Origin of the sequence: Sorangium aterium (assembly GCF_028368935.1) — a bacterium.
GTDB lineage: Bacteria > Myxococcota_A > Polyangia > Polyangiales > Polyangiaceae > Sorangium > Sorangium atrum.
This window is the reverse complement of the sequence record NZ_JAQNDK010000004.1, coordinates 1496299-1726984: the sequence shown is the minus strand read 5'-3', so window position 1 is coordinate 1726984 and position 230686 is coordinate 1496299. Positions and strand designations below refer to the sequence as shown.

Genomic DNA, 230686 nt, shown 5'->3' with positions numbered 1-230686 from the left:
TACCGGCAGGTCGAGGGCGACTTCGGCGTCCACCCGGTCGCCGGCGGTCCGCTCGGCTATGCGCTCCTCTGGATGTACACCATGCTGGCCGCCGGCTTCGCGGCCACCGTGAGCGCCCTCCTCCGGCGCGAGCCCGCGGGGGGCGGGCCGAAGGCCGAGCCCTCCCCCGGCGCGCGCCCCCGCGCCGCCCCGAGCGAGCCGGCGCCTGAGGTCGTTCCGCCCCGGCCCGCCTCGGCACGCCCTCAGCGGCGGCTCGGCGTCGGTAGCGGAGGGCGCTCCAACCGGCCGGGCTGAGACGCCCCCCCGCGCGCGGGGATCTCGCGCGCGGGGGGGAGCGCGCCGCGAGGCGACCGCGTCACCGCGTTGACGGAGCCAGCCCGCTCCACCACCCTGTCGCCCCATGTCCGAACGAGCCCGCGTGGAGCAGCAGGTCGAGGAACTCATGGAGCTCGCCGAGCAGGTCGTGACGCGCGCCAGGAAGGGCGGCGCCGACGTCGCGGAGGCGATCGCCCGCTCCGGCTCCGAGCTCACCACCAAGGTGCGCCTCGGCGAGCCCGAGCTCGTCGAGGAGGCCGTCCACAAGGGCCTCGGCATGAGGATCATCAAGAAGCAGCGCGTCGCGCTGACCTCGACGTCCGACCTCACGCCCCGCGGCATCGATCGCTTCGTGGCGGACGCGCTGGAGCTCGCCGACATCTCCCAGGAGGACGCGTTCGCCGGCCCCGCCGATCCGGAGCTCATCGCCAAGGGGCCCTTCCCCGCGCTCGATCTCTACGATCCCTCCGGCGGGGAGGTCACGGCCGCGCAGGCGATCGACATCGCGCGCCGAGGCGAGCAAGCGGCGCGCGACGCCGACCCGCGGATCACGAACAGCGAGGGCGCGACGTTCTCGCGGAGCGCGGGCGCCTTCGCCCTCGTCCTGTCCGGCGGGTTCCGCGGCGGCTTCGCCGGCTCGTACGCGCAGCTCGTTGTCTCCCCGGTCGCCGACGACAGCGGCGACAAGAAGCGCCGCGGCTTCTACTTCACCGGCCGGCGCCACCTCGCCGACCTGGACGCCCCGGACGCCGTGGGCCGCGAGGCGGCGCGCCGGACGCTGCGCAAGCTCGGCGCCCGCAAGGTGCCGACCTGCGAGGCGCCCGTCGTCTTCGACCCGGACGTCGCCCGGTCGATGCTCGGGTTGCTCGGCTCCTGCATCATGGGCAGCTCGATCTGGCGCAAGTCGAGCTACCTCGTCGGCCGCGAGGAGACGCGCATCGCCAGCGATCTCATCACGATCGTCGACGATCCGCTGATCCCGCGCGCGCCCGGCTCGCGCCCGTTCGACGGCGAGGGCCTCCTCGCCCGGCGCAACGTCGTGGTCGAGCAAGGCGTCCTGAAGACTTACCTCTGCGACAGCTACAGCGGCCGGAAGCTCAAGCGCCCGCCGACCGCCAGCGCCTCGCGCGGCGCTGGCGGCGGCGTCGGGCCGTCCACGTCGAACTTCCTCCTCCAGCCCACCTCCACGCCAGCGGCGGAGATCGTGCGTTCCACGCCGCGCGGGCTGTACGTCACCGAGATGATGGGCTTCGGCTTCAACGCCGTGACCGGCGACTTCTCCCGGGGTGCGTCCGGCTTCTGGATCGAGAACGGAGAGCTCGCTTACCCCGTGAGCGAGGTGACCATCTCGCTGAACCTCGACGAGCTCTTGCAGCGGATCGACGCCGTCGGGGACGACCTCGATCTCCGGACGTCGACGTGCTCGCCGACGTTCCGGGTCTCCTCCATGACCATCGCTGGAAGCTGAAGCGCTCCGTCCGAGGAGCCATGCTCCTCGAGCGCGTCTTCCTCCAGGAGGCGCCGACGCGGACCCTGCAGCGGGGTTGCGAGCGACCCATCAACCGGCCCCGGGTTGTGCTGCGGGAGGGGGTTCTGACCTCAGCGGCTCGCTCTGCACTGCTGCGGCTGTGCTGCGGCTCCTGGCGGAGCCTGCTCGGGCGCGACCGGCCGTCCTAGCCCAGCCTCTTCTGCCGGGCGTAGGACGGCCGGGGGCCCTGGCTCAGCGTGAAGACCCGCCTGCGGCGAGGCTCCGCGGCGGCTCTTCCGACGCCGGACCGCTCGCCGCCTGGAGCGGCGTCGCCGTCTGCGCGGCCGCTTCGGGCATGAGGAGGCCCTTCAGCTGCTGCGCGTCGCTTCGGCCGATCCGGCCGACGAACGACGGCAGGCTGATCGGCTCATCCGACAAAGCGACGAACGTCCCCTGCGAGTTCGCTCGATGGAGCGCCTCGAAGAGGGAGGGGACGTCCACGTCGCTGGACACCGCCCGCACGTCGACGATGTACACGTCCGCGGGGTCCGCCCCCGCGAAGATCAGCGCGTCATACGGGTGGCTCGCGTGCCGGATGGGCACGCCTTCCCCGAGGGCTCGCGCCACGTGGGCCATCGTATCCTTGGTGCCGATGGCCATCATCGACTTGGAGGTCGCCTTGGCGAGCTCCCGGGGCACCGAATAGCCCCACGCACGGAGGAACTCGGCCACGTCCGCGGCCTTGAAGCGCAAGTGTCTCCCCGGCGTACGGAAATGGGCAATCCTCCCTCGATCTACCCAGTTATGGATTGTCTTCAAGTCGACCTCGCACAAGGCTGCGAGGTCCGATGCCGTCAACAGCTTTTCACGAACACCAGCCATCGCCGAACTCCACGCGAAAGGCACCTGCCGCACAGCTCGCGTTCACAGCGCGGCAGCGTCTCCTCAGGTGGCGGCCCCCCCACCCGTCTGTCTACTCGATTGAAACCTAGCTCTCATAGACGGGTCCGTCACCCGCTTTGCTCGAATTTTCTCGGCCCCATGGCGAGTTCGCCCCGCGCGGAGGCAAACTCCCCATCCTTCAGGGGATCTCCTGGTTCATTATGTTCACGCGACCGGGCGTCGGCCAGCTGGTCGCGAAGGAGCCAGCCGAGCCGTCTGGAGCGTGCGGAGCGACGCGGGCCAGGCTCATCCCCGGCTTTGGCGTGGGCGCGGCGGGCGACCTGGACAAGACAGCACCTCCTTGATCCTTCAATTTGAGCGGTTCTCCCGAGTTCGACAGCCCATGGTTGCCAAGTTTTGGCACGCGGAGAAGAAGCGTCTCGGGAGCAGACGGAGGGTCGAGCTCATCATCAGAAACGTAGTCCTCGTTGACGACCAGAGCGTACGCGCCGGGCATGAGGGAAATAGGGGGCAATTCAGTCTCACCACCCACATCGGCGAGTACAACCCCTGTGAGCTCAGCAGGGACGTCACCGTCATTGTAGAGCTCGACCCACTCCTGTCCTGGCTCCGGCCCGACGGGGTTTGCCAGCACCTCGTTGATGATCACATGGGGCATGGGGGCGAGCGTCATGGCCGAGAACGTCCGGCGCTCCACGACCCCGGCGTTGTCGACGGTCGCAATGGCGAGCTCCACGGGGCTCAAGGGCGGCAGTGGAGCGAGGACGAACGGCTCGCCCGGCGGCACCGCGAGGACTTCGTCGAGCCCCGCGCCCGCGATCGCCCAGAGCAGCGGCGCATCCGCCGAACGAACGAGGATCCGATCGTCGGCGATCTGGGCACAGCCCGGCCCGAGCGCGAGCTCGTCCGGCGCGCACGCCGCCGCGATGGCTGGAAGCGGATCCGATTCCAGCATAAACGGACGCGGATCGAGGCTCACCGCCGCCGGCTCGCCCGGGAGCGCGACCGGAGGCCCCACGAGGCGCAAGCCGTCGGTGTCGGGCGGCGCCGTGGCGGTTGGCTCCCCTTCGAAGCGCAGGCAGCGCGCGCCGATGTCGTCGACGGCGCCGCGGCGCAGCTCGCCCGCCGGTCCGCCAGGCGCGAGCGTCGCCGCGGCGACCACCTCCGGGAGGGGCGCGTCGCCGCACCACACCCCCAGGCCAAGGGTCGCGCCGGCGTCGGGCGGCGGCCAGAGCCGTGAGAGCACGGGCGGCGAGCCCTCGGTGGCGATCTGGATGTGGTGCGAGAACACAGGGCTGCCGCTCGCGATGGCGTAGGTCTCCCCGGGCGCGAGCGGGGCGAGCGGCGCCACGGTCAGCGAGAGGTCGCCAGGGGGCGTCCCGTTCAGCCAGGCGATCGAGGGGACGACGCGCTCCGACAGCGCCGTCGACAGCTCGCCTCGCTCAATCTGCCGGAGATGCGCCGCGCTGAGCTTGCCGCGGACGACCAGCGCACGGGCGGGATCGACGCTCTCGAGCGCGACGCCCGGGAGGAGCACGCGCACCCGCAGCACCGGAGGCGCGGCGTCCAGCGGCGCGGGGGGCTCGATCTGGAGCTCGGGGCCGGCGTTTGTGGGGCCAGCGACGTTGGCGTCCTCTTCGTCACCGCCCTCATCGAGTTGCGGGGGGACGACGAGCTCCGGCGCGCAGGACAGGGGTGAGGCCACGAGCGGCGCGAGCGCAAGCGGCAGTGCGCGTAACGCGCGGGTCCACGAGGGGTGAATCGGGCAACGATGGGTCATGACGCGGAGTTCGGCGGGAGCTCGCGGCCGGTTGCTCGACGTCGCTTTCTTTTTTCGAGGCCGCTACCCTCGCCCCGCATGGCCCCCGAGGACATCAAGAAGCTCCGGCAGGAGCTCGGCTGCACGGCCCGCGAGCTTGCCGGAGCGCTGGGCATCGAGCAGGAGACCGTGCTCGCGTGGGAGCACGGAGATCTCTTTCCCACGAAGCGCTTCGTGGGAATGATGGAGGATCTGCGACGGAAAGGTCCGGAGGCGATCCCCCGCAAGAAGAGGAAACAGGTCGCCGCCTCGCCGCTCCAGATGCTCGCCGATCCCGAGCTCTGGCGGCTCTTCCGCAAGCTCCTCGCCCACCCCGAGCTGAGGAGCGCCGCAACGAAGCTGGCCGAGGCCTATCCCGATCCGACGGATGCTCCACCGCCGTGAGCGACGGGGCGACGCGCTGGACGCTCAGACGAGGATGAACGTTCAGTCATCGTCCTCGTCATCTTCGTCGTCCTCGTCTTCATCATCTTCGTCGTCCTCGTCTTCGTCCTCGTCGTCCTCCTCGTCATCATCGTCTTCGTCTTCGTCGTCGTCGTCCTCCTCCTCGTCCTCGTCGCCCTCCTCCTCGTCTTCGTCGTCTTCGTCGCCCTCCTCCTCGTCTTCGTCGCCCTCCTCGTCTTCGTCGTCGTCTTCGTCGTCTTCATCCTCGTCGCGCTGTTCATCCGCGACATCGTTGGCGTGCTGGAAAGCGTCCTTCTCAGCAGCCTCACCAAGCGCTGCGTCCGCTCCCACGACAGAGATCTCTTCAGGCATTTCGTCTTCCCTTGCTTCCATCGCGACCTCTCCCTCCCGCGGCGCAGCAGACGACGCGCCGACGTCTTCCGATAGGTTTTCCCCCGCACTGGCGGCGACGCTCGTCCGGATCGATCCCTCCGCGCCGGCGAAGCTCTCCTGTCCGGACGTCACCACCCCCGTCTCGGGCGGCTCTTCGCCGAGCTCGCGCTCATAGGCGCGGCGCGACTCATCGGTCAGCTCGGTGAACTCGCGCAGGGTGGGCAGCTCGCCGAGCGCCTTCAGGCCGAAGAACTCGAGGAACTGCGCCGTCGTGCCGTACAGCATAGGGCGCCCAGGCTCGTCCTTCTTGCCCAGGATCCTCACGAGATCACGCTCCAGGAGCGACTTGAGCGCCGCGCCGGAGTCCACGCCGCGGATCTCGTCGATCTCGGGCCGCGTGATCGGTTGCCGGTACGCGACGATCGCGAGCGTCTCGGTCTGGGCGCGAGACATCTTGACCGGCTTCTGCTCTGTCACCTCGCGAACGAAGGGCGCAAATGCGGCGCTCGTGCGAAAGACATACCCTCCGGCGACCTCGTCCAGGCGAAACCCTCGCCCGTCGTACTCCGCGACGAGCTCGGCCAGCAACTCTCGCACGACGCGGTGCTCTGCATTCGCCGAGCGCGCGAGCTCCCGGGCCGGCACCGGTCGCTCCGCCACGAAGATGAGCGCTTCCAGCACTCCCTTCAGGTGCTTGCGCGCGACGGCAGAGAGCCCGGGCGCCGTGGTCGCGCTCCGGACAGGAACGTCGGCGCGGCGCGCCGGATGACCGAGCTGGTCCCATGCGCCAGCGCGGAAGCGAGCGACCGGATCTTGCCGCGTCCCTCTCGATACGCGCGGCTCCTTCTTCCCGCCCCTCGGCCGCTTCGTTCCGCCGAGCCACGCGTGCGCCGCTGCCCTCAGCCGCGCCGGCGTGGCCTGCGCGCTCGCCCTCGCCGGCGTGCCCTGCCCTGCCGTCTTCGGCGCGCGTGGCTCCTTCTTCCCGCCCCTCGGCCGCTTCGTTCCGCCGAGCCACGCGTGCGCCGCCGCCCTCAGCCGCGCCGGCGTGGCCTGCGCGCTCGCCTTCGCCGGCGTGCCCTGCCCTGCCGTCTTCGGCGCGCGTGGCTCCTTCTTCCCGCCCCCCCTCGGCCGCTTCGTTCCGCCGAGCCACGCGTGCGCCGCTGCCCTCAACCGCGCCGGCGTGGCCTGCGCGCTCGCCTTCGCCGGCGTGCCCTGCCCTGTCGTCTTCGGCGCACGCGGCTCCTTCTTCCCGCCCCTCGGCCGCTTCGTTTCGCCGAGCCATGCGTGCGCCGCCGCCCTCAGCCGCGCCGATGCGCCCTGTCCTGTCGTCGTCTTTGCTATGCGCCGCCGCTTCGCCGCGGCATCAGCCACCGTCACGGCCACTCCCCGCGTCTACCTCATCCACCTCTGCCGGCGGCGCTGCGAAGTCCTCTGCGGCCGAGTGCGCATTCGGGTCCACGACCGCATCGCGCTCCGCCTCTCCCGGAGCCGGGTCGGCATCACCTTCCACCGCTTCCATCGCAGGCTCGCCCGCTGCGGCGTCGTCCGCACGACTCGTCTCCTCCGCGGCCCCGGGGAGGTCCGTCGCCGATGCTTCGCCGCTCGATTCCTCAGCTGGCTCGGCCAGCTCCTCAGCTGGCTCGGCCAGCTCCTCAGCTGGCTCGGCCAGCTCCGACCACGCCGGTTCGCCGCTCGTTGGCTCAACGGCCTCCGCCAGCTCCGCGTCCCCCGCCTCGACGTTCCGCTCTTCCACGGGCTCAGCCAGCTCCGACCATGACGGTTCGCTGCTCGACTCCTCTGCAGCCTCCGCGGGCTCCAGCCCTGCTGCCTCGGCGCTGACGTCCTCCAGCGGCTCCACAGGCTCGGCCAGCTCCGACCATGACGGTTCGCTGCTCGACTCCTCCGCTGCCTCCGCGGGCTCCGGTTCTTCCGCCTCGGCGCTGACGTCCTCCAGCGGCTCCACAAGCTCCACAGGCTCGGCCGGCTCGGGCCACGCCGGTTCGCTGCTCGACTCCTCCGCTGCCTCCGCGGGCTCCGGTTCTTCCGCCTCGGCGCTGACGTCCTCCACCTGCTCCACGGGCTCGACCGGCTCCAGGCTCTCCGGTGCGACGCTCGACGCCCCCGCGGGCTCCGCTCCCGACGGCGCTCCGCTCGTCGGCTCGACCGGCTCGACGAGCTCCGGCCCGGCCGGCTCGCTTCGCCCCACCTCGACGGCCTCCGCCTTCTCGCCCTCGGCGGCAGCAGGCGGCGCTCCTGCCTCCTCGCTCCCCGCCGTCTCGATCCGCTCCGCCGTCGGCGCGCCGTCCTCGGAGCCGTCAAATGCCATCGGCACGCCGTCCTCGGAGCCGTCAAACACCACCGGCGCGCCATCGGCGACCGCGAGCTGGATGTGAATGGGCGCCAGCGGGTCCGTCTGGTGGACCCGGATGAGCCTCAGCTTGCACATCTCGAGCACGGCCAGGAACGTGATCACGACCTCGAAGCGCGGGATCACCCCCCCCTTCGAGACGCTGTCGAGCAGCAGATCCTCGAACCGCATGGCGCGCCGCGCCGAGAGCTTCTCCGTGAGCTCGACGATGCGATCCGTGATGCTGATGCGATCGAAGACGACCTCATGATCGATCTGGACGTTCGTCCGCTTCAGCACCCGCTCGAAGGCGTCCAGCAGGCTGAAGATCGCCGTCTGCGCGAACGGAGCCGGGCCCTTGGGCACCTCGCTCTCGCTCATGCCGCGCGTGAACACGTCGCGCCCGAGCGTCCCGCGCTCGGCCAGGTCGGCTGCGGCGACCTTGTACTTCTGGTACTCGAGGAGCCGCCGGACGAGCTCCGCCCGCGGATCCTCCTCCTCGCCCGGCATCCCGTCGTCGTCCTGCCCCGCAGGCACGCTCGGCAGCAGCATCTTCGACTTGATGTGCGTCAGCGTCGCCGCCATCACGAGGTACTCGCTCGCGAGGTCGATCGACAGCGACCGCATGAGCTTCAGGTACTCGAGGTATTTTTCCGTGACGAAGCTCACGGGGATGTCGAGGATGTCGAGCTCGTGCTGCTGGATGAGGTGAAGCAGCAGGTCGAGCGGCCCCTCGAACGTGGGAAGCGTGACGACGTACTCGCCCTCGCGCGGCCCTGCGTCGGCCGCCGGCGAGGCGATCTCCCGGGCCGGCGAGGCGACCTCCCGGGCCGGCGAGGGGGCGGCCTGGCGCGCGGCGGGCGCAGGGGCGGCACCCGCGTTGCCGCGCCCTCTGCCGTTGCGCGCCCGTGCTGCACTCGCCTTGGAACCGCTCACGCCGCGACCGTAGTCGCAAGGCGCCGGTCGGTCCACGTCCGAGCGTCCTCGGGCGCCGCGGCGCGCCGAAACGCCGCTCCGTCCGAGAATTTATGGCGGGAGCGGTGCTAGGATCAGCGCCGTCGATGGAGCCGTCCCCCGCGAAGAGCTGCCCCTCGTGCGGCGAGCGCTACGACGCGGGCGTCCTCTATTGCCCGCGCGATGGCACCCCGCTCGCGAGCTCGCGCAAGAGCCCCACGTTCGGCGCCGCGGAGCGCGACCCGTACGTGGGCGTCACCCTCGGCGGGCAGATCCAGACCCGCCACCTCATCGGCATCGGCTCGATGGGCCGCGTCTACCGCGCTTTCCAGGCCGGGATCGAGCGCGACGTGGCCGTGAAGATCCTCCACCGCGAGCTCAGCAGCAACGCAGAGCTCGTGAGCCGCTTCCACCGCGAGGCCAAGATCGCGAGCCGGCTGGTCCACCCGAACGTGGTCCAGGTCCTCATGACCGGGAGCGTGCCCTCAGCGGCCGACCCCCGGATCGGCGGGGAGCTCTACCTCGTCATGGAGCACCTCGACGGCATCTCGCTGCTCTCCGCGCTCGCCGCGGCAGGGGCAGGCGGCGAGAGCGAGGCGCTGCCGCTCCCGAGGGCGCTCCACATCGCCCTCCAGGTGTGCGACGCGGTCGGCGAGGCGCACGCGCAGGGCATCGTCCACCGGGATCTCAAGCCCGAGAACATCATGCTCGTCCGCCGCAGCGAGGACCCGGATTACGTGAAGGTGCTCGACTTCGGCATCGCCCGCCTCGACTGGGCCGACAAGGCGATGACCACCCAGGCGGGGCTCATCTTCGGCACCGCCAAGTACATCTCGCCCGAAGGCGCCGAAGGGCAGCGGGTCGGTCCGCCGGCGGACGTCTACTCCATCGCGACGATGCTGTACCAGTGCCTCGCGGGGCGCGCCCCGTTCGAGGGCGACTCGCCGGTCGCGCTCCTCGTCCAGCACACGCACGCCCCGCCGGCGGACCTGCGCAGCATCGCGCGCTCCAGCTACGTGCCCGAGCCCATCGCGCGGATCGTGATGCAGAACCTCGCCAAGAAGCCCTCGGACCGGGCCCCCGACGCGCGCGCCCTCGGCCGCGACCTCGCCCTCGCCGTCCGGGCGAGCGGGCTCGACCCCGAGGAGATCGCCGCCCAGCCCGGGCTCCTGCGCGCCAGCGCGGTCATGAAGCTGGCCTCGAAGTCGCGCACCAAATCGCTCGATCTCTCCCCCGCGCTCGCCGCCCAGATCGGCGGCATCGCCGCACCGACGCTCGAGAGCGCCCACATCGGCGACCTCGAGCCCCGCCTCCCGGGGGGCGACGCGGCGCGCTACAGCGACCCCGCGTCGCATCGCCGCGAGGAGGAGCGCTCCTCCGCCAGCGGCGCCGAGCGCGCTTCGTCCAGCTCGTTCAGCTCGGCGCCCTCGTGGACAACGCCGCTCGCAGCGTCGTCCCAGGCCGAGCGGCCTTCGAGCGGCGGGCGGTTCGGCGGCGCGCTCACCGAACCGGCGGAGCGGCTCGACGCCGGAGCGCGCGCATCGTGGAGCCCCGCTCGCCACGGCGGCGCGGCGGACGAGCCCGCGCGCACGGCGATCGGCCTCGGCATCGATCCCATGCGCGACGCTGCGCCCGTCCCGTCGACCATGCAAGGCGTCGAGTCCGCCGCGCCGCCGCTCCCCCGTCGGGCGATGATCGCGCGCGCGACCGCCCTCCTCGCGTGCGCCAGCGCGGTGGGGTTCGTCGTGTTCCTCGGCGGGCGGCACCTCGGCGCCTTCGGGGGGCCGTCCGCGCGCGACACCATCGAAGGGCACATCGAGCGCGCGCGCGACTGCATGGGCAGGCACGCCTGGGACACCCCGCCCCGCGAGAACGTCAAGGAGATCGTCTCGCAGGCGCTCGCGCGGTGGCCAGGAGACGCGCGCCTCGCCGAGCTCCGCCGCGAGTCGTCCGAGCGCATCGTCGCCGACGCCCTCGGGCGGAAATACGCCGGCGACAAGGCCGGCGCCATCCAGCTCGCGAAGCTCGCGCTCGAGCTGCAGCCGACGCTCACCACCGCCCAGCACCTCGTCGCCGAGCTCTCCGGGGGCCCGCCGGGCGCCGCCCCGGCGCCGCCCCCTCAGGTCGCTCCACAGAGCTCGGGGACACAGGCCGCAGGCCCCGACCGCAGGCCTGCGCCGCGCCGCCCCGCGCCGGCCGAGGCCCGCGGCGCTCCTCAGGGGCAGCCGCCGGCGCCCGTCCCCCGGGGCGCGCCGGCCCCGTCCCCGACGCCGGGAGGCGCGGGTTCGCCCGACGGCACCGGCGCTGCCTCGCCGCCGGCCAGCGCCGCGCCAGCGCCGGTCCTGCCTCCCTCGCCGCCGCCGCTGCCCACGGACGCCGCCTCGCCGCTCCCCTCGTCGACGGGTCCATGGCTATAATCCAGAGAACGTGAGTCCAGGCGGCCGGTACCCGACGTCGCAAGCGCCCTCCGACGCCCGCGCCGGGCAGGGCGGCCGGGCAGCGCTGGCGGGGCGTGACAGCGCGCGATCAGCGAGCGTGCGCTCGCGCGGCGCCGCGTGCGCCGCCACGCTCGCCGCGCTCCTGATCTCCACCCCCGGCCGCGCCGACGAGAGCAGGGCCGCCCGCCGCGCGGTCGCCGCGCGCGAGCGCGGTTTCCCCTACACCATGGTGGAGGTGAGCAGCGGCGTGATGACGCTCCCTGGCGCCGACGTCTGCCCCGTCTCGGTGTCTCCGGGCGCCTGCGAGCAGGGCGAGACGAGCGTCTCCCTCGGCATCCACAACCTCTACCGCTGGCGCGACATCGGCTTCGGCGCAGGCATCTTCTGGGCGGCGACGCTGACCTCCGACGCCGCGCGCGGCGCGCGCAGCCTCGAGCGCGATCACGCGCGCAGCTACTTCATGCTCGATGGGCTGTTTCGCTATTACGCCCTCCGCATCCACAGCTCGGAGTGGTGGGCCGGCGTGACGATCGGCGGCGTCGTCGTCAACGACTCGTGGTCGGTCGAGGCCGATCGCAACCCCTATTCGGACACGGCGTATGTCGGGCCCAGGGCGGCGACGATCGGCACCGAAGGCGTCGCCGCTGGGCTCGCGTTCGGCGGCGACTGGGCCTTCGCCGACAACTGGAGCGTCGGGAGCCACATCCGCTACTCGAGCTGGTTCCTCCCCGAGCAGCGCAAGGTCTCCCCGACCGGCGATCTCGCCTCGCTCTCCCAGCGCGTCGACATGTTCAACATCGGCGTCCTGATCGCGTACCGCCTCGCGCTCTGACGCCGCGCCGGGCGCCGCCGGCAGCGCCGCGCGCTGTGACGCCGCGCTCCGCTCGGCGGGCGGCAGTTGACGCGACATCGCCAGGTCGGTACGCCTGCCCGGCCGTTTCCATCCTGCGAGGAGCCCCCGATGCCGCTGAATCTCTCGAAGGTCGGCTACACGACCCAGCCCAGCGCGTTCACCTTCAACTGGAAGACCCTGGCCACCTACGCGCTCGGGATCGGCGCCAAGCGCGAGGAGCTCGAGTACCTGTACGAGGGCACGCCGGGGGGCATGAAGGTCTACCCCACGTTCGGCGTGATCCCCTCCCAGGGGACGGTGTTCGAGGCGCTCGAGGCGGCCGGAGCCGAGCTGGCGCTCATCGTCCACGGAGGGCAGACGCTCCGGGTGCACCGCCCGCTCCCGACGAGCGGGACGCTGTTCACGACCGCCACGCTGACGGGCATCTACGACCTCAAGAAGTTCGCGCAGGTGATCGTCGAGACGAAGACGACGCTCGACGGCGAGCCGCTCTTCGACACGGTGTGGTCGATCATCGTGCGCGGCGTCGGCGGCTTCGGCGGGCCGCGCCCGCCGCACGCCGAGTCGGAGGCCCCCGTGCCGAAGGACCGCGAGCCGGACTGGGTCGTCGAGCAGGCGACGACGCCCGAGCAGGCGCTGCTGTACCGGCTCTCGGGCGACGACAACCCGCTGCACGCCGATCCGGAGGTCGCGGCGAAGGCGAGCTTCACGCAAGGCCCGATCCTGCACGGCCTCTGCACGTACGGCTTCGCGGCGCGCGCGATCATCCAGAAGGCGGCGGGCGGCGACGCGAGCCGGCTGCGGGCGTACGGCGCGCAGTTCCGCAAGCCGGTGTGGCCGGGCGACACCCTCATCACGCGAGGCTGGGCGCTGGCCGGCGGCAAGGTCGCGGTGGTCACCTCTGTCAAGGAACGCCCCGATCCGGTGCTCACGAGCGCGTGGGCGGAGATCGGCTGACGGCCGGCGTGGTCGCGTGCTAAGGGCCGAGGCCCGGATCAGGGAAGCTTTATGAGCAAGACGAGCGAGAAGGACAGGGCCAAGGACGACGAGGACCTCGACGACGAGGCCGGGTCGGCCGACGAAGGCAACGACGACGGCGAGGAGGAAGAGGCGAAGGCCACCGCGGCCCGCGGCCGTGGCCACGGCCACGCGCACGACGACGACGACGCAGAGGACGACGGCGCGGAGCCGGAAGATCCGTACTGGTGGGCGCCGCACGCCGTGCTGAGCGCGCTCGTGCTGATCGGCCTCCTCGGCTTCTTCGGCATGTTCAACAAGACGCCGCTCGCTCGGCTCGCGGCCCCCGTCGCCCCGGAGCCCGACGAGCACGAGCACGCCACCGCCGCCGCTCCGCCGCCCGCTCCCACGCCCCGCCCTGCACAGGCGGCGCAGGCGCCGAGGGAGATGTTCGGCGCGAAGCACCTGCTCGTCATGTACAAGGGGAGCCGCCGAGCGCCCCCGACCATCGAGCGCACGAAGGACGAAGCCAAGGCCCGCGCGACCGAGGCCATGACGAAGGCCAAGGCCGATCCGAGCAAGTTCGCGGACATCGTGAAGGAGTACTCGGACGAGCCGGGCGCGGACAAGCGCGGCGGCGACCTCGGCAAGTTCCCGAAGGGCGCGATGGTCCCGGAGTTCCAGGCGGGCCTCGAGAAGATCAAGGTCGGCGAGGTGAGCGACCTCGTCGAGACGGCCTTCGGCTACCACGTCATCCTCCGCACGCAGTGAGCGCGCGGCGCCGCCCGGGCCGCGGCGCGCGGCGCCACAGCGTCGCGAGCCCCGGGCGGCTTGACCCCTCCCGCGGCGATCAGCGCGCGGGCGCGGTGACGAGCTTCTTCAGCCTCGCCGTCTTCTCTTCCTTGGTCAGCGTCAGCTTGGCGTGCTCGTCGGCCGTCATGCCGCTGCGGAGCACGCGGGCCTCGTCGCCGATGCCGTAGACGGTCTTGTCGGCGCGCGCGAACACCCACTCGGTCGCGGAGCCCTCGCCGTCCTTGCTCATGAGGCGCACCGAGCCGTCGCCGATGCCCTTCTCCCTGGCCGCGCCTGGCAGCTTCGCCAGCGTCGACAGCACGTCCTTGGCCTGGTCGACGTCGTCGCGCACGATCGCGACCACCCGGTAGCGCTTGTCGACCTCCTTGTAGTAGCCGAACGCGCCGGGCCCAGCGCCATCCACCCCGAGCACGTCCTTGGTCTCGTAGCGGATCCCGAGCGGGATCATGTTGTCCCTGGGCAGCGCCGCCGCGGCAGGCGGCAGCGACGGCTCGCCGGGCAGCTTCGCGCCCATCTCCTTCACGAGCCCAGGCAGGACCTTCTCGCTCGACGACTTGAGCGCCGCCTCGGCCAGCGCCTCGTCGTTGTAGGTGATCTCGGCGAGGTACTGCCCGCGCCAGAGGTACGCGTTGCCGACCCCCATCGCGGCCGCGCCGCCCCCCTCGATCGGGCGCGGCGTCGCCTCGTCGGCGGGGTCGCCGTCGCCCACGGTGCGCTTCGTGAACATCCCGTAAGCGCCCTCCGTGGATCCGAATTTCGAGAGGTGGACGTCGACGGTCGCGGAGCCGCCCTCGCCGCTCACGTACCGCGCCTCGACGACCCGGCGCACGCCGAATCCCTTGTAGATCTCGCACTCCCCGTCGAACATGTCGCAGATGCTGTCGAGCGGCAGGGGCGCCGATTCGCCGAACGTCTTCTCCCCGCCGTTCGGGTCGAGGCAGAACCCGCCCGTCGTGCGCGGGAAGAACGGCGCGCTCGCCGCGTCGCCGATCGTCCCGCCGCCGCCGGCGCAGGCGGCCGGCTTCGCGGCCGGCGGGGGCGGCGGCGGCGCCCCGAGGGGCTCTTCCTTCTTGCTGCAGCCCGAAGCCAGCGCGGCCGCGAGCGCGCCGGCCAGCAGCGCAGAGCTCCACGCAGGGGAGCGCAACGGCCTCCCGGAGCACGCGCGCGTCGCGCGGCTCGTGCGAGTCGGAACTGACGCGCTGTGGTCCAAGGGGCCTCTCGGTGAACACCTTTCAGGCGGGAATCGCATGGCCCGTTCGCCTTGCACCTTTTTTCATAGCGCCGCAATCGTTAGCGCCCACGGCGAATCGCTTTGAGAGATTCACCATGAAATTCAATGGCTTAGCGCATCCCATCGAGGGCATGCAGCTTGCCTTTGCCGAGGCTTTGGTGCGCCCTACCTCCTGTTCGCGACGTCCTCCTTGTGATTCCGATCGACCGCGGGCTTGCTCTCCGGGGCAGCGCGCGCTGCGCCGCCGTGGCGCGCGCGGCTTCACCCTGCCGGAGCTGCTCGCGGTGGTGGTCCTCATCGGCATCCTGGCGGCCGCGGCGTCGCCGAGCTTCGTGAGCGGCATGCGCGATCGCCGCGTGAACCGCACGGCGATGGAGATCAGCGGGATCTACCGGCTCGCGCGCTACCAGGCGATCGGGCGCGGGACGGCGGTCCTCGTGCGGTGGACCGCCTCGACAGGCGAGCTCCAGGTGCGGCAGGCGCAGATCGATAGCACCCCCGCCGGCCCGATGATCGCGAAGAGCTGCCTCAGCGTCCTCGACTGGATGAACGCGGCCGAGACCGAGCCGGTCACGACGTTCCACACCGAGGGCATCGAGCTGGCGTCGATGCAGCTGCTCGATCCCACCGGCGCGGCGCGCGCCGACGCCGACGTCTGCTTCACGCCGCGCGGGCGGACGTTCGTCCGCTACGACCCCAGCACGGGGTTCGCGCCGCTGCTCGGCGCGCTCCGGGTCAACGTGACCAACACGAGGACCGGCCTCCTGCGCTCGGTCTTCGTCCCGCCGAACGGCGTCGCGAGGCTCGGGCTGTGAGCGCGGCGCGTGCGAGGAGGGCGGCGAGCCGCGGCTACACGCTCATCGAGGTCATGGCGGCGCTCGGCGTGCTCGCGATCGGCGCCACCGGCGTGCTCGCGCTGCAGAAGGCGACGCTCATCAGCAACACGAACGCGCGCAACCTCGCGATCGCCAACAGCATCGCCATGACCTGGGCAGAGCGGCTGCGGGTGGACGCGCTCCAGTGGAACGATCCCATGCGGGTCCCCGACATCGACAGCGACACGGACTGGCTCACGCTCAGCACCACCTCCCCGTTCCCCGCGAGGTTGCCCCCCACGGAGATCACCGCGCTCGGGGCGCCGGACGCCGACGTGCTCGGGGCCGACATCTACCCGGGCGACACGTCGGCGTCCGCGTTCTGCACGCACGTCCGCTTCCGCCAGTTCACCGATCCCGCGTCAGGCACGCGGATCTGGGAAAGCCTCATCCGCGCCGAGATCCGCGTCATCTGGGAGCGCAACGGGGACCCGATCAACTGCGGGATCGCCCCGCTCACCGTCGACACGAACCCGGGGCGCTTCGGCGCGGTCTACCTGACGACCGGCGTGCTCCGGAACACGAGCGAGGACAGGCGATGACGACGAGCCGACGCACCCCCCACCCCGCGCGCGCGCGGGCCTCAGGACAGCGAGGCTTCACGCTCGTGGAGCTGCTCGTGGCGATGGCGGCAGGCCTCGTCGTGTCGCTGGCGGCCTTCCTGCTCTCGAAGAACGCGACGCGCTTCTTCCAGAACGAGGCGAGGGCCTCCGCCTCGCACCTCGCGGCGACGATCGGGATGAACCGGCTCACCGCGGACCTGCAGCGCGCGGCCTACCTCTCGTCGCCCAACATCCTCCAGGACCCGGAGGTCTGTCAGGTCCCGGCCTCGCCGGACGGCCTGAAGCGCCTCGCCGGGATCTCGATCCTGGGTCAAGGGTCGGAGCTCCTCCATGGGACGGAGCTCAGCCAGAGCGATGCCAACGGGCTGCACCCCGACTCCATCATCATCGGCGGCAGCTTGAACAGCACCGAGCTGTTCGAGTTCAGGAAGATCAGCGATGAGTCGGGCGACTGGATCGTCGAGCTCAACCCGAGCAGCACCGCCGTGCAGCGCACGCTGGAGCGCGCGCGGGGCGGCGGGCAGAGCCTGACCCAGATCTTCGCTCCTCACCGCTTCCTGCGCATCATGGTCCGCGGTCAGGAGAAGTTCCTGTATGGCGTCATCGATCAGGTCAACGTGGTCGGCGATCCGCCCATCACGATCTCCATCCTGCTGAAGGCTGATCCCGGCCTGCCGGCGCTGGTCGGGCTCGCCGATTGCGGCGTGACCCCCGGCGGCTCCACCGGCGACGGAGGATGGGTGAACGTCGTCTCCCGCGTCCGCTACGACATCCGGAGCCTCGCCGGCAAGGGGACGGCCTACGACGCTCTCGTGGCGCCCGTCACGCCGTCGCTCACCAGCGACCTCACCGGCGACAACGGCCGCACCGAGCTCGTGCGGGTCGAGCTCGACGAGAACGATGCGGAGCTCCCGGACACGCTCGAGCTCATCGCGGAGTACGCCGTCGATCTGAAGTTCGGGATCTCCATCGCAACGGCGGGCACCGTGCCCGGGGTGACCAATCCGCAGATCACGCGGTATCCCATCATGGCGACCGACAACGCGCTCGTGTACAGCACCGCCGCCGCGCTCGATGCTGGACCGCCCGGCACGCCGCAGCGCGTGCGGGCGGTCCAGGTCCGGCTCTCGACCCGCACCCGGGCGCCCGATCGCGACGTCGGTCTCCCCGTCCCCGTGGGCCCGGATGGCCGCAGGCTCAGGTTCCTGATCCCCGGCATCGTCGCCAGCGCCAACACCTATGGGAACACGGCGCCCTCGGGATCGCCGCCTGTCTATGCCCGGATGCGCACGCTCTACGCCGACATCGCGCTCCCCAACCAGGCCTACGTCCAATGGTGAACGCAAGCATCGCCCGGTCCCGCCGGCGCTCCCGTGAGCGGGGCGCCGCCGTCTTCATCGTCGTGCTGGTCATCACGATGCTCACCGCCATCGGCCTGTTCGCGGCCCACGCGGCCACGCTGTCGACCATCGCCAGCGGCCACGAGCGCCGGATGACGCAGACCCACTATCTCACCGAGTACGCCATGCAGCTCGCGATCGCCGAGATCGAGCAGAAGGGAGGCCTGGAGATGATCCCCAGGTCGACGACCTGCTCGGTCGCCACCGACGAGTGCTGGCCGCTCCTGCCGCACAAGTTCGGCGCGGCAGAGCCGCTCCTGGAGCCGCCCGTGGCCGGCCCGCCGGAGACGCCCGGGAGCCTTGGTCGCGCCGCCGTCCAGTGGATCGCCAAGGTGGAGATCACTGATAAGATAAGGCCTGCGATAGGGAACCGCGCCGGCAGCGACATGGGCGGCCCGAACCCGGTGAGCGTCGATTACTGCACGGTCACCATGAGCGCGCGTCTCATCGCCTGGCCCGGCGGCTCTGCCATCGCGACGGCGGGCAGCCAGGAATCCATGTCTGTCGTTGCCGATATCCTTTGCTCGAAGTGACGAACCGGAGCGCACGATGCGAAACCTGACGAAGGTCCTTGTCACCATGAGCTCCGCGGCGACGCTCGGCCTCGTCGCGGGGCGCGCACGCGCGCAGGCGATGGATGTGGAGCCGCCGCTGCCCAACGTGCTCTTGCTCGTCGACACGTCGGGCTCGATGGAGAAGACGGTGGCGGGCGGAGAGCCGGACTGCAACCCGGGCACTCCCCCCGCCTCCGAGGCCCTGAAGAGCCGCTGGACGAAGCTCGTCGAGGCGCTCACGGGCCCGATCCAGGACTTCAGCTGCGTCGCGCAGCCCCGCACGGGCGCCGCGTTCGTCAACGAGTTCAGCCTCGGGGGAGAGCCGCCCTACGACAGGAACTACTACATCCCGTTCCACCGCATGATCTCGGGCCACTGCACGAAGGGCCCGGGGGCGACCTACGATCTGGTGGGAGAGCATCGCTGGGACAACGCGGCCACTCCTTGTACGACGCCGTTCACGCAGCTCAACGCCGGCCTGCTCGACGTCTATCAGGATCGGATCCGGTTCTCGCTCATGACGTTCGACACGCTCCCCGACGCGCGCACCGGGCTCCTCTCCGGGGCTCCCGATCCCGTGGGCGGCATGGAGGGGATGTGGAGCTATTTCCTCGGGTTCGAGCCCGGCCCAGGATACCCGGCGCGGGGCAACCCGCCCGCCTGCGCTCCCGCGGACATGGAGGTCGGCGCCAGGAACCCGTCCGCGCCGCTCTGGGAAGGGCCGCTCATCCCCTTCCCGACCTACACGGCGGACACCACCGAGATCCGCAGCGTGAACGAGAGCATCCAGAACGCGCTCATCGCGATGCGCCCCTACGGCGCGACGCCGCTCGCCGGGATGCTGTCCGACGCGCGCGACTACATCCTCGACGACGCCTCGACATGGGAGAGTCGACCGCTCGGGCCGCGCGACGATCCGTTCATCAGCGGCGGCTGCCGCAAGACCTCGATCGTGCTCATCTCCGACGGCGAGCCGAACCTCGACCTGCGCCCGACCTGCGCGCAGGGCCCCGGCCCCGGCCGCGATGGGACGGGCTGTCCCTACGAGGAGCCGCAGGTCATCGCGCACTCGCTCAACTCCCACACCAACCCGAACCGGCGCGTGCCGACCTATGCCGTCGGGTTCGGCCTTACCACCCAGGCGCGGCAGGAGCTCAGCGATCCGACGTTCAATTGCGAGACGATCTCCAGCGCTGATTTCCTGCCCGCCGGGCGCTGCGACAACGCCGCTGGCGCGGTCAAGGCGTGCTGCACGCTCTCGCGCATCGCCATCGAGGGCGGGACCGACCGCGGCTATTTCCCGGACGACGCCAACGAGCTCTCCGCGGTGATGTCGCGGATCTTCGCGCAGATCGCCGCGAACTCGACGAGCCGCACCCTCCCGGTCTTCGCCAACGCGACCACGGCCATGCACAGCAGCAACCCCGACGCGGGGGTCGCCTACCAGTTCGCCTCCTCGTTCAGCCCGCCGCCGGACGGCTCGCTCTGGAGCGGCAACCTCGAGCGCAAGCGCTTCGTCTGCGAGTCCGTGAGCGGCGTCATGACGACGCAGCTGAAGGACATCGACCCCGGCAAGGGCGACGACTTCGCGGCCAACGTCAACTCGAACACCGGGGAGCCGCGGCGGTTCTTCACCGTGATCGGCGACCTCGACACCACCGCGCAGCGCATCTGGTCGAGCCGGAGCATCCGCCTCCCCAACGTCGCCACGGGCACCGTCCCCACGGACGGGCTGGGCAGCTACACGGGCACGATGACCAACGGCGGCGCGCTCGCGCCGGGGTCGACCTTCGCGAGCGCGTTCTCCAGCGCATCCCGCGCGCTCGATCTCGATCCCAGCGCGGCAATCCCGCCGCAGTGCTCGGGCGGCCTGCAGGCGACCAACGCCGGGGACTGCGCCCGGCGCCTCATCGAGTGGGAGGTCGGCGCGCCGATGCCCTCGGGCGTCGCCTCCCGCGAGGGCAACGTGCTCGGCAGCATCTATCACTCCACGCCGGTCGTCGTGGGGCCGCCGAACGACTACATCCCCGACGAGTCCTACCGGGCCTTCGCGGAGAGCCCCGCTCAGAAGACCCGGCCGCTCGTGCTCTACACGGCGACGACCGACGGGCAGCTGCACGCCTTCCAGGTGACCGCGGCGACCGCGTCGGACGGGCTCAAGGTGGACAAGGTCGAGAACAACGAGCTCTGGTCATTCCTGCCGCCCCACGTGCTCCCCCGGCTGCTCGCGACGTTCAACCAGCAATCGCTGCTGCTCGACGGCGCGCCCGTCGTGAAGAACGTCGTCTTCGAGCGCACGTCGGCGCAGGTGAGCGGCGCCAGCGCGACCTGGAACACGGTGCTCGTCGCCAGCGGCGGCGCGGGCGGCAGCTTCTACTACGCGCTCGACGTGACGAACCCGAAGGCGCCGAAGTTCCTCTGGCAGCTCTCTACGGACGATAGCGGTACCCCGCTGTTCGGCGACGCGACGCCGACGCCGGCGATCGGCATGGTGGAGATGCAGGACGGCGCTCAGATCAAGGAGATCGCGGTCGCCATCCTGCCCGGCGGCTCTGCCCCGCTCGACACGAGCCAGCCCGCGTGCAACCGGCAGAACACGACGCCCCCGCTCTTCGATCCGACGGGCACCCTGGCGGTCCGCGACTCGGTCCGGTGCTGGGGCAGCGCGGGCACAGGCGGCCCCGTCGGCCCGTCGCGCTCGCTCACGATCGTCCGGCTCGACACGGGCGAGATCATCCGCACGTTCCGGGGCCGCGTCGACGAGGCCCCGGGCGGGATCGCCTCGCGGACCACGCGGGTCGACTTCGACTCGCCGATCACCGGCGTCCCCGTGCCGTTCCCGGCGGGCGTCGGCGAGGTCGCCGAGCGCATCTACGTCGGCGACGCCGACGGGACGCTCTGGCGCGTCAGCCTGACGAGCACCAACCCGGAGAACTGGACCGTGGACCTCGCCTGGGACGCGTACTCGTTCCCGACCGACAGCGCGGCGAGCAGCCAGCCGATCCAGACGACGCCGATCGTGAGCACCGATCCGCTCGGCAACAAGGTCATCCTGTTCTCCACCGGCGATCAGGAGGCGTTCACGGCGAGCGGCGCCATCGAGACGCGGGTCTGGTCGATCACCGAGCGACCGCACAACACCAGCCTCCGCTTCAGCGAGAACTGGGTCGTCCCCTTCACGGGCGGCCAGCGCGTGACCGGGCCCATCTCCCTCTTCAACGGCTGCGCGTACTTCGCGACGTTCACGCCGGTCGCGCCCGGGACCTACACGTGCGCGGACGGGCGCGGCGCGATCTGGGGCGTCGACTACCTGCTCGGCAACACGGACTCGCCGGCGTACCCGCACGCTTGCCTCGTCGTCGATCCGGCCGCTCCTCCGGAGCCCTTCGAGCTGCAGTCGCCGGGCACGATCGTCTTCGGCGTGGCCGTGACCCAGAAGCCGACCTGCACGGACACGACGGACTACACCGATGACTACTTCGGCCAGCAGAAGATTGTCCGGCAGTCCACCCCGCCCGAGTACCAGCTCGTGTTCCACACCGGCGCCGCGGGCGACGCGGACGCCCAGGGGGGCGCGACGCGAACGAGCACGAGGACGCTGCAGCGGCCGCGCAAGGTCGTTAAGATCGACTCGTGGGCCACCCTCATCGAATGACGCGAGCCAGCCTGTCGCGCGCCGCCGGCGCGCTCGCCGCGCTCGTCGCGTGCGCCTCGGCCGCGCCCGCCTGCCGCAGCGACGCCGGCGCGCCGGCGCCGGCGCCGCAGGCGAGCGAGGCCGCGGCCCCGAAGCCGCCGGTCGACCAGGCGCTGCCGGGCGAGCTCGCCGAGGGGGCCGAGCAAGCGTTCGGCCTGCCCATCCCGCGCCGCATGAAGGTGCGCGCGCGCTTCGCCGATGCCGTCTTCGCCGTCGGGGAAATCCCAGCCGAGCGGGTGGCGAACTACGTGCGCACGCGCGTCCTCGCCGGAAATGTCGAGACCGGCCCTGCGAAGACGATCTTCTCGCGCGCCACCGTGAAGAGCGCGCCGCAGCGGATGATCCGGATCGAGGTCGTCTCGCGCGCGCACATCTCGGAGCTCGTCGTCCGCGACGAGACCCGGCCGCCTGCGGAGCAGGGCCTGTCGGTCGAGGAGCGCTGGCGTCGCAGCGGGCTCACGCCGGACGGCAAGGTGATCGATCCCACCCACCTCGAGTGAGCGCGACAGCGGCGGCCTCGACCTCCCGCGCCGCGGGGGCCGCTGCGCCAGTCGACATCTCCGACCTTTCGAAGTAGATCGCGGCCGTGTCGACCAAGCCGCTCCCCACCGCTCCGCTCCGAAGGACGCCGCTCTACGACGAGCACATCAAGCTCGGCGGCCGCATGGTCCCGTTCGCCGGCTGGGAGATGCCGGTCCAGTACAAAGGCGTCACCGAAGAGCACAAGGCGGTGCGCTCCGCCGCCGGGCTGTTCGACGTCTCGCACATGGGCGAGATCATCCTGAGCGGCGAGCACTCCGGACAGGTGGTCGACTACCTCGTCACGAACGACGTGAAGAAGCTGGAGGACGGACACGCGCTCTACACGTGCGCGTGCAACGAGGCCGGAACGATCCTCGACGACCTCATCGTGTACCGGATCGACGCGCGGCAGTGGCTCATCGTCTGCAACGCGTCGAACCGCGACAAGATCGCCGCCCACATCCGGGGCGCGGCGCAGGGCCACTGCAGCTTCGAGGACGCGTCGGATCGCACGGCGATGATGGCGCTCCAGGGGCCGAAGGCGCTCGACATCGTCGCGCTCGCGGGGGGCGACGGGCCTGCGCTGCGCGAGCTCGCGCCGTTCCACTTCCGCGACGCGACGCTCGCCAACGTGCGCTGCACGGTGGCCCGCACCGGCTACACCGGCGAGGACGGCATCGAGATCTTCTGCTCGCCGTCCGACGCGCAGCGGCTCTGGCGCGCGCTCGTCGAGCTCGGCGGTCCGCTCGGCCTCGAGGCGACGGGCCTCGGCGCGCGCGACACGCTCCGCCTGGAGGCGCGCCTGTCGCTGTACGGCAACGACATCGACGAGACGACGAACCCCATCGAGGCGGGCCTCGGCTGGGTGGTGAAGCTCGACAAGGGCGATTTCGTGGGCCGCGCCGCGCTCCAGCGCATCAAGGACGAGGGCCCCGCGCGCAAGCTGGTCGGCTTCGAGATGACGGGCCGCGGCATCGCGCGCCACGGCTACCCGCTGCTCGACGTGAGCGGCGCGAAGGTCGGCGTCTGCACGAGCGGCAGCCCGGGGCCGACCGTCGGCAAGAACATCGGGCTCGGCTACCTGCCGGCGCCGATGGCGGCGATCGGGACCGCCTTCCAGGTGGACTGCCGCGGGCGCTCGGTCGAGGCGGTCGTGGTCAAGACCCCGTTCTACAAGCGGGCCTGACCCGCGCCGCGGCGAGCCGATCCGAGCGACCGTACGCGGCGACCAGAGATCCAGGTTGGCAAAGGGAGAAGAAGTCACATGGCGAGCGACAATGTCCGAACGGACCGGCGGTACACGAAGGACCATGAGTGGGCCAAGCAGGAGAACGATCACATCGTGATCGGGATCACCGCCTTCGCGGTCGAGCAGCTCGGCGACATCACGCTGGTCAACCTCGACGTGAAGCCGGGCGACACGATCACCGCGGGCACGGCGTTCGGCACGATCGAGAGCGTCAAGACGCTGAGCGATCTGTTCGCGCCGGTGAGCGGCAAGGTCCAGCGCGTCAACGGGGATCTCGAGAACCGCCCCGAGCTGGTCAACGACGACTGCTACGGCAAGGCGTGGATGATCGAGGTCGTGCCCTCGGACGAGGGCGAGCTCGGCACGCTCATGGATCCCGACGCGTACAGCGAGCTCCTGAAGACCGCGGCGCACTGAGCGCCGCGCCCCTCCGCATTCCGCATCACCCTTCCTGCTTTCCGCTGCACAAGACCATGCGCTACCTGCCCCACACGCCCGAGGAAATCAGCGAGATGCTGCAGGCCGTCGGCCTGTCGTCGCTCGAGGAGCTCTACAGCGCGATCCCGAAGGAGGCGCGCCTCACGCGTCCGCTCTCGATGGAGCCTTCGCTCGACGAGGCCTCGCTCATGCGGCACCTCGAGGAGCTCGCCCAGAAGAACCGCGCCGGCCGCATGCTCTCGTTCCTGGGGGCCGGCGCCTACGAGCACCATTTCCCGCCGGCCGCCGATCAGCTGCTGCTCCGCAGCGAGTTCTACACCGCCTACACGCCGTATCAGCCCGAGGTCTCCCAGGGCACGCTCCAGGTGATCTTCGAGTTCCAGACGATCGTGAGCGAGATCCTCGGGCTGCCGATCGCCAACGCGTCGATGTACGACGGCGCGAGCGCGCTCGCGGAGGCCGTGCTGATGGCCCGCCGGCTGACGGGGCGCGAGCGCACGGTGCTGTCCGGGGGCGTGCACCCCGACTATGTCGGCACGGTCGAGACGTACGTGCACGGCATCGGGACCGGCAAGGCGTCGCTGGTCGGGGTCGACGTCGGCCGCGACGGCACGGCGGACGCCGAGGCGCTGACGCGGGCGATCGACGAGACGACCGCCTGCGTGGTGGTCGGCTATCCGAATTTCTTCGGCGTCGTTGGCGACATCCGGAAGGTGGCCGAGGTGTGCCACCAGAAGGGCGCGCTGCTGATCACGGTCACCCTGGACCCGTACGCGCTCGCGCTGCTCGAGTCGCCTGGCGCGCTCGGCGCCGACATCGCGGTGGCGGAGGGCCAGCCGCTCGGGCTGCCGCCGCAGTACGGCGGCCCCAACGTCGGGCTGTTCGCGTGCCGGAACGACCGCAAGTACCTCCAGCAGGTGCCCGGCCGGCTTGTCGGCGAGACGGTCGACAAGCACGGGACCCGCGGGTACGTGCTGACGCTCGCGACGCGCGAGCAGCACATCCGCCGCGAGCGGGCGACGAGCAACATCTGCACGAACAGCGGCCTCTGCGCGACGGCGGTCACGATGCGGATGTGCATGCTCGGCAAGCGCGGCTTCGTGGAGGCGGCGAAGCAGTGCCTCGCGAAGGCCGAGCACCTGAAGCGGGAGATCGCGCGGATCGACGGGTACGCGCTGCCGATGTCGGCGCCGACGTTCCACGAGTTCGTCGTGAAGGTCCGCGGCGGGGACGCGGGGAGGCTCACGCGGGCGCTGGCCGAGCAGGGGATCATCGCGGGGCTCGATCTCGGGCGGATCGACGCGCGGCGGCGGGATGAGCTGCTGGTCGCCGTGACCGAGCGGCACAGCCGGGCGGATCTCGATCGGCTCGTGGCGGGGCTCGCGGGGTTCACGGGCTGAAGCGGACGAGGCGGTTCCGAGCCGAGCGGAGCGGCGGCTGAGCGGAGCGTGGGGGCGGCTGGGGGAGGGTGTGCCGAGCTCCCTCGCCGGGGGCCTACCGCCCCGTTGGTGGCCGTCGCTGGACAGGTGAGCCCTGCGGCCCGCTGCAACGCTTGATGCAAGCGTTGCAACGGGCGACTCGGTCGCCGAGTCGGCCCTTTCAAGCCTTGAGATGGCCGACTCGGCCGGCCAGCGGGGCGGATCAAGCCTTGAGATGGCCGACTCGGCCGGCCAGCAAGGCGGATCAAGGCTTGAAATCGCTCGCTCGGCGACCGAGTCGCCCGCTTCAAGGCTTGAAACGGGCGACTCGGGCGCCCGGGAAGGCGATCTCAACGCGGGGGAGCGCTCACCGCCTTCGTCAGCGCGAGGCGACGTCTCGGCTATGCTGCGCGGGCGACGGGTTCGGCCACAGCGGCAGGAGCAACTGCCGGTAGACGGTGAGACGCAGCAGCTCGATGCCCGCGATGGCGCCGAACGCCACGGCGTCGTCCGTCCCGTAGCTCCCCTGGAGCGAGAGGCTGATCCGAGCGGCGCCCCCAGCGTGAGCGCGCCGGCCACGCCCGTGAAGCCCAGACCCCGGATCGCCTTCAGGCGCGACTCCACCGGGCTTGGCTGCCGGTCGCGACGTACATTCAGCACCCTTTACGGAACTCGCGATCAGGCAAATTCGATGGTGCCTGTGGATGCGGCGCCAAGACATTCGGACTCGCTTCGCATGACAAAGCGTGGACCCCAGTTTTTTTTTGAATGTGGAGCTCCCTGACGGCCCCCTAAGGTGCGCCACCTGCCCTGGTCGGCTCAATGCCGCCCATCGCAAAAAAATCCAGTAACAGGGCGCAGCGCGACAGCGCTTGGTCGTTGGCGCTATGCGGTTCAATGCGTCCATCGTCCAGTGTGACGCGCTGCAGCCCTCCCCTTCAGTTAAGGAGCTCTTGAGTGAGACATCACGAGCCATCATTTCTTCGACCGCTAGGATCCATCAGGCTCTCACGCATACCTTGGCGGAAATACTCCCTGCTGATGGGGGGTGTCCTGTTCAGCGCAACTGCGACCGGCTCCGCGTGCAGCTCGAGCTCACCGGAGGAGGAGCTGCACGGCACCGCGAAGCTCGCGGCGGGCACCGAGGAACCGACCTGCGTGACGATCCAGCGCGGGACCCTCGGCGCGGTGGAGGACGCGACGATCTGGGAGACGTTCCCGACATGGAGCGACTCGACCGTTCTGATCCGTACGGGCACGCTGACCGGCTTCGGCGTGCGGCACGCCGTCCTCCGCTTCGACCTCTCGCCGCTGCCCCCAGCGGCGCAGGTCGCCTCCGCGACGCTGCGCCTCCGGCAGATCTACCGGGACGATACCAGCTCCAGCACCATCAACATCCACCGGATCCTCTCGCCGTGGACCGAGCCGACAGTGACCTGGCAGAGCCTGGCGAACGGTACCGATTTCGACCCGGCGATCGCGGCGTCATTTCAGTCGCTTCCCGGCGCCGGCATGCGTTCGGCCAATCTGACCGCGCTCACTGCGGCGTGGCTCGCGGGAACCACGCCGAATCACGGCGTGTTGCTGGAAGAGGCGCCGGTCCTCACCACCTCCTTCCGGAGCAGCGAAGACCCGAACGCGTCCGAGCGGCCGAGCCTCGAGGTCTGTTACACGACCGCGCCGACTTGCACCGGCACGCTCGACGACGGCGACGCGTGCACGACCGATACCTGTGACCCGGTGCTGGGTATTCTGCATACGCCCATCTCGACCGACGACAGCGACCCGAGCACGATCGACACGTGCGACCCGGCGACGGGCGCCATCTCGCACGTCGCGTGTCCTGCGCTGGATCCGACCGTGGCGACGCGGCTCATCGACGTCGTGGGGTGCATCCACCAGGGGTCGAACGCGCCGCAGACCGGTGTGACGGCGACCTTCGACCCGGTCTCGGTCTCGGTCGTCAAGGGCAAGGTCGCGACGCAGGCGGGTGTCCCGATCCCGGGCGTCAAGGTGAGCGTGCTGCACCATAGCCCGGACGATCCGGAGAGCTACGGGCAGGTCCTCACGCGTGCGGACGGAGCATTCGATCTGGTCGTGCAAGGAGGCCAATCGCTCACGCTGAGCTACGAGAAGCCCGGCTACCTGCCCGTGCAACGACAGGTGAGCGCCCGCTGGCAGCAGTGGTCCGACGCGCCCGACGTGGTGATGATCGAGCGGGATCCCGCGGTGACGCCCGTCGCGCTGGGCGCCCAAGCGGCCCAGATGCAGGTGGCGCGCGGCAGCGTGCAGGCGGATGAGAGCGGGACGCGCCAGGCGACGCTCCTCTTCCCTCCGAACACCACCGGGACGATGACAGTTCCGGATCCGAATGGCCCGCCGGGGGCGACGATGACGGTGCCGCTGCCGAGCGAGGTGCACGTGCGGGCGACGGAGTACACCGTGGGTCCGAACGGGCCGGAGGCGATGCCGGGGACGCTGCCGCCGACGAGCGCATACACCTACGCGGTCGAGCTCGGGCTCGACGAGGCTGTCGCCGCCGGGGCGACCGACGTCCAGTTCAGCCAGCCGATCCCGTTCTACGTCGACAACTTCCTGAGCTTCCCCGTCGGGACGGCGGTGCCGATCGGCTACTATGACGCGCGAAAGGGCGCGTGGGTGCCGTCCGATAACGGGCGCGTCATCGAGATCGTCAGCGTGAGCGGCGGGATCGCGTCCGTCGATGTCGACGGCGACGGCGCCGCTGACAGCGGCGCCGCCCTCACGGAGCTCGGGATCACCTCGCAGGAGCTCGAGCAGCTCGGCGGACTCTACACGCCCGGAGCGAGCCTGTGGCGCTCGCTCGTCAACCACTTCACCCCTTGGGACTGCAACTGGCCCTATGGGCCGGATCCCGACGCACCCCCGGCGCCGCCCCCGCCGCCCCCGCCGCCCCCGCCGCCCCCACCCGACGACCCCTGCAAGGAGCCCGGCTCCATCATCGAGTGCGAGAGCCAGATCCTGGGAGAGAAGCTGCCGGTCGTGGGAACGCCGTTCTCCCTGCATTACCAGAGCGATCGGACGACGGGATGGAGGGAGCCGTTCCTCATCACCATTCCGCTCACCCAAGCGAGCGTCCCCGCCGGGCTCAAGCAAATCGAGCTGAAGGTGTCCATCGCGGGACGCACCTTCACTGACAGCATCACTTGTCCATGCGAGCCGAACCAGCACCATGTGCTCGATTGGGACGGCCTGGATCGGTTCGGCCGCAGGACGAACGGCACCCAGACGGCGAGGATCGAGCTCGGGTATGCCTACGACGCCGTGTACATGCAGCCCGCCGACATGCCGCGGGCGTTCGCGATGATTGCAGAAGTCGGCGTACCTATCACGGCCTCCAGAGCACGCAATGAGCTTGTCTATTGGCGCACATGGGAGCAGCCCGTCAGCCGGTGGACCCTCAACGGGGGAGAGAACGAGCCCGCTGGGCTCGGAGGCTGGAGCCTCAGCGCGCACCATGCGTACGATGTCAATGGAGCGATCCTCTACAAAGGTGATGGCTCCCGGCGCAACAGCAGGTCGCAGCCCTCCATCATGACGCGAATCGCCGGCGACGTGGCATTCAGCGCTGCTGCCAACGGCGAGGGCATCAGCGCCGAGGCAGCCTGGGTCGGAGAGCCGAATGGGGTCGCCCTCGGGCCCGATGGCAGCATCTATTTCTCAGACAACTCCAGCGCTCGCGTCCGGAGGATCGCGCCAGATGGGAAGATCACGACCATCGCCGGCACCGGCGGCCCTGGATACAACGGCGACAATCGGCCGGCCACCAGCGCGAGGCTGGATTCGCCGGAAGGCCTCGCGATCGGATCCGATGGGAGCGTCTACATCGCCGACACCGACAACTGCGCAATCCGAAAGGTCGATCCCTCCGGGGTGATCACGCGCGTGGTCGGCAATGGAACCTGTGGCAATACGGTGCCCGATGGAACTCTCGCTACGTCCGTAAGTATTCGCAGTCCGAGGAACGTCATCGTCGCGAATGATGGAACCCTGTATTTCACGCATGCGGCGCACTCGGGCGGGTCGGCTGACGTCCTGCTGAAGGTTGCGCCCGACGGCGTCATCAGCAAGGTGGCAGGTACGGGGGTGGCAGGCTCAGGATTGTGTAACAACCCTATTCCGCAGGACGGAACGCCCGCGTCTCAGGCCAACCTGTGTACGATCCTCGGGCTCGCAATGACAGAAGATGGGACGCTGTACCTGTCCGATTTCTACCGCCATCGCGTCTATTCGATCGATGCTAGCGGTATTCTGCGCGTGGTGGCGACAGTGAACAATCCGGGCGCGATCGCCGCAGATCTTGACGGTGTTCTTGTCAGCATCAACACCAATAATACTGGTACGCTACCCACCATCCGCCGACTGACATTCGACGGAGATAACAAGCATTTCGCAGGCAAGGTCGGGACCACGCCTCCCAGCTCGCTCTGCAACAGAAACCATTGCGGGATCAATGGTCCGGCAACCAAGGCCCTGCTCTCGCGGGTGACCGGGCTTGCTGTCGGGCCGGATGGACGTGTGGTCATCGCTGATCGCCCTAACGTTGGCTCCTCTGGCTTCAATCATGGGCTCATCGCCCGCGTCACATGGCCATTCCCTGCGTTCAGCCGTGGCTCTGAACATTCCATCGCCAGCGAGGACGGCTCCGAGATCTACCTCTTCGACAGCACCGGGCAGCACATCAGTACACTCGATACCCTCCTCGGAGTCCCAAAGTATCAATTCGGGTACGACGCGGCGGGAAGGCTGTCGACGATCACTGACATCAACGAGCAAGTCACCATCATTCAGCGCGATGCGAGCGGCGCGCCAACAGGCATCATGGCGCCCACCGGGCAGTTCACGACGCTCGAGTTGGGCGCCGAGGGGTACCTCTGGAGAGTGACCAACCCAGCGAATGAGACGACCACGCTCGAGTACTATCCGAGCACCGGCCTCCTCAGCGCCTTGACCGACCCGCTCGAGCGCCGTCATGAGTTCGAATACGAAGCAGACGGCCGCCTTGCCAAAGATTCCGACCCGGCGGGCGGCTACAAGGAGCTCCAGCGGACGCTCACGACATCAGGCCACAGCGTCACGGTCACCACGGCGATGGGCCGAGCTCGATCGCATGCGATCGAGGTGCTGTCGACGGGTGGTACGAGGCGCGTCCACACCGGATCGGACGGTCGTTCGAGCGTCGTTGACATCGGTCAGGATGGTGCCACAACCGTAACGGGGCGCGACGGCACCGTGGTTTCCACCGAGAGGACCAGCGATCCACGTTTCGGCATGCAGTCGCCGATTGTCAGCAAGGAAACCACGATCACCCCTCTGGGGCGAACGATGCAGGTCACCCGATCACGCTCGACGGTGCTCGGGCCGCTGGGAGACCCCTTGAACGTCGCCTCGCTGACCGATGTTCTGACCATCAATGGAAACCCGTTCACTCAGGTGTTCAACAGGACGACGAGAACGATCCTGTCCACATCGCCGGTCGGGCGTCAGTCATCCGTTGTACTGACGACCGAAGGACGAACACAGCGCACCCAGTCGCCCGGAATCCTGCCGATCGACTTCACGTACCATCCAGACGGTCGGCTGCACACTCGGTCCCAAGGCTCCAGGACCTGGACATATACCTATGAAGACAACGGCTGGCTCACGACGGCGATCGATCCACTGCTCAACGGTGTCTCGCTCCTTCACGACCCGGTCGGCCGGGTCACGCAGCTGACGAGGACGGACAACGAGGTGGTCGGGACCACTTACTACCCCGGTGGGCGCGTGCATACGGTGACGCCTCCAGATCGTCCGGCACATACGTTCAGCTACAATCCAGCCGACATGCTGGAGGCCTACCTGGCGCCGCCGCTCGGATCTGTGTCCGGGGAGGCCTCCTGGTCCTACGATCTCGACCAGCTACTCACGAGCTCGGCCCGCGCCGGCGAGCCGGCCGTGACGTACGTCCGGGAGCCATCGACAGGCCGTGTCAGCCAGATGGTCTTGCCCCTGGGGATGGGCACGGTGGCCTTCGGCTACAGCCCGACGACGGGGAAGCTCGTGAATCTGAGCGGCCCCTCGGGGGTATCGCTCGCCTACGGCTACGACGGCGCGCTGCTGACGAGCGGGACGTGGACAGGCGATGGATTCGGCGCCGGCTCGGGCACGGTGCAGTGGATCTACAACAATGACTTCCGCGTCGCCAGCGAGAGCATCAACGGCGGCGCGGCGGTCACCTTCGGGTACGACAACGACGGTCTCCTCAATCAGGCGGGCGGCCTCTCGCTGTTCAGGCATCCGCAGAACGGGCTGTACACTGGCAGCAGCATCGGCGTCGTGAGCGACACGGTAACCCCGGACGCCTATGGCGCCGTGGCGACGTATGTCGCGCAGGTGAGCGGCTCGACGATATACCAGGTGACGTATACGCCAGATGCCCTGGGACGCATCGAGAACATGACGGAGACGATACAAGGGCAAACGCACGCTTACGAGTATGTTTACGACCTCGTCGGCAGGCTTACTGACGTGTATCGTGACAGCGTGCTCACGGCACACTACGACTACGATGTGAACGGGAACCGCTCGGCGCGGACCTCGTCGGGCGGGACGGAGGTAGGCACGTATGACGACCAGGACCGGCTCCTGACCTACGCAACCAAGACGTACGGGATGAGCCCGGCGGGCGACCGGACGAGCGTGACCGACGCGGTGACGGGAGGGACAACGGCCTTCACCTACGACGCCGGCGGCAAGCTGCGGCACGTCGAGCTGCCGGATGGCACCGACATCGATTACCTTGTCGATGGCGAGGGGCACCGCATCTGGAAGCAGCGGAACGGGGTCAACGTCCAGGGATTCCTGTACCGGAGCGACCTGCAGCCGGCGGCAGAGCTCGACGGCGCGGGTGGCGTGGTGGCTCGATTCGTCTACGGGCGAGGGCGGAACGTGCCGGATCTGATGATCAAGGGCGGCGCGACCTACCGCATCCTCACCGACCATCGCGGCAGCCCGCGGCTCGTGGTAGACACCGCGAACGGCGTGGTGGCTCAGCGGATGGATTTCGATGAGTTCGGTCGCCTGCTCATCGACACCAACCCCGGCTTCACGCCGTTCGGGTTCGCGGGCGGGCTCTATGATCGCGACACGGGGCTCGTCCGTTTCGGAGCGCGGGATTACGATCCGGAGACCGGCAGATGGACCACGAAGGACCCGATCGGCTTCGCTGGCGGGGACACCAACCTTTATGGGTATGTCATCGGCGACCCTGTCAACCTGACTGACCCGTCGGGTACGGGCCCGGCCGACTACGTCGATTGCCTGGCTAGTGGCCATTCGGTACTCTTCTGCATCCTAGAGGAGATAAAGAATGCACGCGATAACGGGCCGTTGGCGGATGAAGACGAGAACGCCGGAGCTCCCGGGAGCCCCTACCGGGATCCCCCCGAGCGGTTCCCTCCCTCTCGTTTCCTCAAATGCACCAACTTGCTGGTCGTCCGTGCGGTCAACTGCTGCAAGATCGAATGCGACTTCCATGACGATGAACCGAAAACATGCCCGAAGGACCCATCGCGCAAGAGCGAGGAGGAGGAATGCTTCGACGCATGCCTGGATGCATCAGGGGCGGCATTCTGATGGGTTTCACCAGGCACCGCTGAGGGCATAGAATGGATACGGGCGATGACCTGAAGGCGCTGCTCGACCGCGCAGGACAGTTGGTGCGAGCCGGCGATATTGTGGAAGCCGAGAAGGCATTCCGCGGCGCGCTGGACCTGGCAGAGCGAGCTTACGGGCGAGATGCGCCCCAGGTCATCGCCCCGCTGCGCGGGCTGGCCTACATCGCCGCCAACCCGCGCAGCGACCCAGGTCGCCTTGTCGAGGCCGACGCGTGGATTCGGCGCGCGCTGCGCGTCGCGGAGGCCAACTTCGGCACGGACGATCCGCGGCTTAGCCGTCTTCTCCATAGTCTTGGGATCAATCTCTGGACGGCGGGCGCCTTGGAGGAGGCTTCCGAGCACCTCGTGAGGGCGGTCGCCCTCTCCGAGCGGGCGCACGGGGAAAGCCGCGACACGGCGTACATCATGACGTCCCTGATCTACGTGCTGCTCGAGGCGGAGCGGCCGGCAGACGCGCTCCCGCTCGCCGAGAGAGCCCTCCGCATCCAGGAGGCGGCGGCCGACTCGACGAGCGGCAGCGCGGTCACGCTTGCGTTGATCGCGCTCGGCCGGTGCCTCATGGGGGTCAAGAGAAACACGGAAGCGATCGCCTGCATGGAGCAGGCCGCCGCCAGGATTCTGGCAAGAAACCCGGATGCCCGGAGCCCGGCCCTGGGCGAGATTCGTGGCTGGATCGAACAGATGAGAAGAGAGCCGTAGCGCTTCTCAGGCGAACGCGTTGCGCCGGACGATGGTCGCCTCGCGGTCTGCTCCGACCGAGACGACGTCGACCGGCACGCCGGTCTCCTTCTCGACCATCTCCACATACTGCCGCGCCGCCGCGGGCAGCTCCGTCATAGAGCGGGCGCCATCGATCGGCTCGCTCCACTCGGCCACCGTCTCGAGCGCCGGCTTCGCCGTCGCGATCTCGTCGGCCCTCCGCGCCTGACATCCGATCCGGCGAGGCGCAACGTGAATGAACGCGAGGAGGAGGATGGCGAGCGCGGCGACGACATCCATGACGCCCCCCTGGCCGCACCCTGCCGGGGCACGACTTCGCCGGTCAACCGGCGTCCGCGGCGCCAATGCGCGTCGCGCGCCCGGTCCTCGACCGCCCCCTCGACTGCCCACTTCCCGGCTCGACGGCTCCCCATCGTGTCCGGAGAGACGCTCGCGCGCCCCTCAGCGCGAGGCGACGTCCTGCCCGCGCTGCTGCGCGGGGAACGGGTTCGGCCACAGCGGCAGGAGCGACTGGCGGTAGACGGTGAGACGCAGCAGGTCGATCCCCGCGATGGCGGCGAACGCCATCGCATTGTCTGTCCCGTAGCTCCCCTGGAGCGAGAGGCTGATGCCGAGCGGCGCCCCAAGCGTGAGCGCGCCGGCAAAGCCCGTGGAACCCGCGCCCCAGAAGCGGCGGTAGCCGCCCGCGTCGAGGGCAAGGCCCAGCTGGCCAGCCTGGAAGCCGCGCGTCGCGACCCGGGCGAGCAGCGCGAGATCGATGCCGCTGTCGAGAATCGGCGTCGCACGCATCAGGCCGCCGACGATGACGGGCGCGTCGGGCGTGGTCCCGACGCCGACGTCGCACGACAGCGCGCCGTCGAAGACGAGATCGCTTTCCCCCTGCTTCCAGCCGATCGCGCCGGCGCCCACGAAGGTCCACGCGGAGGCGTCCGCGCGCGAAGGCGAGGACCAGGCGAGCGGGGCGAGCAAGGCCCCGACGGCGGCGAGGCAGGCGATGGGCGAGCGCACGCGAGCGAGCTAGCACGAAGCGCCGAGCGGCGATAGGTCAGCGCGCGGGGCCGCGCCGCTCGACGACGTGCCGCGCCACGAGCGCGGCCACCTCGGGATCGAAGAGGAGCGTGTTGTGCCCCCGCCCCTCCATCACCCGCACCTCGCCGCCCGGCAGCGCGTGCGCGATGGGCGAGCGGACCAGCGTGTCGGCCCCCGCGACGATCGACAGGTGCGGGATGCTCGAGCGCGCCGTCCCGAGGAGGACGCGCCGGAGGACCGGGCTCGACGCGTCGAGATCGCGCGCGCCGCCGAAGCCGAGCAGCGCCACGCGCGGGATGCCGCCGAACGGGCTCGCCATGGAGATGGTCTGCACGATGCGCGGATCGCCGACCTCCTGCGCGAAGAAGCGGCACACGATGCCGCCCATGCTGTGGCCGACGAGGTGCAAGCGCGCCCCGTCCGGCAGCGCCGCGACGAGCGCCGCGAGGCGCTCTGACAGCGCCTCGACGCCGGGCCCCGGCGCGTAGGACATCGTCGCCGTGTGGACCGACCACGACGGCTCGGCGCGCGCCGGGTCCGTCCGACCACGCGCCCGCGAGGCGCGCGACAGGGCCGCGTGACGCTCGATCGCCGTGCGCAACGGCCGGAGGACGCCGGCGGAGGCGAAGAGCCCGTGAAGGATGACCACCACCTCGTCGCCGTCGCGCGCCCCGTCAGGGATCACCGGCGCGAGGGTGTCGTACGGCAGGAGGACCGCCTGCCTCGCGAACGAGGCCACCTCCCTGCCAGCTGTCGCCGCGAAGGCCGACGCACGGAACCACCTCGCCACGTGGTGGCTCTTACCATGGATCCGTCGCGCGACGTCCCCGTGGCTCGCGACGCGCTGTGTCGCGGGCGCGCGCCACGAGGACGCCGCGCGGGCGGCAAGGAGGCCGATCACGGCCGCAGCAGCCAGACATGGAAGCTGCGGAACGTCCCCCGGAGCGCGCGGATCCGGACCAGGTCCCCCGGCGCGACGTCGCGCAGCGGCACCCGGATCTCGGACCAGCGGTCCAGAGGACGCTCTGGCACCTCGACGCGCGCCTCGTCCGCGGCGCGCTCGACCGCCACGCCGATCGCGATCGGGCCGCCCCCGTCGGTGCGCAGCGCGAGCACGGCGGGCCCGCGGGCGCTCGCGGCGGCCGCGGCGGCCGCGGCGGCCGCTCCGATCGCGAACGACTGCTCGCGCCCCTCGGGGATGATCCTGCCGGCGTCGAACCGCGGCGCACCGCCGCCGTCGCTCCCGTCCCGAAGCACGGCGCCGACGACCCAGCCGCCGCGCGGCGACGGGAACGCGTAGCCGTGCGCCCGCTCGTCGACCAGGTCGGCGATGTCCACCTCGTCGATGGCCCCGTCGCGGCGCTCCCCCGGCGGGGCGAGCGCCGACCAGTCCGCCTCGTAGATCACCTTCTCGTCCGCGGCGCACATCACGTTGTCCTCGATCTTCACCGCGTCGACGCGCCGGCCGAAGACGTCCGCGAGCCCGCCCCACCACGAGGGGTACAGGGCAAAGACGTCAGGCCGCTCGGCGGCGTCGAGCCGCTCGATGAGCTCGACAACGGCCGGCACGCCGTGCACCGAGGCCCGCGCGAACGGCATCCCCCGGTACCCGCCGAGCCCGAGCCCGTCGATGGCCGGGATCCCCGACAGGTACGGGATCGCGCCCGCGTCGCCGAGCAGCACCCGCCGCGGCCGCGGCGCGCGCGCGGCGAGGCGCCGCGCGACCTCGACCTGCTGCCCGGCGATGTTGGCCGAGGAGCGGGCGAAGTGGTCGATCTGCCGCCCGAACCACGGGGAGGGCGCCGCGAGGGCCGCGAGCGCGAGCGCCGCGGCGACGCCCGCCGCGAGCCGCCCCCGCCGCGCGAGCGCCTCGGCCCCGAGGGCCGCCGCGACGAGCAGCATCGCGAGCGCCGGGGCGGCGTAGCGGAGGTTCTGGTAGCGCGCCGTCGCGTTGAGCGCGACGAGGAGCAGCGAGCCGTAGGCGCCGATCAGGAGCGGCACGGCGAGGCGCCGCGCGCGCCGGTCGAGCGCCGCGATCGCGCCGAGCAGCGGCAAGAGGAGGGCATAGGACGGACCGCCGAGCGCGCTCTCCAGCGCCTGCACCCGCAGCGCAGCGAGGTTCTTGATCACCTCCACCGCCTTCTCGAGCGGCGCCGGGTACGGGTTCGAGAGGATGAGCTTGCGCACCGCCCCCGCGGCGCTCCACTCCCCCGTGAGCGCGCGGTTCGCGGCGGCCTGCGCGCCGAGGAGCAGCGCGGTCGGCAGGGACGCGCGCGCGAGCGACGCCGCCGCGCCCAGCGAGCCCGCCGCGTGGGCCACGGCGATCGCGAGCGGCGCCGCGAGCGCGACGGCCTCGGGCCGCGTCGCGACGAGCAGCGCGGCGAGGAGCCCTGCCCGGAGCTGCTCGGCCGGGCGCTGCGCCGGCGGGGCGAGCTCGGCGCGCCGCACCGCGACGAGCGCCCGGCCCATCACCGCGCCGAGCAGCGCGACCTCCATCCCGGAGAACCAGCTCCAGTCGAGCAGCGGCACGGCCACGACGAAGAGCGGCGCGACCCAGGCGACCCAGCGGGAGGACGCGGCGCCGGGCCCGGCGCGCGGCTCGAGGAGCCGCCGGAGCGACCGGCAGAGGTCGAGCAGCGCGGCGCACGCGAGGAGCGCGGCGAAGAGGCCGAGCCACGCGCCGCGAAACCCGAGCAGGTACCCGGGCGCGAGGGCGAGGGGGTACGCCAGGCTGGTCCCGCCCGAGGAGTAGCCGTTGCCCGGGATCCACGAGAACGGGTGGCCAAGGGCCGCGGCGCGGGCGAACCCGAAGTGGATGTAGACGTCGTCGAGGGGCGCCGGCCAGACGCCGCCCGTCCTGGCGAGCGCGGGTCCGTAGAACGCCGCGGCGGCGCCGAGCACCGGGATCGCGGCGCTCGCGTGCCACAAGAGCAGCCGGATCCGCGGCGGGCGCCTCACGGCCCGGCCGGTACCACGAAGGAGCCCAGGACGGCGCGCCGATTCTGGCTAGACTGCGCGCCATGGTGCTCAGAGCCGTGGTGGACGAATCGATCGACTCCGCCCACTGGGAGGCCGTCGAGGAGGCGGCCGAGCTCCTGCAAGAGGAGCAAGTCCAGGAGGCGCTCGTCGCGCTGCGCGACGTGATCAAGGCCTCCCCGTCGAACCCGTACGCGTACAACCTGCTCGGGCACGCGCTCTACGAGCTCGGCCAGCTCGAGCCGGCGCGCGATGCATACCGCGCCGCCGTGCGGCTCGCGCCGAGCTTCCTCGGGGCGCGGGTGGCCCTGTCGCACGCGCTCCGTCGCGTCGGCGACACGGAGGGCGCGATCGCGCAGGCGAAGGAGGCGCTCCGCCGGTTCCCGAAGGACGGCGAGGCGATGCACGCGATGGGGCTCGCGTACGCGGCCCGCGGCAACCGCGCGCTCGCGCGGAAGCACCTCCAGGGCTTCCTGGACGCGGGCCCTGAGGTCGAGTCCGCCATGGAGGTGCGGCAGATCCTCGAGATGCTCGGCGTCGGGGACGACGACGAGCCGCTCCAGTTCGAGTAGCCTTCCCTGGCGCACGCGCGCGCGGCGCGCCGGAGGCAAGGAACTCGATGGCGACCACCCCGCACTTCGATCTCATCATCATCGGCACGGGGCCGGGCGGCGAAGGCGCCGCCATGACGGCCGCGAAGCACGGCAAGTCGGTCGCGGCGATCGAGCGCTACACGCGGGTCGGCGGGGGCTGCACCCACTGGGGGACGATCCCCAGCAAGGCGCTGCGCCGCGCGATCTACCACATGAACCTGATCAACCAGAGCCCCATCTACAAGCGGATGGATGTGGTTCCGGAGTACCCGTTCGCCGAGCTCCTCGCGACCGCGAACCGCGTCATCGACGAGCAGGTCGATCTGCGGGAGAGCTTCTACGACCGGAACCGCGTCCAGCTCATTCCGGGGCAGGCCAGCTTCGTCGATCCGCACACGATCGAGGTGGAGGGCGACGGGGGCCAGCGCCGGCGTTACACGGCCGACAGCTTCGTCATCGCGACCGGCTCGCGGCCGTACCGGCCGGCCGACATCGACTTCAGCCACCCGCGCATCTTCGACAGCGACACGCTGCTGCGCATGGATCACACCCCCCGGAGCATCACGATCTTCGGGGCGGGCGTCATCGGGTGCGAGTACGCGTCGATGCTGCGCAACATGCAGGTCGCCGTGAACCTCGTGAACACGCGCGCCCATCTCCTGGAGTTCCTCGACGACGAGATCACCGACGCGCTCGGCTACCACTTCTGCGACAAGGGGATCCGCGTCCTGAACGGCGAGGAGCACGAGGCGGTCGAGGCCACGAAGGAGGGCGTCGTGCTCTCCCTGAAGAGCGGGAAGAAGCTCCGGAGCGAGGTCTTCCTCTGGGCCAACGGGAGGTCGGGCAACACGGCCGATCTCGGCCTGGAGAGCGTCGGCATCACGCCGAACAAGCGCGGTCAGATCGAGGTGAGCGAGACGTTCCAGACGAGCCAGCCGCACATCTACGCGGTCGGCGACGTCGTCGGCTTCCCGGCGCTCGCGAGCGCGAGCTACGACCAGGGCCGGTACGTGGCCAGCCACCTCTGCGGCGACGCCGACGACAAGCTGGTCCGGGACATCCCCACGGGCATCTACACGACGCCCGAGATCTCGTCGCTGGGCAAGAGCGAGCGGGAGCTCACGGCGGAGAAGGTGCCCTACGAGGTGGGGAAGTCGACGTTCAAGACGCTCGCGCGCGCCCAGATCACAGGCCAGCAGGTCGGGATGCTGAAGCTGATCTTCCACCGGGAGACGCTCGCGCTGCTCGGGATCCACTGCTTCGGCGAGAACGCCGCGGAGATCATCCACATCGGGCAGGCGATCATGTCGCAGCCTGCGCCGCACAACACGATCCGGTACTTCGTGAACACGACGTTCAACTACCCCACCATGGCCGAGGCCTACCGCGTCGCGGCGCTCGACGGGCTGGGGCGCGTGTTCTGAGGGCGCGGCTCCCGAGCGCCCCGGGCCCGCCCCTGGCAGCGTCCGGCGAGTCCGTGGCGCGCGTCAGGGCCGTCGAGCGGGGCAGCGGCGCGCGGGCGCTGGGATCGGCGGTTGCCAGCGCGCGGCGCGGGGGTGATACTCCTCGGAGGAGCACGCTGTCATGGCCGCCGCTGCACCCCTCCTCGCCCCCCCTGCCGGCGCCGCCGACGCTGTCGCGGCGGACGGCTCGGAAGACCAGCTCTTCGTCGTTCATGACGTCTCGTGGGAGCAGTACGAGGCCATCCTGGCCGCCCTCGGCGACCGGGCTGGCGTGCGGGTGACGTACTGCGAGGGAGTGCTGGAGCTGATGAGCCCGGGCGGACCCCACGAGGGGCGGAAGACGATCCTTGCCCGCCTCGTCGAGGCCTATGCCGAAGAGGCGGAGCTGCCGCTCAGCGGATACGGCAGCATGACCGTCCGCAAGAGGCTCGCGGAGCGGGGGGTGGAGCCGGACGAGTGCTACGTGCTCGGGACGGTCGAGGACGGGGAGATCCCGGAGCTCGCGATCGAGATCATCGAGAAGAGCGGGACGATCAACAAGCTCTCCGTCTATGCGGGGCTCGGCGTGCCCGAGGTCTGGTTCCTGAAGAAGGGGAAGCTCTCCATCCACCTCCTCGGCCCGGACGGCTACGCGGAGGCCGGGCAGAGCCGGCTCCTGCCCGGCCTCGACGTCGCGGGGCTGACGGAGTTCATGCTGCGCAAGGGGGATCAGACGTCCGTGGTGCGCGCGTGGCGCGCGAGGCTCCGGGAGCGATGCGCCAGGTGAGCTCGGTCCGCTGAGCGACGGAGCGCCGTCTGCCGAGGCGCTTCGCGGCCAGCCCCCTACCCCCCGCCGCTCGCCCGCGCCGCGCACGCCGCGGCGATCACCTCTGCCCCCGCCTCTCGCGCCGCGATCTCGCACGCGCGCCACGCCGCGAGCCGCTCGGGCCCCGCGGCGCCCCGCGGCGCCGCCGCGACCCGCGCCTCGACCGAGCGCGCGAAGGCGTCCAGCGCCGCCTCGTCCCCGCGCTCCGACAGGAGCGCGCCCAGCGTGAGCGCCGCGTGCGCGACCTGCCGCTCCGCGCCCGGGTACATCTCCTCCGAGAGCGCCTCGACGAGCGCCGGGAGGTCGCGGCGCGCCGCGGCCTCGCGCGCCCGCACCTCGGGCCCCGCGGCCTCGGCCCCTGCGACGCCGAGGCGCCGCTCCAGGTAGCCGACCACCGAGCGGGCGACGCGCTGGAACGACGCGAGCCCGTCGGTCGGCGCCTCGAGCACGCCGCCCCCGGCCCGCGCGCCCGCGACGTCGAGGTCGAGCACGATGACGAGATCCTCCCGCTCCCCGATGACCAGGAGGTCGTGCGCCCAGTCGAGCGAGCGCTCCTCCGCGAGCCACGCCGTCGCCCGCGCGACGTCGCCGCGCGGCAGGATGAGCGTCCCGTCCGGGAGCGCGATGCCGTCCGCCGCCGCGTAGAGCGCCGCGAGATCCGGCGGCTCGGCCAGCGCGAGGGACCACGCGCCCGCCCCCGCGGCCGGGGGCCGCGCCTCCACGCCGGAGCGCGCGAGCAGCGCGGCGACGCGCGACGCGAGCACGAGAGCCGCGCTCATGGAGCCGGCACCCGCCCGCGGGGCGCGTCCGCGAGGCTCTGGAGGAAGCCGTGGGCCTGCGCGGCCGCCGCTGGCACGTCGAAGATCACGAAGTGACCGTCGCTCCCCTCGGGGACCGGCCACTGCGCGAGCAACCCCGACGCGCGGCCGTCGGCGAGGTTGCCGGCGAGCCCTCCGGGCGGCACCTCGACGGGCGCGGGGCCGCCGAAGCCGTACTCCGGGATCGGGAGCTGCGCAGGCAGCTGCAGCGGCAAGCCCATCGCCAGCGCGTGCATCTCGATGCCGCGAGGCGGCGCGAACGTGTCGCCGGTGCCATCCGGGTTGATGCCCTCGGTCATGTAGATGCTCTTCGGCGCGAAGCCGTCGCGGGGCGCGACGAACAGGCGCGCAGCGTAGTGGATCGGATCGACAACGTCGACGATCGACTGCGCGAGCGAGATCGCGGGGTGGAACTCGTTCACCTCGCCGTCCTCCTCGCCCATCAGCCCGAGGAAGACCGACTTGACCAGCGCCGCGATGCTCGGCGGCGGGTTCGTCTTCTCGAGCAGGGTGACCGACATGACGGCCGATGCCCCGGAGAGCACACCGCCCCGCGCCGAGTCGTCCGCCGCGAGGTAGAGCGGCCCGTTGAGCCCGCCCTGGGAGTGCCCGAAGAACAGGATCTTCGACGGGTCGAACCGGATCTGCTCCCCCGTGCTGGACACGGCGGCGGGCACCGCCATCCGCGACTCGGTGAAGAGGCGCGCCCGCTGCACCTCGTCGAGCGCCGACTGCCGCGCGTTCGTCCGCGCCGCGGCCACGTTCTGCACGTTGTAGTAGAGGAGCCCGGCCTGCGACGGATCCTGCGGCGCCTCCGGGCGCGCGCCGTGGAAGATCTGGTCCACGCCCATGACCGCGAGGCACCGCTCCGCGAGCTCCTGGCCGGTGCCGCGGCGGACGTAGGAGCGGTAGTCGCCGCCGGTGCCGTGAGCGAAGAGCACGACGGGGTAGCCGTCCTCCGGCATGGGGCAGCGGCTCGCGGTGGGGACCGTGAGCGAGAAGCGCAGGTCGAAGTAGCTCGAGATCACCGGCTCGCCGGCCTTGCTCCCGAAGCCGCCGCCGTCGTCGTGGCTCAGGTACGGCGCCCGGCCGATCTGGTAGTTCGGAGACGGGCCGTACACGCCGGCGTACTCGTCGCACGTCGCCTTGTGGCTGAGGCGCCGCCAGAGCGCGGGCCGCGCCTCCGGCGGCGGGACGTTCGCGAGCAGGTGGTCGCGCAGCGCGAAGAGCTCCGCGGTGGGGTCGGACGTGGTGAACACCGTGAGGTGAACGATGCGCTCCCGGTCGACGCCCGCGGCCTCGATCTCGTCCACCGCCGGCGCCAGCGCCTCCCTGACGGCGTCGGGCGTGACGCCGGCCTGGCCGATCCCGAGCGCGTCGCGCAGCTCCGGGCTCGCCTCCACCGCGCCGCCGCCCTCGCCGCGCACCGCGTCCGTGACGACGAGCGCGTACCGGGTCCGCGGCCGGAGCGGGAAGCCCATCACGGGCATGAAGGCGAGGGTGTTCGCGGGCCAGTAAACGCCGGCCTCACGCCGGAAATAGACCGAGATCGGCCGCCGCGCTCCGCGCTCCGGCGAGCCCGGATCCACGTCGATGAGCTGCACCGTCCCGAGGGGGCTCATGGCGAGCGCGGGCGTCGACGGGAGCGAGGAGACGTCGATCGGCCCGGCGAACCGCAGGAACCCCGCCGCCGCCGGAGAGAAGCCGTCGAGGACCGAGTCCATCTCGTGGATGTACTCGTCCAGGATCCTGAGGCGCCGCGGGTTGTTGTAGCCGTCGAGCCGGACCAGGCCGCCCTCGCGGCGCAGATCGCTCGGCCACGGCGCGTCGAAGAACCGCTCTCCCCGGAGCTCGTCGTGCCGCGCAGGCGAGACCCAGATCGACGAGACGCTCGGGCGCGCATCGCCGCAGCCGAGCGCCGCGACGAGCGACGATGCCGCGGCCGTCGCCGCAGCGAGGGAGGGGCGCATGAGGGCATGGTGGCGCATGCATTCGTCGAGATCGACGGTTCGAGCTCGCGCCGAAGCAGGCAGACCACCGCGGCGCGGGGCGCTTCGTCGTGAACGCGCTCGCCTTCATCACGTGCGCGCATGCAGCTCCGTCGCGGACGCGCGCGAGCCACAGCACACGGCACGCCCGCTCTGGCCGTACTCCATGCTCTCCGCCCACTACGTTCCAGGCGACGCTCGGCGGACGCCGTGTGCGACGAGCGCGACGAGCGCGACGAGAAACCAAGCGCCAGACGAGCGAGGAGAGCGAGGAAAACGAGGCCGATCCGCCGCGTTCCGTCGCGAGATGGCCGACTCCGACCTCAGCGGGCGGGCGGCGCTGCGAGCGCCGACGAGGGTGACTTCGCCTTGTGCTTCATATATATATGATTTAGGTGGTCCGGATGTCCCTGGAAGGCAGGATCGCGCTCGTCACGGGTGGGGGTCGCGGCATCGGCAGGGCGATCGCCGAGCGGCTGGCGCAGGGCGGCGCGCGCGTCGCCGTCGCAGGCCGCACGCAGGCCGAGATCGAGGAGACGGCCGCGGCCATCGGGGGCGTCGCCGTCCGGCTCGACGTCGGCGATCGCGAGGGCGCGCCGCCGGCGCTCGCCGCGCTCGAAGGCCAGCTCGGGCACATCGACGTGCTCGTCAACAACGCGGGCGTCGCCGAGAGCGCGCCGTTCGACAGGACCAGCGACGCGCTCTGGGACCGCATGCTCGCGGTCAACGTGACCGGCGCCTTCGCGCTCTGCCGCGCCCTGATCCCGAAGATGATCGCGCGCGGGTTCGGGCGCGTCGTCAACGTCGCCTCGACCGCCGGGCTCGTCGGGTGCGCCTACTCGACCGCGTACTGCGCGTCGAAGCACGCCATGGTCGGCATGACCCGCGCCATCGCGGTGGAGATCGCCCGGACGCCGGTGACCATCAACTGCGTCTGCCCCGGGTGGGTGAACACGAGGATGGCGGACGAGGCGATCTCCCGCATCGCCGAGAAGACCGGGCGGGGCGAGGACGCGGCGCGGCGGTCGCTCGAGTCGATGTCGCCTCAGGGCCGGATGGTCGAGCCCGCCGAGGTCGCGCTCGTCGTGGCGATGCTCTGCAGCGACGAGGCGCGCAGCATCCATGGCCAGGCGATCCCGGTCGACGGGGGGCAGGTGATGCGGTGAATGGCGATCTCGAGATCGTGCAGCCGGCCGGGTGGCCTGCGCCGCGAGGCTACGCCAACGGCGTCGTGACGCGCGGCAGGACGCTGCACATCGCGGGGCAGATCGGGTGGGACCCCGCGTCCGGGCAGCTCCGGAGCGACGATCTGGCCGAGCAGTTCGCCCAGGCGCTCGACAACGTGCTCGCGGTCGTCGCGGCCGCCGGCGGGGAGCCGGGCGACGTCGCGCGCATGACCGTCTACGTGACCGATCTCGAGGCGTACAGGGGCTCGCTCCGCGCGATCGGCGCCGCGTGGCGGGCGCGGTTCGGCAAGCACTTCCCGGCGATGGCCCTCGTCGGCGTCGCGGGGCTCGTCGAGCGGCGCGCGCTCGTGGAGATCGAGGCCGTCGCGGCGCTCGACGCGCGCGGCGAGGGCGCGGCCGTGGAGATCGACGCGGCCGCGGCGGCGCCACCCTCCACGGGCGCGCGCGGCGAGGGCGGCCCGTGAGGCGCGGGGCGCCGGCGAGGCGGCCGCTCGCCGTGGTCCCCCCGCCGGAGAGCGCGCGCGGCGACCAGGCGGCCGTGCGCGCCTGGGTGCGCATCCTCGCCGTCCACAAGCGCGCGCTCGCGGCCATCCGCGAGGACCTGGAGCACGAGATGACCCTCCCGCGCTTCGACCTCCTGGCGAACCTCGTGCGCAGCGACGGGCAGACGCTCGCGTCGCTCTCCCGCAGCATGCTCGTCACGGCGGGCAACCTCACCGGGCTCGTCGATCGCGCGGCGCGCGACGGCATGGTCGAGCGGCGCGCCGACCCGAGCGACCGCCGCGCGTGGCGGGTGCACCTGACCGCCAAGGGGCAGCGCGCGTTCCGCGACGCCGAGCGGCGGCACGCCGCGCGCGTGGCGAAGGTGTTCTCCGGGTTGAGCCCGGCCGAGCTCTCCACGCTGACGCGGCTGCTCGACAAGCTGCGCACCACGCTCCGCGAGCCGGACATGCCCGTCCCGTCGCGCCCCGGCAGCGCCCGCGCTCACGCCGAGCGGAGCGCGCGCAGCCCCCCGCGGCGCACGCGGACGAAGCCCTGATCGCGCGAGGCTCGCCTCCGACGCGCACCGGACCCAGGAGATCCCCATGACCCTCACACCCCGCTCCTTCCAGCTCGAGCTCAGCCGCGGCGTCGCGGAGATCACGCTGAGCCGCCCCGACCGCCTGAACGCCCTCACCTTCGAGGTCTACGGCGAGCTCACGGCGACGTTCCGATCGCTCGAGCGCTCGGCCGCGCGCGCGGTCGTGCTCACCGGAGCGGGGCGCGGCTTCTGCTCGGGCGGCGACGTCGAGGGGATCATCGCCGAGCTGTTCGCGCGCGACGCGCGGGGGCTGCTCGAGTTCACCCGCGCGACCGGCGCGCTGATCCAGAGCATCTGCGAGCTCCGGCGCCCGGTCATCGCCGCCGTCAACGGGGTCGCCGTCGGCGCGGGCGCGGTGATCGCCGCCGCGTGCGACCTGCGCATCGCCGCGGCGAGCGCGCGCTTCGGGTTCATCTTCCCCAAGGTCGGCCTGTCCGGCGCCGACATGGGCGCCTCGTACCTCCTGCCGCGCATCGTCGGCCAGGGGCGCGCCGCCGAGCTGCTCTTCTTCGGCGATCTCATCGGCGCCGACGAGGCGCTCCGCATCGGCCTCGTGAACCGCGTCGTCGCCGACAGCGACGCGCTGGGCGTGGCGCGCGGCTGGGCCGAGCGCCTCGCGCGCGGGCCGGCGTTCGCGCACGCGATGACCAAGCAGATGCTCGAGAGCGAGCGCACGATGCCCCTCGCCGCCGCGATCGAGGCCGAGGCGCAGGCGCAGGCCATCTGCATGGCCCACCCCGACTTCCGCGAGGCCCACGAGGCGAACAGGGCGAAGCGGCCGCCGCGCTTCGAGGGCGCCGATCTCGGCGACGCGCCGGCCGCGCCCGACGACGCCGACGCGCCCCCCACCCCGCGGTCCACCGGCCTGGAGACGCCCCGCGTATGAGCCGGCTCGCGCTCTCCTCGGCCGATCTCCCCGTCTTCTTCGAAGAGCGCCACGCCGCGCTCGCCGCGCGGCTGACGCCCGAGGCGCTCGCGCCGCTCGCCGAAGCGCGCGACGCCGCCGCCGTGGCGCGCTGCATGGGCGAGCCGCTCGGGCTCTACGCGCACCTCATCCCCGAGGCGCTCGGCGGCGCGCCGAGCGGCGGCGGCCGCCCCGCGGACACGACCGCCATCGACGTGCGCTCGCTCGTCCTCATCCGCGAGGCGCTCGGCCAGGTCGCCCCGCTCGCCGACGCGATCTTCGCGGTGCAAGGGCTCGGCTCGTACCCGATCGTGCTGGCCGGGAGCGACGCGCAGCGCCGCGCGATCCTGCCCGACGTGCTCTCGGGGCGGCGCATCGGGGCCTTCGCGCTGACCGAGCCCGAGGCGGGCAGCGACGTCGCCTCGCTGAGGACCGAGGCCCGCCGCGAGGGCGACGGATGGGTCCTCGACGGCGAGAAGGTGCTGATCTCGAACGTGCCGCTCGCGCACCACCTCGTCGTCTTCGCCCGCACGGGCGCGCCGCCGCGCGACGGCGGCGCGGCGGGCGATCGCGGCGGCGGGCGCGCCGCGATCACGGCGTTCCTCGTCGACAGCGGCGCGAAGGGCGTCGCCTCGGAGCCGCTTCCGATGTCGGTCCCGCACCCGATCGGCCGGCTCCGCTTCGAGGGCTGCCGCGTGCCGGACAGCGCGCGGCTCGGCGAGGTGGGCGGCGGCTTCAAGCTCGCGATGCAGACGCTCGACGCCTTCCGGATCTCGGTCGGCGCGGCGGCGAACGGGATGGCGGCGCGCGCCCTCCGCGAGGCGATCGCGCACGTCACGCGGAGGAGGCAGTTCGGGGCGCCCCTGTCCGAGCAGCAGATGGTGCGCGCCTACCTCGCCGAGATGGCGACCGAGCTCGACGCGGCCCGCCTGCTCGTCGCCCGCGCGGCCCACAAGCGCGACACGGCGGCGGCGCGCGTCTCGACCGAGGCGGCCATGGCGAAGATGTTCGCCACCGAGGCGGCGCAGCGGATCATCGACCGCGCGGTCCAGCTCCACGGCGGCATGGGGGTCATCGAGGGGACCGAGGTCGAGCGGCTGTACCGCGAGATCAGGCCGCTGCGCATCTACGAGGGGACGACGGAGATCCAGAAGCTCATCATCGCGAAGGGCATCCTCGATCGCGCCGCCGCCGAGCCCCCGGCCGACGAGCGCGCTCGCGACGGGGCGCGGTAGCCATGTGGAAGCCGCCGGAGCGGATCCGCCACGCGCTGCCCCGCGAGGAGCCTCCGGCCGCGGGCGAGGCGGCGCGCGCGCGCCTCTTCTCGCCGCTCCGCCTCGCCTCGGGCCTCGAGCTCGCCGAGCGCTCGTGGGTGCCCGCGATGGTTCCATGGCGCGCGACGGAGGAGGGCGTCGTCACGCAGGACGTGCTCGACTGGTACGGCCGCTTCGCCGACGGCCAGCCCGGCGCCCTCGTTGTCGAGGCGACCGGGATCCGCGACGTGCCGAGCGGCCCGCTGCTCCGCGTCGGACACGATCGGTTCGTCCCTGGGCTCCGGGAGCTCGTCCGGACGGTCCGCGCGCGGAGCGCCGGCCGGACGCGCGTGTTCCTGCAGCTCATCGACTTCCTCCGCATCCGCAGGCGCCCGCCGAAGGACAGGTTCCTGCGGGAGTTCCTGGAGATCACCGGCGCGCACCGGCGCGCCCTGTCCGAGGCGCTCGAGGAGCCGCCGCTCCGGGACGCGCCGGAGCTCGAGGTGCGCGCGCGGCTGCTCGCGCTCGACGACGCTCGGCTCGAGGCCGTCCTCGCGCCTCGCGAGCTCGAGGCGCTGCGCTTCGGCGAGCGGGAGCGCGTCACCGACGTCGCGCTCCCTCACATCCGCGACCTGCCGCGGACGCTCCCCGGCCTGTTCGCCGCGGCCGCCGTGAGGGCGCGCGAGGCGGGCTTCGACGGCGTCGAGCTCCACTACGCGCACGCCTACACCATGGCCTCGTTCCTGTCCGCGCTGAACACCCGCTCGGACGGCTACGGCGGCGATCGCGAGCGCCGCGCGCGCCTCCCGCTCGAGGTCTACGCGGCGGTGCGCGCCGCCGTCTCCTCTCGCTTCACGGTGGGCTGCCGCTTCCTCTGTGACGACGTCATCGCGGGGGGCAGCCGGGTCGACGACGCGGCGTTCTTCGCGCTCGCGTTCGCGCGCGCCGGCATGGATTTCCTCTCGCTGTCGACCGGCGGCAAGTTCGAGGACGCGAAGCAGCCCAAGGTCGGCGAGGCCGCGTACCCCTACACCGGCCCGAGCGGGTACGAGTGCATGCCGACCGCGCTCTCGGACGCGGCGGGGCCGTTCGGGCGGCAGGTGCCGAAGCAGGCGCAGATCCGGCGCGCCCTGCGCGCGTCCGGCCTCGGCACGCCGGTCGTCGTGGCGGGGGGGATCTGCACGTTCGCCCAGGCCGAGGCGATCCTCGCGCGCGACGAGGCCGATCTCATCGGGGCGGCACGGCAGACGCTCGCGGATCCCGACTGGTTCCTGAAGGTGCGGCTCGGCCGCAGCGGCGAGGTCCGGCGCTGCATCTATTCCAATTACTGCGAGGCGCTGGATCAGCGCCACCGACCCGTGACGTGTCAGCTCTGGGATCGCGAGGGGCTCGACGAGCCGGGGGTCGCGACCACGGAGGGCGGAAAGCGGCGGCTCACGGCGCCGCGATGGAGGCGAGAGGAGGCGTGACGATGACCGCACCGACGTTCCCTGACGAGTTCAACCTCGCCGACTACTTGCTGTTCGATCGGCTGCGCGAGGGGCTCGGCGACAAGGTCGCGCTGCTCTTCGGCGATCAGCGGCACACCTACGCCGACGTCGCGGAGAAGGTCCGGATGCTCCAGGCGCACCTCGCCGTCGAAGACGTCGCCCTCGAGCAGCGGGTGCTCATCGTCCTGCACGACTCGCCCGCGTTCGTCTGGTCCTTCTTCGCGGCGCTGAGCCACGGCGCGGTCGTGGCGATGGGCAACCCCGAGGCGCCCGCGCCCGACCTCGCGCACCTTGTCGAGTACACGCGGGCCGCGGCGGTCGTCACGATCCCGCGCGTGGCCGAGGCGCTCGCGCTTCAAGGCGCGCTCGCGGCCACGAACGTCCGCACCGTCGTGCTGGTGCCCGAGGTCCCGACCGGCGGCGATCTCGAGGCCGATCTCCCGGTCTCGCCGGCCCTCGCGGCGCTTCGGGGCACCTCGCTCCGCGGCGCCCTCGCGCAGGGGCGCGCTGCGCTCGCGGCGAAGCGCGCCCCGGCGGGCCCCCGCGCCACCCGGCGCGACGACGTCGCCATCTGGCTGTTCACGTCCGGCTCCACCGGCAGGAGCAAGGCGGCCATGCACACGCACCGCGACTTCGCCTTCAACACCGAGCGCTACGCCAAGGCGACCGTTGGCTACCGCAAGGACGACATCACCGTCTCGGTGCCGCGCCTCTTCTTCGGCTACGCCACGGGCACCAACCTGATGTTCCCCTTCGCCGTCGGCGCGACGTCCGGCCTCTTCGTCGAGCGGCCCACGCCGGAGTCGCTCGCGCGGTACATCGAGCGCTATCGCCCGACGGTCGTCACCAACGTCCCGACGATGATGGGCAAGCTGCTCGATCACGACGACGCCCGCGCGGCGCGCGGCGAGCCGCGCCTCGATCTCTCCAGCGTCCGCTTCCACCTGTCCGCGGGCGAGGCGCTGCCGCCCGCGCTCCTCGATCGCTTCCGCGGGCGGTTCCACGCCGACGTCTACGACGGCATCGGCTCCGCGGAGATGTTCCACATCTACTGCACGAACCGCCCCGGTGATGTGCGCCCGGGGTCGCTCGGCCGCGTCGTGGAGGGGTACACGATCAAGATCCTCTCCTCGGACGCGGCCGGGCCGGGCGCGCCCGAGCTCCCGCCCGGCGAGACCGGCGTCATGTGGGTGAAGGGCGACTCGGTCGCGCTCGGCTACTTCCAGGATCGCGAGAAGAGCTGGGGCACCTTCCACGGCCACTGGTGCCGCACCGGGGATCTCTTCCGCATGGATGCCGAGGGTTACCTTTGGTTCAGCGGGCGCGCCGACGAGCTGCTCAAGGTGGGCGGCGTCTGGGTCGCGCCGGTCGAGGTGGAGGAGTGCCTGACCGAGCACCCGGCCGTCAGCCTCGCCGCCGTGATCGGCGCCGAGGAGGCGGGCCTCGTCAAGCCGAAGGCGTTCATCGTGGTCCGCGACGACGCGCGCGGCCGCGTCGCCACCGACGAGGGGAGGGCCCAGCTCGCCCAGGAGCTCAAGGCCTTCGTGAAGGACCGGCTGAGCAAGCACAAGTACCCGCGCTGGGTCGCCTTCGTCGATGACATCCCGAGGAACGATCGCGGCAAGGCCGATCGCAAGGCGCTCCGGCAGCGCGAGGTCGCCGGCGAGAACCCGGCGGGCCTGTAAACCCATGCAGGCCGCGCCGCGCCTCGCGGAGCTCACGACCGAGGAGCTCGCCGCGCTCCTCTCGGCCGGCGCGCCGTGCGTCGCGCTCGTGCCGGTCGGCTCGGTCGAGCCGCACGGCCCGCACCTCCCGCTCGGTACGGACACGCTCATCGGCGAGGCCGCGGCCGAGCAGGCCGGCCGCCGGCTGTGGGAGCGAGGCGTCGCCGCGCTCGTCGCCCCGCCCGTCGGTTATGGCGTGACCGACTTCGCGGCAGGCTTCGCGGGCGCGATCTCGATCCCGGCGCCCGCGCTCACCGCCTTTCTGCGCGCCGTCGCCGAGGCCTACCTGTCGGCCGGCCTGGCCCATGTCTGCTTCATCAACAACCACCTCGAGCCGGAGCACGACCGCGCCGTGCGCGCCGCCGCCAGCGACCTGCCCCTGGGCCGCGCCTCCGTCGCGTGTCCGCTCGCGCGCCGCTGGGCACGGACGCTCTCCGCGGAGTTCCGGAGCGGCGCCTGCCACGCGGGCCGTTACGAGACCTCGCTCGTCCTCGCCGCGGCCTCCGCGCTCGTCCGGAGAGACATCGCCCATGCGCTGCCCGATCTCGCGCTGAGCCTGTCGGAGGGAATTCAAGCAGGGGTGAAGAGCTTCCGCGCCCTGGGCATGGACGCCGCCTATACCGGCTCTCCGCGCGAGGCATCCGAGGACGAAGGCCGTGCGTTGCTCGATCTGCTCGCGACGATGGTCGTGACCGAGGTCGAGGAGGGGCTCTCCAGGGCTGCCGGTCACGAGCCCATCCCAGGAAAAGGCAGCGGGTAAGCCAAAAGGTGGCCAGGTAGACAAAAGTAGGCGCTTCTGCCCCATCGCCACTGCCTCACGCTCGCCTGAACGGCAGAATCCGCCATCGACTCACGCGCCTCGGCAAGCTGAACAGGTCACTCAGGCCGCCCGCGCCGCGTGCCGCATAGAAGCGCGCAGAACGTAGAACGTGAGCGACATCACAAATGTGCTTCACGGCGCTCGACAATCACCATCGACTTGAGCAATAATGATTATTTTTGTCCTGACATCACAAGCAACATTATCAGATTTTCGACAACAAGCCTCGCTTCCCAATTGACGTATTCAAAGAGAAGCCGTAAAACGGTATCGTTTTCCTCGCGCGCTGTTTGACGCCAGAACGATCCGACGGCTGACCTGATGAAGGTGATGCTTTACGGCGCGCATCCAGATGGTGGTTTTGGCGGGGGCGCTCTCTGGCGTTCCTGCGCGATGGCATCACATGCAGCCTCGCGGGCGGAGCTGGCCCGGCGATGCGGATCGGAGAGCATCATGAGGAATCGAACGATCGTGCGAGGGTCTCGGCATCTGCTCCTGGCCTCTCTTGCCGCCGCCTCCGGCGCGGCGCTCGCCGGGTGCGTTGGCGTACAAGACGAAGGTGGCGAGCTGCTCGGTGAGGCGCAGCAGGCCGTGACGGTCTGTGTGACTCTCCAGCGCACCGGGACGACGGGCGTGGTCAAGGATGCCCTCCTCAATTCGACCTATCCCAACTACACGCCCACCGGGGCCGACATGTACGCCGGCGAGAGCTCCGGTTCCCAGATGCGCGCGCTGATCGCGTTCGATCTCTCGTCGATCCCTGCCAACGCCACCATCGTCTCAGCGGATCTCTCCCTCAACATAGGCGCCGCGCCCCCCCCGGGTGTGATGCGGGCGCACCGGATCACGACGGCTTGGGACGAGAACACGGTGACGTGGAACTCGCACTCGGCCGCCTGGGATCCGACGGTCCTGGGGTACCTCACGGCGGACGCCGGATACAACTACTCTTACCACACGCTCAGCCTCACCGAGCTTGTGCAGAGCTGGGTGAGCGGCGCCGTCCAGAACCACGGCGTGCTCTTCGAGCAAACCACGAGTCGCACCCACATCAGAACGAGCGAGGCATCGCTGGATAGGCGGCCGTCTCTCCGCGTCTGCTACGACAGCGCGACGGGGGGCACGACGGCGACGTCGAGCAGCTCCAGCTCCTCGACGACCTCCTCCACGACCGCGAGCTCCAGCTCCTCCACGACAGCGAGCTCCAGCTCCTCCACGACCTCCTCCACGACAGCGAGCTCCACCTCCTCGACGACCTCCTCCACGACGGCGAGCTCCAGCAGCGCGGGCGGCGCCGGGGGCGCGGGCGGTGCGGGCGGCGCCGGAGGCGCGGGGGGTGGCGGCGGGGGCGGCGTGCCTGGCCTGCCGATCAGCTGCAACAGCAGCACCCCGGGCGCAGGTGCCAATTGCGGCGTCGAGGGGGGCGATAACTGCTGCTCTACCCTCCCGGTCCCGGGCGGCACGTTCAACCGGCTCAACAATGCGGGCCTGCCGGCGACGGTCAGCAGCTTCTACCTCGACAAGTACTCGGTCACGGTGGGGCGGTTCCGCCAGTACCTCGAGCAGACCGGCGGCCCGACCCAGGCCAACCCGCCGGCCGCCGGCGCGGGCGCACACCCGAAGATCGCGAACAGCGGCTGGGACCCGGCGTGGAACACTTACCTCACGGCCAACACGAGCGCGCTCAAGACGGCGCTCATCTGCGATCCCTATGGATGGCCGTCCTGGAGCGACACGCCGGCAGGCAAGGAGAAGAAGCCGATCGTCTGCGCGACGTGGTACGAGCTGTTCGCGTTCTGCGCGTGGGACGGCGGCCGGCTGCCGACCCAGGCGGAGGTCAACTACGCCTCTGCGGGCGGCAACGAACAGCGCCTCTATCCGTGGGGCGGCTCGAGCGTCTACGATATCACGCTTCAGGACGCGTCCTGGTGCTGCCAGGGCGACGGCTCGGTGGCGGGCGACTGCGTCACGGGGTATCCGTCGCTCTATCCCTGCTCGCAGACGGACCTCACGGACGTCGGCAAGTTCCCCCATGGCGCCGGGCGGTGGGGTCACCTCGACCTGGCCGGCAACGCGTACAAGGCCACCCGCGACGGCTCGGACAACTATTCGCTGCTGACGCCCTGCAACGACTGCTCGCGGCTCGACAACAGCTCGAGCACGCGCTTCATGCACGGCGGCAGCTTCCTGGCCGCGGGCTTCAAGCAGACGACGGACTATCAGGTCTCCTACGCGGGCACCTCGCGGCGCTACTACGTCACAGCGACGTGCGCGCGCGATCTCCCCACGCCGTGACGCCGCTCCAGCCGGCGGCGCGGCGAGGCGGCCGCGCGCCGCGCTGGTGAAGCCGGCGGGCGCGGGTCCGGCCGCGCACCTCGCGCCGAGGCGCCCGCCGGCCCTGCCGGGCCTCCCGGCGCCTCCTGCCGGCGAGCCGCTCGCTCCCGTGCTCTCCCACGCTGCTGAACCCCCTTGAACTTGGCCCTCGTCGGCGCCTCCTGATACGCGCGCTCCATGCGCGTGAGAGGCGTCCTCCTCCTGCCGGCCATAGCGCTCGCGACGCTGAGCGTGAGCTGCCCGCGCCCTGCCTCCGAGCCAGCCGCGACGTCCCCGGCCCCTGCGCCCGCCGCCGCCGTCACCGCGCCGCTCGCCGCGACCGCGCCCGCCGTCGCTGCCCCGGTGCCCTCCACTGCCAGCGTCGAGGACGCCGCGCCGCCCAGCGCGGAGGCCGCCATGGCGCCGGGCGCTCTCGCGATGGCGCCGGGCGCTCTCGCGGCGGCGCCTGGCGGCGACCCGCTCGCGTTGCCGGCGCTGCCGCCGGAGCTCGTCGATGACGGATCCGACAAGCTGCCCGAGCTCGATCCTCCCCCGGCCACCTCGCCGACGGCGGCCGAGGAGGAGGTCCACGAGCTCGCGAGCATCGCCAGGGAGACCTGGGTCTTCGCCGAGCCGCGCTGGACCAGCCGGCGGATCGGGTACCTGCGCGCCGGCGCCGTGGTCGCGCGCAGGCCGCAGCCGTCCGGCAGGACGTCGTGCGCCGAGGGCTGGTACCGCATCGAGCCGAACGGCTACGTCTGCATCGGCGCCAGCGCGACGCTCAACATTCACGACCTCGCGGTCGAGGCATCGTCTCGTCGCCCGGTTCGCCGGTTCGCTTCGCCCGCCTTGCCGGTCGTTCGTGGCGAGGCCGCGCCTGCCACAACACAGCCGGGCGAGACCCCAGTTGCCGCGGCGCAGACGGGCGAGACCCCAGTTGCCGCGGCGCAGACGGGCGAGACCACAATTGCCGCTGCGCAGCCGGGCGAGGCCACACTCGCTGCAACGCAGCCGGGCGAGACCGCACTTGCCGCAACACAGCCGGGCGAGACCGCGCTTGCCATAACGCAGGCCGGCGCAAGTGCACTTGCCGCAACGCAGGCCGGCGCAAGCGCACTTGCCGCAATGCGGGCAGGCGACGCGACAACCCTGCTCGGCGGCCTGCCCTACACGTACGTGATGTCTCGCTCCCCCACCCCGCTGCTCTATGCGCGCCTGCCCGACGAGGACGAGCAGCGCGGCGCCGAGCCCGACCTCGCCGCGCACCTGCTCCGCGCCGCGACCGCCGCGCGCGCGCCGGACTTCGTCGCGCCTCCGCCTCCGGACGTCACCCCCTCGGTCCTGCTCTATGGGCGGCCGGCGCCCGGGCTCGCCGGCGATCGCCGCTCGCCCGGCGCGCTCGTCCTGGGCCGCGCCCGCACGCGCTCCGGCTTCGCCCTGCTCTCGACCTTCGACCACGACGGGCGCCGCTTCGGCCTGACGACCGACCTCGCCGTCCTGCCGCTCGACCGCACCCGCGTCATCCGGCCGAGCGCCTTCGCCGGGCTGGCGCTCCCGGAGGGCGTCACCTTGCCCGTGGCCTTCGCCAGGCGCCGCCACGCCGCGCGCCTCGTCCCAGGCGAGCGCGGCGTCACCCGCGCCCCGCTCCGCTTTCGCGAGGCGATCCCGCTGTCCGGCGCATCGCGGCGTGTCGGCGGCATCGACTACCTCGAGGCGCGGGACGGCTCGCTCGTCCGCGCCGACGAGGTCGTGCGCGTCGACCCGCTTCCCAGGACCCCCGCGTGGGCGGTGCGCGGGCGGAAGTGGATCGACGTCTCGATCGAGAAGCAGAGCCTCGTCGCCTACGAGGGCGCTCGCCCGGTCTACGTGACCCTTGTCTCGACGGGGGCGGACGGCCTCGGCGACCCCAAGACGACGCGCTCGACCATCCAGGGGCTGTTCCGCATCCACACGAAGCACGTCACGGTCACGATGGACGGCGACGAGGAGGAAGAGGATCCGTTCGACTTCCGCGACGTGCCTTTCGTCCAGTACTTCACGGAGGGCTTCGCGTTCCACGCCGCCTACTGGCACGACGATTTCGGCACCCCGCGCAGCCACGGTTGCGTGAACCTCTCTCCGCTCGACGCCGCCTGGCTGTTCGAGTGGACGACCCCCGAGGTGCCGGCCGAATGGCACGGCGCGCTCTCGCTACGGAAGGGCACGCTCGTCTCCATCCGCCCCTGAGCCGCCGGCCCGCCGGCGCTGCCCCTTCCGCGCCGCGCGAAGCCACGCTACACGCTCGCTCCATGGCCACCCAGGAGCCCCTCTCGCTCGATCAGCTCATGGCGATCGATCCGCTGCTCTCCGAGGAAGAGCGCATGATCCGCGATGCCGTCCGTCGCTTCGTGCGCGAGCGGTACCTCCCGCGCGCCGCGGACCTGTTCGCGCGCGAGGAGTTCGCGACCGACCTGATCCCCCAGATCGCCGCGCTCGGCCTGCTCGGGGGCTCGCTGACCGGCTACGGCTGCGCCGGCATGAACTCGGTCGCCTACGGCCTCGCGCTGCAGGAGCTCGAGTATGGCGACAGCGGCCTGCGCAGCTTCGTGAGCGTCCAGGGCTCGCTGGCGATGTATCCGATCTGGAAGTACGGCTCCGAGGCGCAGAAGCAGCGCTGGCTGCCGAAGATGGCCGCCGCCGAGCTGATCGGCTGCTTCGGCCTGACGGAGCCCGACAGCGGGTCGGATCCGAGCTCGATGAAGACCCGCGCCCGGAAGGACGGGAGCTCGTACGTGCTGACGGGCACGAAGATGTGGATCACGAGCGCGCCCATCGCGGACCTCTGCGTGGTGTGGGCCAAGGTCGACGACGGAGGGGCCGAGTCCATCCGCGGCTTCGTGGTGGAGCGCGGGATGAAGGGCCTGGAGACCCCGCTCATCCACGGCAAGATGAGCCTGCGCGCGAGCCCGACAGGCGAGATCGTCCTGAACGAGGTGCGCGTACCGGAGGAGAACGTGCTCCCTGGCGTGGTCGGCCTGAAGGGCCCGCTCGGCTGCCTGACCCAGGCGCGCTTCGGGATCGCATGGGGCGCGCTGGGCGCCGCGCGTGCCTGCTACGAGACGGCGGTCTCCTATGCGCGCGAGCGCACCCAGTTCGGCCAGCCGATCGCGTCGCGGCAGCTCATCCAGTCCGAGCTCGTCGAGATGGCGACGGAGATCGCGAAGGGGCAGCTCATGGCGCTTCACTTCGGCCGGCTGAAGGACACGACCGGCATCAGCCCGGTGCAGGTCTCGCTGTGCAAGCGGAACAACGTCGGCTGGGCGCTCAAGATCGCCCGGACCGCGCGGAGCGTGCTCGGCGCGAACGGCATCCTGCTCGATTACCCCGTCATCCGTCACATGCTCAACCTGGAGAGCGTGTACACGTACGAGGGCACCGACGAGGTGCATTGCCTGATCCTCGGCAACGCGATCACGGGGCACAACGCGTTCTGATGGCAACCGCCCGGATTCTGCGCTGCCTCGGTCCCGAATCACCGTGATAGATGCCCCCGAAAGGGACCATCGCATCTCGAGATTGACACCAACGCGGGGATGGATCGCTGTCCGAGCGGGTATGATCCACGACAGCGGTAGGCCCCCGGAGAGGGTGTTCGTGGGGCGGCGCGGGGGACGGACCGTTGTCCCAGTGGGTATGATCCACGACAGCGGTAGGCCCCCGGAGAGGGTGTTCGTGGGGCGGCGCGGGGGACGGACCGTTGTTTGAGCCCAATTGACGTTCTATCTCCGGCGTGCTGTGCACGCCGGAGATAGAACGTCAATTGGGCGAGTTCGGTGGGGCCCCCGCGCCGCCCCACGAACACCCTCTCCGGGGGCCGGGCAGTGCGCCAAGACCTCTCCGCTCCCCTACCCCGTCTTCCCCGCCGCCTTCCGCTTCAGCCCCACCAGGAAGATCTCCACGCTGTTCGCCCGCGTCCCCTCGGGCCGGATGCTCCGGACCTCCTCGCAGAGGTTCCTCAGCGCGTCCCGGGCCTTCACGAAGTCCTCGCTCATGAAGATCTTCCCGACGAACGCCCCACCCGGCGCGAGCAGCGCCTCGGCCACGGCCACGGCGCGCATGAACAGCTCGTAGCTCCGGGCCTGATCGGCGATCTTGCTCCCGCTCGTCGCAGGCGCCATGTCCGACAGCACCACGTCGTACGGCGCGAACTGCGCGAGCGCCTCGTTCGTCAGCGACAGCGCGTCCCCCTGCACCACCGTCGCCTGCGGGCCGAACGCCGCCGTGATAGGCGACAGATCGACCGCGAGCAGCTTGCCCCCCGCGCCGATCCGCTGCGCCGCGTACATCGACCACGAGCCGGGCGCTGCGCCCAGGTCGAGCACCCGCTGGCCAGGGCGGAGCAGCCGCACCCGGCGATCGATCTCCTCGAGCTTGAAGACGCTGCGCGCAGGATAGCCCTGCGCCTTCGCCGCCTTCGTGAAGGCGTCAGGCCGCTTGTACGGGTTCTTCGGCTTCTGCGACACGGAGGGACACTCGGCAGGCACGACCGGCGGGGCGCTCGCTCACGGGAGCGCCACCGCCGTCGGCCGGGATCAGCCGCCCTTCTTCTTGGTCGGCTGCTGCACCGGCACGATCCCCTTGCCGCCGCGCTTCTTCACGGCGCCGCGGATCGTCACCACCTGGTTCTTCGGGCCGGGGACCGGACCCTCGATGAGGATCAGGTTGTCCTCGGGGAGGAGCTTCGCGATCTTGAGGTTGAGCGCGCTCACCGTCTCGTCGCCGTAGTGACCGGGCATCTTCAGGCCGGGCAGCGTGCGGCCGGGGGTCATGTTCGTACCGATCGACCCGCCGTGGCGGAAGTACTCGTGCGTACCGTGCGAGCTGACCGCGCCGGCGAAGCTCCACCGGCGGATGACGCCGCTGAAGCCGCGACCGCGCGAGCGGCCCTGCGCGTCCACCCGCTGGCCCACCTCGAAGATCTCGTCGACCTTGAGCGTGCTGCCGAGCTCGTACTTCGCCGCGTGCTCCGGGCTGCAGCGCAGCTCGCGCACGATCCGCTTCGGCGTCTGCCCCGACTTCTTGTACGCGCCGGCGACCGGCTTCGTCGTGTGCTTCTCCGCCCGCTCGCCCAGGCCGAGGATGAGGGCGCTGTAGCCGTCCTTCTCGAGCGTGCGCTTGCCGATGACGACGCAGCCCGCCTGCACGACCGTGCAGCGCAGGACCTCGCCCGTCTCGTTGAAGATCTGCGTCATGCCGATCTTCTTGCCGATGATGCCGGGATGCTGATTCATGATGGGGTTGCCTTGCTCGCTCCGTCTGGGGTGGCTGGGACTGGCTCCGCGCGGCGCGCCGCGAGAGCGATCCCCTCGGTGCGCCTCGTCACGAGCCGGTTCGGAGCGAAGAACCGGGGCGGCTTCCCGCCGGGCACGTTGGGGGGCGCAGAGCTTACCCACGGAGCCCCCAAAGGGAAGCGAAAACCACCGCCACAACGGTAATCCGCACCACATCTCTTCAAGACGCATCGCGTCACGATCGCCCTGACATTGTCCTTCTGGGCGGACATTTCCTGTCTCTCCCTGGCATCGAAGTTCCGAGGAGCGGGCCTCACATTGCCTCATTGGAGGTCACGGATGACAGACATCATCGCTCACGGTGAGCCGGACGACGTCGAGCGCCTCATGGATCGTTACTGGTTCCTCCTGAGAGGCGAATCGCACGGCGCCGCGGAAAACAGCGCGGGCGCGGCCCGGACCCGGGTGGTCCGCGACGGCGAGTTCGTCGTGGTGAGCATCGAGGCGTCGGCGCTCGGGTGGCCCGAGGGGACGCTGCTCTTCAGGTTCCGATCGGAGGTGGCCCCCTGCGCCGAGTGCATCGAGCGCGCCGCCGCGATCGCGCGCCACCGGACGCGCGGCATGCTCGGCTCGGGCGACGTGCGCGAGATGCTCCGCTTCGCCGTCGCCCGCTGCGCCGCGGCCGGAATCGACGTGGCCCACGCCGGCGCGCCCGCTCGAGGCGACGGGGCGCGCCGGGACGACGCGCCGGGCAGCGCGGGGGAGCCCGCCTCCGGGAGGCGCCGCGCGGCGCAGGACACGGGCGGCGGCGCGAAGCGCTACGACGCCGAGCTCTGGCTCATGCTCTGACAGCGCGCGCGCCTCGCGACGGGCGCGGCCGCGTCACGAGCCGACCACGTTGATGGTCGCCTTGACCATCGCCATCCAGCACTGAAGCACCATCTTCCCCTCCTTCTGCGGGGTGACGGCCACCTCGACCTGCGTGTTCAGCGGCAGGTCCTTCTCGATCTTCAGATCGGGAATCGCGATCGCCTTCAGACACTCGCTCTTCGTCGTCCGCGTGAAGCGCAGCACCACGGGCTCTCCCTTCTTCAGCTCGATCGTCGACGGGGAGAAGCCGCTGTCGTTCACCGCGATGTCGATGCGCTTGACGTTCGCCGGCGCGGCGAGCTCGGCGGCCGCCACCACCGGCGCCTCCTCGGCGGGCTTGCTGCAGGCGAGGGAGGACAGGGAGAGGGCAAACGCGGCGACGAGGAGCTGCAGGCTCATGGTCAGCGCGTTCTTACTCGGCCCAAATCGCGCGTCAAGCCGCCCTCCGGCCGTCCGCCCCGGGCAAGAGACCCGAGGGCGGTCAGGCGCGGGAGCGCGCGCGCCGTGGACGCGGCCGGTTCAGCCCGTCAACCGCGGCCCGAGAGGATCTGCAGAATCGACGAGAAGAGGTTGATGAAGTTGAGGTAGAGATCGAGCGCGCCGCCGACGGGGTCCTCTTCGTTCGAGTGGAGCAGACGCGACGTGTTGTAGAGGACGTATCCCCCGAACACGAGGACGGACACGCTGGCGATCGCGAGGCCGAGGAGCGTGCTCCCGAGCAGGGCGTTCAGCAGCATCGCGCCGAGGACGACCATGGCGCCCATCACCAGCCCGCTGGCCATGAACGACAGGTCCTCCCTCGAGAGGAAGACACCCAGCGTGAGGCTCCCGAACGTGAGGACGGTCAGGATGAAGGTGTCCCGCACCGGGGCCGACGACAGCGTGCCGCCGAGGCCCGCCGCCGCCTGGGCCATGTAGAGCGCAGGCGCCGTGGTGACCCCCAGGACGGCCGCCATCCCGAAGAGCGCGAGGACGTTGACGCCGGGGATCTTGCGCACCGCGCGCGCGCCGAACATCACGCCGAACACGACGCCCATCGAGAGGATCGGGTGTTGCGCGAACAGCTCGACAACCGGCGGCATCGCGCGCCCCAGAGCCCCCTCCTCCACGTCCGGCGCCCCGATGTACAGCGCGCACATGGCGCCCAGGGAGGAGACGACAAGGCTCGCCGTGAAGAGCCCGTAGACCTTCTTGAGAAAGTCGATCCGCAGCGCCAGCTTCGGGCTGGCCGATACGCTCGCCCCGAGGGGACTCGCCTGGCGTGAGTTCATCTGCTGCGCTCCTCCTTCAGGGCATTTCGCCGCGGCTGCACGAGCGCCTAGTCGTGCACCATTCACCATGGACATGCAACACCGGCACGGCGCAGCCGTCGGCCATCTGCTGCCCGCAAAAAATCACGTTCCAGCGGCATCGCGCGCACATGGAGGGGCCGGCGCGGCGTGAACGGCGCGCTGACATCGTGCTCGCTTCTAACTAAAATCGGCCCGGGTCCAGAGAAAAATCTTTCACATCCGGCTAAAATCGGCCCAAATCCAGAGAAAAAGCTCTCACATCCGGCAAACAACAGCGCGGATCCAGAGAAAAATCTCTCGATTACGACCAAATCAAGCCAAGATCCAGAGAAAAACCTCTCGCTTCCGGCGAAGAGAAGCGCGGATCCAGAAAAACCTCTCACTTCCGACGACAACCCGCTCGGCTGCAACGCCGGCGCCGGGCGACAGCGCCGTCGACCTGGCTGCGCGCGCCGTGGGAAGGATCCGAGAAAGGTCCAGAGCTCTTCTCGCCGCTGCGGAACAACGACCGCACACGCTCCCCAGCGGACCCGGAGCACGACCGATCACGACGATCGACAATCGATGCCTCGGAACAAGCACCTTGCCAGGCCCAAGCGCTCACGCCGGACAGCAGGAGCGCGCCGCGCCCGGGCGCGCTCCTCTCCACGTCGCGCAGCCGCGATGGGCGCCTGCACGCGGCCCGTTGTCGCGCGCCGCACGCTCGTGTACGAAGGACAGCGAGGGATCACGAGCGCGCCGCGCAGCCCGGGGAGGACGAGGTTTCATGAACGTCACGACGATCGCCGTTGCCGACGTCGAGCCCGCAACGGCGCCGTTGCCGGGATTCGATAGCGAAGCTGCGGTGCAGAGCCTGCTCGTCTCCCAGATCGAGGCCTCCTACCGCCACCGCCTGCCCCTCGTGGGACGCACGGACCTCCACCCGCTCGTCCAGGCCGCCTATACCGCCTTCACCCAGCGCTATCCCCTCGTGCTCTCGCCCGACGTGGTCTGGCTCTGCCTGGCGCGCGGCTTCACCTTCCACCTCGCCGCGAACGACGAGCATCGACGCCGCTTCCTCCCCGACGATCGCGAGTTCGCGCTCGTCGTCGATCGCCCGGACTTCACCCTCGGCGAGGTGAACCCGTGGCCGGCTTTGTTTCCGGACTTTTCCAGGCAGATTTCGTCCCGTGTCGGCTCGCTGCGGGACCTCGTGACATCCAATTTCTCCACCACGGGGCCTGTCGAGCGGGTGTCGTCGGAGCTCACGGTCGCCACCCCGCTCGCGCCGCACCACGCGTGGGAGCCGCCGTTCCCGGGCGACATGGAGTTCCCGCAGCGCGGGATCCCGCGCGTGTACCTGCTCGGCACGTCCGACGACTGGCGCTGGGTGCGCCAGCGCGTGGCGATGCTCGGCTCCGTCGGGCAAGATCGCTGGACCCGCGCGCTCCTGCCCGTGCTCGACCAGATCGCCGCCTCGGCGGAGGGGCGCGCCGACACGATGTTCTGGCGCGCGTTCTTCAGGTACGAGAGCTCGGCCGACGAGCTGACCGGGTGGATCCACGTGCTGTTTCCCTACCTGCGCGCCTGGCCCAACGACTACTTCGCCCCGAACCCCTATATCGAGACATGGCACGAGCGATGGCGGACGGCGGAGGCCCGGAGCGACGCGCTCGGGGGCCTCGGGAACCCGCAGGGACCAGGGCTCTCCGAGGTGCCGCCCGGCCTGACCAGCGCCCAGCTGCGCTTCATCGACGGGGGCAGGCGCGAGCACCCCATGGAGTTCATCAGCGGCCTCATCGGCGTCACGCAGGACCCGCACTCCCTCGCGCTGCTCCCGGAGTTCGTCTGGGCCATCGCGCACCAAGCCCCCGAGTCGGCAGCGCAGCGCCCCGCCGAGGCCTCATGAGCCACGCGGCCCCGTGAGCCGCGCGCTCTACGGCGATTTCCGCCCACCTCTGCCACGTGCAGAGCGGCGGTCACCCGCACAGGAGACGGGCCCAGATCGGCGTTTTCGGCGCGCAAGCGCACTCCGGTGCGCTGAGCACCGAAAGCGCCGAGGTGGGCCCGTATCCGAAGCGGGCGACCGTCGCTCTAGTTCGGCGTGGACGGGCGGCCCACCCTGACATAGGATTGTGCGGTCCGCGACACGGCGACGCCATGCGTCGTCCATCACGCTCGGAGGCTCCAGTGTCCGGAGGCAAGTTCGCGCTCCTCGAAGTACCGGATCTGAACGGCGGGGAACCGTCCTACCTCCGCCTCGGGGCCGCAGCGCCCCTCGGCGAGAGCGCGGGGGACGATCTCGCCGAGCGGATTCAGACGTTCACCGACGACGACCGCAAGCGGGACGGGTCGCCCGATTTCGTGCCCGTGGGCGAGCGGAAGGCCGAGACCGCGAAGCTGCACACGAAGGGCGGCTGGCGCGATCACACCGACGGCAACCGCATCTCGACCACCAAGGGCGACAAGGTCGAGGTGATCGGAGGGAACTACCGCCTGCTCATCCTTGGCCGCGGGGAGCACCAGGCGGGCTGGGACGTGTCGGGAGGGCACGTCACCGAGGTCAGCGAGACCTTCGGCGGCGGCACCACGATCGAGTGGGTGCAGAACTACGGCGGGACGTGGAAGGTGGTCGAGACGACCATCAAGGGCGAGGTGCACACCGTCTACCACGGCGACGTCTTCGACTATTACTTCGGGAAGGTCAAGGAGAGCCAGACCGGCACAGACACGTTCCCCACGCTGAACGTCACCGATGATTTCATCGATGACAAGAACCCGCCCTCGCCCCAGGCGATCCCGACGGAGAACCCCACGATCGTCGACAGGACGTGGGCCAAGAGCATCTCGTCCTATACCGGCTCGGAGAAGCTGCCGGTGCCGTCGATCACGGACGAGACCTGGGCGGAAGTGATGGTGACGAAGACGAACGCCACCTCGATGACCGACGAGACGACCGTCAAGGGGGAGTCGAAATCCACCATGCACGCCGCGTCGATCACGTCCTCCACCAAGGTCGACGGGACCATGGATGACCACACCGAGGCCGACACCATCAAGAGCTACACGAAGGCGAGCAAGATCATCTCCGAGACCCACGCCGACACCGAGGACAAGATGTACGGCGACGCGGACTCCTACACGCAGGGCAACAGCAAGACCGTCGTCGATGGGATCGAGACGACGATCAACCTCGGCATGGTCAACGAGGTCGTCCTGGGGGGGATGATCGAGGCGACGCTCGGCGCGGAGGTGACCTTCACGGCCGGCGGCATCGTCGACGTGACCGTCGGGCTCAAGGCGGATTTCAGCTTGACCGGGAGCATCGACGTCTCCGCCGGCCCCACGCTCGAGATCAGCCCGGCGGGCGTGGAGCTCCACATGAGCAAGACGGAGATCGCGCTCGCGAACAAGATCGTCTCTGCGTTCAACCTCTTCGTTTGAGGGCGCGAGCACCACGCTCCACGCGCCACTGGATACGGAGCTCCCATGGCCGGCGATGGCAAGTACGGTATCCTCCATGTGCCTGATTTCGGCGACGGCATGTCGTCGTACCTGCGCATCGGCGCGGCCGAGGGCGACGAGTACTCCTGGCGAGATCACACCGACGGCAACCGGGTCATCACCACGCGGGGCGACAAGGTCGAGGTCATCGGGGGCACCTACAAGATGACCGTCCTCGGGCGCCGCGAGTTCGAGAGCGGCTGGAAGGCGGAGGACGGGCAGATCAACGAGAAGAGCATCACCTTCCACGGGTCGGGCGAGTTCGACTTCATCCAGGGCCCCCGCGGCGAGAAGCGCCTGCGCGAGAAGACAGTGAAGGGCGAGGTGCACACCACCTACCACGGCGATGCCTTCGAGTTCCATTACGGCAGCAAGCTGGAGAGCGTCACCGGACACGACAGCCCGCCGCGCGACCTGGACGCGCTCACGGCGCCCTGGGGCCTCCCTCCGTCAGGCGTCCTCGGGGAGAACCCCACGATCGTCGACAGGACGTGGGCCAAGCGCATCTCGTCCTATACCGGCTCGGCGAAGCTGCGGGTGCCCTCGATCTCCAACGAGACCTGGGCGGACACGATGGTGTCGAAGACCCACGCCACGTCGATGACCGACGAGACGACCATCGATGGACCGTCGAAGTCGACGATGAAGGCGGGGTCGATCACGACCTCGACCACGGTCACCGGGACCATCGATGATCACACCGAGGCCGACACCATCAAGAACTATACGAAGGCGAACAAGATCATCTCCGAGACCCACGCCGACACCGAGGACAAGATGTACGGCGACGCGGACTCCTACACGCAGGGCAACAGCAAGACCGTCGTCGACGGGATCGAGACGACGATCAACCTCGGCATGGTCAACGAGGTCGTCCTGGGGGGGATGATCGAGGCGACGCTCGGCGCGGAGGTGAGCTTCACGGGCGGCATCTCGGCCAGCGCCACGATCGGCCTGGAGGCGTCCGTCACCGTCGCCGCGTCGCTCGATGCCAGCATCGGGCCCACGCTCTCGATGGGGACGGAGAAGTTGAAGGTCACCCTGGACCGGGGCAAGGTCGCGCCCGTCCGCACGAACATCGCGGCAGTCCACCTCATGACGTGACGCGCAAGCGCGGCGACCCTCACGGATGGCGAACAAGAATCTCACCCCGTTCCTCTTCGGCAGCAAGGTCACCTCGCGGAGGCCGCCCCAGCCGGAGGTGACCCTGATCGTCCGGGCGAAGTTCACCCTCAAGCCCGGAGCGCCGCTCTCCCTGCCCGAGGGCCACCCGGCGCTCGCGCAGGAGACGCTGCGCGGCGACGTGTTCCACGACGACGATCACGAGCAGACCGGCGAGTGCCTCTACCCGAGCGATCTGGTGGACTTCAAGCCCCACGCCGACGTGCTCCTGATCGGCACGTGCCACACGCCGGGCAAGGCGCGCATGACCGAGTGTCCTGTGCGGTTCGGCGTCGGGTCCTGGTCGAAGATCCTGCGCGTGCTCGGCGAGCGCGTGTGGATGGATGGGCTGCTCGGGCCCGCCATGAGCGATCCCGTGCCGTTCGACCGGATGCCCCTCGGCGATCGACGCAGCTTCGGAGGGCCGGGGCACCCGCTCAACCCGGTGGGCAGAGGCCACGGGACGCGCGAGCTGCCCAACGTCGAGGGCGCTGACGATCTGCTGCTGTCGCGCTCGGATCGGCCGGCGCCCGCGGGGTTCGGGCCGCTGTCGCCGAACCGGCCCGATCGGCGCGCCCGGGTCGGGAAGAACTACGGCAAGGCGTACCGCGAGAAGCGAGCGCCGTACTACGCCGACGACTTCGACTGGACGTACTTCAACTCGGCCCGGCCCGACCAGTGGCTCCCGTACCTGCGCGGCGACGAAGATCTCCTGTTCCAGAACCTCCACCCGGACGCGGAGGTCTTCCGGTCGCGGCTGCCGGGCCTCCGGATCCGCGTCTTCGCGAACGACGCGGAGCGCGGGTTCCGGGAGGTGCCGATGCACCTCGACACGCTGCTCGCCAACCTGGACGAGGGGGCCCTGTTCCTCACGTGGCGCGGCCTCACGGAGGTGACCGACGACGACCTCTCGCGCGTCACCACGCTGGTCGCCTCCGAGCCGCTCGACGGGCCGGCGCTGCCCGAGGAGCATTACCGGGAGATCCTCGCGCGCTTCGAGGCCGACCCGCTCGAGATCGAGGAGCAGCTCGCGCCGGAGCTCAAGGAGGAATGGGGGGCGCTCCAGGCGCTGCAGAAGAAGGGCGACGGCGCGGCGCCGCGCGACGGCGGCGGCGCGGCGGGGCTCGACCCGCTGTCGGCGCTGCTCAAGGCGCGGCTCGGTGACGTCGCGAAGCCGCAGCAGGAGAGGATCGGCCGGGCGATGGCGGGGCTCGCGGGCGTCGCGTTGCCAGGGGGGAAGGTCCTCGGCAGCGTCATCGCGGAGGCGCTGCGCAACCTGCCGAAGGCCTCGCAGGCGCTGCCGCCGATGAGCTCCGCCGCGTCGCCCATGCTGATGGACGCGGCGCTCCGGACGGCCTTCCGGCGCGTCGCGCGGGCGGTGGAGGAGGCGAAGGGGCTGGCGGCCGCGCGCGGGACGCAGGTCCCGGCGCTCGCGGCGTGGGACAAGCTCGCCGGCGATCCGAAGCTCGCGTCGATGGGCCTCTCCACGGCCCCGCCTCGGCCGCCCGGGCAGATCGGGCCAGGGAGCGACCTGCGCGACCAGGACCTCAGCGAGCAGGACCTGAGCGGCCGCGACCTGACCGGCGCGAACCTCACGGGCGCCATCCTGACGGGCGCCGACCTCCGGGGCGCCAGGCTCACGCGCGCCATCCTCAGGCAAGCCGTGCTGTTCGACGCCGACATGAGGGAGGCGGATTTCACGGGCGCGGACCTGACCCTCGCCACCCTCCAGAGCGCCTGGGCAGAGCGCGCCGTCTTCCGCGGCGCCACACTGGAGGGCACCACGTTCGACGGCGCGCGGCTCATGGAGGCCGATCTCTCGGGCACGCAAGGGTCGCAGCTCGTCTTCTCGAGGGCGGACATGACGGGGGCCGTCGCGCGCGGGGCGGCGTGGGCCGTGGCCTTCCTGGAGGACACCGTGCTCGAGCGCGCGGACCTGTCGCAGGCCTCGCTCACGCGGTGCTTCGTGTCGAAGGTCAAGGGCGCCTCCGCCACGTTCGCGGGCGCCACCCTCACCGGATCGAGCTTCTCCGGGTCCGACCTGACCGGCGCGAGCTTCACGGGCGCGCGGGGCGACGGGAGCGTGTGGATGGCCACGACCCTCACCGGCGCGGATCTCAGCCTCGCCGTGCTGACGGGCGCCCTCTTCAGCGAGGCCACGGCCGACGGCGCGAGCTTCTTCGGGGCCAACGTGCGGGGCGCCCGGTTCGACAGGGCAAACCTCACGCGCGCCGACTTCACGCGGGCGAACCTCTTCGAGGCGGACCTGCTCAAGGCGCGGGTCCCGGAGGCGAAGTTCGTCGACGCGAACCTCTACGATGCAAAATTCTACGAGACCTCGGGATCCGGCTGTGATTTCAGGGGGGCGAACCTGAAGAAGTCGACGCTGGAGCGAGATCGATGACCCCGGACGAGCTGAGGGCGCTGCTCCAGGCGGGCGAGGCGCTCGAGGGCAGGACGCTCGGCGACATGGATCTGCGGGGGGCCGATCTCCGCAAGGCGCGGCTGCGCGGCGTGAAGCTCGGGCGGGTGCAGCTGGAGGGCGCGGACCTCTCGGGGGCCGATCTCCGCGGCATCAAGATGGCCTGGTGCGCGCTCCGCGGCGCGGACCTGTCGGGCGCCGATCTCCAGGGAGCGGCCATCGCCCAGAGCGACCTCTCGGGCGCGAACCTCGCCGGGGCGAACCTCACGGGGGCGAGCCTGGTCCGCGGGCAGCTGACCGGGGCGAACCTGCGCGGCGCGCGGCTCCAGGAGGCGAACCTGGCCGAGTCGAAGCTCGCGGGGGCGGAGCTGTCCGGGGCGACCCTGAAGGGCACGCGGCTCGACCTGGCCGACCTGTCGGGCGCGGCGCTCGACGGCGCGACCGTCTCGCAGTCGTCGTTCACGCGGGCGGATCTCTCGGGCGCCTCGCTGTCGCAGGCGCGGATCGAGAGCTCGTCGTTCGCCGAGGCGAACCTGACGCGGGCCGATATGTCGGGCGCAGAGCTCGATACGGTGGTGTTCCTGAAGGCCGATCTCCGGGAGGCCGTGCTCCCGAAGAAGCTCACGAAGGCGGTGTTCGACGGCGCGCGCCTCGGCCGGCTCGACCTCTCCGGGGCGGACCTCGCGGGCGCGGCGCTGGAGGGGATGGACTTCTCCGGGGTGAGCTTCGAGAACGCGAACCTCACGCTGTCCTCGCTCCAGGGCACGGACCTTCGGGGCGCGAGCTTCCGGGGCGCGACGCTCGACCAGACGGTGCTCGCGGGCTGCGACCTCACCGGCGCGGACTTCCGGGGCGCGACGGTGAGGTCGTGCATGCTGTACCGGGCGCGGCTGCCGGGCGTGGATCTCTCGGGCAAGGACCTCGAGATGGTGGTCTTCAAGGAGGCCGATCTCTCGGGCGCGAACCTGTCCGGGTCGCGGCTCGTGCGCTGCGTGCTGGAGGGCGCCAACCTGACGGGCGCGAACCTGACGCGCGCGCTCGTCTCGCAGACCACGCTGCGGACGGCGGTCGTGGAGGGCATCACCTTCGAGAAGGCGATCTTCGACTGCGTGGACTTCTCCGGCGTGGACCTGACGCGGGTGTCGCTCTCCGGGCTGACCATCTCGCGGTGCTTCTTCGCGCTCGGGAACCTCTCGGGGATGGACCTCTCCGGGTGCAACCTGTCGAACTGCGACTTCACCTCGTGCAACCTGGAGCGGACGCGCCTCGACGGCGCCATCCTGGCGAACGCGAACTTCAAGGGGGCGAACCTGCGGCAGGCCTCGCTGGCGGGCGCGATGGCGAAGGCCGCCTTCTTCGGCGAGGGCGTGCTCGCCGGCGCCGGGCTGACGCAGGCGATGCTCCGCAATGCGATCTTCGTGAAGGCCGATCTCTCGGGGGCGAACCTCGCGGGGGCCGACATCCGGGAGACGGTGATGCACGAGGTCCGCGCGGCCGACGCGCTGTTTGTGGGGGTCAAGGCGCACCACGCCGATCTCTCCCACGCGGACATCTCGGGCGCCGACTTCACCGGCGCGGACCTGCACTGGGCGAACCTGCACCACGTCCGCGACGAGAAGACACGTTATCTCGACGCCAACCTCGCCACGGCGAGGCGCACGGACGTGGATCGCCTGGAGGCCGAAGCATGGATGCCGCCCGAGCGGCGCTCGCAATGAAGGAGGAGCGATGTCGATGGGAGCCATGAAGGAGAGCGATCGCGCGGCGGCCGTGCGGGTGGATGCGCCGGCGGGCGAGGAGCATGCGCCTCGGGCGCACGGCGCGCACGGCCCGCGCGGCGCGGACGTGCTGCGGATCGGCCTCCCGCGGGACGGGGCCTCGGCGGCTGACGGCGCCGGGCAGGAGGGCGCCGCGGCGCTCCCGAGGGAGTACCTGGGCCCGGGCCGGGTCACGGCGGCGGAGGGGGGCGCGATCGCGGTGGAGCTGCCGGGCGGCCAGCCGGTCGCCGTCGAGATGGCGCTCGCGCTGCCCTACGAGCCCGCCGTGGGCGACACGCTGCTCGTCATCGGCAGGGAGGAGCGCTACTACGCCATCGGCGTGCTCCACGGCGCGGGTCGGACGGTGCTGTCGCTCCAGGGGGACGTGGCGGTGCACGCGAGGGACGGAGAGCTCTCGCTGTCCGGGGACAAGGGCGTCTCGATCCGAGGGCCGGAGCTCGAGGTGCAGGCGGGCAAGATCCGGATGGTGGCCGACGCCGTGGTCCAGAGGTTCACCTCGATGGTCCAGCGGGTGAGCGCGCTGCTGAGCGTTCAAGCGAGCGAGTCGCACACGGTCGTGGAGAAGACGGCGTTCACGAAGGCGAAGAACGCGACGATCCTGACCGAGGAGACGGTCACGGTGAACGGCAAGCAGATCCTCTTGGGATAGGAGGCCGGCGCGATGCTCCCTGCAAACAACAAGTGTACCGGCATGAGCGCCGGCTACCCCGACGTGTGCCTGTCGCCTGCGTTCGGCCCGTTCCCGTTCCCCAATTTCGACCCGAACGCGGTGAAATTCCCGTTCTCGTTCAACGTGTGGTTCTCGATGGGGCCTGCGCTGAGCCTCCTGGCGCGCGCGATCCTCACGATGGGCGACTGGCTGGGCACGCTGCACTGGACCTTCATGGGAACAGGCCAGTACACGTTCGGCAACGTGCGGGTCTTCGTCAACTATGCCCCCGCCACATCGCTGCTCTCTCCGAGGTCCGGCAACAATTACAACTGCTTCATCGGCGTCCAGGTGTTGCCGAGCGTGACCAACGTCTTCATCACGTACAACGCGGGCACCGCCGGGGGCGAGCGGCCCGCCGGCGCCCCGATGCTGGCCGATCTGGACGCGCTGGTCGCGTCGCTCCACCCGTGCGGCGGCGCGTCGCCCGTCGAGAGCGTCCAGCTCGAGCCGGGGGTCGGGTACGTGAAGATCCGCACCTTCTCGCTGGACGTGCCCGCCCGGGTCCACACGGCGGTGAGGGCGCTCGAGGCCGAAGGGCTGGAGACGCTCGTGCTGGATCTGCGGGACAACCCCGGTGGGGAGCTGACGGCCTTTCTCGAGCTCGCGGGCGACTTCCTGGAGCCGGGGAGCGTCCTCGGGAGGGCGATCGACGCGGACGGCGACGAGATCGCGTACCGGTCGAGCCACCGCGATCCGTGCCGTGTGCCGCTGTGGATCCTGGTGAATGGCGGGACGGCGTCGGCGGCGGAGCTCTTCGCCGGCTGCCTCCAGTGGCACGGGAGGGCGGTGGTGGCGGGCGAGCGCACGTACGGAAAGGGGACGGCGCTGAAGGTCGCGGCGGATCCGGAGGATCGCGCGCCGGTGCTCGCGCCGGCCGCGAGGATGGTCCTGCCGGGCGGAGAGCCGATCCACGGGACGGGGATCCGGCCGGACGTCGAGCTGGGGGGGAATGAAGGGCCCGATCGAGGCGGGGAGCGGCGATCGCTGATGGACTTGATCGCCGGCGCGAAGGCCTGAGGGCGAGGCGCCGCTCGGCTCAGGGGCGTACCGCGAGGTACACGGTGCTCCAGAGCTGCACCGCATTCGACTCGTCGTGGTGCAATCGCTCCGCGCCGAAGGGCACCAGCTTGTAACAGCCGCCCTCGAAGGCCCAGCTCCAGAGCTCCCGGGTGCTCGCCTCGCGCGTCGCCGCGATGACCTCCCAGAGCGCGCTCCGCGCCCGCTCCAGCGCGCCCCGCGCGCGGGCCGGCAGATCGCCGCGGCCGAGCTGCCGCTCGAGGCCCGCGGCGAGCATCGCCTGCTGCCACGACCAGGTGACCGTCCCGTGGTAGTGGGCCGCGGTGAACTCCCTCCAGAGCGCCGGATCCTGCGCGAACGCGGGGTTCGCGACGAGGATCCCCACCGGCGTCCGCAGGCCGGCCGGGAACGGGCGGATCAGGCGGCCCGCGATCTCCTCCAGCGCAGCGGGCGGCGGGTCCGTGAACAGCATGACGAAGCTGTCGTCGGAGTGCATGATGGGGATCGGCTTGCCCTCGCCGTCGAGCGCGACGGCAGGAAACGAGAGCGGCCCCGAGAGCGACGCGAGCGCCGGCGCCGCGTCCAGGCCCAGCGACTCCGCATAGGACGACACGCGGCGCCTGGCCTCGTCCTCCGGCAGCTCCACATGGAAGAACACGCCGGCGTCCTTCCACGCGCGCGCGAGCCGCTCCGCCCGGCCGGCGCGCTCCGCGTCCGCGCCGAGCAGCGGGCTCGCGAGCAGCCGCGCCGACGCGCGGAGCGCGGCCGGAACCAGCGCGGCGTTCACGTCGTAGGGGATCCGGCCGCCCGCGAGGCCTTGCTCGCTGTCACGCCACTCGCCGACCTTCGTGCCCGCCTTGAGCCCGACCAGCTTCATCGGATCCCGTGTCTCGGCGAACGGGGCGGCGAGGTGGAGCACGAGCGACACGTTCCGCGCGAGCGCCTCCGCGTACGTGTCGCCCCGCGGCGTCCTGCGCGACAGGAACTCCGCCGCGCGCTCCCGGCCGGCCGCGGTGCCGAGGAGGTACTCGGCGGCGACCGGCGCGAGGAGGAAGTCGCCGTCGATCATCTTGTAATCGTAGATGGGCTCGCGCAGCGGCCCGGGGATGCGCGAATCGAGGTGCATGAGCGCGGCGTACTCGCCGATCGCCTCCTCGTGCGCGACCTCGCCGGCCAGGCTCAGCCGATCGAGGACCGAGCCGATGCCCGCCTCGACCACCGCCGGCTCGAGGACGGGCAGGAGCATCCTCACCGCGAGCAACGTGTCCCGGCCGAAGTACGTGAGGAAACGCCAGGACCCGGCCAGCAGCTTCTCCCGGTACGCGAGGAAGCCGAGCGCCTGGCGGTGGCGCAGATCGTCGCTGGCGCGCTCCGTCACGAGCTCCTCGAGGGGCACCGGCGTGAGCGGCGCCTCGTCCGAGAGCGCCGTCACCCGGACACGGAGGCCGCTCGGCCCCGCCGTCAGCTCGATCCGGCCGTCGTCCCCGAGCGCGGCCGTCGTGCCGTCCTGCGGCTCGATGAGCAATTCGAGGTGGTGCTCGCCGTCCAGCGTGGTGCGCCGCACGGCGATCGCCGCGCCCCGCGGCGAGGCGAACGCCTCGACGTCGTTCCGTAGCCAGGCCGGAACCTCGGCGTCACGCCCCACGTCGCGGAGCGTACGGACGCTCCCGAGGAGCACCCGATGGACACGCAGCGCCGGCGCCGCGCTCGCGAGGAGCGCCGACACGCCGCGCATGACGCCGGGCCGCTCCACGCGATCCACGCGCTCTACGCGCTCCACGCCAGCGACGTCCCCCTCCACCGAGAGATCGACCGGCGCGGGCAGAGAATCGAACCACACAGCGATTCCCATGTTGCCCGCCGGAAAAGCGACGATGAGCCGCGGCGAACCACCCGAGGTCGTCAAGAGATGGGCGGCGATATGACCACGACGGAAGAAGTGGTTGTCTATCAGGCCTTCTCGCAAATCGAAGGCCAGGAGCTCGGCGGGTGGCGGCGCGGAGGGCGCCTCGCCGTGCGGTGCGCCGGAGACGCAGGAGGCGGCAAGCAGCGTGGACAAGGTGGTTCCCCTCAGAAATCGCTCGATCTTCGTGGGCCTCGTGGGCACCGCGGGACCGTACCCAGCCGCGGCGCGCCTGCCAAGGACCAAGGATCTTCCGGTGGCCGCCAGCTTACGTCTCCGACGCGCTGGCCATTTATCGCGTGTTTTCGGCGAATTTACCGAGGCAGAGCGGATTCGGCAGGACGCCTGGAAGGCCGTCGCCACGGCCTCACGCCGCGCGGCACGTCTGGCTCCGGGAACGGACGCAAGAGGCAACGGACGCAACGGACGCAACCAACCAGAGCGCCAGAGGGCGCGATCGCGATGACGGGGTGACAAAGAAAGAGTTCACGCCATTGTTGCGCTGTGATAACCCATCCGAGAACTCGGTTGTTGATAGTGGGTTCGCAGCAGGCGAATGGCCTGCGAGCCATTTTGAGGAAGGGGGTTCGAGATGAACGAGAGCATCTCCGGCCAGGCCGCGTCCGGCAGCAATGGTTCTGATCGCGCGAAGCTCAGCATTCCGCAAGAGGGCCTGATCTACACCTGGGTTGATGGCAGCCTGGGCGTCGTCGAGGAGATCGTGCGCGCGGGGTTCGGCTTCCTCGAGGACGTGCGCGTCGAGACGCAGGAGCGGCTCGGCGCCACGCTCGACCTGATCGAGGGGGTCGATCGCAGCGTGTTCCGGGTCGCGCGCAAGGCGCTGGTCCGCATGGACGGAATCAGCGAGCGCGCCCTTTCGAGCAGCCAGATCGGCTGGCTCGCGCTGCTCGGCACGATCCGCCGCACGTCGCAGGGCGCGGCGGGGTTCGCCTCCGAGACGGTGGTCGCCGTCGTGGGCGAGCGCAGGGCGACGCAGCAGCTCATCATCCAGCAGTCATCCTGAGTTCGACGAGCCCAAAACGCTGCTCGGCCCGCCGGCGATAGAACCTCTTCACAATCAGAGCGGGGTGCAGATTCGTGGGATACGGACTCAGCCGCCAGGCAGGCGAGTGAGGCGTACGCCGGTCAGCGCCCCTCGGCCCCCCGCCCTGGCTTCCCACGGCGGTAGAGCCCGATGGCCAGCGCGAGCACGGCGGCGCCCAGCGCGGCGGCGGCGATGAGCCGCGCCGTCGTGCTCCACCGGCCGAGCGGCCAGGGGCTGGCCTGTCCCGCGCCGTCTGCCTCGCCGCCCGCGCGGGGGAGCGGGACGAGCGCGCGGCGCGCCGCCGCCGCCTCGGCGAGCGCGCGGCGGGCGCCGGCGGCGTCGAGCGAGGCGCCGGCCGGGATCAAGGCGCGCAGCGCGGAGCGCGCCCTGAAGAAGGGGGCGCCGTCGGCGCTCCACGCGGCGGGGGCGCTGTCGAGCGCCTCGTCGAGCGCGGCCGGGATCACCTCCTTGACGATCGCGTCCACCGCGCCGGGCGACGCCGACCTCGCGAGCGCGATGTAGCCGGCGTCCTGGATCCCGCGGCGAAGGCTCTTCAGGCGCATCGAGGGGAGCACGCCGGGAAAGCCGACGGATCGGGAGGAGAACGCGCCCCGCTGCGTCCCGGGATAGAGCAGCATGCCGTCGCCGAGGCACGCGTCGCCGTCGCGGTTGTGGAAGTTCTCGGCGACCGTGAACGGGTCGATGGGCCCTCGGCCGCCGCGGTTGCCGTCGTGCCAGAACGCCGTCTCCCACAGGAACCAGCGGTCCACCTCGTGGGAGGCCGCGATCCAGCCGTCGGCCATGAGCCCGGTGAGCGGCGCGTCGATCATGAACGTGCCGGTCCGCGGCAGCGCGCCGTTGTACACCCAGAGCCGCTTGCCCGCCTCGCGCGCGGCCCGCGCCCACGTGGAGTCGAAGCGGTTCGCCGGCGTGAGCACGAGGTCGACGTCCTGCTCCACCGGAGGGACCTCGCCGCACGAGTGCCCCACGAGGACGCGCGACGACAGGCGCGAGCCGCGGATCAGCCTGCGCCAGCCGGGCCCGCGGGGGCTCTCGCACTGCTCGTCGATCGCGTAGAGCATCACGTCGTCCACCGCCGGCGGGAGGAGATCCGCGACCGCCTCGACGCGGTGGAGGGCCGCTTCACCGGGATCGCCGAAGCCGCCATAGGCGCCGAGCGCCACCGCCGCGGGCGGCACGCCCGCGCCCGGCCCCCGGTAGCCGTGGGCCTCCGTGAAGAGCGAGCCGTCGATCGCCGCGCGCAGCCGCTCGACCTCGGCGGGGCTCTGGACCGACGCGAAGCCGTCGACGTGGTGCTCGTGCAGCAGCTGCCAGAGCTGCTGCTCGACGGCGGGCCCGTCGCCGACCCGCGCGGCGACCTCGTCGACGTCGTAGAACGCGATGAAGTCGACCGCGCCGTACGGCAGCGTCGCCGGGGCGACGTCGAGCCTCAGATCGAGCGACGCGAGCTCGCCGTGCGACGCCGATCCGACCACCACCCTCCCCTCGTAAGCGCCGGGGATGGCGCCCTCCGGGACGTGGAGATCGATCCAGACCGCCCGGGTCTCGCGCGCGCCGACCTCGAACGGGTACGGCGCCCAGGGGGGCGCGAGCTCGACCGGGATGAGCGCGTCGGGGAGGAACCCGAGGTGCAGGTCGTCGGGCGGCCGCGCCGCGGGGCTCCACCCGAGCGACTCCCGGGGGCGCTGCTCGTTGCGCGAGCGCCGGGTGATCTCGACGTAGTGCTCGACGAAGCGGCGGATCGAGATCGCCCCCGCGGGCGCCGTTCCCTGCCCCTGCGCGGGCTGCTGCAGCGCCTGCGGCGCCTTGGCCGGCGCGCCCGGGCCGGCCGCGGGGCCGAGCGCGGAGAGCTCGACCGTGACGCCGCGCACGGGCTCGGCGCCGGCCTCGACGACGATCTGGAAGGCGACGACCTCCGCGCGGAGCGCGCCGAGCCGGATCGGCTCGCCGGGCCGGAAGACCGCGTTTCCTTCGCCGCGCGAGAGCGGCAGGCCGACGTCCTCCCGGCGGACGCGCGTGCCGTCGTCGGCCACCCAGACGCGCGCGCGCTCGGGCTGCCCCTCGCCGGCGGCCGCTGGAGCGAGCGCGCCGCACGCCATGGCGGAGAGCAGCGCGGCGGGGAGGTGCGGGAAGGATCGCGGCATGTCGCTCGGCTCTTCGAGGAGGAGCGACCGCCGGTGTCGGCCGCGACGCCATCCTAGGGGCGCCGCGCCCGCCCGCTCAAGCGCGGCGCGGCCGGCGGCGCGCAGGCGGCGGCGCGGCGGTTGACAGGCCGGCGGGGCTCGGGCGATCTCGCGCCGTGGATCTGACCAGAGCGGCACTCCTCGCCGGCGGCGCCGCCGTGGCCGGCGCCATCAACGCGGTGGCCGGGGGCGGCACGCTTGTGTCGTTCCCCGCTGCGATCGCGGCGGGGCTGCCCCCGCTCGCCGCGAACGCGACGAACGCCGTGGCGCTCACGCCGGCGTCGCTCGCGTCGGCGTGGGCGTACCGCCGGGAGCTCTCCCGGGACTACCGGGTCCTCGGCGTCCTGTTCCTGCCGTCGCTGCTCGGCGGCGTCGTGGGCTCGGCGCTCCTGCTCGTGACCCCGCAGCGCGTGTTCGACGCCGCGGTGCCGGGCCTCGTGCTCGTCGCGACGCTGCTCCTGCTCTGGCAGAACCTGCGCCCGGCGAAGCCCTCCGCGAAGGACGGCGCGGACCCCGGCGCGGAGCGCTTCGCGCTGCCCTCCCGGCCGTGGGTCGTGTTCCTGCTCCAGTTCCTCGTGAGCGTCTACGGCGGCTACTTCGGCGCGGGCATCGGCATCATGATGCTGGCGCTGCTCTCCTCGTTCGCGGGCGACGTGGACATCCACCGGCTGAACGGGATCAAGACGGTGCTCGCGAGCCTGATCAACGGCGTGGCGGCGCTCGCGTTCCTGCTCGCGGGCGCGGTCGACGCGGTCGCCACGCCGATCATGATGGCGGCGGCGGTGATCGGCTCGCTCGCCGGCGCCGTGGTCGCCCGCCGCATCGAGCCAAGGAAGGTGCGGTGGTTCGTCGTCGCGCTCGGCCTCACGCTCACGGTCAAGCTCGCGTGGGACCGGTTCGGCGCGTAGCCCAGGCGCTACGCGACCCGCGGCGAGCTTCAAGTTCCGATCAAGTCCCGATCACGCCTCAGCCGGCGAGGTCGAGGATCACGAAGCGCGAATTCTGATAGACGACCTTGCCGGGCAGATCCCTCTGCCGGCCGCGGCCCACCACCACGTAATCGAACTTGTATTTCTTCTGCAGCGGGTCGAGCCGGGCGGCGTCGAGATCCCCGTAGCCGTCGGCCAGGTCGTCCGAGCGCCGGAAGCCCTTGCGCCCGGAGACGTCCTCCAGCCGCCGGTACCATTCCACCAGCTCGCTGGGCACGTAGGCGCTGCCCTTCCAGTCGACCACGATGGCGCGCTCGCCGAGGAGCCGGAAGCGCTCCAGCTGCGGCGGCGTGAGGAACACCGCGTCCTTCGGGGTGTTGGCGCGGATCCAGGCGTACATATCGGCCTCGGGCCCGCGCATGCCCTTGATCACGTTGGACCGCTCCTCGTAGCCCCTCACCTTGGGCACGCCGAAGCGGAGGCAGGCGAACGCCGCGTAGGCGACGAGCGCATAAGCGCCGAAGCGCAACAGAAATGCGCGCGCCGGGGCGAGACCGACGCCCCGGCGCTCGAGCAGCGACGCCGCCGCGCCGACGAGGGCGCCCGCGGCGCCGGGCGCGAGGGCCAGCAGGAGCGGCGGCGCCAGATCCCCCTCCTTGTCGAACATGGCCAGGGCGACGAAGCCGCCCAGCGTCAGCGCGAGGCCCGCGGACGGGATGCGCCGGAAGAGGGAGGGGCGGGCCGCGATGCTCGCCGAGGCCGCGCAGGCGAGCAGCTGCATGAGGAGGTCGAGGAACGGCGCGAAGCGCCACACGAAGAGCTGCGCGACGCGCGGGATCTGCACCCAGGTGGTGAGCAGCGTCCCGGTCCAGATGACGATCGCCATCGCGAGCACCACCGCGCCGAGGCGGCGCCCGCGCCCCTCCCGGCCGCGCAAGAGCCACCCGCCGGCGCCGAGGCCGAACATCTGCCACGCCGCCACCGGGAAGAAATTACCCTTGTAAGTCCTGGGCGCGTAGTGGTGCGGCGAGCGGATGTTGAAGAGGATCTCCTGCGCGAACGCCGCGTCCGGCGAGCGCACCGAGCGGAGGATGAGCGGGGAGAGGAGCAGGAACACCGCGATGGCCGGCCCGACCTGCATGGCGATGCGCCGCGCCAGACCCTTCCAGCCGTCCCTCCAGCCGAGCAGGAGCTGGGCGAGGCCGAAGGTGCCGATCCCGAGGACGAGGTAATTGGCGTGGAACAGCCCGCTCAGACCGAGGAACACGCCCGAGAGCAGGGTGCGACCTGCCACGAGGGGAGGCAGCGCCGCGAGGAGGAAGAGGCTGCCCAGGGTGGAGGGCTGCAGGATGAAATCGAAGATGTAGCTGGACGCGACGCTGTCGGTGCGGGTGACGAAGGCGATCGCCATCACCAGCAGGAAGGTGGCCAGCGCGAGGCGCCGGTCCTTCAGCAGCTCGGCCGCGAGCCAGTACACGCACAGGGCGCCGAGCGTCGCGGTGACCACGAGGCCCCAGCCCACCGCCGCGCCGCCGCGGTCGATGGCGAGCAGCAGCCAGCCCACGTAGGAGAAGGCCGGGTGGTAGTTGGCCGGGCCGGTCGCGTACCAGTCCTTCGTGAGCACGCTGGGGTCGAGCAGCCGGAGGGCGCCCAGCATGTACGCCGTCTGGTTGCTGGCGCCGTAATTGACGCCGTAGCTCAGCCCGAAGCAGACGGAGATGACGAGCGCGATGAGCGCGGCCGGCAGCTCGGGGAGGAGCGGCGCGAGCCTCTGCCGCGGCGAGGGCCGCGCCGGCCCGGCCGCGGGCGCGGCGGCCTCGGGCCCGGCGGCGCGCGGGGAGCTCTCCCCGCCGTCTGCGCCCTCCGCGCCGGAGCTCTCCCCGCCGTCTGCGCCGGCGGTGATCTCGTCATCCCCGGCCATGTCGGCCTCGGGTGCACCGGGCCCGGTCCCCATCTTGGTCCCCATCTCGCGGCGCGAGCCCTAGCACAGGTGACACGAGGCGTGCGTGATGTCTTGACAGCGCGCGGCGGGTTCGGCCAAGTTCCGGCCGTGATCGCGGAGCTGCTCCGAAGCCGCCGTTCCTTCGGATCCTCTGGGTCCGTGGAGGCGCCCACCTGCCCCATTCCCTCCTTCTCGGGCGTGCGGGCGCGAGTCTTCCTCGACGTGCAGGCCGAGGAGGGCGTGGAGTCGTCGTGGGGCGTGCGCACCAGCGAGGCGCGCATCTTCGAGTGCCCCGCCTCGGGCCTGCGCTTCCGGCTGCCGGCGCCGCGCGAGAAGATCGCGGCGTTCTACCGCTCCGAGTACCACGAGCGGATGGGCGGCGAGGAGGACACGCGGCGCGCCGAGGCGTACCGCAAGGAGAACCAGGAGCGCGTCGGCGTGCTGAAGCGCTACGCCCCGTCGGGCCGGGTGCTCGACGTGGGCTGCTCCACCGGCCAGTTCGCGGCCCAGCTCCGCGAGGCGGGCTACGACGCGCTCGGCTGCGACATCTCCGAGGACGCCTGCCGGAAGGCCGCGGCGCTGCTCGGCGAGGACCGGGCGCTGTGCGGGCCGGTGGAGTCGCTCCTCGACAGGCTGCGCGGCTCGCTCGACGCCATCACGATGATGGACGTCATCGAGCATTTCGACGACGTGGTGTCGCCGCTCCGGGCGATGCGCGAGATGCTCCGGCCAGGCGGGACCCTCTTCCTGCGCACGCCCACGCTCCGCTCGCCGTTCTACAAGGTGGCCGACCTCAGCTACCAGCTGAGCGGCGGCCGCTACAAGGACGCGGTGCTCAAGATCTACCACGCCGAGCATTTCTTTTTCTTCACCGAGCGGGCCATGCGCGCGCTGCTCGAGGACACCGGCTACGAGGTGCTGGCGATCGATCCCGACCCGCTGCTCTGGGAGAATTTCCGCTCGGCGGAGATGCGGCAGGGTCCGCTGGTGAACTCGGTGCTGGCGGCTGTGTACTTCGCCGGCCGCCTCGCCGATCGCGGCCACGGCATGAAGGTCGTCGCGCGGCGGCCGGGCTAGCCGGCGGAGGGCGCGGCGGTGAGCGTGGACATCTCGGTCGTCATCCCCGTCTACAACGAGGAGCCGGCCATCGAGCACAGCCTCGAGGTGGTGCGCGGGCACCTCGACAAGATCGGCCGGAGCTACGAGCTCGTCTGCGTGGACGACGGCTCCCGCGACCGCACCCTGGAGCGGCTCCTGGCCGCGGCCGCGGCGGATCCGCGGGTGCGCCCGGTGCCGCTCGCGCGCAACTTCGGCAAGGAGGCGGCGATGGCCGCCGGCCTGAGCGAGGCCCGGGGCCGCGCGCTCATCTTCATGGACGCCGACCTGCAGCACCCGCCCTCGCTCATCGCGCGCATGGTCGAGCTCTGGGCCGAGGGCTACGACGTGGTGAGCGCCGTCAAGGAGACGCGGGCGCGCGAGAGCCTCGTCTACCGGATGATGACCTGGGTGTTCAACGCGCTCATGGCCGGCGCGGCGCGGGGCGACTTCCGGGGCGCCTCCGATTTCAAGCTGATCGACCGCCAGGTGGTCGACGCGCTCATGCAATGCGCGGAGCGCAACCGCTTCTTCCGGGGCCTCGTGACCTGGGTGGGCTTCCGGACCACCGAGATCCCCTTCACCGTGGCCGAGCGCCTGCACGGCACCACCAAATGGTCGCTGGTCGGCCTCATCCGCTACTCCATCCGCAACCTCATCGCCTTCTCGGCGCTGCCGCTGAAGATGGTCACGGCCATGGGCTTCGGCACCCTGGTGTTCGCGGCCGGGCTCGGCGCGCAGACCCTGTGGCGCTACCTGGACGGCGAGGCGCTCAGCGGGTTCACCACGGTGATCCTGCTCCAGCTCATCCTCGGCGGGCTCCTGCTCACCAGCGTCGGGGTCATCGCGCTCTACGTGGCGGTGATCTATGACGAGGTGAAGCACCGGCCGATGTTCCTTGTGCGGCGCCCGCGGCCCGGGGAGCAAGGCGGCGCGCACGAGGACCGCGGCGCCCCGGCCCGGGCCGACGCGGACCGCGCGGGCAGCGGCGCCGATGGCTGAGCCGGCCCCGGTCCACGAGGGCGACGCGCGCGCCCCGCGCGCCACACCGGCAGCCGGCAACCTCGCCCGGCGCCGCGCGCTCGGGCTCCTCGGATCGCTCGTCGTCGCGGGCTGCTTCGTCTGGCTGATGCGCGCCGGCACCCTGCCTGTCGTGCCGGCGGCCGAGCACCTCGCGCGCGTGCCCGCGTGGGTCCCCGTGGCCTACGGCGCGGTGTGGCTGCTCGTGCTGACCCTGCGCGCGATGCGCTGGTACTGGCTGCTCCGGCCGCTGCGCCCGGTGTCGATGCGGCGGGTGCTCACCGTCTCGTTCATCGGCTACGGCGCGCTCCTGCTCCTGCCCTTCCGCATGGGCGAGCTGGTGCGCCCCGCGCTCATCCGCCAGCAGGGCGGCATCTCGGGCTGGGCGGCCACGGGCAGCGTGGGCGCCGAGCGGGTGCTCGACGGCCTCTACCTGAGCGCGCTGCTCTTCGCCGCGCTGCAGATCGCGAGGCCCCTCGACCCCCTGCCGGACCGCATCGGCGAGCTGCAGGTCTCGGCGGCGGTGGTCCCCGGCGCCGCGTACACCGCGCTCGCCGTCTTCTTCGCCGGCTTCGTGACCATGGGGGTGTTCTACTGGCGGCGCGCCTGGGCCCGCCGCACCACCGAGCGGGTCGTCGGGCTTGTCTCGCCGCGGCTCGGCGTCTGGCTGGCCGACCGCGTGGAGCACGTGGCCGACGGCCTGCGCTTCCTGCCCCGCTTCCGCTACACCGGCCCGTTCCTGGCGGTCACGGTGGTGTACTGGGCCGTCAATGCGGCCGGCATCTGGATGGTGTGCCGGGGCGCGGGCGTCACCGGGCTCACCTTCGGCCAGGCGTGCGTGGTGATGGGCGTGCTCGCGCTCGGGGTGCTCGTGCCCAACGCGCCCGGGTTCTTCGGCGCGTTCCAGATCTCGGTCTACGCCGGGCTGTCGATGTACATCTCCCCGCGCGACGTGGTCGGCCCCGGATCCGCCGCGGTGTTCTGGCTGTACGTGCTGCAGGTCGGGGTGACGTTCCTGGGCGCGGGAGCGGCGCTGCTCATCGAGCGGATCTCGCCGAAGGACGCGCTGGCCGCCGCCGGGGATCGGCAGGCCGAGGCCGGGGAGCCGGGCGCAGGGCCGGCCTGATCCCCGCCGTCGGCGTCCTCCCCTCTCTCGGTCGCCTCAGATGACCGGCGGCGACGTGACGACGGCCCGGCTCGGCCTCGGGCCCACGAGCACCGGATAGAGGACGCCCGCGAGCATGCCGCCGGCGAGCGGGGCGAGCCAGAACAGCCACAGCTGAGACAGCGCCCCTCCGCCGACGAACAGGGCAGGACCGGTGGAGCGCGCCGGGTTGACCGACGTGTTCGTGACCGGGATCCCGATGAGGTGAACCACCGTGAGCGCGAGCCCGATGGCGATCGGCGCGAACCCGCGCGGCGCGCCGTGCTCGGTCGCGCCGAGGACCACCATCACGAAGCCGAACGTGAGGACGATCTCGGCCAGGAGGCTCGCGAAGAGCGAGTATCCGCCGGGCGAGCGCCCGCCATAGCCGTTCGACGCGAACCCTGCGTGCACGGTGAACCCGGCGGCGCCGCTGGCGATCGCATAGAGGATCCCGGCGGCGACGATGGCGCCGGCGATCTGGGCGAGGACGTACGGCAGGAGGTCTCGCGCGGGAAAGCGCCCGCCGGCGATCAGGCCGAGCGTGACGGCGGGGTTGAAGTGCGCGCCCGAGATGTGGCCCACCGCGTAGGCCATCGTCAGGAAGGAGAGCCCGAACGCGATCGCCACGCCCAGGAAGCCGATCCCCAGCCTGGGATACGCGGCCGAGAGCACGGCGCTCCCGCAGCCGCCGAGCACGAGCCAGAACGTTCCGAGAAACTCTGCGGCCGTACGCCTGGACAACGACATCTCCATCTCTTCATCTCCCCCTGCGGCAGGCCCCCTCGGCGCGGATCGGGGCGCGGCGGGGGCCGCGCCCGACCGTGGAGCCATCCCGACGGCTGGCGCAGGCCGCACGGTCGACCGGCGGGCACCCCGCCGAGGCGACGCTCCACCGGCCCTTCGTCGACATTGGATGAGCTCCGGCCCGCCGCGTTGCGGTCGGACCGTTTCGAGCGGGCTCTCCTGGTCGAGCGCGCCTCCTCGGAGGCGGCCGGACGGGCCGCGCGGCCAGAGGAAACGAGGCTCCCGCCGGCGGCGCCTTCGGGAGCCTCGCGCCGCGGACCATCGCCGCAGCGACCTCGCGGGATCGGGGCGTCTTACAGACCGACGAGCTGCGGCGGGCAGCTGTACGCGTTGCCCATGTGGGTGACGTCGGTCTGCTGGCCGGAGATGTTGCCTCGGTCGCCGGAGATGGTGGTCCCGGCGTTCGTGTTCTCCAGGACCACGTAGTTGCCGCCCAGGCCATGGGCCTTGTTCTTCATGTCGTTGACCGCGCCCTCCTGCAGGTTCGCATTGCTGGTGAACGCTCCAGACAGGGAGCCGCCCTGCTCTCCGATCACCGTCCCCAGGAACCGGCACCCCTGCGGGGCCGGCTGCTTGGTGACGATGACCCGCTCGGCGCCCGGGCTGAGCTCGACGGCGGCACAGGCAGGCAGGGTCAGACAACTCAGGAGGAGAGCGAACGCACCGTGGATCGATGTCTTCATGGCAAGCACCTTGTGTCGATTGCTACGTGTACAAGCGAGCGATTCTTCCTCGCTGAACCTCCAGGACGGCGGGATTCCAACAGGCCTCCTCCACGGTCGGCCTCGCGTCGATCTCCCTCGTGACGTCGCGGTTCGAGCGCCCTTCACCGCTGCTCGATCTTCCGCAGCCGGTACGCCCGCGCGTCCCACAGCGAGAACACCCGCTCGCCGCTCGTGAGGACGTCGAACCCGTGGCGGGCCGCGAGCCGCGCGACGTCGGCCGCGTCGCGCGCCGGGTCGCCGCGGTACGAGTAGCCCAGGACGACGAGCTCCCCGCCCGGCCGCAGCGCCCGGCGCGCCTCCGCGACGAGCCGATCCACGACCTCCGGGCCCGCGGCGACGATGTACGGGAACGAGTCGACCGCGTACACGAGATCGAAGCGTGCCGACGGCGCGTCGCCCAGATCGACGCCCGACGAGACCGCGAGCACGACGTTCGAGCGCCCCGCGCAGCGGCGGCGCGCGGCCTCGATCATGCGCGGCGAGACGTCGAGCCCCCACGCCTCGCGCACCCTCGGCGCGAGCGCCGCCTCGAAGCGGCCGATCCCGCAGCCGATCTGCAGGATCGCGCGGTCCTCCCCGATCGCGCCCCACCGCTCGAGGAGCTCGACCACCTCCCGCGTCGCCCGCTCGAGGAGCTCCGGATCGCCGAGCGAGTACGCAGCGACGCTCGCCTCCTCCGAGCGCTCGCAGAGCTCGTCGAACAGCCGCGCGGTGGAGTGACAGGCTCCCCGCGCGTCCCCCCCGGCGACGCGCGCGCCCCGGTGCGCGCCCAGCATCGCCGCCACGGTCGCGCACCCGGCGCGCCGCTCGTCCAGGCAGCGGCGCAGCGCCTCGAGGCGCGCCGCCCGCTCCCCCTCTTCTGCCGCCAGCCGCGCGGCGTCGATCGCGCCCGCGGCGGCCTCGAGGTCCCCCGCGGCGCCGAGAAGCCGCACCAGGCCGACCTCCGGCGACGCCTCGCCGGACATGACGGCCTGCACCGCGCCCTCGCCCTGTCCGACCTCCCGCCCCGCCCCGCGCCCGCCCCGGCGCCGCAGCCGCCGGCGGAACGTCCAGCGGTCGACGGCGCCCCAGTCGTACTTGTACGGCTCGCGGCCGCGGAGGAAGTCCACGGTCCGCGCGCCCTCGCGCGCCGCGTGCTCGATCGCGCTGGCGAGCATCACGAGCCCCGGGCTGTACCACGCGAGCTCCGGATCGAAGCCGGTGATGTACGACGCGAGCCCGCCGCGCTCGGCGAACCCGTAGAGCGACGCGATGATCCGCCCGTCGAGCCGCAGGCCGAAGAGCCGCAGCGCGCCCGGCGCGCACAGCGCGCGCGCGGCCTCGCGGTGGAACGGCCGGAGCGCCTCGTCGAGCACGCCCCCCTCGCCGCGCGAGCGCCAGCGCGCCTTGTGGTTGGCGAACAGCGCCTCGAGCAGCTCGTCCACGCTCGCCGCGTCGGCCACGTCGAGGCGCAGGTCGCCGGCCCGCGCGAGCCGCTTCCGCGCGCGGGCGACGCGCGCGCGCATCCCGGGCGGAAACAGCTCGTCCGGCCCGGTGCCCTCGGGGATCGTCACCGCCGGACACGCCTCGTGCTTCTCGACCTCGTCCGACCAGCCGGGAGGCGCCTCGGCCAGGAGCAGCGGCGACGACGCGCGCAGGTCGTGGAGATCGGCGACGTCCCACGCGTCGGCGCGCTCTTCGAGGCAAGCGAGCGCCGCGTCCGCGACCGCGCGCTCGTACCCGGACGCGGCCAGGACATCGTTGTAATCGGAGATCCCGGCGCCGAGCAGCGCGACGACGCGCTCGCCGCCGATGCGGTGAACCGCGAGGGGCGCGAGGCCGACGAGCCCCTCGTCCGACCGGAAGACCAGGGCGAGCACCTCCTCGGGCCCGAGCGCGCGGCACCACGGGATCAGCCACTCCGGCCGCTGGAACGCCGTCGCCGCCGGGCAGCGCTGCCACAGCGCGCTCCACGGCTCCCGCAGCGCCTCGAGCTCCTCGCGGCGGCTCAGCACCTCAACGTCGAGTCGTTCGCTCACCTGCCCTCCGAGCGGCAGGCTCAGCGCTCCTCGGCGCCCCCTCGGTCCTCGTCGAGCGCGCGCGGGCGCTCACCGGGCTCCCCACCCCTGCCGGCGCCGTATCCTCGCAGACGCGCGCGGCCAGGCAACCGACGCGCGCCACCTCGGAGGGGGTTCTGGAAAGCTCGCGCCGGCCCGCCCGTCGCCCCTGGCCGCTGGTTGCCGAGCTTGCCAGCCCCCGCCGGGTCAGGCGAGGACGGCGCGTCCCGGCCGGTGTATCCTCTCGCGGGAGATCCTCGGACCATGCGAAATTTTGACCGGATCACCGCGCACCCTGGCCGAATGAACGGGCAGCCGTGCATCAGGGACCTTCGCCTGACGGTGAAGCGGGTGCTGGAAGTGCTGGCGACCTATCCGGACCGCGAAGAGCTGCGACGCGACTACCCGGAGCTGGACGACGAGGACATCCGGCAGGCCCTGGCCTTCGCCGCCGCCATGATCGGGGATGAGGTCATCGACCTGCCCCGGAGCGCATGACGCCGACCTTTCGATTGCTCCTGGATCAAGGGCTTCCGCGCTCGGCGGCAGCGCGGTTACGCGCGGCCGGCGTCGACGCGATCCATGTAGCCGAGATCGGGATGTGGGCCGCGCTCGATGAGGAGATCCTCGAACAGGCCCGGCAATCGAAGCAGGTGGTCGTGACGCTCGATGCAGATTTTCACACACTGCTCGCACTTGCTGACGCGAACGCCCCTTCTGTGTTGAGGCTGCGGGTAGAACGACTGAACGGAGAGGCATGTGCCAGGATGATCCTGGATGTGCTCGCGGTGTGCGGCTCAGAGCTCCTTGCGGGCGCGGCGGCGACAGCGGACCTTACCCGCGTCAGGCTCCGGCGATTGCCGCTGACCGATCCAGGACGATAGACCGAGGCCTGAGCGCGCTCAGCTGTGGCCGAGCACCGGGTGCGGCCGGTCAGCCGTCGGCGCGCGCCACGGCGAAGATCAGATGACGTTCCAGCCGGATCCCCTCCGGCGCGCGGCGGCGCTCGAGCTCGGCCGCGAGCGCTGCCTTGACCCGCGCGGCTTCCGCTGGATCTAGGTCGGACAGGAAGTTGCCAAACGAGCTGGCCAGGTAGAACGCGACCACGTCGTCCGTGTCCGCGAAATGGTCGGTGAAGGACCGGATCTGGAGCCTCGGATCCTCGAAGCCGGCGAGCAGGAGTGTGCTCGTCAGGTCGTCCGAGGTCACCTTGTAGGTCGTGTTGCCGAGCGTCTCCGCGGTGCCGGTCAGGCCGAGAGACGACAGCACCCCCTCGATCACCCGCTCGAACTCGTGCGGGCGCTCCCTGGCGGCCGAGCTGATGCCGAGGCGCCCTCCCCGCCTGAGCACCCGGCGCGCCTCGCGCAGCGGGCCGAGCTTCTCGGGCAGCCAGTGGAGCACGCTGTTCAGGAACACGACATCGAAGCTCCCGGCGGCGAACTGCGAGAGATCTTCGGCCTGGCCGACGCTGGCGCGGAAGTTCGGCCGGCGCTTCCCGTTCGCCAGCTCGACCCGGAGCGGCAGCGGATCGACGCCGGCCACCGAGCCGGAGGGGCCGACCTGATCGGCGACATACGCCCCGAGCCGGCCCGTCCCACACCCGACGTCGAGGACGCGCTCGCCCGGGGAAACCTGGAGATCTTCGATGAGCAGCTTCCCGTGGTTGAACTGCCGATCGCTGACGCGATCGTAGGTCTCGGCCAGGACAGCTGAATCGAGCGAAAGGCTGACCATCGTGGCTCCTTGTGAGAGGAGGTGGAGATCGGCGAAAGACGGCTCCGCATGGAATGTCTCTCCGAGCACCACGTCTGTTATCGAGGACAATAGTCCGCCATAACGGACCGAGCAAGCGCGATCTCGACGGCTGCGCGCGATGGCGGCGATGCGCCCGAGGCGCGCGGTCCGGGGTGCGCGCCGGCCGTGACGCCGCGGGCGATAGAGGCGTTGTTGTCCAGGTTTCGCCGTCGCGGGCGGGCGTGGTAGCGTCCGCGCCTGATCTCGAACAACGAGGAGTCGCTCATGAGCTGGATCGACCAGTACCGCGCCTTGGCTCGCTACAACCGGTGGATGAACGACAAGCTCTTTGCGCTGGTCGGCGAGCTCGACGACGTGGAGCGCAAGCGCGATCGCGGGGCCTTCTTCCGGTCGATCCACGGCACGTTGAACCATATCCTGCTCGCCGACCGCACCTGGATGGGGCGCTTCACCGGCGACGCGGAGCGGTTCGTCTCCCGCGATCCGAGCGGGAAGGCCATCGAGATCACCGCGCTCTCGCAGGAGCTCTATGCGGACTTCGGCGATCTCTCCCGCGAGCGGGCCACGACGGACGCGGACATCCTCGCCTGGGTGCACGAGATCGATGAGCGGGCGCTCGCGGGCGACCTAACGTACACGCGGAGCGGGACGGTCTATACCTCTCCGCTCTGGTGGTCCGTCGGGCACCTCTTCAATCATCAGACCCATCACCGCGGTCAGGTGACCACCCTGCTCACACAGATGGGAATCGACCCCGGCTCGACCGATCTGATCGCGATGCTGCGGGACGAGAGGCGCGGGCCGTGACAGGTGCTTCGCCCCGCGGTGAGCGCGGCTGTCCGATGGTCCGATAGCACCTGGGGCAGGCGGGCGAGGCCAGCCCTGGATCACCGGGCTGCGCGCCGCCGGCTGACCTGTCGCGCCTGGCTCGCCGCCCTGACCTCGACGAGCGGATTGCGCGCCTCGGCGGCGCGCAGCCGCTCGAAGCGCTCGATCCGCGCGCGGTTGCCGCTCTGCCGCAGCGTCCGCGCGAGCACCACGCTCTTGGCGAGCCGGATGAACCGCAGGCGGTGGGCCGAGTCCACGTCCTCGACGTCTCTCCTGCCCACCCCGGGCCCGAACTCGCGATGGTAGGCGGCCCGGAGCCGGTGCTCTCCATGGAGGCCCAGCGCGTCCGAGAGCCCCTCGAGGGCGGCCCGCTCCGCCGGGGTCGACCACGAGAGGACCCTGGAATAGGGGGTCGCCATGGTCTCGTGATCGGGCTTGTTGACGTAGCGACGCAGGAACACATCGGACGTCGCGACCGGCACATCGCCCGTCTCCTGGTGGAGGAGGGCGTACGCGAACGCCTCGTTCATCCCCACGAGCTGGTTCCGGTCGTAATCGGCGCCGTCGACGCGCTTCCCGAGGCGATCGACGCCCGAGAGGGCGGCGAAGAAGAAGCTGCTGAAATCGGTGTAGTCCGCCTCGTCGATCTCGGGTGTGCAGCCCGACGCGGGGCGGTCCCGGGTCGCCGCGAAGAACCCGACGACGTCGCGCTCGACCAGCTCGCCGTCGGGTCGGCCGCCCTCGAAGAGGAGGTTCGCGAAAGAGCCGGAGTAGCACTGGGCCATGACGAGGACGACGGGGGTGCCGGCGGGCAGCTCCTTCATGCGGGCAGCGAGGTCGCGCACGGACAGCGCTCCGCCGCCCCAGAGGTCGAAACCGTTGTTGTCGAGGTCGTGCCCTGGATCCGGGCTCCCGTGGCCGGCGAAATAGAGCAGCAGCGGGTCGGCGGGGCGCGCGTGGACGAACCTGCGCCAGATCGCGTCGAACCCGGGGCGGGTGGTCGCCCCGTCGATGCGCGGCAGCCTGGGCGCGCGATAGCGCGTCTGCTCGCCGTCGAGGAACTGCACGCTCCGCGTGCCGCGGCGCCCGTCGGCGAAGAGGACGCGCCGCTCCGCCGTGGCCGGAAGCAACGACTGGAAGTACCGGATGTGGCCTTCGATGGCCACCTGGTTCATGGGCGGCCTCGGGCCGCCGCCCACGACGAGCGCGCGCCAGGCGGCGGGCTCGGGAGAAGCCGGGGCAGGCAAGGCCGGAGAGGCGGGCGAAGCCGGGGGCGCCTGCGGGGCGGCCGGCGCAGGCAACAGGGCCTGCGGGGCGGCCGGCGCAGGGCGCGGCGGGCGCCCTGGCGAGGGGGGCGGCGCGGGGCGTGGCGGGCGCCCTGGCGAGGGGGCTGCCGCGGGACGCGGCGGGTGGGCCAGCGAGGCCGTCGGCGCGGGGCGTGGCGGGCGCGCGCCCGCGGTCGCGGCGGTCGCCGTGGCAACGACGATCACAGCGACCCGGAGGAGCAGATGGTGCGCGGCGGTCACGTCCTCGGCCTCGGCAGCGCGCATCGCGGCGCTCGATTCTAGGTAGCACGACCGGCTCACCCGCGTCGACATGCGCTCCCTCGATCTCTCGGCCGCCGCCCACCCGGGTTGGCCCAGCCCACGTGGTTGCGTCGAGCGCGAGCTACAATGGGGACGCCTGGTTCCGTGGCGAGCGCGCCATCGAGAGAGATGCCCTCGCAGCGTACGCGTGTGCCTCCGCGAGGGTGCCGTGCGTCCCCTGTCGGGCTGTTTCAGTCAGCCAGGCAGTCTGTCTGTCAGCCGTCAAGCAGCCTGTCTGCCTGCCTGTCTGCTTCAATCCGGGCCAGGACAACGCCCTCGCTTTCGAGCGAGAACCTGCGCCGACCGGCAGTATTTCGCCGCAGGCGGGGCAGATTGCATCGCCGAGCCCATCCTCGGCCACTGCAGAGCTCCCCTCCTTTCACCACGGTCTCGCCCGGTGATCGCGGCGCGTTGCCTGCGCGACGGCACGGCTCGCGGCGGGAGGGATCGGCGGCGCGCCACGCTCGCTCCAGGGAGCCACCGCATGGCCGAGGTCGGTCATCGCCTGCGCGGATCTTCTCATCGGCCTCTGGCACGCAGATTGCCGTTTTCCGCGCCATCGAATGCACGAACACAGGAGGGAAGATCATGTCGGCCAGCTCATCAAAGACGACCATCGTTCATGACGAGATCCGCCAGTGGGCCGAATCGCGCGGAGGCCGCCCGGCGACGGTGAAGAGCACCGAGGAGGGCGGTGAGCCTGGCATCCTCCGCATCGATTTCCCCGGCTACAGCGGGGAAGACACCCTGGAGGAGATCTCGTGGGAGGACTTCTTCGACAAGTTCGAGGAGTCGAACCTCGCCTTCGTGTACCAGGAGAAGACAGCGGACGGGCAGCCGAGCAATTTCTCCAAGCTGGTGAGCCGCCCGGACGACATGGTCCAGAAGGGCAAGCCGACGTCGCGCGCGGCGAAGGGCAGCACGGAGAAGGCGAGCAGCGCCAGGAGCACGAAAGAGAAGCGCGAGAAGGCCGAGCTCGACGTCGAGGTGGAGGTCCAAATCGACCTCGACGAGGAGCCCGGCGGCGCCGAGCAGCGTCCTCGCGGGAAGCAGGCCCGCCCGAGGGGCGCCGAGGGCGATCATGCGTCCCACATGACCATCGACCACGACGAGATCCGCGCGTGGGTCGAGGCGCGCGGCGGCCACCCGTCGACGGTGGCGCGGACCGAGAAAGAGGGGGAGCCCGGCGTCCTCCGGATCGATTTCCCAGGGTACAGCGGGGAAGACACCCTGGAGGAGATCTCGTGGGATGATTTCTTCGACAAGTTCGAGGCGTCGAACCTGGCCTTCGTGTACCAGGAGGCCAAGGCGAGCGGCGAGCCGAGCTACTTCTCGAAGCTGGTGAGCCGCCCGGACGACATCGGCGGCAAGAAGGCGAAGCAGAGCAAGCAGAAGTCGAGAAAGGCGGCCTGAGCCAGGGAACGAGGACCCGATAAGGAGCCCGGTGGGCGACAGGAAGAGCGATGCTGAGGCTCAGCGCCGGCGCGCGGGCGCCGTCGGGGCGGCATCCGGCGCGCCTGACACGTCCGAAGCGCCCGATACGCCCGGTGCGCCCGACGCATGGTTTCTCTGCCACGCCGAGGCGTTCGTGAGCAGCGCGTCCCGGAGCTCCGCGGCAGCGCCCTGGAGCTCGCCGCCGCGCCTGCGGACGAGATGGAAGACCTTGCGCGGCAGCTCGGGCAGCGGGCGCGCGACGAGGCCCCGGGGGAGGCGGCAGCAGGCGTTCACCACCGCGATGCCGACGCCGAGCTGGACGAAGTGGACCATCAGCTCCCAGCCGTTCGCCTCGACCGCCGGCTCCCAGCGGACACCTGCCGAGAGCAGCGCCTGAGCGAGCAGGGCCCGGTGGGGCCGCGACGGGCCGGGGACGACGAGCCGCGCCCCCTCGAGGTCGCGCAGCCGGACCTGGCGCTTCCGGGCGAGCGCGTGGCCGTCGGGGACGACGAGGACCTGCGCCACCTCGGTGAGGCGATCCGCGGCGAGCCCGTCCGGCGCCCCCTCGAGCGGCGCGACGCCGAGGTGCGCCTCGCCCGCCGCGACGGCCTCGAGCGTGCCCTCGCGGTCGCGCGTGAGCAGCCGGAGCGGGGCCGCGGCGCGCGCGGTGAAGGCGCGGATGCCCTCGCCGAGCAGGTAGAGGTACGAGCCCTCCCCGGCGCAGAGCACCACCGGCTCCCGGCTCTCGCCGTGGCGGAGCACGTCGAGGAACGAGCGCGTCCGATCGCCGACCTCGCGCCCGAACGCCGCGACGCGCTTGCCGTCGGCCGTGAGCTCCAGCCGCTGCCCGCGCCGCTGGTAGAGCGTGACGCCGAGCGCCTCGCCCAGCTTGCCGATCTGGGCGTGGAGCGCCGGCTGGGAGACGTGGAGCGCCCGCGCCGCGCGCGTGAAGTTCAGGTGCTCGGTGAAGACCACGAAGGCGCCGAGCCAGTCGAGGTTGAGCATGGCGGGAAGCTATCGCAAAACGCGATAGCGACTCCAGAAATACTTCTTCCGGATGATAGCCGGGCGTCTATTCTTTCTCTCGCCGATTCCCTTCACGGTTTCGGTCCCGGTCCCGACCAGGGACCTTCCGGAGGCCTCTGCCTGCCCGCGCGGATCGCGGGCCGCGGCTCCGGTTCACGAGACGAGAATGGAGCTTGAGATGGGCCGCGATCGCTTGACCGACACGAGCAAGAAGCTCTCCTGGCTGCTCCGCCACGCGGCGCCCGCGCAGGGCGTCGCCATGGACGACGCCGGCTGGGTGGCCGTGGACGACGTCCTCAAGGCGCTCCGGATCTCCCGGCCTGTGCTCGACGAGGTGGTGGAGAACAACACGAAGAACCGCCTCGAGATCCGCGGCGACCGGATTCGCGCCTCGCAAGGGCACTCGCGCGACGGGATGCCTGTGACGCTCGCGGGCCTCGAGGCGTCGTGGGAGGAGGTCCACGGCGACGCGTCGATCTGGCACGGCACGAGCGTGGACGCCGTGAGCGGCATCGCGCGCGAGGGGATCCGGCCGGCGGCGCGCACGCACGTCCACTGCACCGACGCGCTGGGAAGCGCGGTGGGCAAGCGCGCGAAGGTCGACGTGATGCTCGAGATCAGCCCCGCGAAGCTCCGGGCGCGCGGCGTGCGCGTCTTCCGCAGCCAGAACGGGGTGATCCTGGTGCGGGAGGTGCCGGTCGAGTGCCTCGTGGGGCTCTTGCCGATCGTCGCGCGGGCGCAGCGGGAGGCCGAGGCGCTGCGAGCCCTGATCGTCCGGGGGTGAGGGCGGCGCCCGCCTGCGCGCTCCTCCCGCAGCTCAGCGCCCCCCTGTCCGCCTCGCTGGCTCCTCGGCCCCGCACTTGCTGCTGACGCCGAGCAGCTCGCAATACCTGTCGCCTATCCACCGCTTCTCTTTGTCCTCGCAATTGCATAGCGAGAGGGTGGGCACAAAACTGAAGTCTTGCTCCTGCACCGCACGGTGGCAGCCCAGGCAGCTGGACCGCTTCCCTTCAGGTTCGATGTCGCAGGGCCCCCGCGAGGCGGCCCCGCCCGGCGCGCTCGATCCCACGATATAGGTCTCGATCACCGAATTCCTCAGCGTCGCCGGCTCCGGCTTCGACCCGCTGTGCGGCTTGTACTGCACGCCGATGAGCTGATAATGCTGGAGCACTGTATCGTTCGACTTCAACCAATCGCGCGCCTGCGCGTTGAGCTTCTGCACTTCCGGGGGTATGGGGTCGACCCGCGTGATCTGTGTTCTGCACATCGTCGAGCCGTTCACATGCACCTGCTTGCTCGTGTTGGGACGGCACGTCGACGCGTCACACCTGGGATCGTTGAACGAGGGCCCGCTGGGCGCCTCGGCAGGCGTCAGGTTGTCCACATGTTCGAACGTGGACCAGATCCAGTCCCCGTAGGGCTTGGATTTTTGCATGATGTGAAATCCGATCAGGCCCAGGCGGATCTTGCCGTCCCCGGCCCCCGGGCCGGACGGCCGCGGCGAGGCGAGCCTCTGGAGGAACCGACCGCTCTTGCTCTCCGCTTCGGACAGCCTCTTCCACGCGAGCTTGATCGCCATGGTGCCGACGAAATCGAAGGTGTCCGCTCCGGAGTCCGGGCCTCGGGCCTTGCACTGGCCCGTCCTGAAGTCGATATAAGCGGCATTCGCAGTAGGCTGAGCTGACGCCTCGGCCTCCACCGCATTCATGAGCGTCTCGTGCCACCTGTCGTCCAGCCTGACTTCGTAGAGCACCGTTTGCCCGTTCTGATCGTACACGACCCGGTGCGGCTCGGAGGCCTCGCCCGCGCCCCGTCGGAGCGAGTCCGTCAGGCAATCGCCATGGCAACTCCATCCCAGCGGGTCGTCCAGCTCCGGCGAGTCGTCGTCGGGATCATCGTTCAGACTCCTGTAAATCTGCTCTGGCGTGTACCAGCTATTCCAGCGGGGATAGACGCCCCGAGCGTTCAGCCGGTGGAGCTCGCGCTCGGCCGTCCAGCCGCCGGGATAGGGGACCCGTCCAGGCCAGTTGAGCGCGATGAACAGGCGCCAGGCGAAGAGCTCCATGCCTCGACGCTCCTGGCCGGGATCCTCGCTCCACGGCGAGACGCAGTACCATGTGGCGGGCAGGTTGATGAGCTCGTAGCCGCTCACGAAGGGGAACCGTGGTGCTCCTCCCACGGTCGCCCCGGGGCCCTTGACGCCGGGGGTGAGGCTGCCCCCACCTCCGCTCACCGTCAGGCACGCGCTCCCGGCGAGCAGGGTGAACAGTGCACCTACGATCGCGATCGTGCGCATGTAAAACCTCTGTCTCTGGGCCTATCGTCAGAACACCGAAAGAACCGGCGCGAAGCCAAGATACCCCTTGGCGCCGAGGCCTTGCCCCGCATGAAGCGTGATCTTGACGTCGAGCCAGCGATGAATACGGGCCTCGGTCGAGACCGAAGGGCTCGACTCGCGGGCGCTCCCCAGCCAGGCCTGCAGCGCACGCCGCTTGTCGGGGGCACAGAGCCCTTGCTCCTCGAGCAGCTCCAGCAGCGCGCGTCGCTCGGGGTCCAGGCGCGCCGGGTGATCCAGCTGAAGCTGCGAGAAGGCGACAGCGACGTAGGGCAGGAGCGCGTGATCGAGCGCGAGATCGAAGTAGACGGTGTCGTCGGCCGTCTCCTGGGTCGAGAAGGTGCTCACGAGCTGCTCCAACGAGTCGAGCGGACCGGGCCAGCCGAGATCCTTCAAATAACCCACCAGCTGCGCCCTCGGGACGGCGCCGTAGAGCTTGATCGCCGCCGGCTCTCTGGCCAGCATGAACGATACGTGGATGATGCGACCAGAGAGCGGGAGGCCCCGGAAGCAAGCCTTCATCACGCTCCGGTTGCTCGCGGACAGCACCCCCTCGAAGGCTCGGGGGAGCGCAGGCGCCAGGAGATCCAGGCAGCTCTCGTAGGAATCCTGAGGGTCCCAGGCAGCCGAAGAGGGCTCCGTGCTCAGGTACCCAGGGTCGACGCAGACGCAGAGCGACGGGGACTGCCGCACCGCCGGGCGCGTATTCACGTGGTCGAACTCGAGCCACAGGAAGGGCATCCTGCTGGGCCCTCCGTGGGCGAGCGTCGACCAGCGACGGATGACGTCCCAGGTGAATTGCCAGGCGGGGTCGCGCGTGAGCTCGTCCGGCGGCTGGTCGGCCACGGCACGGATGCTCCGCAGGGCGTCGTCGTCGCGGGAAGGGGCCACGCAGGCCAGGAAATCGACCTGTTCCTGCCCCGCTGGGAGGCGGCACTCGATGTAGTACGAAGAGAACAGGTCGGGGAGCCGCGCCGTGAGCGCGCCAATGCTGGACTTCACGGCGTGGTCGACACACGCGCTGGGGATCCTCGGCGCGACCAGCTCGCTGATGTCATGACTGGACCACATATTGTCTCCGAATCCGTCCCATGGTGAGGTGTCACGGCGCTCCAGAGACCCACGCTGCGGCGAGGGTCACCAGATCGGCGGGGTCGGCGATACGAGCTCCTCGACCAGGAGCTTCTGGCAGAGCGCCTTGAGCGCACGCTCGTAATCCGCGGGGCTCGTGCTCACCTTGGCGACCTTCACCACCTCGGTGGCCACGGCGCTCCCCCTCGGGATACCGAACTGGCTCTCCATCGTGGCCAGCATGTCCTCGTGGAAACGCGCGCGTATCCTGGCGTCGTTCTTCACCCAGTACATCAGGGAGAGCAGCCCTTTCGGCTTCTTGCCAGCGCCGGCCATCATCTCTTCGCGCCTGGCATCACCATGATTCGAATCGCTCACGATAGACCTCCATCCTGTCAGAATCATTCCATCGGAGAGACGAGCTCTCCGGAGAGCTCATCGAGCGTCGCCTTGGCCGACCTCATGTGCGAGGTGTCGAACCCCTCCGTGAACCAGCTGTAAGGTTCGACCAACAGCTGTCGAGCGGCCGCGCCTCTCCCCTGACGATGCCAGAGGCGCGCCAGGCTGAGCGCGGCGCGCAGCTCGAGCGATCTGGAGTGATGGCGGCGAGCGCCCTCGACGGCCTTGAGCAGGGACTCCTCGGCCCGGTCCGCGCCCGCCGCGGTCGGGTCGGCGCGCAGGCCTAGGTCGCCACGGAGGCGATGAAGCTCGGCTTCGTAGAGGAGGCCCTGGGTCTTGACCGCTTGATCGAGGGCGTCGTCGACGGTCGCCAGCGCTTCTTCGACCTGGCCGAGCTCCCCGAGGGCCTCGGCGAGCCCTACCGCGAACTCGGGGTAGCCGCAGCGCTCGCCCGTATCCCGTATCCTCTGGAGCCCAGCGCGGATGTCCTCGACGCCACGGGCCGGCTGCCCCTCCAGGCAGAGGGCCCGGCCTCGGAGGAAGATGCTCGCGGCGTGCCACAGAGGAAACCCTTTCTCCTCGGTGATCGCGAGGAGCGACGGGATCTCCTCGAGCACCGCGCCGCCTTCGCCGCGCAGCGCGGCGATCTGGAGGGCGCGAAACAGGCTATGTACATAGCTGTGCACGTGCCCCCGCGCTTTGGTCCGGGCGACCGCGGTGCGCGCCTTCTGGATCGCCTGATCCGGATAACCCAGAAACCAGAGGGTCATGGCCAGGTACGCCATGCTCGCCGTCCCGGGATCATAGGAGTAGATGGCCGTCAGGGGGCCGTGCGCCGCGGCGTCGTAGAACGACATGGCTCGCTCCAGGTGCTCCTGCGCGGTCTGGAGCTCGCCCCGCCACATGTGATTGCCTCCGTGCAGCAGGTGGGCGGGCACGAGGAGCGCCGGATCACGCTCCTTCTCGGCGACGCTCAGGGCGCGCACCGAGAGCTGGACGGCGGTCTCAAGCTGCGCCCGTACGCAGTTGAACGCGCTGAGCCCCCAGATGACCGGGAAGTTTTGCCTGGAGTCGCCGAGCTCGTCGCACAGCTCACGCGCCCTCTCGTACGCCGCGCCCACCGCCGGCGCGCCATAACCATGGGCCCCCATGAGGGCCACCGACAAGGAGAGCCGCAGTCCGAGCTCCCTGGCGGCGCGGGCCGGCGTATCCGGCTGGGTCGCGAGCAGCTCGAGAGCGCGCTCGAAATGCCGGATCGGCTCCAGGCTGGCGGATTGCTGGAGGGCCTTCTGCCCTGCTTGGCTCCAGTACGGGATCGCTTGCTCGACGAGCTCGGCCTCGGTGTAGTGATGAGCGACCAGCTCCGGATGGTCGGTCGCCCACTGGGGATGGCTCGACTCCAGCACCCCCGCGATCCGCGCGTGGACCTCCCTCCGCATCTCCCGCGGCAGCGACTCGTACGCCGCGTCCCGGACGAGGGCATGCTTGAAGGCCCACCCCGAGGTCTTCATCCGGCGCCTGCGTATCAGAAGCCCGACGTCGACCAGCTGGTCCAGGTGCTCCTGCAGCGCGGCCGCGTCGAACGGGCTTATCGCCGAGAGCACCTCCACGCTGAACTCCCGCCCCAACGCCGCGGCGAGCTGCGCGGTCTTCTTGGCGCGACCCAGCCGGTCCAGACGCGCCATCAGGAGATTTCGCAGCGTGCTCGGGATCTCCTCCCGCGCGAGCGGGCGCGCCAGCTCGTACCCTTCGTCCCGCTCGATCAGCACGCCCGACTCGACGAGCATCTCGGTCAGCTCCTCCACGAACAGCGGCACCCCGTCCGTTCGGGTCACGACCTGATCGATCACCTCGGAGGGCAGCGACTTTCCGCCGAGGAGCGCCGTGACCATCTCCGCCACCTGCGCACGCTCGAGGCGGGCCAAGGGGACCTGTTGAACGCCGGAGGTCGAGAACGGGGGTGAGAATTCAGGTCGTGCGGTCATGAACACTGACACCGGGGCTGAAGGGGCCTCGTGGACGAGATGCGTGAGCTGCTCGAGGGTCGTTGTATCGGACCAGTGCAAGTCCTCTGCCACCAGCATCAGCGGGCGCTCCTCGGACATACCGAAGAGCAGCAGCAGCACGGCGTTCAGGGTCAGCTCCTTCAGCCGCTGGGGAGAGACGTCGAGCGGGGCGTAGGGAGGCGCCATGGGCAGGGAGAAGAGCGGCAGGAAGAGCGGCATCGCGTCTGCCAGCGTGAAGCCGTGGCCCGAGAGGAGCCCTTCGAGCCGCGCGATCCGCCCCTCGGGCGAGGCCTGCTGATCGAGGCCCAGCGCGCGCCCGAGCATCTCGACGACGGGGAGGAGCACGCTGTTCTGCGTGTCCGGCGCGCAGCGGAGCTCCAGGAAGGTGTGGGGATCGTTCGCCAGCCTGGCGCGCAGCTCGCGCGCAAGGCGGCTCTTGCCGATGCCGGGCTCCCCCGTGATCAGGGTGCATTGCCCGGCGCCTGCGCGCGTCCGGCCCCAGCGCTCGAGCAGGATCGCCATCTCCTGCTCCCTGCCGAGGAGGGGCGCCCCGCGGCGCTCTTCGTCCGGCGTCGGCCGAGCGCCTCGCTCCGATCCCAGCAGGAACATCTCGCGGGGCGCGCCGTCCCCGCCCGCGCGCCGTGGCCCCTCGCCGTCGAACGTGAAGGCGCTCCGCAGCAGCCGATGGGCCTCTGCAGAGACGGCCACGCCGCCTGGCGGCGCGAGCGCCGCGATGCGCGCGGCCGTGCTCGGCGTCGCGCCCACGTTGAGCCCGGCGTCGCGGAGATCCCGGGCGACGAGGACGCCGGTGTGAACCCCGAGCCTCGCGTCGAGCCGCACGCCCGGCCGGCGAGCCGCGCGCGCTCGGCCTGCGCCTCGGCCGCGATCTCCAGCGCCGCGCGGGCGGCGCGCCGCGCGTCGTCCTCCTCGGCTCGCGGGTAGCCGAAATAGATCAGCAGCTGATCGCCGAGCGTGGCGGCCACGTGCCCCCGGTAGCGGCACGCGATCTCGGCGCAGCGCGCGAGCTGCGCGCGCAGCAGCTCGTCGGCCCGCTCCACGTCGAGCGCCTGGGGCGCGTCGGCGAGCACCCCGATCGTGCAGCACACCGCCGTGAGCTGCCGCCGCTCCCCGTCGGGCGCGGGCCTGGGCGGAGAGCTGGAGCGGGCCACGACGGTGGCCTCGAAGAGGGCGTGCGCCCGCCGCGGGCCCCCGGGGAGGCTGCCACGGAGGGGCGCGCCGCCGCCGACCATCATCTCCCGCGACAGATCGTCGAGCTCGCAGGCTTCGAGCGCGGGGACGAGCGCCGAGGCGCGCGCGTCGCGCGCGTCCACGTTCTTGTCGGTCACGTGGCGGAGCAACCCGCCCAGCCAGTGCCCAGCGAGGGCAGGCGGGATCGGCACGGGGTCCGGGCTGAACTGCGCGTACAGGATGTCGGCCGGTGAATTCCCGGTGAACACGGGCTTTCCGGTCAGGCACTCCAGGAACACGAGCCCCCACGAGAACAGGTCCATGCGAGGCGTCGGGTCCAGGCCGCGGAGCTGCTCGGGCGCGGCATAACCCACCGTGCCCAGCGCCTCGCCCGTGCCGGTCAGCTGGACCATGTGCTCGGCATCGGAGCCGACGAGCGCGCCGATGCCGAAGTCGAGCACCACCGCGTTGCGGCGCGCGCCCGAGGGGAGCACCATGATATTGCGCGGCTTGAGATCGCGGTGGATGACGCCTCTCGCGTGGGCGCACGCGAGCGCGTCGAGCACCTGCAGCATCAGGTGCCGCGCCTCCCGCGGCGCGAGCGCGCCCTCCCGGGCGAGCACGTCCGCCAGCGTGTCTCCGGGCACGAAGGAGAACACCGTGTAGAGCAGCTGCTCCCCGACCTGCCCGAAGTCGACGAGCTGGACGATGTTGGGGTGGTGGAGCTGCGCGCAGAGCCGCATCTCCCGGATGAACCGCGCGATCCGCCGCTCGATCTGGCCTGCTCCGTCCTGCTCGGGCAGCCGCATGATCTTGAGCGCCACCTCCTGCCCCGTGGTGAGCTGACGCGCCTTGTACACCGCGCCGAAGCCGCCCACCCCGAGCTCCGACAGCAGCTCGTACCGATCGGCAAACGCAGCTCCGCCCGCGAGCAACGAGTTGCTTGGATGCATGCCCGCCCCTTCCGTGGTTTGTCGTCCGCGATTCCCGCGCGACGCGACACGGCGCGCAGCGCATCCGCCAACGCCTCACATCGATGAAACCGCCGCGCCTCCTCGGGTGTCAAGGAGCGTCGCGCTCGGCGCGCTGGCCTTTCCTCCCCTCCCGTCCAGCGCGGCGGCGCGTGGTCAGCGCCCCTCCGCCGGCGTTTCGACCTCCTCGTTGAGCAGCGCGGCGAGATCGGGATCGATCTCGTATCCCAGCTTGTCGGCGAGCTCCCGGACCCTGTCGAGCTCCCGCCGCAGCGCCCGGTGATGATTGCGGTTCTTGATGAGCTGCTGCTGGCCGAACAGGGTGAATGCCTCCTCGCGGCTCCCCGTCCGCCGCACCGCCGCGCCCAGCACGAGCCCTCGGAACACCTCGACGAGCTCGAGCGACAGCGGCGCGCCTTCGCGCGCGCGCCGCTCCGCCTCCTGCACGAAGGCGTGCGCCGCGCGCCAGAGCTGCGTGAGCAGCGCGCCCTCGTCCGGCGCGCCCTCGTAGGCGAGCGCGCGCTCCACGTGGCCCCGCTGGAGCACGAGCTCGCCGCCCGGGCCGCCCCGCTCGGCCAGCGCGAGCGCGTAGGCGCGGCGCACGATGTTGTCGAGCTGCCGCAAGTTGCCTGGCCAGGGGACGTCGAGCAAGAGCTTCACCGCCTCGGGCCCGATGCGCGCGACGCCCTGGCCGCCCCCTTCGCGGTGGCGCCGGCTCAGCATGTAGTCGGCCCAGAGCGGCACCTCGTCGAGCCGCTCGGTCAGGGGCGGGAGCCGCACGGGCAGCACGTTGATCCGGTAGTAGAGATCCTCGCGGAAACGGCCCGCGCGCGCGGCCGCGCGCAGGTCGGTGTTGGTGCCGATGAGGAAGCGCACGTCCGCGCGGCGCTCGCTCCCCTCGTCGCCGAGCGGCCGGTAGCGCCGCTCCTCGAGCACGTGGAGCAGGCCCGCCTGGGCCTTCAGCGACAGCTTGTCCACCTCGTCGATGAAGAGCGTCCCCTGCGCGGCGCGCGCGATCGCGCCCGGGTTGTCGCGGATCGCGCCGGTGAACGCGCCGCGCTTCCAGCCGAAGAGCTCGGCCATCTGCAGGTCCTCGGGCACGCTGAGCAGGTCGAGCGTCTCGAACCGCTGCCCGCGGCGCGCCGACTGCTCGTGGCACCAGCGCGCCAGCCGGGACTTGCCGGCGCCGGTCGGACCGCTGATGAGGATTGTCTCCTCCTGCCGCGCGAAGACGCGGAGCAGGTCGATGAGGCTCGCGGTGGTGGGGCCGACGACCGGCAGGAACTCGTCCGCGCGCGCCGGGGTGGCCGGCCGAGGCGGCAGCGCGCGCAGGTAGGGCGCCGCAGCGCTCGCGAGGAGCTCGTAGCACCCGCGCCAGACGAGCTCCCCTCCGATCGCCTGCTTGCAGCTGACCTCCAGCGCGATCATCCCCTCGACCGCGCCGCCCGGCGCGCGCAGCGGCACCACGTGGACGTGCGTGGCGTCGCGCCCGAGCATCCGCTCGCGCGTCTCGCTGCCGGGCAGGCCAGCCCCCTCGCGCCGCTCGACGTGCGCGGGCGCGCCGTCCGCCAGCCAGGGGCGCAGCACGCCGAGCTGGACGTCGATGGAGACCGAGCAGCGGTGCTCGACGAGCCAGCGCCAGACGCTGCCCGACGTGAGATACCCGGTGCCCTCGACGCGCGCTCCGCTCCGGTGCTCGAGGCCGAAGAGGCGCTGATAGCCGCCCTCGGGGCGAAGGTGCACGACCCCGCGGAGCACGCGCCCCTGCCCCATGAGCGAGCTCGCTGCCAGCGCCGCTTCGACGCCGGTGAGCATGTCCTTCAGCACCGTGGTCGCGGCGTCCTCGAAGCAGCCGGCCCCCATGAGACTCGTGATCAGCTCAGGGAGCAGGTCATGGAGCATGAAGACGTAGGCCAGGGTACACGCACTCTACCTGGCTCGGACGAAAAATTCATGGCGGTCCTCTGGCACCCGGGCTGGCGCATTCGGCAAGCCGGAGAGCGCGTCCGGAGCCGCCGGCGTCTTGAGGAGACGCTTGCGCGTCCCGCCGGGACACATGCACTTGCCCGGGCAGCTCGCGCGTCGCGAGCCGTGTCGACCCCGGATCGCCCTCGGGGAGGAGCGTGAGGCTCAGGGCGGTCGATGCCATCGCGTCCCCACGGGACACGCTGCCTCCTGCGGAGACGCGGCCCAATGTCATCTGGCCAGCAGATCAGTCCGCACCGCCCGGGGCGAAGGTCAGGTGAAAGGCGCCTCGCGCCTATCCCAGCTCCGGCATCGGCTTTGCTTATGTTCGTGGAACGATCGAGATCGTTGCCAAAGAACCCCACCACCTCGCGGAGCGGAGACTCGGTTGCGCTCCCGCGAGGCGGCTTCAGGGCTCGCGATCGGAACCATCGTTCCGATCGTGTTCCCTATCCCTTGACCGTGACGAGCGGCCACAACCGCGCCACGCGCCGCGCGATCCCTGCCTCCTCGACGGAGCGCACGACCGGCGTGATGGGTTTGTAGGCATAGGGCGCCTCCTCCTTCATCCGCTGGTGGTACTTCGCGAGGATGTCGCGCCGCCGCCGCACGTGGGGCGCGTCGGGGTCGAGCGGCGTCACGACATGCAGCTTCTCGACCGCGCGCCGGTAGAGGTCCTCGTCCGCGTGCGCGGAGCGCCCGCGGGTGAGGCTGCGGCCCGCGCCGTGGCACGCGCTCGCGAGCAGCGCCGCGTGCCCTGCGCCCGCGAGCACCCAGCTCGAATCGCCCATCGACCCGGGGATGATCACCGGGTCACCCGTGTACGAGAACGCTCCACCCTCACCATCCGGTCCCCCTGCAGGCGTCGCGCCCTTGCGGTGCAGGTAGCGCGGCTCGGCCCCGTCGGGCTCCCAGATGAGGTTGTGCGGCGCATCGTACACGAGCGTGCTCGCGACCTCGCGGCCAAGCACCTCCCGCATCGCGCGCACCACCATGAGGCCCAGGAAGAGGCGGTTCGCGAACGCGAAGTTCGCGGCGTTCCGCATCGCGTCGAGGTAGACCGACGCCTCGTGGGCGTGGGGGCCCACCGCCGGCAGCACATAGAAGCCGTGCGCCGGATGGGGCACCCCCGCGGGGTACAGCGCGCGGGCGCGCTCGTTGAAATAGCCGCCGACCGCGTGTCCGAGCCCGACGGAGCCCGCATGGGCCATGATCGTGACGGCGTTCTTCGAGAGCCCGAACGAGCGCGCCGTCGCGCCGTCGACCAGCTCGTCGACGGTCTGTATCTCGACGAAATGGTTGCCGCCGCCGACCGTGCCGATCTGGATGTCACGCCCGTCCGCCCGGCCCGACGCCTGGATGTACGCGTCGAACGCGAACGTCCCGCGCGCGGAGAGCCCGCCGTGGAAGTGCACGCGATCGAGATCCTGGCGCTGCGCGCGAGGATCGTAATGCGCCCACAGGCCGGTGCGGGCGTTGTCCGCCGCCGTCTCGTGCAGCCCGGACAGGCCGTCACGGAGCATGGCCGCGCGCTGCCGCGGCGACATGGGGATATCGCGCTGCCCCTGGAAGAAGATCGCGCGGAGCCGCTGCTTCAGGGCGCCGATGTGCGGCGCGAGCTCGTCCCGATCCACGTCGGTCGCGAGCAGGCGCATGCCGCAACAGACGTCGTTGCCGACGGCCTGCGGCACCACGAACCCGCGGGCATCCACGACGGTGCCCACGGGGATGCCCGCGCCCTTGTGAAAGTCGGGCGTGAGCACGATCGAGCGGATCTCGCCGGCCGTGCCGCCCCAGAACGGGGCGATCCTGCCGGCCTTCTCCCATGTCCGAAGATCGCGGAGCGTGCCTTCAAGCGAGGCGAACCGGAGGAGCTCCTCGATGCCGTCGGCCTCGACGACGACATCCTCCCTGGCCACGAGGGTGATCGGGATCCCAAACGGATTGTCGATGCGGGCCGTCGCGCCATCCAGGCGACGCACCACCGCATCGAGATGCAATTTGCCAACCATGCTGCTGTCCAATCCACGAAGACGCACGCGGCCGACGCGTTCACGCGACGGGGCCGCGGCTCACTCTCCCCCGATCTGGACCCGGTGCGCGCACGAGGGAAGCGCACACCGCAGCAGCGGCGCTCACTATAAACGAGGAACGCCGATCGTCAAGCGGCGCCGGCCGGTTCTACCTGCCCGGCTGGCGCGGGGCCGGGGCGGTGCGTTCGGTCGCCGCGGGCCCCGCGCTCATCGCGATTCAGTGGACGCTCAGCAGCGGCAGCCGCAACACCTGGAAGGGTGGGATTCCGACGCGGAACGAACACGACTGGTTCGCGAGGCTCGCGAGAGCCTGCTTGCGGTTGTCCATCTCCGCGAACGAATGGCTGACCCCACGGTTGTCCGTCACCGTCAGCGGACCTTGCAGGAAGGCCGAGATGCTGGGGACGCCGCCGGGCCCCGCGGGGCGGATGTGGTAGAAGAGCGTGTCCGTCTCGCCCGTGTGGCAGCCGCTGCACGTGTTGGACGAGAACCGAAAGCGCGCCTCGAGCTCCGCCGACGTCTTCAGGTCCGGGTGATCCCAGAACGTCCCGGCGTTGTAGGTCGACGCGCCGCCCATGAAGGGCACGCCCCCGGGGGCTTCGGGCATCGTGTAGCCGGGGCTCATGGAGGCCAGGATCTCCGTGAGCAGCGCGTCGCTGCCATTCAGATCGATCGGCGCCGGGGTCGTGCCCGGAACCGACGTGAAGCTCGCCTGGTGCTCGCGGGGGTTGTTCTTGGTGGTGGTCTGTTGCAAAGGTCCGCTCCCGGGGCGGATCACGAACTCGCGCATCTGCCAGATCCCCGTGAGATCGATCTCGTTCGTGCGCAGCTGGTTGAGCGCGTTCTGGTTGGGGTTGCCCGGCGCGGCGCCGCTCCTCACCACCTGCTCGGTCAACGCCTCGAGCGCCGCGCCGTAGGCGGGGTCACCGGGGAGCAAGGCGCTCAGGTTGACCCACTTGTTCGCCCAGTCCTTGATGTCGACGCAGCTCGTGATGGGCACTCCGTACTCGAAGATCGCCGCGGCCTCGATCGGCTGGCAGGTGTCCACGCTGTCTCTGGCGTCGCCGTCCCGATTGCCGTCGCGAACCTCCATCAGGCCGAACACGAAGCGGAGCTCGCCTCCGTTGTTGCCGGCAGCCCCGCCGAGGTAGGGCGAGCTCTGCGCGAGGTCGGGGCGATACAGGATGGCCTGCAGCCGAAACGGCGCGATGCTGAGGTTCAACGCGCCCCCGCCGCTCCTCTGGCGCCAGGGGTTGATGATCATGCTGTCCACGTTCGCCGCGGCGGCCGCGCTCGTAGCATCGAGGACCAGGCTGCCCGAGCTCGCGTTGACGATCTGCTGGGTGCGCCAGGAAGCCAGCCACTGCTCGACGAACTGGCTCGCGGTGAGCCCGGACCCGATGGCCATCTGTTCCATCAGGTAGCCGAAGGTCCACTTCTTGAGCGGGGCGTTCGCGGCGCTCGAGTCGCACGGGTTCATGGTACGCGCCGGGTCCTCGATCACCGGCAGTGAACGGATCAACAGCGATTTCTGCGGGTTGATGGCGGCCGTGGTCACGCCGCCGAGCGTGCGCAAGGGGCCGAGCTCCGCGAGGTTGGGCAAACGGATGGTCGCTCCCTTTTTCAGCGCCTCGATATCGATAGCGTTCGTTTGCGAGATCTCGATGGCCTTGGAGGCGATACGCGACCCCGGCTCGAACGTCTGGAGCGTGCGGGTCTTGAGCTTCGAGATCTCGCTGTTGATCTGGCTCAGCCGTTCCAGATCGATGGGGATCGAGGCGGAGAACAAGCCGTCTCCCGCCTTGAGATCCGGCTTGATTCCCGAGTCGTTGAAGGTGACCGCCTTCTCGCGCGCATCGAGGCTCATCTGGAACGCCGCGCCTTTGTTCTCTTCGATCACACGCTTGCGGTCGCCCGGCGCGAGCTCGAGCGAGAGCACCCCGACGCCATCCGACGTGAGCCGCAGGTGCAGTTGTTCGACCTTGGGCGCCCGCTTGGAGGGCGCCACGATGAGCGAGTCGCTGTTCGATGCGGCGAGCTCCGGCTCTTCCGGCTCGGTGCCGCAGGCGGTCAACAGCAGGGCGCAGGTCAACGCCGCGCCTATCGATCGATTCTTCATGGAATTCTCCATCGCTGGTCGTTGGTGCGCGCGGCGCGAAAGGCTCCCGCGCGTGACGAGAAGCTCCAGACGTCTGCAATCCTCACGCAGAGCTGGACGTATCCCCTGCCCCTGGCCGCAGATCCCGGGCCGAGTGATGGCTATCCGGGCGTCTGACCGCCCGGTCGGGGAGACGCTTGCCGGCATTGCACCGCCGGTGCCAACCGGACGGATGATCGCGTGTGGCCAGAGCTGGCCCTTCAAGCGCGTGCCAAATACCGACGCCCGCGCCTCGACGGGGTGATGCCGAACGGCTGGACGTGCCGTTCCATGACGGCGCATCGTTCATGGCTTCACGCCGGAACCGACCGCCGGCCCGGCGCATCGGTACTGTCGCCCTCCTGTGACACCCCCTGGCTCCGCGCCGCGCGGTGCAACAGCAGGGCGCCCGACCTGTTACGGGGACACGTGCTCGGCGCGTTTTTCCGCAGCGCAACACGGTGTATCACCGGCGTAACACCCCGTGTTATCGCGGGCGCCGGGCGCGCCACGCCGGGCTCACCGCGCCGGCGCTCGGCGCTCGGCGCTGCCTCGATGGGACGGCGAACGTGCCGCCCGCGGTCAGAACCAGGCATCCAGCCACGCTGGTGAGCAACGGCGCGCAGCGCACACCGTGGCACGAAAGATGCCTCGGCGGCGGCAATAGCCATTCAGCATCGATGCGGCCAGCTGGCCAACCGCTGCGCGTCCGTGCCAGGATGCGCGCCCACGAGGGGCGCTCACCTCGCGACTCGAGTTCAGGAGAAGGAGAATACCTGTGGCCATAGGCCGTTTGTACATGGCGCTAGCCTGCATCGGCGTGGGTTCTTTCCTGGGGTGCGGCGGGTGCGTCATCGTGACGACTCCCGGCGGGCCTGTGACGCCGGCGCAATCGGCTGGGCCAGCAGAGCCAGTCGCTCCCCCGGGGCAGCTGCCTCACAACGGCATGCCCAAGAACGGCATCAGCGTGGAGGCGCTCCGCGCGAACAGTGAATTGCTCGAACGCCTCAAGGTGAGCAAGCTGAACAGCCTGAAGCTCGACGATGTCAAGCCTTTCAGCACGCAGGACCCGACGCTGGAGCCTCGCGCCGTTCAGCTGATGCACTACATCGTATCTTTTGCGCTGAAGGAAGGCCAGAAGGTGTCGGTCCGCGTGGGGAACAAGCGCTACGAGTGGAATGGGCAGATCGGGGCATGCGCCAGCGGGGGACCCTTGGGGGACTGGTTCAACGACCTTCCATCCCCGGAATGCCTGCAAGCGGTCTCCGCAGGCGTGCTCGCCCGGGTGAACGCGCTCAACAAGGTGGTCGTGGTATCCATGCGCGGCCCAGGGGGTCTCGTCGCGCTCCATGACAAGGTCCCCGCCGAGACAAGGTCTCGAGAGAGGAACACCAGCACAGGCGAGGCCACGCAGATCGAGAGCTTCGCCGCTTGCAACCCTCCCGGCGGACCGCGTCGGGCGACGAGCGACTGCGGGTGGACGGCGCGTTACGTCGGGCAATGCCTGGCGCAGAGGTCAGGCGATAGTGGGCCGAGGACGGTCAGGCTCAAGCTCGACTCGGCCCACGCCAGCTCATCTCCGGTGTTCGTGCGTGTATGCGCGGGTAACCATGGATGCAACCACGTGGACTACGACGCGGCAGATCCTCGGAGCAGGTACATCAAGCACATCAAGAGCGATGTGCTCGACGGTCCTGGCGACACGGTCGACTTCACATGCCCCGCGAATGGCCCTGCTGGCACAGGCATTGTCGACGAGGCGAGCTCCACCCCCGAACAGGTCGGGTACTTCAGCGTGATGCTGTCGGAGCGAAATTTCGCGGTCGACGTGAAGTTCGAGAGCTCCGATGGGGTGAGGTATCCGGCGAAGGAGGTGGAGCTGTTCAGGTACCGCGAGGGCGGGTTCTACGGGAACATCTTCGATTCGAACCCCGGGGGGGCTCGGCCCGACGGGGTGCTCTTCGACAAGCAGTACGCGTGTTATGGCGAGGACTGGAATCAAGGCATGGCGAACCTCGCCGACAGGCTCTGCGCCCTCCCTGCGTCCGATGCGGCAGCGCAGTGCTTCGTCCACGAACCGAAGCCATGCTCTCCTTTCAACGGGAATCCGGGCGCTTGCGTTCGGTCTGCCGGTGCCAGGCGATCCATCTACACCCCGTGCGATGAGGCGGGCGCGCAGTGGAAATACCCCGTCACGGTCTACTTGAACCATCCATGCGATCTCAGGAGCGACTCCGGGTGCTCTTCGTTCAAGCCCTGGTTGATCGACCGTTCACTCAAGTAGCCTCGCCGCGAGCCGCCTCATCGATTCGACCGCCGGGACAGGGGCGTCCACCACCGACCACGCCTTGATCACCTGCTGGGCCAGCCCGAGGGCCCTCTGCCTGTCCCCGCGCCTCGCCGCGCGCTCCGCCTGGCGCACCGTCTTCAGGCTCGCGCCGTTCAGGGCCTCGCTGTCGTCCCGGCTCGCCCGCTCCAGCCGGTCAACGAGCTCGTGCTCCCCCTCGCGCTCATAGGTCGCGACCATGGCGTCGCCGAGCACCTCGACGAACGGCTCAGGCTCCTGCAGCAGCGGGCGCCACGCCAGCGCGGCGCCCCGCTGGTCTCCGCTGGCATAACGCTCGGCTCCCGTGATGAAGCTCTCGGTGTTCGGCAGCTCGCCTTCCGGGAACCTGACCCGGAGCTTGCGAAGCCGCTCGAAGCAACGCCGCGACACCGCCCGACTGGCACGGGCGCAGACGGCTCCCATGCGCAGCGGGACGCTGATGTGGGTGCCCTCGAGGAGGGGTGGCTCCGGGTCGAGGAAGCGGGCGACGATGAGGTCGGCTATCTCGCGCTCACGCCCGAGGACGAGCGCGAGCTCCAGCGCGCGCCAGGCGATCTGGAGGCGCTGGACGCGAACGAACCCGGAATCACCGGGGGAAATGGCCATCGCGCGCCTCGCCCGCTCGAGGGCGGCGCCGATGCCGGCCTCGCTCGCCTCGACGCGGATGAGGAGGAGCTCGCTGCCGACCTTGTGCAGCACCTGGCTTCCCTGGCCCACCGCGAGCGCTATCCCGCGCGCCTCCTGGCGCGCTCCATCCTGGAGGAGCCGATCGACCAGCGTGTCGGCCACGTTCATGTCCAGGGGCGAGAGGACATAGGCACGCCGCGCGAACCCGACGGCGCGCGTGCGAGCATGCTGCGGGGGAGCCTCTGCCGCTCCAGGGTCGGAGTCCTCGAACAGCCACCCATACGCCTCCCACGGCATCCAGGCCCGCATGCCCTGCAACGCGCTCGCCGCGCTCGGGGTCCCGTGGGTCACCGTCGCCAGCTGCACCCAGGGCGCGCACCACTCCCCGATCGGGTTCTTCGGCTCGGCCTGCACCGCGCTGAACGCCATGTCCTTGGCGAGCGTCGTCCTCTCCGTGGCGCGCTCCTCATCGGGCGACGGCAGCAGGCAGGATATCGTCGCTGCGAGGGTCGAGCGTCCCCAGGCCGACGCCTCGCGATCATAAAGGCGCTGGAGCTCCGCCACCGCCGTCGGATCGACAGCACGCCGCATCATGAGATCGACGCGGGCGCGCGCGGCGAGCTCACCCGGTGAGGGATTGGCGCCGGCCGGCGGGAGCGTGACCACGGGAGCGGGCTCGCCGAGCGTGTAGGCGCAGCGGAAGCGCTCGCCTGGTCCCATCTCCGCGAGGCCGCCGCCGCGCGCCTCGAACCGGGCGCACTCCTGTCGGAGCCCGCCGGCGTTGTGGGTCATGGCCAGCGTCAGGTCGAGCAGATCCAGCGCCCCGTCGACCGTGCGCGCCCTCGAGAAATCGGCCACGGCGTCGTCGAGGCGTGAGGCCTTTGGCAACACCCCTGCATCGACCCAGGGATCCATGGCGTTCCTCACGGCTTCATAAAGCGCGCTCGCCCTGCCGACCGAGGACGCGAGCTCCCTACCGTCGGCGGCTCGCAGCGTGACCGTGAGCTGAAAGGCGCGGGACGGCTCGAGGACGATCGCCCCGTCCACATAGGCCGCTCCCCTCCTGCGCGCCGCGTCCAGCGATTGGGCGCGAGCCTCCGGCCCGGCATAGGGATCGATAGGAACCGTGTCCGCGTGCGGCCGTGGGAGCGAGAGCAGCTCCGCAGGGACCAACGTGCGCGCCGCGCGGCCTCCGAGGAGGACCCGAGCCCGCTCGCACAGCGTCGCCGCGGCGGCCGCTCCCAGCCATCCGGCCGGCGCCTCGACCCCGGTGGCCTCCAGGATCGGGCAAGCGAGCACCGTGTTGTCGGGCTCCAGCGGAGATCGCATGACCGTGGGTGGAGGACCAGGCGCTGGCCGGTGAGGGAACGCCCACCGGACGGCGCCCAGACCCAGGGCGGCCAGCGTGACGCTCGAGGCCGCGATCCAGCGCCACCGGCGCGACCGATGCACGATGGCCTGCGGCTGCCGAGGGGGGCTCGGGTCCGTTGCGTCGCTCTCGGGCTCGAAGCGAGGCGGCGCGGGGCCGGGCCCCCCTGCGCCGGCCACCGAGTCCGTGCGTCCCACTCCCTCGCTTCCACCCAGATGCCCGTCGGACTGGAACGTGTCGGTCCACGTCGATTGCTCGTCGACGGGCGGCGTCCCCTCACGCGCTTCGGCCCCGGCGGGCTGCTGTGCTGGCAGCTCGTAGCCTGGCACGCCGAGCGCCCGCGCGAGCGCCCCCACGGCGGCGCCCGCGGTCGGGAAGCGCTGGCCCGGCGCGAGCGCCGTCGCGCGTGTGAACCACGCGTCGAACGCGGGCGGCAACGTCACGCCGTACCGCGCGGCGCGCTCGCACGCAGGCTCCTTGGGGCCCTGCAGCGCGACGAGCGCGAACGCGACGGGGCTGTCGCCGATGCCGACTTCTTCTTCCCAGTAGGGTCTGCCGACGAGGAGCGTGTACGCGATCAACCCGAGCGCGTAGATATCGGCGGAAGGTGTGATCCTGCCGCTCTGGAACTGCTCCGGCGCCATGTAGATCGGCGTCCCGGCCGCGCCGGTCGAGCCGCGGGTCGCGCCCTCGTGCAGCACCTTCGCCACGCCGAAATCGAGGATCTTGATGCGCGGGGCGTCGTGCTCTCGCTGCTCCAGGAACAGGTTGCTCGGCTTCAGGTCGCGGTGGACGATGCCGAGCTGGTGCATCTTGTCGATGGCCGGCGCGGCTTGACCGAGATAGGCGAGCACCTCGGCCGGCGCGTGGCCGCCCACGCGCGCGAGCCGCTCGCTCAAGGTCTCCCCCCGGAGCAGCTCCATCACGAGGAACGGAGTCCCCGTGGCGTCATCGACGCCCGCGTCGACGACGTCGACGAGCGCGGGGCTGTCGACCTGGCCGGACACGCGGGCCTCCAGCGCGAATCGCTCCCTCAGGTCGGCGCGCTCGACCGTATGAGCGTGCATCACCTTGAGCGCCCGTCGGCGCTCCGTCTGGAGGTCGATCACCTCGTAGACAGCGCCCATCGCGCCCGCGGCCAGGCGACGCAGGACGCGGTAGCGAGACGCGACGACCGTGTCCGGCGTCATGCCCGCCTCATCCCACGGCCGCGACGCAGCACCTCAGTGGCGGAAATCATCCGGGTCGATCTCGTAGCGCTTCAACCAGCGATGGATCTGCATCCTGGCTTTGCCCATGGCGCGCGCCACGCCGGCGATGTTGCCGCTGTGCGCGCGCAGGAGCGCCTTGAGCTCCTCGGGCCGGGTAGGATCGTCTCCTTGCTCCGTCGCGTCGGCGGCGTTGCGCCTCAGCGCGCTGTTCAGGTGATCGAGCTCGATGGTACCCCGCTGCGCCAGCACCACCGCGGTCGTGATGCACTGCTCGAGCTCGCGCACGTTGAGCGGCCAGCCGTACGTGACGAGGGCGCGCGCCGCGCGAGGGTGCAGCTGGATGTGCTCGGCGCGCTCTCCGTCGACGCGCCGCAGGATCGCGCCGAGGATGAGGCCGAGGTCCTCCCGGCGAGCCCGGAGCGGCGCGAGCTCGATGGCGTGGCCGGAGAGCCGCGCGAGCAGGTCGGAGCGGAAGTCGCCCGACGTCGCCATACGCTCGATCGGCCGGTGTGTGGCCGCCACGACGCGGAGGTCCACGGGGATCGAGCGCGTGCCGCCCACGGGGCGCACCTCGCGCTCCTGGAGCACGCGGAGCAAGGCCACCTGGGCGGACAGGGGCAGATCGCCGATCTCGTCGAGGAAGAGCGTCCCGCGATCGGCGCTGCGCACGAGCCCGGGGCGATCCTCGGTGGCCCCGGAGAAGGCGCCCTTCCTGTGCCCAAAGAGCTCGCCTTCGACCAGATCCCGCGGCAGCGCACCGCAGTTGATCGCCACGAACGCGCCCGGCCTGCCCGAGAGCGAATGGATGGCGCGCGCCATGACCTCCTTGCCCGTGCCCGTTTCGCCCTGGATCAGCACGGGGATGGTGGAGGCCGCCACCACCCTGAGCCGCTCGAACATCTCGAGCTGCGACGGGACGAGGGAGAGCAGCCCAGGGACGTGCGCGGCGAGGCTCGACGCTTCCAGCAGAGTGACCTGCTCGGCGCCGCGGGGAATCGCCGCGCGGTAGAGGAAGAACGTGCGGCCCAGCTCGAGCACGTCGCCCTCCCCGAGCTCGGCGTGCTTCCGCGGGGCCCCATTGAGGATGCTGCCGTTCTTGGAGCCGCAATCCTCGAAGCACCACCGGCCGAGGACCCGCATGATCCGCGCATGCCTCGACGAGAGCCAGGGGTCGTCGAGCTGGATCTCGACGCGCCGGCGTGAGCCGCTGTCCGCGACCTCCAGCCTCCGGGCATTGCCGCGGCCGATAACGACCTCCTCGACGTCGTCGAGGGCGATGCGCGCCGACGACGCAAGCGGCCGATGGCTGTCCGCGACCAGAAACAAAAAGCTGCCGTTGCCTGATTTGTCCAGATACCGCTGTCCGCCCGTGGCGGATAGCGTTCGTTGATCAGGTTCACCCGGCACGAACCAGTCGTACCCAGTCGGGCAGACGCGGTCAATATGCCAGGGGCGGCATTCCGAGCGGCAGCCGCGCGGGTTGCTCGTCGTCCACGGGCGTGCGCTGCATCGGGTCGTCGATCGACAAGGAACGCCGCGAGCGCCTTGCGCAGCGCACAGGAGCGCCCGGACGGGGGCACGATCGAGCCATCGTGGGCGCTGCGCGCCTTCGTCGCGAGGGCTCGTTCGGGCATGGCCTGGATGCGGCGAACGGAGCGTATCGCGAGGCGATCGGCTGGCCGATTCGACCAGCTCCCTGGCCGGCACGACCAGGCCGCAGCCGAGGCCAATCGCTACATCTGCCTCACGTCCGGCCGCGGAGGCGCGTGCGTCGCGCCTCGTCGATCCGCGGCGTGGCGTGATCGCCAGGGGCTCGCAGAGGAAAATGTCACCGGCGCCCAGCAGCGGCGTACACCCGTCGGGAGCCCGCACGCTCCCCACCCTTGCCGTGGGCAGGGCGGAGATCGATTGCATTACTCTTCCAGTCGATGTCGTCGCGCTGTACCATTGCACCAGGAAATCGTCACCTTCGAGGGAGGGCCCCATGGCCAAGAGTTTCGCCATCGCGACGTTCAACACCCTGAATCTCCTGCACCCCGGCGTGTTCTTCGCTGGACGCCCGAACGACAAACCGTATTCGACCGAAGTATACGACGACAAGGTCGAATGGATCGCCCGCGTCCTCAAGGAGGGCAATGTCAGCCTGGCGGGGCTTCAAGAGCTCTTCAGCGCCACGGCGCTCAACAAGGTCACGACGCTCGCCGGGTTTGACCACGCCTATGCTCCCGACATCAAAGACGGAAAGAACATCACGAGCGACGCAAACGATCGAAAGGAAGCAGCGGGCCCCTTCGTGGGGCTGATCTCCAAATATCCGATCATCGCCGCGCGAACAGTCGTCGAGTTCCCCGACGAGGTCAAGGGAATCGAGATTCAGGGCGGAGAGGCGGCCACCGACCTCAAACGGCTTCCCGTCACCCGCTTTCAGCGCCCTGTGATCCAGGCCGACGTCCAGCTACGGGACGACGTCACGGCCACGGTCTTCGTCGCCCACCTGAAATCGAAGCGCCCGCTGCTCCTCGAGCGCGAGATAGCCGACGAGAAGAACCCGATCGTGACCGCCGCGGGCAGCGCTCGCTCCCTCATCGTTCGTGCCGCGGAATCCATCGCGCTCCGAAAGCTGATCGTGGACGCCACCCAGAACAACCAGAAGCCGGTGATCTTGTTCGGCGACCTCAACGACGACCTCTCGGCCGTCACAACGCAGATCATCGCCGGCGAGGAGCCCTTCCGCTTCGCGCGCCTCGAGGAGAAGAAGGTCGAGTGGGACCGTCTTCTCTACAGCGTTCACGATCTCGAGGAGCAGGAGAGCTATCGCGACGTCAGCTACACTCACATCTTCAACGGCCGTTACGAGCTCCTCGATCACATATTCGTCAGCCAGGAGTTCTTCCATCGCAATCCCGATCGCATCGCCACCGTGCGCAATACCCGCATCTTCAACGACCACCTCCAGGATGAACGCCGTGCGGTCAACCCGGGACGCGGACCTTCCCGGCGGAGCGATCACGGCATTCCGGTCACCGAGATCGAGTGGCAAAGGTAGCCGACTGCCACGACGCAGACCCATGACTCACACGACCGACTCACCGCAGCACGACCACGCCGTCGGCGTCCGGTTTCCCCTGGGGCGGCTGGGAGCAGGCGAAGGACAGGGCGGTCGTTTGCCGGGATAATTCGCACGCACGTCCGACTACACCTTAGGAACCGTCGCTGAGACGCTCGGCCCCGCGCTTGCGGGCGCGGCCTTCTCTTCGCGGTCTCCCGACCTGCGCTGGGTCGCCGCAGCACGACGTTGTAGCGTCGACGTCGCAGAGAATGTCCGAGAAGAACCGAAGCGCGTACGTCCTCCTGCGGGAAGAGGGGCTCAGCGTCGCCGAGGCGGCGAGCGTACTCGGTACGACCGGCGACGTCGTCAAGCAGCGCGCCCATCGCGCCTACGAGCAGATCAGAACTGCGCTACGCCACGCAGGGTGGGACGAAGGCAAGCCATGATCGAGAAGGATTTTGCACACGAGATCCCCCGTCGCTTCGAATCGGCGCCGGGTCCGCCGGATGAGCTCCACGCCCGCCTGGCCACGGCGATCGCGGAGACGCCGACGCCACAATGGCCGCTCCGACATCGCCTGGCGCTGGTCGCCTGCGCGCTTCCGGGCGCCCTTGCCATCACGCTGCTCGGGCGCCACGCGCTGTTCGGCCGATCCGTGCTGCGCGCGGATCTCCCCTCTCTCCCACCCGAGCAGCTGGCGCTCGAGCTCGCCCTGATCGCGCTCCTCACCGCTGGCACCACGGCGGTCGCCGTCCGTCCTGGCCCGGCCGGATTTGGATCCGCCGCGCGACTGCTCGGCGCGACCAGCCTCGCGACAGCGCCCACATTTCTCGTGTTCGCCCTCCTCTTTCCGCTGCAATCCGCCGATCCCGAGGCCGTTCTTGCGTCCGCGCGGCTGCATCCCTTCGGGCTGCCGTGCATGGCCGTCGCCGCGATCGTCGGCGCCTTCGCGCTCGGAGCGCTCTCCTGGGCGCTGCGCCATGCCGTCCCCGTGTCGGCGCGGCTCCGCGGAGCCGCGCTGGGGGCCGCGAGCGGCGCGTGGGCGGGCCTCGCCCTGGTCATCCACTGCCCCGCCTCGGCGCTGCTGCACGTCCTGGCCAGTCACGTCGCCCCCATCGCGGTGTTCACCGTCCTCGGGGTGCTCGTGGCGCCCGCCTTCGTGCGGCCTTGAGAGGCTGCATCGCGGGCCCTGGGATCCCGAAGGCGAGGCAAGGAGCTCACGCGAGCGTCGGGCTGGTCTGAACATCCGGCCGAACCGAGCTCCTGAAAGCCTCCCGCCCTTCCAATCCCTCATCGCCAGCGCGTCGTCTCGAGTCCGCTCGTCTGCCCTGCTCGAGCCATGCCCGCCGCTCAGAGCCCGCTCTCGGCCTGGATGCGCCCGCTCTTCACCGCGGCCGCCAGCGCCTGGTGGTCGCGCTCGCTCTGATCGGCGTAGGCGATCGCGAACGCGGCGATCGCCTTGTCGAAGGTGTCCGCCTTCCCGAGGTAAGCCGCGATCGCGATCCGATCGCCGGAGCGCGCGTGCGCGCGCGCCAGGGTCCAGCCGCAGAGGCCGCCGTACGTCGTCAACAGGACCCGATCGAGCGCGGCGATGTCCACCGAGAACTTCCAGTCGCGGAGCTGGCGCACGTAGAAGTCGCGCTCGATTTCGTCGGCGCCCTTCACGCGCTGCCAGCCGAGGAAGATGTCGCTCGCGGCCTGCATCAGCCGCTGGCCCGCCACCACGCGCTGGCCGCTGTTGGGGTACGCGCTCTTGCCGAGGAACCGCTCGAGGACCGACGCTTGCGCCTCTTTCGCCTGCAGAAAGAGCGGGTCCTGGTCGTCACGGCCGAACAGCAGGATGATCCAGGCGCGCAAACCGACGCTCCCGACCCCGACGACCTTGTGGGCCATGTCCGCGAAGTTGTACCCCTCCAGCACGTGCCGCCGATCGGCCTGAAGGGTGCTGCGATAGCCGCGCAGGATCTCGCGCACCTGCTGCTCGAGCTGCTCGCGGTCCACGCCGTGCACGAAATCCTCCATCGGGACGATCAGGGGAGGATCGCTGATGATTCGCCGCCGGCCGCCCACCTCGCGGGTCAGCTTCTCGTAGGCCTGAAGGCTGTCCTTCGCCCGGGCCTTCGCGAGGTTGCGCTCGGTGACGTTCAGACGATCGCGACCCACCTGCGAGCGGAACCGGTCGAGGATCTGCTGGATGTCGAGGCTCGCGTACCAGACGTCGAGGTTGCGGAGCGCCGCGAAGCTCCGCATTGCCTCTCGGTACGCGCGCACGGTCGTCAGGACGATGTCGGACCGCGCCGCCTTCGAGAAGCCGTTGTCGCGCCCGGCCAGCTCCAAGCTGGCGGCCAGCCGCTTCACGTCCCAGTCCCACGGTCCCGGGAGCGTCTCGTCGAAGTCGTTGATGTCGAATACCATGCGGCGCTCGGGAGATCCGAACACCCCGAAGTTCGAGAGGTGCGCGTCGCCGCAGAGCTGCACCCTCAGGCCCGAGCGCGTCGTCGCGGCCAGATCGGAGGCCATCACGCACGCTGCGCCCCGGTAGAACGTGAACGGGGAGACCAGCATCCGGCCGTAGCGGATCGGCACGAGCTCTGGCACGCGGGTCTTCGCTTGTTCCTCCAGAAGCGCGATCGGATCGGGCCGGTAGGGCAGCGCCTCCCAGTTCGCGTGCGCGGCACGTGGGATCTCCGCGCGCTCCGCCTTCCCGCGAGCCGCGTGCTCCTCGGCGGTGAGGTGCGGCATCGCCCACTCCCCCGCGACCGTCGATGATCCGTCTGATGCTCCGTCTACGGTGGCCATCTCCGTCTTCCGTCCCTCCCTCGGCGCTCATCGCCCCACGACCGTGTGAGATATGCTGCTCGGATCCTCGCCGGTCCGCCTGACGCGCTCGGGAGGCTCACTCGCCCATCGTGCGCCGCAGCTCGATCATCGCCTCCTGGCTCACCTTCAGAGCCCCCTCCTGCGGGCGGTCGAGGTCGGCGGTCAACAGCATGACGACCGAGAGGCTCATGACCAGCGTCGCGACCGCAGGGGACCGGCGCGTCTTGACCAGACCGGCGTGATAACCGACGGCCATCAGGTTCAGGATCGCGACCGCGAAGAGCGCCGCCCACAGGACCCCTGGAATACCGCTGCGGACGGCCACCCTGACGCGCATCGTGTGGAGTTCGATCGTCCGGTTCAGCGACTCGATGAAGAGCGCCACGACGGGCGAGCTGGGGTGATCTCGTCCGGCGACCTCCGCCTCTTTCCAGAGCTCCCGGTGCAGCTCCTCCGAGCGCCGCACCGCCTGCTCGAAGTTGTCGGGCCTCGCCCCCTCCAGACGCGACGCCACGTAGTCACGCAGCAGCTCGCGGACCTTGGCGCCGCGGTCGCCGGGGAGCAGGCCGGCGCGCAGGTAGGTCGTCTCGATGGCGTTGGCCTCGTCGACAACCATATGTTTCCTCGCCTCGAAGCGGGTCGCCGCAAAGCCGAACGTGAACGCCAGGACGAGTGCCAGCAGGCCCATCGTGGTTGTGACCAGGGCGAGCACGTGGGTCCCGCCTTCCCCCTCGGCGCGGCGCAGCCGGTACCCTCCCAGCCGGTAGCCGCCCTCGACGGCGAGCACCAGGACCACGATCGTGATCCCCAGGAGCAACCAGAGCGGAATTCGATCGAGCGGTCCAGGCACGGGCATCGACGCACCTCGCTTCAATCACGGTTCTTCGCCGTCGCGGAGACGGAGCATGTCGCCGACCTGAACGGTCGCTTTCAGTCCGACAGTCCGGCTGGCGCTGGCTTCAGGGTCGCGATTCCTGGCGGAAGGTCAACCAACCCGCCATCGTTCTGTCAAGCGCTTTCAATGCGAACACAGGTCTGCAAGATCCGGAGTTTCTCCGATCGCCCTGAGGGCAGCCTGATCCTGAGCGCGGCTCGCCGGACAGAGAACCTACACCGCCCGCCACCGGGTATTCCGCATTTTCTCCTCGGGCGCTCGCGCAGGCGGCGGAGCTGCAGATAGCGTGGAAGGATGAAGAACCATCTGCAATTTCCCCTGATGATCGCGATGTTCCTCGCCGCCTGCGACTCCACGTCGGGCTCCGGCGGCGACGGCGGCGCAGGGCTGGACGCGCCCTCGCCGCACGCCGGCGGCGGCGGCGGCGGCGGCGGGACGAGCCATGGCGGCGGGGGCGGCGGAACGAACGATGGCGGCGGGGGCGGCGGCGACACGTCGCCGTCCGGCACGCTGAGCGAGCGCTACCCGGGCGACGTGGGGATCGCTGATGACCCCGCCGTGCTCTTCCACGACGACTTCGAGCAAGGCTGGGGGCGCTGGGACGGGCCCACCGCCGACACGCGCTATCTGCACATCGAGGCCGACGCGGCGACCGCCCACGCCGGGCAGGGCTACCTCCGCTCGACCGTGACGACCGCCGATCTGGCGGAGGAGACGTACATCTCGTCGTCCACGTGGGTCACCCACGAGCGCGTCGACGAGATCTACTGGCGCTTCCACGTGCGCTTCCCCGAGCTCGCCCCGAACCCGCACCACTGGGTGCGCATGGCGGCGGGCAACGAGAGCTGGGACAGCAGCGGCCTCGCGAACACGGTGCCGCCCGGAGACGGGGGCTTCTGGTTCGACTTCGACACGAACACAGACGACGTCTTCAATTTCTACGTCTACTGGTACAAGATGCGCTCCGGTCGCTGCAACGACGGGACCGCGACGCCCGGCTGCGCGGGGGATCAAGGCACGACGTACCACTACGGAAACGGCTTCAAGCCCCCGGGGCAGGCGCCTTTCCCGCGGGACCGCTGGTTCTGCGTCGAGATGCACGCGCGCGCCAACACGGTCGGCCAGAGCGACGGCGCGCTGGCGTTCTGGATCGACGGCGTGCCGATCGGCGACTACCGCCCCGGTTACCCCGACGGCACCTGGCTCCGCGACCAGTTCCACACGGGAGGGTGCGACTTCAGCGCGTGCACGCCCCCCGAGCCGTTCGGTGGCTTCGACTTCCGATCGAGCGATGACGTGCGCTTCAAGAGCTTCATGCTCGACGCCTATTACGAGCGCGACTCCAACGCTCGCCGGCGGGCGGAGATGGAAGAGCTCGGCATGACCGTCTCCGACACGCACACCATCCTCTACGACGACGTCGTCGTGGCGACCGAGCGCATCGGCTGCCGTCGCTGAAGAGCGCGCCTCGCGCCCTCCCCGTGGTACTCTCCCGCGCATGGGTACCGCGAACGCCCCCGCTCCCCGACGGCGCTCGGCCCTGCGCTGCGCCGCGTGCGCGGCCCTCCTGCTGGCCGGGTGCGGCCCCGCGCCGACGCTGGCCGAGCCGCGCGCGCCGGAGCCGCCGCCCGCCGCCGAGACGATCTACATCGTCCTCCAGGATCCGCCCCCGGCGCCGGCGACAACGGCGGCCGACGGCTGGGTGCCGGACGAATTCCCCGGTGACAACCCGTTCGAGCGGACGCGGACCTGGATCGGCGATTACGACTGCCCGCAAGGCACGACCGAGATGACGTTCCGGATCCTGGAGGTCAAGGGCGACAGGATCAAGGCCGTGTTCGGCTTTCATCATGCCGAGTCCGGCGCCGCCGGCAAATACCTCATGAGCGGCCGCTACGACGCCGAGACGCGGACCGCATCGTTCTCGCCCGGCGCCTGGCTCGAGCGCCCGCCCAACTACGTCACCGTGGGCATGAAGGGCGACCTCGCGTTCGACGGCTCGCTCTTCGCCGGGCGCATCGAGCACCCCGACTGCGGCGCGTTCCGGCTCCGGCCGGCGGGGTAGCGTCGCCCCTCGCGCAGCTCGTCGCCAGGCCGCCCCGAGCGACGAGCTGCGTAGCGATGACGTGGCCAGCCGCGCGAGCGAGGGGCGCGGCGCGACCCTCAGGGCGTGCTCGACGGGTCTGCCGGGTCGCTGCCCTCGTCTTCCTCGTCGCCGTCGCGGAATCCGTCGCCGTCGCGATCCAGCCCGATCCGCTCCCCCGAGCCAGGCGGCGCGCACGTGTACGTCAGCTCGCCCCGATTGCGAGAGGCCCGGTGCCGCAGCGCCGCGTCGCGGATCGGCGCGTCGCAGAGCCGGTCGCCGATGAACAGGCCCGCGCCGACGTAGAGGAATCCCGCCGTCTCGTGGTCGTCCGATCCCTTGACCACGAGATCGCACTCCCCTGCATCGGCCCGCGCGCGGAGCAGATCGATCCTCGGCCCAACCACGGCCGCGTTGTTCCGGGTGAGCGTCACCTGCTGCCCGACGATCGGCGCCAGGTTGCTGTCGAACGCGAGCAGGAACTGCTCCACCTGGCGCCGCATCACGTCGCCCTCCGGCCCCGGCGGGAACCCGCCCGGGGTGAGCGGCGACTGGTTGAACCCCATGTCGGGGGTCGCCGAGCTCACGAAGCGGAAGAGCGTCGGGACGCCCCCTTCGTTGTTGAAGCCGAACCCGCGGACCTGATCGCCCAGGAACGCGTCGCTGCCCGGGAAGAGATCGTTGTTCGCCATCCCGAACATGCCGACCTTCTGGTACAGATTGCGGAAGTGCGGCGACTTGAAGGCCTCGGTCTCCAGGTCGAACGTGTACCGGCCATCCCCGCCGAAGAAGCCCGGCGCATCGACGCCGAACTCCTCGTTCGCGTGGCGGTCGAGCACATGGCACGAGACGCAGGTGCCCTCCTCGCTGAAATCGGACACGTTGTTGAAGAAGAAGCTGCGCCCAGCCTGCTGCGCCGGCGTGAGCGAGTTGTCCAGCGCCCGGATCGGGTTGGGCGGATAGGTGACCTGCAGGATGAAATCGGCGAACGCCTGCATGTCGGCCTCGGGGATGAACTCGCTCCTTCCCACGAGATCCGTGAACCCCGCCTGGAACTCAAGGAACGCCGCCACCTCGTCGAACGTCCCGCTGTCCGGATGCGCGCTCGGCTCGTCGCGGCCCCCGGTGCGATCGCCGCGCCAGTGCATCGGCCCGTGGTTCGCCATGCCGCGGAGGCTCTGCGTCGTCATCGGCCCCTTCATCGGGTGGTGGGTGTCGAGTATCCCGAAGTCCAGCGGGTGGGACTCGAACGGCCCCGGGATGTCCAGGACCACCTCGTCCGGATTCCCGAGGTCCCACGCCAGGCTGTCGAAGTCGCCGTAAACATGGCAGCTCGCGCACGACGAGTCGCCGTGGCTCGACGCGAACGACGCGTCGTAGAGGAACCGGCGGCCGGCGACCACGCTCGGCGGCTCCGGGTTGTGCATCGGCACGTGCGCGATCTCTGCCCTGGTCGTCGTGCTGAGGATCGAGATCGCATTGTCGAAGCGCGTGATCGTGTACAGGCGCCGCCGCGCCTCGTCGAGCAGGAGCCCCGTCGGGCCGCCGCCGGGCACCGGGATCTGCTTGGAGGTGCTCGGCGTGAAGGTGTTGTTCTCCAGGGCAGCGGTGCTGAACACCCCGATCTTGGACGACCCGATCGTCGCCACGTACAGCGTCTTGCCGTCGCCCGTGACGGCCATCTGCTGCGGGAGCGCGAGGCTCTTCTGGTTCTCGACGTTCGGCACCGGGGCGCAGCAGGCGTCGTAATCGATGTGTTTGTTGAGGTGCCTCGGCGTGACGCTGCCCGCCGGGCCGAGGACGGTGATCCTGCTCTCGTGCAGGTGGCCTCGTATCGTGTGGCCGGCGAAGATCCCGGGCCCCTCGAAGCGCTTCTCGTTCCCCGCCTCGGTGTTCGACACGTACACCTTCCCGCTGACCGGGTTGACCGCCATGTTGTAGAGGATGGTGCCGACGCCGGTGTAGAACCCCGCGGCGCCGGGCAGCTGCCTCGGCGGGCTCGCGTTCGCGTCGATGACGAACACGTCCTTGTCGGGCAGCGAGAGCCGGACGGAGCTGTCCCAGACGCGGTTCAGCTCATCGACCCAGTGGACACCATTGAACTTGAGGATGAGCCCCGTCTCCGGGTGCGGGATCCCCTCCGCGTTGGTGGCCGGCCCGGGCACGCCCCCCGCCGCCTCTCCGCCGTTCGGGATCAAGCCCTCGTGGAGCGAGGTGGTGCGGTTCCCGGAGTGGAAGGCCGCCGCATACACCTTGCTGCCGTCCGGCGTCACCGCCAGCGCCCGCGGGGTATCGCTGAACAGCGTGACGATCGTGAGCGGCGCGCCGGCGAGCGTCGTGCCGAGGCGGTCGGCGTCGAAGACCCAGACGTCCGCCCGGCCCACGCCGGGGCTGGTGAGCTGGGGGTCGAACGGGATGTTCTGTCCGCGATGCGCCGTCGTGATGAACGCGCGGCGCTTTCCTGGGCCTGCGAACACGATATCCCGCGGCTCGTCGCCCACGAGCAGCGTCCGCACGACCCGGCCCGAGCGCGCCCCCTGGGACAGCTCGACGACGCTCACGCTGTCCGACAGGTGGTTGACGACCCAGACCTCGGTATCGCTCCGCGCCGCCACCGCCACCGGCTCGAGGCCGACGGGGATGGAGGCGCGGTGCTCGATACCCTGATCCTTGACCCGATACACCTCGAGGTGGTTGTCGGGTGTGTTCACGGCGAATAGCAGCTTTCCGTCGGGGGAGAGCGCGAGCGGACGCACATGGCCGCTCTCGAAGAGGGTGAAAGACGACGCCGCCTCGGCGGATCGGCCGGCCGCGAGGCCCACGAGCAGCGCCGACGCCGCGACGAGACGGGAGAGGACGTCGCGCACGACAAAGTACGAGGCCATGAGTCACCTCCGATGAGTGGGGTTCTCCTCACATGATTTCGAATGGCAAGCAGACGATAAGGCGCGAAGGTTATTGAAAGGTAGTCGTGGCCGGCTCGCATTGCAATATCGCAATGGTTTTGCTTCAGCAATCGATGCCTTCGGCACACCTGCGCCGAGCAACCTACCGAGGGGCCGCGGCGGTGCGAGGCAGTCCTCTCGGGCAGACGGCGTCGGCGCTCCTCGAGACAGCCCCGGGATCGCCGTGATCCGGTCGCCGGGCATCGCGGCGCCGCGTCGGTTCATGGTAGGCTGCGCAACATGCAGGGGGGCCTCGCAGTCGGGCCGTCGTCTCGGCGCCGGGATCACGGCGCGCGGCGGGAGCCCGTCGCGCGCCCGTTCGACACGCGCTCTGCACGCCCCGGGAAGGAGCCCCGACCATGAAGACATCGGCTGTGCGACGCACCCTCGGATGGCTCACGGTCACCGCGCTGTCCGTCCTCGCCTCGGCGTGCCAGCCGGATCCGTCGCCCGGCGATCGGGGCAAGGAGGCGCGGCCGCCGCTCCGCTTCAGCCACGGCTACTGGCTCGGGTACTTCCCGCTGTCGATCGCCGAGGAGAAGGGCTTCTTCGACCAGCAGGGCGTCGACGTGGAGCTCGTCTTCAACCCGGATCTCTACGGCATGATCTCCGATTTCACGGCGGGCAAGGTCGACGGCTTGCCGTGGACCATGGAGGTCGTCGTGCGCATCCTCGCGAGGGAGCCCGATGCGCGGGTCGTCCTCTACTCCGGCCAGACGGCGGGCGCCGACGTCATCATGGCGCGGCCGGAGATCCAGACGATCTCCGATCTCAAGGGGAAGAAGATCGCGGCCAAGACCGGCGCCATGGGCGAAATGCTCGTCAGCGAGATGCTGGAGAGGAACGGCCTCGCCATCGACGACGTGACGCTGGTCAACGTGAGCGAGACGGACGTCGCTCCGTTCCTGGCGAACAATACAATCCAGGCTGGGCACACCTGGGAGCCCTATGTCACGCAGGCGGCAAAATCCGGCGCCAAGCCGGTCTTCTCGAGCAAGGAGACGCCCGGGCTGTTCGCCGACTTCACGCTCTTCCGCAGCACGGTGCTGCGCGACCGGCCCGACGATGTCCGCGCCTTCATCCGGGCCTGGTTTCAGGCCGTCGAGTTCTGGAAGGCCCACCCGCAGGAGGGCAACGAGATCATCGCGAAGGCGCTCAAGATCCCGGCCTCGGACATCAGCACGGACGGATACGAGCTCTTCTCGCTGGAGGAGGTCCGACGGAGGTTCGCCCCGAACAACGACCCCACGTCGCTGGCCCCCCTCGTCAACAAGCACATCGATTTCCTTGTCCAGGACGGGCAGCTGGGGCGCCGCCCGGACCTCGACAACATCTTCGATTCGTCGTTCCTGCCGCCCGCCACGAACCGGGAGTGATCGCCGCGGCCCGCGGAGCACCTGGACAGCATCGCCACGGAGGTTCGACGAACGCCATGAGTCGCGCAATGCAGCAGCAGGCCCCGCTCATCACCCTCCGCATGAAGCTGATCGTGGCGCTCTTGACGGTCGCGCTCGCGCCGCTCTCGATCCTCACGCTCCTGAACAAGCGGACCAACGAGGCGGTGCTGACCGAGAGCGCCAACCAGGCGCTCGCCGCGGCCGCGTCGCAGGCCGCGACCAGCGTCGACGATTTCGTCGAGAGCAACCTGGACGCGGTCCGCGTCGAGGCCCGCCTGCCTGGCCTGACCAGCTACCTGAGCCTCGACGACGAGGACCGGCGGAGCGGGAGCGAGGCGCATGCGTTCGCGTCGAGGACGCTGCACGGGCTCATCCGGAAGGACACGATCAACATCCTCTCCTATGCGCTGCTCGACCAGCGCGGGCACAACGTCCTCGACACGGTGCAGACGCCCGCGGAGAGGGACGAATCCAGGAGGGACTACTTCGTCCGCGCGATGGAGACGGGCCTGCCCTACGCGTCGTCGGTCGTGTTCGCCGGCGAGGTGCCCCAGCTCGTCTTCAGCAGCCCAGTCCGCGACGCGCTGAACAAGAAGAAGACGATCGGCGTGCTCCGGTGCACCTACAACCTGTCCGCCGTCCAGCGGATCATCCTCTCCCAGACGCAGCTCCTGAAGGCGTCGGACGCGTTCGCGATCCTCCTCGACGAGCACCACGTCCGCCTGGCGCACGGCCGCGCTCCGGAGCTCGTGTTCAAGTCGCTCGTACCGCTCGGCCCGGACCTCGAAGGCCGGCTCAAGGCGGAGCGGCGGCTGCCGGACAAGCCGCCCGCGGAGCTGTCGACCGACGTGCAGGCCTTCGACGAGGGGCTGCGCCGGTTCGAGCTCGAGCAGGACCCGACCTCGGCGGCGAGCCGCTTCCTGCGGGCTCGCATGGCCGCGAGGGACGTCCCCATGAGCGCGGTGGCCCTCGCGCGCGTGAGCGCCTTCGACGGCATGAAGAAGCCGCCGTGGACGGTGGCGTTCGTGCGGCCGGAGGCGGCGTTCCTCGAGCCCATCGAGGAGAAGACGACGCGCGACGCGCTGCTGCTCGCCTCGCTGATCGCCGCGATCGTCACGGCGGTCGCCGTCCTGATGGCGCAGGTCCTGACGAGGCCGATCACCCGCCTCGCCCAGGCGGCGTCGCAGCTGGCGAGCGGGAGGCTCGACACTGCGGTCGAGGTGCGATCCCACGACGAGATGGGCACGCTGGCGGAGGCCTTCAACCAGATGGCGCGCCAGATCCAGGGGTCATTCGAGGAGCTCGAGCACCGCGTCGAGCAGCGCACGGCCGAGCTGAAGGAGGCGAAGATCGCCGCGGACTCCGCCAACAAGGCGAAGAGCGACTTCCTCGCCAACATGAGCCACGAGCTCAGGACGCCGCTCAACGGCATCCTCGGCTACGCGCAGATCCTCCGGCGCTCGCGCGGGCTGGGCGAGCAGGACCTGCGCGGCATCGACATCATCCATCGCTCCGGCGCCCACCTGCTCACGCTGATCAACGACGTCCTCGATCTGGCGAAGATCGAGGCGCAGGCGATGGAGGCCCACGCGAACGATTTCCACCTGCCCTCGTTCCTGCGATCGACGGCCGAGATCTGCCGCATCCGCGCCGAGGAGAAGGGCATCGCGCTCGTGTATACGCCCGATCCCGAGCTCCCCACCGACGTGGTCGCCGACGAGCGGCGGCTGCGGCAGGTGCTGATCAACCTGCTCGGCAACGCCGTGAAGTTCACCGAGAAGGGCCGCGTCTCCTTCACGATCAAGCGGCTGGGCGACGGGCCGCGCCCGCCGCACGCCTCCGCGCCGGACTCCGCCGCGATCCAGAGCGCGCCGCGCAGGACGCACCGGGTGCGCTTCGAGATCGAGGACACAGGGACGGGCATCAGCCCGGATCAGCTCGACCAGATCTTCCTGCCGTTCAAGCAAGCCAGCGACGGCAAGCGCCGCGTCGACGGGACGGGGCTCGGGCTCGCGATCAGCCAGCGGATCATGAAGCTGCTCGGCAGCTCCATCGAGGTGAGGAGCGAGCCCGGCAAGGGGAGCGTGTTCTGGATGGACGTGATCCTCGCCGAGTCGCCCCGGCGAACCCAGCCCACGGCGCTCCGGCCCGCGTCGGCGATCGTCGATTACGAGGGCAGGCGGCGGCAGGTCCTCGTGGTCGACGACAAGCCCGAGAACCGCGCGGTGCTCGTGAAGATGCTGCAGTCCGTCGGGTTCGAGACGTCCGAGGCCACGGACGGCAAGGAGGGCCTCGCGGCGGCGTCCGAGCGCGAGTTCGACCTGGTGGTCACGGACCTCGCGATGCCGGAGCTCGACGGCTGGGAGATGATCCGGCTGCTCCGGAAGGCGCCGGATCGAGCAGGATTGAAGATCTTCGCGTCGTCCGCGAGCGTCTTCCTTTCCGATCAGGACAAGAGCCTGGCCGCGGGCGCCGACGATTTCCTCCCGAAGCCGCTGCAGCTGGAGGAGCTCTTCGACAAGATCCAGCGGCACCTCGGGGTCTCGTGGATCTACGAGCAGCAGGGCGATCCCGGCGCAATGGGCGAGGCGCCCGCCGACGCCCACCGCGACCCGAGCGCACCCGAGCTCGCCGGCGGCGCAGATCCGCAGGTGACCGCCCCCGCCGCCGAGGATCTGCGGAGCCTCTTCGATCTCGCGCACAGAGGGCTCTTCAACCAGCTCCAGAAGCACCTCGACAGGCTCGATCGCGCCGATCCGAAGCTCGCGCCGTTTTGCAGGCACCTGCGCCGCCTGATGCAGGATTTCAAGATGGAAGCCGTTGAAGATTTCATCAAGATGCACCTACGCGATTGACGTTGCTTGGACGGCGCGCGCCTTGGTTGTGGCGATGGGAGCGCGCGCTTCCTGTTCCTGGAGGGTAGAACGATGGATGCCAGTGACGCCGGGACGATACTCATCGTGGACGACAACCCGAGGAACCTCGGTCTCTTGTCCGATACCCTGACGGGCTCAGGCTTCGAGGTCGCGGTGGCGGTGGACGGCGCGCGCGCCCTGCGGCTCGCGCGGGAGGGGATGCCGGATCTCATCCTGCTCGACGTGAAGATGGATGGGATGGATGGATTCGAGACGTGCCGCCAGCTGAAGGGCGACCCGGCCACGGCCGCGATCCCCGTCATCTTCATGACGGCGAGCACGGACCTGTCCGCGGACCGGGTGAAGGGCCTGAACCTCGGGGCCGTCGATTACCTCGCCAAGCCGTTCCTGGACGAGGAGCTGCTCGCGCGCGTCCGGGTGCACACGAAGCTCAGGAGGCTGACGATGCACCTGGCCGCGCAGGTGGACGAGCGGATCGCGGCGGAGGCGGCCCTCCAGCGGCTCACGCAGGAGCTGGAGAGGCGCGTGGGAGAGCGCACGGTCGCGCTGGAGAGCGCGCTCGCGGGGCTCACGCAGGCGCAGGCGCAGATGGCGACGGTCATCCGCGCGGCGCAGGCGGTCTCGGGCGAGATCGTCCTCGACGACGTGCTCGACCGGCTGATGCGGCTCACGCTGGAGCACGCCGGCGCGCGGAAGGGCGTCCTCGTCCTCTCGCGCGAGTCCGGGCTGGTGATCGAGGCGTCGATCACGAGCGATCCGGACACGGTGGTGCTCGGGCTCTCGACGCCGGTGGGCCCGGGGGTCGATCTCGCTGTGTCGCTCGTGGAGGAGGTCGCGAGGGCCCGGCAATCGATCTTCGTCTGGGACACGAGCCGCGACGCTCGCCCGGCGGACGCGCGGTACCTCGCGGAGAAGGGGCCGAGGTCGATCCTCTGTCTGGCCATGATGTGCCAGGGAGAGCTGATCGGCGTCCTCTACATCGAGGGCGACGCGGCGCCGGAGCCGCTGCTCGCGGCGCAGCTGGAGACGCTCGGGCTCCTGGCCTCCCAGGCGGCGGTGGCCGTGAAGAACGCCCTGCTTTATGGGCACCTGGCGGAGATGACGTCCGAGCTCCGCCGCTCGAACGAGCGCCTGGAGACCGAGGTCGCGCGCCAGACGGAGGAGCTCCGCCAGACGAACGAGCGCCTGCAGCTGGAGCTCGTCGAGCGCGCCCGGGCCGAGGGGGAGCGCGCCCGGGCCGAGGAGGAGCGCGCCGCGCTTCAGGCGGAGGTCATCGAGGCGCAGAGCGCCCGGCTTGCGGAGCTCTCGACGCCGCTCATCCCGATCACCGATCACATCATGGTGATGCCGCTCATCGGGACGATCGACTCCACGCGAGCGCAGCAGGCGCTCGAGGTGGCGCTGAACGGCGTCCAGGCGAACCGGGCGAAGGTCGTCATCCTCGACGTCACCGGGGTGACGGTGCTCGACTCGGCGGTCGCGAGCACGCTGATGAGCACGGCGACGGCGCTGCGGCTGCTCGGGTCGAAGACGGTGATCACCGGCATCCGCGCGGAGCTGGCGCAGACGCTCATCGATCTGGGCGTCGATCTCGGCGCCGTGGTGACCAAGGGGACGCTCCAGAGCGGCATCGGCTATGCGCTCCAGCAAGCCGGCGACGGCAGGGCGGGCCTGCACGTCAACGGCACGCACGCCCGCAACGGCGCCGCGCCCGGGCGCAGACACGGCCATTAGAGCGACGGTCACCCGCACAGGAGACGGGCCCAGATCGGCGTTTTCGGCGCGCAAGCGCACTCCGGTGCGCTGAGCACCGAAAACGCCGAGGTGGGCCCGTATCCGAAGCGGGTGACCGTCGCTCTAGCGACCGGCAGATTGCTGCCGTTCGCTCGCCGCGCCGGGGAGCGCCGCCCGGTACCCCAGGTAGCGCCCGAACGCGCGCATGGCCTGGTTCCAGTGCTTGGGCTCCTTGACCAGCATCTCCTTCACGCCGACGTCGGCCAGCGCGTCGCCCACCTCGATCCACCGCGGATCGCGCGTCAGCGCGTAGGCGGCGCCGAACACGGGCACGATCAGCAGGTTGAGGTCGGCGGTCCCGCTGTCGTCGTACGCGTCGGTCTCGCAGCCCCACAGGTACCGGAACGCGCGCCCGTCCGAGGTGATGGCGCGCTCGGCGAGCCAATCCGCCGCGCGCGCGACCACGTCGCGGACCCGCGGGTCGCCGGTGAGCGCGTGGTAGTCCATGAGCGCGTCGACGAGCAGCGCGGTCATGAACGGGGAGCCGCCGCGCGGGCCGCGCTCGCACTCCGACGGGTCGGCGCGGGTCAGGTCGTGCTCGAACGCGCCCGACGCGCCCTGCTGCTGCCACGCGACCGTGCGATCCGCGAGCCCCCGCAGCGCCGACAGGAGCTCCGGCCGCGGGTCGAGCGCGTAGTAGCTCGACAGGGTCATCATCACCCAGGCCATGTTGCGCTCGGTCACGCGCAGCACGTCTTCCCTTCCGCCCGTGAGCGCGGCCTGGTTCTGCCGGAGGGCCTCGCCCATGGCGAGGACGGCCTCCCTGGCCGCCGGATCGCCGGTGAGCAGGTAGTCGTCGACCATGCCCTGGCCGAGCATGCGCCGGAGGACTTGCCAGGAGAGGGGCGCCGCCGGGGTCCAGTCCTCCCGCTCGCAGACGTGGACCGCGAGGCGGCGATCGGGCGAGAACCTGAGCTCGTGCTGCCGGTACCAGACGGCCTCGGCGCGCGCGCGGCGGTAGCGGGCGGCGTCGCCGTTGCGGAGGAAGCGCTGGTAGAGCGCGTGCGGGCCGTCGTAGTACGTGCGGTACGGGGCCGAGCAGGTGACGCCGTACGCGTCGTACGCGGGCGTCATGCGGGCGAGCGCGCCCTCGATGCCGGCCTCGAACCCGGGGAAGCGGCGATCGTCCATCGCCGGCAGCTGCGGCCCGGACACCAGGCTCGCCGCGTACCACGACGGCGGCAGCACGGCCGCGATGGGCCCGTCCGGGTTCGGCAGGAGCGCCTCGTCGAGCACGGCCGCCGGAGGGACCTGGAAGGGCTGCGGGACCTGGGTGAGCCGGGGGGCCGGGGGCGCCTGGGTGGGTGGGCGGTCGGCGCGCTGCGAGGGGGATGATGGCGAAGGGGCGCCGAAATCCAGGGTGTAGATCGCTCGTTCTCCGGGCGCGAGCGCGGCGCCGAAGACGAGGAGCGCGCTGCGGATCGAGCCGCCCCTGGGCCAGACCGCGAGCGGCTTCGCGCGGAGCGGGACCGCCGCGCCGCGCGCGTCGCGCAGCCGGATGAACCGGACGTCGCGCAGCGCGCCCGGCGCGAACGGCACGGCCGCCGACACGACGGCCTCCGGCGCCGGCGGCGCCGCTCCCGGCGGGCGCTTCGCGGGCGCGGGCGCGGGCGCGGCGTCGGCGACGAGCAGCAGCGGGACCGATTCCGCGGCCGGCGGCGCCGGGAGCGCAGGCGCGCCGCGCGCCTCCAGGACGGCCCGCACGCGCGGCTCCACCCGGCGGGCGGCGGGCGCCCGGCCGCAGCTCGCCAGGAGGAGCAGCGCTGCGAGGAGCAGCGCCGCGAGCGGGCGGCGGGCGGCGGGCCTCGCCTTTGCGCGCTGCGCATCCATGCCGCATCCGATGCTCTGCGCCCGCCGCGCATCGCGGCACAGCCATCGAGCGCGCGGCCGCAACGAGGCGGGCTGCTCGGCGCGGCGCGCTCGCCCGGTCGCGCTCGCCGGCGCCGCGGGAGCGAGGGCAAACAGCGCGTCGAGCTCGCTCGGTAGGCCGTGGGCTCGAACGCCTCGGCCCCTCGCCGGCATCGAAGGGGAACCTGCTGCGATGCTGTGGGCTGTCCTGAGCGTGTTCGTCGGAGCGCTGCTGGCGCCGGCCCTCTATCGCGGGCTCGGGCGCCCGGCCGGCTGGCTCTTCGCGGCGCTCCCGCTCCAGGTGCTCGTGTTCGCGACTGCGTTCGTCGCCGAGGCCCATCCCACGTCGCTGCCGTGGATCCCGTCGCTCGGCGTGGAGCTCGCGGTGAGGCTGGATGGGCTCTCGCTCGTGTTCCTCGGGCTCATCTGCGGCATCGGGGCGCTGATCTTCGTGTACGCGAGCGGATACCTGCGCTCGCACCCGCGGCTCGGGCGGTTTTACGCCTACCTGCTCCTGTTCACAGGGTCCATGGCGGGCCTCGTGCTCGCCGACGACGTCATTCTCCTCTTCGTGTGCTGGGAGCTCACGAGCGTGAGCTCGTATCTCCTCATCGGGTGGGACCACGAGCGGCCGGAGGCGCGCAAAGCCGCCTTGACGGCGCTCCTCGTGACGGGCGGCGGCGGGCTCGCCATGCTCGCGGGCCTCGTCCTCCTCGTCGTGGTCACGGGAGAGACGCAGATCTCGCGGTTCTCGGGGGACGTCGTCCGCGGAGGCCCCCTCTACCTGCCGATCCTGCTCCTCGTGCTCGCGGGAGCGTTCACGAAATCAGCGCAGGTGCCCTTTCATTTCTGGCTCCCTCGGGCGATGGAGGCGCCCACGCCGGTCAGCGCCTACCTGCATTCTGCCACGATGGTGAAGGCCGGCGTCTATCTGCTCGCGCGCCTGCATCCCACGCTGGGCGCGACGCGCGAATGGTACCTCGTCGTGACGGGCTTCGGCGCCGCCACGATGGTGGTTGGCGCGGTGCTCGCGGTCACGCAGGAGGATCTCAAGCGGATCCTCGCCTATTCGACCGTGAGCGTGCTCGGCCTCCTCACGATGCTCCTCGGCATCGGGACCCGGGCGGCCGTCTCCGCGGCGGTTGTCTATCTGGTCGCGCATTCGCTGTACAAGGGCGCGCTCTTCATGACCGCGGGGACCCTGGACCACGAGACCGGGACCCGCGACGTCACCCGTCTGCGGGGCCTCGCGCGGCGGATGCCGATCACCGCGACGGCGGCCGTGCTGGCGGCGATCTCGAGCGCGGGGGCGCCGCCCCTCCTCGGTTTCCTGTCGAAAGAGCTCTTCTACGAGGCCGTCCTCTCGCCGCCCTCGCTGACGGCGGTCCTCGCCGGGGCCGCGGTCCTGGCGAGCGCCCTCCTGGTCGTGGTGAGCCTGGTCGTCGCTTATCGCCCCTTCTTCGGCGGCTCCCCGGCGGCGCCCACGCTCCCCCACGAAGCGCCGCCGTCCTTGTGGCTCGGGCCTGCCACGCTCGCGGCGGCGAGCCTCGTCTTCGGGGTGGCGCCGCGGCTCCTCGGCGACCTCCCGAGCGCGGCGGCGACCGCGATCCTCGGCCGGCCTGCGCCGCTCGAATTGCACCTGTGGCACGGCCTGACCCCCGTGCTCGGGCTCAGCGCCGCGACCCTCGTCGCCGGCCTCGGGCTCTTCCGCGTCCTCTCCGGCCGCGAAGGGCGCCTCTTCGACGCCGCCGCGCGCCTCGGAGCCTGGGGCCCTGCGCGCGTGTACGACGCTGCCTTCGAGGGGCTCCTCCGGTTCGCGGAGTGGCTGACCGGGCGGCTCCAGACGGGGCATCTGCGCCGTTATCTGCTCGTCACGGTCCTGACGACGGTCGTGCTCGTCGGGACGCCCCTGCTCCGGAGCCTCCCTTTCACGATCCCGTCGCTCACGGTGGCGCTCCCGGAGCTCGTGCTCGCGGCCGTGATCCTCGCGTCCGCGGCCATGGCGACGCGCACGCAATCGCGCCTCGCCGTCGTCGCCGCGCTCGGCGCGATCGGCCTCTGCGTCATGCTCGTCTACGTGATCTTCAGCGCGCTCGATCTCGCGCTCACGCAGATCATGGTCGAGGTGCTGACGGTCGTCATCTTCGTCCTCGTCCTGCACCACCTGCCGCGCTTCGTGCCCCGATCTTCCGCGCGCGTGTGGATCCCGGACGCGATCGTCTCCGCGATCTTCGGGGTCACGGTGACCCTATTGATCCTCATGTCGTCGACGCTCTCCCCCGAGCCGATCCTGCGCGAGTTCTTCGTGGCGAAGGGATACCCGGAGGCCCACGGGCGGGACATCGTCAACGTGATCCTCGTGGATTTCCGGGCGATGGACACGCTGGGCGAGTCCACGGTCCTCTGCGTGGCCGGGATCGGGGTCTATGCGCTGCTCGCGACCCGCACGCGGAAGGGGGCCTGAGCCATGCCCTCCGTCATCCTGCGCGCCGCCACGCCGGTCTTGATGGTGCTCCTGATCATCGTCTCGATCTACGCGCTCCTCCGCGGCCACGACGAGCCCGGGGGCGGGTTCCTCGGCGGGCTCATCATTGCATCGGCGTTCTCGCTCCACATCCTCGCGTACGACGTCCCCTCGACGCGGCAGCTGCTCCGCGTCGCGCCCCAGACGCTCATGGGGCTCGGACTCTCGACGATCCTGCTCTCGGGCGTCGTCGGGCTCGTCGCCGGCGGCTCCTTCCTGCAAGGCGTGTGGGCGACCGTCCCCGTGCCGGGGCTCGGCGACGTCGCGGTGGGGACGCCGGTGCTGTTCGACGTCGGCGTGTATGCCGCCGTGATGGGCATGGTGCTCATGATCCTCCTCATGGCCGCGGAGATGAGCTCATGACGGTCCTCCTCGCGATCGTCGTCGGCGGGCTCTATGCGTCGGGGCTGTTCCTCATGCTCCGGCGCAGCATCGTGAAGCTCGCCTTCGGCCTCGTGCTGCTCGGGCACGGCACGAACCTCCTCATCCTCACGGCAGCCGGCGTCGTCCGCGGCCGTCCCCCGCTGATCCCCAAGGGGGAAGGGGCCTTCCACGCGCCGCCGGCCGATCCCGTGGCCCAGGCGCTGATCCTGACGGCGATCGTCATCAGCTTCGCTGTCGTCGCGTTCGCCGTCGTCCTCCTTCATCGCGTTCATCGGACGATGGGCAGCGACGATATCGACTCTCTCGAATCGACCCGCCCATGAAGGTGCTCCTCGTCCTGCCCGTCCTCGTCCCCCTGACCACGGCGGCCCTCTCGCTCCTCTCCTTCCGGCGCGCGGCGAGGCAGCGCGCGCTCGGGCTCATCGGGAGCGTCCTTCAGCTCGCCGTCGGTGTCGCCTTGCTCCGCGCCGTGCACCGGGGAGGCATTCAATCGACCCAGCTCGGAGGCTGGCCCGCGCCGTACGGCATCACCTTCGTGGTCGACCTCTTCTCGGCGCTGATGGTCCTGCTCTCGGGCGTCATCGCCGTCGCCACGTCGCTCTACTCCCTGTCGGACATCGACCGCGAACGACGGGAGCACGGGTTCTACCCGCTCATGCACGCGCTCCTCATGGGGACGAACGGGGTCTTCGTCACCGGCGACCTCTTCAATCTGTACGTCTGGTTCGAGGTGACGCTGATCGCGTCCTTCGTGCTCCTCGTGCTCGGCAACGAGCGGCCGCAGATGCAGGGCGCGATCAAGTACGTCGCGATGAACCTGATCTCGAGCGCCCTCTTCCTCACCGGCCTCGGCGTCCTCTACGGATCCGTGCACGCCCTCAACATGGCCGATCTCTCGCTCAAGCTGCCGAGCCTCGCGCCGCCGATCCGGTTCACCCTCGCGATGATCTTCCTCGTCGCGTTCGGCATCAAGGCGGCTGTCTTCCCCCTCTTCTTCTGGCTGCCGGACTCGTATCACACGCCTCCCGTGACGGTCACCGCGCTGTTCGCGGGGCTCTTGACGAAGGTGGGTGTCTACGCCCTGGTGCGTAGCTTCACCCTCCTTTTCGTGAGCGACGGGGAAGCCACCCACGCGCTCCTCCTCGGGATCGCGGCCTTCACCATGGCCGTCGGCGTGCTCGGCGCGGTGTCCCACCGGGAGGTCCGGCGGATCCTCGCGTTCCACAGCGTGAGCCAGGTCGGCTACATGGTCATGGGCCTCGGCCTGTTCACGCTGTCGTCCCTCTCGGGGGCGATCTTCTTCGTCCTGCACCACGCCATCATCAAGTCGAACCTCTTCCTCATCAGCGGGATCATGCGATCCGGGGGGAAAGACGCCCGCCTCGACCTCCAGGGCGGGCTCCTCGCGCGGAGCCCCGGGCTCTCCGCCTGCTTCCTCGTCACGGCCCTCTCCCTCGCCGGCATGCCGCCGTTGTCGGGGTTCTGGGCCAAGCTCATCCTGGTGCGATCGGGGCTCGACGTCGGCTCGCGAGGGGCCGCGGCCGTCGTCGCCACGAGCCTCGCCGTCGGCCTCGTCACCCTCATTTCGATGACGAAGATATGGAACGAGGCCTTCTGGAAGCCCGCGCCCGCCGGGGCCGACCTCGCCCCGCGCGAGAGCGGGGCGCGGCGTAGCGCGCTCCTGTACCTGCCGGTCGTCCTGTTGACCGCGCTGGGCGTCACGCTCGGGATGGCGCCCGAGCCGCTCCTCGCCGTCGTCCGGCGGGCCGCCGCGCAGCTCGCCGATCCGACCGACTACGTGCGCGCCGTGCTGGGGGAGGGTCGCCCATGAGAGCCCTCGTTCTCAATCTGTTCCTGGCGATCGTCTGGGTGGGCCTGACCGGCCGCGCCACCGCGGGGGGCCTCGTCTTCGGCTTCCTCCTCGGGTACCTCTTGCTCCTCTGGCTCCGGCGCCTGATCGGCCCCACGACCTATTTCGAGAAGCTGCCAGGGGTGCTGTCGTTCATGCTCTTTTATGCGAGAGAGATGGTGCGGGCGAACCTCAGGGTCGCCCGCGACGTCATTTCGATCAGGCGAAAGAGCCGCCCCGGCATCGTCGCGGTCCCCCTGGATCTGACGACCGATCTCGAGATCACCGTGCTGACGATCCTCCTCGCCCTGACGCCCGGCACCTTTGGCCTCGACGTCTCGGGCGACCGCACGGTCCTCTTCGTCCATGCGATGTTCGTGGACAGCGCCGACGCGCTGCGCGCGACCATCAAGAGCGACCTCGAGCGCCGCGTGAAGGAGCTCTTCCGGTGACCCCGCTCTTGCTCGTCGCGATCGCCGTCGTCACGGTGGCGTTCGTCGTCGCGTTCATCCGCCTCCTGATCGGGCCGAGCCTCCCCGACCGCGTTGTCGCCATGGACCTCATGGCGACGGTCGGCAGCGGGGGCATCGCCCTCTACGCGATGGTGACCGACCGCGGCGTCCTCCTCGATGCGGTGATGGTGCTGTCGCTCATCTTTTTCCTCGGCACCATCGCGTTCGCGTACTACCTCGAGCGACAGGGGGAGACGTCGTGATCCTCGAGTTCGTCGAGGGCGCGCTCCTCGTCATCGGATGCGTCTTCATGCTGCTCGCGGCCGTGGGCATCCTGCGCATGCCGGACCTGTTCACGCGCCTCCAGGTGACATCGAAGGCCTCGGTGTTGGGGATGACGTGCATCATCTCGGCCTCCGCCCTTCACTTTTACGACCCGGCCGTCACCACCCGGGCCATCGTCATCATCGCGTTCGTGGCGCTGACGATGCCCGTGGCGACGCACTTGCTCGCTCGCGCCGGTTACACGACGAGCACGCCCCTCTCGCCGGAGACCGTGGTGAACGAGCTCGCGGCGCATTACGATCCGACGACCCACACCCTCGCCGGCACAGAGCCGAGGACCCGCACGTTCGAGCTCGTGCCCGGGGCCGCCGTCGTCGGCAAGCGTATCGCCGAGCTCGGCCTGCCTGCCGGCGTGCTCATTCGCGCCGTTCACCGGGAGGGCGGGACGGTCGTGCCCCGGGGCCAGACGATCCTCGAGGCCGGCGACAGGCTCGAAGTGCTCGTGGAGCCGGCAGAGCTCGGCCGCGTGCGTGAAATCTTCGAGGCTTAGAATACCGATCACGTTGCTCAAGCGAGCAATTAACCGCCAAGGCGCCCAAAGACGCCATAAGAACAATAAAATACCTTGGCGTCTTTTGGCGTCTTGGCGGTCAAAATTTCGCGCTTTCAGGCAGCTTCAACCCGTTTGTCGCTCCAGGAGAGGCGTCGCCGATCGACTACCCCGGCGCTCGGCGGGCAGGCGTGTTTGCCAGGCTCGTCATCCTATCCTATCCTATGCGGTTCGTCCGCTTGCGCCGCTTCCATGCGGCGAGCCGGGACGAAGGGGGGTTGTAATGAACAGAATGATGCTGGTCGCTGGGTCGCTCCTCGCGCTCACGGGGTGTGCCGGGAACGTGGACGCTCCCGGCGCAGGCGGAGCCGACGACCCAGACGAGCTCGAGACAGCGCCCGGTCCGCTCCGGGCGGGTGACGTCATCGCGTACGCGGCCGAGACGTCCCACCCGTACGCGGGTGGCTGGAAACAGGCGATCACCTCGCCGGGCGCCACGTTCGTGCGCGTGCACTTCGACGACTTCTCGCTCGCGAAGGGTGATTACGTCACCGTCTCGAGCCCCGACGGCACGCAGTCGTTTCGGTACGAAGACCGCGGCCCGAACGGGGACGGCGACGTCTGGGCGTTCGCCGTCGACGGCGAGACGGCGATCGTCGAGCTGCACAGCACCAGCGGCGGTGGCCACGGGTTCTCGATAGCGGACATCGGCCACGGGACGATCGCGCTCGCTCCGGCTTCTTTGACATCGGGCGACGCGACGCCGGGCAGCGCATCCCTCGCGAGGAGGCCCGGCGGAGGCACGCCGGACATCGTGTGTGCCACGGAGGGTCGCGAGGACATCGCGTGTCACCCGGAGCTCGACCTCCAGCAGAGGCCTGTGGCGCGGCTGCTCTTCGCCCGCGGCACCGGCATGTACCTGTGCACGGGGTGGCTGGTCGCAACCGGGGACGACCGCAACACCACGCTCATCACCAACAACCATTGCATCAGCACCCAGGACGAGGCAACCACGCTCGAGACCCGCTTTGGTTACCAGAACACGGCCTGCGGAGGCCCGACGGTGGCGGCAGGCGAGAGCGTCATGGGCGGCTCCCTCCTCAAGACGAACAGCCGGACCCGCACCCGTTCCAGAGGCGGCCTCGACTACACGCTGATAAGGCTGCCGGGCAACCCTCAGACGACCTGGGGCGTGCTCACACCGACAACGAAGGCACCCAGCGTCGGCAACCCCATCAACTTCATTCAGCACCCGGGTGGGCGCCCGAAAGAGATCGGCTTCTGGAGGGATGACGCACATACCCTCCGCTGCCAGATCGACGCGATCGATCAGACCTACTCCGGCACGGTCTCTGGATCGCAGATCGGCTACTCGTGCGACAGCGAAGGGGGATCGAGCGGGTCGCCGATCATCGACGCCGGCACGGGCAGGGCGTTCGGCCTCCACCACCTCGCCGACGTCGCTTGGCTCTCCTGCAGGAACGGGGGAACAGAGATGTCCGCGATCTGCGCGGATGCCGGCGGCCTCATCCGCTGTGCCACCGATTGAGTCGGACGACGTCGTGTCGCGTCCCTGTCGCTCCAGGCCAAGGGCGCCGGCGTCGAGCGCCTTGAGGCCGCCCGCCCCTCGCGCCGCCCTCGAGCGACGGCGGCGATCGTGCGCGCCAGGCGCCGTGTTAAGCGTCGCCGCACCATGCAGGCGCCCGACACCGATCCCCCCGTGCCCTCGGAGCCGCTCGAGGACAGCGCCCCCCCGATCCCCGAATCCCCCACGCTCGCCAGCCGCGGCGCTGGCTCGCCGCGCCCGCCCACGCGCCGCTGGGCCGTCGGGCTGCTCAGCGCCCTGCACGCCCCCATCTTCGCCTGGGCCGCGCTCTCCCTCCCCTTCCGGCCGTGGACGCTCTTCGCCGTGGTCACCGCCGCGCTCGCCCTGCTCCACGCCGCGACCGCCGTCCTCTCGCTCCTCGCCCACCCGCTCGCGCCGCGCGCCTTCCGGGCGGCGTCCTTCTGCTCGCTCGGCTACCTCGCCTTCCTGAGCTTCGAGCTCCTGTCCTCCGCCGTCTACGTCGCCTCGCTGAACCGCGGCCTCGGCACCGGCATCGCGGCGGCGCTGCTCGCGGTCTGGGCGGTCGTCGCGCTCCTCACGCTGCCGTTCGCGTGCTGGGGCGTCGCCTCGACCGGCGGCCTCCGCCTGCTGCGCCCGAAGCGCCGGCCCTCGCCCGCGCTCGCCGCGCTCGCCGCGCTGATGGTCCTGGCCGCGCTCTCGCTGCTCTTCCGTCACCGGGTCGCCAAGGCCGACGTCGTGCCCGTGCCGGGCGGCGCGCCGTCGCGCACCGGGGCGGCGCTGCGCGAGGCGCTCACATCCTTCGACGCGCTCCCTCCGCCGCCGCCGCCGGCCAAGGCGCCCTCGCTCTTGACCACGGCGCCGGCCGCGTGCGCCGCGCCCCCGGAGCCCGGCCGCCCCACCCTCGTCGTCACCCACCTCGCCCCCGGCCGCGACCCCGAGCGCGCCGCCGTCGCGACCCGCTGCCTCCAGCCCGCACCAGGCGAGGACGCCGCGGCGGCGCTGCGCGGCGCGCTCGCCGAGGCCCTGCGCGGCCCGCTCAAGATCGACGTGGTCTCGGCCGCGCAGCCGCTCGCCTCCCCCGGGCCGGGCCTCGACGGGCTGTCGCTGCGCCCCGGGCTGGACGGCCTCTGCCTCGCGGAGCGGTGCCTCATGCCGTGGCAGCTCATCGCGCTCGACGCGTTCAACACGAACGCGCCGCTGGCCGGCGTCCCCGACTTCCGCTTCGGCGTGGATCTCGCGGTCCTGCGCCGCGCCCTCGGCGAGCCCGAGCCGCCCGGCGGCCACAGCCCCGGCGGCGCCGCGCCGCGGGACGGCCTCGTGCGGATCGAGACGCTCAGCTACGCCGTCGACGACGAGGGCGCGCTCCACCTCCTGTCGCGGCTCGGAGAGCCGTCGGTCCCGCTCACCGAGGCGACCGCGCAGCAGGCGGCGGCCGCTGCCCAGCGCTACATCCTCGGGGCGCAGCGGAAGGACGGCATGTTCCGCTATATCGTCGACCCGTTCACCGGGCGCGCCTCGTTCGACGGGTTCTCGATCGCGCGGCAGGCCGGCACGACGCTCGCCCTGTGCGAGCTCGGGGTCGGCGCCGAGGACCCGACAGCGACGCCGGAGCTCGGGAAGGTGGTGCAGCGCTCGCTCGGGCTGCTCGCGAAGCTCGAGCGCAAGGCCGGCGAAGGCAACTCCGTCGGCGCGCTCTTTTACCCCGCGGACAGCCCCGGGACGATCGCGGGCCTCAACCCCACGGCGCTGACCCTCGTCACGTTCCTCACGTGCCGCGACGGCATCCACAACGCGCGCGCGCACGACGCGCTCATCGGGCGGCTCGCCCGCATGGTGCTCGCGACGCAGCGGGACGACGGCGGGTTCGCGCCGCAGCTCGACCTCGCGCGCGTCGCGCCCGTCCTCGGCCCGACGCAGCTCTACGAGGGCGGCCAGTCGGTGCTCGCGCTGACGCTGCTCGAGGCGCTCGCCGCCCGCGAGCCGAGCCCCGAGCTCCCGCCCGCGGCCGCCGTGCGCGCGGCCGTCGATCGCGCCATGGACTACTACGCGAACCGCTACTGGGATCATTTCGCCAGTGATTTCGTGTACATGGAGGAGAACTGGCACTGCCTCGCGGCGCGCGCGGCGCTCGGGCACCACCGCCGCGACGACTACGAGCGGTTCTGCCTCGATTACGTGGCGTTCAAGTCGCGGCTCGTGCTCGACGAGGACAGCGGGGTGACGCCCGATCTCGTGGGCGGGTACGGGTTCGGCAACGTGCTGCCGCCGCACAACACGGCGACGGCGGGGTTCGGCGAGGCGCTGGCCGCGGCGATGGCGGTCAAGGAGGCGCGCGGCGAGGACCTCGCGAAGGACCGGGCGTCGATGCGACGGGTGCTCGAGTTCCTCGTGCGGCAGCAGTGGTCGCCTGCGACCTGCTTCGCGTGCAGCCGCGACGTGATCATCGAGGGGGGCTTCAGCGAGAGCATGGCGTCTCCCCGGATCCGCATCGATTACGTGCAGCACGCCTGGGCCGCGCTCGGCCACGGGGGCCGGGTGCTCGGGCTCGTGCCAGGGCGAAGCGCGCCGGCGGCGGGGCCTCTGTGAGCGCGGGCGGCGAGGGAGCGGCCGTCGTGAGCGCCGGCGCCGACGGTGGACCGAGCCCGCAGGGCGGCGCCGTGAGCGCCGGCGCCGGCGGTGGACCGAGCCCGCAGGGCGACGCCGTGAGCGCCGGTGCGGGCCGTGGACCGAGCCCGCGCGCGGGGCCGCTCGCTTCAGCGAGCGCCGGGCATACGCGTACGGCGTGACCGCCGCGCTTCTGCTCCTCATGCTCGCCCCGCTGTTCCGCCGCCCTCCGGTGGACAGCTTTCCGCTGTCGACCTACCCGATGTTCTCGTGGGGCCGCCACGACGCACAGACCGCCGTGGAGCGCGCCGTGGGCGTTGATTCCCGGGGCGGGCGGCGGCCGATCCCGCCGCGCCTCGTGGGCAGCGAGGAGGTGCTGCAGGCCAAGGCCACGCTGGCGCAGAGCATCCGGCAGGGCGGCCGCGCGGCCCGCGCGCTCTGCCGCGGCATCGCGTCGCGCGTCGCGGCGCAGGACGGCTACGCGGATCTCGTCGCGGTCGAGATCCGGACCGACACCTTCGATGCCGTCGCGTTCTTCGAAGGGCAGGAGGCCCCTGTCGACTCGAAGCTCCACGCGACGTGCAAGGTGGGCGCGCGATGAGGCGGCTCTTTGCGCGGTTCGACCGCGCCTTCTTCGCGGAGGCGCCCGCCGAGCGGCTCGCGCTCTTGCGGCTCCTGGTCGGCGGCTTCGCCCTCGTGTACCTCTGCGTCCGCGCGGTGCACTTCCAGCGGGTGGGCCACCTGCCAGCGGAGAGCTTCAGGCCGGTCGGCGTGGTCTCGGTGCTGTCCGCGCCGCTCCCCCTCTGGGCGGTGCGCAGCCTGCTCGGCGCGGCGATCGCCGCCGGCGCGGCGTTCGTGGCGGGCTACCGGTTCCGCGTCGCCGGGCCGGTCTTCGGCGCGCTCCTGCTGTGGGTGCTGAGCTACCGGAACTCCTGGGGCATGGTGTTCCACACCGAGAACCTCCTCGCGCTCCACGTCATCGCGCTCGGCCTCGGGGCCGCGGCGGACGCACACTCGCTCGACGCGCGCGCCGCGCTTCGCGCCGGCGCCCCCGCGCCGGCGCCGGACGGCCGCTATGGCTGGCCGATCCGGCTGCTCTGCGCGATCACGGTGATGTCGTATTTCATCGCCGGGATCACGAAGCTCCGGAACAGCGGCCTCGAGTGGGCGACGAGCGACATCCTCCGCAACTACATCGCTTACGACAACGTCCGGAAGATCGCGCTCGGCGACACGCACTCTCCGCTCGGCGGCGCGCTCGTCCGCTACCGGTTCCTGTTCCCGCCCCTCGCGCTCGCCAGCCTGGCGATGGAGCTCGGCGCGCCGCTCGCCCTGTTCAGCCGGCGCGTCGCGCTCGTCTTCTGCAGCGCCGCCTGGCTCTTCCACCTCGGCGTGCTGCTCACGATGGCGATCCTGTTCCCGTACCCGCTGCTCGGCGTGGCGTTCGCGGGGTTCTTCGAGCTGGAGAAGCTGCGCGATCTGAGGCGCCCGCGCCGCGCGAGCGCAGCCATCGGGGTCGGGAGATCGTGAGAGGCGCTCCCGGGCGCGAGCGCCACGCGGGGGCGTCGCGCTCGCCCGGCCGCGATCACCTCTTGCCGAAGGCCTCGGGCATCAGCTCGCCGTAGCGCTGCCCGAGCGTGCGCTGGCCCGCGAGGTCGACGTGGTACTGCTCGAGTGCCACCTATCGCAGCGCCGCCCAGGCCGGACGCTCTCCGGGTTCACGTGCCGTTACGCGGGCTCGATCGCCTCCTCGTCGAACGGCTCGCACACGAGATAGACCTTCTTCCCGCTCGGATGGATCGCGAGCGTCGCGTAGCGCGGACAGGCGAAGCACTCCCGCGCGTCCACCGTCGCCGCCCACCGGGGGCAGCGCACCCTCCGTGGCTCGGTGCCGCCCCCCTCGATTTCGATCCACACCAGCTTGTCCGATTCATCCAGATGACAGGCCATGGTGACCTCCTCCCGCGGCCATCTGCCGATGAAGGGCGCTTTGCAATCGCCGAGCCGGAAGATGTCGAACCGCGGCGCCGCCGCGGCGAGCCACCAGGACCGCACCCGCATCGCGCCTGTTGCGGCCGACTCCACCTCTTCTTCACGGCTCACGTTCACGGCTCACGGCTCTTCACACCACAGCGGCGGAGCGGGCTGCTGCTCCGCTCCCCGGGTTCCTGGGCGCACGCCCTGCGCCGAGAGGCGCGCCGAATGCATCTGCGATGAAACGAGGCGTGGGCCCTGCCGCGCCGGCTGGGCCCACGCCTCGGCGCAGCGCCTGGCGCACCCCTTGCTGCGTCGTCTGTGCTGCGGTGGACGCCGCAGCGCTCTTCACAGGGGGTCGCGATGGCAGACTGGCTCGTCGTGCTGCTGGTGGCTGCGGGCGGCGTCGTGGTGTTGATCGTCGGGGCGAGAAGCCTGCTTGCCCGGCGGCATTACCACACCTCGGAGGCCACCCTGGTCTGTCCACGGACCGGGGCTCCCGTGCGGTGTCGGCTTGTCGTCGACGGCCGCTCCGAGGAGCCCGTCGAGGTCGCACACTGCTCGCTTCTCCCCGGCGGGCGGCCCACGTGCGAGCAGGACTGTGTGAAGCTCATGAACCTGGGCATCCGGCTCGCGCCCGTCGAGCCAGCGCGCCCGCCGCGAACGCACGAGCGCCCTGACGCGGGCGAGCCCGGCGCCGGCGAGGAGCCCGGCCCGCCCTCGCCCTGACGCGACCGACGGATCGTGGCGCGCAAGGTGTGCGCCGCCCCGCACTCCCTGCATCGCGCAGCGCGACGGCCGGCCCGCCGCCGCCCGGGAGCCGCAATGGCACAACGCGTGCTGTCATGGCCGGAACCATGGCTTTCCAGATACCGAAGATGACGACCCGCTCCTCGGCCAATCTGCCGATCGCGCTGGTCCTCCTGGGGACTGGCTCCCTGCTGTGGATCCGCGCCGCGCTGCGCGCGCCGGGCGCGCTGGACATGACCCCCAGCGTCGACGGCGGCCTCACGGTGGGGATCGTCGGCGTGCTGCTCGCACTGCTGCACGGCGTCGCCTACCCGACAGCGCTCCTGGCGGTGGCGGCGCCGCTCGCCCTCGTCCAGCTCCTCGCCGCGGGGCTCTCGGGACCCACGTTCCTGCCCGTGCTCGGGATCGAGCTCACCGTGCTCGGCCTCTTCGGCCTGCCGCTCTCCCGGCTGCCTCGCCGCCGCCCTGCTGTGGCGGCGCCGGCCCACTCGCTGAGCGCGGCGCACCCGTCGCCCTCGTGAGCAGCCAGCCCGTGGGTTGATCGGCGCGCCGCGGTGTCGCGGCGGCGAGGTTCGACAGGCGTCGCTCCGGCCCCGCGCGAGCGGGGCCTTCGCTTTCGCCGCGGATCAGAACTCGAACTTGTCGAACGAGTTCAGGTCCTTGCACGCATCGACGAGGCGCGCCGCCACGCCCTTCTCGCCGAGGTGGAGCCAGCCGCGCGGGTCGATGTACTTCTTGTTGGGCTTGTCCTCACCCTCGGGGTTGCCGAGCTGCGACTTCAGGTAGGCGCCCTTGTCGTCCATGTACTTCTTGATGGGCTGCGTGAAGGCCCACTGCGTGTCCGTGTCGATGTTCATCTTGATGACGCCGTAGGACACCGCCTCGCGGATCTCCTCGCGCGACGAGCCGGAGCCGCCGTGGAACACGAAGTCGACCGGCTTCGCGCCCGTCTTGCGCTCCTTCTGGATCGCGTCCTGGGAGTTCTTCAGGATGGGCGGCCGGAGCTGCACGTTGCCCGGCTTGTAGACGCCGTGCGTGTTGCCGAACGACGCGGCGACCGTGAAATTGCCGATCGGCTTCAGCGCGTCGTACGCGGCGAGCACCTCCGCGGGCTGGGTGTACAGCTTCGAGTTGTCGATGCCGCTGTTGTCGACGCCGTCCTCCTCGCCGCCCGTGACGCCGAGCTCGATCTCGAGCGTCATGTTGAGCGCCGCCATCTGCCGCAGGTACTTCTGGCAGATCTCGAGGTTCTCGTGGAGCGGCTCCTCGGACAGATCGAGCATGTGAGAGGAGAACAGGGGCTCTCCGTTCTTCTCGAAGAACTTCTTGCCGTGCTCCAGCAGGCCGTCGATCCACGGCAGGAGCTTCTTCGCGGCGTGATCGGTGTGCAGGATGACCGGCACGCCGTAGGCCTCGGCCAGGTTCCGCACGTAGTGCGCGCCCGCGACGGCGCCCGCGATGGCGGCCTTCTCACCCTTGTTGTCCAGGAACTTGCCGCCGAAGAAGTGGGCGCCGCCGTTCGAGAACTGGATGATGATGGGGCACTTGGCCTCTCGAGCCGCCTGGAGCGCGGCGGTCGTGCTGTGCGAGCCGATCACGTTCACGGCCGGCAGCGCACACTCGACGCTCTTCATGTACTCGAACAGCTCCTGAAGAGCGGAGCCAGTGATCACGCCGGGCTTGAGCTTCATCTTGGACATGGCACCTTGAATCCTTGTTCCTTGCTCGGGTCTCGCCCGAGCATGCAACGCGGCGAAGGAAAGCGGAAGGGTGGATCGGATCCGCAGGGCGGGCGCGGTCCCGGTACCATCGCCAAAGCCCAGGGAGCAAGCGGATTCTCCGCTGGCTTCTCGGTGGAATGATCACCCCACGGCGAGCCCGCGCTCGCCGAGCAGCCGCCCGGAGATCCACATGCAGGCCTCATCCATCTCGCCCGAAGAGCTCCTCGCATCCCTCGCGGAGGCCGCGCAGGGCCTGCTGTTCCCCAGCGAGTCCGATCACGAGCTGCGCCCGTTCCGGTCGCGCGGCGACGCGTCCTCGCCGGCCGCGCTGCTCGCGGCCGAGGGCCTCGGCGCGGCGACGCCGGTCGAGGTCACGACGGCGGGCGACCTCTTCGCACCGGTGATCGACCTGCCGGGGGACGCCGGCGACGCGGCGCTGGCCGAGGCGGGGCGATACCGGCGGCTCATGGACCTGCTCGAGCGCCACCTCACCGACGTTCGGGTCTACCGCGTCGGGCGCGTCGCGATCGACGTCTACGTCGTCGGCCGCCATCCGTCGGGCGCGTGGCTCGGCCTCGTGACGAAGGTCGTCGAGACCTGAGCGCGCGCCGCTCAGCGGGCGCCGGCGGGCCCGTCGTCGACGCGCGCCTCCAGCGTCCGCTGCACGGCCTCGGGGAGGGCGGTCATGAGGTCGTAGCCCGCGCGCCGCTCGATCTCGTCCACCGTCGTCCGGTACTGCCCCCAGCCCTGATCGAGGATGCCCGCCTCGTTCGGCATCACCACCGCGATGACCCGCGTCGCCGGGCCGATGTCGTCGGGCCCCTGCCCCGGCTCGAGGACCACGGCGACCTTGAAGAACGCGTCGGGCACGGCGACGTCCTTGCCGATGGTGGCCGCCGGGCGCTCGCGCTCGTCGAAGAGGCCGCCGGCGATCAGGAACAGCACCCGCCGCTCCTTCTGCGCGAGCTCCTGGCACGCCTCCTCGAGCCTCAGCCACGGACCGGCGTTGAGCTCGTGCCGCTGCGGCAGGATGTTCGTGAGGAGGAACGTCGCCTTGTTGTCGTCGGGGGTCCGCGTCCGCTCCTCGGAGCGGACCATGTGGCCTCGATCGAAGCCGGAGCCTGTGTAGTCGTCGTGCTGCACGCGGTACCAGCCGTCCGGCAGCGCGGCGTCGGCCAGGAACTTGCCCCGATGGCGGGGCGCGTCCCCGAACGAGGCGGCGTCGAGCCTCCAGCTGACCCAGTTCGCCACGTTCCTGGAGCGGTTGTAGGAGAGGGCGTACTGGGGCTTGATCATCAGGTGATCGTCGGACGCGTCGGTCCGCGCGGCGCGCGCTCCCGTGCGGGCCGGGACGCCGAGCTCGAGGTGGGGGCTCGGCGCGGGCGGGCGCGAGGACGGCGCGTCCTTCGGCGGGGAGCCCTTCGGCGGAGCGGCCTTCGGCGGCGAGGCGCTGCCGGATCGGCCGGGCGTCGGCGACGGCCTGGAGGTGCGGCCGCCGCCGAGGTCGAGGCCGAGCCCGTCGAGCCCGCGCTCGAGGCCACACTTGACCCCCACCGCGCTGAGCCCGGTCACGAGGAGCGCGACGAGCACGCGCAACCCCGAGGACTTCTGTTGTCGCTTCCTGTTCGAGCCCACGTCAGCGCTGCCAGCTATCTACGGCAGGGACGGCGCGGGCGTCCAGCGCGACCTCGGCGAGGCGCGTGGCGCTCGGCCCGCCAGTCGCGCCGGTAGGTTTTGCTTGACGAGCGCTCGCTCCTGCGCGGATGCGAGCCGGAGACGCTCGGACCCATCATCATACCGTACCGAGCATCGGCGCCGAAGCGACCTTCTGAGCGGCATTGACGTCACAGCCCCGCGGGCAGCGCTCACCAGGAGCGCCGCGGCTGCGCGCCCGCGCCGCGCCGAGGGCCGAGGATCGCCGGGAATCGTCCGCGGGGGATCCATCACCCGTGGACCCGTGAGCACAATGCAGCGGAGCCATAAAAATCGCACACCATTTCATCAAACGATGTCCGTACCGCGATGGCGTCTTCTGGCCATGACGTCCGGCAGGAGCCGTAAAGCCTGGGGAGATTTGTTCGCCAGCACAGAAGCCATCATGATGAGGCATTCCCTGGCACATGTGCCGGCACCGGCAGCCGGCGTCACCCACCCACCCGTGCAAATCATTGCGGTATCACGCAAAGACCCGTGCAGCGTCCACTCCTCACGACGGACCGCGAGGCTCCGGCGAGCCCGCGGGCGTCGCGCTGGAGACCAACAACGCTCCGAAATGCTGCCGAGCGGCGGCGCGGGCGGAGATCGTGCGCTATCCTGTTGACAGAGGTGCTTTCTGGTCCAATGTTTGCGAACACGGCGTGGCGGCGCTGGAGCTGAGAGACCACGGGATATCGCACCGCGATAGACGTTGCCTCACCTCCAATCACCTGCCGCAACCATGAGGGTCAATTCATGAACTTGTACTATCGCGCACTCAGCACGGCACTCTTCTCGGCGGCGCTCGCGGTCGCCGGGCTCTCTTCGGGCAATGCCGAGGCGTCGTCGTCGAGGCAGCCCACCAAGGTGGAGCGCCTCGTGTTCCCGGTGACCCTCTCCGACGGCAACACCTACGACGTCGTCGGCTACCTCTACTATCAGGGTCACGCCAAGTACCGCCCCCTCCAGGTGCTCGTCCACGGCCTGACCTACACGCACGAGTACTGGGATCTCCCGTCGTTCGGCGGACACGATTACTCCTATGCCCAGCACATGGCGAAGGAGGGATACGCCGTCCTGGCGCTCGACATGCTCGGGGCCGGAGAGAGCAGCCGGCCCGACGGCGACTTCGTCGACCTGGCCGAGACCGCCGACAGCGTCCATCAGATCATCACCGAGATGCGCACGCCGGGCGGCGTCTACAAAACGCCTTTCACGCGCGTCGCGCTCGTCGGTCACTCGAACGGCGCCATCATCAACACGTTCGTTCAGAGCACCTACAATGACGCGGACGTCCTCGTGAACACCGGCCTGGCCTTCACGCCGCACCCGATCCCGGTCCCGTCGGAGGCGATCTCCGCGCTGCTGCAGACGCCCTATATCGCGATCCCACCGGAGATGCGCACCGCCATCTTCTACGACACCACGAACGCGAACCCGGCGCTCATCGATTTCGACAACACCACCATCGCCGACACGTTCACGCGCGGGCAGTTCCTGAGCCTCCTCGCCGTCTCCGAGGACCCGACGCTCGCCGGCATCGACGAGGTGACGAGCCCGGTGCTGATCCAGTTCGGGGAGACGGACGCGCTGCAGCCGGCGTCGTACGTGGACTCCGACGCGGCGCTCTATGCCAGCGCCGAGTTCGTCACGACCGCGATCGTCCCCGACACGGGCCATATCCTGAACGGCCATCGCAAGGCGCGGGTCGGCTGGGAGCAGATCGACTGCTGGGTTCACCATAACATGGGCTGGTAGGGCTCGATCGGAGCCTCCGGCCAAGCCGCCTGCCCGGAGCGCCACGGCCGGCAGCCGCCGCCCGCCGTCGCCCGGGCAGCGGATCGCCGGCTTGGCGGCCGCTGCCCGGGATCTATGCTGCCCCCATGCGCGAACAGCTCGCCAAGACGCTCGGGGAGGTCTTCTGGACCGATCTCCGCGCCCACACAGTGCGCGATGCGGTCATCGTCGTCGCCGCCGATCTCGATCTCCTGGACGTCGGCGAGGCCATGGCCGCGAACGACACGGCCGCGGTGGAGGCCTGGATCGCGGCAGGCAAGCTGACCAAGCCGACGGCCGCCGATCTGGTGCGCTGGCCGCAGCAGCACGATCTGCGCTTCCTGTCGCTCGTTGTCGCGCCGTTCGTGCTGGTCCGCCAGCCGGCCTCGCCGCTGCCGTCGTGAGGCGCGCCGCCGGCGCGGCGTGATATCGTCGCCCGCATGCGCCGGTTCGAGTTCGTGCAGGGGACGAGCGCCAAGTTCTGGATGGCCGACGTGGACGACACGACGTTCATCGTCGTCTACGGGCGGCTGGGGACCGCCGGGCAACGCAAGGAGAAGGCGTTCCCCACGGCGGAGGCCGCGCAGCGCGAGTGCGACAAGAAGGTCGCGGAGAAGCTCAGGGAGGGCTACCAGGAAGTGGCCGCCGCCGGGGGCGGCGCGCCCGCCGGCGGCGCCCCCGCTGCCACCGCCGGAGCGGCCGCGCCCCCGCCGCCGCCGAAGCTCGATCTGCCGCCGCGCGTCCAGCCCGGCGAGGCCACCGAGGCGCGGCGCAAGGCCGCCATCCACGCGCTCGCCGCGGTCTCGGCCGCGCGCGGCCGGCGGAGCTGGGTGCTCGGGCGCGCCGTCCGACGCGCCCGCCGCGCGCTCGAGTCGCTCGGCGGGCTCGATCCCGCGACCGACGGGGCGCTGTCCGCCGCGCTGGACGCGCTCCTGGCCCGCGTGGTCGCGCCGAGCGCGCGCGATCGCCTGCCGCTCGTGCGCGCGATCGAGCTGCTCTCGGAGCTCGACGCAGCGGCGTTCGCGCGCGCGGTGCGCGACACCTGGAAGGCCCCGCCAGCGACCTCGCCGGCCGCCGGAGCGCTCACCCTCCTGAAGCGGCAGCTCGAGGAGCTCGACGATCCCGAGCTCGGCCTCCGGCTCGGCGCCCTGCTCGTCGATCGGCCGCACCACGGCGCGATGAGCGCCGAGGCGGGGTGGGCGCGGCGCTGGAAGGCGCTCTCGCCGCACCTCGAGGCGCACCTCGCCCACCGCGGGCGCTCGCTGAAGGAGCTCCTCGCCGGCATCGACGCGGGCGGCGACCCGCACGTCGAGGAGCGGGTCGCGCGGATGCGCGCGGCGTGAGCTGCGCGGCCTGAGCTGCACAGCGTGAGCTGCGCGCCCGGCGCGCGCCTCGAGGCGATGCGCCGGACGGCTCCGGGCCCCGCGGGGCACCCCGGCATCCGCGAACACGCCCCACCCACAAGCGCACACCACGCGGAGGCGATGACGCTTCCGTCAACGTCAGATCGACTCTGGCTTGACCTGCACCACGGGGCTCGCGATTCTCCCAGGCCATCCCGCAAGGGGAGGGCGCCTTGACGAGCTCACCGAACCCGATCGACATCGCGAACGTCAAGCAGCTCGCCACGAGCGGCTCGCCCACCCTGGCCGAGGTCGTCGAGGCGTACCTCGGGCAGCCGGATCCCAAACCGGACGCGCCGCCGCGCGAGGGGGCGCTCACCTTCACGGCGTTCCTGCAGGCGCTCTCGCGCGCGCAGGGCATGCGCTCCCCCGAGCAGCGGCGAGAGCAGTCGACCGACGCATGGAAGCGCTTCCTCGCCCAGGTCGACGCCGCGCCGCCGCCGCGGCTCGAGCTCGCGGACCTGCTCGTGCGCATCTACGAGGAGGGCACGGACGCAGGGCGCGGCGCGCTGCGCGACATCGCCACGAGCGCGCCGCTGGTCTTCGGCGCGTGGGGCGGGCTCAAGCGCATCTACAAGCTGGCCGAGGCGCGGCTCGACGCGGAGCTCTTCGGCGCGCTCGCCTTCCGCTTCGACGTCGAGCTCTCCCGCACCCGGCGGCGCGAGGTCTCCAAGGGGACGTTGATCTACATGCGCCGCCGCGCGTGGCGCTTCCTGCGCGAGCTCGGCCGGAGCACGCCGGAGCTCTACCCGCAGTTCGCGGTCGAGGTCCTCCGCCACTACGCGCCGGGCACGAGCTTCGGCGACCTCTGGGTCGCGAACCACGTCTGGGCGCACGGCACGGGCAAGTACGACGGGCGCTCGTTCCACGGCAACGTCCCGCCGAACGACATGGTGAAGCACCGCGCCTTCGACGAGGCGTGGAAGCGATCGCCCGATCCGCTGATGCTCCTGCTCTCGACCTGCCAGTCCGATCCGCCGGCCAAGTTCGCGATCCAGGGGCTCAAGAAGGACTTCGCCGACACCCTGCGGAGCGTCACGCCCGCGTGGCTGGCCCGCCTCGCGTACCGGCCGCTGGCGAGCGCGCACGAGTTCCTGATCGAGACGCTGCTCGGCTCGCCGGAGCTCCACCAGAGCAAGCTGCGGGGCCTCGGGCTGCACGACGCGGCGCTCGCGCTGCTCGCCTCCCCGAGCGCGAAGGCGCGCACGTTCGCGATCGAGTACGCCCGCGCGCACGCGACGGACCTCGACCCGGAGCGCCTCGCCGCGCTGCTCGACTCCGAGCACAAGGACACGCGCGCCTTCGCGGCGTCGGCGCTGCAGGGCAAGAGCCCGCGCGCGCTCGGCCACGCGTTCCTGGGGCGGCTGCTCACGCACAGCGAGACCGAGGCGTGGGCCGGCAAGGCGCTGAGCGAGAGCTTCGACCGCGCCGAGCTGCCCGAGGGCTTCCTCGTCGACATGCTCTACGGCGAGTCCGAGCAGAAGAAGTGGGCCGCCGCGTACTTCAAGGCCAAGTACCGGCCGGGCGAGCCCGGGGCGGGCTTCTGGGTGCGCGTGCTCGACGACCCGCGCCACGAGGACGACTACCAGGCGACGAGGTCCGCGCTCGACGCGCTCGGCAAGTACCCGATCGCGGCGATCGGGACGCCGTGGCTGCTCGGCTCGCTCACGCGCAAGCGCATCGGGTCCACGGTCGCGACCTGGCTCCAGAAGGCCGACGCGCTGCCCGATCTGACCGCCGAGGGCGTCGAGCGCCTGAAGGGGCTCGTCTTCAGCGCCGAGACGCGCGCGGTCGCGCTGGAGGTGCTCGGCAACCCGAAGATCGTGTCGCCGCGGCAGCTCACGCTGCCCTGGCTGCTCGCGCTCGCGCGGCGCGCCGATCCGACGCTGAACGGCTTCGCGCGCCGCTACCTCCTGTCGCACATGAAGCCGCAGGACTTCGACGCGGGGCAGGACGCGAGCGGCCGCGGCGACCGCGAGGCGGGCACCGCGAGGCTGTTCGCGCTCGCGCTCGGCGAGAAGGAGCCCGAGCCGATGCGCGCGTTCGCGCAGACGTACCTGCGCTGCCACCACCCCGTCCTCGGGCCCGAGCAGAGCGAGGCCAAGGAGCTCGAGCTGAAGCCGGCGCTCAAGCGAGGCGCGTTCACCGCCGAGCGGATCTGGCCCGCGCTCTCCGACAAGCGGGACGACGTCCGGCGCTTCGCCGCGCTCATCACGCGCGCCGAGCTCCGGGCGTGGGGCTACCAGACCCGCGTCTACGAGCTCGCGCACAGCGACGCGAAGGAGGTGCGCAACATCGCCTTCGACGCGCTCCGCAAGGTCGGCGATCCGTCGGCCGATCCGGCGATCGCGCTCACGCCGGAGGAGCTCGATCCGGCGCAGGTCTTCGCGCTCACGGAGAGCCTGAAGAAGAGCGCGCGCGAGCTCGGCCTCTCGCTCATCCTGAAGCACTATGCGCGGCTCGGCGGCCCCGAGCGCCTCGGCTGGCTGATGCAGAGCGCCGACCGCGAGGTGCGCCTCTTCGCCGTGCGGATGCTCTGGGAGAAGCACCGGCCGCGCGATCTGCCGCCGGGCTGGCGGCCGCGCGGGGCGCGGGGAGACGACGCCCGCCCCGCGGCGGAGCTGCCCGAGGACGCGGGGCGGTTCGCGGACGTCGAGGCGCTCCGGCGCTTCCTGCGGTACGTGCTGTCCGGGATCCCCGCAGGGAGGTCGCCGGAGCCGGGTGACGACGCGGGCTCGCGCAGGCGCCTCTCGGCGAGCGAGGCCAAGCGGCACGTGATCGAGGTCGTGCGCGATCTCGCGGTCGAGGACGCGGCGTTCGCTGCGCTCGTCGCCCCCGTCATCGCCGAGTTCACCGGGTCGATCGCGAAGGGCGAGTGGCAGGCCTGCCTGGCGGCGCTCCTGCGGCTCAAGCACGCGCACCCGGGGCTCGAGATCGAAGGCCTCGAAGCGGTCGGCGATGGCCGGGCGCCCCCGAGCGTCGGACAAGCGGCCGGCGATGGCCGGGCGCTCCCCAGCGTCGGACAGGAGAGCGCATGAGCCACGCGATCGGCCATTACGAGAAGGTCCGCGCGCTCGCGATCGGCCCGCGGCTCCTCGCGGTCGGCGGCGTGCGCGCGCCGGCGCCGAGCGATGCGGGCGGGACGCGCGAGACGCGCGAGACGCAGACCACGCGATCCCCCGCCGGCGCGAGCCAGGTGACGCTGTTCGATCACGTGGCGAACAAGCCGGTTCGCTCGATCGACGTGCCCGCGCACGTGCTGGGCCTCGCGTTCGCGGGCGACCTGCTCGCGGCGGCGTGCTCCGACGGCGCGCTGCGCCTCCTCGCGGGCGGCGGGGCCGACGGGCGGGCGATCGACGCGCACCCGGGCGGCGCCACGGCGATCGCCGCGGGCGTGTCGCTCAACGCCGGCGCGCGCCTCGCGACCGTGGGGGTCGACGGCGCGCTGCGGGTGTTCCGTGTCGGCGAGGGCGCCGGATCCCCTGCCCCGCAGCCCGGCGCCGCGGTCGAGATCTCGTCGTTCGCGCTCTCGGCGGCGCCGCTCCGCGCCGTCGCCTTCGATCCTGCCGGGGAGCTCTGCGCCGCGGCAGGCGACGACGGCGTCGTCCGCGTGGTCACGCTGTCGACGGGCGCCGTCCGCAACATGCCCGGCCACGACGGACCGGTCACGGCGCTCGCGTTCACGCCGCGCGACGGGCGGCTGGCCTCGGGCGGCGACGACGGCACCGTGCGCCTCTGGTACCTCGTCGGCGACGTCGAGTGCGAGGTGCGCGGCGCGGACGGGAGCGGCCACGCGGGCGGCGTCCGCGCGCTCCTGTGCCTGCCCACCCCGCCGCCGCAGGAAGACGGCAAGGAGAGCGGCGACCGCCTGCTGTCCGCAGGCGCGGACGGCGCGATCCGCATCCACCGGCTCGAGGACAAGCGCAAGCCGCGCACGCTGGAGACGAGCGCGCTGCCGCTGCACGCGCTCGCGCTCGCGCCGGCCGCCGCGCGCAAAGGCGCGCGCGGGCAGGCCGCCCGCGGCGGGGCGGACGCGAAGGACGGGCTCGGCGCCGTCTTCGCCGCAGGGGACCGGCGCACGGTATGGCGCTTCCCGATCGACGCCGCCGGCGTGCCCGCGGACGGCACCGCAGAGCTCGCGCACGGCTTCGATGTCCTCGCCCAGGCGCTCTCGGGCGCGCGACCGGCCCGCGAGAGCGCCGTCAAGACGCTCGCCTCGCTCGACGAGCCCGAGGCGCTCGAGGCCGCGCTCCCCGTGCTCCGGTCGGACCGCGATGCCGAGGTGCGCGCGCTCGCCGCCCGCGAGCTCGGGGAGAGAGGGCGCCGCGGCGCGCGCGCGAAGCTGCGCGAGGCGCTCGACGACGAGAGCCCGAACGTCCGCATGGCCGCGCTCGAGGCGCTCCGCGCGATCGAGCGCGACACGCCGCTCGCCCCGCTCCGGGCAGCGCTCGGCGCCCGCGCCGCGGACGTCCAGCGCCGGGCGCTCCTCGAGCTCGGGAGGCTCTACGGCAGCTCGCCGCTCATCCCGGGGCTCATCGCCGAGAAGCTCGCTGGCCGCGACGCGTCGGTGCGGCTCACGGCGCTCGACCAGCTCCAGAAGATCCACCCGGACGGCCCGCAGCCGCTCCGCGCCGCCTTCGAGCGCGGCCCGGCCGACCTCCGGGTCGAGGCGCTCATCCGGGCCGCGCTCGCCGGCTGGCTCTCGGCGCCGGAGTTCGCGCCGATCGCGGCGCGCGCGCTCGACGACGAGGACGCCGAGGTGCGCCGCATCGCGTTCGCGGCGAAGGTGATCGAGCGTCGGGCGCTCGCCCACGCGCTCGAGGCGCGCGACGAGGATCTAGGCCGCGCGGCGATCGACATCGCGCGGCGCGCGGCCGAGGTCCTGCGGCGCGCCGGCGCGGGCGGCGCGGAGAAGCCCGCGGCGAACGCGAAGGATGGGGCGAAGGACGGCGCGAAGGCCGCGGACGAGGCGGCCATCAAGGCGGCGCGCGCCCGGATCCCCGGCGTGGGGAGCCCGGGGGCCGAGCCCGCCGAGGCCGACCTCGAGCCGCTGCTCACCGCGATGGCCTGCCGCACGCCGGACACGGCGGTGCGGGGCGCGCGCGGCCTCGCGCAGCTCGGCGACACGCGCGCCCTCGGCGCGCTGCTGCAGCTCACGCGCGAGCAGGACCCGTCGCTGCGAAGGCAGGCGGCGACCGCGCTTGCCGAGCTCCGGGACACCCGCGCCGAGAAGCGGCTCATCTGGATGCTCGACGACGCGGACGGCGCGGTGCGCGCCGCGGCGCTCGACGCCTACGCGCGGCTGGAGTCGTCGGCCCCGCTCGTCGTGGCCGAGGCGTCGCTGCGCTCGTCGCAGGAGGACATCCGCGTCCGCGGGCTCGACCGGCTCGTGGCGCTCGCCGGCGAGGGCAAGGGGCCGAGGCCGCCCGAGGCCGAGGCGCTGCTCGCCGACGCGATCGAGGACGAGTCGCCCAAGGTCCGCCGCGAGGCGTTCCGGACGCTCTGGTCGTGGCACACCTCGGATCCGCAGACGGCGCTCGACCGCGCGCAGCTCGCGCGCTTCCCCGACCTGCGCCTGCGCGCCGTCGAGGAGCTCAAGGCGCACGGCGAGCAGCCGTGGGCCGCGGAGCGGCTGCACGCGGCCATCGGCGACCGCGACGCGAGCGTGGCCCAGGCCGCGTACGACGCGGTCGTCAAGCTGCGCGGCAAGGAGGCCGCGGAGCCGCACCTCGCCGCCATGGCGTCGATCCACCCCTCGGTCCGGGAGAGCGGCGCGCGCGGGGCCGCGCACATGCCGGCGGGCGACGACGCGCGCAACGCCCTGCTCCGGCTGCTCGCCACGCGCGTGCCGGTGGGCGAGGCCGCGCGCAGCGCCCTGAGCAAGCTGCTCGAGGACGAGCACGCGGGGCCGCGCATCGCGGCGATCGAGGCGCTCGACAAGCTGCTGCCAGGCGAGGCGGGGCCGCTCCACGTCGGCCTCCAGTCGAGCCACCTCGACCTCCGGGTGCGCGCGGCCGAGCTCTGCGCCGTCCGGCGCGACGAGCAGCTGCTCAACCCGATGCGGGCGCTCCTCGCCGATCAATCCCTCTTCAAGCAGCTGCCGATCCAGGTCCTCGGCCCGCTGCGCGCCCGCGCCGCGACCGCGCTGGCGACGCTCGGCTCGCCGCGCCTCGTCAAGTACTTCGCCACCGAGCTCCTCAAGGACGAGTACCCCGACGTGCGCGAGCAGGCCGCGCGCGGGCTCGCGATGGCCGCCCGCCGCGGCGAGGAGGGCTACCTGCTCGACGCCATGGGCCACGCCGACGTCGCGGTGCGGTCGTGGGCCGCCGACGGGCTCGCGCGGCTCGGCGACGTGCGGGCGCTGCCGGTGCTCACGGGCACGCTGCGCCACGATCACCCGCCCATCCGCGTCGCGACGATCATGTCGTTCGCGGCGCTCGGGCCCGAGGGCTACGGCGGCATGCTGCAGGGCCTCGAGGACAGCTCGCGCGAGGTCCAGGAGATCGTCTTCGCGATCGTGCTCGCGCGCGACCTCAGGGCGTTCCGCCGCGGCGACCCGCCGGACCTCCTGACGAGCGCGCTCTCGTCGCAGCGCTCCGACGTGCGCTTCGCCGCGGCGCGCGCGCTGGAGCTCCGCACCGATCCGGAGGCGTACCTCGCCCACCTCATCGAGGCGCTGATGCCCCCGCGCCCCGACGCGGCGGAGCAGGGCCGCGCGGCCGACGGAGAGAAGCCCGCCGGCATGAAGGACTGGCCGCCCGAGGTCGCGCGCGGGCGCATCCTCGTCGGCCTCGCCGAGGCGCTCGCCAGCGACGACCCGCAGCAGCGCTACGCAGCCGCGCAGGTGCTCCGCATCCGGCGCAAGCCGGTCGACTACTTCCGCGAGGCGAAGCGCGTGGCCGCGCTGCGCCCCGCGGGCGCCCACGTCGTGGCGGACACGACCCCGCGCGCCGCGGAGGAGAGCGACACGAAGCCCGCGAAGGGGTGGCTCCGCCGCCTCTTCGCGCAGCCCGAGCCGACCGGGCAGAGCGGCCAGAAGCAGGGCGACAAGCCGGCCGGCGACGCGGTCCCGGAGGGCGAGCAGCGGCGGCTGCGCTGGCTCGCGTTCGGCGCGTACATGGGCCTCCTCCGGCAGGTCTCGGCGGGCGACGACGAGGCGCACCGCACGCGCCGCGACGCCATCGACCGCATCGTCGACGTCTGCGCCAAGGGGCACGTCAGCAGCACGGCGGCGGTCCCGCCGCTCGTCCGGGCGCTCGACGACCCGCACCACCTCGTGCGCAAGGCGGCGTTCGCCGGGCTCAAGGCGCTCTTCCCTGCGGGGGCGGGCGAGCCGCTCGCGCTCGGGCTGGCGTCGGCGTCGGCCGACGTGGCGCGGACCGCGCTCGACGAGATCGCCGCGCGGGGCGGCGACGCCCGCCCCGAGATCGTGCGCGCGCTGAGCTCCGCGCTGCCCGACGTGCGCCGCTACGCCTTCGAGCTCCTGGAGCGGCTCTCGCCGAAGGGCAGCCTCGATCCGCTCCTCGCGGCGCTCGGCAGCGAGCACGCCGACCTGCGCCTCGGCGTGCTCGAGCGCCTCGCGTCGTCGAGCGATCCTCGCATCGTGCCCGCCCTGTGCCGCGCGATGGAGAGCGATCACGACGACCTGCGCCTGCGCGCTGCGGAGCTCCTCGCCCGCAGCCGCGACGATCGTGCGGTCGACGTGCTCTCGGCGTTCCTGCGCGAGAGCGCGACCGCGTCGGCGGCGCGCGCGCGCAAGGCGCTCGTCGCGCTCGCGAGCGACGCGGCGGTGCAGGCGCTCGCGGCGCGCATGGATGAGGCCGCCACGCCGGCGGACCGCGCCGCGCTGGCGGGCGCGCTCGGGAGCACGCGGAACCCCGCGGCCACCGGCCCGCTCGCGGCGCGCTTCGACGACGAGGCGGCCGAGGTCCGGAGCGCCGCGCTCAAGGCGTGCCTCGAGATCGTCGACAAGGGGCGCGAGCGCGAGAAGCGCGAGACGGCGCTCGCGCTCGCGTTCCTCGCCGCCGCCACGCGCGCGAAGGACCCGGCGCTCCGCCTCGCCGCGGCGCGCGAGCTCGATCTCGGCGACGATCCCGCGCAGAACGACCTCCTGGTCGCGCTCTTCGCGGATCGCGATCTCCCCACGCGCGTCGCGGCCGTGACGTCGTACGCGAAGCGCGTCAAGGACAAGGGCGCGCCCTCCGGGCCGCTCGAGGCCGTGCTTCGCGCGGGCGCGCGCGAGCTCGTGCTGCCCGCCGCGGAGGGGGTGGCCGAGCGGGGCCTCGCGTCAGCGCTCCGGCCGCTCCTCCTCGTCGTGCGCGCGGGCGAGCCCGGGGAGCGCGAGCGCGCGCTGCTCGCGCTCGGCACGCTCGGCGACGCCCGCGCGCTGGAGGAGCTCGAGGCGGTGGCCGCCGGCGGCACAAAAGAAGCGCCCATCGAGCCGAGCATGCAGGCCGCCGCCACGGAGGCGCTCGGCCGCATCGCCCAGAAGCTGGGGAGCGCCGAGCTCCGCAAGCGCGCCTCGGAGCGCGTCGAGCAGGCGCTCCACGCGGACTCCGTCGATCTCCGTGAGTCGGCGGCGAAGGGCGTGCGCTGGCTCGGCGGCGAGCGCGTCCGGGTGCTTCTCGAAGAGCTGGTGCGCGCCGGCGACACGCCCGACAGGCTCCGCGTCGTCGCGGTGAACGAGCTCGGCCTGCTCGGCGACGGCGCGGCCGAGCCCGCGCTCGCCCGCGCGCTCGACGCGCGGAACAGCGAGGTCCGCAAGAACGCGCGCAAGGCGCTGGAGAAGCTCTTCCCTGGCGAGCGGACGCGCGTCGAGCTCCTCGCGGTCGGGAGCCAGCACGACGACATCGCCGGCCCGGCGGCGAGCTACCTCGCCGCGGAGGCCGACCCGGCCGAGCTCTTGCCCCGGCTCGCGGCGCTCAAGGACGGGAACCTGCGGCAGCGCCTCGCCATGGGCCTGCTCCGCCGCGGCGCGCTGCCGGTGGCCGCGCTCCTGCGCATGCTCGAGGACGAGCGCGCCCCGGCGCGGCAGGAGGCCGCGCGGCTCATCGCCGCCGGCACCGTGGCCGGCGATCGCGGGGCCCTCGCGGGCGCGCTCGCCGCCGCGGCGCAGCGCACCGCGGAGCGCTGGTCGGCCGCGCACGGCGACGAGCGCAGCGCCGAGGCCGCGGCGTGGCGCGAGCTCCTCTGGGCCGCGGGGCGCGCCGGCGCGACCGCGATGGCGCCCGCGCTGCGCGCGCTCCTCTCGAACGACGGCGCTCCCGGCGAGGTCCGCCGCGAGGCCGCGCGCGCCCTCGGCGCGCTCGAGTCGGCCGCGAGGTCCGCAGGGGCCGCGCCGCCCGCGGGCGCCGTGGAGGCGCTCACGGCGGCCCTCAAGGACATGGACGCCGGCGTCCGGGCCTCGGCGTCCGCCGCGCTCGCCGCGCTCGCGCCGGACGGCTCGGCCGCGATCGCTGCGGCGGTGAAGCCGTTCGACCCGGTCGCCTTCGGACCGACCGCGCGCGTCGCCTCGCCCGAGGCGCTCGCGGCGCTCGCCGCGACCGAGCCGGGCCGGCGCCTCGCGCTGCCGGCGATGCTCGCGCGCCGCGACGTCGCCGCGCTCGCCCCGCTGATCTCGCTCGCGCAGGGCAGCGGCGGGGACGCCTCCGCGCGCCTCGACGCGATCGCGGCGCTCGGCCGCGCCGGCGGCGAGCGCGCGCTCGAGGCGCTGGCCGCGCTCGCGTTCGGCAAGGAGAAGGCCAAGGAGAAGGCCGACGTCGCCGTCCGCAAGGCCGCGTACCGAGCGTACCGCCGCGCGAAGCGCAAGGCAGCGGATCCTCGCGCGGCGCGGCTCGCGTCCGCGCGCTCCTCCAGAGAGCCCGAGACCCCCGAAGGAGTCAACGCATGACGGCCGCACTCGCCCGCCCGATCCTCCTCCGGTACGCCGCGCCGAGCGAGCTCGCCGCCTCCCCGCTCCACTCGAGCGTGCGCCTCTCGCTCGACGGCGCCCGCGGCCCGGTCGGCGTGCGCGGCACCGTCCGCGACGCGGCGCTCTTCCGCGACGCGATGGCCGCGCTGGCGACCATCCTGGAGAGCGATCTCCGGTACAAGGGCCGGGATCGGACCGCGTACCTCGCCTACCTGATGAAGCAGGGCAAGAAGGCGACGGCGGCCATCTGGGAGGCCCAGAAGGCGTTCCTGGAGGGCGCCTTCCCCGACGACGCGGCGGGCCAGGGCGACGGCGCCGCCGCGAAGCCGAGGGTCTCCGGCGCGCTCGATCCCGTGCTCACGGTGCACCCGGACGAGGTCTCGATCGAGGTCTTCTCCCGCGACGAGAGCGCCTACGCCCGGCTCGCCTTCTCCAGCGACCTCTTCGAGGGCCGCGAAGCGGCCCACGGCACCGCCTTCGTCGATCTCTCGCCGCGCATCGTCGAGCAGATCGATCGCCTCCGCGCCTACGCGAAGGTGGAGCTCGACGCGGGCGCTTCGCGCGGAGACGCCGCGGCGGGCGCCACGCCGATCGAGCGCTCGCTGGAGGTCCCGACGACCTGGCTCCGCGGCTTCCTGCAGGTGCAGTCGGCGGCGACGCTCCCCGCCGTCTCGTGCGAGCTCGCGCCGATCGATCTCTACAACGCGCTGTTCGTGCTCCGCACCCGCAAGGCGAAGAAGCCGCCCCGCGGCCTGCGCTTCGAGCTCGTCCCCGGCAAGCCGCCGCGCCTCATCCTGGAGCCCTGGGAGATCTTGATCGAGGGCCACGGCCCTCCGTACGAGGGTCCGCCGCGCGTGGTCCGGACCTTCGGCCGGCAGCGGCTGCTCGCGCTGTCGCGGCTCCTGCCGCACGTGCAGCGCGTGCGCGCCGAGCTCCGAGGCCCCGGGCTGCCTGTCTTCTGGGTGCTCGATCTGGGCCGCGCGACGCTGACGATCGCGCTCACGGGCTGGACCGACAGCAGCTGGGCCAGCGCCGCCTCGTTCGACGCCCTGATGCCTCGCGAGGGGAAAGGCGGCGACAAGGCGCGCGCGGCGCTCGACGCGCTCGCGGGCAGGCAGCTCGCCCTCCTCCGCGAGCGGGGGCCGCTCCCGCTCGCCTCGCTCGCGGCCGGCGGAGGCGCCGAGGACGCCCGCGCGGCGCTCCAGCTCGAGTGCCTGCGCGGCCGGGTGCTCTACGACGTCGCGCGCCGCGTCTACCGCCCGCGCGAGCTGTTCGCCGATCCGGTGGACGAGCGCGACATCCGCTACAGCTCGCCCCGCGAGGCCGCGGCCCACCGCCTGCTCGGCGCGCCCGGCGCGGTGAGGCCGACCAAGGTGCACGAGATCGCCGGCGAGGGCACCGAGATCCACGGGGAGGTCGCGGACCGGGAGGCGCACCGCGACTTCGCGCCGCGGTTCACGATGGATCTCGAGGGCCGCGTCTCCGACGCGTGGTGCAGCTGCCCCACGTTCCGCCGGAGCGGCCTCCGCGAAGGTCCGTGCGAGCACATGATCGCGCTCCGCGTCGCCTACGCCCGCGAGCGCGCCGAGCGGGACGCCTTGCGCCAGACGGCCGAGGGGCGGTCGCTCATCCGCGCGGAGACGCGCACGTACGTGCGCCGCGAGGCCTCGGGCGCGGAGGTCGTCTACCGTGTCTCCCTGGACGAGCGCGTAGTACACCTGTCGTGGGGGGCGCGCGCCGAAGCGCCTCGACACCAGCGCATTTGGTTTGACACGGACGGCGAAGCGCGCGACGCGTATTTCAAGAGATTGGATGCGTTGACGTCCTCTGGGTTCGTGGACGCCGACGCGTCGTCAGCATGAGAATGGGAAGGAGGGCAAGAAAAAGAGACTGTTCGTGTTGCCAGGAGAGGTTCTGAACGCACCAGCCTCCGCGCCTCGAGCGCAGGAGCGGCGTCGCGCCGCTCTGGAGGAACCGCCAGTCACTCTCCGCAAGGTAGCCTGTTCTTGGTTCTCTTCGGCTAGACGAGCCCTACGGCGTCGGGAGAGCTGAGACAACCTCGCAAACGCCGTTTCTCCCGACGCCGTAGGGCTCGTCTAGCCGGAGAACCGGTGAGGCTACCGTGCACCAAGCGATGAAGGTGATGCGCTTGGAACCTCTCTTGGCGACATGAGACAGCGATCGACGGTCCGGCGTCCTCGGGACCGAATCGCTCCCATCGTGACTCACCACCACGCTCCCGTAGAGACATGACCGCGAAGATCGACGCGACCGTTCAAGCCCGAGCCCCCGTCGTTCTCCCCATCACGACGCCGCCTGCCCCCGGCGGCGCGGCGGCGCGCTTTCAAGCCGCCGGCGGCGTGGAAGCGCGCCGGCTCGCCCACGAGGAGCGCGTCGCCCGCTGGAAGGCGATCGACGAGGCGGGCGGGATCGACGCGTGGGTGAGCGCGGAGCTCACGGCGAAGGGCGCCGTCGCGACCGGCGATCCCAAGGCGATGTCCGACCGGGAGCGCGCGCAGTGGAAGGAGCGCAAGAAGGTCGAGGCCAGGGAGCGCCGCTCGCTGCGCCGCCTGGCCTGGGAGGCCTACGTCGCCACGCACGTCAACCACCTTGGCGCGGGCGTGCACTGGAGCGACCGCGTCGGGCCGGACAGGCTCGACGTGCCTGGGCTGAGCGAGCGCGCGCGGGCGCACGGCCTCCCCGACCTGCCGGGCGCGGCCGAGCTCGCGACCGCGCTGGGGCTGTCGATCCCGCGGCTCCGCTGGCTCGCGTATCACCGCGAGGTCGACACGGGCACCCATTACCGGCGGTGGCACATCCCGAAGCGCGACGGCAGCGCGCGCACCATCTCGTCGCCCAAGCGGGATCTCAAGCGCGCGCAGCGCTGGGCGCTCCGCAACCTGTTCGAGAAGCTGCCGGTCCACGCCGCGGCGCACGGCTTCCTGGCGAGCCGATCCATCGTCACGAACGCCGCCGCGCACGCCGGCGCCGACACGATCGTCAAGGTGGATATCAAGGACTTCTTCCCGACGATCACGTGGCGGCGCGTGCGCGGCCTGCTCCGCAAGGCGGGTGTGGCCGAGGGTCCCGCGACGCTCGTGGCGCTCCTCTCGACGGAGGCGCCGCGGGACGTCGTGCAGTTCCGAGGGCAGACGCTCTATGTGGCCACGGGCCCGCGCGTGCTCCCGCAGGGCGCGCCCACCTCCCCGGCGATCACGAACGCGATCTGCCTGCGGCTCGATCGGCGCGCGTCCGGCCTCGCGCGCAAGCTGGGGCTTCGTTACACGCGGTATGCCGACGATCTCACGTTCTCCTTCCGCGCGCCCGAGGCGCCCGCCCTCGCCGGCGCCGCGCGGCCGCGCGCGCCGGTGGGCGCGCTGCTCCGCGGGCTCCGGGAGATCCTGAGCTCGGAGGGCTTCCGGCTGCATCCGAGCAAGACCGTCGTGATGCGCAAGGGCAGCCGGCAGAAGGTGACAGGCCTCGTCGTCAACCAGGCGGACGAGGCGGCGCCGGCGGCGCGCGTCCCGCGCGAGCGGGTGCGCGCGCTGCGCGCGGCGATCCGCAACCGGGAGCTCGGGAGGCCAGGCAAGGGCGAGACGCTCGCGCAGCTCAAGGGGCTCGCGGCGTTCGTGTACATGACGGATCCGGTCAAAGGGCGCGCGTTCCTCGGGCGCATCGAGGCGCTGGAGCGCAACCAGCCGGCGCCTGCCGGCGAGGCGGGCCCCCACGACGCCCGCCCCGCGCTCACGTAGCGCGAGGGCACTGGTCGCTCGCGCTGTAGCCGTCCGCTCGGTGGTCCACCTCTCCGTGCGGCCGGCAGCAAGGCCCGCCCATGTCCGACATGCCTGCCCGCCTGCTCGGCGAGGCCCCTGCCCGGTAGCCGTACCACGGGTTGTCCGAGCCTCCGTGCTCTCGCAACTCCAGCGCGATGGCGTGGTGGTGACGCGAGAATGCCTCGACTTGCTGCGCCACCACGATCGCCGTCCGTGACCATCCCGGGATCATGACCAGGGGCCTGCCTCTGCCAGCTTCGAGGTACCGCAGGGTCACGCCGTCGTGGTGGTAAAGCACCCGGCGTCGACGTTGCGGCCTGCCGCCTCGGTGTCGCGCAACATCGGATAAGCGACGGCTGAGGCGCCGATCACATCGATCCACAGAGAAACAAACCGCCAAGCGCGCCAAGGACGCCAAGAAGATGACAAGATCTCGGCGATCTTGGCAGTCAAAATTCTGCCCTATCCAGGAGTTTTCAATCCGTCCGTCGGGCAAAAAGCGCGAGCCCTGTCTCGATGCTGGGCGAAGGAAGGAGCGCATGCCGCCGGCGTATACGCTCCATGGCCCGATCCCGACAAGGGAGTGGCGAATCGACCCATCACGACCGTTGCGCGACGAGACAACAGCGCTCCCACGCTGCACGAGGACACTCCCAACAGCGTCGAGCGGGCGGCCCCGGCTTGCGTGAACCACGCGTGAAGCCATGCCGCGGTAAAGCTGCTTTCTCCGCGAGGCGCCTGGACATTGCAAGTGTGGAATGGATAGGATGGTCGGCTATGCGAAAGCCATCTGCTCGTCTCCTTGCGCTTCCGGCCGTCCTGCTCTTCGGCGCTCTGCTCTCGGGCTGCCCCAACCCGAACTCCTACGGAACCCCGCGGACCGTGGCGCCCGGCAAGATCGCGCATTCGGTGTCGCTCGAAAGCTTCGGCTACATCGGCGAGACCGCCGAGCTCGTGGAGAATCCGGACACCGGACAGGCGGAGCCGAGGACGAGGACGATCAGCGGGTTCCTGCCGACGCTGCCCTCGTATCAGCTCCGAGCCGGTTTGACGGACATCCTCGACCTCGGGGCCCACGTCCATAACCTCAGCTCGTTCGGCGTCGATCTCAAGGTGAACCCGGTTCGCGGCGTCTTCGATCTCGCCGTCGATCCGGGGGTGCAGTACTTCTACCTCTCGTCCAACGACGCATCGGTACACATCGTCTACCTTCACGCGCCGGTGATGCTCGGCGTGAACCCCACGGACTGGTTCTCGATCGTGGTGACCCCCGGCGTCACCTACGGCCTCGCCTCGGGTGATATCACGGACGATAACGAGGCCGCTTCGACCGCGGATGGCCTCCTCCTCCGAGGCAGCCTCGGGTTCCAGTTCCGGACCTCCGAGAGCTTCGCTATCCACCCGGAGCTCACGATGATGAAGAGCCTCGAGGGGCCCGGGGTCGTCTACAACTTCGGCATCGGGTTCAACTTCGGCGCGCTGCCGAGCTACAAGGACCTTCAAGAGCCGATGTGACGCGCCCGCCGAGCTAGCGGGCTGGGCCGGTCGTCGAGAAGAGGCGGATCGCGTCCTTCGGGGTGCGCATCGTGACCATGCTCGAAAGATCGATGCCGAGCGAGGTCATCGTGTGCGCGACCGCCGGCTGGATCCCCGTGATCGCGCGTGCTCCCCGCGAGCGGACGACGCTCTACGAGGTAACGTCGATGTCCGATGTGTCTCTTCGTGTCGCCGCGAGGTCACCCTCGATTCGAGTGCTGCCCAGCAGAGGACGCGGACGGGATCCGCCCGACCGCGAGCCCGTGATGCCTCATGCAGAAGAGCAGCCCCTCACGCAGGTTCCCCAGCGTGATGAACGACGATAGATCGACGCCGATGGACACGACGGTGCGCGCCACCTCGGGCCGGATCCCCACCAAGATGCCCTTCGATCCGACGAGCTGCACCGCGCGGATGAGCCTGATGAGATGGTCGGCCGTGCTCGCGTCGACCTTATCGACGCCGGTCAGATCGATGATGACATAGCGGCAGGACGTGCGGACGACGGCGTTGAGGAGGACATCCATCATCTGCTCGGCGCGGTGCGTGTCGATCGAGCCGAATACAGGCATCGACAGCACGCCCTCCCATACCTCGATGATAGGCGTCGACAGTTGCTGAATGGCGGCCTGCTGGTCCTGGATGATGGCCAGCTTCTCCGCCAGCGTCGCCTCGGTCTCTTTGCGCTCCGTGACGTCGAAGAGGAAGCCGCCGAGCGCCATCTTGCCATCCTCGCCCGCCGTCGAGCTCACGACGTTGTGCAGCCATACGACCCGCCCGTCCGCCGCTCGCAAGCGGAACTCGAAATCGTCGTCAGCGCCGACCGCGTCCCTCTGGAGGAAGCGGGGAAGGACCCGCTCGCGATCCTCCGGATGTACGTGCTCGCCCAGGAAGCCGGCGTCATACCACGTGTCCTGTGGGTACCCGAACATCTTCACGACCTGCGGGCCGACGTAGGTGAACCGTGCGGCCGTGCGATCGGCCTCCCAGGGGATGACGCTCGCCGTCTCGACCAGCCTCCGAAGGCGATCCTCGCTTTGCCGCAGCGTCGCCTGGGCCAGCTTTCGATCTGCGTTCTCCTGGGCGAACTCCGCGTGTAGCGTCGCGTTCTCGATCGACACCGACGCCATGAACTCGAGCAACACGAGCCGTCGAGGCGTGAACACCCCCGCGGCGAGCCTGTTCTCCAGGTAGAGGAGGCCGGCCAGCGCGCCCCGCCGGAAGATCGGCATGCAGAGCAGCGAGCGCGGCCTCGCGCGGACGATGTACTCATCGGACGAGAACGCGCTGTCCTTCGCTGCGTCGTCCAGGGTGACCTTCTCCCGGCTGCGCTTCACGTAGTTGAGCACCGACGCCGGGAAATCGGATACGCTGACGCTCGCGTCCTCCTCGCGCCCGACCACCCGGACGTTGGTCTCACGATGATCCACTCGGGCCTCTGCCACGAGCGCGAAGCCCTCTCCCTCGGGCGTGAACAGGCACGCCTTCTGCGCGCCTGCGTGCTCGATGACGATGCGCATGAGCGTCGCCAGGAGCTTGTCGGGCCCCATTTCGCTCGAGAGCGCCTGGGATACCTTCACCGCCGCGAGCGTGTCGAGCTGCTCCGAGCTCGTGTCCGCGCTGCCATGGGCCGCCGGGGAGATCGGCGCGTCCTTATGCGCGAAATGCGGGGCGTACATCCGGCCGAGCTGAAGCACCTTGCCTTGGGCGCCCCAGCGCGTGAAGCAGGCCTCGGCCCCCGCGAGGTACATGGACGGGAGAAGATCGAATTCTCGGTCGATATAGTACCGCGCCGCGAGCTCGGAGCTCACGCCTTCGTTCTGCGCAAAGCCGCCCTCGCGGAAGGCGCGGATGGACTTGTCATAGAGCTTCGCCGCGTCTCCGTCTCTGCCCTCGATACGCGCGATCTCCGCGGAGACCAGGGCGTGCGTGCCGAGGAAGTTCGCGGGGCAGCTCTCGGCCCACACACGCAGCCTCGCCTCGCTCGCGGCGAGGCGCTCGCGGAGCTCCTTCTGCTTCTCGATCGTGGCGTGTTTGTAGAGGGCCGCCGCGCAGAGGGCCGCATAGTAATAATACTCGTGGACCAGGATGGTCTCCGCGGTGGCCGTCCAGAGGAGCCCCTTCGCCGCCTCGCCCGCGGCCTCCGCCTCCTCGTATTCGCCCGCGATGAACCGCGCCTGGAGCTTGTTCACCTGGTAGAAGAAATGGACGAGCGGGATGTTCTCGGCGGCGAGGTGCTTCTCATAATCTGCCTCGACGAAATCGCCGCCGCTGAACGTCCCGAGGCGGTCCGTCAGCCCGCGCATGGCCAGCGTCAAGCGCTGGACGCTTATCATGACGTCGGCCGCGAAGGTCATCTTCGCGTTGATGATGAAGTCGGCGCTGCTCACGGCCGCGGCGTGCACGGACTCCAGCGAGTCTCCGCGGACGAGCATTCCAAAGACGTATTGCAGGAGGTTGAAGCAGGCGTACGCCGAGTTCCCGAGCTCGCGGCCCGTCACGAAGCCAATATGAGCGTATTCGACCTGCATACGCACGTGCTGGGTCCAGATGCAGATCAGACAGGCGTGCGTCTGGAAGACCTCCGGCTTGAACGCGATGAACCCGTGCCTCTCCGTGAGGTCGCACGCGAGCTTGCCAAACTCGTAGCCCTCCTGGTACGCGGCGAACTTTGCGCAGAGCGCCGCCCCGAACGACGCGTACCCCATGGTCGACGCCGGAGCGTTGCCGTGCAGCACGCTGAGCCTCACCATCGTGCCCACCACGAGATCCGTGAAGCTCGGATCGACGTAGAACGCCGAAGGGTAGATCCACGCCAGCGTGCTCATCGTGGAGGCCATCTCCGGATCCGTCATCACGGGCAGATCGAGCAGATCCTCGATACGGCGGCCCTTGACGAGGTCGCGCACCTTCTGAAGCTCTGCGAGCACCACCTCCTTCTCAGGCTTCGTGCGGAGCTCGACGCCAAAGAGCCCCACACACTCGATACAGAGGCCGATGCCTTTGTCGTTCTCCCCCCGCGCGAGGCAGATCTGCATTCGAAGCCGATAGAAGGTCGCCTTGTCGAGCTTGGTCCGGGCACGATCGACGTTTGCGCACTCCCGCTCCGCATCGTCCAGGTTGCCGCTCAGGAACAAGCACTCCGCGAGCTCCGTGTGGAGCTCGCGCGTGAGCGCGTAGTGGGTGTCCCAGCTCTCCTCCGAGAGGAGCGAGGACGCGGCGGACAGGTAATTCACTGCCGAGCGGTACGCCGAGGACGCCTTGGCCCTCTTTCCCGCCATCAGATTGAGCTCAGCGAAGCGAGTCTTCTCCTCGACGCCGCCGATGAGCGAGGCGCCGAGGTTTATCTGGTTGACAATATCGAAGATCTTCTCCGCGAGCTCCTCCTTCTTTGCCCTCTCGAGGAGCAGCCGCCCGATCTTGAGGTGCACCTCGCCGCGCGTCTCCTCGGGGATGAGCGTATAAGCGGCCTGTTGAACGCGGTCATGCAGGAACTTGTAGCCGTCCCGCCTGCTCAGCAGGAACCCTTCGCTGACGGCGGGCTCGAGGTCGGCGCGCGTCTCCTCCAGCGACTTGCCGCAGATCATCGCGAGGACGTCGTCGCTGAGCTCGTTGCCGATGCACGCCGCGAGCTTCATCGAGGCCTGCGTCTGCTCGGGCAGGCGCAAGAGCTTGCCCACGAGGAGCTCGACGACGTTCTCCGTGTAGTTCTTCGCGCTGATCGCGTCGACATCCCAGATCCACCCGACCACCGGGCCCCGGAAGCCGACGAGCCCCTCGCGGTAGAGCTCGCCCAGAAACTGCGTCGCGAAGAACGGATTGCCGGCGGTCTTCCGGTTCAGGAGCTCCGCGAGCTGCGCGGCGCGGGCAGGAGAACAGCGGAAGGTGTCGGCGACAAGCTCGGTCAAGCTCGCGAGCGACAGGGGTCCGAGCGAGAACTCGGTGACGCGTGCCTTCGCGCTCCGGATCGCGTCCACCGTCGTCGTCAGGGCATGCGACGGGCCGACCTCGTTATCGCGGTACGCGACGATAACAAGGAGATGCCGCGTCTCAGGGTGAGTGATGACGTGCTCGAGGAGCTTGAGGCTCGCGAAGTCCGCCCATTGAAGATCATCGAGGAAGAGCGCCAGCGGGTGCTCGCGCTGGGCGAAGACGCCGATGAAGCTCCGGAACACTGCATGGAAGCGGTTCTGCGCCTCCGTGCTCGGCAGCGGCGCGACGTCGGGCTGCTTGCCGATGAGGAGCTCCACCTGCGGGATGATATCGACGATCAGCTTTGCGTTCGCGCCGAGCGCATCGAGGAGCTGCCGCTTCCACGCGCCGAGCTGCGCCTCGTTCGCGCTCAGAATCTGACGGGTCAGCTCCCGGAACGCCTGGCTGATCGTGAAATAGGGGACGTCCCGCTTGTACTGGTCGAATTTGCCCTGGAGGAAGAAGCCCCGCTCGCGGACGATAGGCCGGTGAACCTCGTGAACCAGCGACGATTTCCCGATCCCCGAGTACCCGGAGACGAGCGCGAGCGCGGCCACGCCGTCCGCGACCACTCGCTCGAAGGCCGCCAGGAGTCGCGCACAGTCCGCCTCTCTGCCATACAGCTTCGCCGGGAAGCGCAGCTCGTCCCACACATCCTTCGCCCCGAGGCGAAAGGGCTCGATGGTCGCCTTGGCCTCGAGCTCGGCCAGACAGTGCTCGAGATCGAGCGCGAGCCCCCGCGCGCTCTGGTAGCGATCGTCCGCCTCCTTGGCCAGGAGCTTCATCACGATGGCGGCGATCACCGGCGGCACGCCCGGGGCCGCCTCGGTGAGAGGGCGCGGAGCCCTGGCGACGTGGCAATGAACCCACTCGAGGACGTCCATGGCGACCAACGGAAGCTCGCCGGACAGCATCTCGTAGAAGGTGACGCCGAGGGAGTAGAGGTCCGCGCGGTGGTCGACCGGCCGGTTCATGCGCCCCGTCTGCTCGGGCGCCATGTACGGGAACATCTCGGCAGAGACGCTGAGCTCGTCGCTTCGGCTTCGAAGACCCTTGCGGCGCGCGCCAGACGTCGGCTCGCGCAGCTTCACCGCTCCGCCCTCGCCGCCTCCGACGATGTTCTGCGGGCAGATGTTCTGGTGAATGATGTTTCTCTCGTGGAGCTCTGCGAGCGCGGACGCAAGCTGAATACCGGTAGTGATGAATTGCTTCGAGTCCACTTGTCCTCACCGGCACAGAACGACAGTCGACTGTGCATCCGCAGATCACGGCTAGAGTTCGACATCGACTAGTAGGCGCAACACGACGCCACTGTCAACAGAGGTTCGCAGCAGCGACGATTTTGTGCGCCGGAGGTGGATCGTCGGCGTCCTCGGCTCCCCGACCGGGGAGCCAACAGGCTTCCACGGTGAACATCGCCGGCATCATCACATTTGGGATGCCTGACCGAGGCACGCCGTGAGACGCTCGGCGAGGGGTGCGACGTGCGGCGCGAAATGCATGGTGATGTGGTTTCCTTCCGCATCGTGGATGTCGACCCCCCCCGAGGTGAGATCGATCCACGCGAGCTCCGGGGTGTTGGGGGTCACCGAGTCGCGCTCGCGAGCACGGAAAAAGGTGATGCGCCCAGGATACGGCCTCGGAGCGTAGGCCCTCAGCGCCTTCACGTTCATCTTGAAGAGGTCCAAGAACGGTCGAAGCTCGTCGACACCGAAGTCCGACGGCAATCGGACAGCCTGACGGCCATGCTCGAGGAAGTAACGCATGCGCTCGTCCGGATCGAGCCGCCTCAGGTCGTCCGGCGAGACCGTGAGCTTCGCACCTGCGCCAAGGAAGTAGGATAGGATGGCCACCTCATCCTCCTCCATATCCGGGGATGGCAAGTGGCCCGGCCCGCCCGCGTCGAGGAGAGCGAGGAGCGCCACATCGCGGCCCAGGCCGCGGAGCACCTGGGCCATTTCGAACGCCACGATGCCGCCGAACGACGAGCCACCCAGATAATACGGCCCCTCGGGGTCGAGCGCCCGGACCGCGTCGACATAGCGCGCCGCCATCTCCTCCACGCTGAAGAGGGGGACCGACGCCCCGTCGAGGCCGGACGCCTGAACGGCGTAGACAGGCTGATCCGGCGGGAGGAGCTGAGCCAGCTCACGATAGATATAGACGTGCCCGCCGGCGGGGTGCACGAGGAAGAGCGGGGGCTTCGTGCCGCCGCGCCGGAGCTCGACGAGGTTCTTGGGGAGCTCGCGCGCTGCGCGGAAGGTCGGCCCGGGCGACGTGCTCGCGTCCTCGAGCGACGCGGAGAGCGACGCAATGGTGGGCGACTTCAGCAAGCTGTGTTGGTCGAGCGGCTTCTGAAGAGATTGGCGCAGCTTCGAGATGAGCTGGACCGCGATGAGCGAGTCGCCGCCGAGCTCGAAGAAGTTATCGTGGACGCCTGCGCGATCGATGCCCAGCGTATGCTGCCAGACCTCGGCCATCGTGCGCTCCATCTCGGTCCGGGGCGCGACGTACGCCGTCTTCAGCGAGCGCCGAGCGACGAGGGCCCCCGCGCCGCCCTGGCCGTCTCGGCCGCTCGGGGTCTCCCCTCGCGCCTCCGCCGGCGCGCCCGCGAGCGCCGCCTCCGCGGGCTTCTGCGCGACGATCAACGAATAATCCGAGGCGCTCCTCCTCTCGCCGCTCCTGGGAAAGGCGTGGACGCCCCGGAAGCCCTGCCGCCGAAAGACGCCTTCCCACCCCGCCCCGTTCAGCATCGGGGAGTGTGGCCTGATGTCCTCATCGGCGAAATACCAGAGCCCCTCCTCGAGCCCCCATATCATCGTATGCCACCGCTCGAGGTGCGAGGCTTCGAGGAGGAGCGCTATACCGCCGGGCGCGAGCAGCTCCTTGATATGCCCGACCGACTCGTCGAGCCTCCTCGTCGCGTGGACGACGTTGAACGCCAGCACGATATCGTAGCTGCCCTGTTCGTACCCCTGCTTCGCCGCGTCGGCCGAGATGTCGAGGACGCCGAAGCGCATGAAGTCGATCCCCAGCTCGACCGCCCGGCGCCTCGCGTTGACGACGAAGTAGTTCCCGATGTCAGTGAACGTGTATTCGATGTCGCGCCCCCGCAGGCAGGGGATGAGCGGCCAGGTCAGGTGCCCGGCGCCGCCTCCTAGCTCGAGGATCTTCAGCCTGCGGCCGCCCGCCCTCTCCAGGACGTGGGCGAGCACCTCCCTCGTCAGAGCCTGGTACATGGGCGCGCGCGAGAACCGGAGCCCATTCTTGATCATCGGCGCGAGGAGATCGGCGCCCCCATCGGGGTGGAGCACCTCGATGGGATTCATGTCGCCCGACAGGGCGCGCCCGTAGCTGCCGACGCAGTAATCAAGGAGCCCGAAATCGCCCCGGAAATCGGGGTACAAACGGCAGAGCTCCTCCGTCAGCGCGGCCGGGGCCGGCACGTCGCGCTCGCTCGCCAGGAACGTGATCGTGTCGCCGTTCACGCCGACGATCCCGTCGTCCGCCAGCGTCTTCACGAAAAACGCGAAGAATTTCTCATACTGCGGCGTGATCCTGAGCCGGGTCAACAGATCCCGCCCGTCGTGCTTGCTGCCGCGGCTCGTATCGACGCCGCCTGCGCGGAGGAAGGCGCAGATATGGCTGGCGCATATCCTGTGCGCCAGGTCTCGTAACCCTGCCGGCAGCGCCTCCGGCTTCGCGTCCTGCTCCAGAAAGGCCTCCAGCCGATCGATCGCGGTGGCCTCCACGTCCATATCGATCGTCGGCCGCGCGAGCGGCGCGGCAGCCGCGCCGCTGCCGCGCCGCTGCGCCGGAGGGTCAACCCAGTAGCGCTGCCGCTCGAAAGCATAGGTCGGCAATGGCACTCGACGGCGCCGCTCGCCGCGGTAAACACCCTCCCAATCCACGAGGACCCCCTGGACCCACAGCGCTCCAAGCGCCTCCATGGTGCACGCCGAGCCCTGCGTGGAGGCGCTCGACGAGCTGAGCGAGCTCTGGACGATCTGCCCCGGGGGCGCGCCTGGATGGCGCCTCGCGAGGTTGCTCAACGTGGCGCCCGGACCCACCTCGAGCAGCGCCCGCGTGGGGTCGCTGAAGAGCCGCGACAGCCCGTCGGCGAAGCGCACCGTGTGGCGGAGGTGTCTTGCCCAGTAGCCCGGATCCGTCGCCTCCCCCGCGGTGATCCACGCGCCCGTGACGCTGGAGAGATAGGGGATCGCGGGCGCCGAGAGCCTCCGCCGCTTCACCTGTTCAAGAAAGGGCGCGAGGACAGGATCCATCATCGACGAGTGAAACGCGTGGGAGGTGCGCAGGCGCCGCGCGCCCACGCCTCGCTCGGAGAGCCTCCTCTCGAGCTCCGCCACGGCGCCCAGGGGCCCCGAGAGGACGGAGAGAGAGGGGCCGTTCGACGCCGCGAGGGACACACCGTCCGTCGCGAGCGCCAGCGCCTCGGCCTCCGGCAGCGCGACCGCGATCATGGCGCCAGGGGGCAGCTCCTGCATCATGCGTCCTCGCGCGGCGGCGAGCGACAGGGCGTCCTCCAGGGTGAGCACGCCGGCGACGCACGCCGCCGCGTATTCACCGATGCTATGGCCGATCATCGCCTGGGGGCGCACCCCCCAGCTCATCCAGAGCCGGGCCAGGGCGATCTCGATCGCCACGAGCGCGGGCTGGGTGATGGCGGTCTGATCGAGCCTCCTCGCCGCGCTCTCCGCCTGCGCTTCGCTGGGATAGAGCACGCTCCGCAGATCGAGGCCGAGCGCTGGGGCGAGGATGTCTGCGCATCGATCGAGCTGCTCGCGGAACGCGCCCTCGTCGCGGTAGAGCTCCGCCGCCATGCTCACGTGCTGCGCGCCCTGCCCAGGGAACATGAAGACGACCGGCCGCGCCGAAGCCGCCTCCCGGCACGAGAAGACACGGGCCGGATCCAGCGTGGATAGGGAGAGCGCCGCGTCGCCCGCCTCCTCGCACAGAATAACCCTCCTGTGCGCGTACGCCCTCCGGCCGACCGCGAGCGTATAGGCGGCGTCGGCCAGATCGAGAGCTGGATCCTGCTTCAGGCGCTCGCCGAGGTTCGCCGTCATCTTCTCGAGCGCGTCGGCCGTCATCGCCGATAACGCGAGCAGCTTCCAGGGCCTGGACACGCCCGACGGCTCCGCGGGAGGGGCCTCCTCGAGGACGACGTGCGCGTTGGTGCCGCCCATGCCGAATGAGCTCACGCCCGCCCTGCGCGGCGCCGGCCCGGCCCTCCAGCTCGAGAGCTTCGCGTTGACATAGAACGGGCTGGCCGCGAAGTCGATCGCCGGGTTCGGTGACTCGAAATGAAGCATCGGCGGGAGCTCCTTGTGCTTGAGCGCCTGTATCGCTTTGATGAGGCCCGCTACTCCGGCCGCCGCGTCCAAATGGCCGACGTTCGGCTTCAAGGAGCCAACGGCGCAGAACCCCTTCCGCTGGGTGCCCGCGCGGAACGCCCTCGTGAGCGCCGCAATTTCAATCGGGTCCCCGAGGGCCGTCCCCGTGCCGTGCGCCTCCACGTAGCCGATGGTCTCCGGGGAGACCTCCGCGGCCTCGATCGCCTGCGCGATGGCCTCGGCCTGGCCCTCCACGCTCGGCGCCGTGTAGCCTACCTTCGAAGATCCATCGTTGTTGATGGCCGAACCCTTGATCACGGCGTGGATGTGATCGCCGGCGTCGATCGCGTCCGAGAGCCGCTTCAACACGACGACCCCCACGCCGCTCCCGCCCACCGTGCCGCGCGCTCTGGCGTCGAACGCGCGGCAGTGCCCGTCGGGGGACAGGATCATCCCCTCCTGATAGAGATACCCCGATCGCTGCGGGACGCTCACCGCGGCTCCTCCGGCGAGCGCCATATCGCATTGATAGGTCAAGAGGCCGTGGCAGGCCATGCAGACGGCGACCAGGGACGTCGAGCACGCGGTCTGGACCGCGACGCTCGGCCCACGGAGGCCCAGTTTGTACGAGACCCGGGTCGCGAGGAAATCGCCGCCGTTCGCGAGGAAGAGCTGGTATTCCGTCACGCGCCTGCGAATTTCCTCGTTCTCATGAATGTTCTTGAGGAAGTACGTGCTGCTCCCTCCGCACCCGGCGTAGACGGCCGTCGCGCCGCCGTACCTCTCCGCGGAGTAGCCCGCGCTCTCCATCGCCTCGAAGGCGTGCTCCAGGAACAGGCGGTGCTGCGGGTCCATCATCTGCGCCTCCGTCGGGCTCACCCCGAAGAGAGCCGCGTCGAAGAGCTCGATGTCCGGGAGGACCCCCTTCGCTTTTACATAGTCCGGATCGCGTAGCGAGGCGGCATCGACCCCCGCCGCGAGGAGCTCCTCGTCCGAAAAGAACGAGATGGACTCCACCCCGTCCCGCGCGTTCCTCCAGAGCTCATCCACGTCTTTCGCGCCGGGGAATCGACCGGACATTCCGATGATGGCGATACCGTCATTCATTGGGCTCTGATCAACGTCTCTACTCATGATCCTTTGCCTCCTTGCGCAGGGGTCGCCGGAGCCGCTTCGCCGCAGCCTTTTGCTGCATGACCCGCTCGCGGAGCGTCGTGAAACAATGTGCCTCGCACGAGGTTTGAGTCAGGTGCCTCGATAGAGCGCTCACGGTGGGGTAGGTGAAGAGATCGACCATTGGAATATCTCGCCCGAGCGAGGTCGCGAGCCTGTCGTGGACCTGCGCTAGCCGCAGAGAGTGGCCTCCGAGATCGAAGAAATTGGCGTGGAGGCCGACCTCGTCGAGGCGGAGGACGTCGCGCCATATCGACGCGACGAGCCGCTCCATCTCGGTCGCCGGTTCAGCGCCGTCCGCCGCCGCGCGCGGCTCGTCGGGATCCGGAGGAGGCAGCGCGCGGCGATCGATCTTGCCGCTCGGGTTGATGGGCAGCGCGCTCATCAGGACGAAGGCCGCCGGTATCATGTGCTCGGGCAGGTACTCTTTGAGGTGGTCTTTGAGCCTTCGCGGGGCGTCATCGCCCTCGCCGTCCGCGAGGACGAGATACGCGACGAGGCGCTTCTCGCGCGGCGTATCCTCGCGGACCGTGACGACGGCCTCCTTCACCGCGCGGTGCTGCCGGAGGAGAGCCTCGATCTCCCCGAGCTCGACGCGGAATCCTCGAATCTTGACCTGAAAGTCGGCGCGGCCGAGGAACTCGATGCTCCCGTCGGGCAGGTACCGCGCGAGGTCGCCCGTTTTGTACAGGCGGCCGCGCGGTTCAATCCATGGAGGGCCCTCGATGAAGCGCTCGGCGGTGAGGTCGGGGCGGTTATGATACCCGCGGGCGAGCCCGTCGCCGGCGATATAGAGCTCGCCGGGGACGCCGACCGGCACCGGGCGCCGCCGGCCATCGAGCAGGAAGACACGCGTGTTATCGATGGGCCTCCCGATCGGCGGCGCCGGCAGCTCGTCCGCGTGCTTCTTCGGAGGGACGAGCGCCGTCGTGGTGTATACGGTGCTCTCCGTCGGTCCGTACGCGTTGATGAACGCGAAGGGCAGCGACGGCGAAGGATGGTCGTGCAGCCTGTCGCCGGCGGTGACCATCGCGCGGAGCGCGCCGCCCGCCGGCCATTCGAGCGGGAGGACGCTCTCGGCGAGCGGCGTGGGCAGGAAGGCGACGGTGATCGAGCTCGCCACGATCCAGTCGCGGAGCGCGGACGGCGCGATGCGCGTGTGCTCGTCGGGGATATGAAGGCTCGCGCCCGCCGCGAGGATGGGCCATATATCCCCTATCGAGACGTCGAACGCGGGCCCCGCGATCTGCGTGCCTCGGTCGGAGCCCGAGAGGGCGAACGTCCGCCGGTACCAGGTGACGAAGCTGATGAGGCCGCGATGAGCCAGCTCGACACCCTTCGGCCGACCCGTCGAGCCGGAGGTGTAGATGACGTAAGCGAGCGCGTCAGGCGCGGTGTCGCCCGGTGGGTCCTCCACGCTATGAGGCTCGAACTCCGCCCAGTCTTCGTCCAGGCAGACGATGTTCGCCGCGTGCTCGCGGAGGGCCCCGGCCAGGCGCCTCTGCGTGAGCACCACCCTGGCGCTCACGTCCTCCAGCGTGAAGGCCGTCCGCTCCCTGGGGAACGACGGATCCAGCGGCACGCACGCGCCGCCCGCCTTCAGGATCCCGAGGAGCCCGACGATGAGCTCGGGGGATCGCTCGGCGCATACCGCGACCGTCACCTCGGGGCCGACGCCCAGGCTTCGCAGGTGGTGGGCGAGCTGGTTGGCGCGGCGGTTCAGCTCGCCGTAGGTGAGCGTCGCCTTCGGCGATCGCGAGCTATACGACACGACCGCGATAGCGTCCGGAGAGCGCGCCGCCTGGATCTCGAACATACGATGAATGCAGACCTCGCGCGAGTAGTCCGCGCGCGTCTCGTTCCACGATACCTGCTGCCGGATCTCCGCCTCGGTCATGATCGGCAGCTCGGACAGGCGCCGATCCGGGTCGGCGACGATGCCCTCGAGCAAGACGTCGAAATGGTCGGCCATGCGAGCGATCGTCGAGGCGTCGAACAGGTCCGTGCGGTACTCGAAGCGGCCGATGAGGCCCTCGGGTCGTTCGTCGAGCTCGAGCGTCAGCTCGAACTTGGCCGTGAGCGTGTCCACCTCGAGCTGGCTGACGCTCCAGCCCGTCGCGAGCGTCGGCATGAGCGGCTCCAGGATGAAAGCCACCTGGAAGAGGGGGTTCTGCCCGGGCGCCCGCGACGGCTGGAGCTCCTCGACCAGGCGCTCGAACGGCACGTCCTGGTTCGAATACGCGCTGAGGCTCGCGTCCGCCACGCGCGCGAGGAGCTCGCGGAAGGTCGGGTCGCCGCGCAGGTTCGTGCGCAAGACGATGGTGTTGAGGAAGAAGCCTATCAGGTTCTCGATCTCCGGCCGGCTGCGGCTCGCCGTCACGGTGCCCACGATGATGTCCTCTTGCCCCGAGGTGCGGCAGAGGAGGATGTTGAACGCCGCGAGCAGCGTCATGAAGAGCGTGGCGCCCTCGCGCTGCCCGAGCGCCTTGAGCGCGCGGGTGCGATCGCTCGAAATGGCGATGAGGTGCCTCGATCCGCGCGACGACTGGACCTTCTGCCGCGGCCGATCCGTGGGCAGCTCGAGCACGGGGAGCTCGCCGCCGAGCTCCCGCTTCCACCACGCGAGCTGCGCTTCAAGCCCGCTTCCGCGCAGCCATTGCCGCTCCCACACGGCGTAGTCGGCAACCTGCACGGGGGGGGCGGGCAGCGTGGGGAGCCTCCCGGTCGAGAACGCCGAGTAGAGCGCCGAGAGCTCGGGGAGGAACACGCTGTACACGGAGACCGCGTCCGCGACGATATGATGTAGCGTGAGGTAGAGCCGGTGCTCGTCATCGCTCATCTTGACGAGCACGCCGCGCACCATGGGGCCGGTAGTGAAATCAAAGCGGCGCAGGGCATCTCGAAGGGCGATCCTCCGCGCCTCGGCCTCTCGTTCGTCCGGAGTGAGGCCGGCAACATCCATCACCGGGAGCTCGATTGCCGCCTCCGGGTGGATGATCTGCACCGGCTCGCCGCCCTCGACGCCGAAGGTCGTCCTCCACGCCTCGTGGCGTCGGATGATCTCGTTCAGGCTTCGCTCGAGCGCCTCCACGTCGAGCGCACCTTGGATGTGGAGCGTGGCAGGCTCGTTATAAACGGGCGAGCTTGGATCGAGCCTCGCGAGGAACCAGAGCCTTCGCTGCGCGGAGGACAGCGGGAAGCTCCGACCACGCGGGACCGGCACCACGGGCGCGGCCCCCCGGCCCGCCTCCTCGCCGCGGCGCGCCTCGATGATCTTGGCCATTTCGGCGATCGTCGGCGCCTCGAACAGGGCCCGGAGCGGGAGGTTCACCTGGAACCGATCCCGCACCCTCGAAAGGATCCGGGTGGCAAGGATGGAGTGCCCGCCGAGCTCGAAGAAGTTATCCGAAGCGCCGACGGCCCGGAGCCCGAGCGCGTCGGCCCACAGCGCCGCGAGCGCCGCTTCCATGGGCGTGCGGGGCGCGACGAAGCCTGGATCGAGGTCGGACCTCGTCCTGTCAGGCGCGGGGAGCGCGCGTCGATCGACCTTGCCGTTCGACGTGACGGGCATCGCATCGAGCAAGACGAAGCTCGACGGCACCATGTAATCCGGGAGGCGGCTCTTCAGGAAGCCGCGCAGCTCCGCGGGGAGTCCGCGCCGAAGCGTCCCCTCGGAGCTCGGCGCGTGAGGGCCGGAGCTGCGATGGTCCACGACATAAGCGACGAGGCTCTTATCACCGTGGGTGTCGCCCAGCGCGATGACGACGGCCTCGCGCACGGAGGGGTGCTGCGCGAGGGCGGCCTCGATCTCGCCGAGCTCGATGCGAAAGCCCCTGATCTTCACCTGATGGTCGATGCGGCCGAGGTATTCGAGTTCGCCGTTGGGCCTCCGGCGCGCGAGGTCGCCTGTTTTGTAGAGGCGAGCGGAGGTGCCCGTACGGAACGGATCAACGATGAACCGCTCACGGGTGAGCTCCGGCCGGTTGAGATAGCCGCGCGAGACGCCGGCGCCTCCGACGTACATCTCACCCGGGACGCCGACAGGCACAGGCTGCATGGCCGCGTCGAGGAGATAGATCGACAAGTCCGGGATCGGAGCGCCGATCACGCTCCCGAGATGATCGAGATCGGCCAGGGACAGCGGGCGGTAGGTGACGTGCACCGTCGTCTCCGTGATGCCGTACATATTGACGAGCGCCGGCCGCGAGTCGCCGTGCCGGTTGAACCAGGGCCGGAGGCTCTGGAGCTCGAGGGCCTCTCCGCCGAAGATGACCAGGCGGAGAGCGAGCTCTCGGGCGCCGCAGTACGCCTCCTCCGCCAGGATGAGCTGGCGGAACGCGGATGGCGTCTGGTTGAGCACGGTCACGCCCTCCGCGGCGAGGAGCTCGTAGAACGCCTCGGGCGAGCGGCTCACGCAGAACGGGACGACCACGAGGCGCCCGCCGTGGAGGAGCGCGCCCCACATCTCCCATACCGAGAAGTCGAAGGCATAGGAGTGGAAGAGCGTCCAGACGTCGCGCTCGTCGAAGCGGAACCACGACCGCGTCGCGCTGAACAACCGCGTCACGTTTGCGTGACTGACGACGACGCCCTTGGGCTTCCCGGTCGAGCCCGACGTGTAGATCACGTAGGCCGCATCGAAGGCGGACGCGCCGCCTTCGAGGTTCTCTTCGTCCACCTCCGGCGCGGCGTCCCAGCCCGCGTCCATGCACAACGCGCGAGCGCCGTGCGGCGGGAGCGAGCCGCGGAGCGCTTCCTGCGTTATCACGACGGGCACCTTCGCGTCGTCGAGCATGAACGCGAGGCGATCCGGCGGATACGCCGGATCGAGCGGCACATAGGCGCCGCCTGCCTTGAGGACGCCGAGGAGAGCGACGACCATATCGAGCGAGCGCTCCAGGCACAGCGCGACGAAGACCTCCGGCCCCACGCCGAGCGCTCGGAGGCGGCGCGCGAGCCTGTTCGCGCGCCGGTTCAGCTCGTCATAGGTCATCTCCGCGCCGTCCCAGCGGAGCGCGACGGCGCCGGGCGAGCGCTCCGCGTGCGCCTCGAAGAGGCGATGGATGCACGGCCCTGCCGCGAGATCCGGCGAAGCGATGGGCCCCGCGAGGAGGTCCCTCCGCTCGACCTCCGTCAAGATCGGCAGCTGCTCTATCTTCCGTTCAGGGGCGGCGGTAATCCCCTCCAGGAGGATCCGATAATGGTCCGCCATCCTCGCGATCGTATCGGCGTCGAAGAGATCGGTGCTGTATTCAAGGAGCCCGACGAGGCCCTCCGGCCGCTCGTCGAGCTCGATGGATAGATCGCAGCGCGACGTCCCGTTATCGATATCCATGCGTGTCATCGTCCACCCCGAGGCCATGGCGGGCATGGGAGGATCAAGGAGGAACATGACCTGGAAGAGGGGGTTCTGCCCGAGGCTCCGCTCCGGCGAGAGCTCCCTCACGAGCTCCTCGAACGGCAACTCCTGGTTGGCGTACGCCTCGAGCGTCACCTCGCGCACCTGGTCGAGGAGTCCCCGGAACGTCGAGCCGCCGGAGACGCTGGTGCGCAAGACGAGCGTGTTGACGAAGCATCCGATCAGCGAGCGAAGATCAGGCCGGCCATGATCCGAGACGACCGTCGCGACGGGGATGTCTTCCTGCCCTGTATAGCGGAAGAGGAGGGCCTTGTAGGCCGCCAGGAGCGTCATGAAGAGCGTCGCGCCCGCGCGGCGTGAGAGGGCCTTCAGCGCCTCGGTCAGCTCCTTTGACAGCGAGAAGTAATGGCGCGCGCCTCGGAACGTGCCGATCGCGGGGCGCGGCCGATCGGAGGGGAGGCTGAGCTTGGCGACGCCCGCCAGCTTTTGCCTCCAGTATTCCGCCTGGCGAACGAGCCCCTCCCCGCGCAGCCATTGCCGCTGCCAGGCGGCGAAGTCGGCGTATTGCAGTGGGAGCGGAGGGAGCGGTGAGACCGCGCCTGCGGTGAACGCGGCATAGAGCACCTGGAGCTCCGCCAAGAATGCGTTATAGAGCGAGACGCCGTCATAGAGGATATGGTGCAGCGCCAGGTAGAGCCTGTGGTCAGCCTCTCCCAGGCGCATCAGGGTCGCGCGGATCAGCGGCCCCTTCGCGAGATCGAACGGACGCCTGAGCTCCTCGGTCGCGAGCGTCCGCGCCTTGGCCTCCTGCTCGCCCTCGGGGAGGCTCCGGAGGTCGATCTGGGAGAGGGTGAACGCCAACTCGTCGTGAATGACCTGAACGGGCCGTCCTTCCTTGAGCGCATACGTGGTCCGCCACGCCTCGTGGCGCCGGACTATCTCGCGGAGGCTCGAGGACAGGGCGGACGTGTCGACATGGCCGGGCATTCGGAGGGTGAACGGGTCATTATAGACGGGCGCGTTCGGCTCGAGCTCGGCCAGGAGCCACATCTGCTGCTGGGGGAAGGAGAGCGGAAGGTCCTCCGCCCGCGACGCGATCGTGACCGGGGGAGGATTTGACCTGCTCTCGCCGGCGGCGCGCGCCTCCACGCGTTTGGCGAACCGGGCGACGGTCGGCTCGTCGAGCAAGGAGCGGAGCGGCAGATCCACCCGAAGCGCGGCGCGCACGCGGGAGATGATCTGAACCGCCAGGAGCGAGTGGCCGCCGAGCTCGAAAAAGTCGTCGTGAATACCCACGCGCGTGAGCCCGAAGACCTCGGCGAAAATGCCGCTCAACACCTCTTCCACGGGCGTGCGTGGCGCGATGAAGCTCTGTGCGAGCGCGGACGAGCTCCGGTTCGGAGGGGGCAGCGCGCGGCGATCGACCTTTCCGTTCGCCGTGAGCGGGAGCGCGTCCATGAGGACGAAATCGGAAGGTACCATGAAGTCGGGCAGCTTCTGCTGCAGGAAGTCGCGGAGCCGCGCGACGAGCTTGCCGGCGATCATCCCCCGGAGCGGACTGTTGCCGTAGGTTCGCCAATGCCTCGAAGGACGCGGCGGCTCGCTCCTGGCCCGCGGGCTCGCCGAGCGCGTCGCCGCGGCGCCCGTGCGCCGGAACACGACGTCGATGAGACCGGGCGCGCCGGGCGTCGTTCGGAGCGTATGGACATCGTAACCGAGCTCTGCCGCGAGCTCCCCTACCTCTTCAGGATCCACGCCGCAGGCCTGCTGGCTCTTGAGAGTGAGGCGGTGCTCTCCGGCCGTCTCGACGCTGCCATCGCCGGCGCTCGCGAGCCATTCCGCCGTCTTCATCGCCGCCGCGACGCGCTGATTTTGCAGCCGGCAAAAGCCCACCGTATCCGGCGCACCGCTGCCCAGCGCCTGGCGCATCTCCGGCAGCGACAGCCCCCGCTCCGACGCGTCCATCCACGTCACGTCCGAGAGGGGGTTCGACGCGCTCCCCACCTCGATGATGACGTCGTAGCGGAACATCGTTATTTCATTGTGGTGGCGCCCGCGTTTATTCAGGATGCGCACGCCGCTCACCTGCGGGAGCCTCGCCTGGATGGCGTCGAAGAGCTCGGGGCTGACGAGCAGCTCCTCTTCCCGCTCCGCGCGCGACCGCACGCGCTCGGCGAGGTCTTTGCGGGAGAGCGCGTCGGGCGCCTGGTGGAGCTGCACGGACGCATGATAGGCAGAGAGGAGCGGCAGGCTCCGCACGTCGCCGATGAAGACGCGGCCGCCCGGCGCCACAGCCGCGACGGCCCCCTCGATGACGCGCATGAAATAGTCGATGCTCGGGAAATACTGAGAGACCGAGTTCAGGATAACAGTGTCCATCGACGCCGGCTCGATGCCGGAAAAATCATCGGCGGCTCTGTGATCGAGAGTCACGTGGGGAAGCGAGAGCGCCCCGCCTCCCGCGTTGAGCCGCTCGCGGAGGCGGGAGAGCACGCTCCGGGAGAAGTCGGTGCCTGTGTAACTGGTGCACGCGGGAGCGAGCCGCAAGAGGAGCAGGCCCGTCCCGCAGCCGATCTCGAGCACGCGCGAGGGCTTCGTTGCGAGGATCCGAGACACCGTCCCGTCGACGAACTCCCTCATCTGTTCCTCGGCTATCGGCAGGCCCGTGTAGCTGCTGTTCCAGCCGACGGTATCGAACGCCGGATCCCGCGGCTCGTGGTCGCCTGTATATGTGTCCTCGTAGAGCGCCTGCCATTGCGACACAACCTCGCCGTCCAGGCCGCGGGGCTCATCGTCCTTCCATGTCTCGTGGTGCAGGTTCTCGACGACGTACGCGACGAGGCGCCTCTGGTCGGGCCCGTCCTCGCGGGCGATGACGACGGCTTCCTTGACGGCGGGGTGCCGCCGGAGGACCGCCTCGACCTCGCCGGGCTCGATCCGGTAGCCGCGGATCTTCACCTGCTGATCGATTCGGCCGAGGAACTCGATGGCGCCGTCCTCCCGGCGGCGCGCCAGATCGCCCGTCCTGTAGAGCATGGCGCCCGGATCATCGCTGAACGGGCTCGGGATGAAACGCGACTCGGTCAGGTCCGGCCTGTTCAGGTATCCTCGCGCGACGCCCGCCCCGCCAGCGTAGAGCTCTCCAGGCGATCCTTCCGGGACCGGAGCGAGGCGCTCGTCCAGCAGATAGACCTGCGTGCCGGCGATCGGATAGCCGATAGGGACGGAGTCCCTCACGCCCGCGAGGTCGCCGATCGTATAGCAGCACGTGAAGGTCGTGTTCTCTGTCGGGCCATAGCCGTTGATGATCCGGCACCCATCGAGCGCCTCGGCGGCGCGTCGGACGTGGGGCACGGAGAGCACATCGCCGCCAGCGAGCAGCTGGCGCAGGCCGCGGAGGTCCTCGAGCCGCTCGTCGACCATCAGATGGAACAGGCCGGCGGTCAGCCATAGGGTTGTCACGCCATGGCGCCGAAGCGCCTGCCCCAGCTCCTCGAGGGAGGGCTGGTGAGGAGGCATGACGACGAGCCGCCCGCCGTTCAAGAGGCAACCCCAGATTTCAAAGGTCGAAGCGTCGAACGAGAGGGGAGCGAGCGCGAGGAACACGTCCTCCGCGGTGAGCGTCACATAGTCGGCACCTCGGCAGAGCCGGACGACCCCTTGATGCAGGACCATGACGCCCTTCGGCTGACCCGTCGATCCCGACGTGTACATCACATAGGCGAGGTCGCCCGGCGAGACGTCGATCCGTGGTCTCTCGGTGCTCTCCCGTGCGATTGCCTCCCACCCTGTGTCCAAACGGACGAGGCGGCCTGGCAGGCGGCCGACGCTCCCTTGGAGGAGGCGCTCTTGGGTCAGGACGATCGACGCCCCCGTGTCCTCCAACAGGAAGGAGAGGCGGTGCTTCGGGTGGCTCGGGTCCAGCGGGACATAGGCGCCCCCGGCCTTGAGCACACCGAGGAGCGCCACGATCATGTCGATGGATCGCTCGAGGCAGACAGCGACCGGGACGTCCGCGCGGACACCCAGGCTCTGCAAGTACCGCGCGAGTTGATTGGCCTTGCGATCCAGGTGACGGTACGTGACGCATTCATTCCCGAAGACCACAGCTACGGCGTCAGGTGTGCGCTCCACCTGGATCTCAAAAACCTCATGGATGCAATGGTGCTTGCGCTCGTCGCTCATACGCCCCTTCATTGATGTCGGCACCAACTGTGAGGGAATCTCGACTGCGGCAGGTGCGTTCTGGGGCGCTCCCCATTGCGCCTGCGTGTCAGCAGGCGTGAACAGCCGCGGCATGAAACCGCGCCATGTTGCGTCGGACACGCTCGCGGCTATCGAGATTGGCCGACGTCGTCACCATACCCTCTGGAGGGCATGATGCTCCGGATGCCAAGTGAAACCCATTCCCGTCCTTGACCGAAGACTTCGTGGAAGCGACCACCACGATACCACAGCGCAGCGGCACAAGGGACGGAGCTTCTTGAAGATTCCGCACACGTGGGTGGATGTGGTGTGGGGTGCTTGTCGCGCCGCGCCGCGGAGACGAGGGGAGCATGTTTGTCCTCGTCATTCAGTGAACAGCGACAAGGTGACGCGGAACACACATCCCGCAGCGAATACGGGCGAAGCTCAGGGGCAGCACGGTCACGCCGCCGTGACCACGGTCCTACGATCGCAGACGTGCTTCAGGGGGCTGTGGCGTGTTGTGAAGCACCGTAGAGGGCCGTGCTCCACCCGGATGACTTCAGGAGACATGCCCCATGCGCCGAAGTCGTGGCAGGCATGACAGGACAGATGCTGAGTCGAGAGCCAGGCCTGAACGTTGGATCGTGAGATCCGTCGCGCCAGCGGGCTGGGTGTGAATGCAGCCCTCTGCGGTTGCGTCGCGACCCTGCGCCGCGCTGGTGTCATCCGGCGGGGGCTCTTGGTGTTCACGCGGGCTTCCGCGCCGAGGTCCGCGCGATCGCGCTCGACTACGCCGACCAGATGGCGCTGGAGTACGCGAGCTTCTGACCCGCGCGCCGGCGGCACCCGCCCGGACTCAGGTGGGCCACCGCCGCCGGGGAGCCTTCTGTACAAGCGGCTCGAGACGGCCGGCGCCGGCGAGCCGGACGATGCTGCGAAAGCGCGGACACTCCATGTGGCTCGGCGCGGAGCACGCCGCCGCGTGGCGCAGGCCGTCGCGCAGGGCGACCAGCCGCTGGATGGTCCGGTCCAGCTCCTCGGCCTTGGCCGTCAGCCGCTCTCGCTCGATGCGCGGCCGGCCGTCGGGCGAGAACATCCGGGCGATCTCGTCCAGCGAAAACCCCGCCACCTGGCCGAGCGCGATCAGCGCCAGGCGCTCCACCACCCCGGGGTCGAACAGCCGCCGCAAGCCCCGCCGGCCGGTGGACGCGATCAGCCCCTTCTCCTGGTAAAACCGCAGGGTCGAGGCGGGCACGCCGGATCGCCGGGCCACCTCCGCGATGTCCAGCTGTTTCATGCTTGACCTCAAGTTGACTTGAACTTGCAGACTACGCCGCATGATTTCCGACATCAAACCGAAGAAGGAGACCCCGATGTCCGAAGCCCATCAGCCGAATCGCGAGCAGATCGCGCTGTGGAACGACCCCGCCGGGCGCACCTGGGTGGAGCTGCAGGAAATGCTGGATGGCATGCTGGCGCCGCTCGAGGCGCCGCTCATCGAAGCGGGCTTCCCCGGCGAGGGCGGGCGCGTCCTCGACGTCGGCTGCGGCGCGGGCGCCACGGCCCTCTCGATGGCGCGGCGCCTCGGGCCAACCGGCCTCTGCCTCGGCGTGGATATCTCCGGGCCGCTCGTGGCGGCCGCCAGGGCGCGCGCCGCCGCCGAGGGCCTGGCTTCCGCCGCCTTCCTCCACGCCGACGCGCAGACCCATGGCTTCGAGCAGGACACGTTCGACGCGGTGATCTCGCGCTTCGGCGTGATGTTCTTCGACGATCCCACGGCGGCGTTCGCCAACATCCGGCGCGCCGCCCGGCGCAGCTCTCGTTCATGGCCTGGCGCAGCCCGGACGAGAACCCGTTCATGACCGAGGCCGCACGCGCCGCGGCCCCGCTCCTGCCCGACTTGCGCGTCCCGCCCCCCGACGCCCCCGGCCCGTTCGCCTTCGCGGACAGAGAGCGCGTGCACCGGATCCTGGACGCGAGCGGCTGGAGCGACGTCGACATTCGCCCGATCGACGCGCCGAGCAGCGTCGCGGAGAAGGACCTGCTCTCCTATGCCACCCGGATGGGACAGGTGGGTCAGGCCCTGCGGGACGCGGACGAGGCGACGCGCGCCCGGACGGCCGAAGCGGTTCGCCCTGCCTTCGACGCGTACGTCCGCGATGGCGCGGCCCGCTTCACCGCGGCCTGCTGGCTCGTGAGCGCGCGCGCCTAGAGATCAGGCGGTCGATGGCTTGCCGGTGTTCACCGCCAGTTGAGCGTCGAAGGCTCGCTTGTAGGCGGGCCGCGCTTCGCCGCGGGCCACATAAGCGGCCAGGTTCGGGTATTCGTCCAGGATGCCCGATGCTCTCAGCCTGAGCAGCACCGACACCATCATCAAGTCGCCGGCGCTGAACGCACCGTCGAGCCAGTCGGCATCGCCCAGGCGAGCGGAGAGCTGGCCGAGCCGAGCCCGGATGCGCGCCTCGACCAGAGGCAGGCGCTCCGCGGTCCAGGGCTTGTCGCCCTCCAGGATCCTGGCGATGACGAGCTCGAGGATCGGTGGCTCTACCGTGTTGACCGCGGCGAACATCCATGTGATCGCGCGCGCCCGAGCATTGGCGTCGTTCGGCAGGAGGCCCGCACGTCGCTCGGCGATGTGAAACACGATCGCCCCCGTCTCGAACAGCGCGAGATCGCCCTCCTCATAGGTCGGGATCTGACCGAAAGGATGAAGCGCCAGGTGCGCGGGCTCCTTCATGGCGCGAAACGAAACGAGGCGAACCTGGTAGGGTTGGCCCACTTCCTCGAGCGCCCAGCGAACGCGCGTATCACGCGCCAGTCCCTTGCCTCCATCGGGTGAGCGTTCAAAGGCGGTAATGGTGATTGTCATCGAGAGGCTCCTCCTCGGCGCGCATCATCGGCTGCGGAGGCAGACCTTTGCAACGGAGGTCGCGAAGCACGCCCGCGTTCCCCCCTCGACGCTGCGGGCTCACTTCGTCCGCTTCAGCGCCGCCTTGAGCACGTGCTCCGCGATGAGGTAGCCGAACCCCTCGCCGTCGATCCGCCGGATCAGCTGGTCGCGCGTGGTCCGGAGCGCCGCCGCGGTGGCGTCCAGGTTCCACCCGTGCGCCGAGAGCTGCTGGAGGAGCCGGGCGCGCCTCACCTGCCCCGCCGCGAGCCGGTACGTCTTCGCGTACTCCAGCGTGCCGTCCTCGCGCACGATCGCCTCGCCGATGTGGTTGTCCAGCGCCGGATCGAGCTCCGTCATGAACCGCTGCAGCGAGAACGGCCCCGCCCGGTACACGCGCTCCGCCGCGATCGGCCGGCCGAGGAGCCCCGCGGCCGTGTCCACGTGCAGCGCGCCGGCCTCCGCCCGCGCCCGGCCGAGCGCGGCCCGCAGGTCGTCGAGCGAGCCGATCCGCGCGGCGTCGAAGGTGTGCTCGAGCGCCTGGCTGTCGCCGTTGTGGCGGGCCGCGTAGAGCAGCGTCTGCTCGTAGAAGTCCTCGATCAGCGTGCGGTGCAGCGCGCGGTAGTCGTCAGGGTGCGACACCACGAACACCGACGCGAGCAGCTCGCCGACGAAGAGCAGGACGCCGCACTGGCCCTCGTGGATCTCGAACACGCGCAGCGCGTCCTCCAGGCTCGGGATCGCGCGGCCGGAGAGCGACATCTCGGTGCGCGGGTCGAGCCCGCGGGAGATCGCCCGCCGCGAGTACTCGGACCAGGCGATCTCGGGGGCGTTGAAGTGCAGCGCGAGGAAGCCCTCCATCGCGAGGTGCAGCGGCAAGAGGCGCAGGCGGTTCCGCTCGGCCGGGTCCTCGCCGCGGACCTCGCGCCGGGCCATGCGGTGGAGCAGCTGGACGCCGCAACCCCACTTGCTGAGCGGGTTTCGGACCTCCGGCCCCGCGAGCGCCGCGCCGTAGGACGCGACAGGCGAGCCGTCGTCGGTCCACCCGATCACGAGCGCGTGCGGCACGTAGGAGCAGTAGGCCCTGCCATCGCCTAGATTGACGATCGACCAGGCGTCGTCGTGCCTGCGGCCGGCGATGCGCAGGTCGTCCCGCGGTGCGTCCCGGAGGAGCGGGACCAGGCGCACGCCCGCGAAGACCTGCGCGTGCGTCGCGGAGAGGCCCCGGAGCGAGAGCGACCGGAGCAGGGCCGGCGCCTTGGCCATCAGGGCACCTCGAGCGCCGCGGCGGGCGCCTCTTCTGCGAGCTCGGCGGCGTCTGCCGGCTCCACTGCGTCCGCCAGCGCCACCGCGTCTGCCAGCGCCACGGCACCTGCCAGCGCCACGGCGCCTGCCGGCCCCGGCTCCACGGCTGGCTCCGCGGCGCCCGGCGTCCGGGCGTGCCGCGAGAGCAGCGCGACCGCGCGCTGCGCGAGGTAGCGCTCGAGCTCCGCGAGCGGCGCCGTGCCCTCGGCAAAGCGTGCGAAACCGAGGACCGTCGGCAGGTCCTCGGCGTCGCGCAGGCCGACCGTCGGGATCGACGGCCCTAGCGCGCGGGGCGCGTAGCGCTCGCTGTCGAACACGGGGTTGATGTGGACGATCGACGTCCGTTGCCCCGGATCGAGCCGCGCCCGAAAGCACCTTGCGACCTCGGCGGCGGCGCCGGGCGGGTCGTTCTCGAAGCCGTCGGAGAGGATGACCACGACGTCGGGTCGCCAGGCGAGCGCGTCGAGCAGCGGCGCCGCGAGATCGGTCTGGCCGTGCGCGCCGACGAGGATCTCGTCGGGCGTGGGCACGGTCCAGAAGGCGCGGTACTCGCGGGCGGCGGCGCGGAGCAGGTAGCTCACGCCGAGCGCGACGGCGAGCGGGCGGCGGCGCTTCTCGCTCGATCCGGACGCCGAGTAGCTCCGGTCGAGCACGGCGGCGACGCGCCCGAGCGCGGCCGGGCTCTTCCTGAGCGCGCGGGCGGCGGCGCGATCGAGCGCCGCGTGGAGCTCGTCGCGGCGCTCGCGCCGCGCCTCCTCGGGCAGCGAGAGCGCGTAGAGGGCGACGCGCGTGAGGGGAGCGCGGCCGAGGTCGACGGCGAGGTCGACGTCCTCCCGCCCGGCGGCGCGCTGGAGCCGGAGGCGCTCGCCCTCGGTCATGCGCGGCGCGGCGCGGCGGAGGAGCTCGTCGCGAGAGACGCCGCGGGCGGCGGCGAGCCCCTCGGCGACGGTCAGCGGCAGGTCGAAGATCGCCTCCTTCGCATAACGCGCCTGCCGCGCGCGCTCGAGGAGCGGCGTCTCGAACGGCGCGCGGCGCCTGGGCTCGAACAGGAACGGCCCGATCTCGCCGGGGAGCTGGAGGTGGGCGTGCACCGCGAGCGCGCGGACGTGGGCGCGGTACTTGACGGCGTCGAACGCCGGGTCCGGCCGGCCGGCGAGGTAGCCGCGGATGACGGCGCGCGCGCGGCGGTTGTTCACGCGGCGATCCCGGAGCTCGCGCAGCGCCCGGAGCGCGCGCTGCGGCGGGAGCTCCCGGAGGGCCGCCGCGATGAGCGAGCCCTCCTCGCGCCGGTCGGCGGCGGGCGTCTCGGCGCCGGTCGCGAGGAGGTTCACGGCGATGCGCGCCTGGTTGAAGTGGTTGATGCCGGCGGCGAGCGTGCGCGCGTAGAGGCGGCGGTAATTGCCGAGGATGTACTCGTGGAGGAACTCGATGGAGACGGCCTGGCCTCCGGAGGTGCCATAGAACTCCGCCTGCCCGGTGCACGCGAAGCAGGCGTTGATGAACATGACGAGGTCCTCGCGCTCGACGCGCTCGGTGTGAAAGCGTGCGGGGGGCGCGGGAGGGGCGGTGGGCATGGCAAAGAGCCGCCCGGGGAATGGTGGGGCGATCAACCTACGACAGTTTCCAGACTGGGATCGGAAATCGCCCCGAAGTCCCACGGGCGGCAACCGGCAGCATACACCCGGGGGGGCACCTCTCGAAGGACAAGATCTCCCTTGACGACAAGGTCATCGCTGGCAGCGCTGAACTCTCCACCCTGCCTGCCATGTCTTCGTCCCCCGCTCCGAACCCAGTTAGGGCAAGGGTGGCGAAAAACGGACAGACATCGACCTCACGAAGCAGGCCCTCGTCGCCTGGGAGGGCACGAAGCCTGTGGTTGCGACCTGGATGTCCCGCGGACTCGTTGTCCCTTGACCGCTTTCCCCGAGGGAGGCAACGCGGCGTGTGGGGCGCGAGCCGCCCCTGGCACGCGTGCCCGCACGGAAAAGTTCCTGGTACAGCGTCACTTTTCCAGGGGGAGCGGGAGGACGCGATGGGGCGGGTTTCAGCGGATTTCGAGGGGGTCGAAGCCGGCGTCGACTCGGCGATCGTGGGCGCTAACCCCGCGATCTCTGGTCGGCCGGACGATTCCGTGACGCTTCCGGCGATGCCCTCAGCGGTTGTGAAGCAGACCGCGCTGACGACCCCTCCCCGACCCGAAGCAGCCCCGATCACGCCCCCGGCGAGCAGCCCGCGCCAGGTGCTCGTCACGACCCTCACGCAGACCATCGCCGCTGCCCACGTAGCGGGCGACCTCGCGACCGCGCAGATCGCCGCTCGCACCCTCTCGGCGCTCCTCAGCGCCCCGCAGCAGCCCAACCACGTTGCGCCTGTCGTCGACCTCGCCAGCGCGCGCCGCGCGCGATCCTGAGCCCATCCTGAACGCCACCGCGGCCGGCTGAACGCCGTCGCCGTCCACCAGGCCGCAAGTCCCACGACGGGGTCTGCCGCCTGGAGGTCGCCGTTCCGCTGATCTACGTCGCCGGTCGGTAGCGGGCGCCGTCTCCCTACGGCGAGGTAGAGGTTCGCGCCATCGTGGACCTGCTCTGGGAGGTGCATCAGTGGGAGCGCTGGGTGTTGATCCTCGTCGGCGGCGGTGAGCAGGTGAGCGAGATCGCCCGGAGCCTCGGGATGCCAATCGGGACCGCCCTCTCGCAGCTCCGCCGAGGGCGCAGCCACCTTGCCGCCATGCTCAAGCAGCGGCGTCGCGTATTCGGTTACCCCGCCTTGCCATCAAACGCAAACTGCCCCTTGTTCCCGTTGAGGGGGCGCAAGCCCTCTGTGCCAACGTCGGGTGAGACAGGCTCCCCCTGGAAATCTGTGGTGAGAGGGCGGAGAATGGACCTGACCCGTGCCGAAGCCTTCCCATCTCCGATCCGTCGATCCTACCCTTGCCCCAGCGGCGCAGGGCGCTGCTCCTCGCGCGAGTGGCGTCGCCGTCGAGACCATGCCGAAGGCGGGCAAGAGGCGGAAGTTCTCGGCGGCGGAGAAGCTGCGCATCGTTCGCGAGGCGGCCGCATGCACCCAGCGCGGCGATATCGAGGCGCTGCTGCGCCGCGAGGGCATCTACAGCTCCCTCCTGACGGCGTGGCGCAAGCAGCTCGCTCTCCACGGCAGCGAGGCTCTCGCGGGCGCAAGCCCGGCCGCAAGCCGAAGCAGGACGCGAAGGACCGGCGCATCGCCGAGCTCGAGAAGCGCTCGGCCCGACTCGAGGAGAAGCTCGCGCTCGCTGAGAAGCTCATCGATCTCCAAAAAAAAGTCTCTGCCATTCTGGTCATCAACCTCACGAGCGACGAAGAGCGCTGATGGACGTTATCGAAGAGCTCGATGACCCGCACGTCCCCATCGCGCAGGCGTGCGCGACACTCGGCGTCAGCCGCGCTACGCTCTACCGGCAGACCCAGCCCGCGAGGCCACCCGCGCTGCGGGGGCCCGTTCCGAGCCCACGCCGTCTCAGTGACCCCGAGCGGCAAACCGTGCTCGATGTGTTGCACAGCGACGAGTTCGTCGACCAGCCCCCGCCGGAGGTCTACGCGACGCTGCTGTCGCGCGGCGTCTACCATGCCTCCATCCGTACGATGTACCGCCTGCTCGCGGCGTCCGGCGAGAGCGGCGAGCGACGCGCGCAGCGTGGGCCGACGAAGCATGCCAAGCCGACGCTCACCGCCACAGCCCCCAACCAGATCTGGACGTGGGATATAACCAAGCTGCGCGGGCCGCTGCCCGGGGTCTTCTACTGCCTGTACGTCGTCCTCGACCTGTTCAGTCGCATGACCGTCGGCTGGCTGCTCGCCGAGCGCGAGAGCGCGGAGCTCGCCGAGCACCTCTTCGCAGAGACGGTCGCCCGCCACGGCGTCGAGCCCGGTTCGCTCACGGTGCACGCCGACCGCGGCTCCGCGATGAGGTCGGAGGGGCTCGCTCAGCTCCTCGGCTCGCTCGGCGTCGTTCGAAGCTTCAGCCGGCCTCACGTCAGCGATGACAACGCCTTCTCCGAGTCGCAGTTCAAGACGCTCAAGTACCAGCCCGACTATCCGGACCGCTTTGCCTCGCTGGCTCATGCGCGGTTCGAGGCGAAGCGCCGTCGGCCGCTCACGGTGGAGCTCGATGGTTTCAACGTCGAGGCGGCGGTGCGCATCGAGGGCTACGACGACGAGGGGCGCGAGCGGCTCGTCCGGTATTGCGCGCGTCCCTGCTTCGCTTTGGAGCGGCTCAGCATCCTCCGCGACGGTCGGGTGGCCTATCAGGTGAAATACCCGCGGCGAAAAGGAACGCATCGGGTGATGACGCCGATTGTGTTTTTCGCGAGGCTCGCCGCGCTGGTGCCGCCGCCGCGCCATCCGCTGGTGCGCTACCACGGTGTGCTCGCGCCGCATGCGAAGCAACGCAGCCTCGTGGTGCCGAAGGCGACGGGGAAGGCGCGTAAGGGCGAGCAGCGCGCCGGAGCTGATAGCGCGGGCAGCGATGACAAGAAGAAGACGACGACGATCACGCCCTTGCCGGCGAGGCAGGCGCCGAAGGGGCCGGCGAGAGGCATGGAGACGCCGTAGCGCAGAGGAGACGAGCGAAGCGAGGCGGCGCCGTCGGCAGTGTCGGAGCGAGGCGCTCGGGACGTGGCGGTTGGGGCGCTGCTGACGATGGTGCATGGCGCGGTCGAGCGCGAGCGGGTGTCGACTGCGCTGGGCGCTGTACTGCCGTGGGCTGATGTTGGATTCGTGTCGGAGGGGATCTCGGTCCAGCATCTTGATCGGCTGCTGGATGGGCTCCTTCTGGCGACGTCGCCTCGCGTCGAATGGGCGAAGCTTTTGCGGCGGACTTACGCAGTAGATGTTCTCGCGTGCCCGCGATGCAGCGGGCGGATGCGACTCATGGCCGCGATCACGGAAGGCGACGGCGAGGAAGATCTTGAGCCACCTCGGTCTGTTCGCCGAGCCGCTGGAGTGCCGCGCGCGGTACCCGGCGGACCCCGCGTGACGAAACTGAAAGGGGAGGGACGCTGCTCGACGACGTGGCCGGGGGGAGGTCTGCCCTGAGGTGCGTGCGCCGGCCATCACGACGCGCCGCGAACCGCGACGGCGGCCGTTTGGACGAGCTCAGTAGTGTACAGCTATACGGTAGGATGCCTTCCGCTTGGTGCCAGTAGTGTACATCTATACGGTAGGATGCCTTCCGCTTGGCGCGACGTCGCGGTAATCGCAGGCGTTTCACGAGTGGAAGGCCTGTCTGATCGCATAAGGCCCGTTCTGTCGATAAACTCGTACAGTCGGACTGCACGAGCCAGGAACGGCTCCGAGAATCTTGACTTTGCGGAACGCGTTTGCTTGTCCTATCCGCACGGAGACAGCTGATGGACCTGGTGGAAGACTTCGCCGAGCCTGGGGTCTCGGTGGTCGCCGCGTGCGCCGCGCTGGGAGTGAGCCGTGCGACGTTGTACCGAGGTACGAGCCCGCCGCGGCCACCGGCGATACGAGAGCGCGTGCCGAGTTAGGATTCTCGTGACCGCTGTCTCATCCGCGTTGACAAATTCCACCTCCGTCGACCGAACGAGAATTCGCCGACGTACTTTGGGTTTCGCAGCATCTCGCGAATGGCGGAGTGCATCCAGCCCGCGCCAGCTCGGCGTCGCCCACGAGCGCCCACGTGCTCACCCGCGGATCGGACCGAGGGAGCGAACAGCGAAGGAATAAATTTCTAGACCGTGACTCCGGTACTTACAAGCGGTAGGTAAACCCGTACGTCCCCTTTATGGAGAGGCCTAATGAACCGCGCTTCCCTCGTCGTCATTCTCAACTCGTTCGCGTGTGCCTCGGCGCTCGTCGGTTGCTCGTCCGATTCGAGCGACACGCAGGGCTCTGGAGGTAGCGCTCCCAATGGTTCCGCAGGCACCGGTGCCGTGGCCACGGGCGGCTCGGCCACGGGCGGCTCGGCCACGGGCGGCTCGGCCACGGGCGGCTCGGCCACGGGCGGCTCGGCCACGGGCGGCTCGGACACGGGCGGCTCGGGCACGGGCGGCTCGGGCACGGGCGGCTCGGACACGGGCGGGGCTGCTGGCTCAGGTGGTAGCGGAGCCGGCGGGGCCGGGTCCGGTGGTGGCGCTGGTGGAGGCTCGGACACGGGTACGTTGTCCGCCGGGTGCGGCAAAACGCCGACCATTGACGCCAGCATGTACAATAACGGCAACCCGATCTCGATTACGGCGGCGAATCGGCAACGTCGATACATCCTGAGCGTGCCGGCCAACTACGACAATAAGAAGCCGTACAGATTGGTCATCGCTTGGCATCAGCTCGATGGAAACGACAAGCAGATGTATCAGCAGAACTACTACTGGCTGAAGGACATCGCCGACGCCGCCAGCAGTACGATCTTCGTGGCTCCCAATGGGGAGAAGAACGGAACGCCGTGCACCGGGACTGGCAACGGGGAAAGCGGCTGCGGGTGGCCCGACTCAAGCGGCTCGAACGTGGCACTCGCGGACGCCGTGGTAGAGCAGGTCGAGCAAAATTTCTGTATCGACAAGAGCAAGATCTTCGCAAACGGCTGGAGTTACGGCGGCAGCATGTCCTACCGGACGGCTTGCTCGCGTCCACTCGATGGAACCGGCACTTGGGGTGTCCGCGCCGTCGCCATCTACAACGGAGCGGCGCAGCTCAGTGCCGGCAACTGCAAGCCGAGCGAAGCGGTCGCCTTCTACGCATCCCATGGCACCAACGACAACGTCCTTCAGTACGGTGGCGGTGTCTCGATGGCGCAGACGTACGCCGGGCTGAACGGTTGCACCTGGAAGGAGCCGACAAGGGCCACCGGAAACCACGTGTGCACCAACTTCATGGGCTGCACGACGGGTTATCCGGTGGAGTTCTGCTCCTTCGTGGGACCGCACACGCCTGATCCGCCGCGAGAGGGTGGTCAACGTTGGCAACCGCAAGAGGTTTGGAAGTTCTTCAGTCAGTTCTAGGCTGCCAAGAGTCGAGCCTAAAACCTCTTGAAAGGTCCAAACGCGACCTCGATGCGACGTGGCCACGCCTCGCCAAACTCGACGCCGGAGATCTGCGTCAGGACATCGATACGTCGCGGCGGCACGCCCATCATGAACCCGATACCCGGCGTAGCGAGCTCCTGCTCCGTCAGCTCCGAGAGCGGCGCCCCGAACCGACGCAGGGCATCCATCACCCGCGCCGCGTTCTCAGGGCTCGCCTCGACCCAGATATCGAGGTCCTTGGTCGCGCGCGGGCGGCCATGCACGCCGACGGCGTAGGCCCCGATCACCAAGAACTTCGCGTCAACGGCGCACAGGGCGGAAATCAGATCGAGGAAGTCTTCGTTCATGGGCGGATCCCGGGAAGGCCAGCTCGAACAGCTCCTGACTTAGCTTCCAGGTGACCTCGGCACGCTGTTGGATGGGGATGGAGCTCCAGAAGAGGGCGTCCGCTTCCGCTTGCGCCTCGTCCTCTCCTGGCCGAAAGACGCGCATCATCCAGCCCGCGCGAGCCAACCGCCGCGCTTCCGCAGCCTCATCACCTGCGCTCATGGCCACACTGTACCATGCCGCTTGGCGGAGCCGATGGACAGGCCAGCGCAGCTGCGACCGCATCGACCTGGCGGACGTCCACAGCGCCGTCCACGCAGCTTCCGCCCGATGGTCACGGCTCTCTTCCGCACAGCAGCCCGGCGCAAGCGCGGCTCACCCCTGGCTCATCCGCTCGATCGCTTCCGCCAGCGCGCCGTCGTCCGCGCCCTCCGCGTCGCCCGAGAGCGCCTCCTCCGCGGCGGCGAGCGCCGCGTCGCGGAGGCGGTAGAGCTCGGGCTCGGGGATGCGCTCGCGCGCTGCGAGGACGCCCGGCGGGACGCCGCGCAGCATCTCCAGGACCAGGCCGAGGCGGCGGCGGGCCTCGGGCGGCGGCGGCGCGCCGAGGCCGAGCCGACGGCGCGTGGCCGGCGGCCCTCCGGCGAGGCGGCGCGCGGCCGCCTCGGCGACCTCCGCGGCGAGCGCGTTGTACGCCGGCGGCGACGGGAGCCGCGCCTCCATCCAGACGAGCAGCCGCACGAACTCGCGCGCCCCCTCGAACGCCCGCCGCCCGTGCAGCATGCGCCGGTTGTCGACGACCAGGATGTCCACCGGGCCGAGCGACAGCTCGATCAGCTCGCGCCGCGCCGCCTCGACGAACCGCGCGAGGCGCGCGGCGATCGCGTCCCCCGGCGGCACGAACGGCGCGTGCGTGAGCGCGAGCGCGCCGCCGCGGAGCGACACGGTGGGCCCGAAGAAGTCGCCGAAGACGAACGGGATGCGCCTGTACACCGTGAAGAGCGCGCGGAAGAGCTCGGGATCGGCGCGCTCGATCGCCGAGAGCAGCGGCCAGCCGTCGAGCAGGAGGCAGCCGCCGCCGCGCTCCGCGGGCCTGACGCAGGCCATGATCTGCACCGCCGGCGGCGCGCCCGCGAAGCACTGGCTGTCGGTGTGGAGCGGCGCCGCCGCGGAGCTCGCGGCGAACGACCTGCCGCCCGGCACGGCCTTGATCGGCTGCCGCTCCACCAGGAGCGGCCTTGCCCCGAGGAGCCGCTCGGCGAAGCTCCACGGCGCCCGCGCGGCCTCCTCGGGCGCCAGCGCCGCGTCGCCGCGGAGCACCGAGAAGCCACGCGCCGCGAGCTCGTCGAAGAGCCTCGCCGGACCGCCCTCCGGCCCAGGCCAGATCCATCGCTCGCTCATGGGCGCGCTCCGCGGGGGCGCTCGAAGGGCAAAATCATCCTATTTATCCAGCACATACGGACCCGAGGATCGCGCCGTCCACCCCGCTCACGCATCGAGGAAGCGGGCCTCCCGGAAGCCGGCCCGGAGCAGATCGCGCGGGATGGGCACGATCCGGAGCAGCGCCGTGCCCTCGGGCACCTCGACCGGCGCCCCGAGCCGGCGCACGTGGAACACCGCCGGGGTCGCGAAGAACGCGTCGGTCGCGACCACGCCGCGCATCACGTCGTAGCCGTCGCCGTTGACGCCGTCGAGAAGGCTCGACCAGCCCGGCGGCGTCCGGGTGAAGGCCCACGGCTTCACGAAGAAGTGCGGCTCGCCCGGCGGATGCGGCGTGAAGTACTTCGTCAGGTACCAGAGCGCCCCGCGGTTCGCGGCGATGAAGTCGTCGCCGAAGGTCTGCGCGAACATGTGCTCCACCGCGGCCGCCGCGTCGGCGAGGCGCGGCGCGTCCGGCGCGACGGCGAGCGTGTGCCCGTCGAACGTCGCGCGGAACGCGACGGCGTTCCTCACCACGATCGACGCGAGCCGCCGAGCACCCCCGCGCCAGGGGACCGGATCCGGCCCGGCCGCGGTCGTGACCTCGGTCACCTCGGTGATCTCCGGCACCGCCGGCCCCGCGACGACCAGCCGCACGCGCGCCGGCCCCGCGCTCCCCTCGCCCGCCTTCTCCTCGCCCGCGCGCCTTTCGCCCGCCTTCTCCTCGCCCGCGCTCCCCTCGCCCGCCTTCTCCTCGCCCGCGCCCGCGTTCCGCCAACCCGCCGTGCCCCCCACGAGCCGCCGGTACTTGCGGGTCACCTGGCCCTTCTTCACCGCGAAGTACTTCGCGTCGTAGAACTCCGCGTGCGCCCGCCCCACCTCGGGCGCTTCCGCGAGCGAGCACGCCTCGATCTGCACGTCGGGGAGCACCGGCGCGATACAGCCGATCTCGCCCTCGATCTGCAGGCTCTGCGGAGCCTCGTCGCGGACGCGCAGCTCGACCACCAGCGGGACGAACGCGCCGTCGTCGGCGAGGTACGCCTCGCTCACCTCGATCAGCGCGTTCCGGCGGTTGGCTGCCCCCGCGACGCGCAGCCACAGGCCCGGGTCCGGGCGCACCAGGAGCCCGGTCCACAGGCGCAGGCGAGGCGGCCCCAGCCCCTTCCGGCACGTCCAGGCGAGGCCGCCGCGCAGCGCCCGGTGCCATGCCCCTTCCGGCGCCAGGAAGCCCTGCGAGACCAGCCGGGGCAGCGCGGCGCGATGGGCGCGGACGAGCGCCTCGCGGTGCTCGCCCGCCGGCTCGGCGCGGAGCGACCCGAGGCGCCGCCGCACCTCGATCGGCCGCGCCAGCGTGATCTGGAGCCCGAACGCGTTGCCCTCGAGCAGCGGCACGCACGCCTTCGCCACCCGGAGCGGCACCGCACCGTCGAGATCGCCGGTGCGCCGGGTGAGCCGGCACAGGCCGAGGGCGTCGAGCACCTCGAAGCGGGCGTCACCCGCCGCAGCCACCACCACCGCCGCAGCCGCCGCCGCCGCCGCAGCCGCCGCCGCCGCCGCAGCTCGACGAGCTGCAGCTCGATCCGCCCGACGAGCCGCCCCCCGTCGAGATCGGCGGGGGCGGGGTCATCGCATAGACCATCGGCCCGAAGAGCGGCGACATCGCGAGCGCCGCCGTGCCGCTCGCGGCGACCGTCAACCCGATGTCCACCGCCTCCCGGCGGCGGCCGCTGGCGACGTCGGAGCGGAGCGAGACCGTCGAGTCGTCGATCCACCTGAGGTAGTCCGACTTCATGGTGCTGTAGGCGCTCGCGGTCCGCGCCACGATCCACGTGGCGACGAGCAGCGCGATCATCTCCACCACCAGGAACGAGTACGGCCGATCGAGCTCCTCCGCCCGGATGGCGCGGATCAGGCCCACGCCGAGCAGGCCGACGCCGACCGCCCACACAACGGCCGAGAGGGCCGTCATCGTCCCCCGCGGGCGCAGCATCCCTGCGGCGGCGAGCTCGGCGCGGAGCTCCGGCTCGAAGCGGGCCGCGATCTGGTCGGCGGAGGCGCGCACCTGATCGAGCGAGAGCGCCACCATCCGATCGCCGTGCGCGCCCCTCGACGAGAGCGAGCTGAAGAACGCCGCGAGCACCCGGTCCGGCGGGGCCGAGCCGACCATGACGTGGAGCGCCTGCGGCGCGTCCTTCGCCTCCCCCGCGGGGACGAGCCAGCCCGCGGCCATCGCGACCGCGATCAGCGTGGCGGCGACGCCCTTGTTCCCGTCGCGGAGGTACGCGATCGCCCAGTACTCGTCCGGCTGAGGGATCCAGCCCGCCGAGAGCCGCTGCCGCGGCGGCGCATGGGCGTAGGCCGGGGTTCGGTAAGGCGCGCCCCCCGGCGCCCCCGCGACCGCCGCGGCGCCGCTCAGCTGCGCGGAGCGATCGAGGGAGGCGCCGACGGCGCTGCGCACCAGGATGGCGACGACGAGGCCGGCGATCGAGAGCGCCAGATAGAAGAGCAGGAACGCCGGCCCCGACCCCATGTTGAACGGGAAGAAGTCGAAGATCTCGTGGATCATCGCGCCGCCTCCTCGTGCTCCAGCCGGTCGACGTCGTCGACCGCGCGCGCGAGCAGCTCTGCCAGCGCCGCGTAGGCCGCGCCCGGCGCCTCGTGGACGCGCTGCAGCGGGGCCACGTCGACGCCGAGGAGCTTGCCCGATCCGGCGAGCACCGTGCCCAGATCGTCGCCGCCCTCGATCCCGTGCAGGCCGAGCAGGGCGTGGAGCGGGCCGCGGATCTGCTTCACCTTGCGGGAGACCGCGCCCTTCAAGGCGTCGTCCGCGCCCATCCCGTCCACCACCGCGCGCCGGAGGCGGATCTGCGCCTCGCGCAGCTCCTGCTCGACGCGCAGGCGGCGGTTCTTGCCGTCGATCACGAGCGCCGAGAACGGGTCGCGGCCGGAGAGGAGCACGTGGCACCGGCGGATGTCGTCGTAGAGCAGCGGGAACACGTCCGCGGCCCGCGGGATCTCGGCGGCGGTCAGGATCATCGCCTCGATGCGGGCCGCGTAGCGCGCGATCCGGAGCGCGTTGGCGATCGCGTCGAGGCTCTGGCGGGAGGCCTCCGCGAGCACCACCATCAGATCGACGTCGCTCTGCCCGTCGCGGTAGCCGCCCCGCGCCGCGCTCCCGTACACGAGCAGGCACGAAAGCTCCTCACCGAGCGTCCGCTCCAGGCCCTCCTTGAGCTCGACGAGCCGCGCCTGCACCGGCGCCGGCAACCTGGAGACGGCGCTCCCCGTGGCGATGGATCCCTCGTTCATGGTCTACCTTCGCGGCTCGATCAGCCGGACCTCGGCGCTCGAGCCCATCCCCTTGATCGCCCAGACTACCCGACCTCCCGGCAGCCGCTCTCGCCGAATGAAGGGCAGGAACCTGGGCTTGACGCCCCCGTCGCCCGCGGGCCCGACGAAGCGGGCGCGGAGCAGCAGGCGGTCGACGATCGCCTCCGGCGCGAGCCGGGCGTCCTCCACCGCCGCCGCGGCGATGCGGAGCGCGTCGGCGACCGCCGTGAGGCTCGGGGCCCGCGGCGACGCCTCGACACACCGGGCCCCTAGGCGCGCGACCGCCTCGCGGTGAGGCGAGAGCCGCGGCAAGAGCGGGAGCGCGTCGTCGACGCGCTTGCGCTGGAGGATCGCGCGCGACCGGGCGACGTCCTCGGCGTCGAACGGAGGCACGGCCTCCGGCGGCGGATCGACGGGTGAGGTGAGCAGCTCGGCCACGCGGGCCTGGACCTCGGCGAGCGCCGACGCCGATGGAGGGGAGGCGTCGGCAGAATTTTTCAGCAAGGCGCGAGAGGCAGGCAACCCCGGTCGGGTCGGCGCCAACGTGGGTTCGGCCAGCGGCAAGGCGGCGCGAGAGGCAGGCAACCCCGGTCGGGTCGGCGCCAACGTGGGTTCGGCCAACGTCGGTCGGGTCAACGTCGGTCGGGACGGCGCGGACCGGGCGATCGCCCTCGCGGTCGCTATCTCGGCCGCGAGCGCGGCGAAGGGCGGGAAGTCGCCGTCGCGCTCGAGGAGGATCGGGAGAGGCCCGGTGCGAGCAACGACCTGGGCCAGCAGGGCGAACACCGGCGCGGGGACCGGATGGGCATGCGTGTCGAAGTAGAAGCCGTGCTCCACGACGCCGCCGGCGATGTGGATCATCGCCACGCGCTCGAGCGGGTAGGAACCGACGAGCTCCCCGGGATCGACGCCGGCGTTGACGGCGTTCGCATAGACATTGCCGACGTCGAGGAGCAGATCGCACCCGGTGCGGTCGACGACCTCGGCGTAGAAGTCCCCCTCCCCGAGGGCGTCGCCGGGGAACCGCAGCGTGCACGCCGCGTTCTCGAGCAACAGGGGGATGTCCGGGAGCGCTCGCCGGGCGGCGGCGACGTTCCGCGCGACAGCGCGCGCCGCCTCGAGCGTGTACGGCAGGGCGGTGAGGTGGCCGATCTCCCGGCCGCCGCCGCGCACGAACGCGACGTGCTCGCTCACGACCGGGGCCGAGAGCTCCCGGCAGAGCGCCCCGAGGCGGCGCGCGCGGTCCATGTCGATGCCCGAGGCGCTGCCGAGCGAGAGCTTCACGCCGTGTGGCACCACCGGCCAGATGCGCGCGATGGCCGAGGCCTCGCGCCGCGCGGCCGGGCTCGCGAAGCAGGCCTCGGCCACGACCTCGACGAAATCCACGGCGCCGGGCGCGGACAGCAAGTCGGCGGCGAGCTCGGGGCGGAATCCGACGCCGACGACGCCGACGCCGGAGAGGGGCGATCTGGGGGCGGGCACGAGCACGCGGGGACCTGCCTCAGTCTGCCCTCGCGGAGGGATCCGGAACAGAGGACATCGGGATCGGCTAGAAGTCGAGCTCACCCGAGATGCGAGAGGCAGCACCCATGCGCGTGGCGATCCTCGACGACTACCAGGGCGTGGCGCTCCGGATGGCCGACTGGCGAAGCCTCCACGGCCAGGCGGTCGAGGACATCCGCGCCTTCCTCGATGGCAAGGTGCTGCGTCCCTTGAACCAGCTCCCGGCCGATCCGGCCCCGCTCGGATAGCGGCCGCCGCCGCGCCCCGCGCGTCAGAGGAACTGGCTGCTCCACTTGCGGAACGTCATGATGCCTTTCTCCCCGGCGCACAGGACGGGCTGAGCGCGGTAGATCTTGTTCTCCCAGATGGGGATGTCCTCCTCGATCTGCCGGCAGACCTCCGCGGCCAGGGCCTGGCCGAGGCGCTGCGCGCCGTCGTTGCGCAGCCAGAAGGCGACGCGGATGTCGACGAGCTCGTCGTCGATCGGGGTGACCGTGTTCACGAAGAGGAGCTCGACGATGCCGGTGAAGCGGATCGTCCCGTACCCCATGCCGTGGCCTTCCCAGGTGATCGTGCCGTCGACCACCTGCCCTCCCGGGCCCTTCTGCTTCACCGCCGACCTGGATCGGATGATATGGCCCTCGATCTCGATCTCGGTCCGGGGCGGCACCAGCATGCCGTGCACCGTCACGAAGTGGGCTGGATCCACGATGTTCTCGAGGTTCTCCTGGATGTGCGTCCGGACCCTCCAGCGCTTGGTCAGCTTCGGGGACCACTCCGTCGAGCGCGCCTCGGCGAGCGGCGGGATCTCGAAGGCGGGGGGCTCGCCGCCGAGCGCGTGGTGGACAAGGATCAGGCCGTCGAGCTCCCGTACCTCCCAGGCGCGGGTCCTCGCTTTCGGCGGGATCGTGTCCGCATAAGGGATGTGCACGCACTTCCCTTCGCCGGAGATCACCCATCCGTGGAACGGGCACCGGATGCCGCCCTGCTCGACGCGGCCGCCCACCCCGAGGTGCGCGCCCATGTGAGGGCAGTGGGCGTCGAGGACCCGGGCCTCGCCGTCCTGCGTCCGGAACAGCACCAGATCCTGCCCGAAGCAGCGGAGCGGAATGGGCCCGCCCGTGGACAGCTCGTCCGAGGTGGCGACCTGGAACCAGCCTCGGGGGAAAGGCTGCAGGGGAATTCGAGCGCTCACGTGGATCTCCTCGGCTCAGCGTCTGTCGGGGTCGCCCGCGCGCTCATGCAGCGCCGGGCGGCGGGGCTTCATCGTGCCGGTGATCGCGGCATGAGAACGTCACTCTACCAGCAAACCTCGCAGGCGTGAGTGCGCCGAGGCACTGGCACGCTCCCTCGCCGCGCGCGGCGCGCCTGGCAAGCAGCCGGGCGGCCGGACGCGAGCTGCTGGGCATCCGGGGCGGGTGGTGGGGTACTTACCCTGCCCTGCCGGAATGATGGAACCGCCAAGGACGCCAGAAGACGCCAGAAGACGCCAGGATTTTATGTTTTTCTTGGCGTCTTCTGGCGACTTGGCGGTTCAAAAGACGCCACCTTCGGCCAAAGTACACCACCCCCCGTGGGCGAGCTACGCTCGCGCCGGAAGGAGCGCAGCACGCTGTGGTCCCCATGCTCGGCGCAGTGTAGGCTCGGCCGCGTGTCAGGACCGCGCTGGGCTCGCCGCGCGAGGAGGGCGACGCAGGCCGTCGTCGCGGCGACGGGGCTCGCGCTGCTCGCGCTGCGCTACGTGATCCCTGCCCTGATGATGCAGGCGCATCCGATCGGGTCGACGGCGTCGCCCTACGGATATGTCGAGTACGTGCCGCCGGAGCCGGGGCCGCGCCCGCTCCTGCTCGTGCTGCACGGCGGGGGCAGCCGCGGTGATGGTACGCACCCGCGCGCCATCATCCACCGCCTGCCCCCGCTGCGTTATCTGGCGCGCGCGCGCCTGTTCGGCATGTCGTCCCCGCTCGTCGACGCCGGCGCGCTGATCGCCGCACCGCAGTCGCCCGGCGAATGGGACCCGGCGAAGATCGACGCTTTCCTCGACCATCTGCTCGCAACGCACGAGATCGATCGCGACCGCATCTATGTCACCGGTCCGAGCATGGGTGGATGCGGAACCTGGCGCTACGCCGCTATCCATCCGGAGCGGCTGGCGGCGGCGCTCCCTATCTGCGGCGCTTGCCCGCAGACGGGTGAGCTAGCGGCGGGCCTGCGCACGCTGCCGGTGCGCGCGTTCCACGCCTTCGACGACGAGATCGTGCCGAACTACATGTCCGCGACCTGGGCGTCCGCCATCGCGGCGCTGCGGGGTGCCCCGACCGGCAATCCGATGCTGAGCTATCCGCCGGGGTCCGATTCGACCGCGGTGTTCGATGGCGGCGAGGTCGTCTGGCGTCCCGGCACCGACGCGTCCGCGGACGAGGCGCTCACGCTCACCGAGTTCGCGCGCGGCGGGCACGCCGTGTTCATCGATGTCTACGCCGAGGATGCGACCTGGCGCTGGCTGTTTGCGCAGCGCCGCGGCGCTCGTGCGCAATGAACGCACGGCGGGTACCGAGCCGTCACTCCCAGCCCGCGCAAACGGCGGCTGAAAACAGCCCGGCATCGGCCACGATTCGCGACGTGCGTCGTCGACGTGCGCGCGCCGCCGCCGTCGAGCCACGCGAAGCTCCCCTCCCGCGCCATGCGCAGCACGACGGGCAGCACCGTCGCATCCCTTGGACCCCAGACGAGGCGCGGGCGAATGGAGACGGTGGTCATGCCGCCGGGTTCGTTCGCCGCGAGCACGCGCCGCTCCGCCTCTGCCTTCGTCTCCGAGTACAGGAAGCGTTGCCTCTCGGGATAGGGGTGCGTCTCGTCGATAGCGATGAGATCATGGCCATCGAAGAGCGCCGCCTCGGTGCCGACGTGGACGAACCGGCGCACACCGGCGGCCCGCGCCGCGTCGAGCACCCGCGCCGTCCCCTCCACGTTGCCCTCCCAGAACTGCGCGCGCGTCCCCCACTCCTCGACATACGCTGCGCAGTGCACCGCGGCCTCGGCGCCTGCGAGGTCCTCACCCTTCAGCGTCCCGAGGTCGGCCGCGACCGGCGTCGCGCCATGACGTCGCACGACGTCGGCGCTCCTTGGCGAGCGCGCCAGCGCGCTCACCTCGTGACCGGCGCGCACGAGCCCCTCGATGAGATGGCCTCCGATGAACCCCGAGCCCCCCGTAACGAAGACCTTCATGGCCGCCACGATGCCCGCTCCCTCACCGGATGTCCAATGGGGCAGCGGCGGCGCCGGGACGGGCGCAGCGGTCGCGTCGGCTCGAACTACGGGGAGGCGTTGATTGGATTGCTGTGCCCGCGGTCAATCGTGTATCTCTCCCGGACCCTCTGTCACAAGGTCTCCCCGCACGACGACCTGGGCTTCTGCCGCGCGCGGCCCGATGTCGTCGGAGCCGCCCGCAGCAAGCGGGTAGAACTGATCAATCTCCAGCTCGCCCCCCACCGACGTTTCGGAAACGCCGCAGTAACCACACCGTCCACCGAAGGCGGCCCGCACGATTGCGCGCGCTTCAGTCGAGACGGCCATTCATGCAGCGGGCAGCGGCTCGCCGGCGACGCGGGCAAGTCCGTCGAGGATGGACGCGCGGCGCCGCTCGAACTCTTCGAGGAATCTGCGCGTGTCGGTCACGAGGGCCTGTTGCTGTGCCATGAGCTGGGCCAGCTGCTCGTTCTCGCCCTCGACGCTGGCCAGCTCGGCCGCCAGGTCGCCAGCCTCGGCTCGCAGCCGAGCCATCTCCGGGGCAAGCATCGCGGCCTCCTCCGCCTCGATCCGCGCCATCAGCGCCGCGAGCTCCTCCTGTTCGGGCTGCGTCAGCGTGCCGGAAAGCTCCCTGTCACGGAGGCGGTCGAGCCTGCTCTGGTCATCCTCGGTCCAGCTCATGGCAGCCACCCTACCCGTACCAGGCTCGGATCGCTGGGGCAACGGCCGGCGCTCGCGACGTGTGGCGACGCGAATCGCACAGCCGCCGCCATCTCCTGTATGGCAGCACGCGCATGCAGGCTGACAGCAGACGCACGTGGACCGCTGTGCCGACTCGTTGGTCGCGAGCCACCTATAGTCGACGGGATCGTCGGAGGGAGTGCTCCGGCGCCAAGACCGGTCCGGTCCTGCCGCCGAGCTGCGCGACCCGAGGGTGGACCAGAGCCGTCCCGCCAGGTTGCACGAATGTACATGTTGGTGTACATCTATTGAATGGCGCATCGCTACTCCGTCGCAGAAGCTCGGGCCAATCTCCCCTCCATCATCGAGCAAGCGGAAGCGGGTGAAGTCGTCGAGCTCACCCGGCGAGGTCGCCCCGTGGCGGTCGTCCTGTCCCGGGAGGAGTTCGAGCGGCTGCGCTCGGATCGACCGAGCTTCGGCGACGTGTACCGCGTGTTCCGAAAGCGGCACGTCCTTGAGGAGGTGGGCCTGGAGCGCGACTTCGCCGCGTCCGTTCGCGACCGTTCACCGGGTCGACAGGTCAAGCTGTGAGCCCGCGCTTCTTGCTCGACACCTCCACGATCTCGGAGCCGATGAAGAAGGTTCCCGACGAGGCGATGCTCGCGAAGATCGAGGCCCACGCGCACGAGAGTGCGCTCGCCGCCCCCGTATGGCACGAGCTGTGGTACGGCTGTCGGCTCCTGCCCTCAGGCAAGCGGCGCACAGCGCTGGAGGCGTACCTGCGCGAGGTCGTCTACGTGTCTTTTCCCATCTTGCCATACGACGCCGCGGCCTCGGCATGGCATGCCGACGAGCGCGCTCGGCTCGATGCGAAGGGAACGCCGGCACCGTTCGTGGACGGGCAGAGCGCCGCCATCGCGAAGAGCAACGACTTGATCTTGGTAACGGCGAACATTCGAGACTTTCAACGATTTCAGGGCCTGCCGATCGAGAGCTGGTCGAGCAGAAAAAAGAAGTAGGCGCCGCGTCATCGTATCGACAGCGAAGCCAGGTATCGCCGCGCAACCCCGCGCGACGGCTGCTCAAGGGCGGTGCAGCTCAGCCGAGGAAGTCGAGGACATCCTCGTTGAACTTCTCGGGGTTCTCGAGCCACATGAAGTGGCTGCCCCCCTCGTCCGCGCCGAAGAGGATGAGCTCGGCGCCGGGGATCTGGTCGGCGACCCACTGCTGGGAGATGGGGTTGAAGATGCTCGCCTCTCCCCCGACGACGAGCGTGGGCACGTCGATCCGCGGGATCACGTCCCTCCAGTCCTGCTCGGCCTGGTCCACGAGCAGCTTGGCGGCGTACTCGCGCGGGAGCTTCAGGTTCTGCTCGACGACCAGGGCGAGCTGATCCGCCGGGTAGCCGGGGGTGAACATGGTGGCCACGAGCCCGTAGGTCGTGGCGATCCCGTCGGGCCCGCGCAGCGCGGCCGCCGTCTCGTGGAGCGACTGCGGGGTGAACAGGGCCCCCGCCTCGACCGCCTCTTCCGCGGACCAGTCGGGCCACGCCGTCATCGCCGGGCCCACGTCGACGAGGATCAGGCGGTCCAGGTCGCAACCCCCGTAGTTGTCCCAGTAGCTGTAGAGCGCGCCGCACCCCATCGAGTGACCGAGCACGGAGAGGTGCTTGAACCTCATCCCGTGGATGAATTCGTAAAGATCCCTGCTGAAGCGGGCCACGCGGTAGCCGCGCTCGGGCTTCTCCGACTCGCCATGTCCGCGCCAGTCGAGCGCGAAGACATGGTGGTGCCGCGAGAAGGCGAGGATCTGCGCCCTGTACAGCGCGGCCGACTGGGACCACCCGTGCAGGAGCAGCAGCGGCCTCCCCCTCCCCGCCTCCAGGTAGTTGAGGGCGACCCCGTCGCTCGTCGTGAACGTCCCGGAGCGGATGCGCGGCGCCGCCGACGCCTCGCCACCGAGCAAGCTCGTGGCGGCGAGCCCCGCGCCGAGGCCCACCGCCTGCTTCAGCACCTGGCGACGGGTAGGGGTCGAGCTGGACGAAGGTGCTCCTTGCTTCTTGTCGGTCATGGCTCTTGATCTCCACTGCCGGCCGCGCGCGAGGCTGCCCCTCGATCACGCGCTGCCACGGCCAAAAGGAAGAGTCTCGACGCGACCGCGGCGATCGCCCGGATTGACGATCATCTCGACCGCGCCGTCGAGCTGATTGTTCACGAACGGACCAAGGCCGCAAGTAAATACTAATTATAAAAGGCGCAAGCAAATCTCCGACGCCGGCGCGTGTCTACACGGGAGACAGGCCGCGCGGCGCCGCCATCGCGACGGCGCGCGCCGTGTCATGCCATGAACCGGACGCAATCAATCGGAGGGAAGTGGCTTGACTCGGCACGCCGCGCGGCCGTGCGTGAAGGTCCTGGAGCGGCGGTCCCCCGGCTGGCGCCGCATGCCTGAGAACGAATTGCGGCAGCGACCCGAGCTGTCCACGAGGCGATCGGTCGACGGCTCAGGCTGCCTTGGCGCCGGAGCCCTCCTCGCGCACGCCCGCACGATCTACCAGCGGTCGCTGCCTCGGCGCGCGGATGTGCAAGCGGCGGTGCGGGTCGAGCGGTCGCGCGCTCCCGCGACACCTGGCTGGCGCGACGCCTGCCTGGCTGGTAGTAGCGTCGAGCTGGTAGCAACCTCGTGAGCCCCCTCCCCTCCACCGCGGCGTCGTGGGAATGCGCATCACGCCGCCTGTCGGCTCGAGCGGAGAGGGGCTATTGCCTTGGAGAGAAGACATGTTGAAGGTGGCGATCATCCTGGGGAGCACGCGGCCGGGCCGCAACGGCGAGGCTGTCGCGAAGTGGGTGCACGACGTGGCGGCGAAGAAGGGCGGCGCCGACTACGAGCTCGTCGATATCAAGGATTTCGACCTGCCGTTGCTCGACGAGCCGGCGCCCCCGTCGATGGGACAGTACACGAAGCCTCACACCAAGGCCTGGGCGGCGAAGATCGATCCGTTCGACGCCTTCGTGTTCGTCACGCCGGAGTACAACCACGGCACCTCGGGCGCGCTCAAGAACGCGATCGATTACCTGTACAAGGAGTGGAACAACAAGGCGGCTGGCTTCGTGAGCTACGGCAGCGCGGGAGGCTCACGCGCCGTCGAGCAGCTCCGGCTCGTGATGGCCGAGCTCCAGATCGCGGACGTGCGCGCGCAGGTCATGCTCTCTCTGTTCGACGACTTCGAAAATTTCAGCGTGTTCAAGCCCCGCCCCCGCCACGAGAAGTCCGTCGGCGCCTTGCTCGATCAGCTGATCGCGTGGGCCGGCGCCATGAAGACGCTGCGCGCCGGGTGAGCAGCGGCTCCAGGACCTTCACGCACGGCCGTGCCACGGCGTACCGAGCGGGCCCATCGAGGCGCGGCACATCGCACCTGCACCGCACAGCTCGCCCGGCCCGCGCGACGGGTTTGCACATCGGCGCGACATCGGCTCTGATGGTCGAAACTCTTCCGAGGTTCTCATGGCCGTGGCACCGCCCCTCGTCCGCGCACGACTCACGATCGATGGACTCAAGACCTCGCTCGAGGTGAAGGAGCTCTCAGGCGCGGAGGCGATGTCGCAGCTCTACGCCTTCGACATCACCGTCGAGTGCGCCGACACCGACCTCGACCTCGACGCGCTCGTCGCCGAGTCGGCCGTGCTGACGCTCGATCACGGCGCCAGCGCCCGCCACCTGCACGGGATCGTCAGCGGGTTCGAGCAGGTCCACACGTCGGAGCACCGCGCCGCCTACCGCGCCACCCTGGTGCCGGAGGTCTGGCTCCTCGACCAGCGGTACGATTGCCGCATCTTCCAGGGCGTCACCACGGCCGAGGTCATCGAGCGGGTGCTCAAGCTCGGCGGCGTCCGGCGTTACGAGATCGTGCTCCAGCGCAGCTACGAGGCGCGCGACGTCTGCGTCCAGTACCGCGAGTCGGACTGGGCGTTCCTCAGCCGCCTCATGGAGGAAGAGGGCATCTTCTATTACTTCGAGCACACCGACGCTGGCGCGACCCTGATGATCTCCGACACGGCGCAGGTCCACTCGCCCATCTCCCCGGAGGAGCTCCGGTATCGGTCGGTGACGGGGGCGCTCCACACGGGAGAAGGCATCGATTCGTTCCGCTTCGCGCAGCGGGTCCGGCCGGGGAAGGTCACGACGCGCGACGTGCCGTTCGAGAACCCCGCCTCGGTCGTGGACACGGCGGCCGAGAAGGGGCGCCACACGGACCTCGCCGTGTTCGCGTACCCGGCCAGCCCCGCGGCGGAGGTCCGCCTCGACGCGCTCCAGGCGACCGCCGCCGTGGGACAGGGCGAGGCCTGCTCCGTGCGGCTCGCGCCCGGCGCGCGGTTCCGGCTCGAGGATCATCCGAGGGAGAGCTTCAACGCGGAGTACCTCGTCACCCGGCTCGAGCACGCGGCCCGGTTCGACAGCAAGGAGGGGTACCGCTGCACGTTCGAGTGCGTCCCTGCCGGCGTCGCCTTCCGGCCCCCGTGCAGGACGCCAAAGCCGCGCATCGCCGGCCCGCAGGCCGCGACCGTCGTCGGGACGCAGGGGGCCGAGATCGAGACGGACGGCGATGGGCGCGTGAGGGTCAGGCTGCACTGGGATCGCAACGGCAGCGCCTCGGAGAACGCGTGCTGGGTCCACGTCGCCCAGATGGCGTCGGGGGCCGGCTACGGGGCGATGCACATCCCGCGCGTCGGGAGCGCGGTGCTCGTCGAGTTCCTCGACGGCGATCCGGACCGGCCCATCGTGACCGGCCGGGTGTACACGGTCGTGAGCCCCTACCCGTACGCGCTCCCCGCCGAGAAGACCAGATCGGCCTTGCGGACGCAGAGCACCCCGGGAGGCGGCGGGTACAACGAGCTCCGCTTCGAGGACCAGTCAGGCCGGGAAGAGGTCTACCTCCGCGCCCAGCGCGACCTCAAGGTCGAGGCCCTGAACGACGCGCGCCGCAACGTCGGCGGCGACGATGCGCTCGCGGTGACGGGCGACCGCACGAAGACCGTCGGCGGCGCGGAGGCGGTGACGGTCGCGGGCGCGCGCACCGTGACCGTGGGCGCGGCCGAGACCAGGACGGTGGCCGCGGATCAGACCACCTCGGTCGGCGCCGACAGCTGGCTCTCGGTCGCGGGCGACCACACGGCGAGCGTCGTCGGGGACCGCCGCGACATCGTCGCCGGGGACCGCAGCGCGTGCGTCGGCGGGGACGAGTCGGTCAAGGTCAGCGGCGATCGGACGGTCGTCGTCACCGGGGCGCACGCGATCTCTTCCCTGGACGACGAGTCGAGGCGTGTCACGGGCAACCTCACCCTCTCGATCGGCGGCACGATGCAGCAGGTCGTCGATGGGCACTGCACGCTCAGCGCGGGCTCGCTCGAGTGGGCGGTGACCGACGGCGCGCTGGAGATGACGTGCGCCGGAGAGGTGCGCGTCGAGTCGGAGCAGGAGGTCCAGATCGGCGGACCCGATCTCGCCCTGTTCGCCGACTCGACGATCCGCATCCGGGCCCAGAAGAAGATCGTCCTCGAGATCGGCAATTCGACCGACGCCGAGGGCAAGTCCGCGAAGATCGAGATCACCTCGGACGGGATCTACGTGACCAACGGGAGCGCCACGGAGAAGCTCGACGGCGGCACCGTGCGCCTGAACTGCTGAGCGCGGCGCCGCGGCGGAGAGGGCTCGATCCGTGAAGCTTCGCAACGAGACAAGGCACCCGGCGCAGCTCCTCAGGACGGCGTCGGCGCGCAGCGACGACCACATGCTGGGCTGCGCGATCGCGCGGCCCACCTTCCGGGTCGCCGGCGGCGCGCTCGTCGCCACGCCCGACGAGCCGTGGCCGATCTCGGGCGAGCCCGTCGCGACGGCGCTCGGCAAGATGCCCGGGGACAAGCCGTTCTACATGGGCGGGATCGACGTGCTGCTCGGCGGGAAGGTGCGCCAGCCCGGCGGCGCGGCGAGGCAGCGCCTCGACGTCGAGCTCGAGGTGGGCCGGACCTTCCGGCGGCGGATCGCCGTCTTCGGCGACCGCTCCTGGGCGCCCGGGGCCGGCGGCGCCCTGGTCCCGAGCGAGCCGGAGTCGTTCGTCTCGATGGAGCTCGACTACGGGCGCGCCTTCGGCGGGACGTGCCCTACCGACTACGGGCTCGACATGCCCTTCACGCCCAACCCGTCGGGGCGAGGGTTCTACCTCGACGCGAAGAGCGCCCTCGGGAAGCCGCTGCCCAACCTCGAGGACCCGAACCGGCTGCTCCGCTCGTTCGGCGACTCCCCCGATCCCGTCGGCCTGGGCTATTACCCCGCCGAGGGCGCGCTCCGCGTGAAGGCCGCGACGAGCGCCGTCGCGCCGGACCCGAGCCGGCTCACGCCTGACAGGGCGCCCGAATTCAAGGTGGGGCACAGGGACATCCTCCCCACGTTCTTCAACATGGGGCACCCGGGCATGATGATCGAGCCAGGCGGCGAGCCGAGGCCGGGCGACGGGATCCGGCTCACGCACGGCCTGCGCGGCGGGGACCTCGCCTTCGCGATGCCCGACCTGCGGATGCACATCCATGTGCAGCTCGAGGAGCGGGAGTATGTGTTTCCCATGCACCTCGATCAGATAGGGATCGTCGCGGGGGAAGGGCGGGTGTTCTTCTCCCTCCGCTGCGTGTTCGAGTACCACGTCCGCAAGGAGGAGCGGCGCACCGCGACGCTGTACGATGGCCCGCTGCCGGCGTTGATCCCGGGGATTTACCGGATCGCGCACGACCCGTGAGGCCGGCGCGCGCTCCCCTGCCGCCTAACCCCGGTCCAGGGCGAGCGGATGTCAACGTGAGATTGACGTTCTCGCGCCGGGGGCCGGGCCCGTTCAGCACGCTGCGCGGTCGCGAGGGGCGCGGGCGCAGGCGCCAGGCCCCCGCTCAGCTCACGGCGGGCCATCGCAGGGTCCGGGGCCGAGGTGCACGGCGATCGCGGACATGGGCCATTTCGCCCCCATGCAACTTCGTTGTTCGCCGGCTGCCTGCGGTCGGCGGCAGGGTCGGCGACGGAAGACGGAACGGCCCGCTTGCGGACGACGATGCACCGGGCTAGGATGCCCTCCTCACGACCGTCCCTGGCCCTCGATAACGACGCTTTCCCTCTTCCCTCACTCGTGAGGGAGATTGCGGCTCGCTCGGACGACTGGACGACGCACCGTGTGATCGCGCGGGAGTTCCGCGCCGCACGTCTCCGTTCGATCCGTCACGGCTTCGTCGGATGGCAGGCGCGAGAGCGCCGCAGAGCGCACCAGAAAGCCGTAAAAGAGCAGGATGGCATGGGAAATCGTCTCTACGTAGGAAATCTTTCGTTCAACACCACCCGCGAGACCCTCGAGTCCGCGTTCGCCGCGGCCGGCGAGGTCCGTGAGATCGCGATGCCGACCGACCGCGAGACGGGGCAGCCGCGCGGCTTCGCGTTCGTGACCATGGGCACGGCTCAGGCCGCGAACAGCGCCATCTCGCAGCTGAACGGCGCCATGCTCGATGGCCGCGCGCTGAAGGTCAACGAAGCGCAGGAGCGTCCGGCGCGCGGCTTCGGCGGCGGCGGCGGTCGCGACCGGTACTGATCACGGGCGCGGCGTGGCGGCGCTCGTGCGCCGCCACGCCTGCGCTCTCAGGACGCACCATGAGGTGCTGAAGAACGCGCCCAGAGGCGCCGAAAGGCCGATTCCGCATGCAGAAGCAGGGAGCATTGAAGCGGCAAAAGGAACGCGAACGGCAAGAGAAGCAGCGCGAGAAAGACGCGAACCGTCTCGCGCGCCGCACGGGAAAGGGCTCCGCCGTCAGCGGGACACCGGGAGAGGATCCGGACATCGCAGGGATCGTCCCGGGGCCTCAGCCCGCGGTCATCGAGTGAAGCGCGCAGCGCCGAGCCAGGGCGCCGAGCGCGCCCCGTCAGAGCCAGCAACCGACCAGGACGGCTCGGCGCAGGCGACCGTGCGGCAACGATTCATCGAGCAGAGCGCCAACGCGCTGGGCCAGGCGTGGGCCAGGCGTTGGCGTCAAGACCTCCATCGAGAAGGCCGCCCCGCCGCCGGCGGATGGCCCGGCACGCTGCGTGAAGCACGAACTCAGGTGGAGATCACCCTTCCCGGGGAGCTGTGCCATCGCAAGATGCCCGCCATCACCGGCGTGGAACGCGAGCTCGCCGCCCGGACCGCCTACTCAAGCGCGCGGAACGAGTGGCGAAGGCACACCGACCCCGAAATCCCCTAGTCGGGTAGCTGAGCCAGCGACGACGCCCTGCGAGGCCGGAAGAGTCCGCGATGGCGGACGACAAGCCCGCTCCGAAACGCAAGCGGGACGGCAATCGCGCCATCGACAAACCGCTCCGAGCAGCTTCGTCGCACGTTGGCCATCGAGGTACCCCTCGTAATAGTGCCGCCGGATGTGCGTGGCCTCGATGCGACCCTGGCGCACATACTCGACGGTCCTGAGCTCGAAGTCGAAGCCGACGATGGGGCTCGAGCGCACCTGGTCGAGCCCGAGATCCAGCCGGATTGAAAGACAAATGCGCCTGAGTAGAGTTTGTTAGGCTGGTCGCATGACTCCGACGAAGAACAGTTGGCCAGTTTTCAGTCTCGTTGCGATCGTCGCGAGCTCGACGTTGGCGTGCACAATCGAGACCGCGTCGTCCACCGGTACATCGGGCACCGGCGCGGGCACGTCCGGCAGCGCGGGCACCTCCGGCAGCGCGGGCACCTCCGGCGGCGGGGGCGCTGGTCCGAGCGGCTCCTCCGGCAGCACCGGCACATCGGGCGGCACGGGCGCTTCCGGCAGCGGTGGCTCGTCCACCGGCGCGGGTGCCCTCCCGGCCGGCACGTTCCTCTACGTGCGCGCAGAGACGGCCGATCACGATCATCTCATCGCGCGAGACTTCGCGACCGGCGCCGAGCGCATCGTCACCGATCTGCGCGGCGACGGCAGTGAAGGTTGGGAGATCTGGGGCCATACCCTCTCGCCCGACCGCACCCGCATCGTCCTCGCCTCGCTCTACGGCCCCACCAAGGAAGACAACGACACCCACCTCGCGACCCGCCGCCTCTGGAGCCTCGCCACCGACGGGACCGACTTCCGCCGCCTCACGCCGGTGTTTCCCAACGACGGCGAGGGCCGTACGAACTTCGAAATCTCGGTGGACGCACCGAGGTTCACGGCCGACGGCACCGGCATTCTCTATGACTTTGGCAACTGGTGGTACGAGGGGACGAGCCTCCAAGGAGGCTCGTTCCCGTGGCGCGTGCCCGCGGGAGGTGGCTTGCCGGAGCCCTTCCCCACGGTGTTGAGCTGCACGGTGATAGAACCTTCGGTCAACCCGGCCACCGGCGAAATCCTCCTCATTCACAGCGTGTGCGTGAATTCGGAGGATCAGGGCATCTTTCTCTATCCGAGAGCGGGCGGCACCAGCCCCACGAAGCTCGTGGATGAGGGCTACGGCGCAGGCCAGGTGCGGCCCTCGCTCACGACGGCGAGCTGGCTCGGCGACGGCAGCGGCTTTGTCTTCGTCGGAACCATCGATGTTCCGGCCAACGACACCACGGTAGAGACAAGCGCCCTCTTGGTCTACGACATGGCCACAGCCATGATATCCCCCCTCGTGCTCGCCGAGCCCGGCACCTACATAGATAGCGCGACGATCGCTCCCGACGCGACGTCCCTCGTCTACTGCCTGCGCCATGACGACGTGACGGATCTCCACGCCATCGACCTCACGCAGGCCGAGCCCGAGGACAGACCGATCACCACCGACGGCAAGAGCTGCTACCCAGCCTTCTGAATTTACTCACGCGCCGGGATGCGGAAGACGAATCCGCTCGTGCTCGGCGACGCGACCCGAGCCGACGTCGACGGAACCGTAGAAGGTGCCGGCGACCCAGAGCGTGCCGCCGGAGGTGAGCTTCAGGAGGAACGGGGACTCGCCATCCACCGCCCGTCTTCTAGCGATCTCCGGCGCTGTGGGTCACGTCGACGCCTCGCAGCGCCTGCTGAGCGATGCTCAGGAAATCGGTCTCGGTGATGATCCCGATGAGCTGCTCCTCGTCGCCGACCACGGGCAGACAGCCGATCTTGTGATCGAGGAGGATCTGGGCTGCGTCGGCGGCCGGGGTCGTCGATCGCACGGTGCGGACACGCCGAGTCATGATCGACTCGATCGGGATGGGCTTGCCGTCGAGGCGGCTCACGTGGCGGAGCAAATCGCGATCCGAGACGATCCCGACGACGTGCCCCTTCGCGTCGACCACGGGAATATGCCGGATCTCCGCGAGCTTCATCTCGAGATTCGCGGCGCTGATCGTGTCGGCCTGCCCAGGTGGAGGGGGGTCGCGGTGCCGCTCGAGGGACGAGAGATCGAAGCTCGTCGTGAGCGCGAGTTGAGCGAGCTGGTCGACGGATTGCGTCTCGCTCGGCGCTGGGCTGGCCGATGGCACGCCTTTCTATACGTTTGACGTTCTAGCCATAGGTCGCGACGCCATTGGCGTAGGTGATCGTCCCTGTTTGCCCGAATTTGCGCCCATGGTTCGCGGCGTAGCCGGCATGATCGTCCGTGATGGTCACCGTGATCGTGCGGCCAGTGGACTCGGTGAGGAAGCGCTTGTGACAATTGTGGTGCCGTTCGCCCGTGCACGGCCAACCGTTCATTTCTACAACAAGGTTTGCTGAACGGCTGACGGAAGCGAGCATGACCTCTTCCGCATGGTAATGACCGTCGCTCTCGTACGTCTTCCCTTTGACTGTCACTGAGATCGGCATGTTACCCCTCCAAGATGCTTTCGCACCCGAAACGATGCCCTCGTTGTGCGCCGTTTCGTGGCAGCGCATAGCATCTCAGGCTGCTTTGCGAGCGTAAAGAGAATTCGAACCCTCGTCTGTGCGGTGCAAGACTCGTGCGCCGAACCCGCCCGGCGCCCACGCGCCGCCCGGGGGCTCCGCCAGCCCGCCTATGCCGCGTCCACGATGCGAAGTCCGGCCGCACTTGGGCGCTGGTTACGGCCCGGTTGGTATTGCCGATCACCGCCGTCGATGCCGACGGCGCACCTGGATCCAGCGCTTTGATGGTGGGGCGGTCGGCTTGCCGCGGAGCGTCATTGTCGACACGGATCGCGCCTTACAGCAATGGTGTCTGGGGCGGAAATTTTCGAGGGTAAGGTGTCTCCTTCCGAGAGACAGGGTGCTCGGCAGCCCCGTGCTCTTCTCCCGAGATCAGAGGAGCGCTGAGCCTCGTTTTCGGCGCTGCTCACAGGCTGCGCCGCCGAGACGATCCTCAGCGCCGGCTTCAACCAGGACACCGCATCCCAGCTGCCGAGCTCGCAGCAAACGGTCGGCACCGTCGCGACGGCGCTCGGCAACGGCAACGGCAACGGCAACGGCAACGTGATGGTGGCCGCTTCGCCGGCCGGCGAGGCCAACGAGCAGTGGGTGCTCATTCAGCACCCGAGCTTCAACGACGTGACATCGATCCAGGGTCGATTCAGCGCCTTCCGCGGAGAGGATGGGCGCCAACTCCACGGGCTCCTTCTACGTGGATGATCTCTCGGCCATCTTCGTGACACCGTAGGCGTGCTGCGAGGGCGGACGCGCAACAGCGGGACGAGGCGGTCAGGCTACCTGGACTCCTGGTGGGTGGAGCTACGCGCCGGACGTGGCGGCGTCGCTCACGATCCAGGCAAACCGGTCGTCCACACCCGCGCTCCCGCCGCTCTCGTCGCTCTGATCGGACCACGAGAATCGCTCGCTCACGCGCGCCTTCGCGCTCGCGCTCGCGTCGCCCCTCCAGGCGAACCGATCGCCAACCACGGTCTTGCTGGTCTCGTCATCCTCGTCGTCGTCGCCCGTGTCCCCCACGGGGTCCCCGAGGTCGTCGTAGACGCCGCTCCTGCTCCCGAGCGCGAACGGCCCGAAGCTGTACCCGTCCGAGGCCGCGTCGAGATCCCCGGGGTCGTGGTACTGCGCGTCGATGGAGCTGGTGAGCTTCCCGCCGATCTTCTTCGAGTATTTGAACCCGTTCGCCAGGGCCGTGTACTTGAGGATGCTGCTCACCTTCCGCGACTTCAGGAGGTTCTCCTCGGTCACCTTCTTCCACGTCTTCACGGCGATGATCGTGTCCTTCGCCGACTTCGCCGCCGCGCCAAGGCTCTTCCCGAGCTTCTTCATGCGATCGGCGGCGCTCTCGCCGAGCTCCGCGGCGCCCTGCTTGAACGACTTCCACACGCTGCCGTCCGCGGCCTCCGCGAGCTCCTCGAGCAGCTCGTCGCTCTGCGATCGCAGCCGGCTGAGCGAGTCCGAGAAGCTCTCCGCCGCCTGCTTGCCCACCTTCGACGCGACGTCGTCGGCCGCCTCCTCGGCGGACTCCTTGAGGATCTTCGCGAGCGTCTCCTCGGCGCTCTCCCGCGCGAGGGCCTTGCCGGCCCGCTTGAAGAACGGCTGCGCGAGGTCCGCGCTCTTGGCGGCGGCCATCTTCGCGCCCTTCATCAGCCCCTTCCCGGCGGCCTTCGCGCCCTTCCACAGCTTGCCCGCGATCTGGCCGCCGAACTTCATCAGGATGTCCATCGCGATCTCGATCGCGATGTCGACGAGGCACGCGATGAAGTCGGTCCAGGTGAAGCCGGCCTTGGCGGTGCCCCAGACGATGGTGAAATCGAGCGGCAGGCTGATCGGGCTGTTGCACGCGAGGTGGAGCGAGAACGGCACGGTCTTGAACGGCGAGCACGCGAGATCGCAGGTCGTCTCGCCGAAGATGGGGTTATCGCACCCGATCGCGACCCCGCTCGTCCCCCAGACCGAGATGGAGCTCCCGAAGAGGATGGTCCAGGGCAGGAGCGGATTCCACCCCTGGACCACGTCCACGTGCGGGACGACGAGGCTCGCGTCGCTCCCCCGCCCTATCCAGTGCACGCCGTCGAGCTGTATCTCGTGCTTCTTCTGCTCCGACCAGAACGAGAAGAGGTGCGTGCCGCTGACAAGCCCTGTCTGGAAATGAGGCCAGTACTTCTGGGGCACGTAGGCCCCGGGCGGCGGCATCGGCCACCAGAACAGGGCCTCGTGCCACGAGAGGCCGAGGAACACGTTCCACCGCGTGACGGTCAGGCAGCCGTAGGACATCGTCCGCGCTCCTTCATCTTCATCGAGCTCATCGGGCCGCCGAGGTCCAGCGCACCTCGCGCCGCAGGTTCGTCATCTGCTCCTCGGTGAGATCCAGCGCCACGGGGGCCCGGGCGCTCCAGACCACGACGACCTCGCCCGGGACCGGCCGCACGACCACCGAGCAGAGGTGGGACTCCACCTCGACGAGCGCCCGACCGGGCGCGAGCTCCAGCATCACCCGGGGCACCTCGCCGGGCAGATGGAAGGAGTAGACCTGCCGGCTCGGGTGCACGTTGTGCAGCTCGAAATACTCGTCCGGCGCGAGGTCGGAGACGCTCATCCCGGGCGACGCGACCTGCGCATACTCCAGCCGGAGCGGGGCGTCCGGAGCCTGATAAAGGGGCGGTATCGAGAGGACATCGCGGGCGGCCCAGCCGCGCTCGACCTCGGCAGGGAGCTTGCCGTCGCTCTGGCAGGTTGGGGCGAGCCCGAGGTAAGCGAGCCGGGGAAACCAGGCCATGGACTGGTAATCCCAGCCCGCCGGCAGCGGCGCGTGGATCCACCGGTACGGCTTGCCCACGGCGAGGCGCTGGGGCGTCAGCGGGTCGAACGGGAACTCGAGGTTGGGGATCGGCCGCCCCGCGAAGCCCTCGGCGTCGAGCTCCATCAAGTACCCGTAACCACATGGATTTCTAGGGTAGTGGTACACCGTGTCGGCGAGCCTGTCGGTGCCGCGCCGGGCCTCCTGGACGAGCTGACCGAGGATGTCGCCGTTCCGGCCGAGCGCCGTCAGATCGACGCCGCCATAGGCATAGTCGTAGCGGATCGGGACCACCTCGATCGGCGCCGGCTCGGAGAAGCGCGGCCGGCCCGCCCTGTCGATCTCGCCCACGCGGTCGCCGTGGACCACGATCTCGCGGTGGTGCTTGCCGAACCGGACGCTCGCGGTGAGCGTGCGGGTGTCGGGCTTGTAGGCGTGGGCGAAGGCCTGGATGACGACGTCGGTCGCGCGCCGGAAAGGGAGCATGTCGTCGACGGCGATCGGCGGCGAGACCCGCGGCGGCTTGCGATCCTCGCTGTACGGGATCTCGTCGTCGTGCAGGACCTCCTGCTGCCCGGGGGCGTCGAGCTCGCAGCGCCCGTTGTGGATCCGGTAGGTGCGCTTCGAGATCCAGGCGATCCACCGCCTCCCGTCGGGCTCGCCCTGCAGGAGCAGCTCGGTCTTGCGGCGCGGTCTGCGCGCCGGGGCGCGCGCGGCGGGCGGCGTCGGGTCGTTGCTCACGGCCGCTGCTCCCCGCTCACTCGGCCTCGTAGATGCGCCAGCGGCCCCGCCAGAAGTTCTTCTCCGGCTCCTCCGCGTCGCCCGGCTGGCGCCGTGTGTCGGTGAGCAGCGGCTCCATCTGATCCCAGAAGCCCTGACCCACCGCGGGGCCGAAGATCGCCATCACCGTGTCGCGCATGAGCTCGTGGCGCTGCGCCTCCGGCAGCACGTGGAAGGGGTCGGTGAGCCGCTTCATGCGGTCATGGTACTTGGCGCGCGCGGGCGGCCACTCTGTATTTTGTTGTTGTGATCTCCCGTCGCCGGCGCGCACCTCTTGTCGAGCTCGGCGGCCAGGTTCCGAAGCGATCCGCGCACCGCCACACACCGACGACGACTCCACTGTACGTCGCGGCCCGCGATCGCCCGCGCTCGCTGGATGAGCCCTTGACCTCGAGAGGCGCGGTTGCGACCGTGCACGACGGGGACATGAGCGAGCCGAAGGGGACACTCCCGGTCGACGACGCGCAGGCCGCGCAGTTCGCGGCGCGCGCCTTGCCGTTCTTGCCAGGCACCGTGGGCGGCGTCGCCTGCGCGTCGCTCACGCCGGCGGCGTCGGCGACGGCGGCGCAGGCGACCATCGACACGGTCCCCTGGCGCCACGAGGGCAAGCTCCGGCTGACGGTCGTCGTGAAGGCCAGCTTCTCGCTCGACGCGTCGCCGATGCGGCCGGCGGAGGTGGCGGCGCCGTTCCAGACGAAGGATGTCCACGACCGCCGCGGCCCCATGACCCACGTGACAGCGGCGAGCGATCGGGTGCCGTACCGCCAGTACGTGGACGTGACCGCCCTCGGGCACGCCGCAGCGCCCGGCGGCCGCCCCGTCGCCGAGATGAGCGCGCGGTTCGCGCTCGTCCAGCGCGAGGCGCCTGGCCTCGACAAGACGGTGCGCGTCGTCGGCCGCCGCAAGGAGGCCGGGGCAGCGCCGGAGCCGTTCGTGCGGATGCCGATCGTGTACGAGCGCGCCGCCGGCGGCGTCGGCGTGCCCGAGAACCCCCTGGGGTGCAGCGAGCGCGATGGCGAGCTGCCGAACGTGCTCGATCCGGTCGATCCGCAGAGGCCCATCGGCTTCGGTCCGCTCGCGGCGGCGTGGCCGGCGCGCAGCCGCCGCCTCCCGGCCGGCGCCCGCGCCAGGCTCGACGCCGAGGTGATGGAGGTGCCGGGCGCCTTCGACTGGTCGTACTTCCAGTGCGCCCCGCGCGACCAGTGGCTCTCCGCGCTGCAGCCGGACACGGTCGTCGTGCTCGAGGGCTTCCACCCGGATCGCCCGCGCATCCAGAGCGCGCTGCCGGACGCGCGCGTCGCCGGCGCGGTGTACGGCCTCGACGACGCCGATCCCGACGCCCCGGCGCGGCTCGTGTTCCACGCCGACGGCCTCCACGTCGACGCGGATCGGCTGCTCTGCACGATCACCTGGCGCGCCCACGTCGAGCTGCGCGACCCGGCGCAGCGGGAGCGCCTGATGGCCGTCGCGGGCGTGGGCGTCGGGAGCGCGCCGGCGGTCCCGCCGCGGCGCCCGCCGGGCCAGCGCGCCGCGGCGGCCGCGCCAGCCGCGCCGTCGCGCTCCAGCGAGCCGCGGCGGCGGGAGGGGTCCGCGGGCGGTACGCTCGCGCTCGACGGGCCCGGCAGCGCGCCGGGGTCGGGCACCTTGCCCGCCACCCCGGCCGAGGCCACGACGCCCGGCCCAGCGGCGGGAGCGCTGCTCGCCGCGCTCGACGTCGACGGAGCCCCATCGCAGCCGCCCGCCCCCGCGGGCGCCGCGCCGCGCGCCCCGGCGCCGTCGTCGCCGGCTCCGCTGAAGGAACCGCCGGCGCCGAGCGCAGCGCGCCCGGAAGAGTCGGTCACGATCGAGCGGTACGCCACCGTCTGCTCGGAGCTCGCCGAGCGGGGCGCGCTGCGCGGCGAGGTGCTCTCCGCGCACGACCTCGACGAGGCCACCTGGCGGAAGGCCGACCGGCGCTGGCGTGACGAGCTCGAGCGAGCGCTGAAGCACGGGGATCGCGCGCTGCGCGAGCGCTTCGACGACGCGTACGTGAGCGCCTGGGAGCGGCGCCACCCGGACCGGTTCGGGGCCGAGCAGTACGCCGGCCTCGTCAGGGCCGAGCGGCGGGGCAAGCTCGCGCTCGAGATCGCGGAGCAGGGGCTCGACGCCCCGCTCGGCATGCGGCTGAAGCGCGTGTGGCAGCGGCGCGTCGCAACGCAGGCCGCGCTGGCGGAGCAGGTCGAGCGCGCGCTCTCGGCCCTCTGACGCGCGATCGACCCGGCGCGCGCCGCCCGCGGCGCGCTGTCGGTGAGCGCGGACGCCGCCCGCCACACGCCGTCCGCGCGGCGCTCAGCAGTTCAGCTTGATCCGCTCGCCGAGCAGCTGCACGTCATCGTTCGCCGCGATCTGCACGTCACCGCGCGTGGCCTCGAGGTTCACCTGACGGGCCTCGGCGCGCAGCTCGCCGCGCGCCCGCGTCGTCACGTCGCCGGCGACGGTCTGCGCGAGGTCGCCGCCGGTCTCGTGCACGATCCCGTGCTCGGCGCGCACATGGAAACGATCGCAGTCGACACGCACCGCGCCCGGCGACTCGAGCTCGAGCTCCGCCGCCCGGATCCGCAGCACCGGCCCGCGCGCGGTGAGGCGCACGTCGAGCTCGATCTCCCCGGAAGCGCTCCGGATCGTCACCCGCTCCTCGTCCCCTGCCGCGGATCGCACCTCGACGACGCGCCCCGACGGCAGCTCCACCTGCCGACCCTCGGCATCGCGCCGCGTCTGCTCCGCGATCCGCTCGATCAGCGCCGGCAGCTGGTCCACCTGCTCGGGCTCCGTCACGATCTCTGGTGCACGAGCTTCGTACGAGGGCTTCATCGCGGCGCGCTCGCGGGAGAGTCTCCCGCTTCCTGGATCGAAGAAGAGCGCACCCCGGCGCGCCGGGCAATCGCAATCTGAACGTCCCGGGTTGCGACCGCGGACACTACGGCGCAGGACTCTTCCACCGCCTTGCGGCTCCCGGCCTGTCAAACATCGACACGCAGCCCATGGAGGATGGCGAAGGGTCGTTCGGTGCGGCGCATGTCCACGAGCTTGAAGAGCCCCTGCTGACGCCACGCTGTCAGCAGGCGCAAACTACATGGGATGCGCGTCAACTCCGCAGCCACGGCTGCGCAAGGAGGCCGTCATGGATTTCGTCTCGATTCGCATCATCACCGACGCGACCCAACGTCTGGTCGCATTCTACGAGCACGTCACGGGCGTCGCGGCGACCTGGTACACCGAAGACTTCGCCGAGCTGACGACGCCTTCGTGCACCCTCGCCATCGCGCACAGGCGCACCATGGAGCTCTTCGCGGCGGGAGCGGCGCACCCCGCCGACAATCACTCCATCATCGTCGAGTTTCGCGTGAGCGACGTCGACGCGGAATATCGAAGGCTGGCTCCTGTCATCGGTAAGGTCGTGCAGGAGCCGACGACCATGCCCTGGGGCAACCGTTCGCTCCTCTTCCGCGACCCGGACGGCAACCTCGTGAACTATTTCACCCCCGTCAGCCCGGAAGCGATCAACAAGTTCGACAGGCAGCGCTGATCGCCCCGGCGCGAGCGCGCGAGGTGGGCCAGCGAAGCGCTCGTCACCCCGACGTCCGGCGGCTCCTTGGCGGTCGGGGTCGCGACGCCTGCGTGGGACACGACGTCGAAGACCAGGTGCCCGTGCCCGCGATGACGGCCCGGACCGCCGCGGCTTCCAATTTGTCCAATACCGCGGCGTGCGCGGGCGACAGAATCGGCGCATGAAGATCATCCTCAAGATCATCCTCATGCTGGTCATCGTCTCACTCGGAGGTTGCATCTCCCACACCACGGAGTCGACTTCGCCCATGGAAAGCCCCAATGCCACCTCGGCCGTCGTCCGCTACCAGGTCACGGACGTCGATCGCGCCGTTCGCTTCTACACAGAGCGGCTCGGCTTCACGCTCGACCTGCAGGCCGGCACCGCGTTCGCAACGGTCTCCCGCGGTGACTTGCGCTTGCTCCTGAGCGGCCCCGGCAGCTCCGGCGCGCGCCCCATGCCCGATGGCCGCGCTCAGGTCGCCGGCGGCTGGAACCGCATCGTCCTCTACGTCGACGACCTCGCCACGATCATCGAGCGACTCCGCGCGGCCGGCACACCCTTCCGGAACGACATCGAAAGCGGCGTGGGGGGCGCGCAGATTCAACTCGAAGATCCCGACGGCAACCCGGTCGAGCTTCACGAGGCGCCGGAGGAATCGACCTCGGCAGCAGGAAACCCCGATGCCACCTCGGCCGTCGTCCGCTACCAGAACACGGACGTCGATCGCGCCGCTCGCTTCTACACCGAGCAACTGGGCTTCACGCTCGACCTGCAGTCCGGCACGGCGTTCGCAACGGTCTCCCGCGGTGACCTGCGCTTGCTCCTGAGCGGCCCCGGCAGCTCAGGCGCGCGCCCGATGCCCGATGGCCGCGCTCAGACCGCGGGCGGCTGGAACCGCATCGTCCTCTACGTCGACGACTTCGCCGCGATCATCGAACGACTCCGCGCGGCCGAAACACCCTTCCGGAACGACATCGAGCGCGGCATGGGGGGCGCGCAGATTCAACTCGAAGATCCCGACGGCAATCCGATCGAGCTCCACGAGGCATCGGCGGGTTAGCCATGCGCCGGCCGCGCCGCGGCGCATCCCGACGCCGCGCTGCTCCTTCGCGGTCATCCAGTCAGGACGCCTCGGGATCGCGCGTGTCGCCGGTCCCTTCCGCGCGCCCCATCCGGCGCGGCGATGGCGATGTGATGCAGCTTCACGCGTTCGCGGGAGGACTGGGCGACGAGCGCGGTCGGCGAATTGCCGGAGAGGGCCACGAACTCGCGGATCAGGTGCGACTGATCGCAGAACCCTGACGTGGCAGCGAGCCGGGCCCAGTCCGGCTCGCGCTCCCTCTCGGCCTGCGAGAGCGCCCGCCGAAAGCGTGTGATCCGGGCGAAGGCCTTCGGCGCGAGGCCGGTCTCGGCGGTGAACACGTCGACAAGCCGGCGGTGGCTGATGCCGAGCATGGCCGCGACGTCCGCGACGCGCCTTTCGCCTCCATCGAGCGCCGCGATCGCGTGCGGCACCAGGGGATGACCGGGGCGCGCATTCGAAAGGCGGTCGAGCAGCGTGCGCTCGAGCAGCGCGAAGCGAGCGCGCGGCTCCGGCGCCGAGCACAGGCGTTCGCGGAGCTCCGCCGCTCGCAGCCCCCAGAGCTCCGCGAGGTCGACGTGCGTGTCGGTCAGCGCGCCGGGCGGCGCGCCGAGGAACGGCCACGCGCCGCCGGGGCGGAAGTGGACCCCGACCATCGACGCGTGCTCGCGTGTGTCGACGCCGAAGCAGGACTGGTACGCGCCCGACACGACGGCACCGGCGTGGCGGCGGATGGTGGGGCCGTCGTAGATGCGAACCTCGTCCTCGTCGAGGTTGACGACCAGCTGGAGGGTACCGGAGGGCAGGATGCGCTCGGCCGCGTGAGGCGGAGCAGCTGAAAGGTACCAGAGCTCGGCGACGTGCGCCGAGAGCGGCGGACCCGGCACGTGGCGGACATACAACACGTGGACACTATGGCCGACGATCACGGCCCCGGCCACATCGCTGCGCGGCGCTCGCGAAGCCCGAGCACTCCCGTCACACCTTCCCCTAGGTTGGCGTGAAGCTCGCGAGGTCGGCAATCCCGAGCGCCACCTCGAGCTCGGCGACCTCGGCCACCGCCTTCTCAAAGCCCTCGTCGCCGAGCATGCGGTGCTCCTTTTCCTCGAACTGCTCGCCGAGGTCGGCATATGCCTTGGCGCCGACGAGCGCCCGGAGCGCGGGAAAGAGCACCGTGTCCTCGCGCGCCGCGTGCGGCCGGTACATCCGATTGAACGCGCGCAGCCTGTCGGCGAGCTTGCGGCGGGCGGCTTGCTCGCGAAGCGGCTCCCTCGCGAGCGTGAGCACGTCGGCGGTCACGAGGCGCCCCGCCTGGTGCTGGCTTCGGAGCACCGCGACGAGATCGGTGTGCTTACCGGCCCTCTCGAAGCGGGGGAACAGGAAGTCTTCTTCGAGCTTCTCGTGATAGTCCTCGATCACCCGGCGCACCACGCCCGCAGCCGAGAGGAGCACGTCGCCCGGGACATCTGCGGGCCCATCCAGGCGCCGGATTGCCTCGTCGTACAGGAACATGACCCGGCGCAGGACCCCGTGCTCTCGCATCAGATCTTCGCCGGGGGTGACCTCGTCGCCTTCCCCGGCGCCGCCTTCCTGCTTCGGTTCGCGGGCCGCCGCGCCGCGCTGACGCGCGCAGGCGCCGAGGACGGCGCTCATGCCGATGCTGCTGGTCGCGAGCACCAGCGTCCGCCGCAACAATCCGTCGTTGTTCATGGGCGATACCTCCCTTCCGCACCGCGCCCCAGCTTGCTACCCGTGCTTCAGCCCCTCCA

The 230686-nt window shown here is 70.8% G+C and carries 169 protein-coding genes and 1 pseudogene (1 of these 170 cut by a window edge); 100 read left to right on the top strand and 70 right to left on the bottom strand.

All coding sequences use genetic code 11. From position 1 onward, the window contains the following. Both POL72_RS37975 and POL72_RS37970 read left to right on the top strand, forming a co-directional pair. Positions 1 to 294 carry the final stretch of a hypothetical protein gene (locus POL72_RS37975; RefSeq protein ID WP_272101715.1) on the top strand. It extends 459 nt beyond the left edge of the window, so only the last 294 of its 753 coding nucleotides appear in the window; its start codon lies off the left edge, out of view; it ends in the stop codon at positions 292 to 294. 124 nt (positions 295 to 418) lie between these two features. After that, positions 419 to 1783 (top strand): TldD/PmbA family protein, encoded by a 1365-nt coding sequence (locus POL72_RS37970; protein ID WP_272101714.1) that lies wholly within the window; start codon positions 419 to 421, stop codon positions 1781 to 1783. A gap of 252 nt (positions 1784 to 2035) precedes the next feature. Here the strand turns inward: POL72_RS37970 and POL72_RS37965 are convergent, their stop codons facing one another. Both POL72_RS37965 and POL72_RS51415 read right to left on the bottom strand, forming a co-directional pair. Further along, a complete protein-coding gene (locus POL72_RS37965) occupies positions 2036 to 2665 on the bottom strand; it encodes a helix-turn-helix domain-containing protein (protein ID WP_272101713.1) in 630 nt (209 codons plus the stop codon). A gap of 199 nt (positions 2666 to 2864) precedes the next feature. Further along, positions 2865 to 4391, bottom strand: a complete 1527-nt coding sequence (locus tag POL72_RS51415; protein ID WP_272101712.1) for a lamin tail domain-containing protein — start codon at positions 4389 to 4391, stop codon at positions 2865 to 2867. Between the two features lie 153 nt (positions 4392 to 4544). Between POL72_RS51415 and POL72_RS37955 the strand changes: the two genes are divergently transcribed. After that, entirely contained in the window at positions 4545 to 4889 is a 345-nt protein-coding gene (locus POL72_RS37955) for a helix-turn-helix domain-containing protein (protein WP_272101711.1), read from the top strand. 42 nt (positions 4890 to 4931) lie between these two features. On the opposite strand, the gene scpB is transcribed toward POL72_RS37955, so the two are convergent. Together scpB and POL72_RS37945 are read right to left on the bottom strand one after the other, a co-directional pair. Continuing rightward, a complete protein-coding gene (gene scpB / locus POL72_RS37950; protein ID WP_272101710.1) occupies positions 4932 to 6659 on the bottom strand; it encodes an SMC-Scp complex subunit ScpB in 1728 nt (575 codons plus the stop codon). Beyond that, positions 6646 to 8565, bottom strand: coding sequence for a segregation and condensation protein A (locus tag POL72_RS37945; RefSeq protein ID WP_272101709.1), 1920 nt, complete (start codon positions 8563 to 8565; stop codon positions 6646 to 6648). The genes scpB and POL72_RS37945 overlap by 14 nt, the downstream gene beginning before the upstream one ends. A 125-nt stretch (positions 8566 to 8690) precedes the next feature. On the opposite strand from POL72_RS37945, the gene POL72_RS37940 reads away from it, so the two are divergent. The 4 genes from POL72_RS37940 to POL72_RS37925 all read left to right on the top strand — a co-directional run bounded on the left by POL72_RS37940 (position 8691) and on the right by POL72_RS37925 (position 13602). Next, positions 8691 to 11000 (top strand): serine/threonine-protein kinase, encoded by a 2310-nt coding sequence (locus POL72_RS37940; RefSeq protein ID WP_272101708.1) that lies wholly within the window; start codon positions 8691 to 8693, stop codon positions 10998 to 11000. A gap of 118 nt (positions 11001 to 11118) precedes the next feature. Beyond that, positions 11119 to 11853, top strand: a complete 735-nt coding sequence (locus POL72_RS37935) for a hypothetical protein (protein ID WP_272101707.1) — start codon at positions 11119 to 11121, stop codon at positions 11851 to 11853. Between the two features lie 129 nt (positions 11854 to 11982). Further along, on the top strand, positions 11983 to 12831 hold the full coding sequence (locus tag POL72_RS37930) for a MaoC/PaaZ C-terminal domain-containing protein (protein WP_272101706.1): 849 nt from the start codon (positions 11983 to 11985) through the stop codon (positions 12829 to 12831). Between the two features lie 51 nt (positions 12832 to 12882). Then, positions 12883 to 13602: a peptidylprolyl isomerase gene (locus tag POL72_RS37925; RefSeq protein ID WP_272101705.1), complete on the top strand. Its 720-nt coding sequence runs from the start codon at positions 12883 to 12885 to the stop codon at positions 13600 to 13602. 79 nt (positions 13603 to 13681) lie between these two features. On the opposite strand, the gene POL72_RS37920 is transcribed toward POL72_RS37925, so the two are convergent. Beyond that, positions 13682 to 14788 (bottom strand): DUF6599 family protein, encoded by a 1107-nt coding sequence (locus POL72_RS37920; RefSeq protein WP_272101704.1) that lies wholly within the window; start codon positions 14786 to 14788, stop codon positions 13682 to 13684. 182 nt (positions 14789 to 14970) lie between these two features. Between POL72_RS37920 and POL72_RS37915 the strand changes: the two genes are divergently transcribed. The 9 genes from POL72_RS37915 (at position 14971) to gcvPA (ending at position 25570) form a co-directional block, all read left to right on the top strand. After that, positions 14971 to 15690, top strand: a complete 720-nt coding sequence (locus POL72_RS37915; protein WP_307730652.1) for a pilus assembly FimT family protein — start codon at positions 14971 to 14973, stop codon at positions 15688 to 15690. Then, on the top strand, positions 15687 to 16292 hold the full coding sequence (locus POL72_RS37910; RefSeq protein ID WP_272101702.1) for a type IV pilus modification PilV family protein: 606 nt from the start codon (positions 15687 to 15689) through the stop codon (positions 16290 to 16292). The genes POL72_RS37915 and POL72_RS37910 overlap by 4 nt, the downstream gene beginning before the upstream one ends. Beyond that, the gene (locus POL72_RS37905) at positions 16289 to 17653 is read left to right on the top strand and encodes a PilW family protein (RefSeq protein WP_272101701.1); all 1365 of its coding nucleotides are present in this window, start codon (positions 16289 to 16291) and stop codon (positions 17651 to 17653) included. The genes POL72_RS37910 and POL72_RS37905 overlap by 4 nt, the downstream gene beginning before the upstream one ends. After that, the gene (locus POL72_RS37900; protein WP_272101700.1) at positions 17647 to 18246 is read left to right on the top strand and encodes a hypothetical protein; all 600 of its coding nucleotides are present in this window, start codon (positions 17647 to 17649) and stop codon (positions 18244 to 18246) included. The genes POL72_RS37905 and POL72_RS37900 overlap by 7 nt, the downstream gene beginning before the upstream one ends. Before the next feature lie 16 nt (positions 18247 to 18262). Beyond that, positions 18263 to 21922, top strand: a complete 3660-nt coding sequence (locus POL72_RS37895; RefSeq protein ID WP_272101699.1) for a pilus assembly protein — start codon at positions 18263 to 18265, stop codon at positions 21920 to 21922. Beyond that, positions 21919 to 22461, top strand: coding sequence for a hypothetical protein (locus tag POL72_RS37890; RefSeq protein ID WP_272101698.1), 543 nt, complete (start codon positions 21919 to 21921; stop codon positions 22459 to 22461). The genes POL72_RS37895 and POL72_RS37890 overlap by 4 nt, the downstream gene beginning before the upstream one ends. 86 nt (positions 22462 to 22547) lie before the next feature. Then, entirely contained in the window at positions 22548 to 23669 is a 1122-nt protein-coding gene (gene gcvT, locus POL72_RS37885; protein WP_272101697.1) for a glycine cleavage system aminomethyltransferase GcvT, read from the top strand. Between the two features lie 78 nt (positions 23670 to 23747). Continuing rightward, positions 23748 to 24149, top strand: coding sequence for a glycine cleavage system protein GcvH (gene gcvH / locus POL72_RS37880; RefSeq protein ID WP_272101696.1), 402 nt, complete (start codon positions 23748 to 23750; stop codon positions 24147 to 24149). Between the two features lie 56 nt (positions 24150 to 24205). Further along, a complete protein-coding gene (gcvPA, locus tag POL72_RS37875) occupies positions 24206 to 25570 on the top strand; it encodes an aminomethyl-transferring glycine dehydrogenase subunit GcvPA (protein WP_272101695.1) in 1365 nt (454 codons plus the stop codon). Between the two features lie 397 nt (positions 25571 to 25967). Here gcvPA and POL72_RS37870 read toward each other — a convergent pair whose 3' ends face one another. Beyond that, positions 25968 to 26090 carry a hypothetical protein gene (locus tag POL72_RS37870; RefSeq protein ID WP_269454237.1) on the bottom strand — a complete coding sequence of 41 codons (123 nt, stop codon included), beginning with the start codon at positions 26088 to 26090 and terminating at the stop codon, positions 25968 to 25970. 539 nt (positions 26091 to 26629) lie between these two features. Between POL72_RS37870 and POL72_RS37865 the strand changes: the two genes are divergently transcribed. Together POL72_RS37865 and POL72_RS37860 are read left to right on the top strand one after the other, a co-directional pair. Further along, positions 26630 to 33244: a DNRLRE domain-containing protein gene (locus POL72_RS37865; RefSeq protein WP_272101694.1), complete on the top strand. Its 6615-nt coding sequence runs from the start codon at positions 26630 to 26632 to the stop codon at positions 33242 to 33244. 32 nt (positions 33245 to 33276) lie between these two features. Further along, positions 33277 to 33984 carry a tetratricopeptide repeat protein gene (locus tag POL72_RS37860; protein WP_272101693.1) on the top strand — a complete coding sequence of 236 codons (708 nt, stop codon included), beginning with the start codon at positions 33277 to 33279 and terminating at the stop codon, positions 33982 to 33984. Positions 33985 to 33990: 6 nt separating this feature from the next. Here POL72_RS37860 and POL72_RS37855 read toward each other — a convergent pair. The 4 genes and pseudogenes from POL72_RS37855 to POL72_RS37840 all read right to left on the bottom strand — a co-directional run. Further along, positions 33991 to 34197: pseudogene (locus POL72_RS37855) on the bottom strand (adenylosuccinate synthetase); the annotation flags it as partial. A gap of 249 nt (positions 34198 to 34446) precedes the next feature. After that, positions 34447 to 34914 carry a hypothetical protein gene (locus POL72_RS37850; RefSeq protein ID WP_272101692.1) on the bottom strand — a complete coding sequence of 156 codons (468 nt, stop codon included), beginning with the start codon at positions 34912 to 34914 and terminating at the stop codon, positions 34447 to 34449. A gap of 136 nt (positions 34915 to 35050) precedes the next feature. Beyond that, the gene (locus tag POL72_RS37845; protein ID WP_272101691.1) at positions 35051 to 35824 is read right to left on the bottom strand and encodes an esterase/lipase family protein; all 774 of its coding nucleotides are present in this window, start codon (positions 35822 to 35824) and stop codon (positions 35051 to 35053) included. A gap of 107 nt (positions 35825 to 35931) precedes the next feature. Beyond that, positions 35932 to 37992, bottom strand: a complete 2061-nt coding sequence (locus POL72_RS37840) for a DUF8728 domain-containing protein (RefSeq protein WP_272101690.1) — start codon at positions 37990 to 37992, stop codon at positions 35932 to 35934. Between the two features lie 62 nt (positions 37993 to 38054). On the opposite strand from POL72_RS37840, the gene POL72_RS37835 reads away from it, so the two are divergent. From POL72_RS37835 to POL72_RS37825, 3 genes are all read left to right on the top strand, one after another. Beyond that, positions 38055 to 38582 (top strand): tetratricopeptide repeat protein, encoded by a 528-nt coding sequence (locus POL72_RS37835; protein WP_272101689.1) that lies wholly within the window; start codon positions 38055 to 38057, stop codon positions 38580 to 38582. Between the two features lie 47 nt (positions 38583 to 38629). Further along, positions 38630 to 40027 (top strand): Si-specific NAD(P)(+) transhydrogenase, encoded by a 1398-nt coding sequence (gene sthA / locus POL72_RS37830; RefSeq protein WP_272101688.1) that lies wholly within the window; start codon positions 38630 to 38632, stop codon positions 40025 to 40027. Positions 40028 to 40187: 160 nt separating this feature from the next. Beyond that, entirely contained in the window at positions 40188 to 40832 is a 645-nt protein-coding gene (locus POL72_RS37825; protein WP_272101687.1) for a Uma2 family endonuclease, read from the top strand. A gap of 56 nt (positions 40833 to 40888) precedes the next feature. Here the strand turns inward: POL72_RS37825 and POL72_RS37820 are convergent, their stop codons facing one another. Both POL72_RS37820 and POL72_RS37815 read right to left on the bottom strand, forming a co-directional pair. Further along, positions 40889 to 41650, bottom strand: a complete 762-nt coding sequence (locus tag POL72_RS37820) for a hypothetical protein (protein ID WP_272101686.1) — start codon at positions 41648 to 41650, stop codon at positions 40889 to 40891. Further along, on the bottom strand, positions 41647 to 43659 hold the full coding sequence (locus tag POL72_RS37815; protein ID WP_272101685.1) for an alpha/beta hydrolase family protein: 2013 nt from the start codon (positions 43657 to 43659) through the stop codon (positions 41647 to 41649). The genes POL72_RS37820 and POL72_RS37815 overlap by 4 nt, the downstream gene beginning before the upstream one ends. A gap of 422 nt (positions 43660 to 44081) precedes the next feature. On the opposite strand from POL72_RS37815, the gene POL72_RS37810 reads away from it, so the two are divergent. The 11 genes from POL72_RS37810 (at position 44082) to POL72_RS37760 (ending at position 57922) form a co-directional block, all read left to right on the top strand. After that, positions 44082 to 44843 (top strand): SDR family NAD(P)-dependent oxidoreductase, encoded by a 762-nt coding sequence (locus POL72_RS37810; RefSeq protein WP_272101684.1) that lies wholly within the window; start codon positions 44082 to 44084, stop codon positions 44841 to 44843. Further along, positions 44840 to 45328: a RidA family protein gene (locus POL72_RS37805; RefSeq protein WP_272101683.1), complete on the top strand. Its 489-nt coding sequence runs from the start codon at positions 44840 to 44842 to the stop codon at positions 45326 to 45328. The genes POL72_RS37810 and POL72_RS37805 overlap by 4 nt, the downstream gene beginning before the upstream one ends. A gap of 32 nt (positions 45329 to 45360) precedes the next feature. Beyond that, the gene (locus POL72_RS37800) at positions 45361 to 45903 is read left to right on the top strand and encodes a MarR family winged helix-turn-helix transcriptional regulator (protein WP_012234634.1); all 543 of its coding nucleotides are present in this window, start codon (positions 45361 to 45363) and stop codon (positions 45901 to 45903) included. A 40-nt stretch (positions 45904 to 45943) separates the two neighbouring features. Continuing rightward, positions 45944 to 46831, top strand: coding sequence for an enoyl-CoA hydratase family protein (locus tag POL72_RS37795; protein WP_272101807.1), 888 nt, complete (start codon positions 45944 to 45946; stop codon positions 46829 to 46831). After that, positions 46828 to 48084, top strand: a complete 1257-nt coding sequence (locus tag POL72_RS37790) for an acyl-CoA dehydrogenase family protein (protein ID WP_272101682.1) — start codon at positions 46828 to 46830, stop codon at positions 48082 to 48084. Before POL72_RS37795 ends, POL72_RS37790 begins: the two co-directional genes overlap by 4 nt. 2 nt (positions 48085 to 48086) lie before the next feature. Continuing rightward, positions 48087 to 49571 carry an oxidoreductase gene (locus POL72_RS37785; RefSeq protein ID WP_272101681.1) on the top strand — a complete coding sequence of 495 codons (1485 nt, stop codon included), beginning with the start codon at positions 48087 to 48089 and terminating at the stop codon, positions 49569 to 49571. 2 nt (positions 49572 to 49573) lie between these two features. Next, the gene (locus POL72_RS37780; RefSeq protein ID WP_272101680.1) at positions 49574 to 51277 is read left to right on the top strand and encodes a benzoate-CoA ligase family protein; all 1704 of its coding nucleotides are present in this window, start codon (positions 49574 to 49576) and stop codon (positions 51275 to 51277) included. Between the two features lie 4 nt (positions 51278 to 51281). After that, positions 51282 to 52076, top strand: a complete 795-nt coding sequence (locus POL72_RS37775) for a creatininase family protein (RefSeq protein ID WP_272101679.1) — start codon at positions 51282 to 51284, stop codon at positions 52074 to 52076. Between the two features lie 513 nt (positions 52077 to 52589). Beyond that, positions 52590 to 54431: a DNRLRE domain-containing protein gene (locus POL72_RS37770; RefSeq protein ID WP_272101678.1), complete on the top strand. Its 1842-nt coding sequence runs from the start codon at positions 52590 to 52592 to the stop codon at positions 54429 to 54431. A gap of 216 nt (positions 54432 to 54647) precedes the next feature. Beyond that, the gene (locus tag POL72_RS37765; RefSeq protein WP_272101677.1) at positions 54648 to 56675 is read left to right on the top strand and encodes a L,D-transpeptidase family protein; all 2028 of its coding nucleotides are present in this window, start codon (positions 54648 to 54650) and stop codon (positions 56673 to 56675) included. Between the two features lie 62 nt (positions 56676 to 56737). Then, positions 56738 to 57922, top strand: coding sequence for an acyl-CoA dehydrogenase family protein (locus tag POL72_RS37760; protein ID WP_272101676.1), 1185 nt, complete (start codon positions 56738 to 56740; stop codon positions 57920 to 57922). Positions 57923 to 58333: 411 nt separating this feature from the next. Here the strand turns inward: POL72_RS37760 and POL72_RS37755 are convergent, their stop codons facing one another. Together POL72_RS37755 and rplC are read right to left on the bottom strand one after the other, a co-directional pair. Further along, positions 58334 to 58951, bottom strand: coding sequence for an SAM-dependent methyltransferase (locus POL72_RS37755; RefSeq protein ID WP_272101675.1), 618 nt, complete (start codon positions 58949 to 58951; stop codon positions 58334 to 58336). Positions 58952 to 59020: 69 nt separating this feature from the next. After that, entirely contained in the window at positions 59021 to 59719 is a 699-nt protein-coding gene (rplC, locus tag POL72_RS37750; RefSeq protein WP_272101674.1) for a 50S ribosomal protein L3, read from the bottom strand. A gap of 339 nt (positions 59720 to 60058) precedes the next feature. Between rplC and POL72_RS37745 the strand changes: the two genes are divergently transcribed. Beyond that, a complete protein-coding gene (locus tag POL72_RS37745) occupies positions 60059 to 60568 on the top strand; it encodes a hypothetical protein (protein ID WP_272101673.1) in 510 nt (169 codons plus the stop codon). A gap of 33 nt (positions 60569 to 60601) precedes the next feature. Here the strand turns inward: POL72_RS37745 and POL72_RS37740 are convergent, their stop codons facing one another. Both POL72_RS37740 and POL72_RS37735 read right to left on the bottom strand, forming a co-directional pair. Further along, entirely contained in the window at positions 60602 to 60988 is a 387-nt protein-coding gene (locus POL72_RS37740; protein ID WP_272101672.1) for a cupredoxin domain-containing protein, read from the bottom strand. 128 nt (positions 60989 to 61116) lie between these two features. Beyond that, the gene (locus POL72_RS37735; RefSeq protein ID WP_272101671.1) at positions 61117 to 61860 is read right to left on the bottom strand and encodes a Bax inhibitor-1/YccA family protein; all 744 of its coding nucleotides are present in this window, start codon (positions 61858 to 61860) and stop codon (positions 61117 to 61119) included. 787 nt (positions 61861 to 62647) lie between these two features. On the opposite strand from POL72_RS37735, the gene POL72_RS37730 reads away from it, so the two are divergent. The 7 genes from POL72_RS37730 (at position 62648) to POL72_RS37700 (ending at position 72454) form a co-directional block, all read left to right on the top strand. Beyond that, positions 62648 to 63769, top strand: a complete 1122-nt coding sequence (locus POL72_RS37730; RefSeq protein ID WP_272101670.1) for a DUF4419 domain-containing protein — start codon at positions 62648 to 62650, stop codon at positions 63767 to 63769. 281 nt (positions 63770 to 64050) lie between these two features. Next, the gene (locus POL72_RS37725; protein WP_272101669.1) at positions 64051 to 65304 is read left to right on the top strand and encodes a hypothetical protein; all 1254 of its coding nucleotides are present in this window, start codon (positions 64051 to 64053) and stop codon (positions 65302 to 65304) included. A 45-nt stretch (positions 65305 to 65349) separates the two neighbouring features. Then, entirely contained in the window at positions 65350 to 66468 is a 1119-nt protein-coding gene (locus POL72_RS37720) for a hypothetical protein (protein ID WP_272101668.1), read from the top strand. A gap of 25 nt (positions 66469 to 66493) precedes the next feature. Beyond that, positions 66494 to 68929, top strand: coding sequence for a DUF2169 family type VI secretion system accessory protein (locus tag POL72_RS37715; RefSeq protein ID WP_272101667.1), 2436 nt, complete (start codon positions 66494 to 66496; stop codon positions 68927 to 68929). After that, positions 68926 to 70665, top strand: coding sequence for a pentapeptide repeat-containing protein (locus POL72_RS37710; RefSeq protein ID WP_272101666.1), 1740 nt, complete (start codon positions 68926 to 68928; stop codon positions 70663 to 70665). Before POL72_RS37715 ends, POL72_RS37710 begins: the two co-directional genes overlap by 4 nt. 10 nt (positions 70666 to 70675) lie before the next feature. Further along, positions 70676 to 71374, top strand: coding sequence for a DUF3540 domain-containing protein (locus POL72_RS37705; RefSeq protein WP_272101665.1), 699 nt, complete (start codon positions 70676 to 70678; stop codon positions 71372 to 71374). 12 nt (positions 71375 to 71386) lie between these two features. After that, entirely contained in the window at positions 71387 to 72454 is a 1068-nt protein-coding gene (locus POL72_RS37700; RefSeq protein ID WP_272101664.1) for a S41 family peptidase, read from the top strand. 19 nt (positions 72455 to 72473) lie between these two features. Here POL72_RS37700 and POL72_RS37695 read toward each other — a convergent pair whose 3' ends face one another. Continuing rightward, positions 72474 to 74513: a hypothetical protein gene (locus POL72_RS37695; protein WP_272101663.1), complete on the bottom strand. Its 2040-nt coding sequence runs from the start codon at positions 74511 to 74513 to the stop codon at positions 72474 to 72476. A 436-nt stretch (positions 74514 to 74949) separates the two neighbouring features. Between POL72_RS37695 and POL72_RS37690 the strand changes: the two genes are divergently transcribed. Then, the gene (locus POL72_RS37690) at positions 74950 to 75381 is read left to right on the top strand and encodes a hypothetical protein (protein WP_272101662.1); all 432 of its coding nucleotides are present in this window, start codon (positions 74950 to 74952) and stop codon (positions 75379 to 75381) included. A 122-nt stretch (positions 75382 to 75503) separates the two neighbouring features. Here POL72_RS37690 and POL72_RS37685 read toward each other — a convergent pair whose 3' ends face one another. After that, a complete protein-coding gene (locus POL72_RS37685; protein ID WP_272101661.1) occupies positions 75504 to 77567 on the bottom strand; it encodes a glycoside hydrolase domain-containing protein in 2064 nt (687 codons plus the stop codon). A 155-nt stretch (positions 77568 to 77722) separates the two neighbouring features. Here POL72_RS37685 and POL72_RS37680 point away from each other — a divergent pair, with 155 nt between their 5' ends. Then, positions 77723 to 78514, top strand: coding sequence for a sulfite exporter TauE/SafE family protein (locus POL72_RS37680; protein WP_272101660.1), 792 nt, complete (start codon positions 77723 to 77725; stop codon positions 78512 to 78514). A 58-nt stretch (positions 78515 to 78572) separates the two neighbouring features. Here the strand turns inward: POL72_RS37680 and POL72_RS37675 are convergent, their stop codons facing one another. After that, a complete protein-coding gene (locus tag POL72_RS37675) occupies positions 78573 to 80501 on the bottom strand; it encodes a DUF6798 domain-containing protein (RefSeq protein ID WP_272101659.1) in 1929 nt (642 codons plus the stop codon). A 135-nt stretch (positions 80502 to 80636) separates the two neighbouring features. Here POL72_RS37675 and POL72_RS37670 point away from each other — a divergent pair, with 135 nt between their 5' ends. Genes POL72_RS37670 through POL72_RS37660 form a run of 3 tightly spaced genes read left to right on the top strand, consistent with a single transcriptional unit; the run spans position 80637 to position 83718 of the window. Beyond that, entirely contained in the window at positions 80637 to 81554 is a 918-nt protein-coding gene (locus tag POL72_RS37670; protein ID WP_272101658.1) for a class I SAM-dependent methyltransferase, read from the top strand. Between the two features lie 18 nt (positions 81555 to 81572). After that, positions 81573 to 82574 (top strand): glycosyltransferase family 2 protein, encoded by a 1002-nt coding sequence (locus POL72_RS37665; protein ID WP_272101657.1) that lies wholly within the window; start codon positions 81573 to 81575, stop codon positions 82572 to 82574. Further along, complete coding sequence (locus tag POL72_RS37660) at positions 82567 to 83718, top strand: lysylphosphatidylglycerol synthase transmembrane domain-containing protein (RefSeq protein WP_272101656.1); 1152 nt, start codon at positions 82567 to 82569, stop codon at positions 83716 to 83718. Before POL72_RS37665 ends, POL72_RS37660 begins: the two co-directional genes overlap by 8 nt. 36 nt (positions 83719 to 83754) lie before the next feature. On the opposite strand, the gene aqpZ is transcribed toward POL72_RS37660, so the two are convergent. From aqpZ to POL72_RS37645, 3 genes are all read right to left on the bottom strand, one after another. Next, on the bottom strand, positions 83755 to 84486 hold the full coding sequence (gene aqpZ, locus POL72_RS37655; RefSeq protein WP_272101655.1) for an aquaporin Z: 732 nt from the start codon (positions 84484 to 84486) through the stop codon (positions 83755 to 83757). 350 nt (positions 84487 to 84836) lie between these two features. Further along, complete coding sequence (locus POL72_RS37650; RefSeq protein WP_272101654.1) at positions 84837 to 85226, bottom strand: DUF4156 domain-containing protein; 390 nt, start codon at positions 85224 to 85226, stop codon at positions 84837 to 84839. Between the two features lie 143 nt (positions 85227 to 85369). Next, positions 85370 to 87286, bottom strand: coding sequence for a GNAT family N-acetyltransferase (locus tag POL72_RS37645; RefSeq protein WP_272101653.1), 1917 nt, complete (start codon positions 87284 to 87286; stop codon positions 85370 to 85372). A 282-nt stretch (positions 87287 to 87568) separates the two neighbouring features. Here POL72_RS37645 and POL72_RS37640 point away from each other — a divergent pair, with 282 nt between their 5' ends. Beyond that, a complete protein-coding gene (locus tag POL72_RS37640) occupies positions 87569 to 87802 on the top strand; it encodes a DUF433 domain-containing protein (protein ID WP_272101652.1) in 234 nt (77 codons plus the stop codon). Next, a complete protein-coding gene (locus tag POL72_RS37635) occupies positions 87799 to 88188 on the top strand; it encodes a DUF5615 family PIN-like protein (protein ID WP_272101651.1) in 390 nt (129 codons plus the stop codon). The genes POL72_RS37640 and POL72_RS37635 overlap by 4 nt, the downstream gene beginning before the upstream one ends. A gap of 49 nt (positions 88189 to 88237) precedes the next feature. On the opposite strand, the gene POL72_RS37630 is transcribed toward POL72_RS37635, so the two are convergent. Further along, positions 88238 to 89038 (bottom strand): class I SAM-dependent methyltransferase, encoded by an 801-nt coding sequence (locus POL72_RS37630; RefSeq protein ID WP_272101650.1) that lies wholly within the window; start codon positions 89036 to 89038, stop codon positions 88238 to 88240. Positions 89039 to 89323: 285 nt separating this feature from the next. On the opposite strand from POL72_RS37630, the gene POL72_RS37625 reads away from it, so the two are divergent. Continuing rightward, positions 89324 to 89866 (top strand): DinB family protein, encoded by a 543-nt coding sequence (locus POL72_RS37625; RefSeq protein WP_272101649.1) that lies wholly within the window; start codon positions 89324 to 89326, stop codon positions 89864 to 89866. Positions 89867 to 89946: 80 nt separating this feature from the next. On the opposite strand, the gene POL72_RS37620 is transcribed toward POL72_RS37625, so the two are convergent. Next, the gene (locus POL72_RS37620; protein WP_272101648.1) at positions 89947 to 91437 is read right to left on the bottom strand and encodes a caspase family protein; all 1491 of its coding nucleotides are present in this window, start codon (positions 91435 to 91437) and stop codon (positions 89947 to 89949) included. A 624-nt stretch (positions 91438 to 92061) separates the two neighbouring features. On the opposite strand from POL72_RS37620, the gene POL72_RS37615 reads away from it, so the two are divergent. Beyond that, a complete protein-coding gene (locus tag POL72_RS37615; protein ID WP_272101647.1) occupies positions 92062 to 92886 on the top strand; it encodes a bifunctional DNA primase/polymerase in 825 nt (274 codons plus the stop codon). 60 nt (positions 92887 to 92946) lie between these two features. Here the strand turns inward: POL72_RS37615 and POL72_RS37610 are convergent, their stop codons facing one another. Next, entirely contained in the window at positions 92947 to 93912 is a 966-nt protein-coding gene (locus POL72_RS37610; protein WP_272101646.1) for a LysR family transcriptional regulator, read from the bottom strand. 187 nt (positions 93913 to 94099) lie between these two features. On the opposite strand from POL72_RS37610, the gene POL72_RS37605 reads away from it, so the two are divergent. Then, on the top strand, positions 94100 to 94717 hold the full coding sequence (locus POL72_RS37605; RefSeq protein WP_272101645.1) for an RNA 2'-phosphotransferase: 618 nt from the start codon (positions 94100 to 94102) through the stop codon (positions 94715 to 94717). A 33-nt stretch (positions 94718 to 94750) separates the two neighbouring features. Here the strand turns inward: POL72_RS37605 and POL72_RS37600 are convergent, their stop codons facing one another. The 8 genes from POL72_RS37600 to POL72_RS37565 all read right to left on the bottom strand — a co-directional run bounded on the left by POL72_RS37600 (position 94751) and on the right by POL72_RS37565 (position 108020). Beyond that, the gene (locus tag POL72_RS37600) at positions 94751 to 96229 is read right to left on the bottom strand and encodes a hypothetical protein (RefSeq protein ID WP_272101644.1); all 1479 of its coding nucleotides are present in this window, start codon (positions 96227 to 96229) and stop codon (positions 94751 to 94753) included. A gap of 27 nt (positions 96230 to 96256) precedes the next feature. Continuing rightward, entirely contained in the window at positions 96257 to 97270 is a 1014-nt protein-coding gene (locus POL72_RS37595; RefSeq protein WP_272101643.1) for a hypothetical protein, read from the bottom strand. A gap of 135 nt (positions 97271 to 97405) precedes the next feature. Next, positions 97406 to 97717 carry a hypothetical protein gene (locus POL72_RS37590; RefSeq protein WP_272101642.1) on the bottom strand — a complete coding sequence of 104 codons (312 nt, stop codon included), beginning with the start codon at positions 97715 to 97717 and terminating at the stop codon, positions 97406 to 97408. 23 nt (positions 97718 to 97740) lie between these two features. Then, positions 97741 to 100266: an AAA family ATPase gene (locus POL72_RS37585; RefSeq protein WP_272101641.1), complete on the bottom strand. Its 2526-nt coding sequence runs from the start codon at positions 100264 to 100266 to the stop codon at positions 97741 to 97743. Then, positions 100206 to 101885: a protein kinase domain-containing protein gene (locus POL72_RS37580; RefSeq protein ID WP_272101640.1), complete on the bottom strand. Its 1680-nt coding sequence runs from the start codon at positions 101883 to 101885 to the stop codon at positions 100206 to 100208. Before POL72_RS37580 ends, POL72_RS37585 begins: the two co-directional genes overlap by 61 nt. Positions 101886 to 102059: 174 nt before the next feature. Then, positions 102060 to 103805, bottom strand: a complete 1746-nt coding sequence (locus tag POL72_RS37575; RefSeq protein WP_272101639.1) for a sigma-54-dependent transcriptional regulator — start codon at positions 103803 to 103805, stop codon at positions 102060 to 102062. A gap of 512 nt (positions 103806 to 104317) precedes the next feature. Continuing rightward, positions 104318 to 105880 carry an RtcB family protein gene (locus tag POL72_RS37570; protein ID WP_272101638.1) on the bottom strand — a complete coding sequence of 521 codons (1563 nt, stop codon included), beginning with the start codon at positions 105878 to 105880 and terminating at the stop codon, positions 104318 to 104320. Positions 105881 to 106118: 238 nt separating this feature from the next. Beyond that, a complete protein-coding gene (locus tag POL72_RS37565) occupies positions 106119 to 108020 on the bottom strand; it encodes a hypothetical protein (RefSeq protein ID WP_272101637.1) in 1902 nt (633 codons plus the stop codon). A 964-nt stretch (positions 108021 to 108984) separates the two neighbouring features. Here POL72_RS37565 and POL72_RS37560 point away from each other — a divergent pair. After that, positions 108985 to 110322 carry a hypothetical protein gene (locus POL72_RS37560; RefSeq protein WP_272101636.1) on the top strand — a complete coding sequence of 446 codons (1338 nt, stop codon included), beginning with the start codon at positions 108985 to 108987 and terminating at the stop codon, positions 110320 to 110322. Here the strand turns inward: POL72_RS37560 and POL72_RS37555 are convergent. Continuing rightward, the gene (locus POL72_RS37555) at positions 110311 to 113550 is read right to left on the bottom strand and encodes a serine/threonine-protein kinase (RefSeq protein ID WP_272101635.1); all 3240 of its coding nucleotides are present in this window, start codon (positions 113548 to 113550) and stop codon (positions 110311 to 110313) included. The genes POL72_RS37560 and POL72_RS37555 overlap by 12 nt on opposite strands. A 33-nt stretch (positions 113551 to 113583) precedes the next feature. After that, the gene (locus tag POL72_RS37550) at positions 113584 to 114978 is read right to left on the bottom strand and encodes an FHA and sigma-54 interaction domain-containing protein (protein WP_272101634.1); all 1395 of its coding nucleotides are present in this window, start codon (positions 114976 to 114978) and stop codon (positions 113584 to 113586) included. Between the two features lie 577 nt (positions 114979 to 115555). On the opposite strand from POL72_RS37550, the gene POL72_RS37545 reads away from it, so the two are divergent. The 3 genes from POL72_RS37545 to POL72_RS37535 all read left to right on the top strand — a co-directional run bounded on the left by POL72_RS37545 (position 115556) and on the right by POL72_RS37535 (position 117791). Beyond that, positions 115556 to 116617 carry an endonuclease/exonuclease/phosphatase family protein gene (locus POL72_RS37545; protein WP_272101633.1) on the top strand — a complete coding sequence of 354 codons (1062 nt, stop codon included), beginning with the start codon at positions 115556 to 115558 and terminating at the stop codon, positions 116615 to 116617. A gap of 272 nt (positions 116618 to 116889) precedes the next feature. Continuing rightward, the gene (locus POL72_RS37540; RefSeq protein WP_272101632.1) at positions 116890 to 117066 is read left to right on the top strand and encodes an RNA polymerase sigma factor; all 177 of its coding nucleotides are present in this window, start codon (positions 116890 to 116892) and stop codon (positions 117064 to 117066) included. Beyond that, positions 117063 to 117791, top strand: coding sequence for an NrsF family protein (locus POL72_RS37535; protein WP_272101631.1), 729 nt, complete (start codon positions 117063 to 117065; stop codon positions 117789 to 117791). Before POL72_RS37540 ends, POL72_RS37535 begins: the two co-directional genes overlap by 4 nt. Positions 117792 to 117970: 179 nt before the next feature. Here POL72_RS37535 and POL72_RS37530 read toward each other — a convergent pair whose 3' ends face one another. Together POL72_RS37530 and POL72_RS37525 are read right to left on the bottom strand one after the other, a co-directional pair. Then, a complete protein-coding gene (locus tag POL72_RS37530) occupies positions 117971 to 119362 on the bottom strand; it encodes a DUF2252 domain-containing protein (RefSeq protein WP_272101630.1) in 1392 nt (463 codons plus the stop codon). A gap of 154 nt (positions 119363 to 119516) precedes the next feature. Next, positions 119517 to 120296, bottom strand: coding sequence for a bestrophin-like domain (locus tag POL72_RS37525; RefSeq protein ID WP_272101629.1), 780 nt, complete (start codon positions 120294 to 120296; stop codon positions 119517 to 119519). Between the two features lie 333 nt (positions 120297 to 120629). Between POL72_RS37525 and POL72_RS37520 the strand changes: the two genes are divergently transcribed. Both POL72_RS37520 and POL72_RS37515 read left to right on the top strand, forming a co-directional pair. After that, the gene (locus POL72_RS37520; protein WP_272101628.1) at positions 120630 to 121793 is read left to right on the top strand and encodes a hypothetical protein; all 1164 of its coding nucleotides are present in this window, start codon (positions 120630 to 120632) and stop codon (positions 121791 to 121793) included. Positions 121794 to 121833: 40 nt separating this feature from the next. Then, positions 121834 to 122400, top strand: coding sequence for a hypothetical protein (locus POL72_RS37515; RefSeq protein ID WP_272101627.1), 567 nt, complete (start codon positions 121834 to 121836; stop codon positions 122398 to 122400). A gap of 98 nt (positions 122401 to 122498) precedes the next feature. Here the strand turns inward: POL72_RS37515 and POL72_RS37510 are convergent, their stop codons facing one another. Next, positions 122499 to 125303, bottom strand: a complete 2805-nt coding sequence (locus POL72_RS37510; protein WP_272101626.1) for a hypothetical protein — start codon at positions 125301 to 125303, stop codon at positions 122499 to 122501. A gap of 419 nt (positions 125304 to 125722) precedes the next feature. Here POL72_RS37510 and POL72_RS37505 point away from each other — a divergent pair, with 419 nt between their 5' ends. From POL72_RS37505 to POL72_RS37495, 3 genes are all read left to right on the top strand, one after another. Beyond that, the gene (locus tag POL72_RS37505) at positions 125723 to 126739 is read left to right on the top strand and encodes an ABC transporter substrate-binding protein (RefSeq protein WP_272101625.1); all 1017 of its coding nucleotides are present in this window, start codon (positions 125723 to 125725) and stop codon (positions 126737 to 126739) included. Between the two features lie 56 nt (positions 126740 to 126795). Beyond that, positions 126796 to 129615, top strand: coding sequence for a hybrid sensor histidine kinase/response regulator (locus POL72_RS37500; protein WP_272101624.1), 2820 nt, complete (start codon positions 126796 to 126798; stop codon positions 129613 to 129615). Positions 129616 to 129687: 72 nt separating this feature from the next. After that, a complete protein-coding gene (locus tag POL72_RS37495) occupies positions 129688 to 131370 on the top strand; it encodes a response regulator (protein ID WP_272101623.1) in 1683 nt (560 codons plus the stop codon). A gap of 123 nt (positions 131371 to 131493) precedes the next feature. Here POL72_RS37495 and POL72_RS37490 read toward each other — a convergent pair whose 3' ends face one another. Beyond that, positions 131494 to 133260 (bottom strand): glycoside hydrolase family protein, encoded by a 1767-nt coding sequence (locus POL72_RS37490; protein ID WP_272101622.1) that lies wholly within the window; start codon positions 133258 to 133260, stop codon positions 131494 to 131496. Between the two features lie 211 nt (positions 133261 to 133471). Between POL72_RS37490 and POL72_RS37485 the strand changes: the two genes are divergently transcribed. The 11 genes from POL72_RS37485 to POL72_RS37435 all read left to right on the top strand — a co-directional run bounded on the left by POL72_RS37485 (position 133472) and on the right by POL72_RS37435 (position 145023). Further along, positions 133472 to 135742 carry a putative monovalent cation/H+ antiporter subunit A gene (locus POL72_RS37485; RefSeq protein ID WP_272101621.1) on the top strand — a complete coding sequence of 757 codons (2271 nt, stop codon included), beginning with the start codon at positions 133472 to 133474 and terminating at the stop codon, positions 135740 to 135742. Between the two features lie 3 nt (positions 135743 to 135745). Further along, on the top strand, positions 135746 to 136165 hold the full coding sequence (locus POL72_RS37480; RefSeq protein WP_272101620.1) for a Na+/H+ antiporter subunit B: 420 nt from the start codon (positions 135746 to 135748) through the stop codon (positions 136163 to 136165). Beyond that, a complete protein-coding gene (locus tag POL72_RS37475) occupies positions 136162 to 136509 on the top strand; it encodes a Na+/H+ antiporter subunit C (RefSeq protein ID WP_272101619.1) in 348 nt (115 codons plus the stop codon). Before POL72_RS37480 ends, POL72_RS37475 begins: the two co-directional genes overlap by 4 nt. Continuing rightward, positions 136506 to 138017 (top strand): proton-conducting transporter transmembrane domain-containing protein, encoded by a 1512-nt coding sequence (locus POL72_RS37470; protein WP_272101618.1) that lies wholly within the window; start codon positions 136506 to 136508, stop codon positions 138015 to 138017. Before POL72_RS37475 ends, POL72_RS37470 begins: the two co-directional genes overlap by 4 nt. Then, complete coding sequence (locus POL72_RS37465) at positions 138014 to 138487, top strand: Na+/H+ antiporter subunit E (RefSeq protein WP_272101617.1); 474 nt, start codon at positions 138014 to 138016, stop codon at positions 138485 to 138487. The genes POL72_RS37470 and POL72_RS37465 overlap by 4 nt, the downstream gene beginning before the upstream one ends. Beyond that, the gene (locus tag POL72_RS37460) at positions 138484 to 138750 is read left to right on the top strand and encodes a monovalent cation/H+ antiporter complex subunit F (protein ID WP_272101616.1); all 267 of its coding nucleotides are present in this window, start codon (positions 138484 to 138486) and stop codon (positions 138748 to 138750) included. Before POL72_RS37465 ends, POL72_RS37460 begins: the two co-directional genes overlap by 4 nt. Further along, entirely contained in the window at positions 138747 to 139322 is a 576-nt protein-coding gene (gene mnhG, locus POL72_RS37455; protein WP_272101615.1) for a monovalent cation/H(+) antiporter subunit G, read from the top strand. Before POL72_RS37460 ends, mnhG begins: the two co-directional genes overlap by 4 nt. Positions 139323 to 139605: 283 nt before the next feature. Continuing rightward, on the top strand, positions 139606 to 140871 hold the full coding sequence (locus POL72_RS37450) for a trypsin-like serine peptidase (RefSeq protein WP_272101614.1): 1266 nt from the start codon (positions 139606 to 139608) through the stop codon (positions 140869 to 140871). A 144-nt stretch (positions 140872 to 141015) separates the two neighbouring features. Beyond that, a complete protein-coding gene (locus POL72_RS37445) occupies positions 141016 to 143475 on the top strand; it encodes a hypothetical protein (RefSeq protein ID WP_272101613.1) in 2460 nt (819 codons plus the stop codon). Between the two features lie 196 nt (positions 143476 to 143671). Next, positions 143672 to 144094, top strand: a complete 423-nt coding sequence (locus tag POL72_RS37440; RefSeq protein WP_272101612.1) for a hypothetical protein — start codon at positions 143672 to 143674, stop codon at positions 144092 to 144094. Beyond that, on the top strand, positions 144091 to 145023 hold the full coding sequence (locus POL72_RS37435) for an HTTM domain-containing protein (RefSeq protein WP_272101611.1): 933 nt from the start codon (positions 144091 to 144093) through the stop codon (positions 145021 to 145023). Before POL72_RS37440 ends, POL72_RS37435 begins: the two co-directional genes overlap by 4 nt. A gap of 198 nt (positions 145024 to 145221) precedes the next feature. On the opposite strand, the gene POL72_RS37430 is transcribed toward POL72_RS37435, so the two are convergent. Next, positions 145222 to 145602 carry a hypothetical protein gene (locus tag POL72_RS37430; protein ID WP_272101610.1) on the bottom strand — a complete coding sequence of 127 codons (381 nt, stop codon included), beginning with the start codon at positions 145600 to 145602 and terminating at the stop codon, positions 145222 to 145224. Positions 145603 to 145830: 228 nt separating this feature from the next. Between POL72_RS37430 and POL72_RS37425 the strand changes: the two genes are divergently transcribed. Next, a complete protein-coding gene (locus tag POL72_RS37425; RefSeq protein ID WP_272101609.1) occupies positions 145831 to 146196 on the top strand; it encodes a hypothetical protein in 366 nt (121 codons plus the stop codon). Between the two features lie 128 nt (positions 146197 to 146324). Beyond that, positions 146325 to 146738, top strand: a complete 414-nt coding sequence (locus POL72_RS37420; protein ID WP_272101608.1) for a hypothetical protein — start codon at positions 146325 to 146327, stop codon at positions 146736 to 146738. A gap of 105 nt (positions 146739 to 146843) precedes the next feature. On the opposite strand, the gene fbaA is transcribed toward POL72_RS37420, so the two are convergent. Then, entirely contained in the window at positions 146844 to 147917 is a 1074-nt protein-coding gene (gene fbaA / locus POL72_RS37415; protein ID WP_272101607.1) for a class II fructose-bisphosphate aldolase, read from the bottom strand. Positions 147918 to 148128: 211 nt separating this feature from the next. Between fbaA and POL72_RS37410 the strand changes: the two genes are divergently transcribed. After that, on the top strand, positions 148129 to 148539 hold the full coding sequence (locus POL72_RS37410; protein WP_272101606.1) for a nuclease A inhibitor family protein: 411 nt from the start codon (positions 148129 to 148131) through the stop codon (positions 148537 to 148539). Positions 148540 to 148550: 11 nt separating this feature from the next. On the opposite strand, the gene POL72_RS37405 is transcribed toward POL72_RS37410, so the two are convergent. After that, positions 148551 to 149528 carry a DNA/RNA non-specific endonuclease gene (locus POL72_RS37405; RefSeq protein WP_272101806.1) on the bottom strand — a complete coding sequence of 326 codons (978 nt, stop codon included), beginning with the start codon at positions 149526 to 149528 and terminating at the stop codon, positions 148551 to 148553. Between the two features lie 861 nt (positions 149529 to 150389). On the opposite strand from POL72_RS37405, the gene POL72_RS37400 reads away from it, so the two are divergent. The 7 genes from POL72_RS37400 (at position 150390) to POL72_RS37370 (ending at position 166474) form a co-directional block, all read left to right on the top strand. Next, on the top strand, positions 150390 to 151391 hold the full coding sequence (locus tag POL72_RS37400) for an alpha/beta hydrolase (protein ID WP_272101605.1): 1002 nt from the start codon (positions 150390 to 150392) through the stop codon (positions 151389 to 151391). Between the two features lie 125 nt (positions 151392 to 151516). Continuing rightward, positions 151517 to 151813: a DUF2288 domain-containing protein gene (locus tag POL72_RS37395; protein ID WP_272101604.1), complete on the top strand. Its 297-nt coding sequence runs from the start codon at positions 151517 to 151519 to the stop codon at positions 151811 to 151813. Positions 151814 to 151849: 36 nt separating this feature from the next. Next, the gene (locus POL72_RS37390) at positions 151850 to 152752 is read left to right on the top strand and encodes a WGR domain-containing protein (RefSeq protein ID WP_272101603.1); all 903 of its coding nucleotides are present in this window, start codon (positions 151850 to 151852) and stop codon (positions 152750 to 152752) included. A 233-nt stretch (positions 152753 to 152985) separates the two neighbouring features. Then, complete coding sequence (locus tag POL72_RS37385; RefSeq protein ID WP_272101602.1) at positions 152986 to 155850, top strand: hypothetical protein; 2865 nt, start codon at positions 152986 to 152988, stop codon at positions 155848 to 155850. Continuing rightward, on the top strand, positions 155847 to 162701 hold the full coding sequence (locus POL72_RS37380; protein WP_272101601.1) for a HEAT repeat domain-containing protein: 6855 nt from the start codon (positions 155847 to 155849) through the stop codon (positions 162699 to 162701). Before POL72_RS37385 ends, POL72_RS37380 begins: the two co-directional genes overlap by 4 nt. Next, positions 162698 to 164584, top strand: coding sequence for an SWIM zinc finger family protein (locus POL72_RS37375; RefSeq protein ID WP_272101600.1), 1887 nt, complete (start codon positions 162698 to 162700; stop codon positions 164582 to 164584). The genes POL72_RS37380 and POL72_RS37375 overlap by 4 nt, the downstream gene beginning before the upstream one ends. A 387-nt stretch (positions 164585 to 164971) precedes the next feature. Further along, on the top strand, positions 164972 to 166474 hold the full coding sequence (locus tag POL72_RS37370) for a reverse transcriptase family protein (protein WP_272101599.1): 1503 nt from the start codon (positions 164972 to 164974) through the stop codon (positions 166472 to 166474). Between the two features lie 294 nt (positions 166475 to 166768). Here POL72_RS37370 and POL72_RS37365 read toward each other — a convergent pair whose 3' ends face one another. Next, entirely contained in the window at positions 166769 to 166948 is a 180-nt protein-coding gene (locus POL72_RS37365; RefSeq protein ID WP_272101598.1) for a hypothetical protein, read from the bottom strand. Between the two features lie 324 nt (positions 166949 to 167272). Here POL72_RS37365 and POL72_RS37360 point away from each other — a divergent pair, with 324 nt between their 5' ends. After that, on the top strand, positions 167273 to 168010 hold the full coding sequence (locus POL72_RS37360) for a hypothetical protein (RefSeq protein ID WP_272101597.1): 738 nt from the start codon (positions 167273 to 167275) through the stop codon (positions 168008 to 168010). A gap of 221 nt (positions 168011 to 168231) precedes the next feature. Here POL72_RS37360 and POL72_RS37355 read toward each other — a convergent pair whose 3' ends face one another. The 3 genes from POL72_RS37355 to POL72_RS37345 all read right to left on the bottom strand — a co-directional run bounded on the left by POL72_RS37355 (position 168232) and on the right by POL72_RS37345 (position 188074). Next, positions 168232 to 173223, bottom strand: a complete 4992-nt coding sequence (locus POL72_RS37355) for an AAA family ATPase (protein WP_272101596.1) — start codon at positions 173221 to 173223, stop codon at positions 168232 to 168234. Between the two features lie 207 nt (positions 173224 to 173430). Continuing rightward, on the bottom strand, positions 173431 to 178491 hold the full coding sequence (locus POL72_RS37350; protein WP_272101595.1) for a type I polyketide synthase: 5061 nt from the start codon (positions 178489 to 178491) through the stop codon (positions 173431 to 173433). After that, positions 178484 to 188074, bottom strand: a complete 9591-nt coding sequence (locus tag POL72_RS37345) for a non-ribosomal peptide synthetase (RefSeq protein ID WP_272101594.1) — start codon at positions 188072 to 188074, stop codon at positions 178484 to 178486. Before POL72_RS37345 ends, POL72_RS37350 begins: the two co-directional genes overlap by 8 nt. Before the next feature lie 696 nt (positions 188075 to 188770). Here POL72_RS37345 and POL72_RS37340 point away from each other — a divergent pair. Further along, positions 188771 to 188905, top strand: coding sequence for a hypothetical protein (locus POL72_RS37340; protein ID WP_272101593.1), 135 nt, complete (start codon positions 188771 to 188773; stop codon positions 188903 to 188905). Positions 188906 to 188933: 28 nt separating this feature from the next. Here the strand turns inward: POL72_RS37340 and POL72_RS37335 are convergent, their stop codons facing one another. After that, positions 188934 to 189428, bottom strand: a complete 495-nt coding sequence (locus POL72_RS37335; RefSeq protein WP_276597596.1) for a helix-turn-helix domain-containing protein — start codon at positions 189426 to 189428, stop codon at positions 188934 to 188936. A 22-nt stretch (positions 189429 to 189450) separates the two neighbouring features. On the opposite strand from POL72_RS37335, the gene POL72_RS52370 reads away from it, so the two are divergent. Beyond that, entirely contained in the window at positions 189451 to 189939 is a 489-nt protein-coding gene (locus POL72_RS52370) for a class I SAM-dependent methyltransferase (RefSeq protein WP_272101592.1), read from the top strand. Next, entirely contained in the window at positions 189936 to 190289 is a 354-nt protein-coding gene (locus tag POL72_RS52365; protein ID WP_272101591.1) for a hypothetical protein, read from the top strand. The genes POL72_RS52370 and POL72_RS52365 overlap by 4 nt, the downstream gene beginning before the upstream one ends. 3 nt (positions 190290 to 190292) lie before the next feature. Here the strand turns inward: POL72_RS52365 and POL72_RS37320 are convergent, their stop codons facing one another. From POL72_RS37320 to POL72_RS37310, 3 genes are all read right to left on the bottom strand, one after another. Then, positions 190293 to 190946, bottom strand: a complete 654-nt coding sequence (locus POL72_RS37320; RefSeq protein WP_272101590.1) for a glutathione S-transferase family protein — start codon at positions 190944 to 190946, stop codon at positions 190293 to 190295. 99 nt (positions 190947 to 191045) lie between these two features. Beyond that, a complete protein-coding gene (locus POL72_RS37315; RefSeq protein ID WP_272101589.1) occupies positions 191046 to 192230 on the bottom strand; it encodes an ARPP-2 domain-containing protein in 1185 nt (394 codons plus the stop codon). Further along, a complete protein-coding gene (locus POL72_RS37310; protein ID WP_272101588.1) occupies positions 192230 to 193843 on the bottom strand; it encodes a hypothetical protein in 1614 nt (537 codons plus the stop codon). The genes POL72_RS37315 and POL72_RS37310 overlap by 1 nt, the downstream gene beginning before the upstream one ends. 572 nt (positions 193844 to 194415) lie before the next feature. Between POL72_RS37310 and POL72_RS37305 the strand changes: the two genes are divergently transcribed. The 3 genes from POL72_RS37305 to POL72_RS37295 all read left to right on the top strand — a co-directional run bounded on the left by POL72_RS37305 (position 194416) and on the right by POL72_RS37295 (position 196855). After that, the gene (locus POL72_RS37305) at positions 194416 to 194679 is read left to right on the top strand and encodes a hypothetical protein (RefSeq protein ID WP_157906582.1); all 264 of its coding nucleotides are present in this window, start codon (positions 194416 to 194418) and stop codon (positions 194677 to 194679) included. Between the two features lie 576 nt (positions 194680 to 195255). Beyond that, a complete protein-coding gene (locus tag POL72_RS37300) occupies positions 195256 to 195639 on the top strand; it encodes a transposase (RefSeq protein WP_373372285.1) in 384 nt (127 codons plus the stop codon). Then, the gene (locus POL72_RS37295; RefSeq protein ID WP_272101587.1) at positions 195614 to 196855 is read left to right on the top strand and encodes a DDE-type integrase/transposase/recombinase; all 1242 of its coding nucleotides are present in this window, start codon (positions 195614 to 195616) and stop codon (positions 196853 to 196855) included. The genes POL72_RS37300 and POL72_RS37295 overlap by 26 nt, the downstream gene beginning before the upstream one ends. A gap of 934 nt (positions 196856 to 197789) precedes the next feature. Here POL72_RS37295 and POL72_RS51975 read toward each other — a convergent pair. Beyond that, positions 197790 to 197945 (bottom strand): recombinase family protein, encoded by a 156-nt coding sequence (locus POL72_RS51975; RefSeq protein ID WP_373372284.1) that lies wholly within the window; start codon positions 197943 to 197945, stop codon positions 197790 to 197792. Between the two features lie 118 nt (positions 197946 to 198063). On the opposite strand from POL72_RS51975, the gene POL72_RS37290 reads away from it, so the two are divergent. Continuing rightward, on the top strand, positions 198064 to 199263 hold the full coding sequence (locus POL72_RS37290; protein ID WP_272101586.1) for a CE1 family esterase: 1200 nt from the start codon (positions 198064 to 198066) through the stop codon (positions 199261 to 199263). Between the two features lie 17 nt (positions 199264 to 199280). Here POL72_RS37290 and POL72_RS37285 read toward each other — a convergent pair whose 3' ends face one another. The 6 genes from POL72_RS37285 to POL72_RS37260 form a co-directional block, all read right to left on the bottom strand. Next, positions 199281 to 199634 carry a hypothetical protein gene (locus POL72_RS37285; protein ID WP_272101585.1) on the bottom strand — a complete coding sequence of 118 codons (354 nt, stop codon included), beginning with the start codon at positions 199632 to 199634 and terminating at the stop codon, positions 199281 to 199283. Positions 199635 to 199989: 355 nt separating this feature from the next. Continuing rightward, positions 199990 to 201012 carry a TauD/TfdA family dioxygenase gene (locus POL72_RS37280; protein WP_272101584.1) on the bottom strand — a complete coding sequence of 341 codons (1023 nt, stop codon included), beginning with the start codon at positions 201010 to 201012 and terminating at the stop codon, positions 199990 to 199992. A gap of 87 nt (positions 201013 to 201099) precedes the next feature. Further along, the gene (locus POL72_RS37275) at positions 201100 to 202539 is read right to left on the bottom strand and encodes a hypothetical protein (RefSeq protein ID WP_272101583.1); all 1440 of its coding nucleotides are present in this window, start codon (positions 202537 to 202539) and stop codon (positions 201100 to 201102) included. Further along, the gene (locus POL72_RS37270; protein WP_272101582.1) at positions 202523 to 203596 is read right to left on the bottom strand and encodes a DUF2207 domain-containing protein; all 1074 of its coding nucleotides are present in this window, start codon (positions 203594 to 203596) and stop codon (positions 202523 to 202525) included. The genes POL72_RS37275 and POL72_RS37270 overlap by 17 nt, the downstream gene beginning before the upstream one ends. Then, on the bottom strand, positions 203593 to 204339 hold the full coding sequence (locus tag POL72_RS37265; protein ID WP_272101581.1) for a nucleotidyltransferase domain-containing protein: 747 nt from the start codon (positions 204337 to 204339) through the stop codon (positions 203593 to 203595). Before POL72_RS37265 ends, POL72_RS37270 begins: the two co-directional genes overlap by 4 nt. 3 nt (positions 204340 to 204342) lie before the next feature. Continuing rightward, positions 204343 to 205848 carry an MbnB/TglH/ChrH family RiPP precursor modification enzyme gene (locus POL72_RS37260; RefSeq protein WP_272101580.1) on the bottom strand — a complete coding sequence of 502 codons (1506 nt, stop codon included), beginning with the start codon at positions 205846 to 205848 and terminating at the stop codon, positions 204343 to 204345. A gap of 101 nt (positions 205849 to 205949) precedes the next feature. Between POL72_RS37260 and POL72_RS37255 the strand changes: the two genes are divergently transcribed. Next, positions 205950 to 206111 (top strand): hypothetical protein, encoded by a 162-nt coding sequence (locus tag POL72_RS37255; RefSeq protein WP_272101579.1) that lies wholly within the window; start codon positions 205950 to 205952, stop codon positions 206109 to 206111. 23 nt (positions 206112 to 206134) lie between these two features. Here the strand turns inward: POL72_RS37255 and POL72_RS37250 are convergent, their stop codons facing one another. After that, entirely contained in the window at positions 206135 to 207058 is a 924-nt protein-coding gene (locus POL72_RS37250; protein ID WP_272101578.1) for a Rieske 2Fe-2S domain-containing protein, read from the bottom strand. Between the two features lie 618 nt (positions 207059 to 207676). Here POL72_RS37250 and POL72_RS37245 point away from each other — a divergent pair. Continuing rightward, a complete protein-coding gene (locus POL72_RS37245; protein ID WP_272101577.1) occupies positions 207677 to 208402 on the top strand; it encodes a carboxylesterase family protein in 726 nt (241 codons plus the stop codon). Here the strand turns inward: POL72_RS37245 and POL72_RS37240 are convergent. Then, positions 208339 to 209091: an NAD-dependent epimerase/dehydratase family protein gene (locus tag POL72_RS37240; RefSeq protein WP_272101576.1), complete on the bottom strand. Its 753-nt coding sequence runs from the start codon at positions 209089 to 209091 to the stop codon at positions 208339 to 208341. The two genes, POL72_RS37245 and POL72_RS37240, sit on opposite strands and share 64 nt — an antisense overlap. 348 nt (positions 209092 to 209439) lie before the next feature. Beyond that, positions 209440 to 209793 carry a hypothetical protein gene (locus POL72_RS37235; protein WP_272101575.1) on the bottom strand — a complete coding sequence of 118 codons (354 nt, stop codon included), beginning with the start codon at positions 209791 to 209793 and terminating at the stop codon, positions 209440 to 209442. 312 nt (positions 209794 to 210105) lie between these two features. Here POL72_RS37235 and POL72_RS37230 point away from each other — a divergent pair, with 312 nt between their 5' ends. Then, positions 210106 to 210384 carry a type II toxin-antitoxin system Phd/YefM family antitoxin gene (locus POL72_RS37230; protein WP_272101574.1) on the top strand — a complete coding sequence of 93 codons (279 nt, stop codon included), beginning with the start codon at positions 210106 to 210108 and terminating at the stop codon, positions 210382 to 210384. Next, on the top strand, positions 210381 to 210812 hold the full coding sequence (locus tag POL72_RS37225) for a type II toxin-antitoxin system VapC family toxin (RefSeq protein WP_373372283.1): 432 nt from the start codon (positions 210381 to 210383) through the stop codon (positions 210810 to 210812). Before POL72_RS37230 ends, POL72_RS37225 begins: the two co-directional genes overlap by 4 nt. Before the next feature lie 79 nt (positions 210813 to 210891). Here POL72_RS37225 and POL72_RS37220 read toward each other — a convergent pair whose 3' ends face one another. Next, complete coding sequence (locus POL72_RS37220) at positions 210892 to 211863, bottom strand: alpha/beta fold hydrolase (protein ID WP_272101572.1); 972 nt, start codon at positions 211861 to 211863, stop codon at positions 210892 to 210894. A 707-nt stretch (positions 211864 to 212570) separates the two neighbouring features. Here POL72_RS37220 and POL72_RS37215 point away from each other — a divergent pair. The 5 genes from POL72_RS37215 (at position 212571) to POL72_RS37190 (ending at position 219621) form a co-directional block, all read left to right on the top strand. Next, the gene (locus POL72_RS37215; protein ID WP_272101571.1) at positions 212571 to 213131 is read left to right on the top strand and encodes an NADPH-dependent FMN reductase; all 561 of its coding nucleotides are present in this window, start codon (positions 212571 to 212573) and stop codon (positions 213129 to 213131) included. 172 nt (positions 213132 to 213303) lie between these two features. Continuing rightward, on the top strand, positions 213304 to 215478 hold the full coding sequence (locus POL72_RS37210; protein WP_272101570.1) for a type VI secretion system Vgr family protein: 2175 nt from the start codon (positions 213304 to 213306) through the stop codon (positions 215476 to 215478). A 31-nt stretch (positions 215479 to 215509) separates the two neighbouring features. After that, on the top strand, positions 215510 to 216580 hold the full coding sequence (locus POL72_RS37205) for a DUF2169 domain-containing protein (RefSeq protein WP_272101569.1): 1071 nt from the start codon (positions 215510 to 215512) through the stop codon (positions 216578 to 216580). A 423-nt stretch (positions 216581 to 217003) separates the two neighbouring features. Then, a complete protein-coding gene (locus POL72_RS51035; RefSeq protein ID WP_272101568.1) occupies positions 217004 to 217411 on the top strand; it encodes an RNA recognition motif domain-containing protein in 408 nt (135 codons plus the stop codon). A 1040-nt stretch (positions 217412 to 218451) separates the two neighbouring features. Next, on the top strand, positions 218452 to 219621 hold the full coding sequence (locus tag POL72_RS37190; protein ID WP_272101566.1) for a hypothetical protein: 1170 nt from the start codon (positions 218452 to 218454) through the stop codon (positions 219619 to 219621). 6 nt (positions 219622 to 219627) lie between these two features. On the opposite strand, the gene POL72_RS37185 is transcribed toward POL72_RS37190, so the two are convergent. The 6 genes from POL72_RS37185 to POL72_RS37160 form a co-directional block, all read right to left on the bottom strand. Beyond that, positions 219628 to 219771 carry a hypothetical protein gene (locus tag POL72_RS37185; protein WP_272101565.1) on the bottom strand — a complete coding sequence of 48 codons (144 nt, stop codon included), beginning with the start codon at positions 219769 to 219771 and terminating at the stop codon, positions 219628 to 219630. A gap of 10 nt (positions 219772 to 219781) precedes the next feature. After that, positions 219782 to 220273, bottom strand: a complete 492-nt coding sequence (locus tag POL72_RS51410; protein ID WP_272101564.1) for a CBS domain-containing protein — start codon at positions 220271 to 220273, stop codon at positions 219782 to 219784. A gap of 22 nt (positions 220274 to 220295) precedes the next feature. Then, positions 220296 to 220595 carry a hypothetical protein gene (locus tag POL72_RS37175; protein ID WP_272101563.1) on the bottom strand — a complete coding sequence of 100 codons (300 nt, stop codon included), beginning with the start codon at positions 220593 to 220595 and terminating at the stop codon, positions 220296 to 220298. Positions 220596 to 221471: 876 nt separating this feature from the next. Further along, entirely contained in the window at positions 221472 to 222944 is a 1473-nt protein-coding gene (locus POL72_RS37170; protein WP_272101562.1) for a hypothetical protein, read from the bottom strand. Between the two features lie 28 nt (positions 222945 to 222972). Beyond that, positions 222973 to 224208, bottom strand: coding sequence for a DUF2169 domain-containing protein (locus tag POL72_RS37165; RefSeq protein ID WP_272101561.1), 1236 nt, complete (start codon positions 224206 to 224208; stop codon positions 222973 to 222975). Positions 224209 to 224224: 16 nt separating this feature from the next. Continuing rightward, entirely contained in the window at positions 224225 to 224443 is a 219-nt protein-coding gene (locus tag POL72_RS37160) for a hypothetical protein (protein WP_272101560.1), read from the bottom strand. Positions 224444 to 224673: 230 nt separating this feature from the next. Between POL72_RS37160 and POL72_RS37155 the strand changes: the two genes are divergently transcribed. After that, complete coding sequence (locus tag POL72_RS37155) at positions 224674 to 226491, top strand: DUF2169 family type VI secretion system accessory protein (protein ID WP_272101559.1); 1818 nt, start codon at positions 224674 to 224676, stop codon at positions 226489 to 226491. A gap of 84 nt (positions 226492 to 226575) precedes the next feature. Here POL72_RS37155 and POL72_RS37150 read toward each other — a convergent pair whose 3' ends face one another. Next, positions 226576 to 227061 (bottom strand): hypothetical protein, encoded by a 486-nt coding sequence (locus POL72_RS37150; protein WP_272101558.1) that lies wholly within the window; start codon positions 227059 to 227061, stop codon positions 226576 to 226578. A 346-nt stretch (positions 227062 to 227407) separates the two neighbouring features. Between POL72_RS37150 and POL72_RS37145 the strand changes: the two genes are divergently transcribed. Beyond that, complete coding sequence (locus tag POL72_RS37145; protein WP_272101557.1) at positions 227408 to 227812, top strand: VOC family protein; 405 nt, start codon at positions 227408 to 227410, stop codon at positions 227810 to 227812. Between the two features lie 202 nt (positions 227813 to 228014). Further along, the gene (locus tag POL72_RS37140; RefSeq protein WP_272101556.1) at positions 228015 to 228896 is read left to right on the top strand and encodes a VOC family protein; all 882 of its coding nucleotides are present in this window, start codon (positions 228015 to 228017) and stop codon (positions 228894 to 228896) included. A gap of 53 nt (positions 228897 to 228949) precedes the next feature. Here the strand turns inward: POL72_RS37140 and POL72_RS37135 are convergent, their stop codons facing one another. Together POL72_RS37135 and POL72_RS37130 are read right to left on the bottom strand one after the other, a co-directional pair. After that, complete coding sequence (locus POL72_RS37135) at positions 228950 to 229822, bottom strand: helix-turn-helix domain-containing protein (protein WP_272101555.1); 873 nt, start codon at positions 229820 to 229822, stop codon at positions 228950 to 228952. 85 nt (positions 229823 to 229907) lie between these two features. After that, entirely contained in the window at positions 229908 to 230627 is a 720-nt protein-coding gene (locus POL72_RS37130) for a hemerythrin domain-containing protein (RefSeq protein ID WP_272101554.1), read from the bottom strand. Positions 230628 to 230686: the final 59 nt, after the last annotated feature.

What these genes read in the sequence shown, in the direction of transcription:
- POL72_RS37965 (WP_272101713.1), bottom strand. Translation starts at nt 2,665, where the DNA reads ATGGCTGGTGTTCGTGAAAAGCTGTTGACGGCATCGGACCTCGCAGCC.
- POL72_RS37955 (WP_272101711.1), top strand. Translation starts at nt 4,545, where the DNA reads ATGGCCCCCGAGGACATCAAGAAGCTCCGGCAGGAGCTCGGCTGCACG.
- POL72_RS37940 (WP_272101708.1), top strand. Translation starts at nt 8,691, where the DNA reads ATGGAGCCGTCCCCCGCGAAGAGCTGCCCCTCGTGCGGCGAGCGCTAC.
- POL72_RS37930 (WP_272101706.1), top strand. Translation starts at nt 11,983, where the DNA reads ATGCCGCTGAATCTCTCGAAGGTCGGCTACACGACCCAGCCCAGCGCG.
- POL72_RS37925 (WP_272101705.1), top strand. Translation starts at nt 12,883, where the DNA reads ATGAGCAAGACGAGCGAGAAGGACAGGGCCAAGGACGACGAGGACCTC.
- POL72_RS37915 (WP_307730652.1), top strand. Translation starts at nt 14,971, where the DNA reads ATGAAATTCAATGGCTTAGCGCATCCCATCGAGGGCATGCAGCTTGCC.
- POL72_RS37905 (WP_272101701.1), top strand. Translation starts at nt 16,289, where the DNA reads ATGACGACGAGCCGACGCACCCCCCACCCCGCGCGCGCGCGGGCCTCA.
- POL72_RS37900 (WP_272101700.1), top strand. Translation starts at nt 17,647, where the DNA reads ATGGTGAACGCAAGCATCGCCCGGTCCCGCCGGCGCTCCCGTGAGCGG.
- POL72_RS37895 (WP_272101699.1), top strand. Translation starts at nt 18,263, where the DNA reads ATGCGAAACCTGACGAAGGTCCTTGTCACCATGAGCTCCGCGGCGACG.
- POL72_RS37890 (WP_272101698.1), top strand. Translation starts at nt 21,919, where the DNA reads ATGACGCGAGCCAGCCTGTCGCGCGCCGCCGGCGCGCTCGCCGCGCTC.
- gcvH (WP_272101696.1), top strand. Translation starts at nt 23,748, where the DNA reads ATGGCGAGCGACAATGTCCGAACGGACCGGCGGTACACGAAGGACCAT.
- gcvPA (WP_272101695.1), top strand. Translation starts at nt 24,206, where the DNA reads ATGCGCTACCTGCCCCACACGCCCGAGGAAATCAGCGAGATGCTGCAG.
- POL72_RS37865 (WP_272101694.1), top strand. Translation starts at nt 26,630, where the DNA reads ATGGGGGGTGTCCTGTTCAGCGCAACTGCGACCGGCTCCGCGTGCAGC.
- POL72_RS37860 (WP_272101693.1), top strand. Translation starts at nt 33,277, where the DNA reads ATGGATACGGGCGATGACCTGAAGGCGCTGCTCGACCGCGCAGGACAG.
- POL72_RS37835 (WP_272101689.1), top strand. Translation starts at nt 38,055, where the DNA reads ATGGTGCTCAGAGCCGTGGTGGACGAATCGATCGACTCCGCCCACTGG.
- sthA (WP_272101688.1), top strand. Translation starts at nt 38,630, where the DNA reads ATGGCGACCACCCCGCACTTCGATCTCATCATCATCGGCACGGGGCCG.
- POL72_RS37825 (WP_272101687.1), top strand. Translation starts at nt 40,188, where the DNA reads ATGGCCGCCGCTGCACCCCTCCTCGCCCCCCCTGCCGGCGCCGCCGAC.
- POL72_RS37820 (WP_272101686.1), bottom strand. Translation starts at nt 41,650, where the DNA reads ATGAGCGCGGCTCTCGTGCTCGCGTCGCGCGTCGCCGCGCTGCTCGCG.
- POL72_RS37815 (WP_272101685.1), bottom strand. Translation starts at nt 43,659, where the DNA reads ATGCGCCCCTCCCTCGCTGCGGCGACGGCCGCGGCATCGTCGCTCGTC.
- POL72_RS37810 (WP_272101684.1), top strand. Translation starts at nt 44,082, where the DNA reads ATGTCCCTGGAAGGCAGGATCGCGCTCGTCACGGGTGGGGGTCGCGGC.
- POL72_RS37790 (WP_272101682.1), top strand. Translation starts at nt 46,828, where the DNA reads ATGAGCCGGCTCGCGCTCTCCTCGGCCGATCTCCCCGTCTTCTTCGAA.
- POL72_RS37785 (WP_272101681.1), top strand. Translation starts at nt 48,087, where the DNA reads ATGTGGAAGCCGCCGGAGCGGATCCGCCACGCGCTGCCCCGCGAGGAG.
- POL72_RS37780 (WP_272101680.1), top strand. Translation starts at nt 49,574, where the DNA reads ATGACCGCACCGACGTTCCCTGACGAGTTCAACCTCGCCGACTACTTG.
- POL72_RS37775 (WP_272101679.1), top strand. Translation starts at nt 51,282, where the DNA reads ATGCAGGCCGCGCCGCGCCTCGCGGAGCTCACGACCGAGGAGCTCGCC.
- POL72_RS37770 (WP_272101678.1), top strand. Translation starts at nt 52,590, where the DNA reads ATGAGGAATCGAACGATCGTGCGAGGGTCTCGGCATCTGCTCCTGGCC.
- POL72_RS37765 (WP_272101677.1), top strand. Translation starts at nt 54,648, where the DNA reads ATGCGCGTGAGAGGCGTCCTCCTCCTGCCGGCCATAGCGCTCGCGACG.
- POL72_RS37760 (WP_272101676.1), top strand. Translation starts at nt 56,738, where the DNA reads ATGGCCACCCAGGAGCCCCTCTCGCTCGATCAGCTCATGGCGATCGAT.
- rplC (WP_272101674.1), bottom strand. Translation starts at nt 59,719, where the DNA reads ATGAATCAGCATCCCGGCATCATCGGCAAGAAGATCGGCATGACGCAG.
- POL72_RS37745 (WP_272101673.1), top strand. Translation starts at nt 60,059, where the DNA reads ATGACAGACATCATCGCTCACGGTGAGCCGGACGACGTCGAGCGCCTC.
- POL72_RS37740 (WP_272101672.1), bottom strand. Translation starts at nt 60,988, where the DNA reads ATGAGCCTGCAGCTCCTCGTCGCCGCGTTTGCCCTCTCCCTGTCCTCC.
- POL72_RS37735 (WP_272101671.1), bottom strand. Translation starts at nt 61,860, where the DNA reads ATGAACTCACGCCAGGCGAGTCCCCTCGGGGCGAGCGTATCGGCCAGC.
- POL72_RS37730 (WP_272101670.1), top strand. Translation starts at nt 62,648, where the DNA reads ATGAACGTCACGACGATCGCCGTTGCCGACGTCGAGCCCGCAACGGCG.
- POL72_RS37720 (WP_272101668.1), top strand. Translation starts at nt 65,350, where the DNA reads ATGGCCGGCGATGGCAAGTACGGTATCCTCCATGTGCCTGATTTCGGC.
- POL72_RS37715 (WP_272101667.1), top strand. Translation starts at nt 66,494, where the DNA reads ATGGCGAACAAGAATCTCACCCCGTTCCTCTTCGGCAGCAAGGTCACC.
- POL72_RS37710 (WP_272101666.1), top strand. Translation starts at nt 68,926, where the DNA reads ATGACCCCGGACGAGCTGAGGGCGCTGCTCCAGGCGGGCGAGGCGCTC.
- POL72_RS37705 (WP_272101665.1), top strand. Translation starts at nt 70,676, where the DNA reads ATGTCGATGGGAGCCATGAAGGAGAGCGATCGCGCGGCGGCCGTGCGG.
- POL72_RS37700 (WP_272101664.1), top strand. Translation starts at nt 71,387, where the DNA reads ATGCTCCCTGCAAACAACAAGTGTACCGGCATGAGCGCCGGCTACCCC.
- POL72_RS37690 (WP_272101662.1), top strand. Translation starts at nt 74,950, where the DNA reads ATGAACGAGAGCATCTCCGGCCAGGCCGCGTCCGGCAGCAATGGTTCT.
- POL72_RS37685 (WP_272101661.1), bottom strand. Translation starts at nt 77,567, where the DNA reads ATGCCGCGATCCTTCCCGCACCTCCCCGCCGCGCTGCTCTCCGCCATG.
- POL72_RS37675 (WP_272101659.1), bottom strand. Translation starts at nt 80,501, where the DNA reads ATGGGGACCAAGATGGGGACCGGGCCCGGTGCACCCGAGGCCGACATG.
- POL72_RS37660 (WP_272101656.1), top strand. Translation starts at nt 82,567, where the DNA reads ATGGCTGAGCCGGCCCCGGTCCACGAGGGCGACGCGCGCGCCCCGCGC.
- aqpZ (WP_272101655.1), bottom strand. Translation starts at nt 84,486, where the DNA reads ATGTCGTTGTCCAGGCGTACGGCCGCAGAGTTTCTCGGAACGTTCTGG.
- POL72_RS37650 (WP_272101654.1), bottom strand. Translation starts at nt 85,226, where the DNA reads ATGAAGACATCGATCCACGGTGCGTTCGCTCTCCTCCTGAGTTGTCTG.
- POL72_RS37640 (WP_272101652.1), top strand. Translation starts at nt 87,569, where the DNA reads ATGCGAAATTTTGACCGGATCACCGCGCACCCTGGCCGAATGAACGGG.
- POL72_RS37635 (WP_272101651.1), top strand. Translation starts at nt 87,799, where the DNA reads ATGACGCCGACCTTTCGATTGCTCCTGGATCAAGGGCTTCCGCGCTCG.
- POL72_RS37630 (WP_272101650.1), bottom strand. Translation starts at nt 89,038, where the DNA reads ATGGTCAGCCTTTCGCTCGATTCAGCTGTCCTGGCCGAGACCTACGAT.
- POL72_RS37625 (WP_272101649.1), top strand. Translation starts at nt 89,324, where the DNA reads ATGAGCTGGATCGACCAGTACCGCGCCTTGGCTCGCTACAACCGGTGG.
- POL72_RS37620 (WP_272101648.1), bottom strand. Translation starts at nt 91,437, where the DNA reads ATGCGCGCTGCCGAGGCCGAGGACGTGACCGCCGCGCACCATCTGCTC.
- POL72_RS37615 (WP_272101647.1), top strand. Translation starts at nt 92,062, where the DNA reads ATGTCGGCCAGCTCATCAAAGACGACCATCGTTCATGACGAGATCCGC.
- POL72_RS37610 (WP_272101646.1), bottom strand. Translation starts at nt 93,912, where the DNA reads ATGCTCAACCTCGACTGGCTCGGCGCCTTCGTGGTCTTCACCGAGCAC.
- POL72_RS37605 (WP_272101645.1), top strand. Translation starts at nt 94,100, where the DNA reads ATGGAGCTTGAGATGGGCCGCGATCGCTTGACCGACACGAGCAAGAAG.
- POL72_RS37600 (WP_272101644.1), bottom strand. Translation starts at nt 96,229, where the DNA reads ATGCGCACGATCGCGATCGTAGGTGCACTGTTCACCCTGCTCGCCGGG.
- POL72_RS37585 (WP_272101641.1), bottom strand. Translation starts at nt 100,266, where the DNA reads ATGGCGATCCTGCTCGAGCGCTGGGGCCGGACGCGCGCAGGCGCCGGG.
- POL72_RS37580 (WP_272101640.1), bottom strand. Translation starts at nt 101,885, where the DNA reads ATGCATCCAAGCAACTCGTTGCTCGCGGGCGGAGCTGCGTTTGCCGAT.
- POL72_RS37575 (WP_272101639.1), bottom strand. Translation starts at nt 103,805, where the DNA reads ATGCTCCATGACCTGCTCCCTGAGCTGATCACGAGTCTCATGGGGGCC.
- POL72_RS37570 (WP_272101638.1), bottom strand. Translation starts at nt 105,880, where the DNA reads ATGGTTGGCAAATTGCATCTCGATGCGGTGGTGCGTCGCCTGGATGGC.
- POL72_RS37565 (WP_272101637.1), bottom strand. Translation starts at nt 108,020, where the DNA reads ATGAAGAATCGATCGATAGGCGCGGCGTTGACCTGCGCCCTGCTGTTG.
- POL72_RS37560 (WP_272101636.1), top strand. Translation starts at nt 108,985, where the DNA reads ATGCCCAAGAACGGCATCAGCGTGGAGGCGCTCCGCGCGAACAGTGAA.
- POL72_RS37555 (WP_272101635.1), bottom strand. Translation starts at nt 113,550, where the DNA reads ATGACGCCGGACACGGTCGTCGCGTCTCGCTACCGCGTCCTGCGTCGC.
- POL72_RS37545 (WP_272101633.1), top strand. Translation starts at nt 115,556, where the DNA reads ATGGCCAAGAGTTTCGCCATCGCGACGTTCAACACCCTGAATCTCCTG.
- POL72_RS37540 (WP_272101632.1), top strand. Translation starts at nt 116,890, where the DNA reads ATGTCCGAGAAGAACCGAAGCGCGTACGTCCTCCTGCGGGAAGAGGGG.
- POL72_RS37535 (WP_272101631.1), top strand. Translation starts at nt 117,063, where the DNA reads ATGATCGAGAAGGATTTTGCACACGAGATCCCCCGTCGCTTCGAATCG.
- POL72_RS37530 (WP_272101630.1), bottom strand. Translation starts at nt 119,362, where the DNA reads ATGCCGCACCTCACCGCCGAGGAGCACGCGGCTCGCGGGAAGGCGGAG.
- POL72_RS37525 (WP_272101629.1), bottom strand. Translation starts at nt 120,296, where the DNA reads ATGCCCGTGCCTGGACCGCTCGATCGAATTCCGCTCTGGTTGCTCCTG.
- POL72_RS37520 (WP_272101628.1), top strand. Translation starts at nt 120,630, where the DNA reads ATGAAGAACCATCTGCAATTTCCCCTGATGATCGCGATGTTCCTCGCC.
- POL72_RS37515 (WP_272101627.1), top strand. Translation starts at nt 121,834, where the DNA reads ATGGGTACCGCGAACGCCCCCGCTCCCCGACGGCGCTCGGCCCTGCGC.
- POL72_RS37510 (WP_272101626.1), bottom strand. Translation starts at nt 125,303, where the DNA reads ATGGCCTCGTACTTTGTCGTGCGCGACGTCCTCTCCCGTCTCGTCGCG.
- POL72_RS37505 (WP_272101625.1), top strand. Translation starts at nt 125,723, where the DNA reads ATGAAGACATCGGCTGTGCGACGCACCCTCGGATGGCTCACGGTCACC.
- POL72_RS37500 (WP_272101624.1), top strand. Translation starts at nt 126,796, where the DNA reads ATGAGTCGCGCAATGCAGCAGCAGGCCCCGCTCATCACCCTCCGCATG.
- POL72_RS37495 (WP_272101623.1), top strand. Translation starts at nt 129,688, where the DNA reads ATGGATGCCAGTGACGCCGGGACGATACTCATCGTGGACGACAACCCG.
- POL72_RS37490 (WP_272101622.1), bottom strand. Translation starts at nt 133,260, where the DNA reads ATGGATGCGCAGCGCGCAAAGGCGAGGCCCGCCGCCCGCCGCCCGCTC.
- POL72_RS37485 (WP_272101621.1), top strand. Translation starts at nt 133,472, where the DNA reads ATGCTGTGGGCTGTCCTGAGCGTGTTCGTCGGAGCGCTGCTGGCGCCG.
- POL72_RS37480 (WP_272101620.1), top strand. Translation starts at nt 135,746, where the DNA reads ATGCCCTCCGTCATCCTGCGCGCCGCCACGCCGGTCTTGATGGTGCTC.
- POL72_RS37475 (WP_272101619.1), top strand. Translation starts at nt 136,162, where the DNA reads ATGACGGTCCTCCTCGCGATCGTCGTCGGCGGGCTCTATGCGTCGGGG.
- POL72_RS37470 (WP_272101618.1), top strand. Translation starts at nt 136,506, where the DNA reads ATGAAGGTGCTCCTCGTCCTGCCCGTCCTCGTCCCCCTGACCACGGCG.
- POL72_RS37465 (WP_272101617.1), top strand. Translation starts at nt 138,014, where the DNA reads ATGAGAGCCCTCGTTCTCAATCTGTTCCTGGCGATCGTCTGGGTGGGC.
- POL72_RS37450 (WP_272101614.1), top strand. Translation starts at nt 139,606, where the DNA reads ATGAACAGAATGATGCTGGTCGCTGGGTCGCTCCTCGCGCTCACGGGG.
- POL72_RS37445 (WP_272101613.1), top strand. Translation starts at nt 141,016, where the DNA reads ATGCAGGCGCCCGACACCGATCCCCCCGTGCCCTCGGAGCCGCTCGAG.
- POL72_RS37435 (WP_272101611.1), top strand. Translation starts at nt 144,091, where the DNA reads ATGAGGCGGCTCTTTGCGCGGTTCGACCGCGCCTTCTTCGCGGAGGCG.
- POL72_RS37425 (WP_272101609.1), top strand. Translation starts at nt 145,831, where the DNA reads ATGGCAGACTGGCTCGTCGTGCTGCTGGTGGCTGCGGGCGGCGTCGTG.
- POL72_RS37420 (WP_272101608.1), top strand. Translation starts at nt 146,325, where the DNA reads ATGGCTTTCCAGATACCGAAGATGACGACCCGCTCCTCGGCCAATCTG.
- fbaA (WP_272101607.1), bottom strand. Translation starts at nt 147,917, where the DNA reads ATGTCCAAGATGAAGCTCAAGCCCGGCGTGATCACTGGCTCCGCTCTT.
- POL72_RS37410 (WP_272101606.1), top strand. Translation starts at nt 148,129, where the DNA reads ATGCAGGCCTCATCCATCTCGCCCGAAGAGCTCCTCGCATCCCTCGCG.
- POL72_RS37400 (WP_272101605.1), top strand. Translation starts at nt 150,390, where the DNA reads ATGAACTTGTACTATCGCGCACTCAGCACGGCACTCTTCTCGGCGGCG.
- POL72_RS37395 (WP_272101604.1), top strand. Translation starts at nt 151,517, where the DNA reads ATGCGCGAACAGCTCGCCAAGACGCTCGGGGAGGTCTTCTGGACCGAT.
- POL72_RS37390 (WP_272101603.1), top strand. Translation starts at nt 151,850, where the DNA reads ATGCGCCGGTTCGAGTTCGTGCAGGGGACGAGCGCCAAGTTCTGGATG.
- POL72_RS37380 (WP_272101601.1), top strand. Translation starts at nt 155,847, where the DNA reads ATGAGCCACGCGATCGGCCATTACGAGAAGGTCCGCGCGCTCGCGATC.
- POL72_RS37375 (WP_272101600.1), top strand. Translation starts at nt 162,698, where the DNA reads ATGACGGCCGCACTCGCCCGCCCGATCCTCCTCCGGTACGCCGCGCCG.
- POL72_RS37370 (WP_272101599.1), top strand. Translation starts at nt 164,972, where the DNA reads ATGACCGCGAAGATCGACGCGACCGTTCAAGCCCGAGCCCCCGTCGTT.
- POL72_RS37360 (WP_272101597.1), top strand. Translation starts at nt 167,273, where the DNA reads ATGCGAAAGCCATCTGCTCGTCTCCTTGCGCTTCCGGCCGTCCTGCTC.
- POL72_RS37350 (WP_272101595.1), bottom strand. Translation starts at nt 178,491, where the DNA reads ATGAGTAGAGACGTTGATCAGAGCCCAATGAATGACGGTATCGCCATC.
- POL72_RS37345 (WP_272101594.1), bottom strand. Translation starts at nt 188,074, where the DNA reads ATGAGCGACGAGCGCAAGCACCATTGCATCCATGAGGTTTTTGAGATC.
- POL72_RS37335 (WP_276597596.1), bottom strand. Translation starts at nt 189,428, where the DNA reads ATGTCGGAAATCATGCGGCGTAGTCTGCAAGTTCAAGTCAACTTGAGG.
- POL72_RS52370 (WP_272101592.1), top strand. Translation starts at nt 189,451, where the DNA reads ATGTCCGAAGCCCATCAGCCGAATCGCGAGCAGATCGCGCTGTGGAAC.
- POL72_RS52365 (WP_272101591.1), top strand. Translation starts at nt 189,936, where the DNA reads ATGACCGAGGCCGCACGCGCCGCGGCCCCGCTCCTGCCCGACTTGCGC.
- POL72_RS37320 (WP_272101590.1), bottom strand. Translation starts at nt 190,946, where the DNA reads ATGACAATCACCATTACCGCCTTTGAACGCTCACCCGATGGAGGCAAG.
- POL72_RS37315 (WP_272101589.1), bottom strand. Translation starts at nt 192,230, where the DNA reads ATGGCCAAGGCGCCGGCCCTGCTCCGGTCGCTCTCGCTCCGGGGCCTC.
- POL72_RS37310 (WP_272101588.1), bottom strand. Translation starts at nt 193,843, where the DNA reads ATGCCCACCGCCCCTCCCGCGCCCCCCGCACGCTTTCACACCGAGCGC.
- POL72_RS37305 (WP_157906582.1), top strand. Translation starts at nt 194,416, where the DNA reads ATGCCCTCAGCGGTTGTGAAGCAGACCGCGCTGACGACCCCTCCCCGA.
- POL72_RS37300 (WP_373372285.1), top strand. Translation starts at nt 195,256, where the DNA reads ATGCCGAAGGCGGGCAAGAGGCGGAAGTTCTCGGCGGCGGAGAAGCTG.
- POL72_RS37295 (WP_272101587.1), top strand. Translation starts at nt 195,614, where the DNA reads ATGGACGTTATCGAAGAGCTCGATGACCCGCACGTCCCCATCGCGCAG.
- POL72_RS37290 (WP_272101586.1), top strand. Translation starts at nt 198,064, where the DNA reads ATGAACCGCGCTTCCCTCGTCGTCATTCTCAACTCGTTCGCGTGTGCC.
- POL72_RS37285 (WP_272101585.1), bottom strand. Translation starts at nt 199,634, where the DNA reads ATGAACGAAGACTTCCTCGATCTGATTTCCGCCCTGTGCGCCGTTGAC.
- POL72_RS37280 (WP_272101584.1), bottom strand. Translation starts at nt 201,012, where the DNA reads ATGAGCGAGCGATGGATCTGGCCTGGGCCGGAGGGCGGTCCGGCGAGG.
- POL72_RS37270 (WP_272101582.1), bottom strand. Translation starts at nt 203,596, where the DNA reads ATGATCCACGAGATCTTCGACTTCTTCCCGTTCAACATGGGGTCGGGG.
- POL72_RS37265 (WP_272101581.1), bottom strand. Translation starts at nt 204,339, where the DNA reads ATGAACGAGGGATCCATCGCCACGGGGAGCGCCGTCTCCAGGTTGCCG.
- POL72_RS37255 (WP_272101579.1), top strand. Translation starts at nt 205,950, where the DNA reads ATGCGCGTGGCGATCCTCGACGACTACCAGGGCGTGGCGCTCCGGATG.
- POL72_RS37240 (WP_272101576.1), bottom strand. Translation starts at nt 209,091, where the DNA reads ATGAAGGTCTTCGTTACGGGGGGCTCGGGGTTCATCGGAGGCCATCTC.
- POL72_RS37235 (WP_272101575.1), bottom strand. Translation starts at nt 209,793, where the DNA reads ATGAGCTGGACCGAGGATGACCAGAGCAGGCTCGACCGCCTCCGTGAC.
- POL72_RS37230 (WP_272101574.1), top strand. Translation starts at nt 210,106, where the DNA reads ATGGCGCATCGCTACTCCGTCGCAGAAGCTCGGGCCAATCTCCCCTCC.
- POL72_RS37220 (WP_272101572.1), bottom strand. Translation starts at nt 211,863, where the DNA reads ATGACCGACAAGAAGCAAGGAGCACCTTCGTCCAGCTCGACCCCTACC.
- POL72_RS37215 (WP_272101571.1), top strand. Translation starts at nt 212,571, where the DNA reads ATGTTGAAGGTGGCGATCATCCTGGGGAGCACGCGGCCGGGCCGCAAC.
- POL72_RS37175 (WP_272101563.1), bottom strand. Translation starts at nt 220,595, where the DNA reads ATGCCGATCTCAGTGACAGTCAAAGGGAAGACGTACGAGAGCGACGGT.
- POL72_RS37170 (WP_272101562.1), bottom strand. Translation starts at nt 222,944, where the DNA reads ATGTCCTACGGCTGCCTGACCGTCACGCGGTGGAACGTGTTCCTCGGC.
- POL72_RS37160 (WP_272101560.1), bottom strand. Translation starts at nt 224,443, where the DNA reads ATGAAGCGGCTCACCGACCCCTTCCACGTGCTGCCGGAGGCGCAGCGC.
- POL72_RS37155 (WP_272101559.1), top strand. Translation starts at nt 224,674, where the DNA reads ATGAGCGAGCCGAAGGGGACACTCCCGGTCGACGACGCGCAGGCCGCG.
- POL72_RS37145 (WP_272101557.1), top strand. Translation starts at nt 227,408, where the DNA reads ATGGATTTCGTCTCGATTCGCATCATCACCGACGCGACCCAACGTCTG.
- POL72_RS37140 (WP_272101556.1), top strand. Translation starts at nt 228,015, where the DNA reads ATGAAGATCATCCTCAAGATCATCCTCATGCTGGTCATCGTCTCACTC.
- POL72_RS37130 (WP_272101554.1), bottom strand. Translation starts at nt 230,627, where the DNA reads ATGAACAACGACGGATTGTTGCGGCGGACGCTGGTGCTCGCGACCAGC.